Genomic DNA, 230,686 nt, shown 5'->3' with positions numbered 1-230,686 from the left:
CAAGCGTGTGGATATCACCACCTTCCTGCCGATCGAAATGGTTGTAGATGGTACCTTCGCTGGTGGCTTCATGGAACTTGGTATGGCTGATGGCGCTGCCGGCCTCTCATGGGATGAGGGTTCAACAACCTTCGCCGAAGAAGGCCCAGCTGATATGGTTGCCATGTTGGACGATGTCCAGACTTTAGTTGCGGATTATCGTGATCAGATCCTCGCTGGCGATTATGTTGTCTGCAACGCTTTGATTGATGCTGAAATGACCTCGGATGCTTGTGCACCCCTGAAATAAGTATTTACTAGTTGTTTAGGTAGAGTACAGCCCTGGAGGCAACTTCAGGGCTGTTATAAGGATGGAATATGGCTAACGCAGTAGAGTTAATCGGTATTTCCAAATATTTTCCCTCAACTGAAGTCCAGGCAAATAATGATGTTCATTTTTCTGTGAAAGAAGGCGAAATTCACGCGCTGGTGGGAGAGAATGGCGCCGGAAAAACCACATTGATGAACATCCTCTATGGTTTGATCAAGCCTGATGCCGGAGAAATTTTCATTCAAGAGGAACTGGCCCATATCAATCATCCGGATGATGCCATCCGGCTGGGCATTGGTATGGTTCACCAACACTTTAAGCTGGTGCCATCTTTTACAGTTGCTCAGAATATTATGCTGGGTATGGAACCGAACAAGTTTGGTTGGCTCAAACAGCGTGATGAGATTGAGCAGGTGGAAGCATTATCAAAGAAATTTGGATTGCCAGTTGATCCGCGAGCAAAAGTAGCGGAATTGCCTGTCGGTATGCAACAAAGGGTGGAAATTCTCAAAACACTGCAACGTGATACAAAGATCCTGGTTCTGGATGAACCCACTGCTGTCCTGACTCCTCAGGAAGTTCGTGACCTGATGGTTGTGGTTAAAAGGCTATCGGAAGACCAGGGGCACACCATTATCTTCATCACTCATAAACTGATTGAGGTGGTTGAAGTTGCTGACCGGGTGACAGTGATGCGGGATGGTAAGAACGTTGGGACTAAAAATGTCGCCGACACTGACATCCCCGAGATGGCTCGGATGATGGTTGGGCGGGAAGTTCTGTTCAGAGTGAAGAAAGAGCCCGCAAAACCCGGAGGCCTTGTTTTGGAAGCGGATGGAATCACCGTCGCTTCTGATAACGGTTATCCTGTTGTGACTGATCTGTCTCTAAATGTTCGCTCTGGTGAAATCCTCGGCGTCGCCGGGGTTAGTGGGAACGGTCAGACGGAATTGGTTGAGGCGATCTCAGGTATACGACCGGTTGAGCTTGGGTCGATTAAGCTGGATGGTGAGGATGTAACCAATGCCTCGGTAAACGTTCGGAGGCATCATGGTATGGGGCATATTCCGGAAGATCGGATCCATATGGGGTTGAATCTGAACACAGATATGGATGAAAATGTCCTCTTAAGCCGCCAGCGTGATAAGGTTTATAACAAATTTGGTTTTATTCGCCGCAAAAAAGTAGCGGATCTGGCTGGACAGATCATCAATGATTTTGATGTGCATGGTGCAAAACCAGGTGGTAGTGTGGACACACTATCTGGTGGCAATATGCAAAAGATTGTTGTTGGGCGTGAACTATCTAATAAGCCTGAGTTCATTATTGCCAATCAGCCCACTCGTGGGCTGGATGTCGGCAGCATTGAGTTCGTCCATAAGACTTTGATTGAGGCGAGGGACAGAGGGGCGGCTATTCTGCTTGTCTCTGTTGAGCTGGATGAGATTATGTCCCTGAGCGATCGCGTTGACGTGATTTACCGTGGCAAGATTAACGGTGAATTCGATATCAAGGATGTTACTGAAGAGAAACTGGGGGTGCTAATGGCTGGCGGGTCTTTGGAAGATATTGAGAACGCCAAGAATAATCATGTTTCTGCTTCAGATGCATCATAGAGGTGAGGGACAATATGGATATAGAAAAAAAGAAGAAATTTACAAATGCACTGCTAGTCCCTGTGCTGGCTATTGTCTCCGGTTTGATCGTGGCTGCATTGTTAGTCTTGACGACTGGAAAATCACCATTGGATGCATACAAAGTCCTTTTTAATTCCGGCTTTAACTGTGAAAGCTTGCAACGCTGTACCTTCGTGACCACCCTAGAACGGTCTACACCGCTGATTTTGACGGGGCTTTCTGCCCTGGTAGCATTCAGAACGGGTGTGTTCAGTCTCGGTCAGGAAGGCCAAATGATGCTAGGTGCGGTCACAGCAGCCTGGCTGGGCCATGCCCTGGACCTCCCTTATGTCATTCATCCCATTGTCATTATTTTGGCAGCGGTGGTGATCGGTGGCCTATATGGATACATCCCCGGTGTTTTAAAGGTGAAACTTGGGGTTAATGAGCTGATTTCGACGATCATGCTGAATGAGGTCGCGATTCTATTTCTGGAGTGGGTGGTGAACTTCCCTCTGCGTGCGGATGCGGGTTCAGCTGCTCACTCATTTATCATCAAAGAAACCGCATGGTTGCCTTCGTTCCTGCCTAGCTCACGTTGGGGAGTGGGTTTTGTGATCGCCATAATCATGGCGGCGGTCATTTACTTCCTCTTGTGGCGTACTTCCACCGGATACGAACAGCGGATGTCAGGTAACGCACCTCGATTTGCCAAATATGGCGGCATAAAGAATGAAAAAGCAGCCTTACGCGGCATGATTATCAGCGGTGCCTTGGCCGGGTTGGCTGGTGCGATTGAGGTAATGGGCGTGAATCACCGGATCATGACCGGTTATTCCACTGGCCTTGGTTTTGATGGCGTTAGTGTGGCCATTTTGGGCCAGACCCATCCAATCGGCGTGGTGATTGTTGCCATCCTGTTTGCTGGTGTCCGTTTAGGCGCTCAACTGGGACTGCAAATTCAGCTCAAAGTGCCAAGAGAATTAGGCGGTGTGATCATCGCATTCATCATCCTCTTTGTTGCTTCGGATAATTTCTTCCTCGGCGGCATCAATTGGGTCCGTAACAAAGTTGCTAAATTCAAAGAGAGAAAAGCCATCAAGGAAGGAGGTGAATGATGCAGGATTTCCTTAACTTCTTCACCATACCGTTATTTTCTAGTGCCATTCGCCTGGGAACACCAATCATCCTGGCAGCTTTAGGTGGCGCAATTTGTAACCGGGCAGGTGTGTTGAACCTTGCACTGGAAGGGAAAATGCTTCTGGGCGCGTTCCTGGGAATCATCAGCGCCTATTACATTCAGCATAACCCGTTCCTGCCAATGCCACCGGTTGCGAGTACCTATCTGGCACTGGTTGTAGCCATGCTCTCGGGCGGTCTGTTGGGCGCTTTCTTTGCCTTCCTTTACATCAAATATAAGGTGAACCTGGTGATCCTGGCAATTGCCATCAACCTGATGTTGCTGGAACTGACCGTCTTTATGATGCGTGTGATGTTCGGCCAGGTGGGTACCTGGTCCGATCCCAGCATTGTTCAGCTACCGGATATTGAGTTGCCAGTTATCAAGAATATCCCAGTCCTTGGTGAACTGCTGAGTGGTTATAACATCATCGTATACGCAGCGGTCGTCCTCAGCATCGTAGGATATTTTGTCCTGTTCCACACGAAGTTTGGCCGCCATATCCGCGCCGTTGGTGAGAATATCGAAGCGGCTCGCACGGTTGGCATCAACGTGAACCGGGTGCAGATCTTTGCCCTGGTGATCAGTGGCGCACTGGCAGCCCTTGGTGGTGCTTTCCTTTCGGTTGGGCATTTGACCCTCTTCACCCGTAATATGAGTAATGGCCGAGGCTGGTTGGGCATTTCAGCAGCCCTCTTTGGCTTCAACCATCCGATTGGTGTTTATTTCTCGGGGCTGTTCTTTGGCTTTGCAGATGCAGCAGCTATCCGGCTTCAGAACGTGACTGAACTTCCGCCAAGCCTGGTGCAGGTGCTGCCTTTCATCGCGACGATTGTCGCCTTGGTGTTGGTTGCCCTGCGGGCCAAACTTGCTACATTGATCAATAAACGGAAATATTTCAGCTCACGAGAGATGCAAACTCACAAGGAAGCTGAACCCGTTGATGCTGAATAGTCTGTAAGTTATTGTTTGAACATGGCGAGCCTCGGTGAGAACCGGGGCTTGCTTTAATACTTCAAAAGGAGAGATTGATGGAATTCCATATTAAAGCACAACCTGAACAGGTATCCCGCTATGTCCTTTGTCCAGGCTCCCAACGCCGGGCGGCACGGATTGCGGAACGATTTGATGACATGGAGAAGGTTGCTGATGATCGTGGGATCGTGGTTTACACGGGCTATTACAAGGGTGTGAAACTGACCTCCTGTGGCACCGGCATGGGCGGCCCAGCCGTTGCGATTTGCATGGAAGAACTGGCGAATTTGGGTACTGACACCTTTGTACGGGTGGGGTCCTGCGGCGTTTTCCAGGAGGACCAGGGACCTGGCGATATTATCATCGCCAGCGGCACTGTGCGGGAAGGGGGCACTGCCAATGCCTATCTACCCATAGAATTCCCTGCTGTGCCCACCTACGAGGTCCTGGAGACCCTGGTGAAAACAGCAGTTGCCCTTGAGATCCCATATACCGTTGGTGTGGGCATCGCTGGGGATGCCTTTTACAGCCCACGAGAGCTCTATGAACCGGGCTTGTTAAAAAAGGCAGGCTTGGTTTCCGTGGAAATGGAAAGCGATACCCTTTTCATCGTTGGTCAATTCCGCGGCCTGCGGACTGGCGCTCTATATGCCTCTGATGGGACGAATAATGAAATTAAACCGGTCTGGGGTGAGGAAAAGTACCTGCAAGGTGAGTTGGATATGATCACCATTGCCCTGGAGAGTATGCTGGCGATCGCCAAGAATGACAATGCAGGCTAAATGATCTTCCGATAGATAAAATAAAACCGAGTTGAATTTCTCAACTCGGTTTTTTATTTGTTAGAAGTTTCTGGGATTTAGCGAGTATTTTCGTGAAGATTTCTTTTATCTTCGTATAGACACCCTCTGCACCCATCACAATGACCATTGTTGAGACAATCATTCCACCGATGGAACGGGGAATACCCAATTGAATGGAGAGCCCAGTCATGGCTGCCAGCCGGACACCACCGAGGACAAAGGATGAGAACAATATCCCAATGGGGTGGGCTGACCCCAGCAGGGCAACCATCACGCCATCAAAGACATCAGAACTGGTGAAATTATCCACGAAACGATAATGAACACCCAGGATTTCGATCCCGCCTGCCAGACCGGCCAGCGCACCTGAAATCATCATACCCACATAGATGGCTCGAATGGAGTTGACACCGCCATACTTCGCAAAAGTCTTATTGTCACCGGACATACGGGTCTCATACCCGGAGGCGGTTCGGTAGAACCAAATGAGCGATAAGGCGACGATGGCGAGCGCGATAAAGAATCCAAGGTTTAACTTGGTTGTTGGTGTCAATGAAGGTATCCGGGCGCTTTCGGGTATCCACTGTCCAAAACCCGAAGGGATGAAACCGACCAGATAGAGAGCGATGTAATTCAACAGGATGGTCGAGAGGATCTCGTTGATATTGAAATGGAGCTTTAGGAGTGCGGGGAGGATGGCATAGGTCATGCCGAATAGAATAGCTGCAATGAGGGCTGTCAAAGGATGGATGACGAATGGCAAGGTAAATCGACTGGCAATCCAATTAGCGGCTGCAGCGCCTAATAACATTTGTCCCATCTGACCAATGCTAAAGAGACCGACCCGAAAGGCGACCGCTGCAGACAGGCCCATAAAGATCAGCGGGGTTGCGAATTGAAGCGTTGTAAGGATGGCGCAATTATTGCCGCTGCTACAACCAAAGCCTGCTTTTAGGAGGACCTGAAATGCCTTCAAAGGGGAATTGCCCGTCAATAGGACAAATAAACCGCCTGCAAATAATCCAATTACTGCAGCGATCAAAGGTCGTAGTATGGTGTCTTTGATGTTCTTTTGATGAGTGTACAAGTAAAGGCCTGACAGGAAATATGAAACCTAACCAACAAAGTATAGCTTAAATTCGGGGATGCGGGATTTCAGCTTGGATAAGAAGGCCGCCATCCGGTTAATTTTGGATTTGCAGGCGCTCTCTAAGCAGGGACTCCCTCTTATCAATTCCGACCAGACCAAAATGGCCTTCCTTGGGAATAATTGGAGAAGATCAGATTTTTATAAATGCCTTTGCCGTTGTCTTTAATTTACCATCGTCATGATGTCATTGACTGAGGGCATGAACCTGAGGGGGATGATATTTCCATGCAATACATGGTCAAAAGCGCAGTGCTTGTGGATGCAGTTGATTTTGATGTGGCAACCCGTAAACAGCGGAAATAGGCGTTTCTACTCAATAATAAAACACTGCTTGTTTGATAACGAGCAGTGTTTTTAGTTAATCTTCAATAGTTGCAACTATGAAACTTTTATTCTGCGATCAGATTTTCTTTAGGACAGGCAGACCAGAATCTAATTCAACAACTTTTTTACCTGCGGGGACTTCGTTTACTGCGAAATCAGGCCGAAGATCGCCAGCGAAGAAAAACAATTCCCTGTCTTTACCAGTTTTTGATGTTACAACTTTGCGGTGCAAGAAATATTTCTTGCCTTTAGAGTTAGTGAATGAAAAAGCCATTTAAAACTCCCTTCTAAGTAGGAATATCTTACTTTTTCAGTGTAACAACTTATTCTATTTTGGTCAAGACGGCGGAAATGCGAGAAATAAATCTAAGTAAAATTAATTATTGAGGGAATTATTCAAGAAATATCATCAAATGAATTAAAGCAGTGAAACCAATTTCGCAAAGTCTGCTGCTAATTCAGGCTCCAATTTGCGATTATAGAAAATGGCTGCAGGGTGATAAAGAGGAAAGAGAATCACATTCCCATAAAATGACAAAGCGCTCAGGGGCTGCCCATGCAGTGCACCTATCTTTTCGTGCTTTTCGGGTAGGTCAAAATGGGTCAGCATGAACTCCATAGAGTAACGTCCCAGGGTGGCGATAACCTTTGGTTGGATGATCTCAATCTGGCGGATGAGAAAAACAGCATAGAGCTTGATTTCAGCTTTGGTGGGCGCTCGATTACCTGGTGGCCGGTCCTTTACGATGTTTGTGATGAATACTTCTTTACGCTCAAGCCCATTGGCTTCCAGAAGCCCATCGAGATCTTTCCCTGCCCGGCCGACGAAAGGCCTGCCGGTCTCGGCTTCGAGTTTTCCCGGCGCTTCACCGATAAAGAGCAGCCTAGCCTCTGGATCGCCCTCACCGGGGACTGGGTAATAACCATTCTCTTTCCGATAGGAATAGAGAGGTGAATCAGTCAGATCATTAACCTCGGTTACGATTTGGGACAGGGCTTGAATTTTATTCACGGCGGTATTATGTCTTTCGGTAGATTACCACAATTAGTAAAAAGGCTTGTTACCCGTGGGGAGTAACAAGCCCTATTATAGTCAATCGTGCGATTGTGGTCTATTCGATACTCACCAAAATTGCCCGGACAACTCTGCGGTAGGCGTAGGTGCCGGTTTCGGGATCGTAGCCGTCACAGGTCAGCAGTGTCAGCCAATCCGCAATTTCGCTTTGCATGACATTCGAGACGTTGGTATCACTGACCAGGTAATTGCTTAACACCTTGTAGGTATGCACTCTGCCCCAGGCGTAGATGCGAACTTCGTCACCAAACCTCAACGTATTCAGGTCGAGGAAGATCCCTGGCTTGTTCGTCGAAGTCCAGATATGGCCGGTGATGACGGTGTTGCCTACCGTGGTTGGGAAAGCGCTGCCTTCAAGGAAACCTGCATCATTGCCCAGCCAGGAAGTGTTCCAGCCATCACTTTCCAGCGGAACGCCCACAATTTGAGCGCTGACACCTAACCCCGGCAAAGAGAGTACCATGCCGGAGCTATTGTAAGCAGACGATAGTGTTTGTTCGGGAAGGGTCGTGACACCACTCTGGTTGAAGCCCGTAAGAGGCAGTTCATCCGGCAGTTTGATGAGGGTGAAGTCCAAAATGGCATCTTCACCGTCGTTCAGAGGATTCTCGGCCAGATCCATGATGGTGGTTGAGCCGCAAATCATCAACCGATATTTCCCAAGTGGCAGGTTGGTGCCATTATTAACTGTGAGTGTGGCAATGAATGGTCCAGCACCTGCGTTGTTTTCATAAGTGACGGGACCAACGGTAATAGCAATGTCATCCAAGCCGCTTAACTCAAGATTGTGGGCAACATCACAGGTAGCTACATCGAATTCTCCGTTATCTCCGGGTTGGAGCAGGTAATAATTTTCCGGATTGGTCACATCATCTGGATCATCGTTTTCAGGAGGATCATAGGCATCAGAGTCGAAATTGATCTCAATTTCGGTAAACCTGCGGGTATATTTCTTGTCGTTTTGAATGACCAGATTGCCCGGCCAGCCAATGACGCCTGCTTCCATGATTTGAATTGAGGTGATGTCGTAGGATACACTGTTATCGGTGCTTGACGAAGCGCTGTTTTCATTACCGGAGTTATCCACGACCGAGTTCTCGCTGATATCAACGGTAACCGTTTCGCCATCCGTTAGGCCGGTGATTTCAACCGTATAGGTGTCACCGGAGCCATTAATGACGATGACTGGTGGGTTGACCATGCCGGCAACGACCAAATCAGTATCCTCAAAACCAATGACTTCTTCACTGAATATGACATCGAATACGATGGGTTCTGTGTTGGTTGGGTCTGGTTGTGTTGAGCCTTGATTGATTGTGACGGTTGGCGGCGTGACATCATAGGTAACGCTGTTATCCGTACTGGTTGAAGCCTCGTTATTGTTGCCAGAGGCATCCACAGCGGCATTGGCGGGAATTGAAACAACGATCAAGCCACTGTCGGTCATCCCGCTCACCAGGACATTGTAGATCGGCCCTGTCCCGCCAATTGCAGCGGAGAGAGTGCCGGGCGCCGTGCTGCCGGTAAAGTCAATATCACTGGGGTCGAAGCCCGTGACAGGTTCATCAAAAGTGACTTCAAAGTTGATGGGCGTAAAGCGAGTGGGGTCGATTTGGGTTGGAGCTTGTTCAACGGTAACGGTTGGATCCGTCACATCATAGATCACGCTATTATCCGTACTGGTGGAATCTTCGTTGGCATTGTTGGCTGCGTCCACAGCGCTGTCAGACGGTATTGAGGCGATCACTAAGCCGCTATCCGTCATACCTGATACTGAGACCTGATATGTCGCTCCGGAGCCGCTGACAGCCGCTGAGAGCGTTCCAGGGGCTGTGCTGCTGGTCAGGTCAACATCGGTGCCAGTGAAACCTGTGACCGATTCGCTAAATACCACATCAAAGACGATTGGTGATGCATTGGTCGGGTCTGATTGGGTTGAGGCCTGATTGATGGTGACCGTAGGTGGGGTCACATCATATTCTACTGAATTATCAGTGCTGGTTGAGGCCTCGTTGTTATTTCCAACCTGGTCAATTGCTGAATTAGCTGGGATTGATACGACGACAGTACCAGATCCGGTCATGCCGCTGACTGAGACCTGATAAGTTGTGCCAGAACCAGTGATGGCTCCGGAGAGAGTGCCGGGAGTAGTGCTGCCAGCAAAACTGACATCGCTGGCTGTGAAGCCTGTCACAGCCTCGCTGAACTCGACATCGAATAAAATTGGGCTCAATGCGGTTGGATCAGCCTGACCAGAAGATTGGTCGATGGTGACTGTGGGGTTGGTGATATCAAAGGTAACAGAATTATCAATGTTGTTGGAGGCTGTGTTGCCGTTATTGGATGGGTCAAAAGCACTATCGGCGGGGATGGAAATGACGACCAAACCACTGCCGGTCATGCCGCTGACCGAAACAGAATAGGAGGCGCCTGATCCTAAAACTGAGGCTGCCAGGGTGCCGGGTGCAGTGCTGCCAGTGAAACTGATATCATCGCCAGTGAGTCCAGTCACGGACTCAGAGAAATCTACATTGAATAGAATTGGACTGGAATTTGTTGGGTCATTCTGTCCCGTCTCCTGATCAATTTCAACGTCTGGAGGGGTTGTATCTTCGACCTCATGGTTTTCCGTATCTGAGGATGTGTTGAAGTGACTGGCATCACCTAAATAGGTCGCGATAATGGTGACAGTTCCAGTGGAATTTCCTGTCACAAGCAGTGAGGCTTGGCCATTAGTAATTGGGACCCCAGTCGTGGTTGTACCAACGGTCACATTAATCGTGCCGCTGGAGATGAGACTAGTACTCGGTGCATTTGTAGTCACCGTCATGTAAATAGTATAGTCACCACCCAATTCGGATGGCTCTGGGGTGATGGAAGTGATAGTTGTTGTCGTATCAGCTTTGGCCACGCTATGTGATTCGGTATCGGAAGATATAAGCCATCCTGTAACTCCTGAATAGTTGGCTGTTATCGTCTTAGTGCCTGCCGATGTCGAAGGTAATGAACAGCTCCCTGTTCCTGCGGATAGAGATGCGGTGCAGAAATTGACACCATCGCCGATTTGAACACTCCCGGAGGGCATACCGGCACCTGAAGATGGTGCAACGGATACTGAGACTGTGTAATTCTGTCCAACAACAGATGGATCTGGTGTGTCAGATGTGATAGTTGTTGTCGTGTTTTCGGATAGATCATTGACCTGAATCGTGAATTGCTTGTCAGTAGAAAGGCCACCAAGATCGGTAGAACGGATTCGGATGGAATAACTGCTTTTTGTTTCGTAATCCGGGCTGCTGTTAATTGTGAGCGACGATCCAGAAATGCCGAAAGCATTATTGTCAGTATCCCCAGTGCCAGCGACTAAAGTGTAGGTAAAACTGTCGCTGCTATTCGCGTCCGTGGTTGACAATGTACCAACCGTTGCGTTTGCGGGGACGTTTTCGTTGATTGTTGTAGATGATAAACTGATATCCGTGGGGGCAACATTAGCTTCCGTTACGGTGATGGTGAAAGATTCTTCAACGTATAGCGCAGGGGAACCGCTATCTGTGGAGCGGATACGGATTGTGTAATCACCGGCGGAGAGGCTGACGGCTGTTAGCAATGTACTGCTAGAGATGGAGAAACTGGCGTTATCCGAACTGCCAGCGCCTGCTACCAGTGCGTAAGTATGTGTATCGCCAGCGTCCGGATCAGTGGTGGATAGGCCTCCAACCGTGGTTCCAGAGGGGAGGCCCTGACTGATGGAATTGTTACTGAGGATGATATCATTCGGCGCTGAGTTGCCTGCGGCTGTTGTGAAATTCCAAATGCTTGACCAGGTGCTGCCATAAGCGTTGACCGCCTCAACACCCCAATAATAGGTTGGACCAACAGATAAGCCGCTGGCAGAATAGGAAGTTCCGTTCAGATTGGTTTGATTGATGATGGGGGAGGAGAGATTGGAATTGGTTGAGACAACCAAATTATAAGCATCTGCACCGATAGTGTCATCCCAATCAAAAGTCGGCGAGGTGGTAACGCCAGCAGAACCATTAGCGGGAGAAATCAGAGCGGGAACGTTTGGTGGGGGATAGTCTGCATAAAGGTATACGCCTTCATAGGCAGCGCCGCTGTTATAGACGTATGTCGAACCGCTGGGTGTGAAAAGGATGGATTGCTCAGGGTCCAAGCTTTCAGTGTCGTAGGAATATTGAACGGCGGCAGTACCGGCAGCATTTTCCAGGCCAATGGTTGCAGACTGGCCATATGAGCGGGAGGCTGTTAATAACTGTCGGTACTGGATGCGGATGTTGTTTGTGCCTTCATATAAAATGACCTGAAATGTTCCCATGGGCAGATCGGAAGCAAAGTAACCATAGTTCGTCCATTGGACTATCAATTCGCGGCTTCCTACCTCGCCGATGGTTCGGTAAAGTACCAGTTGCGTATCGTCATAGGAATACAGATCATCCCAAAAAGCGTATATGGCGTTGTTTGGGGTGCCTGTGCTGGGAATCGGACTATTTGCATAATGGTAATAGTCACCACCCCCGAAATAGATCAGGCCATTGGTTGTGGCCTGGAATGTAGAATAGGTGTTTCCGAAATAAGTAAAATCGAACCCGATATTAAATGCAGAAGAATATCTGTCGTCGCCTCGAAGATCGGTATCTGTGCCAGCGTAGTAAGTCTCAGGTGGTAGGTTTAAGTCTTCTGCATTGACTTCTGATAAATTAAAACCGGAAATGGGAATAAATGCAGTTACTAAGATTATTATAATGATGAAAAAGGGCTTGGTGCTACGAGGGTGCGCGTGGTGAAAGATCTCTTCTTTGCGGGTCATTTGGCCTCCAAAATTAAATCTCAACACAATAAACCGGCGTCAACAAGAAACTATTATACACGATATCTCTTATTAATTATTCAAAAATTCATGTGAAATTAATGAATTTCGAATAAAGTGTAACCGATTCAATTCGGAGAAATTTAATATTCGTCAGATAATTCTAGTTTTATAGATTTATCGAAATAGATATAAATATGATGTTTAATCTGAAAGGAGATCGCCCCTCAGCTAATTAATGTCTATCTCATTGAGTACAGACCCGCTCCGCCAGGCGACAGAGGCGTTAATGGTGATGGGTGAGAAATCGCCTTCACCGTCAATGCAATTTATTAGGTGCTGGGTTGCGAGGTATCCCCGCTCAAAATTAGGCACGGAAATGGTGGTTAACCCCAGCGCTTCTGCGGGTTTTTCATCATCAAAACCTGTGACAGCTATATCCTCCGGTACTTGGAGGCCATTTTCCTTGAATGCATCAATCATCCCGAAGGCCATGTCGTCATTGGCGGAAATGACAATTTCAGGCAGCTTCTTGGAGAGCAGTAGTATTTTTGCTGCCTGATAGCCGCTTTGTTCCGTGTAGTCGCCGTGGAGATGGTACTCTGGGGGAATCTTGATGTCATGTGAACTCAGGATATCCATCATAGCGCTGTATCTTTCCTTGTTATCCAGCGTTCCCTCAACGCCGGCCAGATAGGCGAACTTGCGATAACCACGCTTGTATAGACCCTCGATAAGCTCGCTCATGACGGAATAGTTATCCAATAGGATGCTTTTTGCGCCTTCTTGGTTGAGAGGGCGGTCCAGAGAGATGATTGGGTAGTCAACGGAGGCTTTTTGGAGGATTAATTGGTCATGAACCCGGCGATCAAGGATGATGGAGCCGCAGGTGATGCTGGGGTGCATAAATTTGGCGCAGGATTTCGCAGAACAGACCAATAAGTCGTATCCCCTAAGATTTGTATATTGGTTTATTCCCTTGATGATCTGAAGATAAAATTGGCGGTCAAAATCACTGAAAACGAACAGGAGGGTCTTGCTTTTGCCTGACTTGAGACCTTTGCTGGCTGGGTTGGGCTGGTAATTCAGCTCCTTGCACAAAGCAAAGATCCGTTCCCGGACTTTTTCGCTGACATTAGGTTTCCCGTTGAGGGCGTTTGAGACCGTTGATGGGGAAACCCCGGCAGCTTTGGCAATTTCTTTGATTGTGATCATAATAACTTTCTTAATGAAAACGAGACAATAGGATGAGGTGACGATTTACGTAAATTATTACATAAAAGAGAAGTCTTCGTCAAGGCTATTTACACCTGAAATTGATAATTTGTTGGAAAATAGAGATAATGGATTTAAATATTTTTAATATAACTGAAAAGCGGTACTGATTTTGAATGGAACGGGGTAAAACGTTGTACTACTTGTGGTGAGTGATTTGAAGGGATTTCGGAGTATTTTTCCAGGTTGACGGCGATTAATCGAGTCGTTATACTGTCTTTGATAACTCTTTGTGCCTTGAAAATAATAATTTCACTGATAAAAGTAAGGAAGAAACCAATGGACCCAATATCAAAATTGATCAATCGCTATCCGGATCTTGAAAAAGTTCAGGATGAAATAACCCGAGCTGCTGACGTATTAGTCCAGGTCTATTCGGATAAAGGGAAAGTGTTGGTGTGCGGTAATGGGGGGAGTGCTTCTGATAGTGAGCATATTGTTGGTGAGTTGATGAAGGCTTTTTCGTTGGATAGACCGGTTCCTGAAACTTTTACGCAGGCTCTTGAGGAAAAACATCCTGAAGATGCAGATTATTTGGCGGACCATCTTCAGGGTGCCTTGCCTGCCATTTCATTGGTCAGCCAGAGCGCATTGATTTCGGCCTATGCCAACGATGTCGCTCCTGATATGGTTTATGCGCAACAGGTTTATGGATATGGACAAGCGGGAGATGCTTTGATTGCCTTGAGCACTTCTGGCAACTCAATGAACGTGATTAATGCTGTAAAGGTAGCCTCCGTGATGGGAGTGCATACCATTGGAATGACAAATTCATCTGGCGGAAAATTGGCCTTGCTTTGCGATGTTTGCATAAAGGTGCCCAGAAAAGATACCCCTGAGGTTCAGGAACTCCATCTGCCGATCTATCATGCCTTATGTGAGTTGCTGGAAGAGAAATTTTTTGGTTAATAGGTCAAGCTTTTGATATTGATATTACAGAGTAATATCAATTGAATTGATCAAAACTGGTATGCTCCGAATCTTCAATTAACAAAAAACCATCGTCAAAAGACGATGGTTTTTCTTAGTAGCGGGGCTTGGATTCGAACCAAGGACCTCCGGGTTATGAGCCCGACGAGCTACCACTGCTCTACCCCGCATCAGGATAAGGATTGTAAGACATAAGAAATGGTTTGTCAAGCAAAAACACTTTTTCTCTTCGGGATGATATTTGAGAATAAAAAGTCGAGGATAGCGACAACTTTCAGCCATCCTCATTTTCCTTAAATGTTAAATCTGTGGATGGATTAGGGGTATAGGGGTATCCACTACGGCGACATCGGGTGGTACAGAGTACAGCAGTTTCGCCCTGTCCTATTTGATTTCGCAGCTAGGGACAGGCGGCGGAATGGGCGGTGGCGGAGGCTACCGAAAAAAGAAAGAATTGACAGAGAGAAACATAATAAGAAGTCTGGTGGGCCTCCGCCGGATTTCTTCGCGTTTAGGGGCTGGGTGTAGCGGTTTTGGCTGGATAACCCATATCGATCATCCAATTACAAAGGACAGGGCCCTCGTGGGAATCTCGCTGAGGAATGCCGTCCTCGCGTGGGAGGCCGTCATAGCCCCAGAAGTAGCCAAATGGCCCAGCAAGCTGTTCACGGGCTGCCATAGATAACTCCCGATCTCCTATGGCAACGGCATGGATATGGGCGGGGGAACCTTCATAAAGGTCATTAACGTCACGATACCAGGCTGCAAAGCCCGCTAAACGCAATGCCTTGATCAGGGGCTCAATTTCATCTTCAAGGATGCTGTAAGTGCCAGGGGCCATAACGGAGATATCTACTGCACCACCGCCAGCATGCGTCCCGAAACTTGCCTCCACAGCATTGGTGTAGGAGCCCTGAGTGATTGCACTGCCAGTGAGGTCTATAGGCCCGCCGTAGAGCGATTGGGCGTAGACAATCATCTCATAGGTGCGCTGGTTGAGCTGGTAGCCATTGATAGTGAGCAGAGTGTAATCATCAGAAGGTAACAAGCAGCCTAGCCGCTCTGTAGGGAGCTGGCTGGTGCCAGTTGGGGAAGTCGTCAAAGTCGCTGTTGCAGCCATCGGAGATATTATCGCAGTCTCTGTGACACTATAAGGCGTAGGCGATAGGCTTAGCGTTTGACCAGGGGCACAGGACGCCAGCACCAATCCCATGAAAAGTAAGCCTGTGAATATTATGTATTTGACCCTCAAAAACGATTGATCTTTCATCAATTAATATAACTTCGTATAGTCATTATATATTTATATATTTTTATTTATCCTAACCACAAAACTAAACACCATCTCGTCAGGATTAAATTGGTATTTACTTAATGTGTCCGGCCCACAAGAATTGCTGCCAAGGCCGGTCTGGGCAGCATCAATATAAATATGCGGCGCTTCTTCCCAGTGAAGCTCTGACGGGTGGTTGGCACGGGGCAGGCTTTCAAGCGAGACATACTGAGCGTTGAAATTCAATGTTGGCTTTCCGATAAAGAGGATATCTTCCACACTCTTGCCGCCGAAACGAACCCATCTAACCTCAGACCGGTTACCATTTTCCTGTGGGCGGACATAGGAATGGAAAAGGTCCTTGGTTTTCACTGAATAATGGCCAATGAGGGCTGAATCTTTCATGTCCGGGTAAGATTCGTGTGGACCGCGCCCAAACCAGGTCACGTCTTCATAAGAGTGTGCAAGTTGAGCTGTAAATCCCAGCCGGGGCAGGCGGGTTTGCAGCCTGAGGGACGTGAAATGAAGGTCGATTTGAAGGGCTTCGTCGGCTTTGAAGTGATAGGTAACCTCGTATGCACTGTGAGGCTTGAAACCATCTGCAGCTAGTGTGCCTTTGGTGATTATTCGGATTTCCTCGGGCATTTCTTCAACCGAAAGTGAGTCCAGGCGCGAATGGGTGCGATCCAGCCCATCCAGAATCCATTCTTTGGCGACCTGCACGTCATTATCCGTTGGTGCCCGCCAAATATTCAGTTGAAGAGGTGAAAGCAGGATTTCACTCCCGTTAATCACCCAGGAACCGATCCAACCGGTTGCCTTATCCACTGTGAAGGCCTGCAATGGCGAGCTCAATTGGATGGATTCAAGGGTAGATGAGACAGCGAAAGAAGTGGCTTCTGAATTGGTTTCAGCTGGCTGAGGTGAATTTTCATTGAGAAAATGCTGGGTTCGAGCAATAATATGGCCTTTTGGCGCCCAGGAGCAAGCTTCTGCGAGAGAAAACGACAAGTTTAGGATACCAGGATTCCCATCCGCTGCCAGGGCCTTTAGCGCAGGCAGAGAGATAAGCTGAGAGTCGCCTGCTGCAATTTTCGGCAACGGTAACTCACCTTCTAAAAGGATTTCGTCCTGGGTTTCAAGGGAGTAAGTCACGCGCAGGTGCTCCAGTGACAGGAAAGCATAGTGGTTTTCAATGGTAAATGTCCCATCATCAGGGTTCACATTACCTAAGCTAACTGGTTGGAGCCAATATTTTAATTCTGCCAGTCCGGGATGGGGGTTACGGTCAGAATCAACCAGCCCGTTGATGCAGAAATTGCCATCATTGGGAACATCGCCAAAATCGCCCCCATAGAGAAAGTCAGCCTCAGCGGGGGCCTGGTCAGGGTTACGTAGCCCCTGATCCACCCAGTCCCAGACGCAGCCGCCAATCAACCTGGGATAAGCATGGATGGTTTCCCAGTATTCACGCAGGCTGCCAGGGCCGTTTCCCATAGCATGAGCATATTCGCAGATGAAATAGGGCCGAGGATCATCTCCTTTGTTTTCTCCAGCTTTTCTGATGGACTTGACGGTGGGATACATGGTGCTGACCATATCCACAAAGTCAGCATCGCCCGCGCCTTCGTAGTGGATAGGACGGGTGGGGTCGTTCTCCCGGATCCAAGCAGCCATGCGTTCATGGTTGGTACCGCAGCCGGATTCATTACCGAGAGACCAAATGATGACAGAGGGATGATTGCGATTTTGAGAAACCATGCGCTCAGCCCGATCAAGGTAAGCGGGGAGCCAGTCCTCGTTATTGGATAATTCCTCCCAATTTCCGGTGATCTGGAAGCCATGCGTCTCAAGATCTGCTTCATCCACCAGGTAAAGGCCGTATTTGTCACAAAGGGTGTACCAATAGGGATGGTTGGGGTAGTGCGAATTGCGGACTGTGTTGATGTTGGCCTGCTTCATCAATCGCACGTCCTTCTCCATCGATTTAACTGAGACGGTCCAGCCGGTATCGGGGTCAAATTCATGGCGGTTAACGCCTTTGAGGAGGATTGGCCTGCCGTTGAGCCATAATTGTTGATCGTGAATTTCTATGGTGCGGAAACCGATTTGATAGCCAATAACTTCAAGCACATTGTCATCCGAATCCAACGTTTCGAGGATGACCTTATAGAGGTTGGGTTCTTCTGCAGACCAAGGCAAGACGTTTTCAACAATTTTTGAATATGGCTGGTTTGATTTAGCCTGATCCTCAATAAGGCATTCACGAATTGGGGAGAGAACCCTGATATTAATCGGCAAGCTTTGACCGTCTTTTGCCAGCATGTCGATATTCAGGCTACCAGACCCTGAGAGGTAGTCGTAATCCGCTGTGATTTGGACATCTTCAAGGTGCTGTTTGGGGCGGGCGGTCAGATAGACATCCCGAAAGATGCCATGCAGCCGCCATTGATCCTGGTCTTCCAGATAGGCACCTGCAGACCATTTGTAGACAATGACGGTGAGAAGGTGTTCGGAATGATCCTTGAGATGAGGACTGAGGTCGAATTCTGAGGTTAATCGACTGCCCTGGCTTGCACCGATGAATTGACCGTCCAGATAGACCTCAAAGGCAGAACTTACGCCAAGGAAGGTGAGATGAATGGCATAGGAAGCCCAATCAGCAGGCAGGGTGAACGTCCGCTGGTATACACCAGTTGGATTTTCATTCGGCACATGCGGTGGATCCACCGGGAAAGGATAAAGGACATTGACATATTGCGGCCGGTCATAACCAGAAAGCTCCCAGCAGCCCGGTACGGTTATCTCGTCGGCTTTCTCAATACCTGAGGCGATATCTTCCGGGACCTGGGTTGGACTGGTGAAAAAGCGAAAATTCCAGTCGCCATTGAGACTGAGGGCCCGGTCGGTATCTTCTGGTGTATAAGGTATTGGGGAATCGGGTGACGAGAAAGGGAGAAACCAGGTGGGAGGTTTATGCGCGTTGATTTGAATCAGGTGAGGGTCCTCAAGATTGAACATCGTTTATCCTTTATTGGATGATGTAAAAGTGGTATATTGCATCGACAAATGTTAAAATAGTCTGGTTAGGATTCTAACCTGAATAGTGATTTTATGACAAACGATCAGCAAGAAATGTCCTTCTGGCAGCACCTGACTGAACTGCGCAAGCGGTTGCTGTTCGCCGTCATCGGTATCGTGATCGGCGTCATCATCACGTTGATATTTGCAAACAGCATTTTGGAACTATTGGCACAACCAATCGGTGGATTTGAATCACTTTTATCCATTGAAGTCACTGAAAATATCGGTGTGTTCATGCGGGTGACTTTGTTGGGTGGCTTCATTCTCTCCCTACCATTCACCTTTTTACAGATTTACCTTTTTGTTCAGCCCGCCTTGAAACCCGCTGAACGACGCTGGGTTTTACTGGCAGTTCCTCTGGCAGTGGTGCTATTCCTGATCGGGGCGGGATTTTCCTACTTTGTGATGCTGCCGAACGCCATCCCCGTATTGGTTCAGTTTTATGGACCGGAAGTATTGCCAAAGTGGAAAGATTATGTTGATTTCGTCACCAGCCTGATCTTTTGGTCGGGGATCAGCTTTGAAATGCCCTTGGCTGCGTTTGTTTTAGCTCGAATTGGGGTGGTATCAGCAACTCAGCTACTGAAAAGCTGGCGAATTGCGTTGATCGTGATCGCATTTGCGGCGGCAGTCATCACCCCCACCGGTGATCCGATTAACATGATCATATTGATGGTGCCATTGATACTCTTATTTGCTTTGAGTATACTATTAGCAGCTTTAGCGAAGAAAGATAAGCAAGGAGAATAATTATGCTTGGAAATATTAGATGGCCTGAACTGTTATTGTTTCTGGTGATCATTCTGTTAGTCTTTGGCGTTGGTCGGATCAGCAAGGTCGCAGGCGAACTGGGCAGCGGTATCCGTGCTTTCAAGAAGGGTATTTCGGGGGAAGAACAGGATAAAAAAGAGAACGAAACCGATTCATCCAAAGACTCAGACGACTAATTCATTGCGTTTGACGGATGGAAATCTTCAATATCGGTATTCTTGAGTTTCTATTCATCCTCCTGCTGGCATTCATCATCCTTGGCCCCAAAAAGGCTGTTGAGCTTGCTGGAGAGGTGGGGCGCTGGGTGAAAGACTTCGTCAAATCACCATTTTGGCGGGAAATTGTCAATACCTCAAGAGATATCAAAGATATACCTCGGAAATTGATGGACGATGCTGAAGTACAGCAGACGATCAACGAGATCAACCGAACGACCACCGAAGTCAATCAGCAGTTCCAACAGGATACGGTAGGCACCATTCTACCGCCACCAATTTCTACCCATCCTGACACCCCTGACGACGATATAACGGATAAACCATAAGCGGCCTGGAAAACCAGACCGCTTTTTCATTTCGTTACAACGGGTTTAATCCCTATTCGGCAGTAAATACCCCTTTTATTGTTTCCTTCGTGTAGGTTTTTCCTTCTGAAATAATTTCCCGACCCAGATCCACTTTGCCCCAGAGGTTCCAGAAGATAGCGCCTCTGACTTTATGGTCCTCAAGATAGACAATAGCGCCTTTCTGATGGGGTTCAATCCAATCCTCAACGATTTCAGCTTCTTTATGCAGTTCACCCAAGGCTTCATAACCCATATCGAAAAGGTCAGAATAGAAGAAGGGGAAGTGGTCATACCTAAGGTGTTCACCTGCCATATTCTTCCCGGCCAGCATGCCCATGGTGTTGGCGCTATCCTCATGCTCTACCCGGGTTCGCTTACCGAGATCCACATTGAAGAAATTGGCAACATCCCCGGCGGCATAGATGTCCGGGTTGTCCGTTTGGAGGAATTCGTTGACAACGATGCCATTATCCACTGCAAGCCCGGCCTCTTCCGCAAGGTAGATATTGGGCTTGATCCCAACACCAATCACAACACCGTCAAAAGCGGTGGAAAATTCAACGTTGGTTTCCGTATTGACATAAGTCACAAGGAACTTGTCCCCTTGTTTTTCGACAGCTTTCACAAGATGCCCAGCCAGGACTTTCACACCCTTTTGATGATAATACTTATTCATGAATTTAGAAAGGCCATCCGGGAAGATCCGTCCTGCTATCCCGACCTCAGGGAAGATCATCGTGACCGATTTGCCTTGCTGATTGATCGCAGCAGAAATCTCAGACCCAATGAACCCTGCACCGATCACACAGAAATTCTGTTTGGTCTCCACAAGCTGGCTCAGTTTCTCAAAATCAGAGAGTGTTCGGTAATAGATGACGCCTTCTGGCATATCACGGAGATGGTTAGGGTGACCACCCGTGGCCAGGAGCAGCTTGTCATAGGTAAACTTTTCACCGTTTTGGCTTTCAACCCATTTTTCATTGGGGTGGATAGCCGTGATTTTGTCCTCCAGGAACAACGCCACATTGTATTTCTCTATTGGGCGCATGATGTCGTCCACTTTGCCTTTTTTCCAAAGACCTTTGGTAAGTGGAGGGCGGTTATAGGGTCCGAACTTATCTCTGGAAAACATGGCGATTGTGCCTTCCGGGTCAATTTCCCGGATACCCATCACGGCTGAGGAGCCTGTCATCCCACCGCCGATAATTATATAGTCATATTTTTTCATCTTTCACCTTTCAAAAGTCGACTATTCGTCAAATAATACCAAATTTATCTAATTTTACCGACTTCATTGGAAGGAATAAAGACCCTGAGTGATTTTGGGTGAACGATGACTTCAACCGGCGTTTTGCCCACTAAATCGCCATCAGCCTGAACTGGAAATGGGTGGGCTGTCTCGATGGTGCACCTATCCTGGATTTTGAAATGGTGAACAATCGGATTCTGCCAGATGCGTTTCGTGAAGATGGAATGTACAAAACCGATGATATCCGTCAGGTTGGCCGCCCGGACGATAAAAAGATCAAGTACCCCATCATCAATAAAGACATCTTCGGCCCATTCCAATGGATTGATCGCGATCAGGCGGCTATTGGTGACCATCACTTCCGACGCCATGAAAGTCTCTTTGACCCCATCATGGTTGATAACCACTCGTTTAAGCTCCAGCCCAAGGACTTGCTCAATAAAATGTTTGAAATAGGCAAAGAAGCCAAAGCGCTTCTTCTCCTCGGTGGGGGTCACTTCCATAACTTGGGACGACACGCCTACGCTGAGGTTCATAATGTAAAACTGATTATCACAGGAAAAAGTATCCAGGGTGAAGCTGCGGTTGTCGGTGGACGTAATGAGATTTAAAGCGTTTTCCAGCCGAAGAGGAATCTTTAATTCTTTCGCCAGCAGGTTGCCGGTGCCCAGTGGCAGAATAAACAGCGGAAGGCTGTAAGGCATCAGCAGATCAGTGGCAATTGAGACTGTACCGTCGCCGCCCGCCGCTATAGCGAGGTCAACACCGTGTTGGATTAATAAAGCCACTTCTTCGCGTAGTTTAGCTTTGTTTTGAGGCACGAGAAGTATATGGTATTGAATTTGATGGTCTATTAAGAATCGTTCAATCTCTGCGCGTGGATGGGTGCTCGTACATTGACCCGATTTTTCATTATAAAAAACGATCGCGTGACGATATGCACCCATATTCTTCCTGCCCTTTATTGTGTTTAATTAATGATACTTCCAAATTATCCGAAAGTCACCAGATCAGTTATTCCTAATGGCCGTAAAGTTGGTTGATGATCCTATTAAAGGCCTCATTAGGGTCTGATGAAATGAGCTCGGATTGCGTACCCAACCAGGTTTCAATAAATGCCAGCAGTTGGGGTTGGGTCATGTAGTCGGCATAGGCCATGAGCAGGGTGGGATTCAAAAGGAATTCATCCAATTGATGATGCAGCCGATCTTTAGCATTCGTATTGAGCCTGAACCTTTGGATCAGCTTATCCAGTCTGGCCTTACGCCGATCGGATTGATCCATCAAATCTTCTACTGCAGAGAGCTCTATGGAGAATGTTGACCCTGGGGGGATTTCAAACCCGGGTAGAGTCAGCGTCCGCTTGCTGGCATCAAATTGAGTCTCAACCTCATTCACTTTTCCATCCAGACGGGCGATGATTTCATCTGGTTTCTGGAGGCTATGGAAGATCACCTGATAGTTCCGTTTTTCAGGACAATATGTCGCGAGATTAGCCGGAGATTTAATAAATAGTTTTAGTTTTGACCCCAACCACTTCTGCTCAATGCGTGAGAGGGCGTACTTTCCCTGTTGATAGGCGGTAGAGACGCCATCATCCTCGTAAAGTTCAAAGATGTTATCTGCACCTGGATAAATATGGAGGGTTAAATCTTTCGGTGGGCCGACGTTGTCCCAGCCCTTGAAAGGCCCCATTGGGAGGATAGCGCCGGCTTTGGCAAAGACCGGGATATCTGCCAAGGCGCCGTAATAGCTAATCCAGCCATTGCCCGGAAAATGTTCTCCGTAGGCAAGATCAAACCAATCACCCTCGGGCAGCCAGATGACCTGGCGGCTGGATTGGGTGGACACATCCTGAGGTGTAGTGAAAGGTGCGGCAATCAGTTCACTCCCAAAGGCATATTCGTTCGGGCAGAGATAGGCATTGTTCTCTTCCGGATAGAGATGATACATGGGACGGATTGGCAATATTCCATCCGAATAGTTCTTCCAGGCTGTTGTGTAGAGATAAGGGATCAGCGCATGGCGCAGCTGCATGGTGTGAGTGGTATGGATGGTTGTTTCGGCATCAAATGCCCAGGGACGCCGTTCCTGGTAGGGATTGTTGGTTGAGTGCAGGCGCATGATCGGGCTGAAAACGCCATATTGCAGCCAGCGCAGGTAGAGTTCGGGCTCTACGACGCCGCCCATATGCCCGCCAATATCATGCGACCACCAGCCATAGGACACATTAGCAGCCGTTGCGGTGAAGTAGGGTTGAAATTGCAGGGATTTCCAGCTGACGATGGTGTCTCCGGAAAAGCCAATGGGGTAACGCTGGCTTCCCAGGCCACCCCAGCGAGAGAAGATGAAAGGACGCCGAACACCATCGCGGTTGCGGTCATAGAAATGCAGGTGATTGAGCCAGAATAGCGGGTCCAACCCGGCCAAGGAGGAGTTGGTGCCCTGCTGCCAATCCATCCACCAGAAATCAACACCGATTTCCTCAAGAGGATGATGCAGGAGGTCAAAATAGGCTTCTGTGAAATCCGGATTGGCGATGTCAAAGGGGATAGGTTCTTTTGTTTTTGGATCGCCCCCCATCCGTTCCGCCATGTCCGGATAAGCCTGCTCATGAGGATGGATGCCCAAGGCAGGATGCAGATTTAGCGCTGATTCAAGTCCCAGATTGTGAAGTCCATCCAGGAAACCTTCGGGATCTGGGAAAAGGGCCGGGTTCCAGGTATAGCCCGTCCAGCCTGAGGATTCATTACCGGTATCCACAATATGCCAGTCCATGTCAATAATACAGACAGAGAGAGGCACATCGTGTGCTTTGAAATCTCCCATCAGGTCAGTCAGTTCATCCTGACTATAGGCCCAGTAACGGCTCCACCAATTTCCCAAAGCAAAACGGGGGATGACGGGCGTTTTCCCTGAGAGCTCCTGAAAATCAACAATGCAGTCGGTATATTGATGGCCATAGCCAAAGAAATATAGGTCTTTGATGATAGCACCGGTCTCCCTGGGAGCCAGCCAGCCTTCATCTGTAAAGACCAGAGAGTCGCTATCATCCACAACAGACCAGCCGTTCCGGGAGATCAGTCCTGGCTCCAACACCGTTGCGCCATTCACCTCATCCAGTGTGCGAACCGTACCTAACAAATTGCTCTTGTTCTCCATGCCATAATGCCAGGTGAAACCGGTCTCTTTCAGCGTAATTGAAAGGTTATATGGATTGAATCCAATGTCTGAAGGGTGATAGTCAAGGAGCAGATGTTCAGTTTCAAGAATAAGATGATCGGTGGCTTGATCAACTGTAAAGTCAGGCGTAGGGAGGTTCCGATGCCAGAACACTTGGGTGGGGCGATCCTCAAACCGTTGTTCGGGATCATATTCCATCCTGATGAGCTTTGATGTGAGAACAGAAAAGCGAGCCGCACCAATCCGAACGATTGATTCTGGCGGGGTGAATGGATGAAAATCGCGTTTAAGGTAATTGAGCGTCATGGGACCAAATCTCCCTGATGATGAGGATTTTTCTATTTATTTTCATTTTATCAAATATGAAACTTAGCTGCGTAATAACTGGAGCCTGACATCTTCTTTCAGGTTATAATTTTGCAATATTGGATCACAGACCGGATCAAGGAGAGATCATGGAAACTAATGCAGAAACAATTGCAGTCAGCCCGGAAAAGAAGAAAGAACGCGCTCGAACACTGCTAGCGCTATCCTTCGGCTATTTCATCGATCAGGGAGAAGGACAAGCCATGTCCGTTCTCTTCCCGACCTTACAGAAGCTCTGGGGCCTTTCATACGGCAACCTGGGGTTGATCAGCACCATCCGTAACTTGCTTCAGGCCCTCTCAGCACCATTTTGGGGCTTTATCTCAGATAAGATGTCCCGTAAGATGGTCATCCTCTTTGGAACCGGCATTTGGGGCCTGTGGACGGCTGCTGTGGGGCTCACCAATAACTTTGGGCAATTACTAGTCATTCGTGCTATCTCCGGAATTGGGTTGGGATGTCTAATGCCGGCCACGTTCTCGATCATGTCCGACACTTTCCCGCCGAAGGATCGGGGGAAGGCTTTAGGCATGTTGGAAGCTACCGGCATTTTTGGCATTATTGTAGCAACCATTGGCCTGGGGTTCCTGGCCTCACCCGAGCTTTGGCGATACGGCTACTTCCTGTTGGGTGGATTTAGTGTCATCTCTGGCATTGTGGTGTGGTTCTTCGTGAAGGAACCTATCCGTGGCGAGGCTGAACCTGAGCTCACAGGAAAGATCACCGAGAAAGATGCTGCAAAATTTGGGATCAAATTTTCAGATCTCGGAAAAGTACTGAAAATCCCGACCATTTGGGTTGCGATTGCTCAAGGTCTGGCTGGTTCGATGCCTTGGGTGGTAATGGCTTCCTTTTTCATCACCTGGCTGGTCAATGAACGAGGTATTCCAGAGAGTCAGGCTACGATTGTCTTTGCCGGGATCGTCTTTGGCACTGTTTTCTCAAATATCATCGGCGGCTTTCTGGGAGACTGGGCGGATCGGCTCAGCCCGAAATACGGCCGTACGGTCGTCGGTCAGATATCGATTGTTTCAGGTATTCCGCTGACCTATATCCTCTTCACACGGACCGCTGACTGGCCGCTTTGGGCCATTATTGCCCTCAGTTTCTTCACCGCCCTGATGATCAGCTGGCCTGGCAAGGGCGCCAAGGAACCCATGATGCAAGGCGTCACTCCGCCAGAATTACGGGCCACAGCCTTCTCAATGACAACCTTCATCGAAAGTGGCTTTGCTGCTTTGGTGGGTGTGGTTGCTGGTAATTTGGGAGATAAGATCGGCCTGACAAAGGCGATGATCTGGACTATCCCTTTCCCCTGGATCATTTGCGCCATTGTTTTCAGCCTGTTCTATATCACATATCCAAAAGATTCAGCCAAACTTCGCCAATTGATGGCGGATAGGGCTGAGATGATCTCAAGTCAGAAGCTCTCTGAATAGAAATTTCAATTCAAGGCGACAATTGAGAGTTAAAAGCAAAAAGTGCGAGGGTTACCTCGCACTTTTTAGCGGGAGCGACGGGATTTGAACCCGCGGTCTCGGCCTTGACAGGGCCGCATGTTAAACCACTACACCACGCCCCCGAGCGACAGTTATATTATCACATCGAAACCTAAAAGTCAAGCAAAAAGCATGTTCCTTGTATAATTACTTTAGACATTTTAAGTAAAGGAATAAAGAAATGAAAATTGTCTCAATAGGTCAAATGAAGGCAATTGAAAAATCGGCAAACAAAACAGGAATAACTTACGAAACCATGATGGCGCACGCCGGCAACGGAGTCGCTGAATGGGTACTTGCGCATTTAGAACCCAAAATGGGTGTGATAGGTCTAGTCGGCTCGGGTAATAATGGCGGGGATACGCTGATTGCATTGACAAGGATTGCTGTAAAAGGATACCGGACCCAGGCTTTTCTGGTTCGGGCGCGTGATGAAGACCCATTGGTGACGGAATATATAAATGCGGGTGGGGTGGTAATTGACCTGACCATAGAATGCACCCTACAATACCTGGAAGCGGCAATTGGACCCGGCTCTATCCTGCTGGATGGCATGTTGGGGACAGGTTTTCATCTACCCATGAAGGGGTCTTTGCTGAGCCTGATGACACAAATTCACGACGCTATACAGCAACAGCCGGAAATAATGGTAATTGCTGTGGACTGCCCCTCAGGTGTTGATTGTGACAGTGGAGAGGCGACCGAACAGTGCCTAAAAGCGGATTACACCCTCACAATGGCAGCGGCAAAGCAGGGATTGTTGATTGAGCCTGCTAGCAGCCTTACCGGAGAGATCACCTTGGTGGATATCGGGATTGGTGATATCAGCCAATATATCGCTGATGACTGTCCCATACTGATGGATGAGGCGTTGGCTTTCAATCTGCTACCCAAGCGACCTGATACCGGTCATAAAGGGACCTTTGGCACCTGTTTGGTCGTGGCTGGCACACGTCAATACACCGGTGCAGCTTATCTTGCAGGAAAAGCAGCATATCTAGCTGGCTGCGGTCTGGTGAATGTTGCGACTGTGCCGGCGGTTCGGGAGAGCCTTGCAGGAAGGCTGATAGAGGCTGTCTGGACGATAATATTGGAGAATGAGGGCGGGTATGCGCCATCGGGCGTAAAAGGCCTTAGAAAGGCACTGGAGAGCTCAGATGCCTTAGCTCTGGGCCCGGGATGGGGATTGAAAGAAACTAATTTGGCCTTTTTGGAAGCGCTCCTGCCCATGATACCAACAGATCTGCCAGTTGTATTTGATGCGGATGGTCTGAAGCTGTTGGGCAGAATTGAAAAATGGTGGGAAAAAGTGCCGGCGCAAACAATCCTGACCCCACACCCTGGTGAGATGTCCGAAATCACAGGAAGGCCCATTGCAGAGATCCAGGCGAACCGTTGGAATAATGCTAAAAAATATGCGCAGGATTGGGGCGTGACACTTGTTCTGAAAGGCGCTCATACAGTGATTGCGCTGCCTGATGGTCAAATCTTCATTAGCCCGGTTAGCGATTCCGCCCTTGGAACGGCAGGGTCGGGTGATGTTCTGACGGGTATCCTTGGTGGCCTCTTAGCGCAGGGGGCGCAACCTAAAGAAGCTGCGCTTCTCGGCGTCTGGCTGCACGCCTTTGCTGGAATCCAGGCGCATCAACAATTAGGAGGAGCTGAGAGTGTGACGGCCTTGGATATTTTGGAAGCCATTCCATCAGCTTTTCTTAAAATAAAAAGGCCGGTCTGATAGCGACCAGCCCTTAGATTCATAGACTAGAAAGTGCTACTCAGCAGCTTTCTCTTTGGGTTTGATGGTTTCAGCAACCTTGGCCCGTCCTTCTTCAAGTGCCTTGCCGCCTTTGTCCTTCAATTCCGCAGCTTTTTCCTTGGCAAGTTCGGACCATTCTTCAGTTTTGTGCTTGGCTTCTTCCCAGGCCTTTTCTGCCTGAACACGAGCCTCTTCCACAGTTTCTGAAGCCTGATCACGTATTTCAATCGCTTTATCGCGGATTAATGCGCGGGTTTCCTCGCCGGATTGTGGGGCAAAGAGGAGAGAAACTGCAGCACCAGTCAGGCCGCCAACCACAAAACCAATTAAGAATGCACCAAAATCATTTTTTTCTGACATTTTATGCTCCTTTATGAACTTGTTGATCTCAATATTATTATGAACCAAAAAAATTATGTTTGATTAACGTTTGCGTAAACTAAATAGTTGCTTGATCATCGCCATCAACTGATTCATCTTGATCACCGGTTCGGTCAGATTATTTGACACAAACTGCGCCGTTCCTTTGAGGGTGTTCACCGTCTCGTTGGTTGAATCAATGATCGGTCGAATCTCGTTTTGAAGCAGGTTGATCAGTGTGGAGAGCTGAATGATGAGGATCACCAAAGCCACCCCGATGACCAGACCGACCAGTGCTGTGAAGATGATGACGATATCCCGGATACGCTCTGTCATGTCAGCATTATCAGGCTTAGCGAGAAAAATGGTGGCCAGAACAACCAACGCAACGATAATCACAAGCGCAATGATGCCGATAATCGTATTTTTTTTGCTTTCATCAGTTGTTGCTTCAGGTGAAACTGAACTCTCAGCAGGGAGGGATGGAATTTCTTCAATTACTACTTTTGATTCGTCTTCCATAGTTTTATTGGCTCAATCTTACTTGTGGATAAATTTTTAAACATCATTCCAATTAATTATAACGGTTTACTCATCCAATGCCAAGACGATCTCATTATCCTCAAAAGTTTTGTCTGTGGGGGAGATAGCGATATCCGCAAAAAGGTCTGATTGTTCAGCCACGGCATAACGTTGCTTCACCATTTCAAGGATAGCCAGGAAGAGTACGATGGCCTCAATTCTGTCGTAATGCTCTGGCAGCAAATTGCGATAGGAGAGAGAGGTTTGTTGTTGCAATTTCCCTAACAATTCCCGGATTTTATTCTTGATGGTCACCTTTGGGATGGCAACAACTGAGGTAATCGGTGCTGCTTCCTCTTGGAACTGGTAGAGCGCCTCCAGCATAGCGACCAAATTATCAACAGTGACACCATTTAGGTCCAGTTCTTCATCAATGATGGGAGGGGGTGCTAAGCGGATATAGGATTGTAATCCTTCTTCTTCTCGGTTGTGCAGCCATTTAGAGGTCGCTTTGACCGCACGGTAGATCTTGAGCTGACGAGCGAGACTTTCCGCTGGGTCTTCTTCGCCCTCCTCACGCTCAGGCGGCCGCGGCAACAAGGCCTCGGACTTGATCTGGACTAGTTTCGCTGCAATAACCAGGAAACCCGAGACTTCCACCGCAGAATTCTGTTGTAGATCCGAAAGGTGAGCCAAGAACTGATCGGTCACGGCAGCCAGGGCCAGGCGGGTGATATCCAGTTCGGATTTGACGATTAAATCTAAAAGGAGGTCTAATGGACCTTCATAGACCTCAGTACTGACTTTGTAATCTGATCCTGCAGTATGGATAATGGACATAAATATTTACCTGGTTCCCATTATACCCTGAGAGCGGAGAATATCCCTCAAGATATGAAAATGATTTTACGATTTTAATGTTTTAGGTTACAATCTTAAACAAAACACAAGTTCAATAGTCGAACTGTTGATGCGCAAGCCATTTCATGAGATGGCTGGCGCATCGGTGGTTCTGGATAAGGATTATAGATATATGACTGATGTCTTTACGTCCGAAGCGCCGGAACATTTATCGAAACGCCTCAACCTTCCCTTCAAAGACTATTTCCTTTTATCCAGAGCACTCACCCATCGTTCTTACCTCAATGAAAATAAAGACGCCATTGAGGATAATGAACGGTTAGAGTTTCTGGGTGATGCTGTACTGGATTTCATAGTGGCAGATTGGCTCTATAACCATTTCCCTGAAAAGCCCGAAGGCGACCTGACTCGCTTGCGGGCCGCCCTGGTATATACCGATCAATTGGCTGAATTCGCCAAGATGATCGATTTAGGTTCAGCTCTAAAATTGGGGCATGGTGAGATTCAGGCAGGGGGTCGAGAGCGCAACACTTTGCTTTGTGATGCATTTGAGGCTCTGGTTGGAGCCCTTTATTTGCAGGGTGGGATCAAATCTGTGAATGGATTTATGTTCCCTTTATTAGAAGATGTGGTTGACGATATCTTCCAAAACCACATGGATGATGATACGAAAAGCCGCTTCCAGGAATGGGCGCAAGGCAATGGTCATTCCTCGCCGCGTTATGTCCTGTTGGATGAAAAGGGTCCTGACCACGCCAAACTCTTCGAAATGGAAGTTCGAATAGGCAAGAAACCTTATGGCCGGGGAACCGGAACCAGCAAACAATCCGCAGAAAAAGCCGCCGCCAAAGAAGCTCTAATCAAGCTGGGGATGTTGGAGCGACGATAAATTTATGATCAGAAGGCTCAATTCCCTGGAATTACAGGGTTTCAAGACATTTGCAACGAGTACCCGTTTAGCGTTCCCGGGGCAGATTACGGCTATTGTCGGCCCGAACGGCTCCGGAAAGTCGAATATCGCCGATTCTATCCGCTGGGCATTGGGCGAACAATCCTATTCCCTCCTGCGAGCCAAGAAAACAGAAGATATGATCTTCTCTGGTTCACAACATAAGCCGAGGGCTGGGATGGCGGCTGTCACCATCAATTTCAATAACGAAGATGGCTGGCTGCCCATTGATTACGCTGAAGTTTCGCTTTCACGGCGAGCCTATCGAGATGGGCAGAATGAATACTTGCTGAATGGACAAAAAGTCCGGCTAAAGGATATCAGCGAGCTACTGGCCCAGACCGGCCTGGCGGAGATGTCCTATACGATCATCGGGCAGGGCCTGGTTGATGTGGCTCTGGCATTGAAGCCTGATGAACGCCGGAAGCTCTTTGAAGAAGCGGCCGGGATTGGCCTCTATCAATCCAGAAAAGCTGAAGCCCTGAAAAGGCTTGAGAACACCCGCAAGAACCTGGATCGGGTGCTGGATATTATGACGGAAATTAAACCCCGTCTGCGCAGCCTGGAACGCCAATCGGCGAGGTTCGCAGAGTATCAAAGTCTGCGAGCTGATCTGCAGTTGCTGCTGCGAGAATGGTATGGCTTCCACTGGCACCAGAAGCAGGATGACTTGCGAAACGCCCGCACGGCATATAAGAACCATGAACAACAGCTCAGCGCCATGCGGCGGCAACATGCCGAACTCAGCCATCAGGTTGAGGAGTCCCGCAACACACTGCAGGAAAAGCGGCACGCCCTGGAACTGGCGCATAAAACGCTGTCTGAATTACATCGCGATTTTGAAAAATCCTCCCGAGAACTAGCTATCTTGGAAGAACGGCGCCGATCCTATAAACAGCAGCAGCAGGATATCGAGATCGATCTGGCGAACGTTGAAGAAGCACTGACCGGCCTGGAAACCCAGGAACTTGGTTTCTCGGAAGAGATTGAACAACGGACCGCTGAATATAACGCCGCCCTGGATGAAGTTAACCAGGTCGAAACGAAACTGGCAGAAGTCAAACGCCAGAAGGAAAACGAAGAAGCGCTGCTTTCCGAAACCCGTAAGAAACGAATCAGACTCGAAACTGAAAATCTGCAGTTGAAAGCCCGGCTGGAAGAGCTGAATAACCGCCTTCAGTCTCAGGCGCTTGAACGGGATAAGGCTGAGGCGTCTTTAGCTGCGCTCAAAGAAGAAAGCGTGGCTTTGAAGGGCAAGACGGAAGAAGCTGATAAAGCCTATCAAGCCGCTGAGAAGAACCTTGAAAAACAAAATGAAAGCCTGAAAGCGAAACGGGCTTTATTAGACCAACTGGAAGTCCAACGCCAATCTGAGACGGATAAACAGGCTTCGCTAAATGCCACCAAGGCAAAGTTGAAGGCTCAATTTGATGTCCTCCAACAGGCTGAAGCTGCATTGAGTGGCTATTCCGAAGGTTCTAAGGCCCTTTTGGAGGATTCCCGCAAGGGCCATTTACCCAAAGGAATTGAGCCTCTCTCACAGCATTTGGTTGTGGATGAGAAATACGAAAAAGCGCTCAGCGCAGCCTTGGGTGAGCTGGCCGACCTGTTGGTGGTTCCATCCGAAGCCAGGGATATGGTCATTGCCTATCTGGAATCCAAAGAACAAGATCGGGTAGCTCTGGTCGCTGAATCCACTTCGGACAAGTCCTCCGTTTCAAAATCCATCCTTTCATCCAAGGGTGTGATTGGCCTGGCTAGTGATCTTGTACAGGTGGATGAACGGTTTGCATCAATTTCAAAGGCCATTCTCTCGCAGGTGGTCATTGTGGAAGATCAAAAAACAGCCCAGGCGCTGTTACCGGAGCTTAAGAACGGCCAAAAGGTCGTGACATTGAATGGATTAGTTTTCCACACCAATGGAATTATCACCTCTGGCCAGGGGGCTTCCGCCAAGCGGATTGGACGAACCCGGCAAAAGGGTGAACTTGAAGCGGAAATCCACTCCATTGAAAACAAAATCCAGCAGCAGGATAGTGGCCTGACGAAACTGAACGCTGAGTTGGAGAAAAACCGTCAGCAATACCAGGCCTTTACGCAATCCGTTGAACAAGCTGATCGTGAACAAAAAGAGGCATATCGGGCCAGACAGAAACTCCTGGACGAATACTCGCGTTTTGAAGAGCAGATCAACTGGCACACAGATCGTTTGGAAGCATTGGATGGCAGTGAAACCAATATCCGAGCCCAGATTGAACAGCATCAGCAAAAATGCGAAGATCTGGAGATTCAGGCCGCAGAATTGATGGCCACGGAAGAGATCTATCAGGAAAATGTCAACGCCGTGCCGGTTTTTGACGTTCAACAGGAACTCAACCAGTGGCAAACGCACCAAATCGTGGCTAAAAACGCCCTGGGTGCGGCCCGTCAACGAGCACAGGACCATAAAGGACGCCTGGACGATGCCAAAGAGCGCTTATCGCTTTATCGTGAACGGATTGGGATGATCCAATCCGGGTTGAAAGATATCCAGGATCAGGAAGTCCTACTCAAAGCGGATATTGATCAGGTTTCCACGAACATCGCTGAGATCGAAAAGACTCAAATTGATCCGCTGACCCAGTCACAAAATGAGGTTGAGAAATCCGTTCTCGACCTTCAGCGGTTGGAAGATCAATCTCACAAAAAGGTGATCATAGCCGAACGACAATACACCCAGTTACAGCTTGAACTCGATCGGCGCAATGACCAGCTTGAAAACCTGGTCCAGAAAATTGAAGACGATTTCGGTCTGGTTGCCTATGACTATGAAAAACGGATGGATGGGCCCAATCCCTTACCATTCGATGACGGTACGATTGAAAACCTGCCCGTTGTCAAAGAAATTCCACCGAATTTGGAAAATGACATCAAACAGCTCAAAGCACAGATTCGTAGGATAGGCGCGATCAATCCGGAAGCTCAGCAGGAATATCTGGAAGTCAAAGAACGCCATGAGTTCATGACGCAGCAGATTTCTGATCTTGAAGCTGCCAGTGAAGATCTGCGCCAGGTAATTGAAGAGCTGGACACATTGATGGAGCGTGATTTCATCAGCACATTCAAGGCTGTCAATGTGGAATTTTCGGATTATTTCACCCGTCTGTTCAACGGCGGTGAAGCAAAGCTGGTTTTTTCTGATGAAGAAAACCCAGTCGAGGGTGGTGTGGATATTGAGGCCCGGCTTCCTGGCAGGCGTCAGCAGGTGTTAGCGCTTCTCTCTGGTGGTGAACGTAGTCTGACAGCTGTAGCGCTGATCTTCGCACTGCTGAAGGTCTCACCAACGCCGTTCTGCATCCTCGATGAGGTTGATGCCATGTTGGACGAATCCAATGTTGGGCGCTTCATTGACCTGCTGAGAGACCTCTCGCAGAAAACCCAGTTTGTGATCATCACCCATAACCGTAACACGGTGCAGGCAGCGGATGTGATCTATGGCGTAACCATGGGCCGCGAATCCACCAGCCAGATGATCAGCCTCAAGCTGGAAGAGGTGGATGAAGCTTACTTAAAGTAAACCAATCAAATTAATTAAAAAAAAGAAGCGCTTATTAGCGCTTCTTTTTTAGTTCTTGTTTATTGTCTACTCTAGTAGTTGCCCAACATAATGGCGCTCATCAAAGAAGTGGACATCGCAGGTGTCGTGGGGACATATTCAGTCCAGTCATCGAAAATCTCGATGTCATCGCGGCCATCACGCACTTCAGCCAACCACTCATTATAGACTTTGTCTTTTTTATTCTGGAAGTCGGCGGTGGACATTTGAGCTTCACGTCGTCCAACGAATTGAATGATGTGCCAGCCGAAATCAGTCTGAACAGGTTCGCTGATCTGGCCGGGGGTGTCCAGCGCAAAAGCTGCATCGGAGAAGGCTTGAACCATATCTGTGGTATTGAACCAACCCAAGTCGCCGCCGTTATCCTTATTGGATGTATCCGTAGAATATTCAGCAGCCAATTCTGTCCAATCACCACCTTCATTCAGAAGGTTGATGATGTTCTGAGCTTCTTCTTCAGTGGCAACCAAAATGTGACGAGCCCAAACTTGTTCTTCAACTGGAACGACATCAGCAGTGATTTCTTCTTCCAGTTTATCACTCAACAAGCTGACCTCGAACATGGATCGCAACTGTTCAAGTGTAAAGTCATAATCCTTAAATTGATCGGAGAAATCCTTGACATTTTGAGCATAGATCTCAGTTGAGTAGGTCGTGGGCGTGGGGGTGATGGACGGGACCAATGTGGCTGTAGCTTCCGCCTCAGTTGCTTCGCCCGTCGTCTCATCAGAAACAGCCGTTTCTTCGGTTGCGATCACTTCTTCGGTGGCAGCTTCAGTCTCCTCAGGGGCGTCTGTTGGCTCCTGAGTTTCCGTTGGCGTACTTGTGGGAGGAACCAAAGCCACCTCCGTCTTGGAGTAGGTGGGGGTAGGTTGAACCGTAGCGGTCATCGCAGGTGTTGGCGTGCCGTCGGGATAGTAACCAAATGAGCTCTGCAATGCTGCATCGATCTCTTCATCAGTCACTGTGATACCACGGGCAGCCGCTTCCTCACGAATAATGACTTCATAGATCAAGTCGTCCAAGACCTGACTGCCAACCGTTTCGCTGTCTTGCAGTTGATAGGCGTAGCTCTGGGCGTAATTCAGGAATGATTTGCCCAGTTCAGCACCATAAATTTGGTAATACTGATAATAAGTGTATGCCTGATCAATCAACTGAACCCTCGTATACTTCACACGAGATTCAAATTCACCAGCATTAATGACCTGGTCACCAACCTTGGCAACAGGATGATTTGGTCGGATGATTTTGCTTTGGATCAGACCATATGCGATCAGACCAACCACAGCTACTGCGATAACGATCGTGATGATGATGATAGTCTTGGTCTGCCGTTCTTCCCGCTGTTTCCGTGCCAGGTGTTTCTTCGTAAGTGTTTTATTGCTCTGTTTTTCATTTGCCATTGGTTTCGACCTATCTACTTAATGGGCTGGGACAAACAGTCTAGTTGCTTGAGAAGGGCAATAAGGCAATGTGGCGAGCGTTCTTGATGGCCTTGGCAACAGCACGTTGATGTTTGGCACAGGCGCCAGTCTGGCGTCGGGGGCGAATTTTGCCAGTGTCGTCAATATAGCGACGAAGAAGATCTGTATTCTTATAGTTGATCACAAGATCTTTGTCGTTGCAAAATTGGCAAACTTTAGAACGCGAGAAGTACCGATTTCCTCGACCTCTATAATTACTCATTTTGAACTCCTGTTTCTTTCAGAAGGTTAGAAGGGAAAATCCTCGAACTCTTCTGTTTCATTTTGATTGTTTCTATCCTTGCTATCCATCATCAAAATATCACGGGCAATGATTTCTACCGATTTTTGTTGGTTTCCATTGCTGTCAACCCACTCACGGATCTGTAATCGACCCTCGATATAAACCATACTGCCTTTGGATAGAAATTGCTTGGATATCTCTGCTAAATCTCCCCAAGCGACTACGTTGAACCAATCGGTCTCTGTATGCCGCTCTCCGTCTTTCGATTTCCAGGACCGGTTGCAGGCAACTGAGAAACTGGAAACCGACTTGCCGGAGGGAGTGAACCGCATCTCGGGATCTCTCCCAAGATAACCAATGATCATGACCTTATTTAAACAACGGGCCATGAAGGCCTCACTTTCTTATCCCAAGAACGATTACTCGTCCTTTTTGACAATAATGTGCCGGATGATCGGTTCAATATATTTCAATGTCTGGGTAAGTTGAGCGCCGTAATCGGGTTCCATCTCAACTTCCATGTATACATAGTATCCATCCCGGAAGTTCTGGATTTCATAAGCAAGGGACTTGGTACCCCAAATATCAGTCTTGAGGACCTTGCCGCCATTGTCTGTGATGAGGCCATTCACGCGTTCAACAATACCTTGCGTGGTTTCCTCGTCCAGATCAGGTTGGACGATGTAAATTAATTCATACTGTCGCATTTGGATTCTCCTTTCCTCGGGTTTGCTGCTCTTGGCTATCGTGGATAGTTGGGCAGTGGAAAGAAACCTATTAAATTTTTGGCTTCTTTGCTGTATTGCTCAAATCTCGAACAACACAGCAAAGAAGTATACCTGAAAGGCTACGCCTTGGCAAGCATTATTTCATTGATGGAGATGAGAATTAATCGTCCTTATCATCAATCAGAATAGCAGACAGGACAACGGAGACGACACTGACAACGATGGAGCCAAGCAGGGCGGCCGGGAAGCCTGAGACGTAAAATCCTACATTGAGCCAATTCTGAGCGATCCAGGAGGCCAACATGAAGGTGGCAGCGTTGATCACAAAGACAAAGAGACCAAGGGTGAGGATGATGACGCCACAGGACAACATCTTCAGAATTGGCCGGACGAGTGCATTGACCAGGCCCAGGATCAGTGCCATGATAGTGAAGGCAACCCAGGCAGTGCCATCTACCGAGATGCCTGGCACGATCAACACGGCGACATACAGTGAAACTGCAGTTATTAACCAGCGCATTATGAGTTTCATAATTTAATTCCTTTCATTATTTTTATTTTTCTACTTGTATTATACCGAAAAAGCCCAAAGTCAAAGAATTGAGGGCAGCGCGATCACTTAAATTATAATTCTTCTCCCCAGCGAAATTGTTTTTTGTGAATAAGAACCTCAAGATCACAGGTCAAACAGAGCCCATTATGACAACATATCAGACTGGCGTTGCATTTTTCACAAGTCCATTTCATGGCCTCATTCATCAAAAAGGCTGACAGGCCATTTTCCCGGATATGTGTCAGGTTTTCAATCATGCTGAGGTGATATTTGGTTCGATAGCGTTTATCCAGAGTTTTTAGTCGTTTGCAGGGAAAATCAGGGCATTCGAAACAAAAGCGAACCCTGCCATCTCGAAGTAATTCACAATTATCACCCATATGCAGGCAGTTCTTTCCGCGCGGCAGGCACCCCGGGCAGTACTTCCTGTGGAAACCAAATTGATTAATGTCATGCTGCTGGAATTGATAGGCAACACATAAAGCGCAATTCATCCCACAAGGCGCAATTAGGTCTCCTCGTAAATTTTCTTCGTTTGACGAAAGAGTCGTCTGCATCAAATCACCTCCAATCCCATTGGAACACAATATTATGACAAACCGCGTCATGTTTTTGGTGTCACTTTAATTCTAATTGGAAATAAAAAAACCACCGGGTCATAAACTCGATGGTTTTTCTTGGTTTTTTTTACTAACCCAATTTTTCTAACTCTTTGACCGGCAAACCTTCGATATATCCTCTTTCACCGATGGGTGAAAGCTGGAATCGAGGGCCATCCTCAGGCGCCCATTCCCAGCCGAAATGCTTCGGATTGTAACGCTTGATCGCGTCCCAGGTGGCACCGATGGCATCTTCGAATTTTTCATCTTCAAAAGGTTCGCTTTGAAAGACCATGTACTTGCACGCCGGCAAGTCAATGATCTCGAAGCCTTCAGGAATTACGCCGGTGAAATCGACCGGTACTTCAACGCCCTGGCAATACTCCGAAGTGCCTGGCTTGCGGAACTTCTCTGGCAGCCAAACACCGATCGATTCGTTCATTGCCCCCTGGATGCTTTCCAGAATGCCCCAGATATCGCAGCCGACCTCCTCACAATAGGCAAAGTAGTCTTTTGCCTTAAAACCCCTTTTCAAAATGAGTTTGCGCTTTGGCCGCTCGATCACCTGGGTAAAAATTACTAAGTTTTCCATTTTTTCACTGCTCCTCTCAAGAAACTGATAGTAGTGGCGGATGGGATAATAGGTGAACTGGTTTATGGGCGGCGTCTGCTGGCGATATTTCTGGGGTGAGATCGCGAAGGTGCGTGAGAAAGCTTTAGTAAAGCCTTCGTGGGAACCAAACGCAGATTCCAAAGCGATGTCAAGCACGCTTTTGTTAGTCTCCCGCAGTTTACGGGCGGCTTCCGTCAGCCGGACCCAGCGCAGGTACTCAAAAGGTGTCTTTCCGATCAACTCGGAGAAAGCTCGCAGCGCGTGCCAGGGGGAATATAGGGCAGCTTTTGCCAAATCCTGCAGAGTAATTTCCTCCTGGTAATGCGCCAGGATATACTCTTGCATTCTTTGAACTGCTTCAATTTTCTCCCAATTGTTTTCCATAACGTTCACCTTGAAAGATAGTACAACATCCGCATACTCCAGTTCTTGACCGGGATTGCGCAAATCCACCCTGGAGTGATTTGACCGGTTAAACGAAAACGAACCCTTCATGAACAGTGTACATCTGCTTTGAATGGTTCGATTTAGACTTCTCAGCGCCCCTGACAGGACTCGAACCTGCAACCATTGGATTAGAAGTCCAGTGCTCTGTCCAATTGAGCTACAGGGGCAAAATCTGAATGGGAATTATATCACGGCATCAATTGCTTACAGGTCTAATACCCTTGTATACTCTTATGCCGGAAAAGGTCTTGAGGATGGTTTCAGGTGGGCGATCCAATATCTCACCCAGCTGTTTGATCGTGAGAGGTTTGTTGCCTTTTGAAAGGAATACACGGAACACTGAATCAACCAAAGCCATTTTCTCCGTCAGGAAACTCTCCTGCTGGGCGCAGTGGGAAATCAGGACATGCTGTAGGCCATCAACCTGGGTAACTTCTGCGGTTTCGGGGTCCACCCAATCAATCAATTCATCATTGTTAAGGTTTTCAAAAACCTTCTGGTGTTCTTCGCAGAGAAAACTACGGAGATACACGCGCCAATCACGATCATGATTCATCCACCAATCAAAATCAATTTTAAAAGGGGTTTCTATAGTGGGCTTTACGAGGCTGCTTCGGTTTGAACCCATGCTTTCCTTTCCTTATGATCCGTCACTAAGCCGGTAATAGAGATCACCAACAGGGGCGAATTCGGGCGATGAGGCCAGGAGGCTGAAAACCGCTCCCGGTGGACATCGATAAATACAATTCATAGCGGCATACAGTTCCACAGCGTGCACCTGACCCTGAGGATTGAGCTTTGCCAATTCCTGCATCGTTTCGAGCATGACCTTCTTCATCGGTTTTTGATTGGTTGACCGCTTCTTCCAAAGTTCATCCAAGACTTCAGTTGAGGGAATGGCAATAGCCATGCGTTCATTGAAATTGGCTGTGATGGTTTGTTTGAGCATCGCAAAGACGATCCCACCATCGGTACCAATCAACAACGTGCGCATCCATTCCCGATTCGAGCGTTTCTTCTCAGGTTTAATCAGAACTTCGCCGGGTTGTTTGCCGGGTTTGATATGAATAATGCTGCCAGGGATGAGTTCTTTGGAGTCATACCATTCTTGCAGCCCGTAGATGTAATTATTAGGGCGGACGACCCAGGCGGATATCTCTTCGTTTTCTTCATCAATCAAAGTGAATTTGACTCGAGGGGTATCAATGGCCGTGGGGAAGAAAGGCCGGGTGTAAGCCGTCAGGGGCAGGGTGCCCATCCGCCAGTGGGGAAAGTTTAATGTCACTGTGACTTCATTACCCTTATCCCGGCGCATATAATCCGGATCCGGCGTTGTCAATTCATCATCCAGCCGTTGTTCTGCGACCAGCATATCTTCAGTCAGGATCGACCGATCATAGTCAACAGGTGCATAGCTGAGCTGAACGGGCTTTTCACGGACAAAATCCGGCTCCAGCCGGTTCAGGAACCACTTGACGATGCCCCGAGGACCGACTTCATCAAAGCGAGGGTCTTCCTGCAAGGCATAGTTCATTGAAAACTGGACCAGCTCAGGTGGGTCATCTGTTTCGATGTCAATCTGTTTGAGCAGATCTTCAACGGGTAGGGGTCCGCCGCCATACATGTCTAAAACGGCCTCAGCGAGGTTGAGATGGCCGACATTAAATTCGATCAGCAGAGATCTGGGGAACCAATTACCACCAATACGGACCAAGTCCTTGTTTTCATCCAGCATCACATCGAGTTTTGCAGTGATTTCTTCACCAAAGGACTTGACAACAGCTTCGAGGTTTGTACCACTGGATTCCTCATCGGTATTCACAGGTTTATTGAGCTTGTGTTCAGCCAAATTGGATGCAAACTGCTTACTCCCGCCATCCTCCAGGGCCACAGTCAGGACGGCTAAGCCTTCCAATTCGGGATTATTACCCTCACGAACTGCAGTAACTTCTCCGCTGATCCATTCCATTGCAGGGAATTGGATTTTGTCTCCAACAGCATAGGTTTTCTCTGGCAAATAAATATCGCCACTTTTTTGCTGTTTTTCTTTCAGATGTTTCTTTTCAATGCGGATACGTTCTGCAATCAATGCCGATGCCAAATCGGATGATGGCAAAGGGGTTTCTTTTTCAAGAAGGAAGCTATATAGATATTCAATATCTTGTTGCTTGATTTCTAAAGTTTGCCAATAGGAATCACTCAACCCAATGTCAACAAATGCCATAAACCAGCCTCAAATTAGTCGATTGTACTAAATTATAACTTATCTGCGAATAAGGATTATACCTTAATGTGGATGATATAAGGAATGAGACAATATGAAAAATGTTAGGGGCTTGTTGGTATAATCAATCCTAATTCAGGTATACTATCGCATTTGACGTTATTGGAGGGTATACGTTTGAAATTTAAATTTACCCGTTCTCGTTTAAAAAGTATTAGCCATGCACTGGGCGGGTGGTGGTATGTGATTCGCACCCAACAAAACGCTTGGATTCATGCTTTGGCAACAGTCATGGTGGTCATCACCGGGATATGGCTGAAGGTGGAGACCCGCGATTGGGCCTTACTGGTCCTGGCAGTTGCAATGGTCTGGACGGCGGAATTCCTGAACACGGCCTTAGAGGTTGTCGTGGATCTGGCCAGCCCTGAACTTCACCCGTTGGCAAAAGTGGGGAAGGATGTCGGCGCGGCCAGTGTCTTGATTGCAGCATTGAGTTCTATCATCATCGGTATTCTTGTCATGGGACCAGCATTTTTCGAGAAGCTGAGGGGGTTATTCCCCTTGTTTGGCAAGTAATTTCCTTGACACAAGAAATATAATAAAAAAGGTCTAATAAATATATAAAACTCTTATAATTGCTAGGGATAATTATGTTATACTGCAATCATAAAGTTACTAAGGAGATATCGTATGATTAATGAACCAATCCATGTTACCGATGCTGCGTTTGAAAAGACCGTGTTGGAATCATCTTTACCCGTTATTGTTGATTTTTGGGCACCCTGGTGTGGCCCCTGCAAGATGGTTGCTCCCATCCTGGACAAAATCGCAACTGAATATGCCGGCAAGATCGTAGTTGCCAAAGTCAATACAGACGAAAATGCTGAATGGGCGATGAAATATGGCGTCCAGGGCATTCCAACCATGCTTATGGTCTACGAAGGCAAGATTGTCAATCGTCAGGTTGGCGCACTGCCAGAGCCCATGCTCCGTGAAATTGTCAATCAATTCATGGAAGTGGTCAAAGACCACCAGAGCGAGAATTAAGCAACATCATTTGATATTAAAAAAGCACTCTTTTCAGAGTGCTTTTTTGGTTAAAGAGTTTTTGGCCTAATCATCAATTCGGATGATGTCGGCCCCAAGTTTGGCCAGCTTCTGGTCCACTTCCTGATAGCCGCGATCGATCTGGCCGACATTGCGTAAAACGCTCTGACCATTTGCCGAAAGGGCTGCCAGCACTAATGACATGCCGGCTCGAATATCCGGGCTTTCAAGGTTTTCACCATTCAGTGGGGTGGGGCCTTGTACAATGCAACGGTGGGGGTCACAAAGGACAATCTGTGCACCCATGCTGACCAATTTATCGGTGAAATACATTCGGGAAGGATACATCCAGTCATGGAAAAGGATGCTGCCTTTGGATTGAGTCGCGATCACGATTGCGATGCTCATCAAATCGGTGGGGAAGGCAGGCCAGGGCATCACAGAGATTTCCGGAATGGCATTCCCCAAGTCAGGTTCAATCGTCAGCGCTTGATTGGCAGGAACGATGATATCATCCCCAACACATTCCCATTTGACACCGAGACGGTTCATCACAAGATGGATCATATCCAGGTGTTCAATGCCTGCATTCTTCACCCGGATGGTGCCGCCTGTGACAACCGCCGCGCCGATATAGCTGACCACTTCCAAATAATCCGGGCCAATGGTGAATTCTGCGCTATGTAAGCGGTCCACACCGGTGATATGCAGGGTGTTTGAGCCAATATTTTCAATATTAGCGCCCATTGCGTTCAGCAACTGGCAGAGCTCCTGAACATGAGGTTCGCTTGCCGCGTTACGCAAGACGCTTTCCCCTTTAGCCAGAACGCAGCCCATGATAGCGTTTTCGGTGCCAGTCACAGAGGCTTCATCCATCAGGATATCTGCCCCAATCAATTGTTTGGCTTTGAATTCGAAGTGATTGTTGGTATATTCCGTTTCAACGCCTAAGCCGGAGAATGCGAGCATGTGGGTATCTACCCGGCGGCGCCCAATCACATCACCACCCGGCGGAGGTAATAAAAATTCACCCACGCGGCTGATTAACGGACCGGCCAGAAGAATGGAGGCCCGAATCCGGCGGCAGATCATTGGATCCAGGTTCGCAGGTTTGATATCGCTGGCATCAAAGCGCAGTGTGGTCTTATCTAAGTAGTCAATTTTGACGTTGAGGCTTTCCAACAGCTTAACCATCGCCCTGACATCCAAAATATCAGGGACATTATGGAGAATAACTGGCTCATCCGTCAAAAGACAGGCCGCCATCAAGGGCAGCGCAGCATTCTTATTACCAGATGGCGTGATTTCTCCACTGAGGGGGATGCCCCCATTGATGATAAATTTTTCCATGCTTACTCCCTGCAAAGGATTGGTGATAATCGTGCGTAGAGGAAAGAAAAATTCTGCTTGAATTTCAAGAAGAAGTGTATCATACCCGCAGGATTAAATCAGCAGAAATCGTTAATAAGCCGTTACTCCTGCTTCCATTACCAGGCTCTCTCCATCAAACCTTTTGAAATTCTCTTCGAATTTTCGTTTGAGCTGATGGGAAACTTCGCTGAACTTCTCCTTATCTGCCCAGGTGCGTTCGGGATAGAGCAGTTCACTTGGCACGCCTGGGATTTCATCCGGCACCGATAAACCAAAGACAGAATCTTGATGGAAGCTGACTTCTGGATTAGACAGTGCCCAAGAGACCATCGAGCGGGTGTGGGGTAAGGGCATGCGGTAACCGCTGTGGAAGTCGCCCCCAGTCCAACCGGTATTGATCAGCCACACGCGACAGGCATGCTGGCGGACCTTCTCCTGCAGCATTTGGGCATAGAGGCTGGGTTTGAGAGGCAGGAAAGGTTCAGCGAAACAGGTTGAAAAGGTCGCTTTGGGCTGCTTACCCAAGCCGCGCTCGGTACCGGCGAGCTTGGAAGTGTATCCGGAGAGGAAATAGTAGGCAATTTCTTCCTCGTTCAGCAAGGCAATGGGTGGCAACACGCCAAAAGCATCGGCTGTCAGGAAGAAGATGTTGGAAGGATGACCGGAAATTCCTGTAAGAAGACTATTCTCAATTTTGGTCAGCGGATAGGCTGAACGAGTGTTTTCAGTGATCGTGCCATCATCGAAATCAGGTTGATGGGTTTTAGGATCAAGAACCACATTCTCAAGCACCGTTGCTGTGTCGTTAGTGGCCTTCCATATCATCGGCTCCAGCTCAGGGTTCAACCGTATCGTCTTAGCATAACAGCCACCTTCAAAATTAAATATGCCATTCTTGCCCCAGCCGTGCTCATCGTCGCCAATCAGCATCCGGTCCGGCGTGGCGGAGAGGGTGGTCTTACCGGTCCCGGAGAGACCAAAATAGAGGGCCACGTCGCCCTCTGGCCCAACATTAGCTGAACAGTGCATCGGCAGGACGTCTGCCTTGGGCAAAATGCCGTTCATCACAGTAAAAGCTGATTTCTTGATTTCACCGCCATACTTCGTTCCGGCAATCAGAATCACTTCTTTGTTCAGGTCAAGATAGACTGCTGCAGGAGATTGGGAATCCTGAAACTCCGGCGGAAGCTGGAAGCTGGAAGCTGCCAGGATGGTGATTTCCGGTGTTGTTTGGTGAGGAAGGCCAGCATTGATGAAAAGGTTTTCTGCGAGTAGGGCCTGCCAGGCATATTCTGTGACCAGACGGATTTTTTTCTGAAATTGGGGGTCAGCACCGATCCGACAATCAACTACATAGAGCTTTCGTCTGGAAAGATACTCCGTAATGGTCTGCTGAAGCTCTTCAAATTGGCTGGCATCAACGGGTTGATTGATGGGCCCCCACCAAATATCTCCCTGTTTGCCATCATTTAGCAGATATTTATCTTTGGGTGAACGTCCAGTATAGGGCGCAGTAATTACATTGAGCGCGCCTTCGGGGGTAAGTTCACCTTCGTGGTTTAGTAGAGCCTCCCTGACCAGAGTTTCCCGGTCGGGATTATATAAAACGGTCTCGTTGGGGTGAATAGATTTTGCATCAAGCCAATGGGTGAGTGCTTGATCCATGAAAAGGTTCCTCCTGAATACAGTGATGAGTAAGCAATAACTTTCGTATAGTTAATCTTACTCGGTTGAATGGAAGCCAGCAAACCAGTACCAGATCACGTCTCTGGCAGGTTTACCGGCGATGGATGAAGAGCCATCCATCATGGAAACAACTGGATTATAACCCCTGATAGAAACGCCGGAAACCCAATCCAGGTCGGCAACAATGGGGAGGATATTGTTATAGATTTGGACCTGTAAATCCAGGTCAACCGTTGACTGAGCAACTTCAATGGGCAGGAAAAGACCGTCATTTGAACAAGCGTCATCTACTACCAAACAGCCTAATAGGGTGTCAGCCGTTGAGGGATAACCCAAAGCCAGGATGATGGGGAGGCCTGTTTGGTCATAAATGGGATAGACTTGCTGGTCCATAACATTCCAAAAATCATAAGCTATGGCTTCGGAGTTGACTTGCCCATCCAATGAGAGGGGGGCATCAACAGTCACATAAATAGAATCGAAAAAATTGATAAATGATGGCAGTGGATCAGCAGAAACCTGAGCATTAGTAGCCCAGATCAAACGCCCTGGATATATTGTCCGAATCTGTTGGATTAGCGCTTCCCATTGAGTATCAATCGAATCAGGGGCATTCGTTGGCGTACCATCCAGGAAAGTTGCGCCAGAAAACGCCGGCAAAACAGCCTTGCCGCCCAATACAAGCTGTGCCACGCCATCATCGGCAGCGACCCTGGCATAATTTAGAATAAACGTACTGTAAGAATTGAACCAGTTCTGCCACCATTCCGCATCGTGATCCAGCGGGGACCAATAAGTCGCGAGTGACTCCGTGGGGCCCAACTGGGGAAACAGACTGACGGATAATCCGAAGGACTTCGCTGAGGATATCAAATCTTTGAGTTCGTAGTTGAAGGGCGTGTGACCTAGCTGAGGTTGTAAGGCTATATGGCCATCGGTGAGGAACCACTGGGGGGTGAATTGGACCGAGTTTGCGCCAATTTCCGCCAGCGTGCTGATGCCAATGGGGGCATAAGTCCGCCAGGAGGGGGCCATTTCAGGCGACAGTTCAATCTGAGTAAGATAATCAGGCGCTTTAACCGGTATGCGGGCCGCGATCACTTCGGTTGGCTCAGCGAAAGTCTGCCAATTTGCCCAATTTGTGATGGTGATTTCCGCTGTCTGGGCAGTTTCCGCAGGTTGAACGGTTGGAATAGAATCCAGATCTTCTGCATTAATCGTTTGGTCACAGCCTTCATTCCTGCAGAAACGGTATCCAATCGGAACAGATTGATCCAAAGGAGAAAATAAAATATAGAGATAATTGCCATTGCCCAAAGGCCAGAGCGGTATCGGGTTGGTCCAGACACCATTATTGAACTGGATGAAATTTTCATCACCAGTACTCGATTCGGCCGGGATGGAAACTTCAAATGTGATCGGTCCTGCTTCGGAGGAGCGCCACGAGTCGATGGTCAAATCAATAGTAACGTTCCGATCCGGGATGATAAGTTGATGTACAAGCCAGCTGCCACTGATCGAAGAGCGTTCCGCGTTCCAATAGCCATCACCGAGGGTGAACTTATAGCGCAAGTCCATGCCGGCATAGAGAGAAAGCGTGAGAACATAAGCGCCATTCTCCTGCTGAACCAACATTGGCAAGCGTTTGGGATCAATGCTCATTCCACCGGCCAGATTGGCGAAGGTGTTGCCTAATTGAACGCTGTTTCCCGCTATATAGATCGGGATACCCAGAGCATCATTGGGAGGGGTGACATGGAAAGTGATCTCCACGGGCTGCCGCTTAATCAAACTGATATTGATCGGTGTCACCTGGTCTGCAGCAATAACTGCGCCTTGCTGGAACGTCTGATACGCGCCGTCAATGGCATAAAAGACTATATTTTGAGTCCCCGTTGATAGGCCTTCTAAAGAAAAATGACCGTTGGCATCCGTAAAAGTCAATAAGCCAGCCGCACTGACAAGAATATCTGACAGGGGAGACCCGCTTTCAGCGGAAACGATCTGACCGGACAGTTGACCAGTGTTCAGTTCACCTGAAAGAGGCGTATCCAGCCACATTTGGACACTATCTGCTACTGAGGATTCTAATGCGACGTGAAATAGCCGGTAACGGACTTCGCCGCCGATCATGGTCGCTTCGGGTATTTCACTGGCACTGCCAATCCTGACATAGCGGTATTTCAAAACGGAGCCAGCAGGAAATGGCAGAGTGATGGAGTATTGCGTTTCAGATTTTGGGGAAAGGATATATTGTTGTAGGTTGTAGGGCAGTCCGGTCACTTCATCAAGGATCTGCAAAATAATGCCCTGACCTTCTGAGAGGGGGGTAGGAACGGTGACGTTGAATTGAATATTAACAGAGGGGGTTTGTAAGTCCTCTTCGCTAAGGCCATTTGAGGTGCTATTGTTAGTAGACGGGAGATTAATACCACAACTGCTCAGAACCAGCATCAGAACCGCAAGGCCTGATGCGATCCCCATCCATCGTTTTGTGGGTTGCGAAGTGTTACTCTTCTTCCTGATCACGAAGAATATCCAGGCTGATTTTTATTTCATCCAGGTTATCAATAAATCCACCCAAAACGCCATTAATGAAACGAGCTGTGCCATCGGAACCGTAAATCTTGGCTAATTCCACCGCTTCGTTGATGGCAACTTTGACCGGAGTCTTGCCATACACCGCGATTTCCCACAAAGCGATCCGCAGAAGGTTGCGGTCAATGACTGCGACCTGATCCAAGGGCCATTCAGGAGCAAAATCGCCAATGAATTCATCCAGTGTCTGCTGGTACTCGACAACACCTGAAACAATCTGGCTGATGAAGTTGGTCAAAGCATCATCCATTTTCAGGTTTTCAAAGTGCTCAGCAAGTACCAAGCCAGGTTGGTGCCCGCAAAGATCGACTTCATAAAGTACCTGTAAGGCTATGCTGCGGGCTTTAGTGCGAGATTTCATTGTTAAAGTTTTTCTATAAGGTAAGTGGGCTATGCATTAAAATCAATATCCATGATATGGACGGTGACACCGCCAACTTCCATACCAACCATCTCGGTGATGGCCCGTGAAACCCTAGATTGGATTTCACGGCTCACATCCCGGACATTGAAATGACTCATAAGGACAACAAAGATATCCAGATGAACTTTATCATCTTTGATCTGAACTTTTACGCCTTTTAATTCATCTTTTCCAAGACGCTGCTCCAGACTGCCGCGAAAACAAGCCATGCGACTGACGCCCTGCACGCTGAGAGTCGTGAGGCGTGCTATCTTATGCAATACTTCAGGCGATACAGTGGTCTTGCCGACTTCTTTTTCCATCGCTAGAGGTTCCATAATTACATTCTCCGGGCAAATTGCATCTTTTGAATTTGACTGCTCAATTATATTACAGTTTAATCTTTAGGTAACTGACCTGATATCCACAACACCATCAGGATAAGGTCGTCGCGCTCAAATGTTGAATCTGGATTGGCCTTGGCGAAATCCTTCTCGACCTTGTCGAAGGTCCACTTTTTGGGGAAGTCCTTAGTAAAGCCGCTATCTTCAGCATATTCTCGCTCTGTTTCCAGATCTTTGAATTTCTGTTCGGTCAACCAGGCTTTTACCTCGCCGGCGAGTTTCTTGTTGACCTTTGCCCAAAGGCTGAGAACATAAGGAACAACCTCATCCTTATTCTCAAAGGCCTTCGCCAGAGCATTAACCTGCAAAGTGAGGGGGGCGCGGGAAGGATCACGGAAACCAAGCACAGTGGCGTATTTCCTCAGAAAGGCCACAAATTCGATCTGTGCTTGTTTAGGTAGCTTTTTGTAACCTGTCAATACGGATTTCAGGACCGTTTCGAGATAATCCTCGTTGATATATACATTAATCGCTTTGAATGGAATAGTCTCAATTTCGGACATTAGTAACCTCCAATGGTGTATTGTTTCATTCTTTCAAATTTCATTTATTAATTGATTATACTCAATCCCCGGATAGGCGGGGAAAAAAGAATAGAGGCTTTGGGTCAGCCTCTATCAAAAATACATTAACTGATTTAATTTCTTGCTCAGAGTATTAAATGCCGGCAGAAATTCCTCCTGCCAGAAATAAACCTCAGCTAGAAGTCGTCTTCGTCTTCTTCCAGCTCCAGGCCGAGAAGATCATCATCCTCATCATCAACCCAGAGTTCTTCGTCTTCTTCCCCTTCCATTTCATCCCATTCGTCCATTTCGTCCTGGTCGTCCCAATCTTCCAGGTTGACATCATCGTTGGGCTTATAGGTCTTGCAGCCGGTATCCGGATCGATTTCAATTGCGGCAGCGCTGCAATACTTTCCATCGAGGAACAGACAATCTAAATAATGGCAATGAATTCGAGGCATTCTCTCCTCCTAGAAACAGAATCGGCGAGTTCTTCGGTGCGATTTTACACTATGTATTTTATTTCGTAAAGACTTAATGGGTACGAATTGCAGCCAGATTATAACAGAAAATGGATTACCCTGGTCGCTGACGTTTGGCCTCGAAGATATTGGGCAGACTTTCCAACCGTGTGAGAATGCGGCTAAGCTGGGGAATGCCTTTCACACCCAGCACCAGCTTGATCACAGCCAGATGCTGGTTCATCTTCATGGACATGTCAATAACATTGACATTCTCATCTGTGAGCACGTTGGAGATATCAGACATCAAGCCTTGGCGGTCATAGGCTTTGAGCTGAACCGGCACCGTGAAGGTTTTACCGAGCTGTCCCCAGGTGACCTTGACCAAACGTTCCTTTTCGATCACTCGCAGGATATTCGGGCAGTCTTGGCGGTGAATGGTCGCACCGCGACCGCGGGTGATGTAGCCAATGATCTCATCGCCAGGCATAGGGTTACAGCATTTTGCCATTTGGGTTGCGATCCCCTTAAGGCCCATGACAACAACAGTGTCGGAAGGCACAACCTGTTCCGGCGCTTCCATAAGCGCAAGTTCAAATTCTTCGTCAAGCTCTCCTTCTTCCACCTCGGCGATCTTGTTGACCACTCGGCCAACTCCGATATCGCCGCAGCCAATGGCGACATAGAGGTCTTCTATGGACTTAACGTTTAAGTCCTCCAGGTAATTCGCCAATTCGATATTCTTCAGTCCCAGACGCTTGAATTCTTTTTCAAGGACAGCCCGACCCTGGGCCAGATTGGATTCCCGGTCCTGACGCTTGAACCATTGCTTGATCTTGGCACGAGCCCTGCTGGTGCGCACCAAGCCGAGGTTGGGGTTGAGCCAGTCCCGTGAGGGGCCGCCGCGCTTGGCTGTCAGCACTTCTACCTGGTTGCCGGTTTCAAGCATGTAATCCAATGAGACCAGCTTGCCATTGATCTTGGCGCCGCGGCAGCGGTTGCCAATTTCTGTGTGGACATGGTAGGCAAAGTCAATGGGAGTGGAGCCGGCAGGGAGGTCAATGATATCGCCCTGCGGGGTGAGGACATAGACGCGATCTTTAAAAACATCGGATTTCCAGCTCTCAACCAGATCGTCAGCGTCTTCGCCTTCCTGCTGCAAATTTAGCAAACTGCGCAACCAACTGATCTTCTGTTCGTAAGATTGGTTGATATGAGCCTGGTCTTCCTTATAGCGCCAGTGAGCCGCAATACCGTATTCTGCCCGGTCATGCATATCTTCCGTTCGGATTTGAACTTCCAGCGGCTTGAAATCATCAAAGATCACTGCGGTATGCAGGGACTGATAGTTATTATCTTTACGGGCTGCGATATAGTCGTCAAATTCACCGGGTATTGGCCGCCATTTCATATGGACTACACCCAAAGCCCGGTAACAGGTGGCAATATCCGTGACGATCAACCGGACCCCACGCAGGTCCATCAGCATCTCGAAGGGTTTTTCCTTGCGCATCATTTTGTTGTAGATGGAATAGATGTGTTTGGGCCGGCCTGAAATCCTGGCAGTAATTCCTTCAGCTTCAAGTTCTTCCCGCAGGCGTTTGACAATACCCTGGATCTGGCTTTCTCGATCTGCCCGCCGGTTTGCCAACTTTTCCGCGATTTCCTTATATTCCTTGGGGGCAACGTAGCGAAAGGCCAAATCTTCCAACTCCCATTTAACCTGCCAGATACCGAGGCGATTGGCCAGCGGCGCAAAGACATCGAGGGTTTCCTGAGCGATGCGCTTTTGGCTTTCTTCGCTGGAATAGGACAGGGTCCGCATATTGTGAAGCCTGTCAGCCAATTTGATCAATACGACACGAATGTCATCACTCATCGCCAGGAAGGTCTTGCGCAGAACTTCAGCCAAATCATCATCGCGGTTTTTCTTGTGCGGGGAAGCTTCGGGTAAGAGGGCTTCCGCTTCCGAGTGATGATCTCCTCGCAGCAGATTGGGCAGCTTGGTCAGTTTTGTTGCACCATCCACAAGGTTGGCGATTTCAGGGTTGAATTCTTTGCGGACATCATCTAAAGTAACGGGGGTGTCTTCAATGACATCATGAAGTAAACCAGCCACCACCAATTCAGGCGGGACGGTTAGTTCGGCTAAAATGGCTGCCACGGAGGCACAATGGGTGATATAGGGCAGCCCTGAGGCTAAGGTCTGCCCCTTGTGAGCTTTTTCTGCAAAGTGATAGGCTTTTTCGATGTGTTCAATATCAATTGCGGAGTAATTTTTAGGAAGTTTTGTTAAAAGTTGTTCCAACTGCATCGCGTTTCTTCTTTCATCGCGTATTTTGATTCAGCTTACCAATCTAGATTTTATCTGATTAATCAAGTCCATTCCAGGTCGATAATGAATCGCTTGAATACCCATTGCCTGAGCGCTCTCAACGTTCTGAATAAAATCATCAATAAAGAGGATCTCATCATACTCAACACCGAGTGTCTTCTTCAAGCGTCGATAGATTTCCGGGTCAGGTTTTCGAACGCCTTCCTCACAGGAGATCATGATGTGATCCACCGTCTGTCCTTCGACCATGCCATATCGCTGGACGAAGCCCTCTCGGGCGCCTTCCCAGGCATTTGAGAGGATTCCAGTGATATATTCAGGGCTTAGTGAGCTGAGGTAATCAAAAGCGGCCTGGTCAAAGACATCACCGTCCCAAAAGAACTCAATGAATTCTGCCATCTGCACATCGGATAAATCCAGTTTCTCTTGAACAGACTGCCAGGCTACTTTTGCCGTAACCTTTCCTACGGTGGAAGCAGCTGCCTCTTCGGAATCAAAGACCAGCCAATCCACCGATTTTTCGGGTAGGTTATAACGTTTTTCAAGCAAACGGCGTCCGGTAGGATCTTCAGTTCGCATCAGGACGCCGCCGATATCCAGAACCACTGCCTTGATCATTACTTCAGGACCTCTACAGAATCAAACGACCTCGAATAGGACAAACTTTCCAAAATGATTTTATCCTGATTGTCTAGATGATTCAATATCAGGTCTCGCATCAATAGTCCGACCCCGGGCCCAAGCATGAAACCCTGACCACACATACCGGTTGCCAATAGATAGCCATCCAGGCCAGGCACCTCACCAAGAATGGGGGACCCATCAGGGGTATTGGGATAGGTGCCGCGCCAGACACGCCTGACACGGATATGCTGCAATACCGGCATCAATTCCAAAAGGCGACGGGTTGCGCGTGGCAGAAAGCCACTTGAAGCCAGGGTATGGGATCCTAAGATAGCCGGCTCAGGTGTCATGCAGAAGATGATCTTTCCGGTCGGATGCTGATAGAAGTAGAAATTAGCTGATCCCGGACGGGCGCGCATATCCACGATCATGGGATAGAAAAGGCGCTGGATAGGCTCTGTGATCGCTGCTTCATGGGAATCAGGCTCAATCGGGATATCCACGCCAGCCATCTGTGATATGACTTTGGCCCATCCACCAGCGGCATTGATAATCCATTTTCCGTAATATGACCCTCGATCAGTTTTCACGCCATTGACGCGATTACCTTCGTGGATGAAGCCTATAACCTGTTCATTGAAATGAAAATCTGCGCCTTTCTCTACAGCTCGTTTATGAAAAGCAAAAGCTGATTTCAAGGGAGAAGCACTGCCATCCTCAGGTGAATATGTACCGCCCAGCAGACCTTCCGCGTTCAGGTGGGGGATGACTGATAACAGATCGTCCTTCCCAAGCCAGGAGATATTCAAACCATTCTGAATCTGCCAACCGCAGAGGTCTTGCAAGGATTTTACGTGCTCTTCGGTATAAGCGACGAAAGAATAGCCGCCCTGACGCCATTCAATATCATCCCCTTGCTGTTCCTGCCAGGATTTGAATACATCCAGGCTGCGGTTGCCGAGGGTGATCTTGGCGGGGTCCGAATGGGTGGCGCGGATTCCACCAATGGCGTGTTTGTTAGAAGCCTGGCCGACACTTGCCAGCTGCTCAAGTACTAAAACGCTCAGCCCGGCCTCCGCCAGAAAATATGCTGTGGGCACGCCAACAGAGCCAGCGCCAATGATAATGACATCAAAAGTGTTGTTCTGGGTCATGGCTTAGTTCCCCGCCTGGTTTTCACTGGCAAGCGTAGCAAGGGGCGTTTCAACGAAAACGGGACGGACCGGTGGATCGGTCACATCCCCCAGGGGAACACCTTCCTCTCGAAATATCTTCTTAATCAGAGATAGACAGGTCTTTCCACCACAAGAGCCCATGGTGGCTTTTGTTTCAGCTTTGATTTGATTAATGTCTCGGACACCGGAGCGGATCAGTGCCCGAATTTCATCGGCGGTCACATGCTCGCAGCGACAAACGATGTTTTCCTGCGGGGTTTCTTCAATATAATGGTCTGTGCCCCGTTCCGAGGTATTCCAACCGGCAGTGATTTGAATGCCGGCGGCGTGGGTAGCGATTTCAGCCGGCACCTTTACCCGCACGATCAGTGTGCTGGAGAATTCCCATAAAGTTCTGACACGATCCACCGGGAATTCGCCCAGGAGTTGTCCATCCACATCCGTCACAGGGACGACATCGCCAACTTGGATGAGATCCGATGAGAATTCCAATGGAATTGAGACAAAGGGACTTTCCTGATCACGTCGGAAATCCACCAGGGTGATTGCCAGGCCGGGACAAACCGCAACACAGCGCTCACAGGCAATACAGTTTTTATCATCCAATTCGCAAAATTCCGGTAAATGGCGGATATCCATGGGATCAATCTTGATCAGGCCTTTGGGACAGACCGATGAACACGGATCACAGGGGATTTCTTGCCGGCAGTGCATGATGGGGAAGGCCTTGCCGTCACGAATTTCTTCATGCAAGTCAAGCACGTCACCCGGTTTAGATTTAAGAACCTCTTCGAACGCCAACCAGTCCTGCGGAACACCGGGGACTTCCAGGCCCAGATAGTGGGCAATTTCACGTCCTTTGATCTTGCCGGAGAAGATGGCGGCTGAAGCCTCAGCAATTTCAGCAGCGTCACCTGCAGCGAAAACCGGCAGGCCGACCTCTTGAGCCTTGAAAAGAAATTCATCAACAGGATTCAGGCCCACGGCAATCAAAACACAGTCACAGACCATTTCCTGCTCGCTGCCTTCTATCGGTTTGAAATATTCATCCACCTCAGCAATGATCACACTTTCAACGTGTTCTTTGCCTTTTGCTTCCAAAATCGTGTGGGAGGTCATAATGGGAACCCCAAAACGGGCCAATTTATCCTCATGGACCTTATAACCGCCGCATTTCGGCATGGCTTCCACCAGGCCAACAACGTTAATTCCAGCCTGCAAAGCATGGTAACCGGCGATCAGGCCCACATTTCCACCACCGACGACGAAAAGATTCTGAGCAGGGCGGACCAGATCTCGATTGACGAGTGTCTGGAAGGCCCCAGCGCCATATATACCGGGCAGTGTATTGCCTTTGAAAGGTAAACTCCGTTCACGGGCACCCGTGGCGACCAATAAAACCTGAGGTTTCACAGTCAGATAGCGATTTTCCTGCGTGTTCCACAGACCAACGACCTGATCTTCATAAATAGCGATGGCTGTTGTATCCAGCCAAACCTGAACGGAGGGCTGCTCTTCGAGCTCACCAGCCAATTTCCTGGCGATATCAATGCCGCGGGTGCCGGCATGGACAGCGGTTGTGGAACCAAAGAAACGGTGTGTCTGCAGCACTAATTTACCGCCCAGGCTGGATTTATCATCCACCAGGATTGTTTTGACACCCAACTGTCCCAGTTCCAAAGCTGCTGAAAGCCCAGCCGGGCCGCCGCCGATGATCAGAACGGGGATATCAATGATTTTCTGTGGTGGATCAAGCGGGGCTGAAAGAGGTGTGTCTGAAAGGGCGCTGATATCCGGTAAGCCATCGGCTGGTCGGATTGATGCACCAGCACTGACCTTGGTCATACAGGCTTTTACAGGGCGTCCCTCAAGGAGCACCAAGCATTGGGAACACTGTCCGTTGGCGCAAAAAAGCCCCAAAGGAGAGCCGTCTTTGGGGTGGTGACCGAATACATCAATGCCATTGGCAATCAATGCTGAAGCGATCGTTTCATCTTGTTTTGCGGTCAGTTTCTGGCCTTGCCAGGTAAATTCGATGGTTTCTTTCTCTGGAATTGGTAAGATCGGATGAGAATCAATACGATTGAGTGGCATAAGAGCGAAAATTTCCTTTGCTGAGTTTGGTGAGTCAGGCTTTCCGAAATCTGCCAACACTGTGGATTTTTATGTTTTAGGACATGACTTTTGGTGAGTTGTCCCACCCAATAGTACCACTAAAACAGCCCCTCAATTGCCCTTTTTTTGGCGTTCCAGACATCAACCGAAGATATCCAGATATTCCTTATCCAGCTCATCATCGCTCAGGTGTGAATAGCGCTGGGTCACAGCAATGTTCTTATGCCGGGCCAGTTCCTGGGCTAATTTGAGATTACCGGAAGCCTGCAAGACGGTTGTGACGAAGTAGTGGCGAAAGGAGTGGGGTGTGATCGTACCCACAGCTTCTTCACCAAGTGCTTGGGCAACTCGCTCAGCGACGATCTTACGGCCGGTAGTGGTGGAAATGGCCTTTATTGCATCGCCAACGGCCTTATCATGCCTGGCGAAGATCGCCATCGATCCCAACGATCTTCCTGAGGCGCCATCCAGTTTTGCTCGCAGCCCAAGATAATCCTTGAGCGCCTGTAGGGAGCGTTTTGAGAAGCGCACTACAGCTTCTTTGTTGCCTTTACCGATTACAATTGCCCGACTTTCATTCCAGTCAATATCACCACGGCGGAGTCCGCAGGCTTCATGGACCCGTAAACCGGTATCCGCCAGGGTGATCAAAAAAGCCCGGTCACGATAATTGATCAACCGCTGTCGTTCATCTTCCACGGGTTGCTGGTTGAGCGCCAGGGCAAAATCAATCATATCTTCGATCTGATGGCGGGGAAACTGGGGCAGGCGGATGCCTGGGCGGCGGGCACGCTGTTTGATCAGCAGCCGCACTCTGGGCAGATTGATGTCTTTGATCTCTTCGCCGGCGATATATTCATATAATCCAGTTGCTGCTGTGAGATAGCATTGTTCAGTAGCAGGGGAGTAGGATTTCAATTCAGAGGCTAACCAGGCTATAGCATCTTCGGTTAACTCAGAGATATCCGTTTCATCGGGGTTTAGTTTGCTTACCGTTAGGACCTCACCGAATTTCTTCATCGCGTTCTTATAGGTTCGGTAGGTAGCCTCACTCCGAGCCAGGTAAACGGTATCCAAATACATGGAGATGACACGTGAAATGGTGGCCTTAGTGGTTAAATTCGCCATAATTATCGCTACTTTCGTGTAGTATTACGCTTATCCGTTATTTTCTGAACGAATACATATATTTTGTTTTGAAAGATTTTTATATACAATAAATATATTACGTGTCATAAAATAGATGTTTCAATACACAGTGCTAGGCCAAGGGTTCGATGCTTCAACCAATTGTATCAATCACTCATGGATCTCTGGTAGGTAATAGGTTGATGTGTTTGTTAAAATAAAAGGTCGAGGTTCATCTTAGATGCGATCCAGTAGAATTTTGTTGACCTCAGATTGCTAATTACACTTGGTCTTGTATTGTGGCCTTCTATGGTTTGACTGAATAGCTTCCAGTGGATTATTTCATCCAGATTAGGATAAAGTAGAGGATGGTAATGCTACAGGAGCCTTTCTAAGCGAAATTTGCTATGCTTTCGACCTTGGGTATGGACTATATTCTTGTAAAGGGGCTGTCTCATTCAGTCTACTATCGGTTTTGATAATGATACTTATCATAACCGTAACGCTAAATATTATTATATAGGCTCCCCTACTTGCTGTCAAGAATATGTACATTAAGAATATTGCTTGATCAGCATAGCGTGCAAAATCGCAACAAATCGAAAATCAAATGGAGTTACTGGCATCCTATCCTGACACCTCCCACCCCCTGCCCCAAAATTGTCAGTGTTGGATCAACTCTAGCGCTTTATCAAATGCCTCTGCTGATGGCACCACATAATCCGGCATGACTGGCTCCCCAGCATGTGAGCTATCAATCCGATGCCAACTTTTATACGAAATACTGATCATTAGGCCAGAGTTAGGCATTTGGAAGAAAAGACAATCCCCATAACTGTCGGGAAGGTTACCTGACGGCATTCCAACTAATACACCCAGATCGTTATCACTAATTAGCATAGCAAAATCCATTGCAGCGCTGTATGTGAAAGTGTCAGTAAGAACGTAGATGTCTCCGCTGAAGGTCACAGGCTGTTTATGGTTGTTAACGACAACATCTTTGTTTTGTTTAAGGAGCCAACCATAACGAATTGCACTATCCCAGGAGCGATAAGTCTCTACATCTAAATACTGCAAGAATTTATTTGCTACTCTGGAGTTCCCTCCCCCATTGCCTCGCAGATCTACAACCACGTTATCCAGATCATTCTCAAATACTTCTGAGAAGAAAGAATCCAACACAGACCGGTATTCTTCATTATCAACACAGCTTCTCAGAGTGAAGATCCCTAAATCATTTTCCAGGTCAATGATATACTCTACCCAGTTTTCATCATTCACGTCGCCTGCATATCGAACAACCCGCTCCAGCGGTACAAACTCGTAATGAAAGGTCTGCTCGCCATCTTCGGTCTCAAAAGTCATTTCGACACCATCTGATGTATCTACGCCACAAAAAACCAATAATGGCTCAGCAACAATGACAGTCTTATAAAAAACTGCCTCAGCATAGAACTGCAATTCAAAAGAGGTCATCGAAAGATAATGATCCAATATTTCGCCGATTGGCACACCATTGATGTCCAGAGGGCTGCCATAATCGCTGAGCTGCATAAAATTGTCAATGTAAAGCGATGTATTGGGATTCTTCCATTTCACCCATGTGTGGCCATCGTTAAGTTGGGCTGCGATCCTTCCAGCGGATTGCCATAGCTCAAGAACCGTCACAGAGTCCTTGAGATTTACAAGCTCATTGTTGTATTGATCTTCGACAGCCTGTATCAGAGCCTGAGAGCCGTCCAGCCAGCCTGGATGGCGAGATCTGAGGTGGCTATAGAAATATGTGAGGTCCTGCTCAGCTTCCTTCTTGGTCAGGACAGCATCCAATGGCATAGAAGAATAAAATTCACGTACGGTTCCCCGCCGCGGATTCATCGTTAAAAAGTATATGGAGCTGACCAAAATAATAACAATTATGACAATAGCAAATATTCTAACCGGCTTTTTATTCAACAGTTTCATAATAAACTCGATTTTTGATTAATTGGTTAACTTAAAAATTATTTGACAGATAGATATTCTTTATAAGCCCCCACCCAGGGTTTGCCCATCCGATGCTTATCCGAGACCTTAATACTGCTAAAACGCCCCATAAGGTCCACTAATTTGCCGGCGATTTGCCCCCAGTCATCGGATTTGAAGTATCTTATTAAATCCTGCTCGAATGGCATGACCCAGGCCCACTCCATGCGGTATTTATCCGCTTTGACCCAATAACCCCGTTTCTCCCAGGCTATGACGGACTTATCGATACCATCGCCGATCTCTCGCAAAGCCAAAATGATGAATGCGATCATGTCCCTGGTATTGTTATCCGGTTCGGTCTGACGCATAAATTCCCGGATGGTCACGACAATGGCTTTGCTCAGGTGATTTCTTTCCTTACCGGGCGTTGAGTTCTTGATGATTCTGGTCAATGGAGCTCCTTGTTGTGGTATCTTCTATGTTAATTGCTCGGGGGTAATTATACTCGCCCAAAATCACAGAATCCAATCTATTCATTGACGCTCCTACCCCTCTCACGTATAATTGCAATGCAATTTCAGGGGAAGTGCTGGAATTGGCAGACAGGCGTGACTTAGGATCACGTGCAGCAATGCGTGAGGGTTCGACCCCCTCCTTCCCCACCAGGACTCTGCGAACTCCGCTTTATGTTGTTAGAAGACGACATAAAGTGGAGTTTTTGATTTCCCATACAAACTTGCACATATGTACGCCCAGAATCAATTGCTATGTCCTGGATTATGCTTATACTATAAGCAGTACATTCGTGCAGCACAATTGTGTATTGGAGAATGGTTATGGCAGAACGTGATGATTTCCCTATGCTCTACCGCATTGCAAAAAGCTACTATATTGACAATCTTTCTCAGGAGCAGATCGCAAAATGCGAGTCGATTTCCAGACCGCATGTATCGAGGATTCTTGCCAAAGCTCGGGCAAGCGGTGTGGTGAAATTTCAGGTCGAGATGCCCAAACTGGATGACACAGAAAAATTAGCTGAGGCCTTGCGTGAACGGCTCAACTTGATGGATGTTCGTCTGGCTTGCGTCCCCTCACAATCCAGCACCCAACAACGCAATCTGTCCCGGGGCATAGCCACGGTTGCTGCTGCCAGCCTGCCTGATTTATTAAGGAATTCGACCAATGTGGGAGTCGGTTGGGGGTACACCATCTACGAAACCTCTGCTCTGCTTGATAACTGTACGACCAATCAACCTCTGAATTTCTTCCCGTTGGTTGGTTCCTTTGGTGAAAACAACCCCTACCTGCAAATCAATGTCATCGCAAATCGTTTTGCCGAGAAGTTTGACGCAAAAAGTTATTACACCATCATGACGGCGATCCGTGACAACGAGAAACTGGCTCTCATTGAAGAGAAGAGCTATTTACGACTAAAACAGCAATGGGAAAGCTTAGACACAGCCATCATCGGTTTGGGCCCATCCCCCAATAACGGTACCCCCCTCCTGGCGGAAGCTTCTGAAGAATATCACAAATTACTACAGGAAAGCGGTACGGTCGGTGATATTCTGGCCAGTTTCTTTTACAAGGACGGCCATGTGCTCGACACTTCAAAATATTATTTCCAAATCTCACTAAACCTGGATCACCTAAAAAAGATTGACAAGGTGATTTGCCTTGCAGGAGGAACAACCAAGGTTAAGGGGATCATAACCGCTGCACGTAACCAATATTTCAATACACTTGTTACGGACACGAACACTGCCCAGGAGATTTTGGACCAATTAGACGCCTTGGAGGAGAAATAATGTTTCAACTTTTATTGGTTTCACATGGCAATCTTGCGAAAGCAATGCTTGAAAGCGCAGAGATGATCGTTGGGCCTCAACCAGATATCAGGGCATTAGGTTTGAAAGCTGAAGATAGTCCGGAGGCCTTTGGGGAGAAAATCTACGAGATTCTCGAAGCCTGGAAAAATGAAGATGTGATGGTGTTGAGTGACATCCGTTCAGGGACACCCTTTAATGCCACTTCTAAACTGATGCAACGATTTAAATTTCGCCATATCAGTGGCATTAACCTGGGCATGCTGATTGAAGCCCTGATCGATCGTGATTTCATGAGCGCAGAAGAAGCCGGAAACACATTGATTGAACTTGCAGGCCAGTCCATTTTAGATGTAAACGCACTACTTGAGGATTGAGAAAAGAGAAATTATATGAGAAATATTGTATTAGCTCGGATTGATGATCGTTTGATCCATGGTCAGATCGTTACCGCCTGGTGCCGAACAACCAGTGTCACAACAATTCTGATCGCAGATAACGCACTAGTAAATGACAGCTTTACTCAGCGATTACTTAAAGCGGCTGCCCCACCGGATATCACGGTAACCATCCTTTCTGTTGAAGAAGCTGGGGATTTTCTAAAAGAAGAAGGTGAACCTAATGAACGGATCATGCTTCTCACCAAAACACCGGATGCCATGGAGAAATTGGCCAATGATGGTGTTCATTTTCAAAAGATTGTGCTTGGGGGTATGGGGCTGAAACCCGGGCGCAATCGCTTTAACAAGAACGTTTCCGCCAGCCCTGATGAAGTGGCTTGCATGAAGCGGATTGTCGATAGGGGTATCGACATGCAGTATCAGTTGGTCCCACGCGAAATTCCAATCAATATTAGAAATTTATTCAAGGAGAGTTAGTCATGACTGTATCTCAAGCATTACTTATTGCGATCTTGTACTACCTAGCCAACAGTCCTTGGCCGGCTGGAGGACTGGGTAACTATGCGACGTTGTACCGCCCGATGGTCTCCGGTCTTGTCGTCGGCATAATTTTGGGTGATCCTGTGACCGGCACCATCATCGGCGCAACGATTAACCTGATGTACATTGGTTTCATCAGCGCTGGCGGTTCAATGCCAGCCGATATGTCCTTAGCGGGCATCCTTGGCACAGCATTAGCAATCACCAGCGGCATTGACGCCAATGCGGCGCTGGCTATTGCAGTTCCTCTCGGTCTGTTGGGCTCCCTGGTTTGGGTTGGCCGCCTGACCCTGGATTCCGTTTTCGTTCGTGTTGCGGAAAAATATGTCAGCCAAGGTAAACCAGAAAAAGTCTGGATTGCCAATATCTTATTACCCCAATTATTACTCTTTGTAATTACTGCTATCCCCTGTTTCTTCGCCGCCTACTATGGCGCGAATTATGTCAGCGGTTTAATCGCAAGCCTGAGCGGCAAATTCCTGGGTGTGCTGAGCGTCATTGGTGGTATGCTCCCGGCCGTCGGCATCGGCATGATGCTGCTGGCAATTTTCAAGGGACCGGCACGTATATTTTTCTTCCTTGGCTTCCTGGTTTCAGCCTTCCTTGGCCTGGACACGCTCCCGCTCGCTTTGATCTTCCTCTGCATTTCAATTCTTTACGTTGCCGGTAAAGATGGCTTCCAGCTTGGGAGTAAGAAATCTGCCGATGTGAGTGAAGACAAACCAGAAAAATTGCTTTCCAAAAAGGACCTGCGTAAATCGTGGTGGAACTGGATGTATTATTTCCAATCCTGCTACAACTACGAACGTATGCAAGGCGTTGGCTTCCTGCACTCTATGGCCAATGTGATCAAAAAACTTTATAAGGATGATCCCGCGGAGACAAAAGCGGCGATGCAACGTCACATTCAATTCTACAACACAGAAAATGCAACCGGTTCAGCAGTCCTTGGCCTGGTTGTCGCTATGGAAGAACAGAAAAAACAAGGTGTTGAGCTGGATGACGAGGCCTTTACCTCGATCAAAACCGGTTTGATGGGCCCCATTGCTGGTATCGGTGACACCCTTTGGCAGGCTGTTGTCATTCCTTTGATGTTAATCATGTTTGTTGGCTTAGCAAAAGAAGGAAACGTTGCTGCGCCCATCATCTACTCAGGGCTCTTCTATGTGCTGTATTATGCATTCGGTTATTGGTTGCTCACGCTTGGCTATAACAAAGGCAGTGAAGCCATTCTTGAACTAATGGAAAGCGGCGTGATGAAGAAAGTCATCCTTGCTGCTGGCATTCTTGGCTGTGCAGTACTTGGCGGCCTGGTTTCCAAATATGTCTCGTTGAGCCTGGCCATCCAAATCCCACAGGCTTCAGGAGAAGCATTCTCGTTACAAAAGAACCTGTTTGACGCAATTCTGCCCGGATTGCTGCCATTGCTGCTGACACTTGGTTGCTACAAGCTGCAAAAGAAGGGCATGGCAACTTATTGGGTACTACTGATTGTTGTTGCCCTTGGTGCCGTTGGCGGGATTATTGGGATTTTCTAAAACCTAAGAGAGAAATCGGATTGGATTGGAGCGTGGCTTGGGGAGACGCCACTTTGTGACGTCTCCCCGGGGTTGATATGATGCTAACCCCAGCATCATATAGATGAATTATAGAATGAAAAATAACCTCAGACAAACAATTAATACGGTTGGATATCAATCGATCGTATAGATGATATTTTTCCTTATATTTGTGTTGTTGAAATGTTAAGGAGATTGTAAATATGGTTGAATCGATGAAGGCTGTGGCGGTTACTGGTGAACAAGAAATTAGCATTATCAGCATGGAACGTCCAGAGCCAAAAGAAAATCAGATCCAAATTCGGATTCGGAATTGCGCCCTCTGTACGTGGGAACAACGAGTGTTTACTGGTGAAAAACAAGTACCACTGCCATTAGTAGGTGGTCATGAAATTTCGGGAGAAATCAGCGCGATTGGGGAGGGTGTTGATCCAGAGAAATATCCTGTCGGATCACACGTTGCTGCAAGGGTTATCAAGGCATGCAACAGCTGCTATTATTGCCGGCGTGGTGAGCCAACCCAATGTGATGAATTGAAAACATTTTGGCTGAATGGACCGGATGTCTATGGTATGGGCGGGCTGGCAGAATATATTTGTCTCGATCGTTCCGCAGTCTGGTGTTTTGATGTTGAAATGTCCCTCGATCAAATTGCATTAACTGAACCTTTAGCTTGCGTATTGCATAGTATTCACCGAGCTGCTCCCAAGATGGGAGACGATGCTGTGGTGATTGGCGGTGGTGTGATGGGTCAATTGCATGTCCTTTGTCTACAGAAAATGGGCGTGCGCACAATTTTAAGCGAACCAATTGCAGCCAGGCGTGAATTTGCCCTTGCCCATGGCTGTGATATTGTTATTGACCCATCCAAAGAAGATGCTGTGGCACGAGTCAAAGCTCTGACAAGTGGTCGCGGAGCTGAATCGGTGTTTAACACCACTGCCATATCTAGTGTGGCGGAGGATGCCATCAAAATGACCGGCAACCTGGGATGTTGCGTGACGTATAGTTCGCAGCACCCTGACCGCCCAATAACCATTAGCCCTAACTGGATGCACAATTCCGAGGCTTTCTTGACAGGGGCTGTGAACCCAAGTGTGGTTTCTTTTGACCAGGCTGTGAACGTGCTTTCAAAAGGTCTGGTGGATATTCAAGATCTAATCACAGCTATATATCCGATTGAAGAATCCGAGAATGCATTTTTGGAAGCCATCAAACCTGAAACTTACCGCGTTTTGATTCGTTTATAGGACCGAAACGCTTAGAAAGAGGACAACACTATGCCAATGGTCAGTCTTAGCGAAGTACTTCGCAATACAAGAGAGCAACAATTCGCCGTTGGGGCATTTGACACCATGGATCATGCCTTTACAGAAGGTATTTTACAAGCTGCAGAAGAAAGCCGAACGCCTATCATTGTTGCCGCCGGTGACTTCCCGGGACCGGATTATTCAAACTTCCTTCCCTACCTGGTGGACCGAATAGCACGCACAACTGTACCGGTATGCCTGCATTTTGATCATGGTGCAAGTTATGAGGCCTGTGCAAGGGCCATTCGGGCGGGTTTCTCATCAGTTATGATTGATGGATCAAATTTACCTTTTGAAACCAATATTGCTGAAACAAGACGCGTCGTAGAAATGGCCCATGCCTGCGGGGTTACCGTTGAAGGAGAAATCGGCCATGTTGGTGCCTCCGATAGTTCCATTGAATCAGCCAAAGATGATAGCCGCTACACCGAACCGGAAGCGGCTTCTGAATTTGTTGAGAAAACCGGTGTGGATGCCTTAGCTGTAGCCATTGGTACCGCTCACGGAGTATATAAATCTGCACCAAAGATGGATTTCAACCGACTCTCAGAAATTAGATCTCAGGTTTCAGTGCCTTTGGTCATGCACGGCGCTTCTGGTTTGTCTGAGGAAAATTTCAAGCAAGCCATTCAAAACGGTATGAGCAAGATAAATGCATTTACAAACCTGACCTTGAAAGTCTCCGAACAAATTGACGCAGAGATGAGTGAGCTTTCAAAGGGGATGAGTCATGAAATTTCACTTCATATGACGAAATATGCCAAAGAGGAAGTCCTCCGGCATATTCGACTATTTGGAACAAAGGCTGTGGAATAGGAAAATCTAAGCAATTTTAAAAAACAACGCCTGATGTGTTCATCATATCAGGCGTTGTTTACAATCAAATCCAGCTTATTTTCGCTGCAATGAAATGTGGCACACTAGATGTCGAAACCCATATCCTTAAGATAATTACCAATATATTATAATAACATTAGAATCAAAATAACGACGGGAGAACTGATTCTAATAAAAATGATGCTTGCTTTTGACCAGATTAGATGTGAGGTGTCATGTCCATTGATGTTGATCGGGTAATGAGGCATTTTCGGGCCGGCCACAAACTGGTTTTTTCCAACCATCCAATCGCTGAAATCATCTCTGTTAAAGACCCACTCATCGAGATTAAAGATATCCACGGGAAAAAGTGGTCCGTCAATCAGGACCATTTAGCTGACCTTTCCTATCCGGAATTTCTCAGTAATCTGGCCTCCGTGATTGCCCAGCATTGTCCTGAAAACGCTTTTGAGGGCAGCGCCAGAAAAGCCCTGATGACAATGAAATTAGGTGATACCCTTGAAAACACCGAGGGGTACATTGCATCTTTGGTTGAGGTCAAACCTAACAGTGGTAAGGGGCCCATACTGACTTTTCGAGACGTCAACGAGATGCGCCGTCAGGTCTATCCCCTTTTATTACCGGATGACCTCACATTTAACAAATTTGTTTCTCAATTTCAAAGGAAGATCAGGGCTTCCCTAGCCACATCTGAAGAGCCGTTGTTATCGCGTTACTTCAAGAACGAATTCATTCCAAAAATGCTCTCCCAGATGGACTATGACAATTTGCGTTGGGGGGATACCTGGCTGATGCAATCCGTAGAATCACAGGAAAAGGACATTCAGGAGCATTTTAATCACTACTTTGAATATTTCCGTTTGTTTGGCAAGAAGGTCCCCTGGCTCAAAATTGCCGGTTATGCCATAATTGCCCAGGCCCGGGAAGACCATCCCGAATGGCTGCTTTAGGCCTCTGATTTCAACAAATCAGATCAAATAATTATTCACACCGTCATATCCATATTTTAAATTTTAGAGTATAGTGGTCTTTGGGGCTGGAACAAACCCTAAGGAATTTCCGTCCGTAATCATTCAGATGACATAATAAATGGCAAAGAAAATCAACTAAGGACCATTATGACTTCAGGAAATTCAGATAAACCAGATATATCAAAACAATCAAAAGGCAAAAAACCAAACTCAGTTTTATTAGGCCTTTCCATTGGCCTCCTTGCTGTTGCGCTCATTGGTGGTGGCATTCTGCTCACCTCCCTATTCTCCACGCTAATGAATCAACCGCTGGGCGATCCGCTTGATCTGCCAACAGACCAAACCTCCGAAGCGCAAGATAATCATCCCCCCCAGAGCACGGAGAAACCTGTTGACGAAGGTCCCCCACCCGTCTGCGGTGACGTGGACGAAATGACGATTCTAGTCGTTGGGACGGACTTCCGCGGCAGCAATTACCTCTATGGCCTGGCGGATGTGATCCGGATCGTGCATATTGATTTCACCATTCCGCAGGTGAATATTGTCGCCCTGCCCCGCGCAATTCTGATTAAAGATCCAGGTCCAAATCTTGAAGTTGACGCCCCGGTGCTGCTCAACCAGACCTACCTCTTCGGTACACAGGGAATGGGCCATTTCTCAGGGACCGGCTACGGCGCTGGAGCCCTGGCAGAAGCCCTTCAAACCAATTTCGGTGTCAGCGTGGACAACTACCTGGTGATAAATTTCTCAGCCTTCCAGAACTTTATTGACAGCATCGGCGGGATCACTGTGACCCTGCCTCAATCGGTTGATGCGGAACCTGCAGCCACCTTCCCGGCCGGCACTCAATGGCTTACCGGTGAGAAGGCTCTGATCCTGGCTCGTAACCGCAAGAATTCTTCCGATAACATCAGGATCGACTACCAATCACTCATCATACAGGGCATTCTGGAGCGTCTGAGTGATCCAACCGTGTACGCCAACTTACCAGATGTGATTGACGCTTTCTCCAATGTCGTCCTGACAGACGTCACACCCGCGCAAATCCAGTCGGGTTTGTGCATGATCAGCGAGGTGGACCCGGCGACCTTTCAGTATTTCAACCCGGGCGATGACTTGATCACCTACGGTCGAAACTACATTCCCACAGTCAGCAAAGAAATGGATGTCTTCTTCTGGAATCAGGACCTGGTGGAGTGGATCCAGGAATCGTTGATTTCCATTCCCCAAGAACAATAATCGTTAGACCATAATTATCAAAAGAGACCCGAGAAATAACCTGGGTCTCTTAATTATTTAATCCAGTATTTTGAACTCAATCACCCAGACAAGTGCCCACAGCACGGGCGCTATCCAGCCAGGGATGATCTACAGGAATCACCTTGCGTTTTCCGGCCACTTCCTCCAACGGAACGGGTTTCACCCCGGCTCCCCGGGCAGCAACCATCACGCCATATTTTTCCTCATTCAGCATCTGGGCGCAGGCAGTTCCCAATCGGGTCGCAAGTAGTCTATCCGCAGCCGATGGCGCCCCACCCCGCTGCAGGTAGCCTAGGATGGTCACCCTGGATTCCAGACCGGTCAGTTGCTCCAGCCGTTGGGTCAGCTTTACCGTGCTGTCAGCCCTTTCGGCTTCGATTTCACTTAGTTTTTCCTTTTCTGCTTCCTTGTCTTCATTGTTTTCAGCTTTATCCAGCTTTTCCTGGACCTTTTTCAAACGGGCCGCGGTTTCCACGGACATAGCCCCTTCAGATACGGCAACAATGCTGAACCGTTTGCCGCCGCGGCTTCGCTGCAGGATGGCTTCAGCGATCTTCTCATCGCTGTAGGGTATTTCAGGGATCAAGATCACGTCTGCCCCACCTGCCACCCCAGCCCCCAGTGCCAGCCAGCCGGTGTTATGCCCCATAATTTCAACCAGAATAATCCGGTGATGGCTGTGGGCTGTGCTGTGAAGCCGGTCAATTGCCTCCGTGGCGATGCCCAACGCGGTATCGAAGCCAAAGGTCACATCCGTCATAGCCACGTCATTATCAATCGTCTTGGGCAGCGTGATAACGTTCATGCCCTTCTTTTTTAGTCGCAGGGCACTTTTCTGCGTGCCGCCGCCACCCAAACAGACCAATGCGTCCAGGTGATGGCGTTCATAAGTATCCATCATAGCGTCCGTCATATCCAGGAACTCCCCACCGACCGGCATCTTATGTGGCTTATCACGGCTCGTTCCAAGGATCGTGCCGCCCTGCGTGAGAATGCCGGAAAGCTGCTTTTCATCCAGGCGAATGGTGCGGTTTTGCATCAGCCCCCTGAACCCATCCAGGAAGCCAATCAATTTCATGTCGTACTGACCCAATCCGGCCTTTCCAATGCCGCGCAATGCAGCATTTAGTCCTGGACTGTCACCACCAGCAGTTAAGACACCTATATATTTTCCAGTTTTCATCACCATCTCCTTATGCCTTATGGATGGACCAGCTTGTTTCCTCCATTATATAATTAATAATGTTCAATTATTTCCAATGAAAAAGGGATAATTTCATCTCAGCATTGTTATTATCCTCATTTAGCGCCTGGACGAAGAACATAATATGGGTTAATAGGTGTATTTTGAAAACCTTTGTGGTAAAATCCGCAAGTTGTCAATTTATTTATCAAGTTATAATGAAGCTAAGTCATTATCCCTCCTGATAGCAGGAGAAAATAGAAAAACAGAGCATAAAAGGACTTTACTTTGAAAATCGAAAAGAAAATTTTAGACGATCGACAGGCCGAACTCACCGTTGAATACACCGAAAAAGAATTCGAGGGCTTCAAGCGCCGGGCAGCACGGAAAATCTCTAAGGACACCAAAATTCCAGGTTTCCGCCCCGGGAAAGCCCCTTATGAAGTAATCGTGAACCGTTACGGCGAAGCTGCCATCCTGCAGGAAGCCATTGACATCCTTTTGGATGATGATTATGGCAAATTCCTGGAAGAAGCCGATATTGAACCCTCCGCTCCAGGCAGCTTGGATAAGGTTGAAAGCTACGACCCGCCCAAAATGGTCTTCACAGTTCCCCTGGAACCTGATATTGACCTCGGTGAATACCGCGAGGTTCGCAAACCCTATGAATTAGAAGAATTTGACCTCAGCAAGGTGGATGATTTCATCACTAATTTACGCCGCAATGCTGCGACCATCATTCCTGCTGAACATCCCGCCGAAGAAGGCAACCTGGTCTATTTCAATCTGAGCGGTCGTTTTGAAGATGTTCCCGAAGATGAAGATGCCACCATCACCGACAAGACTCCCCAGCAGGTCGTTATCCCTGCCAAGGGCGAAAAATCGGATAGCGAGTGGCCTTTCCCCGGTTTTGCTGCCAAACTGGTAGGTGTTAGCGCCGGTGAGACCAAAACCATTCAGAAGACTTATCCTAAGAACTTCAAAAACAAGGATTACAGCGGCAAGAAGGCCGTTTTCACAGTTGACATTCAATCAGTGAAAGAACTTGAACTGCCTGAATTTGATGAAGAATTCGTTCAAACCCTGGGTAACTATGACAGCACAGATGCATTCCGCGCTTCCGTTGAAGAGCAGCTGCGGCAGGATCATCAGGAAAAATATGACGATGAATATTTCAACGGCTTGTTAGATGATATCGCCAAACAGACCAAAATGATCTACCCGCCCCAGATGCTGGAGCACGAGCAGGAACATGTCCTCGAGGACATCAAATCCCGTCTGGCTAAGCAGAACCTTGAATTCGAGACTTATCTCAAGCTTCGTGAGATGGATGAAGAAAAATTCATGGAAGAAGAGGTCCTGCCTGTTGCAAAGGAACGGCTGGAGCGCTCCTTGCTGGTGGATGCCCTGATTGCCGCTGAGGAACTGAAACTTGATGAGAAAAAGTTCAAGGACCAGCTCAATCAGGTCATGACAGAGATCTTCTATTCAGGTAATGCCGAAGAAATGCAAAAAGAAATGGGCAAGGAAGAATTCTCCCGTGCAATCAGTATGGAAGGCATGCAGCGAACCATTAATGCCCAGCTGCAGGAACGCCTGAAACTGCTTGCCACCGGCCAGCCTATCCCCGAAGAGACAGAAGTTGAAGCCGAAGCTGAGGAAACTGAAGAGGCCGCAGTTGAAGAAGAAGCGGCAGAAGAAGCTGTCGCCGAAACTGCTGACGAGGCTGAAGAAGTGGTTGAAGCCGAAGAAACTGAAGAATCTGAAGCGTAAAATTCTTATACTATTCAGATAAAGGCAAGCCAAAATAAAAGGAAAACTAAGGAAGGAATGAAAATGTTCAACAACGATTTATCCTCAGTTGTCCCGATGGTTGTAGAAAATTCCGGTCGGGGAGAACGCGCTTATGATATTTACTCCCTGCTGCTCAAGAACCGGATTGTGTTTTTAGGCTCCCCCATTGATGACCAGGTTGCGAACTTGGTCGTTGCACAGCTGCTTTACCTGAGCCGGGAAGACCCCGAGAGCGGTATTCAGATGTACATCAACTCCCCCGGTGGACAGGTTTATGCCGGCATGGCGATCTATGACACGATGCGCATGATCCCCAACAAGATCAGTACCGTCGCTGTTGGTGTGGCCGCCAGCTTTGGCACCGTCCTATTGGCTGCGGGTGAAAAGGGTCAGCGCTATGCCCTGCCTCACGCAACCATCCATATGCATCAGCCGTTGGGTGGTGCTCAGGGTCAGGCTTCGGATATTGAAATCCAGGCCAAAGAGATCCTGCGGATCAAAGAACGCCTCAACGAGATCCTTTCCGATGCAACCGGTCAGGAAATTGAGACCATCATCCGAGACACCGAACGCGACTTTTATATGAGCGCTCAACAGGCGGTTGAATATGGTCTGGTAGATAAGGTGCTTGAAGCGCCGGTAAAATAATCCCAAACAAAGTTAATTAAATGCCGGATTGCCATTTTTGACATCCGGCATTTTTTACAAGGAGTATGCATGATTTCAGATCACCTGCCAAATATCAAAGGTCTGATCCTCGATATGGACGGCGTCCTCTGGAAGGACACAGAACCAATCGGTGACCTTCCGGCGATTTTCCAGGCATTCAACGATCAGGGCCTCAAAGTTATTCTGGCCACCAACAATGGCACCAAAACCGTGGATGAATTCTTCTCTAAGATTCGCCGCTTTGGGGTCGAACTCGAAGATTGGCAAGTGATCTCAGCAGCTCAGGCAACGGCGATCCATCTGGCGGAAAAATATCCCGAAGGCTGCAACGTTTATGCGGTGGGCACGCCCAGCCTGGTCAAAATTCTGGAAGATGCCGGACTGACGGTTTTCACAGAGCGCAGCGATGAGATTCAGGTAGTTGTTGCTGCTATGGACACCAGCTTGACCTATGAAAAGATCAAGAATGCCGAATTACTTGTCAGAGGCGGTTGTGAGTTCATCGGCACAAATCCGGACGTGACCTATCCCTCGGCTGAAGGATTGATCCCTGGTGCCGGCACTGTGATTGCCGCAATTGAAGTCGCCTCAGGCCACAAAGCCAAAATCATCGGCAAGCCGGAACCTCTGCTCTACCAAATGGCCCTGCGTAGATTAGGTCTCCAACCTGAGGAAACTCTTGGTGTCGGTGACCGTCTGGAGACTGATATCCTCGGTGCCCAGGCCGCGGGTATCCGCTCAGCGTTTGTCCTTTCCGGGGCCTCCACGCTGGAACAGACCCAACAAATGACCACCCCGCCCGACATTATTTTAAATGACCTATCAGAATTGGTTTTCTAATGACAGAACAAAAACAACTGATCTATGACCTCAGCGAGGAAGCTTTAACAGGCTGGTTCGCCCAACAAAAACAGCCTACCTACCGCGCAAAACAGGTCTGGACAGCGATCTACAAGAAATTCATCAATCATCCCGATGAGATCAGCACCTTATCCAAAGGCTTACGCGAAGAGATTTCCGAGGCCTTTGACTTCATTGCGCTGGACCCTATCCAGACGATTGAGTCCGCGGATAAGCAGACCGTTAAAACACTCTTCAAGCTGCGGGATGGGCAGTACATTGAAGCCGTGCTGATGTATTATGACGAACGCCGCACGCTTTGCATCAGCTCACAATCCGGCTGCGGTATGGGCTGTACCTTCTGTGCCACCGGTCAAATGGGCTTCCGGCGCAACCTTTCCAGCGGTGAGATCATCGCTCAGGTGCTCTACTACGCCCGCCTCCTGGCCCAAACCGGTGACCTGGTCACCAATATCGTGATGATGGGAATGGGTGAACCTTTCCATAACTTTGACAATGTCATGGAAGCGCTCAACCGGCTGAACGACCCGGGGGCATTTGGCCTCGGTGCGCGACGGATCACCCTCAGCACGGTAGGCTTGATCCCCAAGATCATAGCCTTTGCGGATTTGAATACGCAATACAATCTGGCAATCAGCCTGCACAGTGTTAATAATGACCTGCGGGCATCCATGATACCGGTCAGCAAGAAATTTACTGTCTCAGACCTATTAAAAGCCTGCCGGTATTATGTCAACAAGACCAGTCGGAGGATCACCTTTGAATATGCGTTGATTGATGGCGTTAATGACTCCACCGAAGATGCGGAAGCGCTGGCGCAAGCCATCCGGGGGATGATCTGTCATGTCAACCTGATCCCACTGAATCCAACCCGTGGTTTCCAGAAGGAAGGCACCCGGTCAAACCAGGTCAGCACCTTTGCCCATGTACTCGAAAACCATAGCATCCCCGTCACAGTCAGAATGAGGCGTGGGATCGAAATCTCTGCCGGCTGCGGCCAACTGGCCTCGGAAGTAGAGAATGGTTCTTGAATCTCTGCATGTTATAATCAAGCCGTTATGACAGAAAACATCTTCAACAAATGGAAAAAGGGCCTCGAAAAGACCCGCAAAGTCACCTTTGGACGGATCGCTAATTTCCTGGGCACCTCAGAGCTGAACGACGACACCTGGGATGAACTGGAAGCCTTGCTGCTTCAGGCCGACATGGGCTTTGAGACAACAGATTCCGTGATCCAGGCGGTCAGATTAGCCGTTAAGGAACAGGGCTTAACCCGGAACGATGAAGTCCTGCAGGCTCTGAAGGATGAATTGCTTGAGCGTTTGGCAGAGCCCGTTTTTCCCGATTTCTCCAAGCACCCCACAGTCATCATTCTAGTGGGTGTGAATGGCTCAGGCAAAACGACCTCAGCGGCCAAACTTGCGCATCTCTACCAGGAGGAGGGCAAATCCTTGCTTCTGGTGGCAGCAGATACCTACCGTGCAGCAGCCATTGACCAACTGAAGGTCTGGGCCGAACGCGTCGATGTGCCCATGGTGGCCGGTCAGCCGGGTGGAGATCCTGGCGCCGCGGCATTTGATGGCATCACCTCGGCGATATCTCGCAAGAAGGATGTGGTGATTATTGACACAGCAGGCCGCCTGCATACGAAATACAATTTGATGGAAGAGATCAAGAAGGTCTATCGGGTCAGCGGGAAAGCCCTTGAGGGCGCTCCACACGCCACCTGGCTGGTTTTAGATGCTACTACGGGTCAAAACGCCCTGCAGCAGGCAAAAGCCTTCCAGGAGGCTGTCACACTTGATGGCGTCATCCTGGCTAAATTGGATTCATCCGCCAAAGGTGGTATGGCCTTTGCGATCAAAGCCCAATTAGGGCTACCGATCCTCTATGCCGGCCTGGGTGAAGGTATTGACGACTTACGACGTTTCGATCCCGAAGCGTTTGTCGATGGTATTATCGCGAATTAATTATTTGGAGGACATTATGGCTACTGAATTGGATACCCGTCTCAATGAGGCATATCAAAAACTGCTGAACCTTCAGGAGCATCTTTGACCTCGCGAATAAAAAAGATGAGCTGATCCGACTGGAAAAAGAAGCCCAGAACCCTAACCTGTGGGATAACCGGGAGCACGCTCAAAAGATCATGATCCGCCAATCGGATCTGCGTAACGAAATCACCGCTTACGAAGCCTTAAAAAAACGAACCGAAGATACACTCGAACTGCTGGAAATCGCAGAGGAGTCCATGCTGGAAGAGCTAGCCGAAGAAGTCACCAGCATCGAGGGTGAAATTGACCACCTCGAATTGAACACCCTGCTCTCCGGCAAGTATGACCGCGGTAACGCCCTGCTGGCTATCCACGCCGGCGCGGGTGGGACTGATTCCCAGGATTGGGCGGCCATGCTGGAACGGATGTACCTCCGCTGGACGGAGCGGCGCGGCTACAAGGCTGAAATACTTGACCGGACCGATGGTGAAGAAGCTGGCATCAAGAGCGTCACAATTGCCGTTACCGGGCCGCTGGCCTATGGCTATTTGCGCCCTGAAAAAGGCGTTCATCGGTTAGTACGGCTCTCCCCCTTTGACGCAGCCCACCGCCGGCACACCTCCTTTGCCCTGGTTGAGGTGCTGCCTGAAATGGCGGACACCAACGAAATCAATGTTCCTGCCGAGGACATCAAGATTGATGTATACAAATCTTCCGGCGCGGGCGGTCAGAACGTGCAGAAGAACGCTACAGCGGTTCGACTGACCCATATCCCCACCGGCTTGGTCGTCACCTGCCAGAATGAGCGCTCACAGGTCCAAAATAGAGAAAACGCGCTTCGTGTTTTGAAAGCGCGTTTACTTGAGATCAAACAGGAAGCCCAGGAAGAGAAACTCTCCGAGCTAAGAGGTGAATACACCAAGGCGGAATGGGGTTCCCAAATCCGGTCCTATGTCCTCCACCCCTATCAATTGGTAAAAGATCATCGGACGGACTTTGAAATGGGTGACACTTCAGCCGTCTTGGATGGTGATCTCGACTCCTTTATCGAGGCTTTTCTCCGTAAAGTGGACTAGGAACTAATCCAGGATCCTCGACAGACGGACCAAATCCATCGAAATTTCTTTCTTATGAGAAACCACCTCTTCCAATGAAACGGTGGTTATTTCATTTTTGTTCTGCCCAACCAGAACACCAAATTCACCCCGGTCAATGGCTTCAATGGCACCATCACCGAACTTGCTGGCCAGGATACGATCATACGCACTGGGTTCACCGCCGCGTTGGACATGTCCCAAGATGGTCTCACGGATTTTGAAACCCAATCGATCCTGATGCTGGTCAAAGTAATCGATCAATGCTGTTGCATTATATTTGGCTCCTTCAGCAACCACAATGATCGCATGTTCTTTACCATGCTCATAAGCCAGTCGTAATGTCTCCGCAACTTCCTCGGGGTCTGTTTCGACCTCAGGCAGCAGGATATATTCAGCACCACCCGCAATGCCTGCCATCAACGCAAGATAGCCACAGTCTCGGCCCATCACCTCAACCAAAAACGCACGTTGGTGAGAAGTAGCAGTTGTTTTCAGTCTGTCAATCGCTTCGAGAGCAATATTCAATGCCGTATCCACGCCAATGGTGATTTCAGTCCCATAAAGGTCATTATCAATCGTGGATGCAATACCAACCGTTGGGAATCCTAATTTATGAATATGATAATTACCGGTTTGGGAACCATTCCCACCAATTACAACCAGGGCGTCAATGCCCATTTGCCGCAGGGCACGAATCCCTTTGAGACGACCTTCCTCAGTTTTGAATTCAAGACAGCGGGCTGAACCTAGGATAGTACCACCCTTTTGGAGGATGCCGCCAACATCACGGGTGCCCATTTCTCGGATATTCCCTGAGATCAGTCCCGAATATCCATTTTTAACACCATACATCATCCAACCTTTAGCCACACCGCAACGGATAACTGAACGGATAGCGGCGTTCATTCCTGGCGCATCGCCTCCACTGGTTAGTACAGCAACTCTCTTCATTTTTGCCTCATGCTTTCATCTTTGTGCCAATAAATCGACGAATAATACTATGGATTAATTCATATTATAATCAGAAAATCAAACAGTCAATATTATGCTCGATGAGGACGTTAAATACAATGAAGAAATTATTAACAGATTTTCGCGATTTTGTTGCCCGAGGCGATGTCATGGACCTCGCCATTGGGATCATCATTGGCTCCGCATTCAGCGCCATCGTCAATTCAGTGGTAAACAACCTGCTTATGCCGCCCTTAGGCTTACTGATTGGCAATGTTGATTTTCAGGACCTTTTTGTTGTACTCAAACAGGGCCAAACCGCCCTCCCCGCTGATGCGACCTTGCAGATGGCAAAAGATGCCGGCGCTGTAACCTTCAATTATGGTCAGTTTGTGACCGATGTGATCAGCTTCCTGATCCTGGCCTTTGTCATTTTCCTGATGGTCAAGGGACTTCAAACCGTAAAAGCCAAAGTTGCTAAGGCTGAAGCCGAAGCCAAGGCAGAACCCACTGAGAAGGAATGCCCCTTCTGCATGAAATCCATTGATATCAAGGCCTCCCGCTGCCCCTATTGCACTTCCGAATTAGAGAAATAAATAAAATCCGATGAATAAAGATATTCTTGTAACAATATTGGAAGACGACGTTTTTTCACGAAACTGGATGGCACTTTTAATGGTTCGGGACTGGCGCACTCGTTTAGTTTCTGAATTCACTACCAGAATCGAACTATGTGAATATTTGGGCAAAGCCTACCAACCCTTTGACCTGCTAATTATTGATGTTGATCTCTTTGGTCAGGAATTTACTATCGATGAAATATGCGAATCACTGAATGAAGCCAAATCCAATGCAAAAATCCTACTCACAGGTATCCAACCTGAATCGCGGATCATCCGTCAGATCAGTGATCCACGGGTGTGTGGTTATGTTCTCAAGCATGAAGTAGGTTACTCTCTGAGCTGGGTGATCACCTTTGCCTACGATGGTTCGATCGTGTTTACCCCCTCTACTTACCGGCTAGCCACTCAAATGAACATTCCCCTATCTGATAACAAGCTGGTGTTGGATGGACGCAAACATCTGCCCGGCTTCACCGAACATGAGGCTGAAGTAGCCCGTTTCGCCTTCATTTTCAGCCTTGGCCGGCGGGACCTGGCGGATGAGTTGAAGATTTCCGAGCAATGGAGTTATGGCCTAGTCAGTGAACTATACGAAAAGATGGGATTAAGTGATATTCTTTCCGGTGAAGTGGACCTATTCTCCTACATCGGTGAGAGCGAGATCATCCGCAGCCACTTCCAGGAGATCGTTGAACAATTGGGCAGCTCAAAGAAAGCCCGAGACCTGGAGACCCTTGCTTACCACTTGATCACGATGCCGGAAATAGTAAATTAATCTGCTTCTGGTGACAAATAATTAGATTTTGTAGATAAACAAGAAAATCCACGACAGGGTATACAAGACAGGCAGGATGAAATCAAGCTTCCTGCGGGTCTTGCGCCAATTAGCGCTGATTCCCAATTCCTCATTGACCTGACGGCGTACATCTTTGTCATGGACATAGGATTCGAGATCGGGCAGATCTTCCGAGACGTGTTTGGCAAGGGATTGAAATTTGAAATAGTCCACCACTCGCTGGCGGGAACGGACGATCGGAAACCACAGTCCCCAGATGGAATATAAGCCGAAGGTCATAAAAAAGATGAATAAGAAACGCGGCTGGTCCTGAATGAGAATCCCAATAACCAACAAAATGGCTTCCAGCGGGATGAACATCAGGCGGTAGGCCTGCAGGTTCATTTCGTTCAGTCGATATTTCTCATTGTTATCCATAGAGCACCTGATAGCTATTCCATCCTAGGGTGGTTTAGAATAATTATACAGCTTTAGCAGCCGAATCTTTCCCTTAAATCAAAAGAGTTCCTTCATCAGGAACTCTTTTATGGTTATTATTCGATTTTATTTGGGTTCTACGACCCGTCCCATAAAGAGGATCGATCCTGTAGGCTGATGTTCAATAAAGAACAGGAAAGGATGATCCAGCACCAGTGAGAGGGCATCCTCAGGCATAGCAGCTGTTAGTTTCATGATCACCGCTGTCGCAGCGGCGGCTTCAGTCCCATTTTCATCTACGGTAATGGTCGCTTTGTGCAATACATCGGAGATGAAAAGGCGGTCCTCATCCGTCATTCCAGAGAAATCAGCCAATCCCGGGTCAAATGCCTCACCCATCCCTAAGGCAATCAGGACATCGTTCACATTGAGACTTGTTTCAAAATCATACTTGGGCATCTGCAGATCAACCAGCTTATATTCCAGCCCCCGGGTCAGTTCGGCATAGGAATCTGCCGTCAAACCGGCTTCAAAGGCTTCGAAATTACCTTGATCCGGAACAATGATCGTCATCACGAAATCCGAACTCATATACGGCAGTTGAACCACCTGGTACCCATTCCCTCTGGCATACATCAGATGCTCCCCTGTGAGGGACATCATATCAACTTCCGTTTGAGAGCCATCCAGCAGATTGAACTCTGCAGGGGCGGTCGCTCCCTCAATAAAGGGATAGTACCAGGAACCTTTGAAATAAATGGCGTTTGCCAACACAAGCCGTGTCATCTGATCAATCGCGCCTTCAGGAATGAGGTCCTTGATCTTATCCATGGTCTCATCCTCCACCCAGCCGTTGATGGCCTGTCGGGCGGCTTCGGGGGCTTGCACGTAGTCCACGGTGTAGACCCCAGCGCCGAAATATTGTCCCAGGGTGTTTAGGAATGGCTCTTTGAAGGCATAACCTGATTGTCCCCAAATGGAATTGGCAATATTCAAGGTGAAGGGGCTCCCTGCCATATCTTCGCTAGCGCTTTCTTCTGAACTTTCAATAGCAAGCAAGAGTGCATCATAGGCTGGAAAAACCATATCGGCTGGGAGGCTCGTCCTGAGCGCATCCATCATTGCTGTTTCGGTGTCACCTTCTGCCCCGGCCATCGTCATTGCCAAGGCCACAGAAATGCTGAATGGCGAATAGATGATATTCCCATCTCCGCTGCGGATCTGATTATAGAAATCCAGGGCAAAAGCCGTATTATCACCGGCCAGAGCCTGCATCTGGGCGTCGGTGACTTCCGGCGCAATAACCCGTCCAATACTGCTCATTTGCATGCCGGGCTCTGAGGGCACAACGCTCTCCGTTTCATCAGTGGGTTTTTCGGTGGGTGAAATGGCGGTACATCCTGCAGAAAAGAGCAGCGTCATCAGGACCGCACCAACAAGTAGTTTCTTCATATTTTCCTCCATAAATTCATTCCGTTCATAACCATATGACGGTGGAATGGATTTAATTGTTCCAAACTTAATTATTCCGAGATCAAAATTGCCCGCGCTGGTGCACCTTCGCATTCCTCTAAATTCATAGGCAGGCAGTAAAGATCATAAATGCCGGCTGTAACCTGAGCGAGGGTGATCCCCTCCAGAAGGACAATTTCTCTTTCCAACAGGAGTTTATGCGGAATGTGAGTATCGTGATAGGCCGCCACGGAGAGGTAATCCACGCCGATGAGGTTCAAATCGAACTGGGCTAGATACCCCGCACCCGACGAATCCAGGGCAACATAATCCTCATGAAATGCTCTCCCCCAGGAATCCAGGTGGGCCGAGTTGCGTGTTTTGAGTAATACCTTTGAGATTGTCTTCAACAGTTCAATTTGGGGATGCTGCTCAAGCACGGATTGGGTGATGACGTCCACCAACTCCCCCATTTCCATGACAAGGGCTTTACCGATTAGCTTTTGTAAGGATATTTCCCCAATGCTCTTGCCATCCTTTAAAAAGTGCAGCGGGGCGTCAATGTGCGTTCCGGTGTGCACGCTCATGCGAAGTTGGGTCACATTCGATGAATCACCCTTATCGAGAGAATTTACCCGCCGGAGGGTTACCTCTGGATCACCCGGCCAGACAGCCATTTCCGGGGTGATGGGCAGCGAAATGTCATATATCCTTTGCATATTTACTCCAAATAACCCTGTGCGGCATTGAAAATACGATCCAGGAATGCTTGCCGTTCAGCCGTGGTCATTGGCCGAGGACGGGCATAATCTTCCAGCTCAGCAGTCAGCAGTTCCACACTGATAAGTTCATTATCATAAAACACCAGCCTGTCAATGAACTCATCCCGGGTGTTTGGCATATAAGTTTCGCCGTAATAGACATTCATTTGGTCGAAGAAGAGATTTCCTAAACCATAATGCAGGAAGGCATCGTTATAAAAGGTCATCACCTTGGGTGTGTGGGCCTGGCTCCCGTTGACAACCACCGCCCCCGCATCAGCCAGGGCTTTGAAATCAGCAATCATCTTCGCACTCGGTACAGCGGTGTAATCCTCGGCATATTGGAGGGTGACGATCGGTAAATACCCCTCAGCCCGCACCTCTGCGATAGCTTCCAATATCCAGCCATAATCCCCACAAGGTGCAGAACCCGGCTGGGAGGCGGTGGCAAAGTCGCTGGTCGGTCCAACCGGATTACAGCCGATGAAAGCCAGGTTATTGCCATTATGGGTGATCTTTCGGGCCGTTTGAGCGTCCGTCAGGTCCCAGCCGCCGGCGTAATAAGTCCACCCCCGTTCCTCATACATCTCGATGGTCAGGTTCATTGCCGCAACCCCATAATCCAGCATATGGTTGCCGGTCAGCTCGATAATGTCCGTACCCACATATTCCAGCAGATCAATTCGATCCGTCGAGGAACAAAAGATCAGATTCTCCTGATTGGGATTCGGTGAGGGGCAATTGGCGGCAAAAGGCACCTCGTTGCTGATGTGAGTCAGGTCTGCCGAGGTCATCCATTGCTGAATGTCCGTGCCGGGGAAGGTGTTGCCATTGATTTCCATCATATAAGCCGTAGCCCGGGTCAGCGCCGTCACGCCGGTCATCACCAGCACTGTACGCTTGTCTGGGTGATAGTTGCCCGGTGGCAAGGCCATACTATGTTCAATTGAGCTTTCAAGTGCAAAAATGAGCGAAAGGGCATAAGTTTCAGGCGAATAATCCGAATCAATGGGCGAAATTCCATCCACCCGCAAGACCTTCCAGATAGGACTCAGATCTTCAAAGGGCAGAATCGTGAGTAATGGGTCATCGCTGATTGCGAGCGATTGAAGAGTTTCCGAATCCACAATCTCAACCGTCGTTGTACTGGGCTCACCCAACAGCAATGCCATCGCTTGAGAAGTTCTTTCAGTTACAACGACTTTTTCAAATCCGGCCAACGCCTGACCCTGCCAGATTGATCTCAGGCTTGCCAGACTGAGGCCATCAGTGATCGTGTAGAAAGGTGCTGCCAAGACATAAGTCCAAATCGTGCCTGAAGGGACTCCTTCGGCTATCTGCAGTGTATTGATCCGTAAATCCGCCTCATCTGCCGTTTCCATCAGAGTCAGACCGGCCAAGTCCAGCCCGGCCAGACAAGATTCTGGTATGCCTGGATGGATCCAGAGGGTTTCAACCTGAGGTTCAGGTTCCGGTGTGGTATTGGTGATTTGGTCATCTGTTCCAGGGGTCAATGTCTGGAGAATTTGGGCATACGTTGTCGGTAATAAAGGCGCAGGGGTCAGGTTCGCGGTCCGATAACAACCGCTCAATAAGACGACAATGCCAATTAATCCCAAATAGACGCTGCGCCGTTTCACAAATAATCTCCCATTCTCATTAACGTTGAAAAGCACCCAATAATTATACTTTACGCCGATTCCGGGTGAATTGATAGGTCTTGATAGCGTTGTCCGATATAATCAGAATGAATTGAAATGAAAGGACACTCATCCATGCGAGATGTTGCGGTAATTGGCATCGGCCAAACCAGGGTCGATGAACATTGGGATAAATCATTACGCGAACTGGCCGGCGAAGCTGCCCTGGAAGCCAAGGCGGAAGCTCAAGTCGCTCAGATCGAAAGCATCTATGTCGGCAACATGATGTCTGGGGTTGCCAACCAACAAGGTCAGCTGGGGTCAATGGTCGCGGATTGGATCGGTCAGCGATTTACAGATGCGGTCAAGATCGAATCAGCCTGTAGCTCCGGCAGCGCCGCTTTCCGAATGGCCTACCTGGCCGTTGCCTCAGGACAATCGGATATTACGCTGGCCGTCGGCGTGGAAAAAATGACGGATTCACCCAGCAATGAGATAACCGGTGCACTGGCAACCGCGGCCGATGCGGATTGGGAAGTGGACCACGGGCTCTCGTTTGTAGCCCTCAACGCGCTGATTATGAAGCGTTACATGCATGAATATGGCTGGCAGGGAATTGATTTTGCGGAATTCGCGATCAACGCACATGCCAACGCTGCTCATAACCCATATGCCCGATTCCAAAAGCCGATCACCGAAGAACAATTCATCAAGTCAACCATGATCTGCGATCCCATTAACCTGATGGACGCCTCCCCCATTGGGGATGGCGCGGCAGCCGCCATCCTGGTGCCAGTCGAAATGCTGGCGCCCAACATGCCTCGAATCGTGATTGCAGGTTCCTCAGCAGCCACGGACAGCATTTCAGTCCATGACCGTGCCCAACCCCTCTGGCTTTCCGCAGCAGAGAGATCCTCCAAAGCGGCCTATGCCCAGGCTGGGATCAAACCTGAGGATATTGATGTCTTTGAATATCACGACGCTTTCACCATCATGGCCGCCCTCTCACTGGAGGCCAATGGCTTTGCTGAATCCGGCAAGGGGCCAGTCTTGGCAAAGGAAGGCGAAATAAAAGTGAACGGCAAAATCCCCGTTGCCACCCGCGGTGGTCTCAAGGCCCGAGGGCATCCGGTGGGCGCGACCGGGATGTATCAGATCGTCGAAGTGGTCCAACAGCTGCGCGGTCAGGCCATCAGCACGCAGGTGCCCGATCCTGAATTCGGCATGGCCCAGAATATCGGCGGCAGCGGTTCCAATATTGTGACCCATATCCTGAAAAGGGAGAATTAGACCACAAAAACCACCTCAGCAGAGGTGGTCTTTTTTTTAGGGTACTTCCAAGTGTATAATTCACGGTATCCATATTCTTCAAGGAGGAACAACTTATGTATGAATTCCATGTTTCCAGACTGGCACGTGAAAAATTTGGTTTTGATCAGACCTTGTTTGCCACGGATGGAAATGTGGTTTTTGCAGATTTTCTGGCTGCGCGCACTTTTACGCAAAAGATCAATCAGAAACGTGACCTCGCAAATTACCCTGAACGCGCTGTTCGCGCAGGTGAGATCAATGCCATTGGTCTGGTTGACGAAATCCTCCATATGGTCTTTGCCCTCTACCGGAAACAGATTGATTCAAAGGTTCTGACGAATGCACTGGATGATCTGACGGATACATTGGGAGAAAAACAGGTCAACCTGATGCTGACCCGTTTCACGGAAGAATTCCCACCCAGCGCTGTCTACAAAAAGGATCAACCCGTCGAAGAATATCTCGCCGGTACGACCGAAGGTGTCTCACATAAGCTCATCACCCTTGAAGAGATCATCATGTTATGGGTCACCAACCAGAATCCGGCGGTCTCCTCCTTCTCAGAATTATTTGATGATACCCAACTCTCTCAGGCCACCATCTACCGGCAGGTGATGGAAAGCCTGCAGTTATTCTTCAAAGACCAGCCCGATTTCGGACCGGATCAGCAGGACCTGCTCGCCATGCTGCGTGCCCCTGCGGTTGCCGTGCCGAATTCACTCTCTGGTCAGTTGGAATATATCCGCAAGCATTGGGGCTCCCTACTGGGAGATTACCTATATCGCCTGCTCAATTCGCTGGACCTGATCCATGAAGAGGAAAAGGCCATTTTCAGCGGTCCCGGTCCCACCCTGGTGCCCAGCTATGACCAGTCAGCCATGATCGATGAAGAGAATTTCTCTCCCGATAGCGACTGGATGCCACGGACGGTGATGATCGCCAAGAATACCTATGTCTGGCTTTACCAGCTCTCAGAAGAATATCATAGGGAAATCACCCGGCTTGACCAGATTCCCGACGATGAACTGGATAAGCTGGCCAGTTGGGGGTTCAATGGGCTCTGGCTGATCGGCCTGTGGGAGCGCAGTGAAGCCTCCCGTGAGATCAAGCAGCTTTGCGGTAATCCGGAAGCAGTCGCCTCAGCCTACTCCCTCCGTAACTACGCCATTGCCGACGCTCTGGGTGGTGATGAAGCCTATCAGCGCCTGCGGGAACGCGCCTGGCAGCGAGGCATTCGGCTGGCGAGTGATATGGTGCCCAACCATATGGGCATCGATTCAGACTGGGTGCTCCAGCACCCGGATTGGTTCCTGTCCTTACCCTACAGCCCCTTCCCATCCTACAGCTTCAACGGCCAAGACCTCAGCCCGGATGACCATGTTGGCATTTATATTGAAGACCATTATTATGACCGCACCGACGCTGCCGTCGTCTTCAAGCGTGTGGACCGTTGGAGCGGGGATACCCGTTACATCTTCCACGGTAACGATGGCACCAGCATGCCCTGGAATGACACTGCCCAATTGAACTACCTACGGGAGGATGTCCGGGAAGCCGTTATCCAAACCATTCTGCATGTGGCCCGTAAGTTCCCCATCATCCGTTTTGATGCCGCCATGACCCTGGCCAAGAAGCATTACCAGCGCCTCTGGTTCCCCTCCCCGGGAACGGGCGGCGCCATTCCCAGCCGGTCAGACCACAGCATGACCAAAGCGCAATTTGACGAAGTGTTCCCAGTGGAATTCTGGCGGGAAGTCGTTGAACGGGTGGCAAGCGAAGTCCCTGATACCTTGCTGTTGGCTGAGGCGTTCTGGTTAATGGAAGGCTACTTTGTCCGGACTCTGGGGATGCATCGGGTCTATAACAGCGCTTTTATGAACATGCTGCGAAACGAGGAAAATGCTAAATATCGTCAGCTGATCAAAAATACACTTGAGTTTGACCCCCAAATCCTCAAGCGCTATGTCAATTTCATGAATAATCCCGATGAAAAGACCGCGGTTGAGCAGTTTGGTAAAGGTGACAAGTATTTTGGCATCTGCACCTTAATGGCAACGATGCCCGGCCTCCCTATGTTTGGGCATGGGCAGATTGAAGGTTATTCGGAAAAATATGGCATGGAATATTACCGGCCCTATTGGGAAGAAGATCCGGATAATTACCTGATCCAACGCCATGAACACGACATCTTCCCAATCCTCCGACATCGGATGATTTTTGCTGGGGTGGAAAACTTCCTGCTCTATGACTTCTATTCCGGTGAAGGCCGTGTAGACGAGAATGTCTTTGCCTATTCCAACGGCACAGGCGGACAGAGAGGGCTGGTCGTTTACCATAACCACTTTGGCAGCACTCGGGGATGGGTCAAATGGTCCGCGGGTTACCTGAACAAGGGAAACGATCAGATCGAATCCAAACCGCTGGCTGAGGGCTTGAGAATCAACGCGGCGCCTAACCGGTTTGTGATCTTCAGGGATATCCATTCCGGACTGGAATACATCCGCTCCACAGAAGAAATTCGTGATAAAGGCCTCTATTTTGAGCTCGATGCCTATGCTTATCAGGTGCTGATTGATTTCCATGAGGTTGAGGACAATGGTGAAGGGCAATATCGCCAGCTTACCAATTACCTCAATGGCCGGGGTGTACCCAGTATCAATGAAGCCATCCGGGAATTAATGCTCGCTCCGGTGCTCAATCCCATCCGGGAGCTGATCAACGCTCAAAACCTGCATGATATCTTCACTGCCAGGGTGACCGATCCCACAATCAAACTCAACCCCGAAGTCCTGCACGTGCAGTCTGAGAAATTCCGTTACCTCATTCAGTCGGTCAACGGCTTTGTCAACGGACAACAAAACACCGAAGCCATCATTCAGGAAATGCAGGCCGGACTGGAAAGCATCCTCAAATTACGCATTTTCGAGACCCGCTATCCCTTCCCGGGGTCAAAACAATATTCCGAAATTGTTGAATATGTGCAAAATAACCTCGTGGATTATTCATTCATCTGGACTGTTTTAGTGGTGTGGAATGATTTGAGGCTGTTAGGTCGGATCATCACCCCCGAAGGCTCATACACTGAGATCAGCCGCAGCTGGCTGGACGAATGGGGGCTCGCTCGCCATGTCGATCAGACCCTGCAGGAGATGGGCTTCGATGCCGGTCAGGCGCACAGTGCCGTCTCCATTCTCAAATTACTGGTCAGTCAGCAGGAATGGACAACGCATCTCGAAGGTGAAACAGCCGCCGGTTTGATGGAAAAATGGCTGGGCAGCCAGGAGGTCCGTTCCTTCCTGGGTGTCAATCGGCATCGGGACGTCCTGTGGTTTAACAAGGAAGCTTTTGAATCGATGATGTGGTGGATGATGACCATCGGATTGATCGATCAGGTCTCAAAACCTGATCTGAGCCTAACGGAAGCCGTTGAGAATCTCTTTACCGCCTACACCTTAGTGCAGACGATCCTGGAAGCCGAAAAAGACTCCGATTATCAGGTGGAAAAGCTGCTGGAAGGGTTGAAATAGGAGACAGCGCTCTCTGAAAAATCCTTGGATCGGTTATAGCGTTCCGCGAAGACGGTATCTCCGCGCAATCCGGTCCGCACATCTTTTACTTGCTTGAAGGCATCCATCGCAGTAGTCTTCAGATTGATACCGGTGGCTTTTTTAGTCAACCAAACTGCCTGGGCCGCATAGGCGATGTTGTTCTGCGGTTCAATGCGGTGGAAATGCTCAAAGAACCAGCCGCAGGAGGTGAACATCCTTTGGCGTTCATATTGGGCAGCCAGGAGCATCCCAACTTTCGCTGCGGTTTCAGGTGCCAGCGTTTCCGGTATATATTTAAGGAACAATTCGCTCAGACTGATCTCCCCTAAAAGCACCTTGATGTATTCATCACGCAAATCCCAGACATGTTTTGTCAAAGGAGTCAGAAAATCCGCATAGGCCTGGTCGATCTCATCCGCCAGCTTTTCCATACCGAGGCGCAGCGGGGCTTTCCAGGTTGCACCAGGGGTGCAGCCACACTCGGTGCGCCAGCGTTCCACCCCATGATGGCAGCTCCAGGATGTATTCTCAATCAACTCAACTGTCTGTGTTGGTTTATGCGTCTGCAGCCATAATCCGGGATAAGTGATCTCATATTCACGGCTGTGTAGGGCACCGTTGAGCATATGCGCCAGGAATTTCTCGCGGAAGGTCTTATGATGGCCATAGAGCTCCCCATCTGAAGCGATCAGGAGCATGCGATCGCCATCCAGATTGACATTTGAAAATGTGGGATTGATCCAGTGGTCAACGAAGTAATCAGCGTTGCGAGTGGCTTCATTCATAAAACTGACCGAGGTACTAAGACCTTGGTCATATAAAAAGACAATCATTGGTTCAAGATTTCCCGGCAATTGCACATAATAACAATCATTCGTGAATGGGTTGCTCAAACCTTTGACCTGCCAGGGGGCTAAAATGGTGTATTGGATGCCATTGTCGGCCAAAATGGTCAAAGTTTCCATATCCACAGCCGTCTCAGGCAGCCACATGCCCATCGGCTGATGACCAAAACGGTGGGTAAAATCAGCTATGCCCCATTTGATTTGGGTCGTTTTATCCCTTGTTTTAGCCAGCGGCAAAATCGTATGATTATAGGCCTGGGCCATGCCATTGCCGACACCATATTTCAGGAAGTTATCCCGTTCCTGCTCAATAATCGCAAAATAAGTCCCTGGATCATAACCTTCCATCCAGTTAAGAATGGTCGGGCCAAAATTGAAACTTAACTTTGCATAATTCCCCAGTTCCGCATTGGGTTTATAGCATTCAGAGAGGATCCGCTCATTCCAATTTCGAAAGGGTTCGGCGCCGGTCTCATCGGGAATCAATCCGGATAAGGGGTCTTCTCTTGGGGGTTGGTAAAAATGAGCGTGGACAGTAACAGCTTTTAATCCCATTAATTTGATGTCTTCTTTCGTTGAGAAATTTTTGGGTAAGGATGCCACTTTTTGAATGCTCTCGGACGGAAATCCTTCCCTTTCAGGTATCCTAACCGCTGGCTCATCTTTGCAGGTAATAAGTCAAAACGGGTTGGTAAAGTGTCAAGACTGCTTGTTCGGTTTGCTGCCAGATAATCCAACCAAAATACTGAGGTTGGAAAAGCAGGCGCTAAAATCTCCAGTGATTCAGTAACAATATTTAGGACAACCTGCGATGTTGATAAATAATAACGTTTAATGCCAATTGCCGCAGAGACCAATTTACAGATTTCAAGAAAAGTCAGATACTCCGGGCCGCCAATCTCAATGGTCTCATCAATCGTACCCTCCATGTCAAGCGTCCATGAGAGCACAGTTGCCAGATCTTCCACCCAGATTGGCTGAAGTTGTGTTAGCCCACCGCCCGGCAAAAGGGCAACGCCTGGCGAACGTTTCAGTAACGCCGCCAGGTTATTGGTGAAATGATCGCCTTCACCGTATGCAACAGCAGAACGGAAAATGGTATAGGGTGTGCCGGATTGACGGATAAAATGTTCCGCAATCCCTTTTGCTTTTAATAAGGGAAATGCTGACGCCCGATCAGCGCCGAGGTGACTGAGATAAATGAGACGGTCCACCTTTGCCTGTTTGGCAGCCCGGGTAATCGCCAGGGTGCCTTTGATATCAACATCATCCAGCCGGGCCAGACGACCATGCGATTCAGCGCTGGCGAGGTGGTAGACAATATCAACGCCTTTCATAGCTGCTCGAAGCCCCCTCTCATCCTGCAGACTCGCCACCGTCACCTCCACGGGCAAGCCCTTGGGTAGGTTTGGTGAGTGATCTGAAGGACGAATCAGGAGTTTAATTGGATAGCCGTTATCTGAAAGGTGCCTGATCAGAATATTACCGATAAACCCGGTTCCACCGGAGATGAGTATCATAACAGCAAAATTATAGCAGGATTTGGATATTAAGTTGGCACGACCCTTGCAATATGATCTGCAAGTATATCTGATTTGATTTAAGGAAAAATTATGGCCAACCATCAGCAAATCCTGGGCTTCTCCTATTTTTCGGCCCCTGAATTCCTCATCAAGAACCGTATTGATACCTGGTTCCCCATTCTAAAGGAACTCGGTGGCAAACAATTGATCATTGAAGCAAGTTTCGACAGAGCCATTCCGGAAGATGTTTTTCAAACGGCCTATATCAACGACCAGGAAATCATTATTCATTTCACCGAAGAGCTTCCCCTTGCCAGGAAGTTCAATGATGTCGCCATCCTTCTGGATACTTATGCCAAATGGGGCGTGAAGTATGTCATTTTGGGCTCCCAGCCCAATTGCAAGTCCGGCTGGACCAATTCCGGTTGGCGGAATGACAACCTGGTGGATCACTTCCTCGATCGCTTTATCCCCCTGGCTGATTACATTGAAAAACTAGGACTCATCCCCGTCTTCCCACCTCTCCAACCCGGCGGCGACTACTGGGATACTGCCTTTCTTGAAATGGCTATTCGTGGCCTAAAACGTCGCCAAATGGATGCCCTTTTGGAGAAATTATGCCTGGCAAGCTTTGGCTATACCTTCAACCGATCACTGACCTGGGGCGAAGGTGGACCTGAAAATTGGCCCTCAACGCAACCTTATGCAACCCCTGAGGGCCAGGAAGACCAGTTAGGTTTCAATAATTATGAATGGCTGCAAGCCATTGTTGAGCGCACGACCGGAAAACGTCCCACCGTCCTGATTATGGACGCTGGCAATCCTGCTGTGGAGCTGAGCCTGGCAGGCGCAGACACCTCTCTTGAGAGGCTCCAATTAATCGTGGAAGCCTGTCATGGTGCGGAATCAGAGGCAGATTACAGTCTCCCCACTCTAAATGGCTCCATCCTAGCTTGCACCTTTGATTTGGACACACTCTCGATGCTCCTCGGTGGAAACCTGTCTGTAGCCTCGCTAAAAAGCATTTTTGGTATCAATGATTGGAATGCCTCAGTGGCTGAAGGTAAATCCACGTTCAAAGGTAAACCTATCACTCATTATCTCCTGCTCCCCACTCATGAGACCGGTGTGTCGGATGTGGTCCTGAAAAAGGTCCGCCCCATTATCAAACAGTGCAATCCCACAATCGGTTTCTCACTTGAAGAAGCCAAATTAGCCAAAAAGGTCTCGGTATTCCCTGATCCCGTGATCTTCCCTGATGCTAAGATCGCCGCCCTCAGGGCTGCTGGTTGCACAGTGGAGATCCTCCCGCAATCCGGAATAGAAATTGCAACATTATTACATGGTATGTCATCTAGAAATTGAGGTCAACATGATGAATTCTCAATCCACTGAAAAAGTCAATAGAACACCCATCGAAGCCAAGCCACCGGTTATCAAAGTGGTTGGCCTGGGCGGTGGTGGCTGCAACGCTGTTAACCGGATGATCGAACATGGGATGTCCGGCGTTGAATTCATTGCCTGTAATACGGATGTTCAAGCGCTGGAAAGCTCCCTGGCGGATGTCAAGGTTCAGTTAGGCCCTAAATGCACCCGAGGCCTCGGTGCTGGCAGCCTGCCTTCAGTCGGTGAAAAGGCCGCTGAGGAAAGCTTCCAGGCTTTGGCAGATGCCCTCGATGGTGCAGATATGGTCTTCCTGACCGCAGGGATGGGCGGCGGGACCGGGACTGGCTCCATTCCAGTTGCAGCCCGTGTTTCCAAGCACCTTGGTGCTGTGACCATCGCTGTTGTGACGACCCCCTTCTCGTTTGAGATGACTAAACGCCAGAAAAATGCGGTGATTGGCCTGCAAAAGCTCCGCCAATACACCCATACCCTAATAACCGTGCCTAATGACCGCCTACTGGAGGTTGCGCCTGAGGACCTGACCCTAGAAATGGCCTTCAAAATGGCGGATGATGTCCTGCGCCAGGGCGTGCAGGGTATTTCCGAGTTATTGACGGAAACCGGCCTGATCAACGTCGATTTCGCCCACATTCGGCATGTGATGGAATTGGGCGGCGGCGCATTGATGTCCATTGGGACAGGCGAAGGCGAAGGTAAGGCACTGAAAGCCCTCGACCAGGCTCTGAACCACCCCCTGTTAGAAAAAGTGGATCTCAGCACAGCAACCGGTGTGATCGCCAATTTCACCGGTGGTCCGGACCTAACTTTTGCAGAAGTGGCCGAGACTTTGAACCACCTGCATGAAGAAGCAGGTAACGCCGCAGAGATCATCCCTGGCGTGATTAATGACCCCAACCTGACTGATCGTACCCAGGTGATCCTGATCGTCACTGGACTTGGCGGACTGCCATTGGAAAAAGCCATTCCCGGAGCTGAGAAATACCTCGCTGACCTTCCGGTTAATGACAGCATTCCGCAGTCAGAACCGGCTTCCTCATATTTTGAGATGCCAAATAAACAGCACCGGGAACCTGCTTTTGCCTATACACCCGGGCAAGCACACATCAACGCCAATGATCTTGATGTCCCGGCCTTCCTCAGAAAACGGATGCGAGGCTGATATGGAACGCAAAGTTCTCGAAAAAGTCTGTCAGCAGGTTTATCGCCGTTATCCAAACCTAAAAGGTAAGAGCCCGAAGGTCACCTCGCAGGGCAATGAACGCTATCTATTGCTCTTCACCGGATCAGGAGAGACGCCGGACGGAATGACCATCAAACAAACCGTCCGAGTGGTCACCGATGACACTGGCCGCATCCTAAAAACATCCACCAGCCGCTAACAGGAATGCACCATGAATAGAAAACGATTAGTTAGGAAAATGGAAGTCAAGTTTTGGGACACCGTCACCCCACTAATGGATGAAAACGGCCCAATTCTGAAAACCAAGAAGGTACTCAATAAGACTCTCCATTCCAAAGCTGGATTTCTGGGTTTGCTCATTCTGGTCTGGAGCGCTGTAGGCTTTACAGCCGGCATGGTTATCGGAAAAGTGATCAGTTTATTCCCTGGATAAACAAAAGGATATGATTAATGTAATAAGGGCTGATTTTCTCAGCCCTTTTATTGATTTTCGGATTATTGAAGCAGTGGAATGATGTTCTTGATAACATCTTCCTCCGTCTCCGGCTTGGGGACATTGTCATATAGTGTCCAGGTCTCCAGGTGAGAGATTTGCCCCTTAGGTGGAATGGATTCAATTGGGCCAAGGCTTTCAACCTCCAAGATGTCCTCATTGGTGAACATCTCAAAATTCGCCCCCAGATCAGGATAAACCTCGCCAAATTGTAGCGGTGCTTGTTTGACAAATAAGGCATTATGGTTGGCATAACCCGCCCAGCCATCTGTGGAATAAATCCCAATTTTTTCGGGTGTATGGTTTGTTGGATCTTGCTTAAGTAACAAATAACGCTTACCAAACACCCAACGGGAATCGCTAAGGTCGGTATATGGCCAGATTGAGAGCGTGCTGGTCGGCAGGAGGAATTCCGGATGCGGTCCCCGGGGAGGGAGCGTGAGAATACCCACCCCACCAGGTGCCATAACGGAAAGTGCCCAGGGTGCCGTTTCTACCGTCCAGAGGTTGTGATTAATCAGCGTATGTTTGACTTGCACCACCGGTTTATCCGGTGACAAGGTGATCTCAAGTTGTTTTTGTAAGCCAGTGGTGGGTTCAGGTTTTTGGGTAGCGATCAAACCATTTTTAATTTCCTGGATCAGAACCGGTTCAACATCAATGTAATAGGATCTTGGGATGCCTTCCGGTGCATGCCAGAGGCGATGGCCCCCAAAATTCATCCATTCTTTGCCTTCGGTTTTTCCCATCTGATCAGCGAACTCTTTGAACATATTTTCTTTGCCGATAAAACCAAATCGGATGATCCTAGGTCCAACATCGCTGGTGACGATCAATTCAACGAGGTCATTGCACAGCCGGTAACAATTGTCCCAGCCGCCATAGCTAACCTTTTTCATATCAGATCCTTTCCACAATCACTTCAGAAACGCTTCTTCTATTATAAATCAGACTTAAACTAGTCTTCCGATAATTAATAGGTATCGCTGTTCATCAACGTTACGATTCATTTATCTAACTGTAATAATAACGATCCAGTCTAGACATTTTCGCAATTTTGAGAAAAAAAAAAGATAAAAGTCTTCGATTATCAATAGTTGACTACGCGAATTCAATGGTTTTCGTTGTTATTTAAAGCCTCAAATCAGGCCATTGAAGCCTGTTTTGTGACCAGGCAAACCTATAATCTAGACACCTTAGAAATATGCAGGAAAAGTACAAATACTTGGTGCCGCAATAGTACAAAGGTTTATTGAGATATGAGACGACAATTATTTTTTGAAAAAACATCCTATAACCAGCTCACACCCCGTGAGATTTCGGTTCTCTCTGCCGCTAAGAATAATGAGGCGGTAAGCGCTATTGCAGACAACCTGCATGTGCCTCAATCCATCGTCTTCCGACATCTGACCAACATTATCAACAAACTTGATAGCTCAGATGCGAAATTAGCCCACCAATTGACCTTTGCCTATCATATTTCGTCTGCTGCATAAACCCAATCACCTTTATCAATAAAGATAAAAATTAAATCATTGACATTTGTCCCGGTTGCCCCAGTCATTAGCAGGCAGCCGGTTTGTTTTAAGTACTCATAGGCGTCATTATTGGCAATATATTCCTCAATATTCAACCCGAGTTTTTCAGCCCCTTCTTGATAGACCTGGCCATCCGCCACTGCCCCTGCCGCATCCGTTGGGCCATCATCGCCATCTGTCGCCAATGAGATGAAGAGCATGCCCTCCTTTTCTGCCAGGAACTTCACCATCCTCACCACCAGATCCTGATTGCGCCCCCCCTTTCCCGTTCCCGTCACATTGACAGTTGTTTCACCGCCCAGGATAAGACACTTGGGCCATGCTTCATCCTTTCTTATCACTGTTTCTACCAGAATAAGTTCCCCCAAACCAATGGCAACCTCGCCCGTTAATCCGGTCAAGATCGTGGTCAACACTTTTGCATTGAAACCGAGTTTCTCAGCTTGTTTTTTGGCCGCCAGCGCAGCCAAAGTGTTTGTCCCAACCAAATGATTGCTAACAGGCATACTGTCGAAATCACTGGGTTTCACCGTCTCAGGTAGTTTCCCTACCAAACCGCTCTTCAGAACATCTCTCACTGGTTTTGGCATGAGCTGTTGCAGGTGATATTTCTCAACAATGGCCCAAGCATCTTCAAATGTAGTCGGATCGGCCACTGTTGGACCAGATGCGATCATATCCAAATCATCACCAATAACATCTGAAAGGATAAGCGTTTGAATCCGAGCTGGTGCCCATCGAGCTGCCAGTCGTCCGCCTTTAACCATATCCAAATGTTTGCGGATGGTATTGATCTCCTGAATATCCGCGCCGCTCTTCAACAGCAAGGTCGTCATCGCCTGTAAATCTGCAAGGGTGATCCCCTCGACTGGATCGGTGAACAGGGCCGACCCACCACCCGAGATGGCTGCAATCACCAAATCTCTTTCAGTAAGTGAGGGAATCCTGTTGAGGACTTCTCGGGTTGCCTGGACAGATGCCTCTGAGGGTACAGGGTGACCACCTTGAAAGACCTCCAGTTTGTCTAAAAAACCATTCATCTCCAGAAATTTCGCATCCTTCGTTACCGCGAATGCTTTCGCAATCAAATCATCCAGGCCATCCAAAACCGCCATCGTCATTGGGACCGAGGCTTTACCAACTCCCACGAGAAAGATCCGATCAATTTCTGCTAATTCGACTCGCTCTCCATTGAATTCAATGGCATTTTCATCCCTCTTAATATGGTCTTGAACACAGGAGTAAGGATCCACAGCATTGAGCGCCGCAGCCATAACCACCTTAGCAGCTTCACCCATTTGTCCATTTCTGTGTAGCACTCGATTTTCAAACGATTCTGTGGTTATCAATGCCATCCATACCTCCTACGATAATCCTCATTAATAACTGAGATAATTGTCATAAACGAATAACTCAATGAAATTATACGGTACAATAGCGGATGTTGAATTTGTCAATTGAGCAATTAATGTTCAAAGCTTATAAATTAATCTTTTTAGGAGGATCTCGTGGATGATGCAATTACCGGTCTTCTCAGACCAAAAGGTATAGCAATTGTTGGTGCTTCAGACACACCAGGAAAAATTGGGCATACAGTAGTCAAGAATCTCATCGAAGGTGGTTATGAGGACGGGATTTACCCGGTCAACCCCAAAGCCGATGAAATTCTTGGTTTAAAGGTCTATAAATCTGTACTGGATATCCCCGGTCGTGTTGATGCCGCTGCTATCACTGTCCCAGCCAAATTTGTCTACAACGTCGTTAAAGAATGCGGCGAAAAAGGCGTCAAGGGTTTGATCATCATCACCTCTGGCTTCGGCGAGGTTGGTGAAACCAAACTTGAGCAAGACATCGTGGATTTAGCCCATGAGTATGGTATGCGGATCCTCGGCCCGAACGTCGTGGGTACCCTTTCCAACTCAGATAAATTGAATGCATCATTTGCACCCTTCCTTCCTCTTAAAGGTTCAGCTTCATTGGTTTCCCAGTCCGGCGCTCTGCTGATCGCCATGGATGCCATTACCTACACCCGCAGGATCGGCTTCGACAAATTGATCTCCATCGGCAACATGTCCGATCTCAACTTTGCCGACATGATCAACTACCTTGACGAAGATGACAACACCAAATGCATCACCTTCTACATCGAAGGTCTCAAGGACGGTCATCGGTTCATCGAGGAAAGTCGAAAAGCTACCAAACCGATCGTCGTACTCAAATCTGGTGTTTCCGAACATGGCGCGGCTGCTGCCGCTTCCCACACCGGCTCATTGGCTGGTGCCAGCAAGGTTTATACCGCCGCTTTCCAGCAGGCCGGTGTGATCCAGTCAACCGATCTCAACGATCTCTTTGACTGCACCCTTTCCTTATCCCTGCAGCCCCCAATGAAGGGCGACAATCTCCTGATCATCACCAATGGTGGTGGTGTTGGCGTGCTCGCAACCGACTCAGCCGAAACCGCTGGTGTCCCTTTGAAATTCGCTCCCAAGGATGTGCAGGAAGAGCTCAAGCTCCACATGCCCGCTTTTGGATCCGCCAAGAACCCTGTTGACCTGACCGGTATGGCTGGCAACGATTGGTACCATGACACTGTCAATTTCGCTTTCGGTCACAAATGGGTTGATGCCCTGGTTGTCCTCTACTGTGAAACAGCCATGACCAACCCGATGGAAATCGCCAAGAGCATTCATAAAGCAATCTCAGAGACCGGCATCAAAGATAAACCTGTCACGGTTTCCTTCGTCGGTGGTGAACGCTGTGAAGAAGCTATGCAATGGCTGGTTGAGAACAATATCCCCGCCTATGATGCCCCCGATCTCGCTGTCAAGGCGATGGGCACCCTGCGTGACTACGCTCGCTTGCAGGAAGTCAAGAGCGTGAAACCCTACGAAAACAAGAAAGCGGACACCAAAACTGCCCGTGAGATTATCGCAGCCGTTCGTGCAGATGGTCGTACAGCCCTCACTGAGATTGAATCAAAACGCATCTTCTCATCCTACGGTCTGCCGGTCGTTTCAACCGAACTGGCCACAACCGAAGATGAAGCTGTGAAACTCGCAGAATCCAATGGTTATCCCGTTGTTCTAAAGATAGTCTCCCCTGACATCCTCCACAAATCGGATGCCGGTGGCGTGAAAGTGAACATCAAAGACGAAGCTGGCGCTCGTGCAGCCTATCAGGAAATCCTGAAGAACGCCAAAGCCTACAAAGCTGACGCTAACGTTCACGGTATTGCTGTTCAGCACATGGCTCCCTGGGCAACCGAGATCATCATCGGCTCAATCAATGACGCCACCTTTGGCCCCACCGTCATGTTCGGCTTGGGTGGTATCTTTGTGGAAGTTCTCAAAGATGTGACCTTCCGGGTTGCTCCCATTTCGGAATCCGAAGCAGAAACCATGCTCAACGAAATTCGCAGCGCTCCCATTCTGGATGGTGTGCGCGGTGAATCAGCCCGTGACAAAGCCGCTTTGGCCGATGTCCTGGCTAAATACGCTTTCATGGTTTCCGACCTGGCCGACGAGGTCAAGGAATCGGACGCCAACCCTGTTCTGGTCTACGAAAAGGGCGATGGCGTGAAAGTTGTTGATGCTCGCATCATCTTAAAAGACAAATAAGTCTAACTAGCCTAACAATAAAGCCACTGTGTGAGTAATATTATCCACAGTGGCTTTTATATTGGTTAAAATAAAGAGCATGCGAAAGAATAAGGTAAAGACCCTCAAAATCCAGCCCAAAGATTTTTCCGGCAGAGCTTATTTCCCTGGCACGGAAGACCATCCCTTCCACACCATCAATTCCCTTGATAAATACACTTCAGTCCTCCCAGCCTTCCTGTATCCCCTGATATTTGCAGGGTTACTTTATTTATTTACCGGCGACTGGGTTCGCTCGCTAATTTATTTTGGTTTTATTCTCACAGATTTACTCATTCTCACCCTGCTCCCCAGGTTGAGGGTTTCATTTGGGCCGCCCACCCTGCCAATGATCTTTTTAGCCATCTTCAGGTTCCCCTTTATGCTTCTGGGATTGCCCCATGCCATTGTTTTTCAAGCCTTAGGCGCCCTGATGGTCATCTATGGATTCATTATCGAGCCACAAAGGCCAAAAGTTGAGCGATATAGTATCACCAAGTGTCAAAATGGTAAACCTGGGGTGATCAAGATCGTACATATCAGTGACCTACATATGGAATATCTCACGCGAAATGATGAACGAGTGATTAGGACGATCAACAATCTTGGACCGGACCTGATTCTCTTCACGGGCGACTTTTTTAACCTTTCCAACCAACACGACGAACAAACCAATCGCGATATTGTCCATTTCTTCAACCATCTCCCGCCATCCAGTAAGATTTTTGCCGTAACAGGCAGTCCGGCTGTGGACACCGGTGAGAGTCTCGATTGGATCCTGCCCCAAATGAACATTCACCTGCTGAAGAACGAATTGAATACTCTGGATTTCCAAGGCAACAGCATCAATATTTACGGCCTGACTTGCAGTCACCGGCCTGGTGAGGACAGTCTGAGGCTCCAAACCCTACTGCAAGATTCACCCCCAGGTGGCGATGTCAATATTCTGCTCTACCATTCTCCTGATCTGGCGCCGGAAATCTCTGGCTTTAACCTGGATCTCCAACTCTCGGGGCATACCCACGGCGGTCAAATCCAATTCCCATTCATCGGGCCTATTTTTGCCGCCTCCCTCTATGGGCTGGCATTCACAAATGGTCATTACCTGGTGAACGATAAACTGAACCTGATCGTTTCCCGCGGACTGGGATTGGAAGGCTCAGCTGCCCCGAGGGTCAGATTTTTTAGCCCACCTGAAATTGGCCTCATTACTTTGGAATTTCTTCCAGATAATGTACAATAAATAGCGATAATTGTTGATAATAATAAGAGAAAGATATTAAGTCTAATGAAGAATTTTATAATTGATATGGACGGAGTCCTCGTTCAGGGCAAGCAGATTATCCCTGGTGCGGATGAATTTATTACGCGGCTGCGGAAACAGAAACGAAAATTCCTTTTGCTGACCAATAACCCGATGTATACACCTCGGGACCTTGCTCACCGCCTTCAGGCGATTGACATTCAAATCGAAGAGAACCAAATCTTCTCCTCAGCCCTTGCTACGGCGGCATTCCTGCACCAGCAGCGCCCCGATGGCAAAGCCTTTGTCCTCGGAGAAAGCGGCCTGACCGAAGCGATCCATGATATTGGCTACATCATCACCGATGTGGAACCCGATTATGTCGTCTTAGGTGAAACTCTGGCCTATGACTTCCAGATGATCAAGAAAGCCATCCGGTTAATCCACGATTCCGGCGCCCGGTTCATTGCCACAAATCCTGATGCTTCCGGACCCAGCGAGGGCGGTTTAGTGCCCGCCTGCGGTGCGATGGCTGCCTTGATTGAAAAAGCCAGCGGTGTTTCTCCCTTCTTCGTCGGCAAACCCAATGCCCTGATGATGCGCACTGCTCTAAATTACCTGAACGTCCATTCAGAAAATACAATCATGATTGGCGACCGGATGGATACGGATGTTGTGGCTGGTGTCACCAGCGGTATGGAGACAATCCTCGTACTCAGCGGCTCCACCAAGGAAGAAGATATTGATAAATATCCCTACCTTCCGACTTTCATCCGAAAATCCGTTGCGGAGATCATGCCCGAAGAATTTGACGATTGACAGTACCCATCCACTGGGTATAATCCTGAGCTATGACCAACAAGACCTATTCGCGCAGGGATTTTCTCAAATTAGGCGCGCTTAGCCTGTCCTCCCTGGCATTTTCCCCACTAACAAAAACCGATGAACCCACCCAGCGTCGTTTGATGCGGGTGGGCTCTGAAAACGTGGCTATTCGTTATCTGCCATCCGATGACAGCGCAATTTTCTATCAACGCTATCTCGATGACCTGATCAATGTCTATAGCACAGTCGAGTCACCGGACGGCCCTGAATGGAACCCCATCTGGTACAAAGTCTGGGGAGGATATGTTCACAGCGGTCACCTGGTCGAGGTTGAAAATATTCTTAACAATGTTGTAACCAGCATCCATGCAGATGGTCAGCTTGGTGAAGTCACGGTTCCGTACACCCGGGCCTATCGGTATACCTCCTATGGCTGGACGGAACTCTCCCGGCTCTATTACCAATCCGTCCACTGGATCATGGACATCATCACCGGGCCGGATGGCATGCCCTGGTATGAGCTCGAAGATGAGCTAACCCGGCTGCGTTTCGCTATACCTGCTGAACACATGCGCATCATCCCGGATTATGAGCTGGACCCCATTCATCCTGAAATTCCCGCCGGTCAAAAACGAATTGAAGTGTCTCTCTCTCGTCAGGAACTGACCGCTTTTGAGGGCAGCAGTATCGTTCTTCAGACCAAGATTTCCAGCGGCCTGCTCACGCCTGAAATGGCGACCCCGGCTGGTGATTTCCACATCCAATCCAAATATGCCTCCAAACACATGGGAGACGGGCATATCACATCCAACATCCATGCCTATGAATTGATGGGCGTGCCCTGGTGCTGTTTCTTTGTCCTGGAATCCGGTGTCGCCACCCACGGCACCTACTGGCATGACAATTTTGGCATCCAAATGAGCCACGGCTGTGTCAATATGCGTAATTCTGATGCAAAATGGCTTTTCCGCTGGGCGGAACCCGCCTTTGACCCCCATCTCTTCACCCGCACGATGGGGTATGGCACCCCAATTTCTGTTGTCTAGTCTCAGACAAATGCCATAAAGACCTGATTGGCGACCATGATTCCATGGTGCGTCAACCGGATCCGTTTATCATCCCCATCACCTGCCCATTCCAATAAACCCAGGTCCAGAAATCGTTCGATTTCTGTGCTGAATTTATCTTCCAGCGGCACCTGATAACGCTTATAGAATTCGCTGGAATTAACACCTTGTTCTATCAAACGCAATCCCAACATCAACTCATCATTCATCCGAGTTTCAAGATCAACAAATTCACTGGAAATGATTGCTGGTGTGTCAGGGAAAGTGAAATCATTAAATTCATTTGAATTCATTCTTAACAGATAATCCGCCAGTCTGGGTGTATTGACCAGGCGCTGATGTTCAAAATACCCCTGCGCCCCTGCTCCAGCGCCAATATAGGGATCGTTCAACCAATACTGCAAATTGTGCCGGCAGCGATAATCTCTGTTGGCATCCACCTTTGCCCAGTTTGAGATTTCATAATGTTCATATCCGGCGGCGGACAGCATATCCATCGCCAGTTCATACATATCTGCCTGAAGGTCCTGATCCTGGGGTTCAATCAGGCCTTTTTGATGCCAACGATAGAGAGCAGTCCCCTCTTCTATGATGAGAGAATAGAGCGAGAAATGCTCCGGTGAGAGGTAAATCGCCCTTTGTAAGGAATTTCGCCAGCTCTCCAGGTCCTGCCAGGGTAATCCAAAGATCAGGTCCAAGTTGATGTTATCAAACCCCGCCCTTCTCGCATCTGTTACTGAGTTGATCACATCCTGAATATTGTGAATGCGGTCCAGCCTCTTTAGGTCAAATGAATCCGTGGATTGCACCCCCAAACTAAGCCGATTGAACCCAAGTGAGCGAAGGCCATGCAAGTAAGCTGGGTTAATCGTCCCTGGGTTCGCCTCCAGGCTAATCTCGCAATCCTCCGTTAGCTCATAGCTTGCCCTTATTGCTCTAAGGATATTTTCAAAATTCTTAAGCGATACCAGAGAAGGTGTCCCTCCACCAAAGTAAATGGAATGAAGTTTGATTTTTGAAGAGCAATTAGTGGCTATACGAAGTTCTTTGTCTAGCGCATCCGCATAACCCGGCAGATCACGCTCGCGCCCGGCAGTTGTGATAAAATCACAATAATGACAGCGATGTTTGCAGAATGGAATATGAATATATAGGCTGGTATTCATAATCCCAGTTATACCACTACCCCTAAAGTAATCCCTAAATTTTTTTCATGGTCAAGTTCTTTGCCTTGGGGTATACTAGTCCAGAATTATTATGAGCCAAGAAACGAATAACACCAAAACGAAACTATGTCCCGTTTGTGGAACGCGCTTGAATGAGTCCGCAACCAGGTGCCTTGTCTGTGGTACAGAATTGGATGCCAAAGCAGATCTCAAGAAAAGCAGCGGCGTCAAGGCCAAAAGGCTACCTGAAATCACACTCAGCCTGCCTGCAGCGCTGGGACTTCTGGCACTATTCATTACCCTTGGTGCCGTCGTTGTCTTCCTGATCCTCAGTGGGTCAGCTCAAGATGGCAATCCGGAAACAGTTGAAGCAATGGGCACGGCAACAGTCAGCCCCACGGTCTCACTTACCCCAACAGTTACCCAAACGGCAACCATGGAACCGACCTGGACGCCTTTACCCACCCTAAGCTATGTCGTTAAAGCGAACGAAACCTGTTCTGATATTGCTTTCGCCTTCGGTATCTCAGTCCAGAGCATCATCCTTGAAAACAACCTAACTTCTGACTGTATCCTCTATGAGAATCAGCAGCTAAACATCCCTCAGCCTACCCCTACTGCTTCACCGCAGCCCACAGCAACCCTGAGCGATGTTGAAAAGACCGAATCAGCGTGTGGCACCGTGGAATATACTGTACAAGCGAACGACACACTTAGCACGATCGCTGATTACTATGATGTGAGCATGACCTCCATTAAGGAATACAATGGCATGACGAGTGACACGGTCTTTGAAGGTATGCCACTGACCATTCCGCTTTGTGAGCGAGTACCCACTCAGGGCCCCACCCCGACCCCAACGACTCCCCCGCCTTATCCCGGCCCCAATTTGTTGCTCCCTGCGGATGGCGCTTCGTTTGTTGGATCAACGTCTATCACCCTCCAGTGGGCAGCGGTCGGCGAATTATTAGGTGATGAAGCTTATGCAATCACCATCGTTGATCTGACCAGTGACAACCGCGAGACCATCACAGATTTCGTCACGGATACTTCCTACATCCTCCCGCAATCCATGATGCCGACGGATGGCATCCCCCATATCTACCGCTGGTCCGTTTACATCGCAAGACAGGTTGGTGGTGGTGCAACAGAAGCTGACAACTGGGTCTCTGCAGGTAATCTAAGTGACCAACGGGTATTTGGCTGGTTCAGTACAAGCAGTTCCGTTCCCGCAACCGTCACACCAACACCCTAAGCTGGATCTATACGTAACTAAAAAACCGGAGGTAGTAACCTCCGGTTTTTCTTTTTATGAATATAAGCACTTATCCAGCTTCCAGGTTTTCCAGGAAATGTGTGGCCTGAATGGCTGCCGCAGCGCCCATACCTGCAGAGGTGATTACCTGGCGGAAATGAGAATCAGTGATCTCGCCGGCAGCATAAACACCTGGCACCGACGTTTCCATCACACCATTAGTGATGATATAACCGGCCTTATCCATATCAATTTGCCCTTTAAATAGCATTGAATTGGGGATATGACCAATGAATATGAAGATACCGTCCGTATTATGGATCGTTTCTTCCTCAGTCTTGACGTTTTTCAGCTTGACGGCATTCACAGCGTCGACACCCATGATTTCCGTCACAACGCTATCCCAAACGAATTTGATCTTGGGATGTTCCATTGCCCGTTTGCGCAGGATGGCTCCAGCGCGGAGTTCATCTCGCCGGTGAATGATCGTGACGCTGTTGGCAAAGCGTGTCAGGAACAGACCTTCTTCCAAAGCGCTGTCGCCGCCGCCAACCACAACAATATCCTTATCCTTAAAGAACCATCCATCGCAAGTCCCGCAGTAGGAGACGCCCTTACCGGTGAATTCCTTTTCCCCAGGGATTCCAAGTTTCCTTGGGTCTGCACCGGTGGTGATGATCAAACTCTCGCACTGATATTCTTTCCCATAGGATTCAATTTTGATGGGTCGTTGTTTCAAGTCAACGGATGTCGCATGATCCATAATGATCTCGGCGCCAAACCGCTCAGCCTGAGTCTGGAAAAGCATACCTAACTCAGAGCCACCCACACCTTCAGGAAAACCAGGATAGTTTTCAATCGTATCCGTGGTTGCCGCCTGACCATGCAGGGACATTCCAGTGAGAACCAGTGGGTGCAGATGCGCCCTGGCAGCATAAATTGCCGCAGAAAGACCGGCCGGTCCCGATCCTAAGATGATCAGATCTCGTTGCACAATCTCTTTTTCATTTGCCATATTGTCTCGGCCTCCTTAGTTAATTATCAAAATTATGATGCGATTATGCCGGAAACGGTTACAAAATACCTTATCCATTATGCCTAACTGGAAATCCTCCGTCAAGTAAAATACCAAAATATTAATCAAAATCAGACTAAAATTACCAATTTTTACTAAGATGACATATAATTCAGGAGGTCAATTTCAACTGGAAGGAATAAAATGACATCAAACAATATCTCTGAGGCAATCGCCTACTATCAATCCCATTATGACGATCTGTTCAGCCAGTTTAAAACGCTCCTGAGTATCCCATCCATTTCAGCTTCCGAAGAAGCCAAGGGTGATATTCTAAAGGCTGCGAATTTCATCGTTGATAAACTCAAATCCATTGGCTTGAATAACGTCAAAGCTTATGAAACCCCTCGCCATCCCCTGATTTATGCGGATTATCTGGTAGATCCGGAAAAGCCCACCGTTTTGATCTATGGGCATTATGACGTCCAGCCACCTGACCCCTTGGATGAATGGAAAACGCCTCCCTTTGAGCCTACCATCCGAGACGATTACCTCTTTGCCCGCGGCGCCTCTGATATGAAAGGGCAAATTTGGGCCAATATTTCAGCCCTCGAATCCATCCTCAAGACCAGCGATCTTGCCGTCAATATCAAGATCTTGTTTGAGGGTGAAGAAGAGATTGGTTCCCCCAGCCTCGATCCATTCCTTGAAGAATATAAAGACATGCTCAAATGTGATCTTGTCTTGAATACGGATGCCGACATGCTGGCGCCCGATCAACCGACAATCATTTACGCCCTGCGCGGCCTGGCCTATTTTGAATTACGGATTTACGGTCCCAATGCAGACCTTCACTCCGGCATTTTCGGCGGAGTCGTTGATAACCCCGCCAATGTTCTGGCAAAACTTATTGCAGGCATGCACGATGAAAACGGAACCGTTACCCTGCCCGGTTTCTATGATAAGGTCCGCAAGATCAGCCCCCAAGAAAGCGATGAGCTCTCCCGCATCGGCATGGACGATGAATTCTTCAAAAAGATCACCGGCGTCCCTGCTCTGGGTGGCGAGCAAGCCTTCCCACCAGTTGAGCGGATCGGTGCCAGGCCGACTCTGGATGTGAACGGTCTCTATGCCGGCTATATTGAGCCCGGTGCCAAGACCATCATTCCCGCCTACGCAATGGCCAAAATCTCTACCCGACTCGTACCGGATCAGGACCCGAAGGACGTTGAAAAAGGCCTGACAGCGTACCTCGAAGCCCATGTGCCGAATACCGTGAAATGGGAATTGATTTCAATGTCCGGTGCGCCCGCCTATATTACAGATGAGGCCCCCGGGGTTGATCTCTTCATGCAAGCCTTGGAAGAGACCTGGCATGTCAAGCCGATTAAGAAACGTGAGGGTGGCTCCATTCCCGTAGCGACCTCTATGAAGAATATCCTCGGCGTCGACTCCATCCTGACCGGCTTCGGCTTGCCCGACGATCAAATCCATTCGCCGAATGAGCGACTCCACCTGCCAACCCACAAAAAAGGCGTGCAGGCTCTGATCCGTTTCTATTTGAGCTTCTAAAGAGTTAAGGACAAAATGTGAAAGAAAGAATGCCCTCTTATGGCGGCCAGGCAGTGATTGAAGGCGTGTTAATGCGCGGTCAATCCTCCATTGCAATGGCGAACCGCAACCCTGAAGGCGAAATCGTCGTCAGTCAGGAACCCCTGACCGGTATCTATATGACCAATATCCGAAAAATCCCTTTCCTCAGAGGCCTCATCATTTTATGGGATGCCTTGGGTTTGGGGATGCGGTATCTAACTGATTCAGCAAATATCCAAACCGGCGAGGATGAGAAACTGGAAGGCCCTGCGCTTTACCTGACTCTCGCTTTCTCTCTGTTAATGGGGATTGGTTTGTTCTTTCTCCTTCCAGCCCTAATATCGGGGCTATTAGAAAAGGTCATTACAACCAGCCACTGGATAATCAACCTGATGGAAGGCCTCCTGCGTTTGATCATCCTGATAGTCTATTTATGGGCTATCGGAAAGATGCCCGATATTGAGCGGGTTTTCATGTATCACGGTGCTGAGCACAAAACCATCAATGCGTTTGAGGATAACGCTAATTTAACCCCCGAGGTTGTCAAAACTTACTCTCTCGAGCATCCTCGGTGCGGTACTTCCTTTATCCTAACCCTGGTGCTGCTCTCGATCATTGTTTTCTCTCTCTTCGGGCCGCTTCCTTTACATTGGCGGTTGCTCACCCGCGTCCTGATGATCCCTGTGCTGGCGGGTATTGCCTATGAATACATTCGCTGGATGGCAAATCACCTGGAATCGCCCTTCGTGAAAGTGCTCATCAAGCCCAACCTGGCGCTGCAGCAATTGACCACCCGCGAGCCCACCGAAGAAATGCTGGAAGTCTCAATCACCGCTTTTGAAACCATGTATGCTATGGAACAGGCAGAGAAAGAAGATTTTCCGGTCGTTTAATTACCAATTTTGGAGGGGAAAATGAATAAACCTTGGCTATTACTCCTGTCCGGATTACTCATCGGGCTGTTGGCTGCGGGTCTGATCCTATTGATCGCTCAGCCCAGGCAGGGTGTCCCAATTACTTTGTTACCGGCACCCACCGCCACAACCACCGGCTTGCCCCTGCCCACTCGAACTCCAGAGCCCATCCTGGTCCAAATTGGCGGTGCTGTCCATTCACCCGGCGTCTATTCCCTCAATGCCGACGCGAGATTGGAAGATCTGATCGTTGCAGCAGGTAATCTGACCTCGGATGCGGATCTCGATCGAATCAACGTCACTATGAAGTTGCAGGATGGTGAATATTACTACCTTCCTGCCGTGAACGAAGATATCCCGGAAACCGCCGCTAATGCACCGGGTTATATCGCCAGTGATAACGGGTTCAGCTATCCACTAAACCTCAATACGGCAACCCAGGAAGAGTTGGAATCTCTACCTGGGATCGGCCCCTCCAAAGCCGAGGACATTCTGATCTATCGAGAACAACATGGTCCCTTTGCCACCCTCGACGATCTGGTAAATGTCAGCGGAATTGGTGATGCAACTGTCGAAAGCCTGCGAGATTATTTAGTTGTGGAACAACCATGAAAAGCAAATATCATATTGAAATGACCCGCGATGCGCTCGAAGGTATTTTTTCAGACAAAGCGCTTCAAACCATCATCCGGGCCAATATCTGGCAAGATCGACCCCAAAACCAGTTCAGTCGGGACTATATCCATTTTGATGGGAGCGCTTTTGAGGCAGGATATGCCTATATTGCCCATCAAAAACAAGCCATCCTATCCTTTCTCAACTCAGGCAAAATTAAACCTGCCCAAAAGGCTTTTGGACAGATCATCCACACCTGGCAGGACTTTTACAGTCACAGTAATTACGTCCAGCTTTGGCTCAAGCAACATCCAGAAACCATCCCGGATGAAATTGAGCCGGCTGACCCATCCAGTCTCAACAGCCCGGAACTCTTTTCCGGTGTCAATTATGGTCTGATCGAGTTCATCGCCATGCTTCCCCTCCTATCCAAGTGGGTATATGAGCGTATGCCGGATGATTCGCACGCCAAGAACAACATGGACGACCCGCTAGCCAATCCTCTCTTCCCCTATGCCATAGCTGCCGCCACGAAACGTACCCGTCTCGTTTGGCGAGAACTACAGGTAAAATTCAAAGAATACCATCTCCCTCAGCCGTTGATTGACCAATTCCTTGGCAGGGAAAACAATAACTAAAGGTATAATAAATCTCATGAACATGAAACAGGAAATTCAACAGGCGTTAACCGCGGCCATGAAAGCCCGAGATGAAGACACCAAACGCACTTTGCGTCTAGTCATGTCTGCCATCAAAATGGCCGAAGTGGAAGCGAAGGGTGACCTGGACGATAACCGCATCCTCGGTATCCTCCAGAAGGAAGTCAAAACCCGGGAAGATATCATCACCGAATCCAAGCAGGCTGATCGAGCTGACCTGGTAGAGGCTGCCGAGAAAGAAATGGCGATCCTTAACCAATTCCTTCCCCAACAGATGAACCCGGCAGAACTCAAAGCACTGGCACAGGGTGTCATCACCGAGTTAGGCGCATCCAGCGTGCGCGATATGGGCGAAGTGATGAAACAACTGATGCCTAAGCTGGAAGGCCGCGCCTCCGGCTCCGATGCCAGCAAAGCCGTACGGGAAATCCTCCAGACCCAATAAACTTCCCATGTCCATTCAAGCTGAAGTAAAACAAAGACCGAACAAGTCGGTAATCATCAAGACTGCCCTCCTGATACTCACTGGTATCCTGGCATTCTTTGCTTTAATTCTGCCTGAAACTTTCAGCGAAGCAGCCTATCCCATGTCTGTTGGTGAGGCTTCACCGCAGGACATCCTAGCGCCCTATTCTCTGACTTTTGAAAGCGAAGTCCTGACAGAAAACGCTCGTCAGGCCGCTGCTGACGCCATTTCTCCCATTTACTTGCCAACCGATCCAAGTATCGGCCGTCATCAGGCGGAATCCCTGCAAACCGTGCTTTATTACATCACAACCGTGCGGCAAGATGAATATGCCACCCTGGAACAGAAAATCTCTGATATTCAGGCCATTGAAAATCAGAACCTCTCCGATGAGACTATTACGCGCATCCTTCAATTAAGTGATGTTCGCTGGGAAGCTGTCGAATCTGAAACTTCCATAGTACTTGAAGAAGTCATGCGGAACACCATCCGTGACACGGATCTCTATTCCGCCAAACGCAACATCCCCTCATTGATAGATTTTGCCTTCCCCCAGAACCAGGCGGATATCGTCGCCGATCTGGTGGAGCCCTTTGTCGTCCCCAACAGCCTCTACAGCGTTGAAGAGACGAACGCTGCCGTTGAAGAAGCCCGTCAGTCCATTCAACCGGTAATTCGCTCCTTTATTTCCGGCGAGACACTGGTGAACAGAGGGCAAATCATTCAAAATGTGGATTGGGAAGGGCTCGAACATTACGGCCTGATTCAAACCAGTGACCGGGCCGAAGAAGTTATCAGTGCCGGCATCCTTACGCTATTAGTGACGGCAGTTGTGGGATTATATTTCCACTGGCGTCGCAATAATTTAAATTACTCTTTTAAAGCTGTTTTCCTAATCGCAATCACCTTCCTCGTTTTCCTGACTCTTGGTCGATCTGTGATCATTGATCGAACAATCATGCCCTATATTTTTCCCGTGGCAGCCTTCGCTCTAACTCTCTCTACCATATTTGGATTTGAGCTGGCAGCATTGCTCTCCACGATTCTAGGGATCATGACGGCCTATGGCATGGCGCAAGGCTATGATCTGACCATCTTCTATGTGGTCCCGACAATTATTGGAATCCTTGTGCTGGGTAATGCGCATCGGATTGCGTCTTTCTTCATTGCAGGTATCACAATAGGCCTATCTGGCATTGCTATCATTTTTGCCTATCGCCTGCCCGACACTGTAACGGACTGGGTTGGCATCGCTACACTTTCCGCTGCCGCACTCGTCAATGGCATCGCTGCTTCAGGGATCACCTTACTCCTACAATATCTCTTCTCGAACATTTTGGGGACAACTACGGCCCTTCAGCTATTGGATACATCCAGGCCGGATCACCCCCTGTTGCAACATCTCCTGCGGAATGCGCCCGGCACCTATCAGCACTCCCTGCAGGTTTCCAATCTGGCAGAACAGGCTGCTGAGTCAATAGGAGCAAATAGCTTACTCGTTCGTGTTGGGGCGATATTCCATGACTGCGGTAAATCTCAAAACCCGCAATTCTTCATTGAAAACCAAATCCAGGAAAAGCTCAACCCGCACGATGACCTAGATCCTTTAACAAGTGCTCAGACCATCATCAGCCATGTCACCGATGGCGTTGATCTGGCAAAGAAATATCGTCTGCCGAACCGGATAATTGACTTCATTCGGGAACACCATGGCACAATGTATACCCATTACCAATACACGCAAGCGGTCAAGGAAGCTGGCGGTGATCTTTCGAAGGTCGACAAATCGCTCTTCACCTATCCCGGCCCTCGCCCACAATCTCGGGAAACCGCTCTGCTGATGCTTGCGGATGGCACTGAAGCCAGGGCTAGGGCTGAAATGCCTAAGAATGAAGAGGAACTGCGTGACCTGATCGATACAGTTTTCCTTTTCTACGCCCAAAATCACCAGTTGGATGACACCAACCTGACCCTCAAGGATTTACAGAACGCCCAACAATCCTTCTATCGCACGCTCAAGGGTTCTTACCATCCCAGGGTGAAATATCCAGCTTTGGAAACTAAAATCAAACCAGTCTCCTTACCCGAGCCAGAACAGAAAGCGCTGCCGGAATGATTGATTTTCAATTTGATTCATCATTCATAGCCGACATCGACGGCAATCGACTCAGCCAGGCGATTATTAGAACATTGGATATTCTCAAGAAGCCAGATATGGATATCACCCTGCGCTTGATTGATGATGATGAAATGCAGCATCTAAACCAGACCTTCCGTGGCGAAGACAAGACCACGGATGTTTTGTCATTTAATCAGGATATCCGTGACCCTGAGACAGGCCAGTATTATCTCGGTGACATTCTGATCTCAGTTCCTAAGGCAGCCCTCCAAGCTATGGAGCATGCGCACTCCTTGGAAAACGAAATCACCTTCCTCAGCATCCATGGCACCTTGCATCTTTTAGGTTATGATCACTACACTGAAGAAGAGAAAGCCATCATGTGGCCGCTTCAGGAGAAAATATTCTCAGAAATTAAAGGTTTGGAAAGTTAAACGGTTGTGGACATGTTTCGAAATCCATTAAAATTACGTAGAATTGGACGCTTACTTTCAGTTTTCGCAATCTTTGGAATGCTATTTTCTCTTCTGGGGATCGGTGGCATCTGGGTGATGCGGCCTGGGATCACCAAGAGTTTGTCCAATCTGGTTGGGCTCACACACGAAGCCCTGAACACAACCCAATCGGCGATTGGCTTTCTCTCAGGCTCCGTCAGCCAGGTGGATGAAGACCTGATTTTGATCCAATCATCATTGGCTAATCTTGAATCCTCCCTGAACAGCATCGCTGATTCACTGGTGATCTCCAGCAGCCTCGTCGGGGATGACCTTAACCTGACCCTGACCGAAGTCCAAACAGCCGTCACCTCCGCTGCGTTAAGCGCTGAATTCATCGACGACACCCTGGCCTTTATCGCGGCCATTCCCCTTCTGGGAGCGGATTACCAACCTGAAACTCCCCTACACATCAGCCTGGGAAAAGTCGCGGAGGACATGAATGACATCCCCGCCTCACTCACTTCTCTGGAGACTAGCCTTGATTCAGCCTCCACAGACATTCAAAGTTTCTCGGCTGACCTTTCAGCCCTTTCTGATGACCTGACCATCATTATGGAAGATCTTGACGGAGCTCAGGATATCCTGGTTGATTATGAAATCATCATTTCAAATGGGCTTCAGAAGGTCGAACGCTTCGAATCACAACTGAAACTATCCTCCATAATCACTTCATTGTTGCTGTCAGGCGTGTTATTATGGTTGGGTATCGCCCAATTCGGCGTCTATTTACAGGCGCAGGATTATATTCATTTTGAACAGAAAATTATCTCGCTTTCCGATCTTGATCGGGAGTAACAACCTCACCATTACCACATATTACCTTTAGGAGAAGTACTATATGAAACACTTTCTTGATATCGCGGATTTCACCAGTGAAGAAATCCAAGGGCTGCTGACCCTGGCAACCAACCTGAAAGCTGAACAGAAGAAGGGCGAATCCCGGCCGCTGTTCAAGGGTAAAGTCCTGGCGATGGTCTTCCAGAAGCCCAGTCTGCGCACTCGAGTCAGTTTTGACATGGCTATGCGGGACCTGAACGGCGATGCGCTTTACCTTTCCCCCAGCGAAATTGGTTTGGGAAAGCGCGAATCGATCGCAGATATTTCCCGGGTATTGTCAGGTTACGTCCATGTTGTGATGGCTCGTGTCTTTTCCCATCAGCACATCCTGGAACTGGCGAAATGGTCATCCGTCCCAGTGATCAACGGCCTCAGTGATTACAATCACCCCTGCCAGGCTATGGCTGACGCCCTCACCATTTATGAAGAGTTCGGCTCCCTCAAGGACGTGAACGTCTCCTATATTGGCGATGGCAACAATGTGGCCGTTTCGCTGATGAAAGTCGTCACCAAACTGGGCGCGAACTTCCGCATCGCTAACCCTGAAGACTACGATATGCCCGAAGGTGATATTGAACTGGGCAAAGACATTGCCCGTCAAAATGGCGGCACAGTGACCCTGCTGCGCGAACCGCAGGCAGCTGCTGAAGGTGCCGATGTGATCTATACCGACACCTGGACCAGCATGGGCCAGGAAGAAGAAGCCAAGAAGCGCGAACTGGTCTTCCCACCCTATCAGGTCAATCAGGATCTGCTCAAGCTGGCCAAACCGGAGGCGATTGTGATGCACTGCCTCCCCGCCCACCGCGGCCAGGAGATCACGGACGAGGTAGCGGACGGTCCGCAATCCCGTCTCTTCCCGCAGGCGGAAAACCGTATGCACGCACAAAAAGCCGTCCTCGTAGACTTGTTGCTTGGAGGCGATCCCGATGCTAAATAGCGAATATTTCATTCAGCTCGAAGATCAATACGGCGCGCATAATTATCACCCCCTGGATGTCGTTCTCACCAAAGGTGAAGGCGTCTGGGTCTACGATGTGGATGGCAACAAGTATCTTGATTGCCTAAGTGCCTATTCCGCCCTCAACCAGGGCCACAACCACCCCAAAATCCGTCAGGCTATGATCGACCAGCTTGACAAAATCACGCTCACCTCTAGGGCATTCCGCAACGACCAACTGGGGCTCTTCTACAAGAAGCTTTCCGACATGACCGGCTATGAAATGTCGCTGCCTATGAACAGCGGCGCAGAAGCCGTGGAAACGGCTATCAAGGTCGCTCGCAAATGGGCTTACCAGGTTAAGGGCGTTCCGAGATACAAAGCTGAAATCATCGTTGCCGAGGGTAATTTCCACGGGCGCACAACGACCATTATTTCATTTACAACCACCGAATTCTACAAACACGATTTCGGTCCCTTTACCCCCGGCTTCCCGATGTTGCCTTATGGTGATTTGGAGGCCATCAAGGCTGCCATTACCCCCAACACATGCGCTATCATGCTGGAACCGCTGCAGGGCGAAAATGGGATCATCGTGCCGCCGGAAGGCTATCTCAAAGCAGTTAAAGACCTATGCGAAAAGAATAACATTCTCTTCATCGCCGATGAAATTCAGACCGGCCTCGGGCGCACAGGTGCACTCTTCGCCTCGCAACATGAAGGCGTTCACCCGGATATCACCATCATCGGAAAAGCGCTTTCAGGCGGCTTCTATCCCGTCTCGGCCGTACTGGCAGATAAGGCCATCCTGGGACTGATCGAACCCGGTGAGCACGGATCAACCTTCGGCGGAAATCCTCTGGGCGCAGCTGTTGGTATTGCAGCCTTAGAAGTGATTGAAGACGAAAACCTGGTGGAGAACGCTCAAAAGATGGGCCAATACATCATGGAATATCTTGAGGAGATTCCCAAGAAGAACATCAAGGATATTCGCGGCAAAGGCCTCCTGATCGGCGTTGAACTGAAGCACGAATTGGGCGGCGCTCGACGCTTTGCGGAAACCCTGCAGAAAAAGGGCATTCTGGTGAAAGAAACTCACGAACATATCCTGAGGCTTGCGCCACCATTGGTCATAGATAAAGAAACTGTTGATTGGATGCTGCCCATCTTACGGGATGTGCTGCTTATGGATTAACACACGTCTGGGAGGATGTGATGGAACGTTTTGCGAAAATCGTCTGCACCCTGGGGCCAAGCAGTGAATCCAAAAAACAGATCATGGCTTTGGTCAAAGCTGGGATGAATGTTGCCCGTTTAAATTTTTCCCACGGGACGCATGAAGAACATCTAAAAAAACTTAATATCGTTCGCGAAGTTTCAAACGAGCTTAACATACCCATCACCATCCTCCAGGATTTACAAGGTCCAAAATTGCGGATTGGCGTTATCCCACAAGGCACCATGGATCTGAAAGTCGGGGATGAAGTCACTCTCAGCTCTTCTGAAGATTTTGTCAGCGGATCGGATGATATTTTCATCCCCTTTGAAGTCCCTGATCTCCATAAAGCCGTCCATCCCGGAAATCACATCCTGCTGGATGACGGTCAACTAGAAATGGAAGTCACAAAGATCACTGGCGACCGGATTGATGCCGTAGTGACCCTGGGTGGCACGCTAAAATCCAATAAGGGTGTAAACCTGCCTGGTGCCAACCTGACCTTCCCCTCCTTTACGGATAAAGATCGGATCAATCTGAAATTCGGCCTCGAACAAGGCGTGGATATGGTTGCCATTTCCTTCGTCAAGACCGCAGAAGACGTTCAAACCGTTCGTACTGCCATTGAGGAAATGGCCATCCTCCCCGCTCAAAAGAAAACCCCGATCATCGCCAAATTGGAACGTCCTGAAGCCTTAGAAAATCTTGAAGCCATCATGCAGGTCACGGATGGCGTAATGGTGGCTCGCGGTGATCTCGGGGTGGAAATGTCGCCGGCTGGCGTGCCGATCGCCCAGAAGGAAATCATCGCCAGTGCAAATCGTCACGGTCGTTTGGTGATCACAGCAACACAGATGCTGGACTCGATGATTAACAATCCCCGCCCCACCCGGGCAGAAGCCACAGATGTGGCTAATGCGGTTTTTGACGGCACAGATGCCGTGATGCTCTCCGGTGAGACCGCCGCTGGCAAATACCCTGTCGAGAGCGTCCAAATGATGGATGCCATCGTCCGCGAGGCAGAAGCCAACCGGAAACAATGGGGCAAAGTTATCACCGATTGGGCGGATGATTCTCGGAGTGACGCCATCTCGATCACCCGAGCAGCCAAATCCTTGGCTACTGACCGGAATGTGATTGCCATCGTGGTCTTCACCCAATCCGGTCGGACAGCACGCCTGATGTCAAAAGCTCGCCCGGATGTCCCGATTCTGGCTTTCACACCCGAAATGCGGACCTATGAACAGATGGGCCTCTACTGGGGCGTCAGCCCCATGTTGGTGCCTTTTGCCGACACACTCGAGACTATGGTCAAACATGTCGAGACGGCGATCTCAGCCACAACGGATCTGCAACCCGGTCAACAAGTGATCGTCATCACAGGTTTCCCGGTTGGCGCTCACAGACAGCCCAACCTGGCACTCCTGCACACACTGGGTGAAGTCTAAATCTGGCCCATAAATAATCAATTGAGCCGCTCTATATAGAGCGGCTCTTTATTAACTTGACTCATCAACTAATACTAAAGTAGTTAGTTACTTTTTCCGTGTCGGCATGAATTCACCTCTTCAACAAAGGCTTTCGCGATCTCGGTGATTTTTGAAAACTCTTCATTCAATACCATCTCTTTTGGACACAGACTACTACCTGCACCAACAGCCACAACACCAACTTTGAACCATTCAGCCACGTTATCCTTATCCACACCGCCTGTAGGCATCACAGGGATATGCGGCAAGGGTCCTTTGAGATCCTTAATATACTTCGGGCCAGCCAATCGTCCGGGAAAAATTTTAATTACATCCGCGCCCATTTTATAGGCTTGAAAAATTTCCGAGGGAGTAAAACACCCAACCATTGAAAACAAACCGCTGCTCACAAATTTCTTTGTAAGAGCAGGATCGAACATTGGTGAAACAATGAATTTTGCACCATTTTCCACCGCCATCTGGATATGTTCCGGCTCAGTCAATGTACCCATACCAACTAAAATGTCATCCCCATATTTTTTAACAAGCGTATTGACTACGGCTGGTGCATTCGGTGTTGAATAAGTAATCTCAATCCCTTTCACACCTCCAGCCACCAACGCATCCACCGCTTTGACAGTCTTTTCCTCAGATGGGCCTCGCAGTACAGCCAGTAAGCCCAATTCTTTTACCTTTTCAAACACCAATTTCTTATCCATAGTCACCTCAATTATCCATGAATACAATTCTCATGGAACATCATTTGCAGTCTGACAATTCTTTTCGGAATAATGCCAACCTGTCATCTCGGTCAGCGACGAAACGTTCAATACCTTTCAAAATCCATTCAGGCGAAAGGTGCGCCTCGTCTAATACTTCATCGAGGGTTCCCCCGGTGCGCCATTGATCATCCCAGTCAGATGAAATTGCATACGCCAGGTTATTGTCGTTGAAGATCCAATCCTTCATCAAACTTCGGGATTGGGTTGTGATAACCGTTGAATCAATCCGGTCTGCGGCAGTAATAATCTTCTTTTGGTAACTCTCCGGTTGTTGTTCAAACAATTGCGTGCTGGATACATAGACTATCTTTATATTCAGATCCTTTTCATCCAGTGTAGTTAACATTTTAACCACATTCGCCATTGCACTGGTACCTTGCACATAGAAAGTACCGCCCCTGGGCTTTTCAGGTTCATAATCACGAACGATGTACGCACCCTTAGCAGCCTCAAAATGTGAAACCATCTTCAGAGTTGATCGATCAGGGATTTCAATACTTGGGCGTGTTAAGTGCAGTGCAATGATCGGCACGTCAAGCTTCAATGCAGCACCTAAAACTACGGGTACTTCGTTATATTCCCAGGGATGAAGGTTAATCACACTACCCTTTGGAAATAGCTGGGTCACACCAGGTGCAAAAATTCCGAAGTGGGTTCGGCTGTCATCGGCTGTCTCTGGGCCGGAATGCCCTGCCACCCACAACACCTTACCCAACTTCCACGGACAATCCTGCGCCATCTGGCTCAGTAATCGAGCCATCCCATACTTTAAATAAGAGAAGGAGCCATAGGTTGAACTGGCTGCCCAAAACCCCTCAAAGCTTTTTTCTGGGTCAGCTGAAAGGTTGGTCACAGCTAACCCGGCCATTATGCCTGCATTAGCAAATTCTGTGATCTCCTGCGGGAGAAGAACCCCTTCATCATTCCCATTCAAACCATACCAACCATATCCCGGGAAACCATTGTAACTTTTGGCAAAACCGGCGATATTAGTCGAACCTGCCAGATCGGCAGAGGAGACAATAAAAAGAGGCCTTCCATAATTCTCAGCACCAAAAGCATTTACCCACGCGCCCCAATCTGCAAGAGCCGCCCTGTTCGGAGCCTTTTCACCCGGTTTTTTATATAGTGCGCTGGGATAATTCTCAAAATCATATACCCGCTCATCCATGAAGGGGGTTTTCTGCCCATCACCCAGACAAAACGATTCGACTGATTTTGGGACTCGGTCACCGATCTCAACAAGCCGATTCGCCAGGAAATCAACCAGGTCTTGATCCGCTTTTAATACATCCATCACAGCACTTAGATTAGCCCGGAATTCCTCAACTACACCAGCTTCATCGGCAGGTGCGCTTCCCAGATAGTTCTTGAATTCAGCGCCATATTTGTCCACAAAAGGCTTCTTGGTCTCCCAAAAAGTCTCACTATCCATCTTATGTGGTGAACCATGAGAAGCATTGTCATATTTCAAGTAACCACGGCCTTTTCTTGTCTTGAACCAGGCAGCCTTAGGTTTATGATCAGCCGGTTGAAGAGCTGAAATATCCAGTAAGGCCTTTGTGACACTAGCCCATTCACTGCCTTCATCAGCACCGATGACATGCCAACCATGAGAGCCAATCCAATCCTCAGGTGTGCCATAAACCACATCACTTACCTTATGGTTATCAATGCCAAAATCATTCCAATCGACCAACAAGACCAGGTTATCAAGGTTCAAACCCCAAGCTGAATTCATTGTTTCATGAACTGCGCCCGGTGTCAGGCCTGCCTCGCCTTCTATCATGAAAACCTTTACTTCACCTGCTCCTGCTCGTTTCAGAGCTAAAGCCTCACCGGCAGCCGCTGGACTGCCGTGGCCAGATGGACCGGTATTAAATTTGATGAACAAAGTTTTATCAGTTATCTCAGCATGGCCCGAAAGGCCGCCACGCCGGCGAAAACTCAGCAGATCTTCCCAAACCAACATATTCATGTCGGCTTCATCCATTAGGTAGCGTGGATCGCCGGTTTGAGCATATTTAATCCGCAGTGTCTCATCCAGAAGTGCAAGCGTGCAATAGACCAGAGGAATTGTATGCCCCGCAGAGAGAATAAACCGATCAGCAAAGGGTTTCTTTGGGTGCCGGATATCCCAACGCATTGCACCACTCAACATCAAAGACAATAGCATGTGCACTTTTGAACGTGAACCGCCAGGATGACCACTTTGACGGTAATTTAAAATTAGATCTATAAGCTGATCAACAATATCTTTAGCCTTTTCCATTTGGTGGAAATGGTCCTGTAAATAATGGAAGTCTTTTTCAGCTTGATTGAAACTATCTGTCATTCTTATCCTCCTCTTTCGTTTATGCCCTACCGTTGGACACGTCCGGATTGATTGCCGCTCATTAGTTTTTCGACCTCAGAAACACTTACCCGATTGAAATCTCCATAGATACTATGTTTCAGGCAGCTCGCAGCCACAGCGAATTCTAAAGCACTCTGCGGACTTCCCATTTTGAGCAAACCGTAGATCAAGCCAGCAGAAAAGCTATCACCGCCACCCACTCGGTCCACAATATCGGTTATGGCATATTTTTGTGAGGTGTAGAAAGCCTCTCCATCATATAAGCAGGCTGACCAATTATTCTGGCTGGCGCTAAGGCTCTCACGCAGAGTAATCGCTACCTTGCTGACGTTCGGATAGCGTTCCATCACCTTCTGCGTAAGCCGTTCATAATCCTTTGCGTCCAGCTTGCCCGTAGAGACATCCACATCAAGTTGAATCCCCAGGGACTTCTGGACATCTTCCTCATTGGCGATGCAGATATCCACGGATTTGACAAGCTCGCCCATGATTTCGGGGGCATTCATGCCATACTTCCACAGCTTTGAGCGGAAGTTAAGATCGCAAGACACAGTCAAGCCGTGTTCCTTGGCCTTTTTTACAGCTTCCAGAGCCAATTCAGCCGCTGATGCACTTAAAGCAGGCGTGATCCCACTGATGTGAAACCAATCTCCGCCTGAAAAAACCTCATCCCAATCCAGGCTGCCCCGTTTGGCAAGGGCGATAGCGCTGTTTGCCCGATCATAAATGACTTTTGATGGTCGCTGGTTGGCACCTGCTTCCAGGAAATAGATGCCCATCCTGCCTGAGCCCATCTTGATATTTGAAACATCAACACCATACTTGCGAACTTCCCTTAGGCAGGCTTCTCCAAGATCGTTATCCGGCAGCACAGTGACATAAGCCGCATCCAGCCCAAAATTCGCCAAAGAAACGGCGACATTTGCTTCACCCCCGCCAAAAGTCGCTTCCAGAAGAGATGTCTGCATTAATCGCTCAAAATTAGGAGATTTCAGCCGAAGCATGATTTCACCAAATGTGATTATCCTAGCCATCAAAAACACCTTTCATGTTGTGAATTTACAAGAAGATCACAATCCCTTGAGTTCTCGCTTTATTGCTTTCAAAGCCTCGGCATCAGGACCTTTTTTATAAAAATCATCCAGCGGGTAACAGCCAGAGACCAATCCTTTACGTGGTGCTGTTGTACAGTCACTGAAAGTTCGACATATCTTCCGGCGCTTTAATGGCCGCATATTCAAAATATCATCCGGCAATTCCGGATAAGACAGGGACGAACGACCAAGGCCAACAAAGTCAACTAAGCCTTCTCGAACCGCAGCCTGAGCCACATTCGGAATGAATTCCTGCAAATAGCTGTACCCGGATCCAACAGTTATCATCTCTGGCACTGCATGCTTGACCTCAGCAGCCGCATTGACCAATCTGGCAACGCTGTATAACGGATCTTCCGGCGGCTCGTAACCGTCACTTGGAGGATAGAAATGCGGCCGGATCAGATGCGGGCTGTAATAGGGGCTCGACGCAGAGAAATTGACCATTTCCACGCCGAGATCCTTCAACATCCGAACTAAAGCGATCGGTTCATCGAGTTTAATTTCACCGGGTTGATCGGGATCACCACCGAAGGCAAAGGGGTATTGTCCGTTCTCATCCAGATATTCCAGCATTTTGCCAACCTTATCCTCGCCTGGACGGAAAGGCGGCATATCATACACACTAAAGCGCACACCAATCACAAGATCGGGGCATTCACTTTGGATCGCTTTGACGATCTCTCGGACAAACCGGGTTCTGTTCTCAAAACTGCCGCCATACTTACCTGGTCTTTTCACCGCACTGAGAAGTTCGTGGCCCAGATAACCGTGGCAATGCTTGATATCGACAAAATTAAATCCAATGGATTGAGCCAGTTTGGCGGCGGTCACATAATCACCGATCAGATCATCAAGTTCCATATCTGAGATCGGTTCCAAATCGGCTGGGATATTGAAAATCTTATCCAGTAATGGATGATGATAAACAATCTTCGATTCGAGTTTTGTCTTGATGTTTGGCCGGCAGAAGCGACCGGAATGGGTCAACTGCATGCCAATAAAAAGATCATCACTTGTGTCAAAAGCCTTCTCATGCTCTTCCACAAGGGCCTTGCGGAGAAGGTCGATTTGCTTTACTGTGTTCTCCCGGATCACCAATTGGTTTGGATTCGCTCGCCCTTCTGGACGGACTGCAAAAGCCTCACCTCCCCAAATAAGCTTAGCCCCACTCTGACCAAAATGCCGCCAACGCCGGAAAACCAACTCACTGGGATTGCCATCAGTCTCAGCATCCCAACCTTCCATCGGATGCACACAAAACCGATTGCCAATGGTAAAGCCGTTACTCAAAGTAAGTGGCTGAGACAGAGGATTGGACTCCCCAGCGATAATCTCTTCATCAAAAGGAAGATTTATATCCAGTTCTTCCAAAACTGCCAGAAACTCCTCATTGCTTTTCAATAGATTGAGTCGTTTATATTTTTTACTCACCGTTCCTCCAATATTATTATTCAAGTATCTATAATTATTGATGTATTTAGTGCGTGCCTAAAGGCGCTGAATATGGAAACCGCCATCAATATTAAATACCTGCCCGGTAGAGAAAGGAAAATAACCTGAGGCAATGGCAGCAATAGCCAGCCCAATATCTTCCGGATAGCCCCAGCGTTTGATCGGGGTCACACCTTCTGCAATTAACTTATCGTATTTATCACTGACGATCTCCGTCAGTGGGGTTTTGATGATCCCGGGGCGAATTTCGTAAACGTTGATCCCTTCTTCAGCCAGCCTGTCAGCATACAGTTTAGTCATCATTGATACTGCAGCTTTTGAAATACAATATTCCGCTCGAGAAGTGCTGGAGGTATAAGCACTGATGGAACTAATATTCACGATCTTTCCGCTTTGCATCGTTCCAGCTTCAATTAATTTCATCATGTTCTTTGCCGTAAGCTGACTCAGGAAGAACGTCCCATAAATGTTGACTTCGAGGACCTCCCTCATTGATTCTTCCGACATTTCCATCATATCCATCCGCACCCGAGGTCCGATACCGGCGTTATTGACCAGCATATCAATCCGACCATAGGTGTCCAACACAGTCTGGTTCAAAAATTCCCGGTCAGCAGCCTTTGTGATATCTCCTTGAATGGTAATTCCGTCAGATCCCGCATCACGCACCATTTCCAGAGTGCCTGCTTGTTTTTCGACTGAACTGATGTCATTGATAGCGACCTGCCAGCCCACTTTTGCCAGTTGATAAGCAATACCCTGACCAATTCCACGACTTGCACCAGTTACAATTGCAACTTTCTTATCCATTTCAACCTTCTTTTCTAATTATTCCTGATCATAAATGGCCCCATCACGATAACGGGCCCAACTGGTTTCAAACCAGGCATCTGTTGAGGGGATTGGGCGACAGTCTTCCCATTTATGGTGATTCTCACCATGAAGGTCAGCCCAGGTCTGCAAAACCTTTCCCCTAAAAGTGGCATCTTCAGCTGCAATGCTCCATTTATCTGACAATTTAGGATGCACCTGTTTTCCCCCGGACTCCATCACGATAGAAGAGCCACGGCTGCCCACACCTGCTTTGATTTGATGTTGTATCGCATCCAGATAGACCAGGTGGGCAAAACTAAGTTGCCTGACCTGGAACGCGTGTTTAATATCCTGACGTCGTTCAAAATGACAGCCCCGTTCCATGATGGATTGGACGTGTTGGCGGGCTTCTGCCACAGCTTTTTCAATCCCATCCTTATCACGGATAATCGCGCCGTATTTTGTCATCCGATTACGGAACTCATTAAGATCGATTTTCCAATCGATTGATGATTCTTCACTGATTGAAAGCCAAGCGGCTGCTACATTCAAAGCCTGCTCTATAGCAGCTTCACCTTGCGCTTCCGCCAGGCTCCAACCCTGGTATCGGTTTGCAATAAATTCGGACACCCTGAAACCGGCTACCTGGCCAGCATTCAGTGCTGAACCTCCAGGACGAGCCACCCCATGGGATCCATTCACCTCTCCAACCGGGAACAAGTGATGGATATTGGTCGATTCGTACCAGATATTCCCCGCAAGTCCGCCGTTATTGTGCTGGGCACAAACGCCGATCTCGAGAGCTTCAGTCCAAAGGTCAATATTATGATCCTTGTATAATTCAATAGCGGCCGGATTCATCTTTGCCAATCGATCAATTGGCGTATCCTGATCTGCGCCTGATTTTTCAAGATAGACCCGCGCTTCCTCAGGCAAGGTATCAAATGAAAAATCTTTCGGATTCGAACGGAAATCGAGATAGACCCTACGCTGGTTAATGACCGTTTCAATGTATATCAGGATATCCACAATTGAAGAACCACCCATCACCTTGCGGGCATCAAACGGCCACTGATAACCCTTCAGGAAGACCATCCCGTTCATCTCACCAACTGAATCGAAATACGATCTTAAGAATTCCTGTTCATCAGAAATCCCATCCGCGGCACGGCTTATCACCCGGGGGATAACCTGCATATAAGTCCCTGAGACATTCCAGCGGAATGCTGTGGAAGCCATTCCATACTGAGACTCCGGCAGATTAACAGCCTCTGCACCAGCCATCAAGGCCAGACCTATTGCGCCATTGTGCACCTTGGGATACACGCTGGATTGATACAACCCACCAGGTCCACCAACAGCAAAAACAAGATTTTCAAACAAATAGGCTTCAAACTCACCCTGTTGGTTAACAGCCAACAAGCCGCAGACTCGCTTACTCTCATCACCGAGGGTGACCAGCTGGATTGCCGTTCGCTTCTCACGGATTGGGATTCCCAGAGATTGAACCTGTGAGATCAATACCCTGCACATCTCTCGAGAGGTATAGGGACCAATTGAGGTTGCCCGTTGTCTGGGGTCATGGTCTGTCTTATAACCTATAAACTGACCATATTCATCCCTTGGAAAGGGCATGCCAAGGTTAACCAGGTTCAAGAAACCACGGGGAGAAAGGCTGGATTCTACCAACGCTAAATCACCATGCATAGCGCCATTGGCAAAGTATGTTTTTGCCATATCTGCCGGCGAATCCGCTTCATCACCAGACATGGACAACTTGTAATAAGTCTGCTTATCGCTGCCGGTATTGATTGAGGTCCCCATCTGCAAGCCTTCAGATAGAATCAAAACATCCTCTAAACCATTGATTTTCAGCTGAGCGGCAGAATTCAAGCCGGCTGCGCCGCTGCCCAACACCAGAGTATGCACCTTGGTGAGAGGTATTTGCTTGCTTCCACCACCCACTATGATGGAAATTGGCTTCATCTCATTCATGGCAGTCTCCCAATAATTTTCCCATTTTGATTAACAAATACCTTCAAAAGAATCCTCAATTGAAGGTATTTTCATTCGAAAAGTTCATCTTTCCTGATCGGATCAGTTCTTACCCATTCACCGATGCGCCAAGATAGGCTGACTGGACTCGTTCATCATTGAGGAGTTCCTCACCCGTTCCCTGGATAACAATTTCGCCATCTTCTAAAACATATGCATAATGGGACATCTTCAGTGCCATACGGGCATTTTGTTCCACGAGGATGATCGTCATGCCTTGTTCCTGGTTACAGCGCACAATCATTTCAAATACCTGTCGGAAGAGTATTGGAGCAAGACCGAGTGATGGTTCATCTAATAATAAAACCTTAGGATTGCCCATCAAACCACGCCCCATTGCCAACATTTGCTGCTCACCACCGGAAAGAGTACCACTTTGCTGATTAATGCGCTCTTTGAGGACCGGGAAGAGATTAAAAACCTCCTCCACTCGCTCATCGAAACTATTATTCGGCGCTAGATATGAACCCATTATGAGGTTTTCTTTAACTGTCAACGAGGGGAAAATCCGACGACCCTCAGGGACCTGGATGATCCCGGACCGAACAACCTTATGAGAGGTGGATGGGATATGTTCATTATCTAATAGAATTTCGCCTGAGCGGATTTTCACAATACCAGAGATGGTATTCAACAAAGTCGATTTTCCAGCACCATTTCTACCAATCACACCAATAATCTGACAATCGGGCACCAGGATATTGATGTTGTGCAGTACTTCGATTTTGCCATACCCTGAGTGAAGGTTTTTAATTTCAAGCATCAATATCCTCCTCACCGAGGTAAGCTTTGATCACGATCGGATCATTTTGGATTTGTTCCGGCGTCCCCTGCGCAATGCTTTTACCGAAGTCCTGAACATAGATCCAATTGCATAGTTTCATAATGACATCCATCCGGTGGTCAATCAGAATAATTGAAAGGTCCAATTCTTCATGCAACCCTTTGATCAAATCAACCAAATCCTGAATTTCTGAGTGGTTAATTCCTGCACCGGGTTCATCCAGCAGCAAGACGTCAGGTTCAGTTGCTAAGGCCCGGGCAATTTCCACCCGGCGTTGCATGCCGTACGGCAACGATTGAGCAATCTGATTAGCCTGATCCTCCAAACCTACTCGAGCCAGCCAGCGCATACTTCTCTCTTGGATATCCTTCTCAAATTTATGCACACCAGGCAGTGAGAACATAGCCCCAAATACATTATAGGTAGCTCGCCAGGAATAAGCCGTTTTGATAGTTTCAATAACAGTCATTTCCTTGAACAAGTTGATATTTTGATAGGTTCTGGCAATTCCCAATCGGTTAATCTCGCAGGGTTTCATTCCTGCAATATCTCGATCCTTGTACATAATCGTCCCGGTTGTTGGTTTATAAATTCCTGAGATGGTGTTTAGGATCGTCGTCTTACCGGCGCCGTTGGGACCAATGATGCCAATAATTTGATTTTTCTCAAGTTCCCCATTGAAATCCTGGACTGCGCACAGACCACCAAAAGTCTTGGAAAGATTTGTTATCTTGATCATCGTGTTGTTTTCCATCTACTCCACCTCCTGCCGCTTCTTTGTGAAAAGTTGCTTCACAAATTTAGGGAGCTTGATACTGCCAAACAACCCTTTTGGCATCACATTTATGATGAACAAAATTGTGAGACAGTATAACGTGATGCGCCATTCTGCTGCAAACCGCAAGACTTCAGGCAGAGCCAATAAAATGATCCCACCCATCAAGGTACCAATGAGACTGTCCCGCCCCCCAAAGAAAACTATGATGATCCAGGTAACAGAAATCATCCAACCAAAAGAGTTAGAGTCGATATAACGGTTATAGAATGCAAGCAGTACGCCAGCATAAGCTGCAAAAGCGGAGGCAATCAGGAAGATCACCATCCGATGTTTAAAAATATCAATTCCGGATGATTTTGCTGCCATATCGTTTCCACGAATTGCGAGGCTGTCACGGCCAAAGTGGGAGCGCCTTATGCTCCAAACAATGAAAATAACCACGCCTAAGGAAACGAACGCCAATGTCGGAGTTGTGATCCGGGGAATATTTGTAAAACCCAGAGATCCGCCAGTCAACTGGACTGACTCAGTGAACAGACCAATCATCGCCTGGCCAAAACCAAAAGTCGCCAACGCAAAGAAGTCCTGTCGGATCCTAAGTGTTGCAAAGCCGACCAAATAGGCAACAACCAGGGTCAACAATATGCTAATGATTACTGCAACCGGGAAGGGCACACCAAAAGTTACAACCAGGATAGAAGCGGTATACGCGCCCAACCCCATGAAAGCGGCCTGCCCCAACGAGAACATACCATTCATCCCCGTCAATAGATGGGTTCCCATTACACTAATCAGCACAATTGCAATAGACGTGCTTACTGTGAGGTAATATGCCATTTTATTCTCCTGTTCCTAGGCTTTATCCACGAAGCTTTGGCCAGCAACACCTTGCGGCCGAACCAACAGGAAAACAACCATAATGAAAAATATGACAACAGGGGACAATCCGGACCCAATCGTTGCGATAAGGAATACTTCAATTAGTCCAAGTGCGAAAGCAGCAATAGCAACGCCTGTCAAACTGCCCAGGCCTCCCAAAACTGAGGCAATAAATCCCTTCACAACAACTTGACCAATCTGGGGAGTTAAGGAGGCCGAAAGACCATACAGAACTCCCGATAAGCCCCCTAGCATCCCGGAAACCGCGAAGGTTGCTAACACAATAAAATCTGCGTTAATTCCCATTAAACCAGTAGCGACCAGGTCATTGGATGCAGCTCGGATTGCAATCCCCACCTTCGTCTTCTTCAACACCCAGGTAAGGAGGCTGAATGCTAAAATGGTGGCAATCAGAGTTAAGAGATAAGTCGTTGAGATTGTCACCTCACCTACACGGACCACCTTGGGTGTGATCAATGAGATTGGATAATAATCAAATGCTTTGCCAAAATAGATGATAAGGATCTGTTGCAGGAGCATCAACATTGTGATAGATGTGACAAAAAAATAAACTAATTGTCCATTTCTCTTCCGGATCCATCGAAAAGCAATGAATTCAATAATTACTGCAGTGACGGCACCAGTAAGCATCCCTACCAGGATAACGGGGAACAGGGGCAGTCCCAACTTGGTGGCTGCCAAAAATCCTGCATAAGCGCTGAACCCCAAAACACCGCCATGTGCAAAATTCGAGAACTTCAAGATGTTGAAAATCATCGCAAAACCCACAGCAATCAATGAATAGATCGCTCCCAAAGAGAGGCCATTGATGATTTGTTGAAGAACAAGTCTGAATTCCATATGAACTCCTTAGACAAAAGGTCGGGGCAATACATCACCCCGACCTTTTATTGGATTAATTTTTTACTCAACAGCGCCAGTGGCTAAATACCACATATCAAAAACCTGTGCGCCATCGACTACTTTCATCATAGCCATAGGAAGTGAAGATGGTTGGTGATCCCAAGCCATATCAAACGTACCCTGGAAACCTTCATAACCCTGAATGTTATTCAGTTCTGCAGTAAGGCATTCGGCTGTAATATCATCACCGCATGCTTCGAGAGCGGTAACAATCAAACCAAAGGCATCTGCACCGGAGAAGGATTGGGCCAAAGGAGCAATACCAAATTTCTCTTCGTACTCTGCAGCCCAAGCCTGCAACTCGGGATCCTCAGGATTAATACCGTAAGGATAGTAGCAGTTCTTGTTGGCTTCAGGATCGGTGTTTGGAGAAAGACCTGTTGGTGGAACAGAGTTGTCGCTCAACATCAGACCTTCATAACCAAGTTCGTAAGCCTGCGCCAGGATCAACGGAATCTCGGCGGGATAGCCGGGGAAGAAAATTGAATCCGGATCTTCAGCAATGATCTTGGTCAATTGTGCACGGAAGTCCTGGTCACCCCAAGCATAGGTTTCCTCAATAACTACTTCAGCGCCATTAGCTTCGAGCTGTGCTTTATAGGCCAGACCAATACCAGCTGAGTACGAGTTCTGGTTGTTATAAAGCAACGCAGAGCGGCGGACGCCCAATTGATCAAAGGAATATTGGCCCATGATGGAGCCCTGAGTCACATCAGAGTTCTGTCCAAGGAACATATAGGTCCATGGGTCGCCACTTTCTTGTTTGAAAGCAGATTCGACCATGAAAAGGCCAACAATCGGAACTTGCAATTCTTCAGCGACGGGGGCAACAGCGATACCAATATTGGAAATCGGTGGGCCAAGAACGATCTGAACGCCATCTTGTTCAACCATACGAGTGTAAGCGTTGATGGCTTCGGTGACGTCACTGCGGGTGTCATAGGTGACGAGTTTCAGCAACCGACCATTGATACCACCAGCAGCATTGATCTCTTCGATTTTCATCGTGGCTGCATAGGTCAGAGGGGTGCTGAGGACAGCCATACCACCGGTCTCATCCTGAAGGTTACCAATCAGGATATACTCCGGCTCTGCGACGACCTCTTCTTCTGTTGTTTCTTCACCGGTATCTGCTGCAACGACCTCGGTCTCCTCAACAACAGGTTCATCAGCAGTGGTGGGCGCGCATGCTGCAATCAAGAACATCAATATGAAAGCAGCAACCATAACTTTGTGAAACTTTTTCATGTAAATTCTCCTAATAGTAGACGGCTCAGCTCTTCTAATCGAAATTTGGGACTTGTTTTGCCTGTGTTTTCTCCTTTCTGAAACGCTAATGCGAGTCCTTCGTAGAATACCTAGATTGGGCCCCCTAGGAGTTCAAAGCCTGCCAAACCCTCTCAGGAGTAAGAGGCAGGTCATGAAAAACTAAACCCGTTGCTTCAGCTACAGCCAGTCCAATGGCAGAACCGATCGGAATTATGCCGCTCTCACCGGTCCCCTTTGAACCTTCAGGGCCGGAACCATCCTGATTTTCCACCAGGATAGTGAACATCTCATCAGGGATATCCATAATGGTCGGAATTCGGTAATCAAGCGCACTGGCATTCCTGGGCATCCCGTGATCATCTATCATCAGGTGTTCCATCAGCGAATGACCAAGGCCCATAATTGCACCACCCTCATCCTGTCCTTTCACTTGCAATGGGTTAATCGCCTTACCGACATCACCCACCGTTGCAAGCTTTCGAACATAGACCATGCCTGTATCCTTGTCAATTTCCACTTCCACCGCACACATGATCACTTCCCAAAATGAAGCGTTTCCCATTAGGGGGTGCTTGGGTAAAATCGGCTCTTTATAGGTGCCAAAGCCGATCAATTCCCCAGCAGAGGGACCAAAATAGCGCATCATCAACTCGGAATATGAATAGGAGTCGTTGCCAATTTTCACTGCACTGTTCTCAACGACGATCTCATCTGTGTCATTTTTACGAATCTCTTTGGCAACACCAGCCAGCCGTTCTTTCAAGTCCTTACAGGCATTGACAAGCGCGTTACCCATGAAGACAGTTGATCGGGATGAAGCAGTTATCGCATCATACGGTACACGACTAGTATCAGCACTGACCACAGAAACATTTTCAAGCGGTACGCCTGCATTATCAGCAGCGATCTGTGCCATCACGGTTCTCGATCCCTGGCCCATCTCGGAAGTTCCCACAAGGACACGCAGGCTGCCATCGTAGTGCAACCGAACCATTGCTTGAGATACAGTTGCGGGAGCGGGTGTCTTGATGCCGATGCCCAGACCACGACCATGATTTGGTTTGAGAGGCGTACCCCAGTCAATCGCTTCAGCTGCCTTTTTCAAATCATCAGCCCATTCACCGTCAACCGGGTTATCGCCAGGAACTAGTTCTTCGCCTTTGGGAACGACATTCTTCACCCGAATATCCAAACGATCTAAACCAAGTTTCTTTGCGGCTATATCCATGATTGAATCGACAGCCCACATATACTGCGGAGCGCCAAACCCTCTAAACGCTGTCCCAGGCAATGTATTGGATAGGATCGCCCGCCCCACAATTTTGACATTATCGGGCTTGAAGACACCACATCCAGCATAGGAAGCCTTGCTGACAATCCTCGGAGTTGCGTCCGCATATGCCCCAATTAAGAAATCACCATCGACTATCATTGACACCAGCTTGCCGTCGTTCCTAAAGCCAGCTTTGACATGAACCGATGCAGACGTCCTTCGGCCAAGCATAAAGACCTCATCCAAAGACAGCAGAAGTCGGGCAGGCCGATTATTTCTAAGGGCAATGAAGGCCATCAAGGCTTCAAATTTCGGGTAACCTTTACCACCAAATGCACCACCCAAAGGAGGCGATACGATCCGCACTTTGGATATTGGCAGTTCGAGAACACGGGCAAGCTCACGTTGAACCAGGAAGGGATGTTGGACTGTGCTATAAACCACTACCCCATCATCTTCGGGTGCTCCAATAAACACATGTGGTTCAATGGCAAAATGCACTGTCATTGGGAAATTAAAGGAATCCTCAATGATTAGGTCCGCATCAGTTTTTTCAGGCTCACCCCATCCATATTTCCATTCATAATAGATGTTCGAATTTTTATATTCATTTTCCTGGCGAATGGAAGGGTCCTGCACCAATGGAGCCCCAGGTGCAAGGGCCTGCTCCACTGTAAATACACCAGGGAGTTCTTTATAATTTACTTTGACGAGGGAAGCTGCATATGCAGCGATATCTTCCGTCTCAGCCACAACGGCTGCGACCGGCTCACCGTAAAAATTTACGGTCTTTGCTGCGATCACAGGCTGATCGGGCACAAAGGGTCCAAAACGAGGCATCGGATCGGGCAGGTCAGCAGCCGATACAATATCAACCACACCGTCAACCTGGAAAGCAGCTTCGGTATCAATGGACAAGATTTTTGCTTTGGGAACATCAATGCGCACCAGTTTGACATGCAGCATATCTTCCATCCGCATATCACCAGTGAATTTCAATTCACCTGTGACGCGTTCATAAACGCCTTCTCGTTCAACTGATTCGCCGATGTACTTCTTTGTATTATCCATACTGTTCTCGTGACGGTTGTCGGTCATTATTTTCCAGTAACTTTATTTACAATCTCAACAAATTCTTCATCAGAAACAAGACCTTGTTTCTCAAGCGAAAGGGTCTTGATTTCGGTCAGTACAGCCATTTGATCATCATGTGAAAGGGGTTCTAATCCGAGATCGCCAAGTTTCATTTCCACTGACATCAAACCGGACTTCTTACCCAAAACATATTCTGCTTCCCGGCCAACCCAGGCAGGATGAATCCCAAACATAGCCAGAGGTTGCTTCCGTACCAAATCAACGCCCATCCCGGATTCACGGGTAAATGTACGACGGCCGATAATAGGTTTCGATTGAGCAATCTTGAATTTACTGCGGCGGATCACTTCCATCGACACGTCATAGAGCTTGTCATATTTAATATTTGTATCAACGCCATAAAGGGTCTTGGCAGAGACTGCGGTTTCATCCAGAGGAGTATTCCCAGTCCGCTCGCCTAAGCCTGCGACGGAGACATGAGCTACTTCTGCACCAGCGGTCATACAAGCCAGGGAGGTTGCCACGCCCATTCCAAAGTCAGCATGGGTATGAATCTCAATTCGTTTGCCGGTCATGCCTTTGATGTGTTTTGTCAGCCAAACAGCCGCCTGAGGGGTGAGCGAACCAGACGTATCCACAATGCCAATACCATCCACAGCTTCGAGGGTACCCACTTCATTCATTACCCGGTCAAAAAAGGCTGGCTCCGCTCGGGTGCAATCCATCGGGAAGAGCACTACTTCCAGCCCCTTATTCTTGGCATATTTCGCCCAGTGGGAAGCCTTATTAACAACATCATCCTCAGTCCAGTCCTTAAACTGATTTTTCAAACGAGGGGTGCCAACAGGGAGTTCCAAAATTATGCCATCAACGCCGCATTCAAGAGCTAATTCAACATCGCTTTCCATACCGCGGGAGAGGACGAAAACCTGAGCATTCGGCTTGAGTGCCACAACACCTTTTGTTGCTTTGATATCTTCTTCGGAAACAGCGGGAAGCGCCACTTCAATCCGATCCACACCAAGATCATCCAACAACGCCGCAATGGCGATCTTGTCTTCAGCACGGAAGGCCACACCGGGGCTCTGTTCGCCATCTCGAAGAGTCACATCGTGGAATTTCAATCGTTCTGGCAGGTCAAAATCCTTGCGGACCTCTTCCAGATAATTGAAACTGCTAACCCAATAATTTTCATTATGAAATAAAGATTCGTTCATGATTACTCCTATTTAGTCAATAATTAATCTTCAACAATTGCAACGGCACGGGTCCAACCAGCGGAACCGCGTTCAATCTTCACAGGGAAGCAAGCGACTTTGAAGCCGGTCGCTCCGGGGAGTTGGTCCAGATTTGCCATTTTTTCAATTTGTAAATATTCACGCCGGCGGCCATAGAAATGCGAAGGCCAGAGTTCTTTTTGATCACCGGTCTTATGATAGGCTTCCACCATTTTCGCAACAGGCCGATCAAGGCCCCAGCCATCAATCCCGATGGTACGGACACCCTGATTCAGAATGTACTCGGTGGCTTCCATAGTCAAGCCGGATTGTGCAGGCAAGTATTTGGTGGTACCCCAGAATTTATCGGCACCGGTTTGGATCAGAACAATGTCACCTTCCTGAAGTGTGTGACCGATTTTGTCCAATGCTTCAACCACATCGGCTTCCGTAATACCGGAACCCTGCTCGAGGTGACGCATGTCAAGGACAACGCCCTCGCCAAAGCACCATTCCAGAGGAACCTGGTCAATGGTCTTAGCAGGTTTCCCGTCAACTTCCGGACCGTAATGCCAGGGGGCATCCACATGGGTTCCGGAGTGCGTGCTGGAATTCACCTGATCGGACGCTAACGCCATGCCATTTTCGAAATCAGTTGGATCGATTTTTGCCAGAGCGGCCAACCGACGCGCACCTTCGGCGTGGGTTGAGTGAGAAATCGAGGGTGGAAAAGGTTCGCTAGCATAATTCTGATGCGGCAAGCTAAGATCAATAATCTTTGTCATACGAAGTAAACTCCTATTCTTGGTATTTCAATGCAGCTGCTTTGACAGCGTCGATAATATTTTTATATCCCGTGCAGCGGCAGTAATTGCCCGATAATGCTACGGCAATCTCTTCCTCTGACGGGTTTTTGTTGTTATCCAATAAATACTTTGCAGACATAATCATGCCTGGGGTGCAAAATCCACACTGGACGGCTCCCTGGTCAATAAAAGCTTGTTGAATAGGATCCAACTTCTCCTGACCGCCTAAGCCTTCAATGGTCACGATCTCATGACCATCGGCTTCAACAGCAAGAACCAAACATGAATTTACGCTCTTGCCATCCATTAGCACAGTGCAAGCGCCACATTCGCCAATCCCGCAACATTCCTTCGGGCCAGTGATATTTAGTTGTTCTCGTAGGACCCAAAGCAGGGTTTTATGTGATTCAACTTCAATGTTATAAATTTCACCATTGATGGTGCAGGAAATCGGATAAGTCCGGGTTTCAGCTTTTTGCGTCATGATGCCTGACCTTCTAAAGAGTTAATTGATTGTTTTAGTGCGCGCAGCGCCAAAGTCACAACCATCGCCCGCCGATATTCCTTCGACGCACGAACGTCTGTAATCGGTGATGCTGCTTGCATTAATTCTTCAACCAATGCTTTCTTCTGTGCCGGATCCCCCGCTGGATCACTGAGCAAACCTGAAGGATCTTCAACAATAAAGGGCACCGGTGCTGCTGCACCCACAGCAAACCGGGTTGGCCCATTACGAAAAACCTGGCAACATAGGTTAATGGTGGCCAAGTCAGCACCTCGGCGCCGAGTAAGCCGGGTGAAGCTAGCAGCTTGGTTAGTTGCAGGGAGAGGAAGAACAAGGCCGACTAAGAGCTCGCCTTTTTCAAGAACGGTCTTGCCGGGGCCTTGGAGGAAGGACTCAACCGGAATCAATCGACTTGAATCCATTTTTAAACATTTTATTTTGGCACCATAGATGAATAATGGCGGGAGCGAGTCACCTGCGGGAGAAGCATTACAAATATTCCCGCCGATTGTTGCCCGATTTCGGATTTGGACTGACCCCACTTCGCTGGCTGCATCAGCCAAGGCAGGGAAATGTTCAAGGATTACAGGATCAGTGCTGATCTTTGCAAATGTTGTCAGAGCGCCAATGTGAACGTTCTGCCCAACAATCCGAATACCACCATTCAATTCATCAAGTGATTTCAGATCAACGACAATATCAGGAGCGAAGTGGCCGCTTTTTAGCCTGGCTAACAGGTCTGTACCACCCGCGAGGAATCTGATACTCCCTCCCTCTTGCTGAATGATATTGAATGCGTCTTGAATGCTACGAGGTTTATAGTATTTAAAGGTTTCCATAAAGAGGAGGTCTGTGTTTTGTTTGGTTAAGTGATTTTTTCTAATAATCTGTCTCGGGAATATATCCGATGGAAATGCAGCGCCTCAATGGCTTCATCAATTTTCTTGGCCTCGATCAACTCCAATAATTTTTCATGATCAAATTGAGAGTGCTGAGCCATGTCCTGAACCAGAGAGAATACTGAACGGCTGCGATTTAACTCGGCTTTATTCCAAAGGTCATCGATTAATTCATAAAGCAAGGGGTAAGGACAGTAAGAATAGATCTTCATGTGAAAGGCACGGTTTTCGATACCGTACGCATGCATATCGCTTGATTCCACATTTTCGTCCATTTCTTCTTTTAATTTTCGGAGTTCCGCCATCTCCTCTTCCCCAATATTGGGAATTGCCTCACGCATCGCCAATTCTTCAAGATGATAACGAATGGTCAAAATTTCTTGCAGAGCATCGGATGAAAACTCAGCAACACAAGGCGAATGATGCGGATCCTGTTTAACCAACCCTTCAGAGATTAGTCTCCGTATGGCTTGGTTGACCGGGATAATACTAACCCCTAGTTGCTTGGATAAAGTACTCAGACTGATTTGCTGGTTCGGACGCAGGTCACCCCCGAGGATTGCTTCCTTGATCATATCGTAAGCAAAGTCCTCTTTCAGTTGAGGCGGTCGATTATTTGATGTTCCAAATGGGTTATCCATACTTTATATTTTATAAAACATAAAGTATATTGTCAAGGCATTAACCCAGATTAACAACCAATTAACTGCCACTTGACATAAAAAAAGAGGCTTGGGATGAAAAACTGGCCCAAACCTCTTACTTTTTTCTATAAAATTGCGTTCAAGCGCTAATATAACCCCTTAATTGTTCCATTCGTTCTTCCAGACCCGGTTCACCAGTCATGAGCCGGCGAACAGCAAAGATGCGAATATCAGAAAGCCCATTCTCAGCCAACAATTTTTTCAACTCATCCATGAAAATTCCGGAATCATTTTCTTCTGAGGTATCTCTGTTGGTTCCCAACATGGTTCCCTTTCCCTTGGTTGAATCGACACCGCAGGACGGGCTGGGGTTCATCCCCAGAACGCCGACCACATCAAAACCGAGTGCAAGGTAATCCTTAATTTGCTTCACAACAATCTTGGCAACCTCACGGAATTTCGCCCGCAGTGGCTCCAGGATGATATCGCCATAAGCGTATTTTTCCAAACCCAGAACCTCATACTCTGGGCAGGGCATTTGAATGATCCCCAATCCACTGTCCAACAGAGTCTTGATTAAGGGGACATTTGCGCCTTTGAATGCAGCACCTTGTGGGAAGCGAGTGTTGATGTTCAACCAGCAATGGCTGATGAAAATAACCCGTCGCTCCCGTTCGTCATCAAGAAAAACATATCCCAACCGGTAAGCATCACCAAAACCTCCCTCAAATTGAATATCACCGGTGCCCCAAAGCGCCATAAAGAATGGCATCTTTTTATCGACAATTTTCTGCAAAGTATCAGCGGAGCATTTTAGCGTAAACCCAGCTTCTCCCCTCTCAACCGGGACGAACTGGCCATCTTTACTTTGCCAGTAATGATCCTCCCCGTCCACTTCCCATTTAACCAGTTGATCCCAATCCTTCAGCCGAAACGGGGTCAACGAATTTTCGTTTGCTCGTGTAAGCATCGTATCAACCAATTGTTTAATCACCATAATTTCTCCTTTGATGGTTAGTTGTAGCCCCTTAATCCAAAAAGATTATACAGAAAACTAAAAATATTTCCTAATAAATCATCAAAAAATGGATAAAAGTCATATATTAAACGATGAAAACGATTGAATCAGGTTGTTTTAATTATCTTTGTAATGGTAAGATAGAAAATCTCATGCGATTATCTACGCCAAGGTGTAAAGGTCGGAGGCAAAAATTGAAGATTGTATCCCTGCAAAAAGCTGTGAAATATATCAAAGATTCCGATTTGCTGCTAATTGGGGGATCAGGTGGAGGGCATGCCGTACCGGAAGCCCTGATTGTCGCACTTGAAGAAAGATATCTGGCAGAAAACCAACCGCATAATCTGACGCTGCTACACCCTGTGGGCATAGGCGACAATATCAGCCAGGGGGTTGGCCATCTGGCCCATCCCGGCTTGGTAAAAAGAATTGTGACAGGCGCGCTGGTCAACAGTCCAGCTTTCCAAAAGCGTGCTGCTGAAAACACCGTTGAAGCTTATACCCTGCCACAGGGTGCCCTCTCTCAATTGATGCGCGAAATGGCAGCTGGCAGACCTGGCTTACTTTCTCATGTCGGGCTCCACACCTATATTGATCCCCGCCAGGACGGTGGACGTCAGAGTAAATGTGCCAAGGAAGACCTGGTGGAACTGGTCAAACTGGACGGAAAAGAATGGATCTTTTATAAGCCCTATTGTGTAGATGTGGCATTTCTTCGAGGTACTACTGCTGATGAAGACGGCAATGTCTCGATGGAAAAAGAAGCCGTTTTTGGAGAAATGCTGCCTATGGCCCAAGCCACGCACCGAAATGGGGGCTTGGTAATCGTCCAAGTTGAACGAATCACCCAGCGTGGCACCATCCCTGCCAAAAACATCAAGATACCCGGTATGCTGGTGGACTTAATCGTAATAGACCCGCATCAACGCCAAACCTATCTTACAGATTACAGCGCAGCCTACGCCGGTGAGATCCGATTACCTGAAGACTCAATCACACCACTCCCCTTCAATGCCCGTAAGATCATCGCGAGACGAGCGGCAATGGAACTTCGCCCTAACGCCATCTGCAACCTGGGCGCCGGTGTTTCCACTGGCATTGGCACCATTGCAGCAGAGGAAGGGATTGCGGGAGAGATAACTTTGACCAATGAACAGGGGCTGAACGGTGGTTCGCCCTCCTCTGATGCTGGTGCGGCCATTAATTACACCTCCATAGTGGACCAGCCCTATCAATTTGATTTCTATGACGGGGGTGGGTTGGATCTGGCTTTTCTTTCTTTTGCTGAAGTTGATGCCAACGGGAGTGTGAACGTCAGCCGTTTCGGTGATCGGATCATTGGTGTGGGTGGTTTTGTCAATATCAGCCAAAATGCCAAGAAGGTGATGTTCAGCGGCACTCTCACCGCAGGCGGATTGGATATTGCTATTGAAGATGGAAAATTAAATATCCGAAAAGAAGGACGCAGCAAGAAGTTTGTCTCAAAGCTGCAGCAGGTAAGTTACAATGGCAACTTCGCTGACCAACGCGGACAGGAAGCCCTTTATATCACTGAAAGGGCAGTCTTCCGCAAGAAAGATGGTCAGCTTGAACTGATTGAGATCGCTCCGGGCATCGACCTTGATCAGGATGTACTAAATCAGATGGAGATCAACCCCCTGATCTCACCTGATCTAAAATTAATGGATGAACGTCTCTTCAGGCCTGAACCAATAGGTCTTAATGCAGACTTGCTGTCCAAATCCCCTCTAAATATTCCCGAGCGGTTGCGCAAGGAGGAGTGAATGACCAACCAAAAACGAAATGGCTTTTCTGAGGAAACCTCCGCCTTTCAGGTGACCAGCCCAGTAGATAACGTCGCCTTAATCACCATCCAGTCTGAGCCCCTCGGGGTGCTGCGCCATGCGGTCAAAAGGGCATTGATGTCGGCTATACGAAAACTAGAAGATGATCCCAAAATTCGCTGCTTGTTGTTGACCGGGGTCGGAAAAGCCTTTTCGGTCGGCTCAGATATTCACGACTTCAGCCCCGAACCCGGCTGGCTGTTGGAAAATGACTACTGGGAATCCTCCCTCAACCAGATGATTGAGGATGCCCGGTTCCCCGTGATCGCCGTATGCAACGGCTTCACTTTTGGTGGCGGCGCAGTCCTATCACTGGCTTGCGATTTCCGAATTGCAGCTGACACCGCCAAATTCGGTTTCCCTGAGGTCAAAGTTGGCGCTTTCGCCTCCGGCAGTGGTACCCAACGCCTGCCGCGGCTTGTTGGTCGCGGAAGAGCGCTGGATCTCCTTCTAACCGGCCGCACTGTTGATGCTGAGGAAGCCCTACGGATCGGTTTGGTGGAATATGTTTTTCCTTCTGCAACCCTCATGGAGGAGGCTTTAGGCATTGCACAGACAATCGCCTCCTACGCCAGCTCATCCATTGAATCCACAAAAATATGTGTCAACGCAGGCCTCCGAGAAGGAATGGAAAAAGGATTGGTTTTGGAAAGTGACCTGCGGGTAAAAACTGGTGGAAACGCAGATTCGCTGGAAGGCCGCAATGCCTTTCTAGATAAAAGACCTCCAAAATTCAATCAGGATTAGAACCGTAACAATCATGCGATACCTGACCTATCTGGACGAGAATGGGAAACACCAGCCAGCCTGTCTGATGGATGGCCGGGCGGTTGAATTTCCACCGCTCTTGCAGGCCATTGGTGAAATAACAACTTTTCAAGCACATTCAGTAAAAGGCCTCCTCTCACTAACCCCAGCGCAAAAGGCACTCCTGAACCAAACCTGTTTAAATCACTTAAACATGGGAGAGGGCCTTGACCTGGATAAACTCACCCTTGCCCCTCCTATCCCCAATCCCGGCAAGATAATTTGCATTGGGATGAACTATCCATCCAGGGCAGACACTCCTAGGCCTGAATATCCGGTCGTGTTCCTGAAGCCGACCAGCGGTCTCTCATCTCATCGTGCACCGATACGCCTTGCCAGAGCCTGTGAAAATGTCCATTTCGAAGCAGAATTAGCCTTTTATATCGCTGATACCTGCCACAACGTTCCCCTTTCGGAAGCCCGGAGTCACATTGCTGGATATACCATCGCGAATGATGTTGGCGATCAAACGATTGAAAAACGCACATCTCAATGGACCAGTGGGAAAATGTTCGATACTTTCACACCTACAGGCCCAGTCTTCGTGCCCGCCGATGAAATAACAGACCCACAGGACTTGATGATCCGAACCTGGCGCAACGGCGACCTGGTGCAGGAATCCTCAACCGTCAGGATGCTATTTACCGTGGACGAAATCTTAGCCTATCTATCCACCCTTACTACGCTCCAACCTGGTGACCTTGTCCTGACAGGAAGCCCAAAATTATTTCATGGCGAATTGGTTTTCCATCCACCCCTGGAACCCGGTGAAGAGATCAAAATCACAATCTCGTCGTTAGGCACCCTTATTAATCATATTGAACAAGGAGCATAAACCGATGCAAACCTATCCGATGGCCATTATCACTGAACCAGGAAAGGTCGCTTTTGAAGATCATCCCATGAACAACCTACTGCCTGATGAGGTGCGGATTAAGGTCAAATACGCGGCAATCTGCGGCAGCGATCTGCACTTATACAAAGGTCTGCATCCTTCTGTCTCCTTGCCCAGCGCCGTGGGGCACGAACTCTCCGGCGTAGTCATCGAAAAGGGCTCGGAAGTGACAAACCTTCAGGTTGGTGATCGAGTAACGGTGGAGCCAGTCATCGCCTGCGGGAAATGCCATTTTTGTCTGCGAGGTCAATACCACCTTTGCCAAGATGTCAGTTTCCACTACCGGCGTGGGCAAGGTGCTTTTGGCGAATATTTCATAGCCCCCGCCCGGTATGTTTTCCGCCTTCCCGATTCGGTATCGCTGGAAACGGGGGCATTGGTTGAACCCCTTTCGGTAGCTCTGCACGCTGTTAATAAATGCGAAATGCACCTTGGTCAATCTACTGCAGTGTTCGGTGCAGGTGCGATCGGCCTACTGGTCGTTATGCTAGCTAGCCGTCGGACCCAAGGACAAACATTCTCTATTGATATCAATCAATTCCGACTGGATAAAGCCCTCGAAATTGGTGCCACCATGGCGATCAATAACCTTGAAGAAAACTCTGTCGAAACCATCCTCAACCAGACTGAAAGGTTGGGCGTGGACTTTTCTTTTGAAGCTGCTGGCTTTGCCCAAACATTGGAACAAACACTCCAGTCAGTACGAAAAGGCGGCTTGTCCACTTTAATTGGTATTTTTGAAGATCCCTTCCCCAAAGTGCCAATCAACCTCTTCATCCAAAAAGAGATCACTCTCTCCGGTTCGCAGGGCTATAACTGGGATTTTCAGGATGCCCTCACAATCCTGGATCAAAACAAGCTCTCATTGGAAACATTGGTAACACATCGGTTTCCATTGGAAAAAGTACAGGATGCTTTCAGCCTGCTGACACAGCGAGGTAATCAGGCCATTAAAGTGCTGATTGAGATGTAAAATCAGCTGGTCAATATCCTTATAAATTACTCTGTAAAACAAAAAGCCTCCCGATTAAGGGAGGCATATTTATTATCGATAAACATGATCAAAGAGACGCATTTTGACTCATAGTATTCGATGCAACCAATAGCTGCAAAAGAAATCTACAACATACTCTGGTTGATCTTATCCAGACTTTCCTTGGAAGGTCGCATCTTACTGTTGGGAACTCTATTCAGCGGTTCTTCCGTCAGGTTCATGAAATCATAGAGTGATGGCTGGTCAGGATCGACATAGATCAATCCGGTCACGAGGTAATGATCTCGCTCACCTTTTTCAAGGATTTTCAAAGCCTGCCACTTATCCGTCGGATCATAATCCGTTTCCAGTTTTTTCAAGACAACCACTGAGCCATCGTGCAAGGTCACTTCCTTGAAGGAACCTTCTTCGAATTCATCCAAAATAATCGCTCTCTTTGTCGGCACGAATGAAATATCATGCAGCGGCGCTTCATGTTGACGGCCCCATTGATACGAGTGAAGTGTATCCTCGCGGTTATTAAAGCTTACACAAGGACTGATAATATCGATCACTGAAGTGCCATTGTGACTAAGCGCTGCTTTCAACAGCTCACGAACTTGCTTAGGGTCGCCGGCAAATGATCGAGCCACAAAGCTAGCATTCCCCACCAGAGCTTCTTTGACAATATCAATCGGCATGAAGGGGTTCATTCCTTGGTGCTTAAGCTCCAGACCTTTCTCCGCCGTCGCAGAGAATTGCCCCTTGGTCAGGCCATAAACACCGTTATTCTCAATGATATAAACCATTGGAAGGTTGCGGCGGATGAGATGCTTGAACTGACCAATACCAATGCTGGCCGTGTCACCATCGCCGGAGACGCCTATCACTTTCATGCTGCGATCCGCAAAGGCTGCTCCCAATGCCAATGAAGGCATCCGGCCGTGCAAACCGTTGAACCCAAAGGATTTCTTCAGGAAATAGGTCGGGCTCTTGCTTGAACAGCCGATCCCGCTGAATTTGACGATCCGTTCGGGGGGAATGTTCATCTCATAGCAGGCCATGATGATCTGGGCTGATATAGTATTGTGCCCACAACCCGGGCAAAGAGTGGATTTCTCACCACGATAATCTGTACGTGTTAGACCAATTTGATTGGTTGATGCTTCTTTTTCAGCCATGTCTCTAGCCCTCCCTATCCATCAATGCATTCACAATCAGATCTGCCGTCATTGGCAGCCCGTCCATAAATGCAATGGAGACCATTTTCTCAGTCATGTGACAGTAATCCAGCGACAGGATCTGATGCAGATGTCCATCCCGGTTCAATTCCGCCACGTAATTGACATCATGTTCTTCAATAAACTTTCTCACTTCTTTGGAGAAAGGCAGTGCCCTGATCCGCATGAAATCACATTTGACTCCAAGGGCTTCCAGTTTATCCTGAGCTTCCAACATGGCCGGCTCTGTAGAACCCATAGCGATCAGCCCGATCCTGGCCCCTTCCAAACGGCGGAATTCCGGTTTAGGAAGGTCTTCGCGGGCATTTTCAAGCTTCGCCTTGATTCTATCCATCACCCTAACCCAAACTTCAGGTGCCTCACTGTAATTGCCATATTCATCATGCCCGGTACCCCGGGTGAAATATGGGGCTTGGGGGTTTTCATTTCCCATCACCGTCCGATAGGGAATGCCGTCGCCATCCACATCCAGGTAGCGTCCCCAATCTCGCCCGAAGTTCTTCAAGTCCTCTTCCCAGAGGATCTTGCCGCGATTTATCGGCTGGTCCGGATAATCAAATTTTTTGGTCATCCAGAGATTCATCCCCAAATCCAAATCACTCAGGATGATAACCGGGGTCTGGTATTTTTCAGCAATATCAAACGCTTGCCAGCCAAATTTAAAACATTCATTGACGGACGAAGGGATCAGGATGATCTGATTGGTATCGCCATGTCCCAGGAAATAGGTCAGATTGAGATCGCCTTGCCCGGTACGGGTCGGCAGCCCTGTACTGGGGCCAACGCGTTGCACATCCCACAGCACCAGCGGAACTTCAGCATAATACGCCAGGCTCATATATTCCGTCATCAGGCTGACGCCTGGGCCGGAGGTGGAGGTCATTGAGCGAATTCCAGCCCAACCTGCACCAATCGCCATACCGATTGAGGCCAGTTCATCCTCGGCCTGAACAACGGCAAAGGTGTTCTTCCCGGTTTCGGGGTCCTTACGCAATTCCGGTGCAAATATGTTGAGCGATTCGGCCAGGCTGGTTGCCGGTGTAATCGGATACCATCCGCAGAATTCAAACCCACCATAAATCGCGCCCAACGCGCCAGCGGTGTTGCCATCTGTCATGATGTAATCATCTAATGGCGGCATGGCTTCCACAGAATAACGGTCTTTCTTCTCCAGGTTATCCCTTGCCCAATCTGCCGCCATCTTCACCATTGCGAAGTTACTCTCGGCCACAGAAGATTTATTTTTGAATTGGCTAAGTAAGACCTCATGAACCACATCTAGTTCGATCCCCAACATCTGGGAGACCACCCCGACATAGACCATGTTTTCCATATAGTCCCGCAGGTTACGCGGAACCTCAGCTTCACTGATCAACTGCTTGACAGGCATGGGATAAGCAATCACATCGTTGCGATGGATAGGTACTGCAATATGATCCGCATAGAACACCACCCCGCCGGGCACATTGTAATCAACGTCCGCCGAAAAAGTGGTGGAGTTCATCTGAACGATGATGTCGTCATGGGCCACCCGGGCCAGATATCCATCCTTGGAAACTCGGATGGAAAACCAGGTGGGCAGACCTTTGATGTTGGAGGGAAATATATTCTTCCCGGATACTGGGATCCCCATATGGAACATGGCTCGTAAGAGGGTTGTGTTGGCTGTGGCGCTGCCAGAGCCATTGACCGTGCAAACTGTCATGCAAAAGTCATTTATGGCCTTCGACATATTCTGCCCGGTTTCCGATTCCTTTTTCATCTAGGCTCCTTCCTAAAGACTATTCAAAAGGCAGGTAAGTATGTTGCGTTTCACGCTGGAAAAGCAGGTCCATATGGGCAATCAGGGCCTGATAGCCAGCCAAATGGTCGTGGCGTGCGATGGCATCTACCATCTGCTGATGGTAACGCCATACACGTTCGAGGTATTTCCGGTCTTCATAGATGCTCAATCCAACAGCATCATAGATATCCCAATAACTCTCCAGGATACCTTGCACAAATTCGTTATCAAGCCGGCGATAAATGATCATATGCAGTCGGCGATGTTCTGTTTGGGGGATTTGGATGGGATCCGATTGCAGCTTCTGATTAGCAATTCGGATAATATCCTGCAACTCTTCAATATCACTAGGTGTCAGGCAGTTGACCGCCTGGTACCAGTACGACGCTTCGACATGATTACGAAGATCGGAATAATGTCGGAACGAATCCGGTTCCACGCTCACCGCAAAAGCCAGGCTCCTGGTCACAGCAGGGGCAAACCGATACGGCAAACATTTGATCCCTGTACGGGGTTTGACTTCCACCAGCCCCATCGCCCGCGCAACTTGCAGGGCCTCACGCAAGGATGCGATACTCACTCCAAGCTCATCACTTAAATCATTTAGACTTGGCAGAGTCTCGGCACCGCCAGCCATCTGGCGCGCGAGATACGTCATAAAACTGGAGAGTTGGTGGGAAAGAGGTGGACGTTTCATATTGGCGATTTCTAATTAATCAGATTAATCAGATGATTATAAAACCGAGTATATCACCAAGTGCGTTTGGTGTCAACGATTCGAAGAGTGTTACAATTCTTCCTAACAAAAATGGCAGTCAAATCAATTTAATTAGAAAGCCAATCCAATGAACTTGATCAAAACCATTGCAGCACAACTAAACCTCCCCGTTGGCAAAGTCCAAAACACTATTGATCTACTCGATCAGGGCAACACCATCCCCTTTATCGCCCGTTACCGCAAAGAAGTGACCGGAACGCTTGACGAAGAACAGATCCGTAATATCAATGAGACCTGGGAACGGCTGAAGAGCCTTGAGGAACGTCGGGAAATCATCCTTCAAACCATTTCTGAACAAGGCAAACTCACCGACGAACTGAAACAATCCATTCTCGAAGCCTCAACCATGACCGCCCTGGAGGACCTCTACCAACCCTACCGGCCCAAACGACGCACGCGTGCGATGATTGCCCGCGAAAAAGGCCTAGAACCCCTTGCGACGTTGATTATCGAGCAACAGAAAAAGAATCAAAGTTTATCCGCTTTAGTCAAGCCCTTCCTGACCGATCAGGTGACCTCAATGGAAGATGCTCTGGCCGGAGCGAAAGACATCGTGGCGGAAGAAATCAGTGAAAATGCCCTGGTCCGACAACTTACTCGAGAAAAGGGACTAAAATTCGGGAAGATTTCTTCCGAAAAGGTGCCGGACGTCAAAGATGAACGGGAAGTCTTCCAAATTTACTACCAATTCGAATGCGCTCTGAAATACCTCCGTCCCCATCAGGTCCTGGCCCTCAATCGAGGTGAGCGCGAGAAAATCCTGCGGGTGAAGATCACCATAGATGAACGCGATTGGCGTACGGCCATTCGCTCCCAATTTTCACCCAATCGCCGTTCCCTCTTCTTTGACGCGCTCAACGAAGCCTCGGATGATTGCGCCAACCGCCTGCTCCTGCCATCCATTGAACGTGATATTCGCAACTCACTGACGGAGGACGCAGACACCCACGCCATTGACCTCTTCGCCAAGAATCTCAAAGCCTTGCTGACCCAGCCGCCCTTGGCGGATCAGGTGATCTTGGCCATTGACCCGGGCTTTCGTACCGGCAGCAAGATTGCTGTGATTGATGAGACCGGAAAATTACTGGAAACCGGAACCATCTACCCCCATCCACCTCAAAATCAACGCGACAAGGCCAAACAGATCATCAATGCTCTGGTTGCAAAATACCATATTACGCTGATTGTGATCGGCAATGGCACCGCTTCACGCGAGACGGAGATGCTGGCTGCTGAAATCACCCAGGAGAATGCCAATCTACACTACCTGATCACCAGTGAAGCCGGCGCTAGTGTCTATAGCGCCAGCAAACTGGCCCGCAAGGAATTCCCAGATCTGGATGTCTCGATTCGCGGCGCTGTCTCCATTGGCCGCCGTGTGCAGGACCCACTGGCGGAGTTGGTCAAGATCGACCCGAAATCCATCGGCGTCGGCTTATATCAACATGATGTCAACCAGGCAAACCTCAATAACGCTCTGAATCAAGTGGTCGAGTCGGTTGTGAACTCGGTTGGCGTGGAGCTAAATACAGCTTCCAGTGCCCTGCTCACGCACATCGTGGGGATTGGCCCCAGTCTGGCGGAAAAGGTTGTTCAATACCGCGAAGAAAACGGCCCATTCCAAACCCGGGAAGCCGTCAAGAATGTCCCAGGTATGGGACCAAAGTCCTTTGAGCAAGCTGCCGGCTTCCTCCGCATCCGTGAAGGGGCCAACCCACTGGATGCCACAGCCATCCATCCTGAAAGCTATGACGTCGCTACCAAAGTTTTAGATAGACTCCAGTTACCTGAAATCACATCCACTTCTGACCGGATCAAACGTGTCCAAAAATTTACGGAATACACCGACCTCAACGCCCTGGCGAAATCCGTGAACACTGGCGTCCCAACCCTGACGGACATCCTGGATGAGATCGCTCGCCCTGGCCGTGACCCCCGGGAAGACCTCCCCAAACCTATTTTACGCGTGGATGTATTGAAAATGGATGACCTGACACCAGGGATGCAATTAAAGGGTACAATTCGGAATGTCGTTGATTTTGGCGCCTTCGTTGATATTGGCGTCAAAACCGATGGTCTCCTCCATCGTTCAAGAATTCCGCGTCAAATCCAATTACAGGTCGGGGACATCATAGATGTCATCATTCAATCCATCGACAAGGATCGGAATCGGATTGCCCTGGAAATGAAAGATAGCAACCCTTCATGACAGTACAAGCCGCAGATAATATCTCTGAATTCAGTTTCAAGACAAAATACAAGACCAATCGAAACTCAGCAGGTCTTTGGATCTCCTCTCATGCCATTCACCAATGGCCCTGGATCATCATGGCCCTGATCGGTGCGATCAGCAATGCCGCCCTGGCCGGCGTTGTGCCGATCTATATCGGCAAGGCCTTCAATGAGGTGATTAAAGGCTCCCCCTCGCTCGCCATTATCGGACGCTATGCCCTGATCATTGGGCTTTCGCAAGTCCTTCGAGGTTTCCTGCAATTCACCCGTAATTTTGGCTTCGAGATCATCGCACAGAAAATTGAACGCGTAGTTCGCCAGGAACTCTATGTGAACCTTCTGGGTAAGAGTATGACCTTCCACAACCTCCAATCCGTTGGCGATTTGATGGCAAGGGCAACCAATGATGTTCGCGAAGTAAATTACATGTTCAGCCCTGGGTTCAATCTGGTGATCGGCTCATTGAATTTCCTCTTTATCCCGCTCTTCGTCGGGCCAAGTTACAATCCCGCGTTAATCGTTGCGCCAACATTTTTTATCGTTCTTTACGTTCTCGCACTCTGGCATTACCTGAGAATCCTCAATCCTGTAACCAACACCGTTCGTCAGAATTTTGGTCAACTTAACAGCCGTTTGGCGGAAGCCATCGACGGTGTTGAAATTGTCAAAGGTTCCGCCCAGGAAGATGCTGAAATCAATCGGTTCCGTGATAACGCCATCGCCTACCGAGACGCATCCGTCTTTCAGGGTGATATCGAAAGTCGCTTCTTGCCGATGCTCCTATTGGGCATCACCATGGCGCTTGGTCTGGGTCATGCGTTGTACCTCCTGCAGCAAGGGGCGATCAATATCGGGGATGTTATCTCCTATTTTGGCACCCTCTCTCTTCTCGGCTTCCCCACCTTCACCTCCCTGTTCGCTTACTCCCAAATCTCCCTGGGATTTGCCGGTGCTCGCCGGATCCTGCAATTGATGAATACAGAAAACAAACTGGATCAGAACGTTACAGGCTATGATAAGCCAATTACAGGTGAGATCACCTTCGATCACGTGTCCTTCGGCTACAACGACGAAGAAACCTGCCTGGAGAAAATAAACATCAAGATCACGCCAGGCCAGACAGTTGCCATCGTGGGTCAAACCGGCTCCGGCAAGACCTCCCTGGTCAAGTTGATCAACCGAACATTTGATGTGCGTTCAGGCTCAGTCAAAGTGGATGGTGTAGATGTTAGGGATTGGTATTTGGAAGCCTTACGTAACCAAATCTCCATCATTGAACAGGACATCTTCCTCTTCTCCCGCTCCATTGCGGATAATATCGCCTTTGGTAAACCGGACGCCACCCGGGATGAAATCATTCAGGCAGCTAAAGAGGCTCAGGCGCATGAATTTATCCTCTCGTTTGAGAACGGCTACGACACCATCATCGGTGAACGCGGCACGACCCTTTCCGGTGGTCAGCGCCAGCGTCTGGCCCTGGCCCGTGCCTTCCTGACCTCGCCTCGTATCCTGATCCTGGACGATTCGACAAGTGCGATTGACAGCGAGACCGAGGACAAGATCCAGCAAGCCATCTTCCGGGCTGCAGAGGGTCGCACCACGCTGATCATCACCCACCGCCTATCCCAGATCCGGTGGGCCAATCAAATCGTCGTCATGCGCAAAGGCAAGATCTCAGCAATCGGAACGCATGAAGAGTTAATGCAAACATCACCTTCTTACCAGAAGATATTTAGCGAGTAATTATGGGTTTCTTTTCAGGCTTAGGCGCAGAACAATACGACCGTCAATATACCGACAAAAAACTCTTGAAGAGAATTGTTGATTACTTCAAGGTACAATCTCAGCGCTTGATTGTCATTGTTATCACAATCATCTTTCGAGCCTCCATTGAAGCCGCGACTCCGGTCATTGTAGCAAAAGGATTGGACCAGGTGACCGCCGAGACTGTTTCCACCCAGTTCATCCTAACCCTCTCCTGCATCGTGTTGGCGCTTGGACTCGTCAGCTGGGTGTGCAACCTGTTGCTGCGCCGTAATTCAGCACGGACCATTGCAGAGCTCTCCCGACAACTTTCCACCGATGCCTTCAAAGCCTCGGTGCGCCAGGACTTATCTTTTCACGATAATTTCTCCTCCGGCAAGATCGTCTCTCGGATCACATCCGACACACGTGAATTTGGTCAACTGGTCACCATCACGACCGACGTGCTCATGCACCTCTTCACGTCCATTATCCTGGGTGTCATCCTATTGCAAACAGAATGGCGATTGGCATTGGCGATTTTCATCCTCGTGCCGCTGCTCTTTGTCCTGGTGCTCCAATATCGCCATGCCGCCCGTAAGGTGACCCGCGAGGGTATGCGGGCAATGGCCAACGTCAATTCCACCATCAAGGAAACGGTCAGCGGGATCGCCATTGCCAAAAACTTCCGCCAGGAAGAAGCAATTTACAAAGAATTTGACGAAGCCAACCAGACCTCATACAAGGTCAATATTCGGCGTGGTTTCATCCTCTCCATAGTCTTCCCGATCCTCCGCACGGTCGGTGGGATCGCCACGGCCTTGCTGGTATATTATGGGGCAATGACCGTCCTGCAAGGGCTCGTGACAGCTGGCGCATGGTACCTTTTTCTCTCAACTCTGGACAGGTTCCTCTTCCCCGTAATGAGCATTTCCTCTTTCTGGACTCAGGTGCAGACTGGCCTTTCAGCGGCAGAACGCATCTTCGCCCTGATTGACGCAAAACATTCCGTCAAACAGGTGGAAGATATCAAACCAGATCGCTTGCTTGGCCGGATTGATATGAACCATGTGGATTTCAGCTATACACCGGACGAACCCATCCTGCAAGACTTCTCTCTGCATATCAAACCGGGGGAAACATTAGCCCTCGTAGGGCATACTGGTGCCGGGAAAACCTCCATCGGCCGCCTGATCACCCGTTTTTACGAATTCCAGGGTGGCGAAATCCTGATCGATGGGATTGATATCCGCCGCTTCAATCTGATTGCCCTCCGCCGCCAAATGGGGATCGTCTCCCAGGTGCCTTTCCTGTTTTCAGGTACCGTTGAGGATAATATCAATTATGGCTGCCCCGGCTGCGCCAAACATGACATCCTGCGGATTGCACGGCAAATAGGGGACGGGGAATGGCTGGAAACGCTGCCAAACGGTTTAGATACCGAGGTGGGAGAGCGCGGTTCACAGCTCTCGATGGGCCAGCGGCAACTCGTTGCCCTGATGCGGGTTCTGATGCAGAAACCCTCCATCTTCATCCTAGACGAGGCCACTGCCAGCATTGATCCCTTCACCGAAACCCAGATCCAAACCGCCTTGGATTTGATCCTTGCGGAGACCACCAGCATCCTGATCGCCCACCGCCTTTCCACCGTGAAATCTGCAGACCGGATCCTGGTCATGCGCCAAGGCGAGATCATTGAAGCGGGTAACCACCAGGACCTTCTGTCGCAAGGCAAGCATTACGCTGAACTCTATAACACCTACTTCCGCCACCAGTCCCTGGCTTATGTGGAAGAGTCGAAAAAATACGTCAGAAAATAGCCCCATTATATTGACATCAAAAAGCGCCCTCTTGGGCGCTTTTCTATTTCAAAACAACTTATTTTTCAGGGGGCATTGTATTGAACACATAATCCCATAAGGGATTGGAGACACCAAAGCGTTTATCCGGGGTCTGGAAGTGATGATGCATATGGTTGTGCCGAACCATACGAAAATAACCCTTTTTGATTGGAAAATGATGCGTGCCATAGTGGATCATGTCATAAGCTATATATCCCGTTATAAATCCCGAAAACACCGGCGACACCCAATTCGGGGCCATCAGAACATAAGTGAAGAGGAGATAATAGAGGCCGAAAAACACCAAAGCCAGGGGTATACTCACTGCCGGCGGCATCACCAGGCGGGTCTTATCCCGTGGCTGCGCATGGTGAACGCCGTGCATCAGGAATGAGAGCCGCTTCTGCCATTCATTCTTCGGCGGGAAATGGAACAGGAAACGGTGCAAGGTGTATTCTGCGAAAGTCCACAGGAACAAACCCAAAAGAAAGCCCAGCACGATGGTTAATGCTCCGCTGCCATCCAAAGCGATGCTGCGATAAAGGAAATATCCGACAACTGGTACCCAAATCACCAACACCGCGATTGGGCTGATGTGCGTAAAGAATTCCAGGAAATCAGCTTTGAATAAGCGGATCGGTTCTTCGTTATGAGCAACTTTTGATTCAGCCATTTGTACCCTCCAATAAATAACACTAAACCATAGTTTTAATATACATCATTTCTCGCTTGCAATATCAAACCCAAATCACACCTATACCAACCATTCAGAATGACTATCCGCTTACAAAACGAATATCAAATAGACCGATGCATGCTTGACATTTACTTAAGCAGCTTTTAAAATTCATTTGGCAACTGTTGGAAGTTAATGGGAAGAGTCCGCCGATTTTGGACGGCACCGAAGGGGCAAGGCCACAAGCTGAAACTCTCAGGTAAATGGACCCATTAAATAGACACCTCTGAAATACCGGCAACCGCTTCGGATGACGAATGGATCCCAAAGGCAGATTGACAGAGGACACGCTGAATTCTTTGTCCATAATTTAATTTTAGGAGTAATTACATGAGCACACCAATGGGATTAAAATACGCAAAAACAGACGAATGGGTCAAACTTGAGGGTGATGTCGCCACAATTGGTATCTCCGACTACGCTCAGGAACAGCTTTCCGATGTCGTCTATGTCGAACTCGCTGTTGAACCCGGTGACACCGTCAGCAAGGGCGACGCTATTGCCACTGTTGAGTCAGTGAAAGCTGCCGCCGATGTGAACTTCCCCGCCGATGGCGAAATTATTGAGATCAATGAAGCCGTTACTGAAAATCCGGAAACCTTGAACTCAGATCCCTATGACAAGGGCTGGCTGCTCAAAATGAAACTGTCCGATCCTGCCCAGTTGGATGATCTGATGGATGCAGACGCCTACGACGCCTACAATGAAAGCCGTGAGGGATAATGTTCACCCCTCACACTCCCCAAGAAATTGAGGAGATGCTGAAGGTTATTGGGGCTGAGACAATCGAAGAGCTTTTCGACAAGGTTCCGGAAAATTTCCGTTATCCGGAACTAAACATACCTGAGGGTCTTTCCGAAATGGAAATTGCCTCAGAACTTAAGGAAATCGCTTCGGCTAACGCCACAACGGATGAGTTCGTCTCATTCCTCGGGGCCGGCGCATATAATCATTACATCCCGGCCGCAGTGGATATGATCCTGCGCCGCGGTGAGTTTTATACCGCCTACACCCCCTATCAACCTGAAGTATCTCAAGGAACCCTCCAGGCCATTTTCGAATTCCAATCCCTGATGACGGAATTGACAGGCATGGATGTGAGCAACGCCTCACATTACGATGGCGCCACCGCAACCGCTGAGGCTGCCAATCTGGCCTATCATTTCTTCCGCGGGAAACGAAAGAAAATCTTGGTCTCGCGATCCGTAAATCCCCAATACCGCGAAACACTCCGCACCTATATGTCCGGCCTGGAAAATGTCCAGGTGATTGGTGACGAACCGGCGGCGGGAACATCCAGCGATCTCAACAAAATGCTGGCTCTGATTGACAAAGATACCGCCCTCGTCATTGTCCAATACCCCGATTTCTTCGGCCGCATTATTGACTATACGAAGTTAGTTGAAGCAGCCCATAGCCAAGGCGCACTGGTGGCTTTTGTGTTCAACCCCACCGCACTGGGTCTTCTCAAACCGCCCGGAGACTTTGATGTCGATATCGCAGTTGGCGAAGGCCAACCCCTTGGCATCCCCCTCTCCTATGGTGGCCCCTATCTCGGTATTTTCACCGTCAAAGATAAATATGTCCGCAAGCTGGCCGGCCGCCTAGTCGGTGAGACGGTTGACGAAGCAGGTGAACGCGCCTTCGTCCTCACGCTCACAGCGCGCGAACAACATATCCGCCGCGAGAAATCCACATCCAATATCTGCACCAATCAGGGTTTGATGGTCCTCGCCGCGACGGTTTACCTCAGTTTGCTGGGCAAGGCAGGGTTCAAACAAGTTGCCGATCTCTGCTATCAAAAGGCCCATTACGCTGCGGAACAGATCAGTAAAATTGACGGCTATGAACTGGCTTTCCCGGATACCCCCTTCTTCCACGAATTCGTGTTAACCACGCCGAAACCCGTCAGCATGATCAACGACCATCTACAGGAACACTGGATCCTGGGCGGGTATGACCTCAGCCAGGATTACCCGGACATGAAGAACAAGATGCTCATCGCTGTCACGGAAAAGATCTCCAAAGACGATATAGACGACCTTGTCGCCGTATTGCAGGAGGCCGATCATGATTGAACCTACCATCTACGAACTCTCCCAATCCGGTCGAAAAGGCGTCACTTTTGCCAAGTCCGATGTTCCGCATTACGATCTGCCAACGGAACTCCAGCGGGATTCACTCCATCTACCGCAACTTTCTGAGTTGGATGTCACCCGGCATTTCACCCACCTCTCCCAATTGAACTACTCAATTGATGGTGGCTACTATCCACTTGGGTCCTGCACGATGAAATACAACCCCAAGATCAACGAGGAAATGGCCCGTTTGCCAGGTTTGGCCAACGCACATCCCCTCCAACCGCTAGTTACCGTGCAAGGCGAGCTCTACCTGATGTACCAACTTCAGGAATGGCTGCAGGAACTCAGCGGCTTCCACAGCGTCACCATCCAACCCTCCGCTGGCGCGCAGGGCGAGTTGGTCGGCGCGATGATCATCAAGAAATACCACCAGGTAAACAATTCACCGCTGCGGACCAAAATCCTGATCCCCGATTCCGCCCACGGCACCAATCCTGCGACCTCCTCCATGAGTGGGTTCAAGGTGGTTGCCTTGCCCTCGGATGAACGCGGCAATGTGGATCTGGAAGCGCTCAAAGCCGAATGTGATGAAACCCTGGCTGGCCTGATGCTGACCAACCCCAACACACTGGGCCTCTTTGATGAGAACGTCCTCGAAGTGATCCGCCTGGTACACGAAGCCGGCGGCCTGGTTTATGGCGATGGCGCTAACCTGAACGCCTTGCTTGGGATCGTTCGCCCCGGCGACCTCGGCTTTGACATCATCCACTTCAACCTACACAAGACCTTCTCCACCCCGCACGGTGGTGGTGGCCCTGGGTCCGGCCCCGTGGGCGTCTCAGAAGCCCTGGCGGAATACCTCCCCAGTCCGATTGTCACAATCCTTGAGGAAGGTGACGACGAAACGCCACCCTTCTTTGGGTTCTACACCCCCAAGTTATCCATCGGCCGCATGAAAGCCTTCTACGGGCAATTTGGGGTGCATATCCGTGCCTTTACCTATATTGCTATGTTAGGCGCTTCTGGGCTGCGAGATGTGGCTGAGAAGGCCGTTCTGAACGCCAATTACCTGATGGCCAAGGTCAAAGAAGACTATCCGCTCCCCTATGACCGGACCTGCATGCATGAATTTGTTGTGGAAGGTACCTGGAAGGATCTGCCCGATATTCACGCGCTGGATGTCGCCAAACGCCTGATGGATTACGGCTTCCATCCGCCAACAAACTACTTCCCTCTGATCGTCCATGAAGCATTGATGATCGAGCCGACTGAAACGGAAAGCATGCAGACGCTGGACGCCTTCGCTGCGGCCATGAAAGCCATTGCCAAAGAAGCTCGCGAAGATCCTGAACTCCTGCATACGGCACCGCATAACACGCCCATCCGCCGCTGCGACGAAGTCAAAGCCGCCCGAGATTTGGTGCTCTGCTGCTGGATGCCGAAATAACAATTTCATTCCACTAAAATTAAAAATAGAGGCGCATTTAGCGCCTCTATTTCTTTTACTTCTCTCCCTTCCACATCTTATTACTAGCTGAGATCGCAAAGATATTCTTCAGGGAAAGAAATTAGCTCAACTTAAGACCCTTAATTATTAAATATACTTCTTTCTATCATTGATATTATTGAATTTATAATTATAATTATAAAAGATTAGGTCCTTGCATTTAAATAATATAGAGATGGGAATTAACAAAATGATAGACCAAACTCGGATTGAAGAAATCAAGGCTGAACTGATTCAAAAAGAACGAGACGAATTGCGAGCGTACAAATTCACCAATACAGAAGTTCCCGATGAATGTTTCACCTCAGATCAGATGTCGGATGTCCCCGCCCCACCCCTTGAAAAAGCCATACCAGCAGACGCAATCCTTATTGATCTGCCCTCAATTGATGAGATTTCTCTTGGTACGATGCCATTGATCCAGGTATTTAAAAAGCGGCGCAGTCACCGGGTGTTCACCGATGAACATCTCTCAATTGAAGAGTTGGCCTTCCTTTGCTGGTCCGTTGCCGGCGTACACGAAATCGGACCGAAAAACATCTGGACCAAACGAACCTCTCCTTCAGGTGGCGCCCGTCACCCCTTTGAAACCTACCTGGTCGTCCAACGGGTTGAAGGTCTTGAACCTGGGATTTATCGGTATTCAGGCCTCCAAAACAAATTAGTCCTGGTGAAAACCGGCAGTGATTTTTGTCAATATTTGGCGGACAACGCCATGCAAAATTTTGTGAAAGACAGCGCAGTGGTCTTCATCTGGACGGTCGTCCCCTACCGCAACGAGTGGCGTTATCTCTTTACTTCCGCAAGGGAAATGGCTATGGATATTGGCCATTATTGTGAGAATTTATATCTCGCCGCCGAGTCGATTGGCACAGGGACCTGTGGTGTGGCCAGCTACGAACAGGACCTTCTGGACGAAATGCTGGAAGTGGATGGCAAAGATGAATTCACGATCTACATTGCCCCAGTCGGAAGAATAACTGAATAAAACTTCCACCAGCATTCAGTGAACCAGATTCTGCTTAGGAGATTGTCATGCCAGTAACAGAGATCGACAAAACCACAGGCAGCCTAAATCCACCAATTACAGTTGCTCTCCGTTCGGAAATATTGGGAGAAGCTCGAAAAATCTATATCCAGTTACCCGAAGGCTATGGTCAATGCCAAAGAAACTATCCGGTCTTTATTGTCCTGGATGGCGAGTGGTTGTTTGATATTGTTAGAGCGAATCTTCTCTTTTATTCCGATGTCGAGGTCATGGGTAATATCCTGCCCAAAATGATCCTTGTGGGAATTGAAAATACTGACCGTGACCGCGATTTTGTCCCGACGCCTGATCCTCAGGATCCACCTATGTTCAAAACCGCGGGCAAGGCAGACATTTTCGCTAAATTCCTTTCTCAGGAGCTATTTCCATACCTCGAACACGAATACCAAGTATTACCGGATCGCACAGTTCTCGGCTGGTCATTCAGCGGCTTGTTTGCACTATATGCTGTCGTTCAGCTTCAGGACTTATTTGATAACTACCTTTGCCTTGGCCCAGCCATCTGGTGGGATAATGAACTTGTCATTCGGCTCTTTAAAGAAACCCCACTCAGAAACAAGAAACGAGCTGTCATCACCTGTGGGACGGATGAAAGAGGCGGTGAGGTCTACGAATCCGTTCAAAACCTGCTAAAGTTTCTCGAAGATGAAAAACCAGCCAACTTTGATTTTGAATATCTCGAGTTTGATGATGTTGGACACAGCTGGAGTGTCCCGCAAGCCATCGCTCAGGGATTACTCCACCTTTTCAAAGGTTATGTCCCCAAAGACGAGATCAAAACCACCGCAGCACTGAAAGAGTATTATAAAAATCTATCTGATCTTTGGGGCTATGATGTCATTGCCCCCGACTGGTTCTTACTGGATTTGATGAACAGACTTTGGGAGGCTGATGACAGAGATTCGGCATTTGAAGTGTTAGAGATCCTCCTCGTTCATCACCCCAATTCCTCCCTGGCACATTTCTACCGTGGGAAATACCTGGCTCTGCTTAACCAAATGCCCGAAGCACTCGAATCCTACTGGGAAGCACTTAAGGTGGAATTATCCCATCCGGTGCCAAATAACATTTACCTGCGAAGTTACCGAAAGAAATTTGAAGAATTCTCTAAAACATCAAATTAAAAAATAGACCCGCTTGTTGTTGCAAGCGGGTAATGAATCTTGGTTGTTTTATTCTTATTCATCCTTCAAAGTCAGACTCACTGGGCAATGATCAGATCCCATAATGTCATCGTGGATCACAACATCCTCCACCTGATCCATCAGGCTTTCCGACACCAAATAATAGTCCAACCGCCAGCCAACATTTCTGGCCCGGGCATTCATCCGATAAGTCCACCAGGTATATCCAACTTGCTCAGGATAAAGCTGCCGGTACGCATCCACAAAGCCATGTTCGAGATACTTATCAATCCAAACCCGTTCCTCGGGTAAAAAACCTGTGTTCTTTGAATTGGATTTCGGATTCGCCAGGTCAATTTCATTATGAGCGGTATTGAAATCGCCGGTGATGATGACCTTCTTACCTTCCTGATGTAGCCCATCACATATTTTCAGCAGTTCATCGTAGAATTCCAACTTATAGGGCACTCGGGCATTTTCCTGGCCGCCATTTGGGAAATAAATATTATAGAGGTAAATATCGCCGAATTGTGAGCGGATCACCCGACCTTCAATGTCAAATTTCTCCAGGCCAAAGCCCTTTTCAACACCATCCGGGAATTGCTTATAGAATGTTGCCGTACCGCTGTAGCCTTTACGTTCTGCGGGATTCCAAACCACCTCATAGCCGGCTAAAGTCGCTTCTTCGTCGGTAAGTTGGTCCCTTTGGACCTTAATTTCCTGTAAACAAAGCACATCCGGATCCACCTCGGGCACCCAATCCAGCGCTTTCTTCTTCAAAACGGCTCGATACCCATTGACATTCCACGTCGTTATCTTCACGTCGGCACCTTTCACTTCCCATAGAGCCTATGGTAAACTTGGTAGTTGAATTTATATCAGATCCATGTAAATATCCTACTGATTTTACTCAGCCCTATCCAAATTATAAAGGCTGATTCAAAATAATGAAGACTCTTGTCATGAAAAATCCCACTCGACGTACCTTAGCCCTTCTGGCTGTCCTTCTGTTCCTCATCATCTCACCAGTATATGCCGTGAATGCGCTTCCGAATTCGCAGGAAGGGAACCCCATCTATATCGTCCAAGCTGGTGACACACTCAGTTCCATTGCCGTCCGTTTCGGCGTGGATGCAGATGCCATTCAGGCTGCCAACGGCATCACCGACGCGAACACCCTTGCCATCGGTCAGCAATTGATCATTCCAGGGCTGGAAGGGGTTTCTGGCCTGTTGACCACAGAGGTCGTACCCTTTGGAGCGACATTCGACTCCCTCTTGCGTAAATACCAGCTTGATGCAGCGGCTTTGATTAAGGTCAACCGTCTCACAAGTCGTTCAGAGGCCATCGCTGGTGTAGATCTTATCATTGCGCTCAATGAAGAGGGCACCTTAACCCCACTCTCCACTGTAAACGATGGCGAAACCCTTCTGGAGGCGGCCATCCAAACCGGGAATTCTCCCTGGCTTCTGTCAGAACAAAACCAACTGGAGGGTTCTTGGGACCTGATGGCTGGAGATGTCATCTATGGTCTGTTGGAAGAAACACCGGTGAACGATGGCACCCTTTCGATGACCACCATCACCATCAACCCGCTGCCTATCCTCCAGGGCGAAACCCTAGAAATCGGCGTAATTGGAGTCCAGGGCACGACATACACCGGGTCATTCAATGGTGAAGCGCTGCCATTCTACTCAGACGATGGCGCTCAATTCTACAGCTTCCACGGCATCCAAGCCCAGGCCGAAACCGGGATCTATCCCCTATCCATCACAGCCACTCATGCGGATGGCACAACTCAAACCTTTGAACAATTAGTGCTCCTGCAGGATGTCAATTACGGTTTCCAAAATGTTTATGTGGATACCGGTCTGGATCCTGATGAGATTGCTGATGAAGAGAGTTTCCTGGCAGAAGCGCTCAGCAGCCCATCTGCCGAACGTTATTGGGATGGCATCTTTTATTACCCCGTGGATGAACCCTGCCTAAGCAGTTATTACGGTGCAGACCGGGATTACAATGACGGCAAACTATACTATTACCATACCGGTCAGGACTTTACGGTGTGCGCTACAAATTTGAATATTTATGCCCCTGCTTCTGGCGTTGTCATTGTCGCCCAGGAACTGCCTGTGAAAGGCAATGCGATTTTTATTGATCACGGATGGGGCGTTTATTCCGGCTTTGCTCACCTCTCGTCTTTCAATGTTCAGGTAGGCGATTATGTCGAAGCCGGCGATATCATCGGTCAAATCGGTGATACCGGCCGTTCCGCAGGCCCCCACCTGCATTTTGAAATAAACATCGGCGATACCCCGGTCAATCCCCTGACCTGGCTGGATGAGCTGTTCCCTTAAACAAAACAAGCACAATCAATGTGCTTGTATCGTTCAATGCGCTGGGAGGGAGTCGAACCCTCACGCCTCAGCGGCACGTGGCCCTCAACCACGCCTGTCTGCCAGTTCCAGCACCAGCGCATGAGCCTAGTAATTATATCTAACTTGATTTGGTTGTCAAGCAATTATCAATATTTCTAAAGGAGCATGAAATGACCATTGTTTTAGATGCTATGGGAAGCGATGATCGGCCCGATCCAGAGGTACAGGCTGCCGTTACAGCCTCAAACGAACTGAACGAAAAAGTGATCCTGGTGGGTCCCGAAGAGGTACTCACCCAGAAATTATCTGCCTTGCCTGGTGATCATTCCAAGGTTGAAATTGTCCATGCTCCTGAAGCGCTGGACATGAGCGATCATATAGTTGAGGCCCGCGCCAAGAAACAAAATTCGATGCGGGTTGGGATGGAACTGGTCAAAGCCGGTAAAGCAGATGCCTTTGTCACCGCCGGTAACACCGGTATGGCCATGTATTATGCCAAGAAGGTCTTTGGAGACATCAAAGGCGTCATCCGCCCTTGTCTCTGCGCCGTGTTCCCCGTCAAAGATGGCAAAGCCGTGGTACTCGATATCGGTGCCAATGCGGAATGCCGCCCGGATTTCCTGGTGCAGTTTGCGACCATGGGTAACATCTACGCTAAAACCATGCTGGAAAAGGCTAACCCAAGAATTGGCCTGATCTCCAACGGTGAAGAAGAAGGCAAAGGCAATAACCTCGTTCGGGAGACCTATCCCATGCTAGAGGCCAGCCCCCTGAATTTCATCGGTAACATCGAGGGCAAAGAACTCTTTGGTGGCAAAGCCGATGTTGCTGTAACGGATGGCTTCACGGGCAATGTGATGCTCAAATCCACCGAAGCCGTTGCCAAATTAATTATTGACGTACTCAAAGAAGAATTAATGGGTTCCTTCCGCACAAAAATCGGTGCGGCGTTGGCGAAACCCGCCTTTGGCGCTATCAAGAAGATGCTCGACCCAGCCGAAACGGGTGCAGCCCCCTTGCTGGGGATTGATGCCCTGGTCTTTGTCGGTCACGGCCGGTCCGATGCCCGTGCTATGGTCAGTGCCGTACGCGCTGCCAAGCAAGCAATGGACAATAATCTGCTGGGCGAACTTCGCCAGGCAATTTCAGAAAGCATTATAGAAGAATAAGAGGAAAATGGTATGAAGATTGTTCGAAATGATAAATTGATAAAACGGAATAAAATCATTGGCAATGTTGCATCAATTGCTGGCATCGCCATTTTGATCTTTGGCTTAATTATGAGCTTCGATCAAAACCCCACGAAGACCCTGATTTCCTTCATTGCATTGATCGTTGGTTTTATTATCGCTCAGCTCAGCACCTATTTCGTCACCCGCTTTGGCCGCGAACCACGTTTTGACCAGGTTATTGCTAATAATCTCTCCAAATTAAGCGATGATTACACCTTCTATGTCTACAGTACACCCGTCCCAATGGTGCTTGTAGGTCCTGCCGCCATTTGGATTCCAGTAACCACCATGGCCGGCGGAGAGATTTACTATGACAAGAAATGGAAACAACGCGGCGGCAGGTTGATGCTCAAAATTTTCGGTCAGGAAAATATTGGTAAACCGGCAATGGATATCGATTCGAACATTGAAGTTCTGTCTAAAACCCTCGGTAAAAGTCTGCCTGAAAATAAAGTTCTTCCCATCAAGGGAATTCTGGTCTCCATGCACCCTGATACAATAATTGGAAACGTTGATGAGGCTCCCAATCTTATTGTGACCCCCGACGCGTTACGCCGCACAATCCGTAAATACGATCGTAAAGAAGAAGACGGCATCCAACCCGCCGTATTGATTAATATCAATCGTGCATTAAGTAAGGAAGAAGAATAAACTAGGCCTAGTCCAGATCGGCGTAATCCCTAAGAGCTTTGATCTCATCAGGCTTCAGATAACGGAAATTACCGGGCTGTAACTTACCTAGATCAATAGGCCCGATCCTCACTCGACGGATCTGGCGAACGGGCAAACCAATGCGTGAGCCCATTCGCCGGATCTGTCTGTTTTTACCCTCTCGCAGAACCATTTTGAGCCAGGCCCCATTCTTGGTCATTTTGATCACTTCGATGTCCGAAGGTAAGGTTCGGTAACCATCTTCCAGGACAACCCCGCGCCGCAAGATAGCCAGTTGTTCATCATCCGGCCGGCGTGTGACCCGGACCTCATATTCCTTATCATGTTCATAGCGGGGGTGAGTGAGATGGTTGGCCAGTTCACCATCATTGGTCAACAGCACCAAGCCCTCACTATCAAAATCAAGCCGTCCAACCGGGTAGAGATGCCGCTCATCCTTAACAATGTCAAAGATCGTTGGGCGGGGATCATCCCCCGCGTCCAGCGACAGCATATTCTTCGGTTTATGCAGGGCAATATAAACCTTCTTTTCAGGTTTACCTACAGGTACCCCATCAAGCTTGATCTCATCTGTCGATGGATCCGCTTTGGCGCCTAATTTTATCTTCTTGCCATTGACGGTGACGCGGCCTTCTTCAATCAAGGCTTCACAGCCTCGTCTTGAGCCGTAGCCAGCCCTGGATAATATTTTCTGTACACGTTCTTCCATAATTTTTCTCCGGAGCAGAATTATAACCTGTAAAGCTGATGAAAGGAACAGTTAGAACCTTTTTCCTATTCATCAATTGAGGAGAACGTGGGTATCAAGCCCATTGAACAACGTAAAGAAATTCAGACCTTCTGTTAGCTCGTAAATTTCCCACTAAACGATCAGAAGGTCTGCTTTGGTTAATTTCCGCTAATCCAAACGGTTAGCGAGATGGAATTATCTTAGGCTTGTTTACGACGGCGCCCCTCAACATCAGCTGCCTTGAGGGCAAGGAAGACAGCCTGCGGAGTTACTGGCACAAGTTCGTTATAAATCGTTTCACCTTCTGCACAAGCTTTTTCAGCCGCCAGCATCAAATCAGCATCACTCACATCACCCAGATCAATATCAGCCAAAGTTGTCGGCAGACCAATCGCCTCACAAAAGTCATAGACTTCATCGATGATCGCGGGCTCTTTCTCAGTGAGGAATAAGGATGCCAATGTACCAATGGCAACCTTTTCACCATGGAAAAAGTGATGGGTCGGCGCTAATGCCGTCAGCCCGTTGTGAATGGCGTGCGCTGCAGCTAACCCACCAGATTCAAAACCGAGACCACTGAGTAAGGTGTTGGCTTCGATGATCTTCTCAAGGGCTGAATTGACCACATGATCCTTACAAGCTGCCAGGGCTTCAACGCCATAGGTTTTAAGGGCTTCATAGCATAATTCAGCCAGGGCATAAGCAGTCATGGAGCCGATCCTGCCGGTCATATTCCCGGCATGCTTGATTTGGCATGAACGAGCTTCGAAATAAGTCGCCAGGGCATCGCCCATCCCGCTGACCAGGAAGCGCGCAGGCGCTTGTGCAACAACATGCGAATCCACCAAAACAACGGTCGGATTGCTCGGGAGAACCAGGTAGCGTTTGAATTCACCATCCTGGGTATAGATCACAGCCAGAGCGCTGCAGGGTGCATCTGTAGAGGCAATGGTTGGGACAACAATAACAGGCACTTTCAGCTCATAGGCCGTCGCCTTTGCGGTGTCAAGCGTTTTTCCACCCCCAACACCTACAATCACTTCAAGGTTTGCTGATTTGGCTAGCTCAACCAGGCGGCCAATTTCTTCATCGGAACATTCACCCCCAAAGGTTTCGACTTGTGCTTCTACCTTTTCCTCAACGGCAGGTAGGAACGAACCTAATAGGTTCTCCTTCACATATGGGTCTACTAGTAACATCGTACGTTGACCCAATCGCAGCACCTCATCCCCTAAAAATTGTAGGGCATCATAACCTTGAACATAACGGCCCGGGAAAATTGTTGTGGTAATCATATCTATCTCCGTTCACTAAAACCTTTATTTGTGAAATATTTCACTATCTAACTATATTACTTAATCTCCACAAAAATTCAAGGGCGATTAGGATGTGATTTGTTACATCGCGAATAGGACAAACCTCCCATAGAGGGCATATTATGGTAGCCGTTAAATTGGAGTTAATCTTGGTTTTAACCTGATAGTAAATTTAATAAAAAAAGAAATCCGCCTGATTTTGGTAGATTTCTTTTAATTTCAGTTGTAAGGGGCCTCTATTTATTCGTGATCGTCTTATGTCTTGAGCAGTTCCTGCGGACCGTTTCCCATCTGGTTCTCTTCCAAAGCCTCGAAATCGATGAACGGTAAGGTGTCCAGACTTTCCAGGCCAAAATGCTGGAGGAATTCTGCCGAAGTGCCATAGTAGATGGGCCGTCCAGGAGTTTCAGCCCTGCCCAATTCTTCAATCAGGCCTTTAGCCAGTAAAGTTCGCATCACGCCATCACTGTTCACCCCACGGATGACATCCACTTCCGGCCTTGTGATCGGCTGTTTATAAGCGATGATCGCCAGAGCCTCTAATGCGGCCTGTGAAAGGGTGCTGGTGGCTTCCAGGCCGAGAAAGGCTTCAATGGTCTGGCTCAACTCCGGTGCAGTCATCAACTGCACACGGCTCTTCACCCACATCAAACGAAGGCCATGACCGTGCTCTTTATAATGCGCATCAAGCGCTTTTAGCGTTCTCTCAACCTCAGAGTCGCTCAATTCAAGAGCCTTAGCAATTTGACCAATGCTGATTAACCCGGATGAGACAAATAACAACGCCTCAACTTTTCCGAATGCAGCATTCATTGGTTCCAATTGTTCCGTCATATCCGTTCTATCCTTCAAATGATAAGGTAAGTGATTATACACTATTATAATCGCACCATATTGTCAGGCTGTCTGGTAAAATTGGCAGGTAACATAAATTAGTCAATTCTTTCTTAATTTAGGAGTAAACAAATGCGCATTCTGGTAACAGGCGCAGCTGGGTTCCTTGGTTCCCATCTGACAGACCGTCTCATTGCTGAAGGTCATGATGTCATTGGGATGGATAACCTCATCACAGGCAACGAGGAAAACCTGGCCCACCTCGCGGGAAACCCCCACTTCAGCTTCATCCTCCATGATGTTTCCAATTTCATCTTCGCCCCAGGCAAGATTGACTATGTGCTGCACTTCGCCTCCCCTGCCAGCCCAAACCCCACATCACCCCTGGGCTATCCTAACCTGCCTATCCAAACCATGAAGGCTGGCGCATTGGGAACCCACAACTCCCTGGGTGTGGCTCGCAAGCATGGCGCGAAATTCCTGCTGGCTTCCACCAGTGAAATCTACGGTGACCCCCTTGAGCATCCTCAGAAGGAAACCTATTGGGGCAATGTGGACCCCATCGGCACCCGTTCTGTCTATGACGAAGCCAAACGCTTCGCTGAAGCCCTGACAATGGCTTACCACCGCTTCCACAATATTGACACCCACATCGTCCGCATCTTCAATACCTACGGTCCTCGGATGCGTCTGGATGATGGCCGCGCCATCCCCAATTTCATCCAGCAGGCTCTGCGCAGTGAACCCCTCACGATTTATGGCGACGGCTTGCAGACTCGCAGCTTTTGTTTTGTTGAAGACCTGATCGAAGGCATTTATCGCCTAATGCAATCCGACTTCCATGAGCCGGTCAACATCGGCAATCCAGTGGAAAACTCGATCAAGGAATCCGCTGAACTGGTGAATGAGATCATAGCCAATCCCGCAGGTACCGTTGTGAAAATGGCCGAAAGGCTGGGAAATGATCCTCAACGCCGCCAGCCCGATATCACACGGGCTCGTGAAATCCTGGGATGGGAACCAAAGGTCAGCTTCCGTGAAGGCCTGAACAAGACCATCCCCTATTTCAAGAGAAAAATGGGGCTATGAGTCTATTCACCGATAAACAGGAGCGAATTCGCTTTCTAAAATTCGCTTTTGTAGGGGTCACGGGGACTGTCGTTGATTTTGGCCTGATGAACCTCCTGAGGCTTGTTTTTGATATGCCTCTGATCTGGGCCCAGGCGATCTCCTTTACCGTGGCTGTATTCAACAACTTTCTCTGGAATAGGTTCTGGACCTATCCAGATTCTCGCTCAAAGGCAGCTCATCGCCAGTTGATCCAATTTTTCCTAATCAACGTCGTGGGCATTGCAGTCCGCACACCATTGATCACATGGCTGGATAAGGTCATTCTGGGCATGCTGGATCGCAGCGCGGTCTCTCTGCCCCTTGAGAATTTTGTGATCAGCCAAAACCTGGCCCTGGCCCTTTCCGTGGGTGTCATTATGCTCTGGAATTTCTTCGCCAACCGGTACTGGACCTATTCCGACGTACCCGTCGGAGCAGAGGTGACGAAGACAACTGAAGACCCCACCCAAGCCGCAGGCGAAGGGAAGTAGACTATGCGTGTAATTTCCGGCTATGCCAAAGGTATCACGCTTGCCAGCGTTCCTGGCAAATCCACCCGGCCTATCACGGATCGGGTGAAGGAAGCCCTGTTCAATATCTTGAGTGACAAAGTCCTTGACACCACCTGGCTGGATCTCTTTGGCGGTACCGGTGCGGTGGGCATTGAAGCGCTATCCCGTGATGCTGAATCCGTGGTGTTCATTGAGATCAATTACCAGGCCTATAAAACCATCCTGCAAAATCTAAAAGCGACAGATATGGCGGATTATGCCACGGTCCGCAAAATGGATGCGTTCACGTATCTCAATGGAACACCCGATCAGGCTTTTGACGTGATCTACAATGCCCCACCTCAATATCAGGGAATTTGGCTTAAGACGATGGAAGCTCTGGATGAAAACCCGGGCTGGTTGGCTCAATCAGGCATCATCATTGCCCAAATTCATCCCAAAGAATATCAGGACGACCTAGACTATACGAATTTCGAGGAATTTGACCAGCGGAATTACGGGGATACCCGCCTGGTTTTTTACCGGCGACGATCAATGGAATGACATCACCAATTTGCCGTCATCATAATGATAGTGCCCAATAAACATCGGATCACCGCTGATATGCCTGCTGACCCGCGGCAGCAAGACGGGTAAATCCTCCACCAAGGGCAGCTTATCAATATCTGCCAGGTCAACCCATTCCAATTCGCCTTCATCCGAATGCTTTATCTCACCCCCCAAAAATAGTCCTTTGAAGATAAACAACGCTATGCCATGATGTTGATCCACTTCAACCATCACCTGGCCGCAGAGCCGCAAATCCACCGAATCCAGGCCAGTTTCTTCAAACAACTCTCGCCTGGCTGAAGAAAGGATATCCTCACCCACCTCAACATGCCCCCCAATGCCATTGTAACTGCCTGCCCAGATCTTCTTGTCTTTTGCACCTTGTAATAGCAGCACTTGATTTTCGCTGTTAAACACAAAGATCAGAGAACGCGGGATAACTTGAAATCGATCTTCACGATAACCTTGGTCACTCACAGGCATGTCCAGCTCCTTATGAAAGAAAAAGCCCGTGGAGAAAACTCCACGGGCTGATTGTATCGCATTTTAGGTCAGGAACATGGGCACGCCCAGGAAATCCTTGACTTTCGGTTTGTAATTCTCTTTGTCGTAGTAGGCTTCAACATCAACGATCTTCTTGCCTGCCAGGACCGTTTCAACGGGCACACAGGTGTATTTACCGCCCTGGAGAGCAACCAATTTTCCATATTCACCCTTCTCGAGCAGCTGCATAGCCAGGTTACCATAAGCCATGGCAACCATGCGGTCGAGGGAATCGGGAGCACCAGAGCGCATAATATAGCCGAATTTCTGATACATGATGTGCTGGCCGGTGATTCGTTTAATTTCTTCTGATACCATTTCACCGATACCGCCAAGTTTGCGGTGACCATAGGCATCCATCGGGCCAGTTTCAACAATTTCGCCGCCTTCAATAGTTGCGCCTTCGGAAATGGTCAAAATGGCGTAATTGGAAGGATTGTTGCGCTTATCCTCAAGCAGGAAGTTCGCAAGCTTTTCCATGTTGAAGGGCACTTCAGAGATCACAGCACGATCCACATAGGCCAGGAATGCGCTGATCAAGCTGGTTTCACCCGAGTTGCGGCCGAAAAGCTCAAAAACGCCGATCCGCTCATGAGAGCCAATCGAAGTCCGAAGATTTGTGATGCCTTCAACCGAACGAGTCACAGCAGTGGAAAAACCAATGCAGTAGTCGGTACCGTTCACGTCATTATCCATCGTCTTGGGGATAGCAACGATCGGGAAGCCTTCTTTATTCAAGCGTACACTGTAGCTCAGGGTGTCATCGCCACCAATTGAGACGAGAGCTTCAATCCCGAGATGATCCAGAACCCGCATTACATGGTCGGTATAGTCCATAGTACCGTTTTCATCAACAGGCTTACCCAGATCGGATTCCTTCAGGAAACCAGGGATATCATCAGAACGCACCTTTTGGGGGTTTGTCCGGGAAGTATGCAGGAAAGTTCCGCCAAACCGGTCAATCCGGCGCACATCATTCCGCTGCAGATGGCGAATGTAATAATCATGGGTGGAAGGCTCATCCAGATCATAATTCAACAAGCCGCCCCATCCTCGCCGAATCCCGAAAACTTCGTAATCGGCATCGAGTGCATTCAGGACAACTTCTTTCATTGCCGGGTTCAAACCGGGGACATCACCGCCGCCGGTCAAAACGCCAATTCGTTTTTTCATCGACTCTTCTCCTTCAAATGAATCAAAATAATGGATTCTTTATCACAATGGATTAGTGTAATTATCCGGGCACAAATCCATCAAAGTATAGCATAATTTTTTAACGGTTTCTTTGTAATTAATACCTATTTAAGCTGCTGGAAGGCATAATTGGCGTCTTTACGGCCCACCTGTGCACGGAGGACATGCCAAGTAATACAAAGAGGGGCAGCCCAATAATCAATCCTGTAAAAGGCACTCCACCGGTGAACACACTCGGAACCTCAACTGTAAACCATGGCAGCCCAAAAATCACAAGCAGACTCAGCCAGGAAACAATCCTGCCTAATAAGCGCCAGCGCTCGGACCAATAGCGGAAAACGAGGAACAGCGCTGGGAAGACCAAGATTAATACGTCGGAAGTATTTTCGATCTGGAAAAAGAATACCAGGTTCAATAGCATCAGAAAATGCCAGGTGTAATCTTTCCTTTTTGATCCAAAGGTAGAAAACCATATAGTCAGCAGATAAATGACAAATCCACCATGCAGAATCATGGACAAGTATTTCGAGATACCAGGCAAAATATTGGACAGGGCCATCAGCGGGGTGCGAATCCAGCTAAAGTCCGTGTAGGTCTGTAACATAACTGCCATCCAACTGACGGGCCAGGAGCGCAACACGATCAACGAGACAACCCATAAGAATGCCAACCCCGAAAAGTATGCAATCAGGACGGACCAGCGTTTGTGGAAAAGACTCCAAACTACGAAGATCAGCAAAATAAGAAAAGAAATTTGGATTGACCCAAATGCCAGAGCAAGCAGGAAACCAGCCAAAGTGTCTTTCTCATTGATAATGGCATAAACTGCCGCCAGGATCAACAAAACAATTATGGGCGTCAGGCTTCCCATCAAAACCAACTTTAAAACGGGCAGCCAGGCCGCAACCAGTAAAATGGCCACTATCTTTTCAACCAAATTGGTTTTCCATTGTGACAATTTAAGCATCAGGAAACCGCTGCCCGCCAGGCTGACAGCTAATATCACCACCCAGACCGTCCGAGCAATTTCATACGGCAGCAAGCTCAACGGCAAACTGAAAACGAGGTTGAGGAATGGTGATGTCAGCTCCGCAGACACAGGGAGTTGCCCCATAAAATCCGAGCTATAGAGTGTTGACCTGGCCAATTGAATGACCTGATCGCCATATGGGTTGGTGCCTTCCAAAAGCCAGGCTCGCCCTGCAGCCCAGGGAATCACAAATTGATCCTCATAAGCAAACTGTTTCATCGCCCATAGGCCTAAGAATGCCAGCCCCGTCAGAACCACCAGGATCAGCACTATGACCAGATATTGTGAATAATAAATCTTGCGGTAACGTGTTTTTTCCATAATCTATCCGTGGAGATTCTACCAGTACGGATGAAACTGGTCAATTTACTAGAATACAATCATTTTCAGCTCATTTGTTAATCAATTTTAAATAAGTTTCACTTAAAATTTCAACATTGACCCCCATCCAATCAAGGATCAACGTTTGTGGCTTGACAATGCATGAAAGTCTGTCGTATACATAATGGATGCGGGTATTTTATTTCCTTAATAACTCTATTCATTAGGGAGAATTTATGATTTCAGTTGAAAATTTGACAAAAGATTATGGGTTGCATCGCGCCATAGATCATCTGAACTTCACCGCAGAAAAAGGTGAAGTTCTAGGCTTTCTTGGGCCAAATGGCGCTGGCAAGACAACCACCATGCGGATCCTGACGGGTTACATGCCCCCCACCTCCGGGACAGCAACCATTGACGGATTGGACGTCATAGAGGATTCCCTCAAAGTCCGCCAAAAAGTCGGCTACCTCCCTGAAACTGTCCCATTATATGAAGACATGCGTGTAATGGACTATCTAAAATTCATGGGGCAACTGCACCAGGTGCCGGATATAGATGACCGGGTTGATGAGATTCTGATCCAAGTGGGTATGGAAGAACGGGCTAGCAGTCTGATCAAAAACCTATCCAAAGGGATGCGCCAGCGGATTGGTTTAGGCCAGGCGCTCCTCCACCACCCCGATGTCCTCATCCTCGATGAGCCAACCATTGGCCTGGACCCCAAACAAATCAAAGAGGTGAGGACGGTCATTAAGAATATTGGAAAAGAGCGAACGGTTATGCTTTCTACCCATATCCTTTCTGAAGCGCAGCAGATTTGTGACCGGGTCATCATCATCAACAAAGGTCGAATCGTAGCTGAAGATGCACCGGAGAACCTGCAGGACCGGATATCCTCCCTGCGTTCTGTTTATGTCCGCGTAAAGGAGAATACAGATAAAGCTGCTTCACTGATCCGTGACTTCCCCGGTATTTTGAGTGTTAAAGTCTCCGATGAGGGCCGAATTCAATTTGAAAACGCCAGGGACCTGGATCCTCGGGCGCAGGTTGCCAAATTGTTGGTTGATGGCGGCTTTGATCTGCTGGAACTCACACCTGAGAAAGTCAATCTTGAAGATATATTCCTGAAATTGACCCGGGATGGGTTCGGCGAAGGGCAATCCCCTGTCTCACAAGACACAGCCGTAAATGAAAGTGAGGCGTAATCATGCGCAACATTTGGACCATTGCTAAAAAAGAATACGCCAGTTTCTTCCACAGCCCGATCGCCTATGTCGTTGGCTTTGTAGTTTTCCTGGTGATGGGCATCTACTTCACCTATAGCATTAACTATGGCATTACGAACAACTATGTCCCTGAATACACCTATATTCTGGATATCCTGATCTTCCCCCTTATCTTCCTGGCTATCCCGGTTTTGACCATGAAGACCCTTTCAGAAGAGAATAAATCCGGCACCCTTGAATTACTATTGACGGCACCTGTCCGGGACTACGAACTGGTGGTTGGCAAATGGCTGGGAACCTTTTTGTTCTTCCTGTCCCTTATCTTGCTCACCTGGTTCTTCCCTCTGGTGCTCAACTTCATGGTAGATCCAGGCATTGACCAATCGCGGATTCTTGCAAACTACATCGGCATCACATTGATGGCTTCTGCGATGACCGCTATCGGCGTCTATATCTCTTCCTTGTTCAAGAACACCATCGCAGCCCTGGTGGCCTCACTGGGTGCACTGCTGCTCCTATGGCTGATTGCCGCGCCTTCTCAATTCATGACCGGAGCAGCTGCTGAAATTTTCACCAATCTCAGTATCACCCAGCATTATTACAACAGCTTCAGATCGGGCATGATTGACCTGCTGGATATCTCCTATTTTGTCAGCCTGACTGTTCTAGGATTATTCCTTGGCACCCGTTCCATCGAATCAAAAAGGTGGCGCTAAATGTTCAACAATATCAAAAAATACGCTCCTATTGGTCTTGTCATAGGATTAATCGCGGCAGCGGCTGCCCTCATCATGCGGATTTCCGCAGGGCAATTTACCCTGACAATCAAGATCCTGATCGGAGTTGCCGTTTTGGGCATGGTACTTTTCGTAGCACTTGACCCACAATCGATCCTGGTTTCTTTCAAGACCCGCCAGGCAAAATATGGCGGCAATGCGGCCATTATGACCCTGGCCGTTATCGGGATTCTCATCGTTGTTAACCTGTTCATCTATAACAACAATGTATCCTGGGACCTCACAGAGGACAAAGAAAACACCCTCACTGAAGAAACCTTGGATATCCTAAGCAATCTTGAGACCCCAGTATATGCCCAGGCTTTCTATAGCTCCGAATTGGATACAACCTCAGTGGACTCCGTATTAAATAATTTTAAACGCAATTCAAACAGCATGTTTGATTACGTATTCATTGACCCCTATCAGGACCCGGTCCTGGCTAATCAGGCAGGGATCACCAAAGACGGCACAACGGTCCTGACTGCAAATGAGACGACCGAACAACTAACCTATCTCTCCGAAGAGAACCTGCTGAACAACATTATCAAGCTGCAAAACCCCGAAACAACCATTATCTATGTTCTGACCGGCCACGGCGAGGATGATTTCTTCACTGCCGGTGATTTCTCAATGACCTATCTGGCAAAGGCGCTCAACGCCAAGAACTATGTGATCGAACCTCTAAACCTGGTCAGCACGCAGCAAGTACCTGATGACGCTCAGGCTCTCATCATTGCCGCCCCTCAAATTATGCTTGAGGATTCCGAAGTTGAGATGATTGCTGATTACGTTGACAATGGTGGTTCCCTTATCCTCTTCTCAGAGCCGCCTTTCCTGACCCAGGTCGATCTCACCCAGGAAGATCCTCTTTGGACTTACCTCCGGGATTCTTGGGGGGTTGTCATGTCAGATAATCTGGTAATTGATCTCTCTGTCGAAACAGTTGAATACGCCATCGCCGACCAGGAAAATTTTTCCGATCATCCCATTACGCAAAGCAGTGCAGGTTATATCACCTTCTTCCCCACATCTCACTCAGTGGACGCGGAAGCTGTGACCGGTGTCACCGCAACCGAACTGTTCCAAACCTACAGCCAATCTTGGGCTGAAACGGACATTGAAGGCATCCTGAATGGTGAAGTGGCCTTTGATGAGGGATCAGATACACTTGGGCCAATCAACCTGGCGGTTGCACTGGAGAACACCTCCACCGGCGCTCGGGTCGTCGTCGTTGGTGATTCGGATTTTGCCTCGGATGCCTATATTTACTCCTACGGCAACCTTGATTTGACAGTCAGCATTGTGGATTGGGCCGCAGCTAACGAAAACCTGATCAACCTGACCACACCCGAAACAACTACCCGTATCCTGGTTCCCCCCACTAAAGCAGTTCAAATTGTGATCGTTCTGGTTGGCCTGGTAGGCTTACCCCTGCTCATCGCAGTCACCGGGATCGTCATAGGTATCAGAAGAAAGCGCAACGGATGAAACTATGAAGAAATCTACCTGGCTTGCCTTAGGGGTTTTCGCCCTTGTTCTGATCGCATTCTTCGCTGTCCAAAATATCGAGTCGGCACCGGTTGAGCCAACGGTGCCGACCGACACACCAGCACTTCAGGTGTTGGATGACCAGGATATCACTGAAATTGACTACGAAGATATGCAGGATGTCACAATTGTCTTTAAGCAGGTTGAACCCCTGACTTGGACATCTCCCACCGACCCGGAAGCGCAAATTACGGCCGGCTATATCGAGCAGTTGCTATCGTATTTCTCAGGTTTGAATATCATCAGCACGCTTCCTGCTGATACACCCCTGGAAGATGTCGGTCTGGACGCTCCACTGTATACGATTACCTTCGTGATGGAAGACGGCTCCACCTATAAACTTGATGTCGGCGGCCCAACCCCAATGAGAGATGGATATTACACCTGGATTGATGAAAGCGAGATCGTTGTGCTGCCTGTTTCCAACATAGAATACATCCCGACAATCATGTACATCATCATGACTCCACCCAAGGCAACCCCTGATCCGGATGCCTCAACCACCGTCACGCCAACCCCCTGAAAATTATGACTAATATCCTGATTAATTAGGAGAATTCCTCGCAGGTTGTTGATTTTTTCTATAAAAAAGAGTATTCTCAAATCTACGGTGACAACAAACCCCTTGTAATAGCAAGCATATGCCTATTGCATCCATTTAGGGCCTGTTCAATGTTGCTGGTCCTTAAATCTAGAAGGATCCTATGGGTACAAAGACTAAGAATAACTCTAAATCCACCGGCGGTCGGAAATATTCTCCCATCGCCCGTCTCATTCAACTTGGACGTAAAAAATCATTTGTAACAATCAACGATATTCTTGAGTTCTTTCCAGATGCCGAACAGGACGTGGAACAACTCGAAGAGGCTTTTTCCGCTTTAATTAGTGCTGGTATCCCCTATATTGAGGATGCAGACCTTCTTGTCGATCCTTCAGATGAAGAATTGAAGCAAGAAGAGCAGGAAGGTGAAGAAGAAGAGGAACAAGAGGAAAAACCGGCCGATGATCTGGCGAATATCGATACAGATGATACGATTGGCCTTTACCTAAAAGAGGTCAGCCGAGTCCCCCTCCTGACAGCTACCGAGGAAGTTGAGCTTGCTCAGCGGATCGAAAGCGGTCGGATGGCTCGGGAAGAATTGGCCCGCGGCAACGTCTCCAATCGGCGCCGGATCGAATTACGCCGTCTGATCGAAGATGGCTGGTCCGCCAGGGAACATCTGATCACAGCTAACTCACGGCTGGTGATCTCCGTTGCCAAGAAATACATGGGACGCGGCGTTCCTTTCCTCGATCTGATCCAGGAAGGTAATATCGGCCTTATCCGGGCGACCAAGAAGTTCGAATATCGCCGGGGCCATAAATTCAGCACTTATGCCACCTGGTGGATTCGCCAGGCTGTCACCCGCGCCATCGCTGACCAGGGCCGCACTATTCGCGTCCCCGTCCATATGGGTGACCAAATTAATAAACTACTCCGCATTCAACATCAGTTGACCCAGCGCTTAGGCCGGGAACCTACTGTTGAAGAGCTGGCCGAGACCCTCGAAGTGCCGCCCAAAAAGGTTGAGAACATGATCCAGGTTGCCCGACGGCCACTCTCCCTCGAAACGCCAACGGATGACGAGGAAGATTCAATGTTGGGAGATTTCATCGAAGACGACGAAGCTCCACCACCAGATGACATGGCCACCTACAACCTGCTCAAAGAGCATCTCGGCACTGTCCTGGATTCACTGCCACCCCGGGAAGTCCGCATCCTCCAGCTGCGTTATGGTCTCCTTGATGGCCAGGCCTACACCTTGGAGGAAGTTGGGCGAAAAATGGGCGTAACACGGGAACGTGTTCGCCAAATTGAAGCTCAGGCCCTCAGTCGATTGCGCCATCCATCCATTAAACGGCGCTTGAGGGACTATCTGGGAGAGTAATTCACATCAAAATAACGTCAAATCAGCCGTCTTAGGTGCTCTAAGGCGGCTTTTTATTCGCTATCTTGACCCAAACCTCAAACCAGCGTATTATTGGTTTTAGTGGTATGGGGCTGGATGTCAATATTTTAAGGTGTATGGACCAAAATGGATCAAAATTTAAATTCACAATCCATGGAACAACAATCGGATAATCACGGCAACGCTGACAAGAAGCGAATTGACAGCATTCCGCTTTGGCTTCAAGGCATCTCTGAGAATGCCGCCGCTTCACAGGAACCTGATGAAGGGGAATGGCAAAAAGAGCAGGCTTTTGTCGCCAACCAGGAGACAGGCCCAACACCAATTGATATTTCCGATATTGATTTAACTGAAGAGATCTATGCTGAAGCTGAGATTTTTAGCTCCGAAGCTTTGGAAGAAAAGGAAATCCCTTTACCTAACTGGATCGAAGAATCAGAAGAGATCGCCGATGAGGAACAGACGGTCAATATCACCCTGAAGCAACAAGAAGAACCCCTTGAAAAGTTTGAAGAGATAACCGAAGAAGTTACTGTAGAACAAACCCCTGAACCAGAAATGGTTGAACCGGTTGAGATGGAAATTTCCGAACCGGTCTCTCAGGACAGCGGGAGCAACTCCGAGCCGGCCCCCTGGGAAGGCTTTGAAACCATTCAGATGGATGAAGTTGCTGTCATCGAAGAAAGTGACCCGGAAGAGATCATAGAGGATTCGGAGGAGATCCCCGATTGGCTTCGTGACATGATCGCAGCGGATGAGAAACACCAAGAGGAAGCAGAAACGCCGCAACCCTCATGGGAATCCGATGAGCCCACTCAGCCAGTTGTTGTCTCCTCACAAGAACCTGCAATAGTCGAAGAGACTACCTCTCTCCCAGAAGTAGAACCGATAATCGAGGCTTCCGCGGTCGAAGAAGAGGTTGAAGAAAAGGAAGAACCAAGACCAGCGTTTTTCAACCGCCCAGCCGTTATGCCAACGGCAAGGCTAGGCCGATTGACAGGAGAAATGCCCCAAGAGGAATCTGCCCCAGAACCGACTGAAGAACCGGAAGAAGTTGTGGAGACTGAAACACTCAACCTAGATGAAATCGATATTGATCTTATCCGAGATTCTGATGGTGATTTCGAAGGCTCCGGGTTCCAACCCATCCAATTTGACCCGCCGGTGATAGACGATCAGCCAAGCAAAGAACCATCTATTGAAGATGCAGCGGTTGAAATTGAGCCTGATATATCTGAGGAAATCGCACCAGAGGTCATTGAGACTGAAGTAAATCAACCAGATCAAGAAGTACCTGGAGATCAACCTGAGTACGTCCTCGAAGATTGGGGCACCCCCAGCGAGCCTGAGATGATGGAACCTAAATCATTTGAAGGATTTGAGCCTGTCGCCCAGGAGCCTGAGCTTGAACAACACGCTGAGATCAATGAAAATATTCCCTCTTCCCTAATCCAGGCTAAACAAATCCTTGAACAAGGTGAAGTTAACGAAGCCCTGGATATTATCAAATCTTATATCAGCCATTCTCAGTATCTCAACGAGATCAAGGATTGGCTGCTAAAGGCAAACAATAGATTTGAGAAGAACAAATCCGGATTATGGGAAGCGTTAGGAGATATCTCATCCCACCAGGGTGACTATTCCAACGCGCTAATTGCCTATGCGAAAGCGATTGATTATTTAGAGTTATCGAGGAAAAGTCACAATGAACTTGGTTAAAGTTTATACAACTGCCGGAGATCTGGAAGCGGAATTTATTAAAGGTTTTCTCCATGGGCAGGGCATTGAAGCCGTCATCTCCCAGGAAAGCGTCGCCAAAACACTTGGCCTGACTGTTGGGCGATTGGGAGAAGTGAAAGTCCTAGTTCCGGAAGAACAAGCGGAAGAAGCCCTCACCTTGCTAAAAGCCATGGACGCGGGTGAATTTGAAGATTCGGAATATCCGGAAGAACCCAACGATGAATAATTAAGGTATGGGGAATCGTTCAATTACATCGAAGTCTATCAGGTGAAGCCCGGTGAAATTGTTGATTTAATTATCAATTTTCTGGAAGCACGCGGCATTGATTGCGAAGTTGTGAGGGACCGTGAGGTGCCAAAGCTCAGTGCGACTCAGATCATGGTGCCGAAAGCCCATAATGAAGAAGCCAAAGAATTGATGCATCAATAGGAAATTGGTGGTTTTGAGAATACCGAACACCCGGAAAGCAGCCTGTATCCGGATAAAAATGAACTGGGTGAGACCGGCGATCTGGATGGTTATTTCACTTGACGTGAATATGCGATAACGGTATAATCTTCTGGCTCAAAATGGCATAATCGAGAAATTTTTAAGGAGTGTAAGATGACACCTCTTCCAAAACGTAAAGTCTCACCAGGTCGCCGAGATCGCCGTCGGGCCCACGATGCCCTCAAGGCGCGCAATGTTGTGGTTTGCCCCAACTGCGGTGAACCCCGTCTGCCCCATCGTGTCTGCCCCAATTGCGGACACTATCAGGGTCGTGAAGTCGTCGAAGTAGAATCAAACGACTAAGAGAATTAACCCTATCTTTGGAATAAAAATCGGGAACCGATCAGGTTCCCGTTTTTTATTGTCCAATTTTTCAATTCAGAGGCTTTAGCGGTTACTCCCCAATTTCATCCTCAAATAAACCATCTTCCTCATCTTCAATCAACGCAAGAGGTGTCAGGGAATAATTCGCATAAAGATGGATTAATCGCCTGGGAAGCGATCCGGACATCTTCGCGCCTTTTTCTTCATGCTCTACTGACCGCACCTGCCCCTTTTCATGGAAAAGGGAGATCAATTTCCCTTCGCTATACGGAATCAGGACTTCCAGCTCAATATAGGTCTCATAAAGAGCATCTTCAATCGCAACCAGCAGCTCATCCAGGCCAACCCCAGAAATAGCGGAAATGGGATAAGTATGCGGGAAGGAATCCAGGGTCTCAATTGCGGTGTCAGGATCTTTCAGGAGGTCCACCTTATTAAAGGCAGTGATCACAGGGATATCCCCAGCGCCAATATCTACCAGGGTCTCCTGCACGGATTTTGCCTGGGCACTCGCATTGGGATGAGTAATATCCACCACATGCAGCAGGACATCCGCTTCGGTGATCTCCTCCAGAGTGGCTCTAAATGCAGCGACCAATTCGGTCGGCAGCTTTTGGATAAAGCCAACTGTATCCGTAAAGAGCAATCCCTGACCACCGGCGAGTTCCACCCGCCGTGTGGTTGGGTCCAGGGTAGCAAACAATTGATCGGCAACATAAACATCCGATTTGGATAACTTGTTGAGCAAGGTAGACTTACCAGCGTTGGTATACCCTACCAGCGCTACAACCGGGATCCTGGTCTTCTTCCGGCGTTCACGATGCCGCATACGATGTTCCCGAACCTTTTCCAACTCATTTTTCAGGTATTCAATTCGGTTAGTGATCAAACGGCGGTCCACCTCCAACTGGGTTTCACCAGGGCCGCGCAAACCCACACCACCAACACCCCCTGCTCTCCCACCGCCACCACCTGCCTGCCGCGCCAGGTGGGTCCAGGCTCGGGTCAACCGTGGCAGCCGATATTCATACTGCGCCAGCTCAACCTGTAACCGGCCTTCGCTGGTTTCAGCGTGCTGGGCGAAGATATCCAGGATCAGTGCCGTTCGGTCAATCACCCGCACTGATTCTCCAAATGCAATCTCCAGCTCACGCTGGTGACGGGGAGAAAGTTCATTATCAAAAATGACCATATCCGCGTCAAGCTCACCGGCCAGGATTTTGACTTCTTCCACCTTGCCCTTGCCGATGAAGGTCTTGGAATTGGGGGTATCAAGGTTCTGGGTTTCAACCCCCACAACCTCCACACCTGCAGTATCAGCGAGCAATTCCAATTCTTGCAACGAGTCCTCAAGTGATAACAAATCATCACTGCGGCGTAAGTTCACGCCAACCAGTAAAGCCTTTTCCTTGGGGTTTTCCGTATCCAGCATAGTTAGCTTGGACATATAAGACTTATTTTTCCTTTTCCATCCAGATCCGCATCCGGGTCATCGCTTCAGTAAGTTTTTCAATCGCCGTGACCAATGAGATCCGAATATAACCTGCTCCTGATGGGCCATAAACCTCACCAGGCGTGACGCTCACACCTGATTCACGCAGGAGCTTGTCACAAAATACAACACTGTCTTCCCAGACTTCTGGTAATTTCGCCCAAACATATATTGAAGCTTTGGGAACCTCTAGTGTAAAACCGAGGTCCAGCAGCGTTGAGACAACCACATCCCGCCGGTCCTGATAAACCTTGTTCCGGGTTTCAAGCCAGGACTTGTCGCCCAATAATGCTGCTTCCGCCGCCATCATCACGGGGAGAAATAGTGACGAATCTTGTTGGCTCTTATAAACCCGTAGCAAACGGATAATCTCCGGGTTTCCCATGGCCATTCCCACCCGCCAACCGGCCATGTTATAGGTCTTGGAGAGTGAGTTAAATTCCACAGCCACTTCCTTAGCGCCGGGCACCTGAAGGATACTGGGGGCCTTATAGTTATCAAAACAAATATCCACATAAGGTGCATCGTGCGCAATAACGATTTGATGCTTCCTGGCGAATGCCACAACTTTTTCGAAGAAGGCATAAGGCGCTACCGCCCCAGTGGGGTTGTTCGGGTAATTCAGCCACATCAATTTCGCCCGGTCTGCCACCTCATCCGGAATGGCATCCAGATCCGGGAGGAAATCATTTTCCGCCAGCAGAGGCATATCGTAGGTGTCGGCTTGGGCAATGGTCGCGCCCACAGCATAAACCGGGTAACAGGGATCGGGCAGCAAGACCAAATCGCCTGGGTTGATCAGGACCTGGCTAAGGTTGAAAATACCTTCTTTTGATCCAATCAGGCCGAGAACTTCCTTATCCACGTCCAATTCAAGATCAAAGCGATCTAGGTAGTAGGAAGCGAACGCCGCCCTAAGCGCAGGTGAACCGCCTGAAGGGCCGTAACCGTGCACATCCGAGCGACGAACAGCCTCTACCAGGGAATCGATGATGAATTCCTGAGGGGGCATGTCCGGTGAGCCAATATCCAGGCGGATGATCTGCATACCGCTCTGGCGCAGCTCAGCAAAGGTTTTTTCCAGTCCAGCGAAAAAGTAAGGTTTGATTTGTGAGATTCTGTTTGCAGGTGAGATTTTCATTTAAAAGAATATCCTCATTAAAATTGTGTAGTGAAGGATATTATAAGCCATCCCCCATTTTCTGCCCTCTATCTGGCAAGATTGATTGATCTCAACCTGATTGCAAAAACGCCTCGAGATCTTCTAAGGCCCTTTCACTGTAATAGGCATACCGATCCCGCTTGGAGCGGAGGACGCCATCAGTGGGTTTGGGTAATAAACCAAACATCGCCTTGGTGGGTTGGTAGTCCTTCAGGTCGGCATGAACTACATAGTGGAGCAACGCGCCAGTCATTGTTGTCAGCGGCAGTTCCAATGGCGCTTCACCCTTGATCCATCTCGCCGCATTGATGCCGGTGACCAGACCGGAGGCGACATTTCCAGCGTAACCTTCCACTCCGGCCAATTGACCGGCAGCGAACAGCCCCGGACGGCTCTTAAATTCATATTGATCGTTCAACAGCAAGGGTGCCGCGATGAACGTATTACGATGCATTTGACCATAGCGCTCAAAGGTAGCATTTTCCAGCCCGGGAATCATCCGAAAGACCCGCTGCTGTTCCGGGAAGGTCAAATTGGTTTGAAATCCCACCAGGTTATAAAGGTCCCCGGCCAGGTTGTCTTGCCGGAGCTGCACCACTGCAAAAGGTCGTTGGTGAGTGCGCGGGTCGAATAATCCCACCGGACGCATTGGGCCAAAAGCCAAGGAGCGTTCCCCCTGGCCACTGATCACCTCCACCGGTTGGCATCCCTGGAAGTAATTTTCCTTTCCGGCGTCCACCCCACCTTCAATAGCCGATTCAAATCCCCGCAATTCAATCCGCTCTGCGGTTAGCAGTGCCTCTCGAAACCGAAGGTATTCTTCTTTGGTAAATGGGCAATTTAGATAATCGCCGATATCCTCATCGCGGTCATATCTATTCGCCCGAAAGGCGATCGACATGTCAATGGATTCACGGTGCACGATTGGGGCAATGGCGTCATAGAAATAAAGCTGATCCTCGCCAGTGAGGGCCTTCAAGGATTCCGACATCTTGGGCGAGGTCAGCGGTCCGGTGGCCAGCATCGCTGGGCTCTCAGGTATCTCTGTAAGTTCCTGCCGGATCAAGCGGATTCGGGGATGGTTTTCGATCTTGTTTTGAATGAAATCTGAAAAACGCTGCCGGTCTACGGCCAAAGCGCCTCCCGCTGGTACTGAACTTGCATCAGCACAGGAAATCAACATGGACCCAAGCAAACGTAGTTCCGCCTTCAACAAGCCGGCAGCCCGACCCAGGAGATTTGAGCCCAGGGAATTGGAACACACCAATTCACCCAGGTCCCCAGTCCGATGAGCGCCCGTTGATTTTTCGGGTCGCATTTCATAGAGCTCTACGTCAATGTCGCGCTCTGCCGCCTGCCAGGCAGCCTCACATCCGGCTAACCCACCGCCGATTACCTTTAATGTCATTCTGTTGACCTCGTGTTTTAGGATAGCCGGATTTTACCACTTTCACCTGCCTTTCAACCAACCAAATTTTCCTGGCATAGTTCTTGCAACTTATAGCCTGTCCGTATATAATACATTCAGGAGACAGGAAAATGAAACTCAGTCATTCGCAAGGCCAACTGCAAACGCAAAGCCCACTCACGTCTGCTCACATTGCCCAAACAATGACTCTTCTTTATATGACATCAGCGGAGTTACTCCAGACCATTGATGTCGAACTCTCCAAGAATCCTGCCCTGGAAGCCATTCCCGAACGGCGCTGTCCGATGTGCAACAGGAAATTACCCGCCACCGGACCCTGCCCTGTCTGCAGTCAGCCCAAAACAATGGACCCCGATGAGACGATCATCTTCGTCTCTCCCCGTGATGACTTTTATTCCTATAACGGAACCTCCAGCACTTCATTTGACACCGACCGCCCAGAAGAGCCATTTTCCTCGGAAAACCTTGACCTGCCAACCTATGTCCTGACTCAGGTGGCGCCGGAACTGGAAAAAGATGAACGTGCATTAGCAGCCATGATCCTCACAAATCTGAATGAGGACGGCTTCCTTGCCATTGATATTCGAGAAATCTGCCGCTTCCACCATGTCACCCCCGAAAAGGTTGAAGTGGTCCTCAAGAAGATCATGCGCTGTGACCCACTGGGCGTTGGCGCTCGGAACGTCCAGGAGGCCCTCCTGGCACAGGTGGAATTCCTCTCTGAGAGCACCCAGGTGCCGGAATTCGTCCGCCGGGCTATTGTCGATGAATTTGACCTGCTCTCCAAGCATCAATACGGCGATCTGGCGAAGAAACTGGGGACAACCACCCAAAAGATCAAATTAGTGTCGCATTATATCAGCGACAACCTGAACCCCTTCCCCGCCCGGGCGAACTGGGGCACTTTCCGCCAGCCGAATGACAACACACCCGAAGTTTTCCATCAACCGGATGTGATGATCTATTACCTCAATAATAAGCCGGGCAACCCCCTGGTCATTGAAATCATCACGCCCTCCCGCGGCACACTGCGCCTCAGCCCGCTCTTCAAGAAAGCACTCAAGGAGCAGGACGGCGAGCAGGCGGAAGAATGGAAGAAAGACCTCGACAAAGCCACTTTGCTGATCAAATGCATCCAGCAGCGAAACAACACCATGCGCCAATTGATGGAACAATTGGCAGCGATTCAGAAATCATATATAATCCATGGAGATGTCCACCTCCAATCCCTGACTCGGGCAGAAATTGCCGACACACTTAGCGTCCATGAATCGACCATCTCTCGGGCTGTTGCCAATAAAACTGTGCAGCTCCCCAATAAGAAGATCATCCCCATGGCCACCTTCTTTGACCGCAGTCTGGCTGTCAGGGCGATCTTACGCAGTATCGTTGAAAATGAAAACCATGCCATGAACGACACCGAACTTTGCGCCTCGCTGGAAGAACGCGGGATCAACGTTGCCCGCCGCACAGTCGCAAAATATCGGTCGATGGAAGGCATTTTGCCCGCCCATCTACGTAAACTGGAGAAATTCGCAACCGCCTGAGTATGATGTGAGCCAAAATCTATCCGATTTTTTGACTGATTTCCCATTTTCTCGATCCGAGGGGATCGAAAGTATCCTCACCTTATTAAATTTAATTTCAGACCCTGCCGTGATCTATGACCGCGGCCAGAAGCACATTCTGGCGGCCAATAATGCTTTCTACCTGCTCACAAATCTGGAAGAAAGCGAATTCATCGGCAGGGATATCCATGCCATCCTGCCCAACATCACCGACACGCACCCCACCACCGGTCACGGACAGGTTTCCCGGCTGCGACACAAACGCCAGCCATCAATCCCGGTTGAGATCCGGCTCTTTTCACTCTCGAAATCGACAGAAGCCGTGTTGATGCTCTTTCATCCTGAAGGCCTAACCTTCGAATCGCCCCTAAAGAGTGCCGATCAACGGGACCTGGTTCAGAAATTCCACACCTTGATCCAATCCAGACTGCAGGAGAATATCAAATCCGCTCTGGCACAGGTCTTGGAGACCTCCAATGACCTGCTAAGCGCGGATCTGGTCTGCATTTATAAAGCCAGCAGTTCCGCCCCTCAACTGGTGCAATACGTCGCCAGCGATGACGTCCTGGCCGCCACTCTGCCTAATGTCCTGACCAGTGAAGACTTGGCAATTGGACAGGAGCCCACGCTCTGGACGGAAAATGACCTGGCGGTCAGTCAGCTGCAAAAGACTGCCGCCAGCGCAGGGTATCAATTCTTGGTTGTTGTGCCCCTCGGTCAACAAAGCGCCAAATTCGGCTTGTTTGTCGCCGCTGGTAAGAACAACCAGCAAAATGAGAACCTGCGGTCTATGGCCGCCCTGATCGCAGATTTCACTGCAGGCTTGATGGAAGATCAGATCGCCCTGCTGAATACCCGGGCGCTGACCAATAAGATCAAACAGGTGGTCAAAATCCAGAACGAAATCATCTCCAACCTTGAAGAAGGCATCTTGATCCTCACACCGGACCTGACTGTGGCGGAGATCAATCGGGCCGCTGAGGAGATGCTTGGCTACGCGAACGTAGAAGCCTTGCGCCAGCCAGTGGATAATATCCTGATCGGTTCAGAATCCTTCCGAGCCGCCTTCAACTCCGCCAAGGAAGGCTATCCAACCCTGCTGGCCGCGAACCTGACCCTGAACCACCGTCATGGCCGCGCCTTCCCCGCCCAGGTGATGACCACACCGGTGATCACTAATGGCAAACTGGTCTCAATCATCGTTCTAATCCGGGACGTCAGCCAGGCGGAAGCCAACCAGGCAGAAAAACGCCAACTGGAACAACGCGCCATCCTGGGAGAGGTCACTGCGATCTTCGCCCATGAGGTCCGCAACCCCCTCAACGCCATAACGCTTGCCCTGCAGGTCATCGAGGACAACCTCGAAGAAGGTGACGAGAACATCGAATGGGTTCATAAAATCCAGGAAGAAGTCGATAACCTGATTCAATTGATGGAAAGTGTGTTGGCTTTCTCCAAACCGCTGGAATACCGCATGTCCGGGGTTGACCTGACAAAAATGATCAGCCAGCTTCTAGATCGCTGGCGGACCCGTTTCATACGGGTAAACATCGCCTCCTATCTCGAATCCGAGATCGACCGCCCCATCATCGAGGGTGACCAGCGTGCGCTTGAACAGGTTTTCACCAACCTGATCAGCAACGCCGTGAACGCGATGGCGGATGACGGCGGTTACCTGAGCGTCAAGATCACTGAGCCGGATGGTGAAGCGGATCAATCGTTTTACCAGATCAACGTCGCCGATTCCGGCCCCGGCATCCCTGAGGATATCCGTGAGCATATGTTCAAGCCCTTTGTCACCGGTTCCAAGCACGGCACAGGTCTGGGCCTGGCCATCACCCAGCGCATTATCAATGCTCACAAAGGCAAGATTGAAGTTGAGAGCTTCCCGGGTGGTACAATTTTCAAAGTCTTCTTAGCTAAAAAGAAGGGTTAATACAAAATATGAGTGCAACCATTTTGGTCGTTGATGATGTCGATACCGCCCGTGAAGCGATGGCCAAGAGCCTTCGCAAAGATGGATATGAAGTTTTGGAAGCCAGCACTCTCAGTGAAGCGAGAGCCGCCCTTGAACAAAACCAGGCAGATATTTGCGTATTAGACATCAAACTTCCGGATGGTAACGGTTTGCAACTCATGGACGATCTGGCCCACGAAGCCTGGCAACCCAAGTTCATTGTCATCACAGCCTATGGCGAAATTGACATCGCCGTGGATGCCATGAAAAAAGGCGCGGTAGATTTCCTAACCAAGCCGCTCAACATGAAAACTCTCAAGCAATCCATAAAACGGGCGGAAGAAATCGTCTCCATGCGGCGTGAATTGAATCACCTGCGCAGCGCTCAGACTTCCTCCTTCGTGATGGGCAAGTCCCAACGGATGAAAGCGCTCTATAACCTGGCCCAACGGGCAGCCGACACTTCCGTCTCGATCCTGATCACCGGCGAATCCGGTACAGGCAAGGAAGTGATGGCGAATTTCGTCCACCAGGCAGGCCCGCGCCAACAGAAACCCTTCATTGCGGTAAATAGTGCAGCCATTGCCAACACCATGATGGAATCCGAGCTCTTCGGCCATGAAGCCAACGCCTTTACCGGCGCTGCCAACAAGCGAAAACTCGGTCTGATGGAAGTCGCTGACACAGGCATACTCTTCCTGGATGAAATCTCAACCATGCCGATTGATATGCAGGCCAAACTACTCCGGGCCATTGAAGAACGTGCCTTCCGCCGGGTCGGCGGCACCACCCTGATCAGGGTGGACGTGCAGATCATCGCCGCTTCTAACCGCAACCTCAAAGAAGCCATCAAAGCCGGCGAATTCCGGGAGGACCTGTATTATCGCCTGAAGGTTGTAGATCTGGATATTCCCCCCTTGCGCAAACGCCCGGAAGACATTCCTGAATTGGTCGGCTTGCTGATGCGCCAGACCAATATGTCTATGGGAACCAACGTGCAGGAAGTCACCCCCCGCGCCATGGAAGCCATCAAAGCCTACGATTGGCCTGGCAATATCCGTGAGCTCCGCCACCTACTCGAACGCGCCATCGTCTTCTGTGACGAACCAGCAATTGATCTCAAGCATCTCCCTCCCGAGATCGCAGGAGAAAATTCCTAAGAAAAACAACCTGGCACAGATCTTGCTACTACACCTCCAGAGACTACATTTCAGGAGGTGTTTTGATGTTTACATCAGCATTCGATTTCCAAATCACTATGGCGACAGTCCTTTTCCTTATTGGGCTGATCTGCATAGCGCTTAGTATTTTTATCCTGACCCGTCAGGCTGTTGGCCGGGATATCCAAACCATTGCTACCCAGACGACTAAGTTGGCCGAAAAAGGTATTACGGACAACATCGCCGGTCTGGTTGGCAATGCATCTTCATTGATTAATGCCCTCCATGACCTATCCAAATCCAATACTGGGATTGGGATTTTCCTGGTCTTCCTTGGAATCGCTCTTCTCACCACAGCTTATTTCATTTCAAGGAACCTCGGAATCACAATCTAATTTGTTCCACCCTGACCTGAGAATTGGATTTAATCATGGCTATAGAGGTATTGCTCGATTTAATTAGAAAGCGTTTTGCTCCCGCTGACCGTAAGATCGTTGCGGAGAGCCTCCAGCAGGATCCCCTAATCTGGGAATTGGCTCAGGATACCGGCACCAGCCTGCCGATCTTTGAATCCACTGATGGCACCCGGGACGGTTTCGCCCCTGCTGCGGTGATCAATGCGTTGATCAAAGAGAAATTCGGTTTGGCTCTCACTGCTCTTTCGGACCCGGAAACGGTCATCCCCAACGAATTGACAGCTGAGGCTACCAAGGTGTTCGAATCAACTCTGAATACCGGACTAGCCCCCACTGATGCTCTCTCCGCAGGCATGCTGACCTTCGCCCTGCTCAAGGAATACAGTGCGAATGACAGCTGGCAGGGAATCGCCAATAAAATCCTGGTCAAGCAAGGCACCCGTGGTATTGAGAAGAATATCCAAATCTGGCAAACCCCTGCGACTTGCCTTTATGCGCTTAATCCCGATTTCGATGGCTTTATCACCGAATTTATGCAGGAAAACAACCTGGCAGCCGCAAAGACCGGTCTGGGCTTGTTCATCCATGCTCTCCTGAGCAATCCAATCCCTCATACGGAAAAACTCGACCACCTATATGTCCATGTTTCCAGTGCTGGGATTGATCTCCAATTGGAAGCGCTCAAAGACCTGCAAAAAGCTGAGAAAAGTCAAATGGCGCAATTACTCGCCTCCAGCCTGTTGCAGACCCGCTCCACAGCGGACTTCATGGCCCGCACTTATTCCGAACTGGAAGCTTTCCAGACACCATCGGATCGGATTGATCCCCTGGAAAAATCCGTTCGGATGGATCTGGCAGAAGATTTGAGCAAGGTTGCCGCCCTGCTACACTACGCCGGCAACGAGATCAAATCTTCTGAGGCTTATGCCAGCGCCAGCGGCATCCTCTCCTTCATCCAAACCCAGGCGCAATATCAGGCCATCGCCGGAAAATCCGGCCCAGAAGCCAAAGCTGCCTGGCAGAAAATTATTGAGGCCGAACCCAAATCACAACTCGCCCGACTGCAATACAGTCATTTCCTGGTCGAGCAATGTGATTTTGAAGAAGCCAAACAGCAATTATCTCAAATTTCCGATAGCCCCCAAAAGAGCTATCTCACCGCTCAAATCAACCAGACCCATGCCAAGGGAATGGATCAGCAGGTCATGCTAAACCTGTCTGCCCCTGCTCGCAAATCGCCTAGCCCGAACTTCTTTGTTCACGATCTTGCTCTGGACTGTGATGACGAAATCCTGCGCTCCGCATTAGCCAACGAAGATATCAAAATCGCCAATGCCAAATGGCCTTTCCATTTCTCCAATCTGAAACAGATCAAGCTTATGCGGGATTGGTTCAGTAAATCGCAGCAATACGAGAAAGCCATCGAACTGACCTCTTATCTGGAGTTGGTGGAGCCTGAAGCGCAAGAGCACCGCAAGGTGTTAGCTCGCCTCTATGGTAAAGCCCAGCAATGGCACAAGGCTTTTACTGCTATTCAGGATATTGTCAAATCCGAGGTCAATCCTGTAACGAGTGATTTGCTGCTGTTCGCCGAATCAGCCCTGCATACCAAGCAGACTGATCTGGCTATATCCATCTGCCAGAATGTACTCAAAGACCACCCTACTCAACCCAATGCGCTGATCCTGTTAGGTGAAGGCTTCTGGCAAAAAGGTGACACCGTCAAAGCCATTCAGCACATGGAAGAAGTGGTCGAAACCATCCCCGAAGAGGCCGCCACCTGGCTGGCCCTGGCGCAGATCTGGCAGGAGAATGACCAAACGGATAAGACGATGGAAGTCCTGCAAAAAGGCGTCGTCGCCATTCCGGATAGCCCCGAACTGCTCCGTGAACTCGGTAAGCTGATGCTTGAAAAACAAAGCCCCGCCGATGCCATCTCTTATCTCAAAAAAGCCCATGATCTCGACGGCCACAATCCCGAAGGCCAGTTCTACTTGGCACGGGCCAGCTACAAGCTGGGGCGTTACGATGAGGCCTGGGCACTGCTTGAACCCCATATCGCTGATTATGAGCATAAACCTGCTGTGGCAAAGCTTCTGGGTCATGTCCTTTTGGCCATGAAACAAGCACCGGCAGCCAAGCCAATTCTGCTCTTTGCCTCCGAAAATTATCCCAATGATCGGGACACGGTGCTCTCTGCTGCAAAAGTTGTAATTGCGGAAGCTGAGACCGCCTCACCTGAAATCAATCAAGTCGAACTCTCCCAACTGCGGGGCATTCTTTCCACCTACCTGGCCGCCAATGGACCCGATACGCAGGTCAAACTGAACCTGGCGGACGTTGAACGTCTGCTGGGTGAAAGCCAACTCGCTTTTGATACTTATCTGGATGTTTCCAAACAGATCCATCCTGCAAAATCACGGGCCACCTGGCAGCTCCAATATGGCCTGGGTAAAACCGCCCTGGCTATGGGCAAAGTTGAAATGGCCGTCGCCACATTGCAGGAAGCTGCCGGTCAGCAGCCCGAAAACACCACCATCCTTCACGCCCTGGCCAAGGCCTATCAGGTTTCCGAATTGGACGGCAAAGCCAGCGACACGGCCATCCTGGCCCTCAAACTGGCCCCTCAGGACCTCGACAACATTCTCTGGTATGCCAAGTTCCGGTTGGATGCTGGCAAGCCTGAGGAGGCCGTCAAAACCCTCAAAGAAGCCCTGATCCTCCAGCCCAATCTACCGGCATTGAAGCTCTGGCTCTCCCGTGCTCATCTGGCACTGGGTGAAATGGACGCCGCCGAAAACAAACTGATGAGTGTCATCAACAGTGCGGATGTTAGCCCTGAGGAACTCCAGGATGCTGCTTATCAGAGCATCCGGTTGAACAATTTCGATCTGGCAATCAAAGCCTTAGAAAAGGCCATCCAAAATGCCAGCAACTTCTCCCCCCTGATGGTCATGGACCTGGCCGCTGCCTACACATCCCAGAACCAACGCCGGGAAGCACTGGCAACTCTGGACCTGGATGTCGAAACAATCCTCCAGTATCCCGAACTGGCGCTGCTCAAAGCGGACATTCTGGATTATCTCGGCCAGTATCAGCCAGCCCTGACCAGCCTCCAGCTTATCGAATCGATTGCTGAAACCAAATTGGACAGTAATGTTGACCGGCTGAAAGCCTATTCGAAATCCCCCCTCCTCTACCCGGTGGATTTCTCGATGGCTGGTTACGATTATCGCCTCGGGCAGCTCTACCGTGCATTGGGAAACAACGAGAAAGCCCTCGCTCATTTGGACGCGGCTCTGGAGCGTAATCCTAAGAATTTGAAGATCCGTTTAGCTTGCGCTGAAACACGGTCGCTAAATATGGCCTTCCATTCAGCGCTGGACCTCCTGAGTGAGCTGAATGTCGAACAAAAAGACCAGGACAGCATTGACATCGCTTGTTTGAAATCCGAGTTGATGGCTTTCCTGACATCTCCCAATCCCTCATTCGATCAGGCCCAGCAATTCACGACCGGACTGGTCACCTACCCCCGGTTGCTGGCCCTGCAAAGCCGGATTGCCGCCTCGATGGGTGAGTTGGAAGTAGCTCGCACCTATCTGGATGAAGCTTATAAAGCCTTCTTCCAGAACACCAATGCTACCCCATCGGTGAACGTGGCAAATATCAGCCGCCGTCAGATGACCTTGATTGGGATGGCTGAAGCCGCTCTGGATCTCAAGGATATGGCCCTCGCCGTGAAACTCTATCAGCAAGCCGCTGCCATCCTGCCCGACCAGCCCCTGGCTAATTGGCGTTATGCCAACAGCCTGGCACTCGCTGCTGAAGAACAACGCAAAGTCGAAATCCTCTCCATCACAGCCCATGCCCCTGGCAGTGAATTCGTGAGCGGCGCAAATCAGGCTCAGTTCAACATATTGATTGAGAAAGTGAAAAATACGCTCGATCAAAATGACTGGGTATGCCTGAAAGCCCGCGGCGCTTCCGCCTTTGAAGGCGAATGGCAGTTAATGTTGAATTATGAAACCTGTCTGGTGAGCCCGAATGCAGCAGCCGCAATGGTGATGTCCTGCGATGATGATGAAATCGTCCGCCAGGCACTAGAGACCTATCCCAATGATCCTCAGGTTCTGCAGGCTTATGGTCTCAACGCCCTGAAATATCACAAAGTGGATGCCATCCCAATGGTCGAGAAAGCCCTCGAATTTGACACCCTGAACGCCAGCAACCATGCGCTGTTAGCTTACCTCAATCAGGACAATCCTGAGATGGCGCTCAAGTCAATTGACACCGCCCTCCAGATCTGGCCCACCGAATCAGCCTGGTATGCTTACGCCGCTGAACTTGAGATGCAGACCGGCAACACCAACAACGCCTCTGCCCACATCTCGCAGGCTCTGGATGCTGACCCCAATAACGCTGATTTCTGGCTCCAATCCGCTGAAATTCGTCTGGTCTCCAATGACCTGGTGGACGCCAAAGCCGACCTTGAAAAGAGCGTTTCCTTCAAAACGCAGAACGCCGATACCTGGCTGAAACTGGCTGAGGTCAACCGCCGGATGGGTGATTTTACCGCTGCTATCCGCAACGTTCAGAACGCACAACAGCTGGACCCCGCCAATAAATCCCTGGCGATCAAAGAGGCTCAGTTGATGTTCACCAAGAAGGATTACGACAGCGCCGTGGAAAAAACCAGCCATATTCTGGAAGAAAACCCACTGGATGAAGACGCCAATGTGATCCAGGCTCAGTCCCTTGCCAAACAAGGGAAATTCGGTCAGGCCCTCCTGGTCCTCAACCAATACCTTGATAAGAACCCCGAGAACACCCGGATGCAGCTAGAAGCCCTGAAGGTCAAAAAAGCCTATGAAGGCACCGAAGCGATCCTGCCGGAACTCGTCAAACTCGCTGAGGTTCATTCGGAAGATCCCGAAGTCCTGACAGAACTGACCGACTGGCTGATCCAAACCAACCGGCTTGAAAAAGCGGAAAAGACCGCCAAGACCATCCTGCGGATCATCCCTGAACAGGCCAGTGTGCACTTGATGCTGGGCCGGCTGCAGCGCAAGACCGGTCAACTGGACCAGGCTATCGCCCATCTTTCAGATGCTATCGTTCACGATCCCGCTCTGGTCGAAGCATATATTGAACTGGGCAAGACCTATCAGGATCGCCGTAATCTGGAAGAAGCCATCAAGATCTTCCACCAGGCGACGGAAATTGACCCCAATGATCCCAAGCCCTTCTATCACTCCGCAATGGCGCTCAAGGAATGCAAAGACTACTCCGGTGCCGAAGCCATGCTGAAACAAGCCAAATCCCTGGCCCCCGATGATTCCGAGATCATCCGTCAGTTAGGTGTCATCACCGCCATGAACTTAATTAATAATCTTAGAGAGACGAGATAACCATGCAAAAATCCACATCACCCCTGGATTATTTGAATGCCCTGGATCGCTATAAATTCCTGACGATCCTGAACGCCGCCAAAGAAGCCGAGGAACACCAATTCATCAAACAGGCTTGTTTGCTCTGGCTGGTCAATTACCCCGGAGACCTCTACGTTCAATTCCAACAGGCCCTGAACTATGCCAACCTGGGCATGATCGATCAGGCCGTTTCGATCCTCAACTCATTAGTCGAATTGGACCCTCAGTTCATCGAAGCTTATCAGGCATTGAACCAGATTTCCTCAAATACAGACGCGAAGGCGGAATGGGCGGCCATTCTCAGCTACCTCACCGTAGAAAACCAGCCCGAGGGTGCATTCCTTGAGTGGTTGATCCCCCTATGGGAAGCCCGCAAGGCTTATTCTTCCGGTGACTTTGATACGACCAATCAAATGGTGCATCAGTCTCTCCTGAAATCACCCGATTCCCCACTGCCATCCATTTTGCACCTCAAAGCAGCTTATAAATCACAAAACGCTGAGCTGCTCATTAATCTCTCTGAGATTTATTACCAGCAATGGCCGAACTGCCTCCAGGTGAGCATTATCAAGTCCCTGGCAGATATGAACCAGGACAAAGAATCAGAAGGCGTCGAACGTTTGCACTGGGTGGCAGCGCATGACAGCACCGGTCAGGTGATTCAGCGCTTGCTGGGTCAAAACCACCGCTTCGCGGACCTCTGGCCGGATGAGATGGAAATCTACTTTGATCTGGCTGTCCCTGCAACGGTCGCCAATGCCTTAGGCTGGAATCAGCTGGCTTCGGGCGGTGAAATCGAACCTGAACTGGAAGAGATCCCGGTTGAAGCCAAACAGGTTGCAGTAGAGAGCATTGAAGAACAGGACAAGACCAAACCAGTGATCACCGAAGTAGATGAGGCTGAGGAAGATATCGCTAAAAAGACTTTGGAAGAGATCAACCCAATGTTCGCGAAGACCCCCACCGCCGCCGATGAAGATTTTGAGGACGTGCAAAAGGTCTTCAATCGTCTGGCAAAACGGCTGAAGAACAAGGAACTGGAACGGGCGGATAATCGCTTCCCAATCTATGTCATCATGAGTTCCAAAACCCAATTGGAAAGCCAATATGGTCCCAACACCGCTGAGGTCATTGATGGCCTCCTGCAGGAACTGGCCGGCCTGATCGGCAACATGCCTGATTGGAACGCCCGGGTCTTCTATCCGGATGATCCTGCGAGCCTGTCTCAACTGGGCATCAAACCTACCGTTGCTACGGATGCCTGGAAGGTAAAGCTGAGCCTGGCTGACCTTGATCAAGCCCTGGCAATCCAGGGTGAAATGATCGGCTCCCTGCTAATCGTCGGCGGACCTGAGATCATCCCCTTCCACCAACTGCCTAATCCAACCCTGGATGATGACCTGGAAGTTGCCTCAGATAATCCTTATGGCACCATCGATGATAACTACTTCATCCCGCAGTGGCCAGTTGGCCGCCTGCCCGGTGAGGCTGGAAATGATGCCGGCCTGTTGCTTTATCAAATCCGCCAATTGATCTATCGCTACGAAAAAGGCAGCAAAAAGGGTCTGAACATTGACCTGTCCTTCAGCGCTCTGTTCGGTTGGCTCCAAAATCTGCTCGCACTCTTTGGACTCGCCAACAGCACCGATTCCACACTAGGGCTCTCAGCAGAGGTCTGGCAGGAAGCATCCGCTGGTGTCTACAACACCATCGGTAAAGCCAGAAACCTGCTGCTTTCACCGCCCACCAACACCGCGAACATTCAATTAGCCAAGAAAACCGGTCCCGATCTGGGTTACTTCAACCTCCACGGCACTCAGGATGGCCCCAATTGGTACGGACAGAAGGATTTCTCCAACGACTCCTCTGGGCCGGATTATCCCATCGCCCTCAGCCCGGAACTTTTCAGTGAGAATGTACCTTCACCGAAATACGTGTTCTCCGAAGCCTGCTACGGGGCGAACATCGCTGAAAAAGCGCACGATGAGGCCATGTCATTGAAATTCCTCGATATGGGCACCAAGGCATTCATTGGCTCCACCTGCATCGCCTATGGCTCCGTCACCATGCCGCTGATCGCCGCAGATTACCTGGCACAACTTTATTGGAAACAGGTGTTGGAAGGTGATGCAGTCGGTTACGCCCTTATGCGGGCCAAACTGACCTTTGCCCAGGAAATGACCAAGAAACAAGGCTTTCTGGATGGTGAAGATCAGAAGACCCTGCTCTCCTTCGTCCTCTATGGTGATCCACTGGCAGCTTATGAAGGTGACAGCAAGTCCACCAAACTGGTCAGGGTGAAATCGCAGCCAGCCGTCAAAGCCATCAGCGACTCCGACCTCGTTCCGACATCCGCCAATGGTGAGATGCCCAAGAAAGTCTCAGCCGGCGTCAAGGAAGTGATCGAGAAATACCTGCCTGGCCTGCAAAATGCCCAGATGAAGGTTGTCACCTCCAAGGCGGGCCAATTTGAGGGAAAGAGCAAGTCCACCAAAGATGATCGCTACTTCGTCACCCTCCAGAAGTCCATCCAGGAAAACCAGGACACAACCCATCATCATTTCGCCCGGATGACCTTTGATAAACGTGGAAAGTTGGTGAAATTCTCAACATCAAGATAACTCCTATTGTGGCTTTTTGCCTATCCTCCTGAGTAGTCCTCTCTCTAAGCCACTAGTCTCCTCAAATGCCCTCAAATCTCCTTTTGAGGGCATTCAGTTTAATCCAGCCCTTGCTCTACATCCATTTTCAACCTTATGTTAGAATAAGCCCGAGAGAAAAATATCACATCTTCGAGCCACGCTACCTAAAGCCATGCTATGGTATCCCGGCCGTTAGGGTAAGGATGGAAACGTCCTTGCCTCCCGTGTTTGGAAAGAAGATGGTCAACATCTCGCGCCATCCCATTTTGCGCGTCATGTAAAGCCGCTCCTTTCCAGAAATGCGAAGGAGCGTTTGAGTTGGAATCCCAAAGTCCCAATAAGAATAAATTCTATTTCTCCACCCGAGACCTGCTCATCATGGCTGTTCTGGCTGCCTTGGGCGGCGTGGCCAGCACCTATATCAATGCCCTCAGTGATACCGTTCAGGCTATCCTGGGCTTTGCTGGTGCCTCTCAATGGGCTGCAGGCTTACATGTGATCTGGATCGTGCTTGCTTTTGCCATCACCGGCAAACCGGGAACCGGCACCCTGACCGGCATCCTCAAAGGTGCGGTTGAGCTGATGAGCGGTAACAGCCACGGGATCATCATCCTTTTGATTGATCTGGTCGCAGGCTTGCTGGTGGATTTCGGCTTCCTGATCTTCCGCAACAAACGCAATCTCCTACCCTATCTGGTTGCAGGCGGACTGGCCTCAGGCTCCAACATTCTGGTATTCCAGATCTTCGCAACCCTGCCTTCCAATATACTCGCTGCCTCTGCCATTGGGCTGCTCTTCGTGGTCGCCTTTGCCTCCGGTTGTGTTTTTGCCGGTGTAATCCCCTCACTTCTGATCAAATCCCTAACAAAGGCCGGTGTGGTTCGGGCAGAACAGCCCACCCAGAAGAATCGCAGGATTGGCTGGTCTGTCCTGTCTGGCGTTTTTGTTATTGCCATCCTGATGACTGTCTTCCTGAAAATTCAGCTTCAGGGGCCGGAACAGATCTCCGTCAATGGGACGGTGACCGCAGCCTATGGGTTCCCAGATAGGGACGTAACAATTGAGAAAGCCACCCTCCAGATGGAATATAAGGGCGTCCTCTCCGAATACACCGGTTATCCCCTCAAAGCCATCATTGCCGCAGCTGACCCGGATCCGGACGCGGACACTTTATTGATCGAAGCAACCGATGGTTATGCTTTCCTGCTCAGTTTTGATGAACTTAACACCAACGACAACATCTTGATCGTCCAAAGCGGTTCCGGCAAGAACTCGACCTTTGATGTGGTTGGCCCGGAAAGCAGCAAAGCCTGGATTCGCGGTGTGGCCCGGCTGACGGTGATTACCTCCGATCAATTAGTTTTCCATTGTATTGATGGCAGCGAATATATCTTTGTCTCAGATGATTGGTTGTTCGAAATGGACAGCACCCAGATCGCACTCCCTGACGGTTCTGAGAAGCTCCAGGGCGTTGCTGTCTGGAAGATCGTCACTGCAGCCTTCCCCGGGCAAACCCCCATTGAGCTCCAATTCAACAACAGCGATGAAGAGATCACTTTCAGTTGGGATGAACTGGACCAAAACGATGACTTCCGCCTCTTCACTGTTATCGGTGAAGACAGCATTTCTTATGCGCTGGCGAAGATGTCCGGTGATGTCGTCTTATTCCCTGTCACTCAAATCGACATTCAATAAGCTATGGCTTTTATCGAAATCCGCGATTTTTCCTACACCTATCCGGGCAGGCAACAACCTGCCCTGGAAGGTGTTAACCTGCAAGTTGACCGGGGTCAGTTTCTGGTCATCACGGGAAAATCCGGATGCGGCAAGTCCACCCTGGCGAAAGCTCTTGCGGGCTTTCTCTTCCAGGATGACTTAGTCAACTTCTCTGGCGAAATCTGGGTCAATAAGACCGATATGACCCAGGTGCCGCTATATGCCGCCAGTGAACGGGTCGCATATGTGCAACAAAATCCCGAGGATCAGTTCTGCACTCTGACGGTCAAGGATGAAATCGCCTTTGGCCTGGAAAACCGCCAGGTAACCCCAGCGGATATCGAAACAGCGATCCAATCGGCTCTAACCGTTGTCCACGGAATAGACCTTTTGGAGCGTGATCTGGCAACACTTTCCGGTGGCGAAAAACAAAAAGTGGCGATTGCCTCCATGCTGGCCCTCTCTCCGGATGTGCTCATTCTGGATGAACCGACTTCAAACCTGGATCCGGATGCCACCCGACAGATATTTGAGACTTTGCATCTGCTGGCCGAACAACACGGTCTCACCATCATCATCATTGAACACAAACTCCTGCAGATCGTTGATCTGGATCCCCAGGTGATTGTCATGGAACAGGGCAAAATTGAGGAAGAAGAATCCATTCTCGCCTTCATGAAAAGGATGACCACTGAGTTGGAACCCCAACAACAGGAAAGCTTATCACCCAAATCAGGGGCTACTCAAGAGCCACTGCTTTCACTTTCAGATATCACTCTGTCCATTCACGACAAGACTATTCTCAACGTCATCAATCTTGACCTATATCCCGGTGAGTTCATCGGCCTGATGGGGCCGAACGGCAGTGGCAAAACCAGCCTGCTCCTGACGATCATGGGACTCATCCAGCCAACGGGAGGATCAAAATTCGGCTTCGGACAGGACCTTTCCAAACTTAAAACATCCGACCTGGTGCGCAAGATAGGTTTTATCTTCCAAAATCCCGACCACCAGCTTTTTACTGCTTCCATCTGGGAAGAAGCCCTTTTCACATTGGAAAACCTCAGGTTCTCAACGCCGAAAAAAGAGGCCGAGGCAATGTCATGGCTGGTAAAAATGGGATTGGCAGGCGAGTTGGACCGTCACCCCCAAAGCCTGAGCTACGGTGAAAAACGGCGTCTGAATTTGGTCAGCCTCATCCTGCATGACCCAAAAATCCTGCTTATTGATGAAATGTTGATTGGGCAGGACCTGGAGAACGCCAGGTTATGGATGCAGCGCCTGAAAGCCTATTGTGAACAGGGCAACACCGTCCTGCTGGTCAATCACCACCCCGGACTGACCAACCGTTATTGTGACCGGGTGATTTTCATGAATCAGGGCGAGATTCAAGTCAATGCACCTACCGCAAAAGCTTTCGAAGTAATTGCCACCCAGGGATACGGTGCCTTTATTCCCAACACCATTGCAGGAGGTCAAATTGCGTAAACTGACCTTCCAACCCGGCAACAGCTTCTTCCACCAGCTCTATCCTCTGGATAAACTTATCTGGCTCTTATTACTCTCCGCCTTGGTGCTAATCGTCACCAAAGGCTTGCTGACTTTTCTCCTAGCACTTCTTGCCTTGATATCACTGATCTGGCTCTGTCCTCAAATTTGGAAAGTGCGCGGTTTCAGGCTGGTCTTTTTCACTGGGATATTCCTCTTCGTCGTCTACCTCTTATTTGAAAAGACCGGAGTTGTGCTGTGGGATCCTGGGATCAAACACTTCAAAATCACACAAAGTGGCATCGATTCCGGCCTTCTTTTCAGCAGCCGCTTCCTCGCCATTGTGCTAATGAGTTATTTATTCATCATCACCACCAACCCTTCGGACCTGGCTTACGCCCTGATGAAAGCCGGTCTCCCCTATCGCTTCGGTTTTATGCTGATCACAGCCTTACGCCTGGCACCCATCCTCGAAGATGAAGGCCAGACGATCTATCAGGCCCAATTGGTCCGAGGTGTACGTTATGACCAGGGCAGCCTGAAACGCATCCCCTTGCTTGTGCGACAATTCATGACACCATTGCTGATCAGCGCTCTTCGGAGGGCGGATAAGCTGGTTTTCAGTATGGAAGGCCGTGGGTTCGGTCAATATCGTACCCGCACATTTCGCAATCGAGTCATCCCGAGTTATCGGGACTTGATTTTCAATCTTTTATTGGTAGCCCTTTCCACATTCATTCTCGTTGTCAACTATGGAGGAAGGCTATAAACCCTATGGAGACGAAACCCAAACCCTGGATACTCTTTCTTGCCATCGGCCTTGTATTGGCCCTGGCAGTGATCGTCCTGATCCTGATCACAACCAAACCGATGCCAGTGGCTCTGATTAAGGAATTTTCCTTTGGCGCCCTCTGGGAAGAAGGCGTCAAAATGAACGAGTGCGCAGAATGCCATGATGGCGCTGAATTCCACGACTGCACGACATGCCACGATGATCACGGCGCTGTTGAAATGGCAGGTATCCAGTTCTATGCAGTGATTGATCTGACCGGCGATGTCCCCGATCCTTCCTTCATCCGGATTAATGAGGTCCTGCCCAATCAGGAAAATGCCGGCACCCATATTACAGTGCAGGATTTACTCGCCCAGAACGGCGTTGAAGAATATGAATCCGTCACCTTCATCACCAATGACGGCGGCGAAACCACAATCGAATCCGAATATATCGATGAAACCGCCATGTTGGTGCCCTATGTGGACGGTGTTCGGTTTGCCTCTGAAACCCTTCACGCTTCAAGCTGGCTGAAAGGCATCACCCGGATTGTTGTCGTGGGTGTCGATACACCACTCACCATTGACAGCAACAAAACCTCTATTGGCCGCCTTTTGATCGGTGCAACCGTCCGGCTGCCCGTGGAAAGCACCGATGTGATGCTTGCGGATGATGAAGGCAACCTGAGCCATGCCACCACCGCCAATTGGATCGAAGGTGCGCTGCTGGCTCCCCTGCTGGTTAACGCCAACCCTGAGTCCATCACGGTCACCGATAGCCACGGTGAGACCATTGAACTTTCGGGTGATGAAATTGAAGGCGCTGTCCTCGCCATGGATCACGACTCCATCACCCTCGTCCTGCCAGCCCGCGGCAGAAGTGCCTGGCTGGTGGATATCACCTCAATAGAATCGAATTAATTTATGCCTACACGAAAGAAATTACTCCTCCCCATACTGATCCTGCTCCTTTTCATTGGCACAGCATGCCAAGCGACGTGGGCGATTACCATCAATGAAAACTCGGACGCAGTTAGCTCAATTACGGCCGATAATGTAGCCTTCTACATCGACACCTCCGACGAAGAGATCCAAACCGTCCCCCTCGGTCAGTTCTTCTTTGATAATGGCTTTACCCTGATTGACCAGATCACTTTGACCATGGAAAATACCGAGTCCCTGACCTTCATCTGGGATGAGATTGCAGAAGAAACCACTCTCTCCCCCAACGGCACGTTGACCATCGGTGAGGTCGCCTATCAGCCCACCTCGATTGAGGTGACTCCGTCAAAGAGACTGTCGGGGGTTGATCTCTCGATTCTCGACATCAGCCCAACCGTTTTGTCAGCCCTGGGTCTCCCCAGCTTGCCAGAAGCGCATGGCCAACCCCAGCTCACTACTTCTGCCCAACAGGTGGTCATCATCCTCACGGATGGCACTCAATACGACAAACTCCAATCCATGGTCGCTGCCGGAGAGCAGCCCTTCTTCGCCAGCCAGGACAAGATCAATTGTGGCATAAGCATCTACCCCCCAATTACCACATCCGCTTCGGCTGCTTTATTCACCAGCACCATTGCGGCCAATAACGGTGTTTATGGCTACGGCTACCGCTCAACAGAATTGACCACCCTATTTGATATCGTCACGGATAACGGAAAAATGGCAATAGCGGTTGAAGGTGCCAGCCTGCCTTTCAACCTTCGCAATGCTGAAGTGATCCTAAGCGGAGACCGGGATAATAACGGCTGGTCCGATGACAACGTTTATCTGAACGCAATGGAAGTGATCCAGAATAACCTGCCGCACCTGCTGTATATCCATTTCCATGAAATTGATGACATGGGTCATGAATATGGCGATAATTCACCCGAATACGAGACTGCCCTGATCCGGGTCGATGGATACATCGCCGATATTGTTGATATGTTACCAAGTGACACCCTCATCATCATTCTGGCCGATCACGGCATGCACACAACCGCAGATGGCGGTAACCACGGTACGCTTACAGCCGCTGATATGCTCATACCTGTTACATTCATCCAAAAATAAGGAGGAAGAATAATGTTAAAAAGTACCAAGAAATTTACCTGGATCCTGCTCTTCGTCATTCCATTGCTGCTCTCCGCGTGCAACAGTGTGCCTAATGTCGATTGGACCCTGAAAATTAGTGGAGAGGTCACCAATCCCCTGACCCTCTCCTATGCAGACCTGGCGGCTATGGATTTTGTGAGTCTGGACGACGTCCTGATGGAAAAATCACGTGGCGAAGATGAAGTCCGCTCATTCAGCGGCGTTGATCTGGCAACCTTACTCGAAGAAGCCGGTGCACCTGCAGATTACAGCACCCTCACAGCCATTGCTGCTGATGGTTATGCCATCGAAATCTCCAAAGACGAAGCGGTTAATGGCATTGTTGCCATAAAGCAGGGCGGCGCATGGATCACCGAAGCTGATCCGGATGCCGGCCCAATCCGCCTGGTCTTCCCGACCACCCCCGCCAATCGCTGGGTGTTCCAGATCACGGAAATTATCGTCAATCCGTAATAAAAAAAACAAAGTATTTTTAAAGGAATAACCATGAAGAAGACAACCTTAATTACAACCCTGCTCGTTTTGATCGCCCTGATCACCGCCTGCACCCCTCAAGCCCAGGCCACCGAAGAAGCCGCCATCCTGACCGTAAACGAAGCTTCCTACACCCAGAGCGGCCTCGAAGCCCTCGGCACCACTTCTGTGGACTACACCGGCAAAGACGGCGTTGTCACCACCTATGAAGGTGTGCTGCTTTCCGCCCTTCTCTCAGACGCTGGCGCTGCTTCCGGCACAGAGGTCACCTTCACCGCTGCTGATGGTTACGAAGCCAGCATCACCGTCGAAGAACTGATGGCCTGCGCCAATTGTATTGTTGGTTTTGATGAAGGCAGCCTGCGCACCGTGATGCCCGACATGTCCGGCAAACTGAACGTCAAGGACCTGGTTTCAATCACGGTTCAGTAAAACAACACTTAAAAAGCACTTCAAAAGGCAGCCTGATCGATCAGGCTGCCTTTCTTATTGACAAAATACTCTGCGCCATTTAGAATGAATTTTACAAATGAAAAAGCCATAAAGGGTGCACCTATGCCCGGATGCAAGGTGCGTAAGGGGGGAAGCTGGTGCAAGTCCAGCACTGTCCCGCAACGGTAACGCCAATTTGGCGAAGTCCGATAACCCGCCCTTTATGACCCAAAAACTTCGTGGAAAGGAAAGTTGGGTATCGGCTATCGCAACACCAGCCGACTTCCCTTTCCGCCCATCTGGGCGGAACTGGTTTAATGACCTTTTCCCGTAAGGTCATTTTTATTAAATAAGGAGTTGGTTAATGAAATCCCGGATTACGTCTTTTGTTTTCACCCTCGCTGTGATTCTTGGCTTGTTAGCCAGGCCGATCTCTTCGGTTATGGCAGCGCCTGTTCCATCCGCTGCCGCCCAGAGTTCGATGGAGAAAGTCATTGAATCAGCATTCGACTATTTATCCACTCAGATCAATCCGGATGGCGGCATCCAGTGGTTTGATGAATCCTCCAGCGCTGCTGCAACCTTGCGAGCTGTTTTGGCAATGGCTGCCAACAATACAACCCAGGACCGGCTGGTCAGCTCTGAGGGCCTGAGCCCCATTGATTATCTCGCATCTGAGGGTATCCAATGGGTGAACCAGGAAGCAACCGAAACCCCTGGCTTCAATGTCGCCCGTGCGGGTCAGTTGCTCACAGCCATTGCCGCAGCTAACGCTGATCCCCACAATTTTGGTGACCAGGGAACGGATCTGCTCTATCTGGTCAATGAACAATACGATCTCAACACCGGTATTTATGGCACTGCAACGGTTGACAATGTCACCGATCAGCTCTGGGCCATTTTGGGCCTGGTCGCCAATAATTTCTCCATCCCTTCGGAGGCCGCAGTCTGGTTAGCCGAAGCCCAGGATGACGAAGGCCGCTGGAATGATGGCTACGGCAGCTATCTTGACACAACGCCGGTTGCCATCTTAGCTCTGGCAGCGACCGGTTTTTATGACAACACCTCAGAGCCCATCACAGCTGCCATCACCTACATGCAGGACCAACAGAACGATGTTGGTGGCTGGCAGACTGAATGGGATTCCACAACCAACGCCAGCACCACCAGTGCGATGCTCCAGGCGATTGCCGCAGTTGGCGACCTTCCCATGACTAATAACTGGCAGCTGGAAGGCGGCAATCCCATTTCAGCCCTGCAAGCTCTTCAACAGGAAAGTGGATTGATCGGCGGCGATTACGGCAATGCCTATTCAACAGCCGATGCCCTTCTGGGCCTTTCCGGTCAGCCCCTCTATGGACTTGGCGACCTCGTCCAGGCCAGTGAGGCCTTTGATTTCCTTGTGGCCGCACAGGATTCCGCTGGCGGATGGGAATCGGCTCGCACAACTATTGATGTCATTATGGCGCTTGATGCTGCGGGCTGGCAGCCTGCCACCCTCCAAAGAGAAGGCACCTCCACCCAAAATTATCTTATAGCCAACCTGGAAACCTATCTTGAGACTGGACCTGGTTCCATTGGCGTAGCAATTCTCGGCATTAATGCCCTGGGCGAGGACCCAGAAGATTTCGCTGGCGTGAACCTCCCCGAACGACTGCTGGAAAATTATAATGAAACCACAAAGTCGTTTGGCGAGCCACACGATACTTTGCAACAAGCAATGAGCATCCTTGGGCTGGCAGCAGCAGGAAGTTCAATTCCAAGCGGTGCAATCTCAACCCTGGCAAGTTTACAACGTGAAGACGGAGGGTGGAGATACCGTGCAGGCTTTGTCTCATCCTCTCCAGTGGATACTTCTCTTGCAATTCAGGCCTTGTTAGCCGCAGGCTATCTAACATCAGATCCGATTATCCAGGCTGCTGTCGCCTACCTCCATAACACCCAGGAAGACGATGGCGGCTGGGGTGATTCAAGCACGACTGCCTATGTCGTCATGGCGCTCAATGCTCTGGGTGAATCCATTGAAGATTGGCAGACAGCCAGTGCCAGAGGCCCACTCACCAGCCTGATGTCCTACCAAAAAGCCAATGGGTCCTTCGTCTATTCCTGGGAATATTCCGATGACAGCGTGATGTCAACAGCATCCGCCCTTTTGGCCCTCTTTGGCGGTGACCTCATCATGCAACCTGAGGATACCACCTCTACAAACACCGCTGCGATCATCGTTGATCCCGGCGATGGCGAGGCCCAATCCGCCTGTGTTCAGTTGAGCGAGGAGTCAATGGATGGCCTGACCCTGCTGGATTCTTCCGGTTTTGAATATGACAATGCCGAAGGATTTATCAATAGCATCCTGGGGATTACCAATGCCGATGGTGAGACCAATTACTGGTCTTATTGGTACTGGGATGGTCAACAATGGGCATTCGAGAGCACCGGCGCAGGAGATTCAGTCGTTCTGCCAGGTTCCGTTGTGGCCTGGCACTTCACCAGTTGGGAGATCTTCCCCTCCCTGCCGCCTGACACCCTGCCGGTGTTGAGCACCATTTGTGAGAGCGGCGAGCTCCTCAAAAACTACAGCATCGAGCCCAACCTCGCCTACAGCGACCTCTACAACGACAGCACCGACAGCTTTGTGCCGGCCGAACCATTCGATGCCACCGATGAACCCGCCATCGAAGCTACTGATGAGCCGACTACTGAGACCGAAACTGTAGAGATTGCACCAACTGAAGCAGCACCTGACGAAATTGATAACGAATCTCCCTCCATTCTGCCCATCATCATCTTAGGCATTCTGGCGGTGATCATTGTTATCGTCGTTTTGGGCTTCTCGAAGAAGAATAAATAATGAAATTCAGGATACAAAGCCTGCTCGTAAATAGCTTTGTCTTCCTTCTGGGATTCCTGAGCTTGCTGGCGCCCTTTGTGGTGCCGCAAGCCAGGGATGCCAGCTTCTCAAGCTCGTCTTTTCCCGTGATGGTCAGTCTGATTATCGTTCTCTGTGTCCTGATCATCCTCTTCGAAGCACAATCTACCATCCTGAACACAAAGCTCATCGCATTCCTGGGCGTTCTGATTGCCCTCAATGCCGGGCTTCGATTCCTTGAGACGGCTATCCCAGGGCCTGCCGGATTCAGCCCGATCTTCTTTTTGATCATTCTGACCGGTTACTTCTTTGGCGGTCGAGTGGGATTCCTGATGGGCGCGATGACCATGCTCATTTCAGGGCTGATCACCGGCGGTGTTGGCCCCTGGCTTCCCGGGCAGATGATCACCGCAGGCTGGGTCGGTCAAAGCGCCGGCATACTGAAGCCCTTGTTCAGACGCCTGCATGTCACAGGGAAACCTAGTGAGATTATTCTTCTGGCCTTCTTCAGCGCTATTTGGGGAATGCTCTACGGCGCGATCATGAACCTCTGGTTCTGGCCCTTCCTCGGCGGTGCACCTGGTCAGACCTGGTTCCAGGGCGCAACTTTGGCCGAGAACATCGGCCGCTACGGCACCTACTACCTGGCGACCTCAGTGGTCTGGGATGTCACCCGTTCAATCGGCAATATCCTGATCGTCACCTTCCTTGCCCGCCCCGTCCTGAATATCTTTACTCGTTTCAACCAACGCTTCTCATTTGAAATCCTGCCGGAAGGAAAGCAGCCATGACCACTGCCTTTTCCTGGCTTGCGTGGTTGTTGGCGGGCATCATCATTCTGCTCACCACCCGAAATCCGCTCCTGCTTCTCCTCATCCTGATACTGCTCTTGGCACTTGGCGTTCGAATGACTGAGCCTGGCAACCGTAAACGCTGGCTGAGGCAAAACCTGAGTTTCATTGGCACCATGCTGTTTCTCTCTTCACTCATCAACTTCATCTTCACCCATTCCGGCAACACGGCATTATTCTCACTTCCTGATAATTGGTTCCTGATCGGCGGGAAATTCACCCTCGAGAGCCTGCTCCATGGCACCATCAACGGCCTGGTGATCAGCTCTCTCTATCTCACTTTCACCCTCTTCAACAAGGCCCTCTCGGTTGAGCAGCTGACCCATTTGATCCCCACTGCTTTCTATCCGCTAACGTTGATCACAACGATTTCATTGACTTTTTTCCCCTCTATTCAGGAACGCACGGCCCAGATTAAAGAGGCTCAGATGATCCGCGGGAATCCGATGAAGAAACTCTCGGATTGGCTCCCTATTCTGATCCCACTGATGGTCACCAGCCTCGAAAATGCCGTCCAGCTTGCCGAATCAATGACAGCCCGGGGATTTCAGGTCCAAGATGAAGGTCAAAACTCCCCTAAAGCACTCATTTTGCTAATCCTGTCCACTTTCCTGGTCTTTTCGGGCTGGCTGCTCTCCCTTTTCAGCTACCCAACCTGGGTCAGCTGGGCTTTATATCTGATCGCCTTTTTAATCATCGCCCTCATATTTCTCACCCTTTCAAAAAAGGTCCATATCGTCCATCTTCACAAAGACCAGTGGCAAAAGAGCGATATTTTCGCTATCATCCTTTTTGGTTTGGTCTTCATCTTCATGGCAGCCCTCATCGTCAGTCAAAATAGGGACTTCTTATCTTTCACACCCTATCCGACATTAAGCTTCCCCACCCTGCCCCTCGCAGCATGGCTGCTTGGCCTGGTTCCTGCGATTCCATTACTTCTGATACCCAACCATGATCACCATTAGCCACCTCTCTTTCAAATATCCTCAGTCCGAGGCAGCCATCCTCAAGGATATCTCCTTTCAGATCCCCACGGGAAGCATGACCCTCGTGGCGGGCTCATCCGGCAGTGGAAAGTCAACCCTCCTGCGCAGCCTGAACGGGTTGGTACCGCACTTCACCGGTGGCGTGATCAGCGGGACAATGGAAGTCTTTAGCCAGAACCCCACTCAATTAGGGCCGGAAAATATGGCCCAATGGGTCAGTTTTGTCTTTCAGGAGCCAGAATCGCAGTTCATCTATGACCGGGTGGAAGATGAGATCGCCTTTTCATTGGAACGCTCTGGCCTCGACCGAGCAGAGATGCAATCAAGGGTGGATACGGTCTGTGACATTCTTGGTATTGGTGAGCTGCAAAAAAGAAAAATCGCAACGCTCTCTGGCGGCGAAAAACAGCGTGTTGCAATTGCCAGTGCTTTGGTGACCGAACCCCGCCTACTTATCCTGGACGAACCGACATCTCAGCTTGATCCGCAGGGAGCTGATGACATCCTACATTACATTCTCGATCTCCAAACCCGTCTGGATCTGACCATTCTCCTTTCCGAACATCGGCTGGAGAGAGTCTTGCCTTATGTCAATCACATGATTTACCTGCCAGGCGATGGCACAGCCCATGAAGGTAAACCTCAGGATATCCTCCCGCTGATGGACCTGGTTCCGCCACTCATCCAAATCGGGAAAGCGTTGAACCTCTCCCCCCTGCCCGTACGACCGGAGGATTTCCCAACTGTTCTGGTTGACGAAACCGTGAAGCGGCCCAAATTAGCAAAACCAACTGGATCACAACCGGCCTTACAGGTCATTGATCTCTCAGTCAGCATCAACAACCGGCAAATTCTGGATCAAGTCTCTCTCACCATCAACCAGGGTGAAATCTTGGCCATGATGGGACCCAACGGCGCCGGCAAAACCACCCTGCTCAGGTCAGTGTTAGGCTTGGTGCCATCACAGGGCAATCGAGAGGTGATGGGACAAGACATTGAAAGTCTATCCCTCAATAGGATCATCCGCCAGGTCGCCTATCTCCCCCAAAACCCCAACGACCTGCTATTCTCCGAATCCGTTCTGGATGAGCTCAATGTCACTCTCGCAAATCACGGCCTGGAGATGCCCCAGGAGGAAATGCTCCATCATCTCCATGATTTAGGCCTGGACGACCTGGCAAACGCCTATCCCCGTGACCTCTCGGTTGGTGAAAGGCAGCGGGTCGCCCTGGCCGCCATCACAATCTACAATCCGCCCGTCATCCTGCTGGATGAACCGACCCGCGGCCTGGACTATGGCAATAAACAAAGGCTTGTCCAGTTGCTCCAATCCTGGAAACGCCAGAAAAAAGCTATACTGGTCGTGACCCACGACGTGGAATTCGCCGCCCTCTTGGCAGACACAGTGATCGTCCTAAATAATGGACAAACCACCTATTTCGGCCAGCCGCAACCCCTTTTCACCCAACACGCTCACTACCGCGCGCAAACCTCGCAGCTCTTTCCTGAGATTGGATGGTATCGTGTCAGCGATATACCCTTTGACCACATCTCCATCCCTTAGATTCAAATGCCTGTGGTAAAATTGTTCCGGCTCAATAAATCAAAAATAAAAAAATTAAAAGTTGATATTGTACAGAGAGGATAATTACATCCCTCACTATTTTGGTTATTTAGCCGTATGTATAAATATAGTATGGTCAAATTTTATTGGTTAAGAGACTAAGTGAAGATATCAACCATTTTCGTAAATCAACTGGGCAATTGACACTTGCTACCACATTTCAGTTATACGATTCGTCACTAGGAGAGAACTCGAATGTACGGTTACAGCGGTAAAATTCTGCACATCGACCTAAAAGAACGAACACATTGGGCCGAAGACAAGCCAGAAGATTGGTACAAGCTTTATATTGGCGGCGTCGCAATGGCTACACGACTTTGTTGGGAGAACATCGAAGTCGGCTGCGATGCCTATGATCCGGGAAATCCGGTTTGCTTCGCGAATGGCATATTCGCAGGCACCCCGGTTCCGGTCGGTGGGAAATATGGCTTGGCTTCCAAATCCCCCCTGACAGGTTTCATCGGCGACAGTCTATCCGGTTCCTGGCTGTGCATCGCCATGAAACGTGCTCAATGGGATGGTGTGGTCATCCATAACACCAGCGATAAATGGGTCCACGTCTTCATTGATGATGATCGCGTGGAATTCCTGCCCGCGGACAACCTCCTCGGTCTGGGTACTTATGAAACCGAAGAAGCCATCCGTGAAGAATTCGGCGATGATCAGATCCGTTCTGCGACCATCGGCCCAGCCGGCGAGAATATGGTTCGCTTCGGCAATGTCACCAACGACGGACGCCAGGCAGGCCGCACAGGCCATGGCGCTGTCTGGGGCAGCAAGAAACTCAAGGCTGTCTCCTTCCGCGGCACTCATGGGGTTACCGTTGCAGATCCCGATACGCTGCTCAAATTGTCCTTTGATATTACTGAAGCAGCTCAGGGTAAGAACACCGAGAAATATCGAATTTATGGAACCTCAACGAATGTACTCAATGCTAATAAGGAAGGATTCCTTCCAACTCGAAATTATCAGGAAGGAACATTTGAGTTTGCAGAGTTGGTCAGCGGAGAATACCTGGATGAGCATCATAAAGTTAAAGTCATCGCTTGTGCGCAATGTCCGATCGCTTGTGAGCAAATGTCGATGGTTAAGAAAGGGCCATTTGCAGGTTCAATGACAGGCATTGAATATGAATGCTTGCAAGCAGTAAGTTCAAACTGTGGTATTGGAGATATGACCGCAGCCATTAGAATGGTAGATATTTCTGATAGAAGTGGTATGGATACCATGAGCATGGGAGTCACCATATCATATACAATGGAATGTTTTGAACGCGGTGTATTGAAAAAAGATGATTTCCGATGCAAAAAATATCCGGATGGTTTTGAGCCATGTTTTGGTAATGGAGAAGCCGGGGTCACATTAGCTGAACTGATTCGTGACAAGGAAGGAATTGGCGAACTTTTAGCAGAGGGTACCAGGATAGCGTCGAAGAAAATCGACAATGAACGAAATTCCGAATCCTGGAAATGGGCAATGAATATTAAGGGACTGGAATGCCCAGGTTATGATGCAAGATCATTAAAAACGTTTGCGATGGGTCTTGCCGTTGGCACACGAGGGGGTTGCCATAATCGATCTGCTGCATATGATCCAGATATCAAAGGAGAAACAAATCGTTATACCGTTGATGAAACCAGAGGTGTTGTTGCGTCTCGTTCAGAAGAATATGCCGCTGTTTATGACTCGCTGCCGATGTGCAAATTCATTCGACGCTGCTTCACAGGAAAAGCTGATCGTGCAGGCGCCTGGCCGGCAATCGCTAAACTAATCAATGCCACAACAGGTTGGAATTTTGATTATGATGATGTTGACTTAATTGGAATTAGGGCTCACACAATCAAAAAAGCTTTTAACATTCGAGAGGGGTGGACAGAAAAAGATGACGACATCCCCTACCGGTGGAAGCACGACCCAATGACTAAGGGTCCTGGAGCTGGTCATGTTGTCACAGATGAAGAATTAGATTATATGAAACAGCTATATTTCAAAGCCAAAGGCTGGACTGAAGAAGGCCTGATTCCCAAACAACTCCTCGTTGATTTGGGAATGGCAGATGTCGCTGAAGAGATCGGCGTTTAAGGAGAAGAATAATGGTTGCTTCTACATCCAAATATAAATACATCGTTTGTGATCCAGAATTATGCATTGGCTGTCAACTTTGTGAGTACATTTGCTCCTATACAAAGACTGGTGAGTTCAACTCCTATCGCAGCCGCATCCGGACTGTCCGTGTGGATGAAGTCCTGATCACGGCTGTGGCCTGCCGCACCTGTGAAAATGCACCCTGCGTGAGCGCCTGCACCCGTGACGCCCTGACTCAGGATACCGAATCTGGTATCATCCGGATTGACCCGCAGAAATGTGACGGTTGTGCCTGGTGCATTGAAGCCTGCGATTTCGGTGCGATCTCGATCAACCACGCTACGAAACTGGCGGAATTTTGCAATCAGTGCGAGGACATCGAAGACGGCCCGCAATGTGTCAAGATCTGTCCGAAGGACGCTCTGGAATACACCACTCCCGATCAGAGGTCACAACGCACCCGGCATAAACTGGTTAAAGAATCTTTGAACTTCCCATCCAAAGCCAAGGATCCTCGATGAGCGAAAAACCCAACGAAGTGCCTGAAGAAGAACTCCGAATTGGGGTTTATGTCTGCCACTGCGGCAGTAATATCGCCGGTGTCATCCCGCCCAAAGAAGTGGTCGAATTCGCTGAAGGTCTGCCGGATGTCGTCCGGGCGACCGACACATTGTATGCCTGTGCTGATTCAGGCCAGCGGCTGATCAAAGAAGACATCAAGAAATACAATCTCAACCGGGTTGTGGTCTCAGCCTGCTCTGTCAGGATGCACGAACCCACCTTCAGGGCTGCGGTTGCCGAAGCGGGATTGAACCCCTTCCTGATGGAAATGGCCAACATCCGGGAGCAATGCACCTGGGCCCATGGTCATGACCGAGAAGGCGCACTGGCCAAAGCTAAAGACCTGACAGCCTCAGCAGTTGCCAAGGTCCGCTTCCTGACTGAACTCGACATGATCAACGTCCCTGTGACCCAAAAAGCAATGGTCATTGGCGGCGGCGTGGCTGGCATCAGCGCTTCCCTGGACCTGGCTGAACAGGGCATTCATACCATTCTCGTAGAAAAGGAACCGACAATCGGTGGGGTCATGGCTCAGCTCAACAAGACCTTCCCCACCATGGACTGTAGTATATGAATACTCGCACCTAAAATGGTTGACGCGGCGCGTCAGCCCCTAGTTGATGTGAGAGCCTTCACCGAAGTTGAAAAGGTTGAAGGATTTGTCGGAAATTTCAAAGTAACCCTTCGGGAAAAAGCCAAGTATGTCCGTGCGGACCGCTGTAACGGTTGCGGTGCCTGCACGCTAGCTTGCCCTGTAGAAGTTCCCAACTATTTTGATATGAACCTGGCTCCCCGTAAGGCGGCCTATGTGCCGATGAGCCAGTCTGTCCCGTTAATCTACTCCATTGATATGGAGAACTGCATTCACTGCTATAAATGCGTGGATGCCTGCGGCGCATTGGAAGCGATTGACTTCAGCCAGGAAGACAAACTGGTGGAAGAAGATATCGGCGCCATCATCGTGGCCACGGGCTTCGGTCATTTCGATCCGAGTGTGATGGACGAATATGGCTATTCCCGCTATCCCAACGTGATCACCGCCATGGAGATGGAGCGGCTCAACAACTCTGCCGGCCCAACGGCCGGTGACCTTATCCGCCCCAGTGACCATAAGTCCCCCAAGACATTGGCCTTCATCAACTGTGTCGGCTCACGGGATAAACGCTACAATTCCTCCTGCTCCAACTTCTGCTGTATGTATTCCATCAAGAATGCCGTACTGCTCAAGCAGATGCACCCTGAAGTGGATATCACCATCTACTACATCGATATCCGCACACCTTCCAAAGGTTATGAGGAATTCTATGACCGTGCCCGCGAAATGGGGATCCATTTCAGTCAAGGCCGCCCAAGCCTGATCACCGAAGATCCCGAAACCCATAACCTCATCGTCCATGCAGAAGACATGGGTTTAGGTTTGGTGACCGAAAAAGAATATGACATGGTCATGTTGAACCAGGCTGCCATTCCCCAACCGGATCAGAACCATATGAGCTCCGTGTTGAATGTGGCCCAGAGCCCCGGCGGCTGGTTCATGGAATACCATCCCAAGCTGCGCCCAATGGACAGCCCCACCGACGGTATCTTCTTTGCCGGTGCCTGCCAGGGTCCGAAAGACATCCCCAACAGCGTTGCCCAGGGTTCTGCGGCAGCAGCCCGTGCCAGCCGTATTCTCCATTCGGAAGAATGGGAGATCGAACCGACCGTTGCGGTTGTCTGGCCGGATCGCTGTTCAGCGGAAACCAAAGGCCGGGCTTGCGGCTTATGCGTCAAAGCCTGCCCCTATGGTGCTGTGAAGATTGAAGGCGATAAAGCCGCTGAGATCATCACCGCCAAATGCCACGGTTGCGGTGGTTGTGTGGCCGAATGCCCCGAGGACGCCATCACCCAATTGCACTACACGGATGCCCAAATCCTGGCGCAGATGCGAGCCCTTCTGGCCGACAAGCCGGAAGAGAAAATCCTCGCTTTCCGCTGCCATTGGTGCTCCTATGGTGGCGCGGACCTCGCCGGAACCAGTCACTTTGACTATACGGCGAATGAACGCGGTATGAAGGTCATGTGCTCCGCCCGGATGGATAGCGACTTCATCTATGAAGCATTCCGGCTGGGTGCCGGCGGCGTGCTTTATTCCGGCTGCCATCCTCAGGACTGCCACTACATCACCGGTCAGATCGTCGGTGCTAAGCGTGCCTCCCGGCTCAAGAAGATGTTCGAGAGAATGGATATGACTGAAGGCCGCTTCCGCATCGAGTGGATCAGTGCTGCCGAAGGTGACAAATACGCCCGGGTGCTGAATGAAATGCAGGATGTTCTCGATAATATCGCACCTGAAGAACTTCACGAAGAGATCGAACGGCTCAAACCTGAAATGTCCAAACGCCTTAAGAAATTCCCCGGCGTTCCGGGCGTTGAGGAAGCCATGGTCTATTCCGACACACTCGTCAAAGCCATCACCAGCCAATTGGAGGCCAAATGAACCATGACACCGGTGTCCAAACATTTGCCGAACAGGTGAAGGCCTTGCCGGGTGGAGAGTTCTTGGAACTCTGCTATTCCTGCGGCACCTGCGTGAGCAAATGTATGGTTCAGCAAAAAGGCGAACCGAAATACAATCCCCGCCGTTTGCTGCGTCTGGCCATGATGGAAATGAAGCAGGAAGCCTTTGATAATCCAACAACCTGGCTCTGTTCGGCATGCGACCTCTGTTATGCCGCCTGCCCCCAGGAGATCCACATTTCCGGTGTCATCACAGCGGTCAAGAAGATTGCTGTTGAAGAGGGCCGAGTCACGCCCATCAAGACTGCAAGGGTTGACCAACAGACCTGCGTTGGTTGCGGACTTTGCACCGAAGGCTGTCCCTACCACGCCATTTCACTGGTCGAAAAGAAAGTTCCCTTCCGAGGGGTGATCCAGGTCGCCGAAGTGGACCCAGGCCTTTGCATGGGCTGCGGCCTATGTTCTGCCATCTGCCGCTCCACCTCCATCGGTGTGCCTCAAGAGAACACGGACAAGGAAATCCTTGATGATCTGTGGAGCTGGGTGCAGCGCCAGGAGGCGAGGAACTGATGGAAACCAAACCCAAAATTGTATTGTTCCAATGCCAATGGTGCCTCTATTCCGAACCGGACCAACAGTGGGTAGAAAATAACCTCCCCAGTTCAATGCACCTGGTCAAAGTGCCCTGCACCGGAAGGATCAACACCCTTCACGTTCTGAATGCCATTCAGGGCGGCGCCGATGGTGTGATGATCAGCGGCTGTCTGCCGGAGAAATGCCATTTCAAAGAAGGTAATCTGAGCGCTATGCGCCAGCAGGATGAATTCGCTAATCTGCTGGATTACATCGGCTATGAGAAAGAACGGATTCGTTTCGTTTGGCTCGATCTGCAGGACTTAGGCCGCATCCAAAAAGAACTGGCTGCATTTGAGACGGATATTGCCGAACTGGGCCCCACCCAGAATCTTGCCACCCGTTCAACAGAAGCTCTCCGAGGTGATCATGCCTGAGATCAAAGATAAACTCACTTCAGAAATCAAGAGGCTGCTGGACGAGAACGTCGTTGATGTGGTGATCGGTTTCAAACAAGAAGAATCCCCCTTGCGACCTCAGCCGGCGTTCTTCCGAAACACGGATGAACTGGCAAACCTAGAATATAACAGCCTTTGCCAAAACAACCTCGCTAATTATCTGACCCGCTATCCTCATGACACCCGGATCGGGATTGTAGTCCGGGGCTGTGAGAACCGCTCTGTGAACGCCCTTGTGGTCGAACATCAACACCCCAGAGAAAACCTATTCCTGATCGGCGTGCCCTGCCAGGGAATCATTGACATCAAGAAGATCATCGCGGAAGTCGGCGAAGAAATCTCTGATTTCAACGAAGGTGGCGATAAGGTCACAGTGGTGGCCAAGGGCAAAACCCACACATTCAAGCGCCAGGACTTGCTGCACGACTCCTGCCTGCGCTGCGTTCATCCCAACCCTGTCAGCGCTGATGTACTGGTTGGTGAGCCCCTCCCCGAAGGCGATCCGGCACTCGTCCGGAAGCCCATCGAGGAGTTTGAAGGGCTGAGCAAGGAAGAACGTTACGCCTGGTTCAAGGAAGAATCAGAACGCTGTATTCGCTGCTATGCCTGCCGGGAAGCCTGCCCGATGTGTTACTGCACGGAATGTTTCGTGGATCATGCCACACCGCGCTGGACCGAGAGTGACATCTCCCCTGCCGGCACGCAGGCCTGGCATATCATCCGAGCTTTCCACCAGACCGGCCGCTGCACGAGCTGCGGCGCCTGTGAACGGGCCTGCCCGATGGATATCAAGATGACCTATCTGACGGACAAATTGAACAAGGATGTCTATGACAACTACGAATTTGTCCCCGGTATGGACAGTGAAACCCAACCGCCTTTTGCTTCGTTCAACCTGGACGACAAGAAACGCTTTGTAGTTTGAGGGATGAACAAATGACATATATTCTGGATAATAAGCAACTTGAAAAAGTCCTGGAGCAGTGGTCTGCGGATTATGAAGTCTATGCCCCTCAGAAAGCAAAGCAATTTTCAGCTTTTCTGCCCCTGGGTTCAAGCGAACTCGTATTGGATGAGCCGCACAACACCCGCTACCCACCCAAGTCCCTCTTCCTTCCTCAAACTGAAGTCATGCTCCGGTACAATGGACGGCTGAACCGGTTGGAAGATGTCGAACTTGAGATCAAACCTCGGATCCTCTTTGGTATTCACCCCTGTGATGCCTCAGCGGCAACTCTCTTGGATACCGTTTTCTCAACTGAAGAAAATAGCGATCCCTATTGGAGCAATCGCCGTAAGGAAACCTTGCTGATCGGTTTGGGCTGTGACGAACCGCCTCAAACCTGCTTCTGCACAACAGTAGGCGGCGGCCCCTTCAACACCAAAGGCCTGGATGCCTTGATGACGAAGATGGATGACGCCTATTTCGTGGAAGTTTTCTCCGATGAAGCTGTAAAGCTCTTCGCTGACCTGCCAAAAGCTTCGAAAGAGCAGCAAAAACAGATCAAGGACCTACAGAAAGACGCAGTGGCAAAGATGGCACCAGCCTTTGAGACAGATGGGCTCAAAGAGAAGCTGGATGCGAATTTCGACAGCGACTTCTGGGCTGAGATCTCCGAATCCTGCCTGGGCTGTGGTGTTTGCACCTTCCTCTGCCCCACCTGCTTCTGTTTTGACATCGTTGACGAGGTTCAGCGCAGTGAACGGGTTCGTAACTGGGATACCTGCATGTTCAGGATCTATTCGCTGGAAGCTTCGGGGCATAACCCCCGTCCTTCACGCAAGGAACGCACCCGCCAACGCCTGAGCCACAAATACAGCTACTGGCTGGATCATGTCGGAGAAATCGGTTGTACGGGTTGTGGGCGCTGTGTACGTTACTGCCCCGTTGGCCTGGATATCCGCGCAATGCTGCGGGCTGCAAATGCCCTGGAAATGGAGCCGGCAAATGCCTGAACACCACCATCATCACGATAATCCCTATGATCCGATCCCGATGCATATTCTGCGGGCCTATTACGAATCCACAGACCGCTCACTTAAGACCTTTGAACTGAGTTTCGATAAGCAAGAGGACTGCGAAGCCTTCTTCAAGGCCTACAACCCCGGTCAATTCTGCCAACTTTCCATCTTCGGTAAAGGTGAAGCCCCCTTTGGGATCGCCTCTGCTGCCTGGGAAGGTGAATTTGTACGCTTCACCGTTCAAAAGGTCGGCTCATTTACCGAATACATCCACACCCTCAAAGCCGGTGACGCGATTGGGATGCGTGGGCCGCTCGGGAATGGCTTCCCTTTGGAGGACTGGAAGGGCAAGAAACTGGTCATCATCGGCGGTGGCTGTGCTTTTTCCACCCTCTATGCCCTGACTAAACACGTCCAGCACCCCAAAAACCGGCCAGATTACGATCAACTGGTTGTGATCTACGGCGCCCGATCCTCCGGCCTCTGCATGTATAAACACGACATCCAAAGCTGGTATCAGAATGAGGATTTCGAGATCCACCAGGCCATTGACGTCCCCGAAGAGGGCTGGCTGCACCATGTCGGCTACGTCCCAGATGTGGTCAAAGAGGTTGCCCCCTCACCGGATAACGCTGTGGCGATTGTCTGCGGGCCGCCCATTATGACCAAGTACACCCTGCCTGTCCTCGTGGAGCTGGGTTTCGCCCCCGAAACGATCTTCACCTCGCTGGAAAAGCGGATGAAATGTGGGATCGGTAAATGTGGACGCTGCAATATCGGCTCAAAATATATCTGCAAGGATGGCCCTGTATTCAGCCTGGCTGAACTGCATGAGCTTCCTGACGATATCTAATTGGAGAGATTATGAGTCATCGCGGAAAAACGATTAAAACTCGAACAGAAAACCAAATGACGCTGGAACGCCCCATGATCACCAGACACTATCTGATGACCTGGGATCTGGACCGCTGCGTTGGATGCCAAATGGGGCCAACAGTCTGCCCCAAAGATGCCCTTACCCACCTGGATGGCGAGATAATCGACGGCCGGATGGTGGCCAGGCCCTCGGTGGAAGTGGATCCTGAAGCCTGCGTGATGTGTGGGATGTGTGTAGAAATTTGTCCCGTGCATGCCATCACCATGACCATCAACGGCGAACCGGAAAACCCCGTGTTGGAATATGGCGCTTTTCCTGAAGTTCGCGGCCACACCTCATTCAATAAAGACGCCTTTGATTTTAAACTTAAAGATTTTGTCATTGATAACTGTCCCACCAACATCATCAGCTATGACGCCGAGAACGACACCATGGCAATCCAATATGAGGATTGCATCCGCTGCCGCCAATGCGAAGTTGCCAGCGACGGCGCGTTCCATGTACAACAAGCCTGGCAAGGCAAGGTGGAGCTCCATCGGGATCGCTGCGTGGAAGGCTGCGTGGCCTGCGCCGATGTCTGCCCCACCCGGGCTTTACACCTCAATGATGAGGGCGAGCTGGTCCTGGCCGATTACTACTGCATTAAATGCGGTTCCTGTATGCATGCCTGCCCCATCCAACCCGAATTCGAGGAAGAAGAATTCACCTTTGAATCTCAGGGGCTCACGCTGACCCGCTCCCACAAGAAGCTGATCAACGAAGATCAGCTGGCAATCAAAGTGGAACGCTGGCGGGTCAATCACACGCCGGTTCAGAGCGCTGCCTGGATCGAAGCCCTGCGTAAACTGGCGGATGATAAAGCCAGTGCCGTCGAAATTGACCGCAAACGGGCTCTTAAGCGCCGTGACCTGATTGTGGCCTTACGCGGACATATCCTGCCTGAACACACCAGGGACATGGATTAACATTCCCAAATAAAATGACCGGTCGTTTTCAACACGAAGCGACCGGTTTTTGATTTAAAAGAGTAAAATCTATGTGGAGGTGCAGCCGATGATCCAATTGAATAACCCCCTCGCAGAATGCTATTATCCCTCAGGGAATAAAAATGATAGCCGTTTACACCAAACAACCCACCTAGGGATTGGAGCGCATCAGGATGACCTAGAGATGCTTGCTATCCCCGGTATTCTGGCGGGCTACGAGCATTCGGATCAGGCCTTCACCGGGGTCACAGTGACGGATGGCCGCGGGGCACCCCGCTCCGGCGATTATGCCGATCTCTCCGATGAGGAAATGTGGCATGTGCGGCTGGAAGAACAGCGTCATGCAGCGAATATCGGTCATTACCATGCTCAGTTCCAGTTGAATTACAGCAGCGCGCAAGTTAAATCACCCCAGCGGGAAGCAGTCATCACAGACCTGATGACCATCATTCAGGCCTGTCAGCCTCAGATCATCTACACCCACAACCTGGCAGACAAACATGACACTCACGTTGCAGTGGGTCTCAGCGTGATTGAAGCCTTGCGCCGGATGGGAGAAGGCTCCCAGGGGATCACTGTTTATGGTAGTGAACTCTGGCGCGGGCTGGACTGGTTGCTGGATGATCAGAAAGTTGGTCTGGATGTCTCCAGCCATCCCGAGTGGCAGGCTGCCTTGCTCCAAGCTTTTACTTCACAAATTGCCGGCGGCAAGCGTTATGACCTGGCCGCGATGGGGCGTAAACGCGCCAATGCAACTTATTATCAATCCCATCACACCGACCAGGCGGAATTAATGGTCTACGCAATGGACCTGACGCCCCTGATTACGGATCCCAAACTCTCCATTGAAGGTTTTGTGGATACGGCCATCCAAAACCTGGCAAAAGACGTACGCGATCGTCTGCAGCGCCTTGGCGGTTAGCTCCCCCATCAATTTTTCTTCAGTCTTAATGAATTCCCCACAAACACCCTACTGATGTTGGCTGTCATAATTGACCCAATCATGTAAGATATCAATCCATTTTCATCAAATCAGCCAGTTCGTTCCTCAGCGTCTCAGCATCCACCGCGCCGATATGGATATAAGCCACATACCCATCAGGATCAATGACAAAAGTCTCCGGCACACCTGTAATCCCAAAGGCAGAAGAAATCCTGCTCTCATCTTCGACAATCAACGGGAAGGTCACGTCCTGAGTTTCTGCCACAGCAGAAACAGCAGCAAGGGTGTCATCCATCGCCACCCCAACAAACTGAACGCCCTCGCCTCCCAACTCCCGCCAGATCGCTTCAAATTCAGGAATCTCATCTTCACATTGTTCACACCAGGTCGCCCAGAAATTGATCACCACAATCTCGCCGCGATAATCCCCCAAACGGAATTCGTTTCCATCAATATCCTTGGCTGCAAAAGCGGGAGCTTGTTCACCAGGCAGCGGGCGGCCCGTACTCTTTGTGCGATTGATCGAGTTGCCCCACAAGGCAACCACTACCGCCCCAACGACGATCAATCCCAGGATCACCCCAATTTGAACGCCAAAACCATGCCGTTTTCCTGCTTGCCGGTCGCTCTCACTCAGCCGTGGCCACCAGGCCATCACCCCGCCCAACAAAACCACCATGCCGCCAATCCATAGGAAAGCGCTAAGGGGATTAATCATAACACTCAGGCTGACCTGTCCAGCCCCACCCACACTAAACATAACCAAATAAAGGTCCTCTCGCCAGGAAGAATGTATCGCGGGTGCGGTCATGGTCTGGTTATAAAAGGGGTAATAATTAATCTGGGGCTTTAAGGTTGTTAAATACTCCGAGCCTTCATATGTTGAAATAACAGCCCAGATATCCAGGTGATCATCGGCTATTTCTTCAGCCAGGTTTTCATAAAGCAGGGTATAGCCGCCGACATTAACCGACTCACCAGGGATCATCGTTACTTGATGTTCAGTTTCATACAGCTGTGTCCCAATAACACCCACCGCCATCAAAACCACGCCCAGGTGGATTAAGTGTGCCCCATAACCATGTCTGCCCAGGAATGGCAGATGCTGCAGTCCAGCTTTCCAACCGGATTGCTTGATGCGTCCGCCAATATTGAAGCCAATTTCACCTAAGGCTGCGCCGCCAGAGAAACCGGCAATCGTAAGACCAATCAATGAGCCGGTAAGCCTAAAGCCGCCCCACCAGGCTATCGCAAAACCAGCCAGAGCGCTTATGGCAGGCGGCAGTAACCGCCAGAGCGTGTCTTTGGTCCCTCGTACCAATTTCCCAATCAGCGGGCCAACCCCCATTAAAAATACCAAGACACCCATTTGAGGTCCCACCACCCGATTGAACCAGGCCGCCGGTGCCGTAAAAGTGCCGCCAGTAAGGGTTGGCAGCAGCGTCCCAACCATGATGGACATTGTAATGAGCATCAGGGAGAGTAAGGCGAAGAAATATGCACCTTCCGTGGAGAAGATCTTCTCAGGGTAAATCAACTGGCCAAAGGCTTTGTGCTTCACAACCATCAGAACAATTGATCCCAACAGCACGATCAACAAAGCTGCCAGGAAATAGGGCCCAACCACGGACTCACTGAAAGCATGCACCGATTGGATCAAACCGCTGCGGGTCGTAAAGGTCCCGAAAACGACTAACGTAAAAGAGAGCACCGCTGAAACGACGTTCCAAACCTTGAAACCCTTGCGCCGAGATTGCATATCCAGCCCATGCAGCAAGGCCGTTGCGGTTAACCAGGGCATCAAACCGGCGTTTTCAACCGGGTCCCAGCCCCAATAACCGCCCCATCCCAGGACATCATAGGCCCAGCGCATTCCCAATAAAAGACCAACGCCGAGGAATAACCAGGCCATCAATGACCAATTACGGGCTTTTTGAGGCCAGAGCCCCACATCACCAACGATCAGCGAGGCCAGAGCGTATGCAAAGGGAATAGCCAGGGCGACGTAGCCCAGGTAAAGGAATGGCGGATGGAAAATCATCCCCGGATGACGTAGCAAAGGATTCATTCCCAGGCCATCCTGGGGGATTGTTGTTGATGCAATGAAAGGGTTGGAAAAGACGAGGGTCATCCCAATAAAAAAGATAGCAATGAGGCTCATGATAAAGCTGGCCCAGGTCTCAAGCGCGCTCTCTTTGGTCAGCTTTCTGGCAACCATTGCAGAGAACAAGACCTGCAGAAAAGCCCACAACAACAAAGACCCTTCCTGCCCCGCCCAGACGGCTGACAACTTCAAGCTCATTGGCAGCGCTATGCTTGAATGTGTGAAAACATAAGTTAATTGGAATTGATCTGTGATAAAGGCAATCAACAGAAGGACCAGGGCAACCAGTAACAGTCCCGTACTGCCATAAAGTGCATTCCGCGCACCTTTCTGCCACCGGAAATCTTTCTTCCTAAGCCCAATAATAAAAGCAACAGCTGCAATCAATGATGCAAAGAGCGATAAACCGATAAGGATTGAGCCAACTTCATCGAGCATTCTTTTCTCCTGGATGTTCGTTGGTTTCTGCTAATCAAATAATATCAGATTTCACAAAATAAGCCCCCACTGAGGATTATTTTCCCATCTTTTTGGGTCAGGATTAGCTTGCGAGTAACCAATATTCTCCTGATTTCAACCTCAATATAAGCTGTAGCCTAAATAATACCCCAGATTTCCAGCTCCACTACGGATAAAAAAACCGCCTTATCACAGGCGGTTTCTTATTCATCATAGATTACTTATCCGGATCAGGCGGGGTATCTACCTCAGCCTCTTCTTCATACCCTTCCTCAGCAGATTTCTTCGCTGCTTTTCGGGATTCCATGACCTCTTCCAGAGGCGGAGCGATCATATATTCGCTCTCACCAGCGGAGATGAATTTGACCTTCCAGATTTCCATCTTGATCAGCACCAGGATCACACCAGCCAATGCCATCAGAATGGCGAAGAAGCGGGAATAGCTGAAGGCTGTCCCAGGGAAAGTGGGCTGATCAGGTCGGAAGAACTCGATTACATTTCGGCCAACGCCAGCCAGGATCAGCCAAATCCCAAAGGCCACACCTGGTTTGATTTTGTCTTTATATTTTCGCACCAGCCAAAGCAGTAAGCCGGTGGCAAGGATATTCCAAACCATTTCATAGGCAAAGGTTGGATGGAAACGGGTTGTACCCTCTGGGAACATTGTTAGGTTGTTATAGGGATAAATCCGGTTTTGCGCTGCAATCTTGATCCCCCAGGGAAGCGTGGTCGGCTGACCATAGAGTTCCTGGTTGATAAAGTTAGCCGGTCGAGCAATCGCCTGTCCAAGTAAGAGCCCCGGTGCAACGGAATCCAGCATCAACCAGACATCCACCTTGTTTTTCCGGGCATAGAGGAGGAAAGCGATCACACCAAACAACAGCGCTCCAAAGAAATGCAGACCGCCTTCTTTGATATTCAAAATCTCAATTGGGTTATTGATATAGCGCATGTCACCGCCCAAGGTGGTATTGAAGACATACCACAACCGTGAGCCAATCACCCCAGCCGGAATCATCCACAGCAGGCTGTCCCAGACATATTCAGGATCACCGCCGCGGCGTTTAAATTCCTTCGCGGTCAGCCAGGTGGCAACCGCCACACCCAGCATCACCAAAACGCCGTACCAATACAGCGAAAATGAGTAATTACCTAATTCGATGGTAAAAATGATAGGATCGATCATTCCGATCTCCTTCTGCTTTTATTCCAAATAACCTAAATCACGTAAACGCTGTTGGACCAATTCATCTTTCAATGAAATCTTGCGATGAGATGATCCCTCGCTGCGGGTCATTGCCAAATCCAGATAGCTTTCCAAAACCTTTGACAAATCCTCAATCCGAGCAGGATCGCGATAGGGTTCCTGCTCTGTTGGGTCACCGGCCAGGTTATAGAAGACCTTTGAAATCTCTTCTACCGCGATCATCTTTTCATCGCCCTGATAGACTGCCCGCTGATCCACACCAGGGTGGAATTGTTCGGTCAGCTCAGGATGGTGCTTCTTGACGATCTGAACAGCATTTTCAGGAGCATAGGCTTCTGCAATCGCACAAGCCTGATCCATATCCTTCTTATCCACCATCCCTAAAAGGCTTTGGCTGGCCACATCCACCTCTTCCGCATAGGGCATTGCCAGGGTCTCAAAACCGAAGTAGTCCAAAACGGAATAAAAAACCCGTGTGGTGGAAATCCGTGTTTCTATCTGGCGGGCATCATCCATACCAGGCACCCGCATGAATAACGGCACATGGACCAATTCTTCATGGACACCAAAACCATGACCCATATAGCCATGTTCACCCAGCATTTCGCCGTGATCCGCCATGAAGACCACCATGGTATTCTCGCGATGATAATCGGTGTTCAGTGTCTCCATTAACTGACCTAACAGATGGTCCTGATAAGCCACTTCGGCGTCATACATATCCGATAAAGTCTGCGATTCGAGGTCAGAGAAGGGCTCAACCAACGGGATCAGCCATTGCCAGGCCTTCCGGTTGAAATTACCCATAAACTGTTGCGCTTCGGGGGTTTCATGGAAATAGGGGACAAATTTCCGCACATACTCATCCGGCGGCGCATATGGTAAGTGCGTTTCCATCAGGTTTAGGAAGACAAAATTACCGCCCTTGCGCTCCTCACCAATTTCTTTCACAAAAGATGTGCTCTCCCGAATGGAGCGAGCCGTCATCCCCTTGAAATTGCCTGCCCTAGTCCAAAGGGGCACAAAAAGCGGTCGTAACGCTGCGAGGAAGAACTCATTGGGTTGAGCAAAGGCATTCTGAATGGGATAGGAGAGTTTGCGTAGTAACTGTGTATATGTGCTCCAAAGATTGCGGAAAGGCTTCCACAAGTCGTCAATTTCTCTCTGAGGTGTGGAAGGCACCATGCCGCAGTAGTTATAAAATTTATCAAAACCACGGGTGAAGCCATTTTGCAAAACGCCTACTAAAGGATTATTGCAGAAGCCGGTGGTTTGGACGCCCTGATCCGCTAACCGGCTGGCAAGGGTCTGAAATTCCTTCGGCAGGGCATCATCCGCCTGCACTGTGCCGTGAACGGCGGGTGCTTCACCGCTGAAAAGTGATGCATGCGAGGGTATCGTCCACTGTCCGGGGGCAACGGCCCGTTTGAAGAACAGGCTTTCCCCAGCCAGCGCATCCAGATTGGGTGTCGTAGGACGTCCATACCCATAAACCCCAATCCGGTCAAACCGGTGGGTGTCCAATACCACTAAAACGACATTCTTTTTGATTTGTTGTGACATATAACCTTTCAAGCCAAAGCGCTAGTTGGATTTCTCGCGATAAAGCGTTGGGTCCACGACTTTGGCCATAGCGGCTGAATTCACTTTGCCTTCCAGAAATTCTGCAACCTTTTGAAATTGGGTCATCGGATCCGATAAAATATCATTATAACTGACATAGAGCGTTTGGACACCTTTTATACCCGCCAACCATTGGTTAACAGTGGAAAGGTGGTCAACAAAGGATTGATAGAGCTGGTTTTCCTCGTCGGTATATCCAAGTTCTTTCCCATTGCGAATCATCATCCGCTGTTGAGAAGCCAGGATTTCCCCCAGGTCTCGCTCCATGAATACAACACGGTAAGAATAATCTTGTGGCAGGTATTCCAACAGGGCTGAAATGATCTTAACCGCCTTACCCGGAGCCTTTGCCAGCCAGGCTGTATCACCCCTGGGCAATTTCTTGACCCTTTCAAATTCATAATACCCTTTGGGATTATTCGCGTCCGCCTGCCGGATTTCATCCACCACCAAAGGCATCCCCCCTGCCCTTAGAGCGGACATCATCATGGATGTCCCTGAACGGGGCAAGCCGGACACGATTGTGATAAATTCGTTTTTCGAAAACAGTTTCTTCAGTTGAGATCGGAGTGATGTCATTGAGCCTGAATTCTATAGATGTCGATGATTGCTTAATCCAAAACCACTGAGATATTGGAAAGACCAGGGAGAAGATCCCTCTTCTGCCGGGATCTCATTGGGATGAAACACCATAACCTTGGTCGTTGCGTTCAGTTTCCCAAACGCTTTGAAATCCTTGGTGGCAGGGACTACATTCCGCCAGGTGCCGGTGTTGATGTAGTACTGTTCATCACCCTGCCTGGCAGATAACAATGATACTTCAGGGATATGCGTATGTCCACCAATGACGCATTGGCAGCCGGTTTCGGGGTCCTGGATCAAAGCCTCCCGTTTGGCCCACCTGGCCTGCGAGTTCAGCTTGATCTTCTTGGAAACCTGCTTCATCAATTGCTTGACCGTCCAATACGGCAAACCATTTTTCAGTAAATCCGAATTTAATACACCTTCCAACAAAAGACGTTGGCTCTTGTTAATCGAAGTGTTCTCTTCAATTTCCTTGAAGACCAGATCTATCTCTGATAGGGCATTGATCGTCCGCGTGAAACAAGGAAGCATGAATTCCCACGTCTGTTTCTTGGGAACTCCGGGTGTTGCGAAAAGATACGAGAGCAAAGCGGAGGTTGGCCGAACGTCGTCAAAGTCCATCAAGCGTTGATAAAGCGCCATCAGAATGGGATTACTGATGATTCGTTCCTCTCCATAATGCTCAACAAAATAATTTGGCAAGGCCGCACCAAACTCAATCGTGATGATATCCCCCAAGGGGGCATTGCCATATATATCCTCGGAAAACTCTGTCGGAATCACTTCCAGGGCATGCGTATCGACCGAAAAATTCATCGGGTCATATTCATGGCCGTGGCGCACCAGGCAGAAGGATTTTTCCTCCTCATCCTGATAGATGAATTGATGAATCAATGGCAGATCACCACCGCCCACGCCTAAAAGCGCTCTGGCCTTCCGCCGCAGCTCGGGGGTGGCGTTTAACAGGCGGTCATGATTCCCCACGACATAATGCAACCTGACATCCACATCGAAGCGTTCTTCAAGGGTTCGGAAGAGAAGCAAGGTCTCTTTTACCTTATCCTCAACGGCAATGGCATCCAGAATTTGAAGGATTTTCGCCTCTAGTGGAGAACCGGGTTCCACATCGCGGTTATCCACATAGGGCCGGTATGGCCCATCAAACCAAATTGCGGACCGGGTGATCTCAAAAATATCGCCAGCCAACACCAGATCCACCTGGCGGATTTGGTTAGAAAGGGCAATCTGGTTGATTTCGCGCAGATAGGCACGATAGATTTCGGGGTCCAGGTTCTTATTAAACGTTAAATTGCCAATCCGAGTGGATTGAGCTTCTGAAAAGTGTAGATCGGATAAAACAACTAACATTTTTTCTCCTGTAAATTGGGTTACCACTCCAATTATCCCATGCGCGCAATAACATGCAGGTTAAGATCACCGGAAAATCAGGTAAAAGCCTGACCATACCATGCTCTTCAAGTAATTCTCAGTCTGAATTCATTACCTTTTCAAAACCTTTGACTATCTCAGGGATATCTTCATCTTTGATCCAGTAATGGCACACCAGGCGGAAATGCCTCGGCCCGGTGACGCCCACCAAAATACCCAATTCCTTCAAGGCCTGGGCGCAGTCCACTGCTGAGATCCCCTTCTCAGGAGCCAATTCGATATAAACCATATTGGTGTTCGGCGAACCTTTATCCAATCGGACGCCTTCAATTTGGGCCAGCCTCTCCGCCAGTTCTTTGGCATGAGCATGATCCTCTGCCAGCCGGTCTACCATTTCTTCCAGTGCAACGATCCCAGCCGCAGCCAAGATGCCAGCCTGGCGCATCCCGCCGCCCAACTGCTTGCGGATTCTGGTCGCTTCGGCTACGAAATCCTTCGAGCCGCAGAGCACCGATCCCACCGGAGCACAAAGTCCTTTACTCAGGCAGAAAGTGACCGTATCAAACATATCGACCAGATCCACAGCCGGGACGCCCTGGTCAACAGCGGCATTGAAAATCCGAGCGCCATCCAAATGGACGGCCAGGTTATTCTCACGGGCGACGGCAGCCGCTTCGAGCATATAGTCCCGAGAAATGGACAAACCGCCGCACTTGTTCTGGGTATTTTCAAGGATCAACAGCCTTGAGCGCGGGAAATGCGGGTCATCTCCGCGGATTGCATGTTGAATATCTTCTATTAATAGTGTTCCATCAGGTTGATTGGGAATCGTATGGGGATGCACCCCACCGAGAGCTGCCGTACCACCACCTTCATAAACGAAGGTGTGAGCACAGTCACCCATAATCGCTTCATCGCCCCGGCCGCAGTGAGTCAGCACTGCAATCAGGTTACCCATCGTGCCGGAGGCAACAAATAATCCGGCTTCCTTGCCCAATCGTTCTGCGGCCATAGCCTGCAAACGATTGACGGTTGGGTCCTCGCCATATACATCATCTCCCACTTCAGCGTTGGCCATCGCCTGTCGCATTTTTTCAGTGGGCTGCGTCACCGTATCCGAACGGAGGTCAATCCATTTCATAACGGCTTCCTCTCATCACTAAGTAAGGAATCCAGAACCACCTGCAACTCCGACGGGAGCGGCGCTTCAAAGGTTTGCGGGCTCCGATTTCCCGGCAGCCGAATGGAGAGCATTCGGGCATGCAGGAAAAACCTGTCCAGTTCTACACTGGGTTTACGGTGCCCATAGAGGGAATCGCCCACAACAGGTGTCCCTAAATAACTGAGATGAACTCTGATTTGATGTGTGCGTCCGGTGATCGGGTGCGCTTCCAGATAAGTATGCTTTTCAAAGTTTTCAATGGTGAAGTATTCCGTTATAGCGGCTTTTCCAGCCCCCCGCAGGCCGACTGCCATCCGGGTGCGAATATTCGGATCACGGATGATCGGTGCTTCAATCCGGCCGGTTGGTGTGGGCGGTTTCCCATCCACCAGGGCTAGATAGGCTTTTTCCATATCGCGGGTTTTAAATTCTTTCACCAGCCATTTATAAGCCTTTTGGGTCTTGGCAAAGATCAGCACACCGGAGGTTTCCTTATCCAAACGGTGCACCACACCCGGCCGGTCGGTCTCCCCCACCGAACGGATCGGCGGATAATATGCCAGGAGGGCGTTCACCGCCGTGCCGGATTGGTTCCCGGCCCCAGGATGAACCACCATTCCCGAAGGTTTGTTGATGACAATCACCTGATCGTCTTCATAGAGAATATCTAAGGGGATGTTTTCAGGCACCAGGCCATCCGAATCATCCACAGGAACATCGATACGAACAATGCTGCCAGGTCTTGCCTTGGCGCCGGCTTTGTCCACAACAATTTCATCCAGGGTCACATTGCCCAATTCGATCAGGTTCTTGATCTGGGAACGCGAAACGTCTGGCAGCTGTTCTGCCAGGAATTTATCCACACGGAGGTCTTCCCCATCGGGAATGGTAAATTCGTACTCTTGGACTTTCATGCCGGCTTGTCTTGTGACTCGGGTTCCTGGATGGTTTCCGAACCCGCTTCTATCTTCGCCTTGCGTTCTTCAAGCCACATGGAAAGGATCAGCAAGGCCGTCCCAACCGTGATGCTCGAATCGGCGATATTGAAAACCGCAAAGGTGCCAACAGAGATGAAATCGGTCACTGGGCCAAATGCGATCCGGTCAATCAGATTACCCAAAGCGCCGGCCATTTGCATGGACAAGGCCACCCGGGTCAGCGTTTCGTGCTGAGGCACATGCTTGTAATAGATGACAATGAAAATTGAAACCGCCACCGCCATGATCGCAAAAATAGTACCGCCATCCTGGAACAAGCCAAAAGCCGCACCGGTGTTGTGCCAATAGACAAATTTCAAAACGGGCTTCAGCCATTCCCAGGGCATCCAGACGGACCCAAAAGGAATGTTCGCCCGCACGATAGCTTTGGTCACCTGATCCAGAATCAAAATAGCTGGAACAGTGACCAATAAAATCCAATATTGTTTTAACGTTTTCTTCAAACGGAACTCCCTTACGACTTCTTTGCCAGGCTGATGCGGACCGTCTCACCATCGAATTCATCCTGGGTAAATGGCAATCCTTCCGGGTTAACACCTACGGCCAGGTCTGCTGCCAGGGTTTCTTCTTTGATATAGTCCTCAAAGGCCTGGATAGCCTTTGCCAAACGTTCGGATGCCGTATAGTATAAATGAATCCGGTCAGCAATATCAAGGTCGGCATCCTTCCGCAAGGATTGTACCCGACGGACGAACTCACGTACCAGACCCTCATTCACCAATTCCGGCGTCATTTCCGTCACCAATGCGGCCAGGTATGCGCCCTCAGAAGCCACGGCGAAACCGGCTTTGGATTCAGCGCGAACTTCAACCTCATCCGATGAGATCTTATAGCTCTCGCCATCCACCTCAACGGTCAGGTTCTCACCTTCCAGCAACTGCCGGGCGGACTGATCCGCAGGCAGACCCATCAGGGCTTTGCGCACCTTGGGGAAATCCGCCTTGAAACGCTGACCCAACTGTTTGGGCAGCGGGTTCAGGCTGAAGCTCACCGCCTCACTGGCAGAACCCAACAGGCTGACGCCTTTGACGTTCAATTCGTCTTCCAAAAGGTCAGCATAATCCTTGACGACGCTTTGTTCATCCAGGTTCCCGACCACGAATTCCGCCAAAGCCAACGGCTGGCGAACCTTAAGGTTCTGTGAATTGCGAGCGGCATGTCCAAGGGAAGCCAGCTTCATCACAGTGGTCATATCCCGGTTCAGCTTCTCATCAATCATTTCCGGATCATAGGTAGGCCACTCTGCCAAATGCACGGAAATCGGCGCATCTGGATCCATCTTGCGGACCAGGTTCTGATACATATGATCAGCGATAAAGGGCATGGTCGGGGCCAGCAGGAAGGAAAGGGTCCGCAGCGCTTCATAAAGTGTGGCGTATGCCGCAGCTTTGTCCGAATCGGACTCTGTCTTCCAATAGCGCCGGCGAGATCGCCGCAAATACCAGTTGGAAAGCTGATCGACGAACTTTTCAATCGGCCGGGTCGCACCCAGCACGTCATAATCCTCGAATGCCACAGTCACATCCCGGACGAGGGTGTTCAACGACGACAACAACCACTTATCCAGATCACTGTAGACCGGTTTGACCTCGCTGTCAGGCGTCCATTTATCCAGATTGGCATAGGTCGCAAAGAAGGAATAGGTGTTCCAGAGTGTCAACGTGAAATTGCGGACAACCTCACCGACCAGGTCCTCAGAGAAGCGGCGTTCCTGCCCCGGAGGGCTGGCGGTGTAAAGGTACCAGCGCAGCGCATCAGCGCCATGGGCCTTAAGCACATCCCAGGGCTCCACCACGTTACCCTTCGACTTGGACATCTTCTGACCGTCCTTATCAAGGATCAACCCGAGGCAGATCACGTTCTTGAAAGCATTGCTGTCGAACACCAGCGTGCTGATCGCATGCAGGGTATAGAACCAGCCGCGGGTTTGGTCCACAGCTTCACAAATGAAGTCGCCAGGGAACTGTTCCTTGAAGGTTTCCTGATTCTCAAAGGGATAATGCCACTGTGCCACGGGCATCGAGCCGGAGTCGAACCAGACATCAATCAGTTCCGCCACGCGGTTCATCTTGCCGTGGCATTCAGGACATTCAAAATGGACGTTATCCACATAGGGCCGGTGCAAATCCAGCTCGCTCAGGTCACGGCCGGCATGCTCACTCAGTTCCTGCACCGAACCGATGCATTCCTGGTGGTGGCAGCTCTCGCACTCCCAAACGGGCAGCGGCGTGCCCCAATAGCGTTCACGCCCCAAAGCCCAGTCAATGTTGTTCTCCAGCCAGTTGCCAAAGCGGCCGTTCTTGATGTAGTCCGGGTACCAGTTGATATTCTCATTCAACGACACCAGGCGGTCTTTCTTCTCGCTGGTGCGGATATACCAGGTGGGC

General features: G+C 49.2%; 196 protein-coding genes, 5 tRNA genes, 2 pseudogenes and 3 riboswitches (2 of these 206 cut by a window edge). Of the genes and pseudogenes, 110 read left to right on the top strand and 93 right to left on the bottom strand.

The window, feature by feature from the left end:
• The 5 genes from JR338_03720 to JR338_03700 all read left to right on the top strand — a co-directional run.
• A protein-coding gene (locus JR338_03720; protein ID QRN83867.1) for a BMP family ABC transporter substrate-binding protein crosses the window boundary here: on the top strand, window positions 1–289 show its end. It extends 788 nt beyond the left edge of the window; only the last 289 of its 1,077 coding nucleotides appear in the window; its start codon lies off the left edge, out of view; it ends in the stop codon at window positions 287–289.
• 68 nt (window positions 290–357) lie between these two features.
• The gene (locus tag JR338_03715; GenBank protein ID QRN83866.1) at window positions 358–1,926 is read left to right on the top strand and encodes an ABC transporter ATP-binding protein; all 1,569 of its coding nucleotides are present in this window, start codon (window positions 358–360) and stop codon (window positions 1,924–1,926) included.
• Between the two features lie 14 nt (window positions 1,927–1,940).
• A complete protein-coding gene (locus JR338_03710; GenBank protein QRN83865.1) occupies window positions 1,941–3,044 on the top strand; it encodes an ABC transporter permease in 1,104 nt (367 codons plus the stop codon).
• The gene (locus JR338_03705; GenBank protein QRN84348.1) at window positions 3,044–4,060 is read left to right on the top strand and encodes an ABC transporter permease; all 1,017 of its coding nucleotides are present in this window, start codon (window positions 3,044–3,046) and stop codon (window positions 4,058–4,060) included. Before JR338_03710 ends, JR338_03705 begins: the two co-directional genes overlap by 1 nt.
• A gap of 77 nt (window positions 4,061–4,137) precedes the next feature.
• Window positions 4,138–4,863, top strand: a complete 726-nt coding sequence (locus tag JR338_03700) for a nucleoside phosphorylase (protein ID QRN83864.1) — start codon at window positions 4,138–4,140, stop codon at window positions 4,861–4,863.
• 40 nt (window positions 4,864–4,903) lie between these two features.
• Here JR338_03700 and JR338_03695 read toward each other — a convergent pair whose 3' ends face one another.
• The 5 genes from JR338_03695 to JR338_03675 all read right to left on the bottom strand — a co-directional run bounded on the left by JR338_03695 (window position 4,904) and on the right by JR338_03675 (window position 13,479).
• On the bottom strand, window positions 4,904–5,860 hold the full coding sequence (locus JR338_03695; GenBank protein ID QRN83863.1) for an ABC transporter permease: 957 nt from the start codon (window positions 5,858–5,860) through the stop codon (window positions 4,904–4,906).
• A 574-nt stretch (window positions 5,861–6,434) separates the two neighbouring features.
• Window positions 6,435–6,632, bottom strand: a complete 198-nt coding sequence (locus JR338_03690) for a hypothetical protein (GenBank protein ID QRN83862.1) — start codon at window positions 6,630–6,632, stop codon at window positions 6,435–6,437.
• Window positions 6,633–6,776: 144 nt separating this feature from the next.
• The gene (locus JR338_03685) at window positions 6,777–7,370 is read right to left on the bottom strand and encodes a uracil-DNA glycosylase (GenBank protein ID QRN83861.1); all 594 of its coding nucleotides are present in this window, start codon (window positions 7,368–7,370) and stop codon (window positions 6,777–6,779) included.
• A 100-nt stretch (window positions 7,371–7,470) separates the two neighbouring features.
• A complete protein-coding gene (locus tag JR338_03680) occupies window positions 7,471–12,261 on the bottom strand; it encodes a sortase (GenBank protein ID QRN83860.1) in 4,791 nt (1,596 codons plus the stop codon).
• 231 nt (window positions 12,262–12,492) lie between these two features.
• Complete coding sequence (locus JR338_03675) at window positions 12,493–13,479, bottom strand: LacI family DNA-binding transcriptional regulator (protein ID QRN84347.1); 987 nt, start codon at window positions 13,477–13,479, stop codon at window positions 12,493–12,495.
• A gap of 336 nt (window positions 13,480–13,815) precedes the next feature.
• Between JR338_03675 and JR338_03670 the strand changes: the two genes are divergently transcribed.
• Window positions 13,816–14,445, top strand: coding sequence for an SIS domain-containing protein (locus tag JR338_03670; GenBank protein QRN83859.1), 630 nt, complete (start codon window positions 13,816–13,818; stop codon window positions 14,443–14,445).
• 119 nt (window positions 14,446–14,564) lie between these two features.
• Here the strand turns inward: JR338_03670 and JR338_03665 are convergent.
• The 3 genes from JR338_03665 to JR338_03655 all read right to left on the bottom strand — a co-directional run bounded on the left by JR338_03665 (window position 14,565) and on the right by JR338_03655 (window position 18,760).
• Window positions 14,565–14,636: transfer RNA gene (locus tag JR338_03665), tRNA-Met, on the bottom strand.
• A gap of 341 nt (window positions 14,637–14,977) precedes the next feature.
• The gene (locus tag JR338_03660) at window positions 14,978–15,586 is read right to left on the bottom strand and encodes a hypothetical protein (GenBank protein ID QRN83858.1); all 609 of its coding nucleotides are present in this window, start codon (window positions 15,584–15,586) and stop codon (window positions 14,978–14,980) included.
• A 183-nt stretch (window positions 15,587–15,769) separates the two neighbouring features.
• A complete protein-coding gene (locus JR338_03655; protein QRN83857.1) occupies window positions 15,770–18,760 on the bottom strand; it encodes a DUF4981 domain-containing protein in 2,991 nt (996 codons plus the stop codon).
• Between the two features lie 93 nt (window positions 18,761–18,853).
• Here JR338_03655 and tatC point away from each other — a divergent pair, with 93 nt between their 5' ends.
• Genes tatC through JR338_03640 form a run of 3 tightly spaced genes read left to right on the top strand, consistent with a single transcriptional unit; the run spans window position 18,854 to window position 20,138 of the window.
• Window positions 18,854–19,573 carry a twin-arginine translocase subunit TatC gene (gene tatC / locus JR338_03650; protein ID QRN83856.1) on the top strand — a complete coding sequence of 240 codons (720 nt, stop codon included), beginning with the start codon at window positions 18,854–18,856 and terminating at the stop codon, window positions 19,571–19,573.
• A gap of 2 nt (window positions 19,574–19,575) precedes the next feature.
• Window positions 19,576–19,770, top strand: a complete 195-nt coding sequence (locus JR338_03645; GenBank protein ID QRN83855.1) for a twin-arginine translocase TatA/TatE family subunit — start codon at window positions 19,576–19,578, stop codon at window positions 19,768–19,770.
• Between the two features lie 17 nt (window positions 19,771–19,787).
• Window positions 19,788–20,138, top strand: coding sequence for a twin-arginine translocase TatA/TatE family subunit (locus JR338_03640; GenBank protein ID QRN83854.1), 351 nt, complete (start codon window positions 19,788–19,790; stop codon window positions 20,136–20,138).
• Between the two features lie 52 nt (window positions 20,139–20,190).
• On the opposite strand, the gene JR338_03635 is transcribed toward JR338_03640, so the two are convergent.
• The 3 genes from JR338_03635 to JR338_03625 form a co-directional block, all read right to left on the bottom strand.
• Complete coding sequence (locus JR338_03635; GenBank protein ID QRN83853.1) at window positions 20,191–21,387, bottom strand: NAD(P)/FAD-dependent oxidoreductase; 1,197 nt, start codon at window positions 21,385–21,387, stop codon at window positions 20,191–20,193.
• A gap of 44 nt (window positions 21,388–21,431) precedes the next feature.
• Window positions 21,432–22,355, bottom strand: a complete 924-nt coding sequence (locus JR338_03630) for an NAD(+)/NADH kinase (GenBank protein ID QRN83852.1) — start codon at window positions 22,353–22,355, stop codon at window positions 21,432–21,434.
• A gap of 73 nt (window positions 22,356–22,428) precedes the next feature.
• Window positions 22,429–24,897 (bottom strand): DUF5110 domain-containing protein, encoded by a 2,469-nt coding sequence (locus tag JR338_03625; protein ID QRN83851.1) that lies wholly within the window; start codon window positions 24,895–24,897, stop codon window positions 22,429–22,431.
• Window positions 24,898–25,046: 149 nt separating this feature from the next.
• On the opposite strand from JR338_03625, the gene JR338_03620 reads away from it, so the two are divergent.
• Window positions 25,047–26,396, top strand: coding sequence for an MFS transporter (locus JR338_03620; protein QRN83850.1), 1,350 nt, complete (start codon window positions 25,047–25,049; stop codon window positions 26,394–26,396).
• A 69-nt stretch (window positions 26,397–26,465) separates the two neighbouring features.
• Here the strand turns inward: JR338_03620 and JR338_03615 are convergent.
• A tRNA-Asp gene (locus JR338_03615) sits at window positions 26,466–26,539 on the bottom strand.
• Between the two features lie 98 nt (window positions 26,540–26,637).
• On the opposite strand from JR338_03615, the gene JR338_03610 reads away from it, so the two are divergent.
• Window positions 26,638–28,191, top strand: coding sequence for an NAD(P)H-hydrate dehydratase (locus JR338_03610; protein ID QRN83849.1), 1,554 nt, complete (start codon window positions 26,638–26,640; stop codon window positions 28,189–28,191).
• A 36-nt stretch (window positions 28,192–28,227) separates the two neighbouring features.
• Here the strand turns inward: JR338_03610 and JR338_03605 are convergent, their stop codons facing one another.
• The 3 genes from JR338_03605 to JR338_03595 all read right to left on the bottom strand — a co-directional run bounded on the left by JR338_03605 (window position 28,228) and on the right by JR338_03595 (window position 29,934).
• Entirely contained in the window at window positions 28,228–28,572 is a 345-nt protein-coding gene (locus JR338_03605; protein ID QRN83848.1) for a YtxH domain-containing protein, read from the bottom strand.
• Window positions 28,573–28,635: 63 nt separating this feature from the next.
• On the bottom strand, window positions 28,636–29,094 hold the full coding sequence (locus JR338_03600) for a hypothetical protein (GenBank protein QRN83847.1): 459 nt from the start codon (window positions 29,092–29,094) through the stop codon (window positions 28,636–28,638).
• 66 nt (window positions 29,095–29,160) lie between these two features.
• A complete protein-coding gene (locus JR338_03595; GenBank protein ID QRN83846.1) occupies window positions 29,161–29,934 on the bottom strand; it encodes a segregation/condensation protein A in 774 nt (257 codons plus the stop codon).
• 193 nt (window positions 29,935–30,127) lie between these two features.
• On the opposite strand from JR338_03595, the gene rnc reads away from it, so the two are divergent.
• Both rnc and smc read left to right on the top strand, forming a co-directional pair.
• Complete coding sequence (gene rnc, locus JR338_03590) at window positions 30,128–30,844, top strand: ribonuclease III (GenBank protein ID QRN84346.1); 717 nt, start codon at window positions 30,128–30,130, stop codon at window positions 30,842–30,844.
• A 4-nt stretch (window positions 30,845–30,848) separates the two neighbouring features.
• Window positions 30,849–34,460, top strand: a complete 3,612-nt coding sequence (gene smc, locus JR338_03585; GenBank protein ID QRN83845.1) for a chromosome segregation protein SMC — start codon at window positions 30,849–30,851, stop codon at window positions 34,458–34,460.
• 71 nt (window positions 34,461–34,531) lie between these two features.
• Here smc and JR338_03580 read toward each other — a convergent pair whose 3' ends face one another.
• The 10 genes from JR338_03580 to JR338_03535 all read right to left on the bottom strand — a co-directional run bounded on the left by JR338_03580 (window position 34,532) and on the right by JR338_03535 (window position 41,373).
• Window positions 34,532–35,905, bottom strand: coding sequence for a peptidylprolyl isomerase (locus JR338_03580; GenBank protein ID QRN83844.1), 1,374 nt, complete (start codon window positions 35,903–35,905; stop codon window positions 34,532–34,534).
• Between the two features lie 40 nt (window positions 35,906–35,945).
• Window positions 35,946–36,188 (bottom strand): 30S ribosomal protein S18, encoded by a 243-nt coding sequence (locus tag JR338_03575; GenBank protein QRN83843.1) that lies wholly within the window; start codon window positions 36,186–36,188, stop codon window positions 35,946–35,948.
• A 26-nt stretch (window positions 36,189–36,214) separates the two neighbouring features.
• Window positions 36,215–36,598 carry a single-stranded DNA-binding protein gene (gene ssb, locus JR338_03570; GenBank protein ID QRN83842.1) on the bottom strand — a complete coding sequence of 128 codons (384 nt, stop codon included), beginning with the start codon at window positions 36,596–36,598 and terminating at the stop codon, window positions 36,215–36,217.
• A 30-nt stretch (window positions 36,599–36,628) separates the two neighbouring features.
• Window positions 36,629–36,916 carry a 30S ribosomal protein S6 gene (gene rpsF, locus JR338_03565; protein QRN83841.1) on the bottom strand — a complete coding sequence of 96 codons (288 nt, stop codon included), beginning with the start codon at window positions 36,914–36,916 and terminating at the stop codon, window positions 36,629–36,631.
• A gap of 181 nt (window positions 36,917–37,097) precedes the next feature.
• Entirely contained in the window at window positions 37,098–37,469 is a 372-nt protein-coding gene (locus JR338_03560; GenBank protein QRN83840.1) for a phage holin family protein, read from the bottom strand.
• A 92-nt stretch (window positions 37,470–37,561) separates the two neighbouring features.
• On the bottom strand, window positions 37,562–38,047 hold the full coding sequence (locus JR338_03555; protein ID QRN83839.1) for a DUF3795 domain-containing protein: 486 nt from the start codon (window positions 38,045–38,047) through the stop codon (window positions 37,562–37,564).
• A gap of 133 nt (window positions 38,048–38,180) precedes the next feature.
• Entirely contained in the window at window positions 38,181–39,086 is a 906-nt protein-coding gene (locus JR338_03550; GenBank protein ID QRN83838.1) for an AraC family transcriptional regulator, read from the bottom strand.
• Between the two features lie 156 nt (window positions 39,087–39,242).
• A tRNA-Arg gene (locus JR338_03545) sits at window positions 39,243–39,316 on the bottom strand.
• Between the two features lie 29 nt (window positions 39,317–39,345).
• Window positions 39,346–39,705, bottom strand: coding sequence for a hypothetical protein (locus JR338_03540; GenBank protein QRN83837.1), 360 nt, complete (start codon window positions 39,703–39,705; stop codon window positions 39,346–39,348).
• Window positions 39,706–39,789: 84 nt separating this feature from the next.
• Complete coding sequence (locus JR338_03535; GenBank protein ID QRN83836.1) at window positions 39,790–41,373, bottom strand: hypothetical protein; 1,584 nt, start codon at window positions 41,371–41,373, stop codon at window positions 39,790–39,792.
• 213 nt (window positions 41,374–41,586) lie between these two features.
• Here JR338_03535 and JR338_03530 point away from each other — a divergent pair, with 213 nt between their 5' ends.
• The gene (locus JR338_03530; protein QRN84345.1) at window positions 41,587–41,949 is read left to right on the top strand and encodes a diacylglycerol kinase family protein; all 363 of its coding nucleotides are present in this window, start codon (window positions 41,587–41,589) and stop codon (window positions 41,947–41,949) included.
• 117 nt (window positions 41,950–42,066) lie between these two features.
• A complete protein-coding gene (gene trxA / locus JR338_03525; GenBank protein QRN84344.1) occupies window positions 42,067–42,420 on the top strand; it encodes a thioredoxin in 354 nt (117 codons plus the stop codon).
• A gap of 66 nt (window positions 42,421–42,486) precedes the next feature.
• On the opposite strand, the gene murA is transcribed toward trxA, so the two are convergent.
• From murA to JR338_03455, 14 genes are all read right to left on the bottom strand, one after another.
• On the bottom strand, window positions 42,487–43,770 hold the full coding sequence (gene murA / locus JR338_03520) for a UDP-N-acetylglucosamine 1-carboxyvinyltransferase (protein QRN83835.1): 1,284 nt from the start codon (window positions 43,768–43,770) through the stop codon (window positions 42,487–42,489).
• 111 nt (window positions 43,771–43,881) lie between these two features.
• Window positions 43,882–45,456 (bottom strand): phosphoenolpyruvate carboxykinase (ATP), encoded by a 1,575-nt coding sequence (gene pckA, locus JR338_03515; protein ID QRN83834.1) that lies wholly within the window; start codon window positions 45,454–45,456, stop codon window positions 43,882–43,884.
• 57 nt (window positions 45,457–45,513) lie between these two features.
• A complete protein-coding gene (locus JR338_03510; protein ID QRN83833.1) occupies window positions 45,514–47,961 on the bottom strand; it encodes a hypothetical protein in 2,448 nt (815 codons plus the stop codon).
• A 25-nt stretch (window positions 47,962–47,986) separates the two neighbouring features.
• Window positions 47,987–48,436 carry a transcription antitermination factor NusB gene (gene nusB / locus JR338_03505; GenBank protein QRN83832.1) on the bottom strand — a complete coding sequence of 150 codons (450 nt, stop codon included), beginning with the start codon at window positions 48,434–48,436 and terminating at the stop codon, window positions 47,987–47,989.
• Window positions 48,437–48,465: 29 nt separating this feature from the next.
• Window positions 48,466–48,801, bottom strand: a complete 336-nt coding sequence (locus JR338_03500; GenBank protein QRN83831.1) for an Asp23/Gls24 family envelope stress response protein — start codon at window positions 48,799–48,801, stop codon at window positions 48,466–48,468.
• A 74-nt stretch (window positions 48,802–48,875) separates the two neighbouring features.
• Window positions 48,876–49,385, bottom strand: a complete 510-nt coding sequence (locus JR338_03495; GenBank protein ID QRN83830.1) for a hypothetical protein — start codon at window positions 49,383–49,385, stop codon at window positions 48,876–48,878.
• Window positions 49,386–49,582: 197 nt separating this feature from the next.
• Window positions 49,583–49,846 (bottom strand): hypothetical protein, encoded by a 264-nt coding sequence (locus JR338_03490; GenBank protein QRN83829.1) that lies wholly within the window; start codon window positions 49,844–49,846, stop codon window positions 49,583–49,585.
• A gap of 115 nt (window positions 49,847–49,961) precedes the next feature.
• Window positions 49,962–52,160, bottom strand: a complete 2,199-nt coding sequence (locus tag JR338_03485) for a bifunctional (p)ppGpp synthetase/guanosine-3',5'-bis(diphosphate) 3'-pyrophosphohydrolase (protein QRN83828.1) — start codon at window positions 52,158–52,160, stop codon at window positions 49,962–49,964.
• A 30-nt stretch (window positions 52,161–52,190) separates the two neighbouring features.
• Window positions 52,191–52,799, bottom strand: coding sequence for an HAD family phosphatase (locus JR338_03480; protein QRN83827.1), 609 nt, complete (start codon window positions 52,797–52,799; stop codon window positions 52,191–52,193).
• On the bottom strand, window positions 52,799–53,959 hold the full coding sequence (locus tag JR338_03475) for an FAD-binding oxidoreductase (GenBank protein ID QRN83826.1): 1,161 nt from the start codon (window positions 53,957–53,959) through the stop codon (window positions 52,799–52,801). Before JR338_03475 ends, JR338_03480 begins: the two co-directional genes overlap by 1 nt.
• A gap of 3 nt (window positions 53,960–53,962) precedes the next feature.
• Window positions 53,963–56,074, bottom strand: coding sequence for an FAD-dependent oxidoreductase (locus tag JR338_03470; GenBank protein ID QRN83825.1), 2,112 nt, complete (start codon window positions 56,072–56,074; stop codon window positions 53,963–53,965).
• 162 nt (window positions 56,075–56,236) lie between these two features.
• Window positions 56,237–57,223 (bottom strand): tyrosine-type recombinase/integrase, encoded by a 987-nt coding sequence (locus tag JR338_03465; GenBank protein QRN83824.1) that lies wholly within the window; start codon window positions 57,221–57,223, stop codon window positions 56,237–56,239.
• A gap of 663 nt (window positions 57,224–57,886) precedes the next feature.
• Entirely contained in the window at window positions 57,887–59,185 is a 1,299-nt protein-coding gene (locus tag JR338_03460; protein ID QRN83823.1) for a hypothetical protein, read from the bottom strand.
• Window positions 59,186–59,223: 38 nt separating this feature from the next.
• Entirely contained in the window at window positions 59,224–59,640 is a 417-nt protein-coding gene (locus tag JR338_03455) for a hypothetical protein (GenBank protein ID QRN83822.1), read from the bottom strand.
• Window positions 59,641–59,768: 128 nt separating this feature from the next.
• Between JR338_03455 and JR338_03450 the strand changes: the two genes are divergently transcribed.
• The 10 genes and pseudogenes from JR338_03450 to JR338_03405 all read left to right on the top strand — a co-directional run bounded on the left by JR338_03450 (window position 59,769) and on the right by JR338_03405 (window position 67,871).
• Window positions 59,769–59,853: transfer RNA gene (locus JR338_03450), tRNA-Leu, on the top strand.
• A 171-nt stretch (window positions 59,854–60,024) separates the two neighbouring features.
• Window positions 60,025–60,996 carry a DNA-binding transcriptional regulator gene (locus JR338_03445; protein QRN83821.1) on the top strand — a complete coding sequence of 324 codons (972 nt, stop codon included), beginning with the start codon at window positions 60,025–60,027 and terminating at the stop codon, window positions 60,994–60,996.
• Window positions 60,996–61,391: a PTS sugar transporter subunit IIA gene (locus tag JR338_03440; protein ID QRN83820.1), complete on the top strand. Its 396-nt coding sequence runs from the start codon at window positions 60,996–60,998 to the stop codon at window positions 61,389–61,391. The genes JR338_03445 and JR338_03440 overlap by 1 nt, the downstream gene beginning before the upstream one ends.
• Before the next feature lie 15 nt (window positions 61,392–61,406).
• The gene (locus JR338_03435; protein QRN83819.1) at window positions 61,407–61,892 is read left to right on the top strand and encodes a PTS sugar transporter subunit IIB; all 486 of its coding nucleotides are present in this window, start codon (window positions 61,407–61,409) and stop codon (window positions 61,890–61,892) included.
• Between the two features lie 2 nt (window positions 61,893–61,894).
• A pseudogene (locus JR338_03430) lies at window positions 61,895–62,629 on the top strand (PTS sugar transporter subunit IIC).
• Between the two features lie 99 nt (window positions 62,630–62,728).
• Window positions 62,729–63,493: a PTS system mannose/fructose/sorbose family transporter subunit IID gene (locus tag JR338_03425; protein QRN84343.1), complete on the top strand. Its 765-nt coding sequence runs from the start codon at window positions 62,729–62,731 to the stop codon at window positions 63,491–63,493.
• 224 nt (window positions 63,494–63,717) lie between these two features.
• A complete protein-coding gene (locus JR338_03420; GenBank protein ID QRN83818.1) occupies window positions 63,718–64,764 on the top strand; it encodes an alcohol dehydrogenase catalytic domain-containing protein in 1,047 nt (348 codons plus the stop codon).
• 30 nt (window positions 64,765–64,794) lie between these two features.
• Window positions 64,795–65,640, top strand: a complete 846-nt coding sequence (locus tag JR338_03415; GenBank protein ID QRN83817.1) for a class II fructose-bisphosphate aldolase — start codon at window positions 64,795–64,797, stop codon at window positions 65,638–65,640.
• Between the two features lie 236 nt (window positions 65,641–65,876).
• On the top strand, window positions 65,877–66,611 hold the full coding sequence (locus JR338_03410; protein ID QRN83816.1) for a hypothetical protein: 735 nt from the start codon (window positions 65,877–65,879) through the stop codon (window positions 66,609–66,611).
• A 318-nt stretch (window positions 66,612–66,929) separates the two neighbouring features.
• Entirely contained in the window at window positions 66,930–67,871 is a 942-nt protein-coding gene (locus JR338_03405; protein ID QRN83815.1) for an LCP family protein, read from the top strand.
• A 76-nt stretch (window positions 67,872–67,947) separates the two neighbouring features.
• Here JR338_03405 and JR338_03400 read toward each other — a convergent pair whose 3' ends face one another.
• Window positions 67,948–69,075: an ATP-dependent 6-phosphofructokinase gene (locus JR338_03400; GenBank protein ID QRN83814.1), complete on the bottom strand. Its 1,128-nt coding sequence runs from the start codon at window positions 69,073–69,075 to the stop codon at window positions 67,948–67,950.
• Window positions 69,076–69,363: 288 nt separating this feature from the next.
• Here JR338_03400 and tig point away from each other — a divergent pair, with 288 nt between their 5' ends.
• The 6 genes from tig to prfB all read left to right on the top strand — a co-directional run bounded on the left by tig (window position 69,364) and on the right by prfB (window position 75,469).
• Window positions 69,364–70,848, top strand: a complete 1,485-nt coding sequence (tig, locus tag JR338_03395) for a trigger factor (GenBank protein ID QRN83813.1) — start codon at window positions 69,364–69,366, stop codon at window positions 70,846–70,848.
• A gap of 63 nt (window positions 70,849–70,911) precedes the next feature.
• Window positions 70,912–71,517 carry an ATP-dependent Clp protease proteolytic subunit gene (locus JR338_03390; GenBank protein ID QRN83812.1) on the top strand — a complete coding sequence of 202 codons (606 nt, stop codon included), beginning with the start codon at window positions 70,912–70,914 and terminating at the stop codon, window positions 71,515–71,517.
• A gap of 69 nt (window positions 71,518–71,586) precedes the next feature.
• A complete protein-coding gene (locus JR338_03385; GenBank protein QRN83811.1) occupies window positions 71,587–72,378 on the top strand; it encodes an HAD-IIA family hydrolase in 792 nt (263 codons plus the stop codon).
• Complete coding sequence (gene rlmN, locus JR338_03380; GenBank protein QRN83810.1) at window positions 72,378–73,430, top strand: 23S rRNA (adenine(2503)-C(2))-methyltransferase RlmN; 1,053 nt, start codon at window positions 72,378–72,380, stop codon at window positions 73,428–73,430. The genes JR338_03385 and rlmN overlap by 1 nt, the downstream gene beginning before the upstream one ends.
• A 27-nt stretch (window positions 73,431–73,457) precedes the next feature.
• Window positions 73,458–74,369, top strand: a complete 912-nt coding sequence (gene ftsY / locus JR338_03375) for a signal recognition particle-docking protein FtsY (GenBank protein QRN83809.1) — start codon at window positions 73,458–73,460, stop codon at window positions 74,367–74,369.
• 80 nt (window positions 74,370–74,449) lie between these two features.
• Window positions 74,450–75,469, top strand: coding sequence for a peptide chain release factor 2 (prfB, locus tag JR338_03370; GenBank protein ID QRN84342.1), 1,020 nt, complete (start codon window positions 74,450–74,452; stop codon window positions 75,467–75,469).
• Between the two features lie 3 nt (window positions 75,470–75,472).
• Here prfB and pfkA read toward each other — a convergent pair whose 3' ends face one another.
• Entirely contained in the window at window positions 75,473–76,441 is a 969-nt protein-coding gene (pfkA, locus tag JR338_03365) for a 6-phosphofructokinase (protein QRN83808.1), read from the bottom strand.
• Between the two features lie 119 nt (window positions 76,442–76,560).
• On the opposite strand from pfkA, the gene mscL reads away from it, so the two are divergent.
• Both mscL and JR338_03355 read left to right on the top strand, forming a co-directional pair.
• Window positions 76,561–77,037: a large conductance mechanosensitive channel protein MscL gene (mscL, locus tag JR338_03360; GenBank protein ID QRN83807.1), complete on the top strand. Its 477-nt coding sequence runs from the start codon at window positions 76,561–76,563 to the stop codon at window positions 77,035–77,037.
• A 10-nt stretch (window positions 77,038–77,047) separates the two neighbouring features.
• Entirely contained in the window at window positions 77,048–77,839 is a 792-nt protein-coding gene (locus JR338_03355; GenBank protein ID QRN83806.1) for a response regulator transcription factor, read from the top strand.
• A 21-nt stretch (window positions 77,840–77,860) separates the two neighbouring features.
• Here JR338_03355 and JR338_03350 read toward each other — a convergent pair whose 3' ends face one another.
• From JR338_03350 to JR338_03335, 4 genes are all read right to left on the bottom strand, one after another.
• Window positions 77,861–78,277: a hypothetical protein gene (locus tag JR338_03350; GenBank protein ID QRN83805.1), complete on the bottom strand. Its 417-nt coding sequence runs from the start codon at window positions 78,275–78,277 to the stop codon at window positions 77,861–77,863.
• A 126-nt stretch (window positions 78,278–78,403) separates the two neighbouring features.
• On the bottom strand, window positions 78,404–79,729 hold the full coding sequence (locus JR338_03345) for a serpin family protein (GenBank protein ID QRN83804.1): 1,326 nt from the start codon (window positions 79,727–79,729) through the stop codon (window positions 78,404–78,406).
• A 71-nt stretch (window positions 79,730–79,800) separates the two neighbouring features.
• On the bottom strand, window positions 79,801–80,448 hold the full coding sequence (locus JR338_03340) for a cyclase family protein (GenBank protein QRN83803.1): 648 nt from the start codon (window positions 80,446–80,448) through the stop codon (window positions 79,801–79,803).
• 2 nt (window positions 80,449–80,450) lie between these two features.
• Window positions 80,451–82,130 carry a CapA family protein gene (locus JR338_03335; GenBank protein ID QRN83802.1) on the bottom strand — a complete coding sequence of 560 codons (1,680 nt, stop codon included), beginning with the start codon at window positions 82,128–82,130 and terminating at the stop codon, window positions 80,451–80,453.
• A 135-nt stretch (window positions 82,131–82,265) separates the two neighbouring features.
• On the opposite strand from JR338_03335, the gene JR338_03330 reads away from it, so the two are divergent.
• Together JR338_03330 and JR338_03325 are read left to right on the top strand one after the other, a co-directional pair.
• Window positions 82,266–83,420: a thiolase domain-containing protein gene (locus JR338_03330; GenBank protein QRN84341.1), complete on the top strand. Its 1,155-nt coding sequence runs from the start codon at window positions 82,266–82,268 to the stop codon at window positions 83,418–83,420.
• 95 nt (window positions 83,421–83,515) lie between these two features.
• Window positions 83,516–86,968, top strand: a complete 3,453-nt coding sequence (locus tag JR338_03325; GenBank protein ID QRN83801.1) for an alpha-amylase — start codon at window positions 83,516–83,518, stop codon at window positions 86,966–86,968.
• Here JR338_03325 and JR338_03320 read toward each other — a convergent pair.
• Window positions 86,935–88,389, bottom strand: a complete 1,455-nt coding sequence (locus tag JR338_03320; GenBank protein QRN83800.1) for a DUF3536 domain-containing protein — start codon at window positions 88,387–88,389, stop codon at window positions 86,935–86,937. The genes JR338_03325 and JR338_03320 overlap by 34 nt on opposite strands.
• Entirely contained in the window at window positions 88,389–89,354 is a 966-nt protein-coding gene (locus JR338_03315; protein ID QRN83799.1) for an NAD(P)H-binding protein, read from the bottom strand. Before JR338_03315 ends, JR338_03320 begins: the two co-directional genes overlap by 1 nt.
• Before the next feature lie 93 nt (window positions 89,355–89,447).
• Here JR338_03315 and JR338_03310 point away from each other — a divergent pair, with 93 nt between their 5' ends.
• Genes JR338_03310 through JR338_03295 form a run of 4 tightly spaced genes read left to right on the top strand, consistent with a single transcriptional unit; the run spans window position 89,448 to window position 92,377 of the window.
• Window positions 89,448–90,722, top strand: coding sequence for a hypothetical protein (locus tag JR338_03310; GenBank protein ID QRN83798.1), 1,275 nt, complete (start codon window positions 89,448–89,450; stop codon window positions 90,720–90,722).
• Between the two features lie 7 nt (window positions 90,723–90,729).
• Entirely contained in the window at window positions 90,730–91,923 is a 1,194-nt protein-coding gene (ftsZ, locus tag JR338_03305; protein ID QRN83797.1) for a cell division protein FtsZ, read from the top strand.
• A 1-nt stretch (window position 91,924) separates the two neighbouring features.
• Complete coding sequence (locus JR338_03300) at window positions 91,925–92,143, top strand: hypothetical protein (GenBank protein ID QRN83796.1); 219 nt, start codon at window positions 91,925–91,927, stop codon at window positions 92,141–92,143.
• Between the two features lie 12 nt (window positions 92,144–92,155).
• The gene (locus tag JR338_03295) at window positions 92,156–92,377 is read left to right on the top strand and encodes a hypothetical protein (GenBank protein ID QRN83795.1); all 222 of its coding nucleotides are present in this window, start codon (window positions 92,156–92,158) and stop codon (window positions 92,375–92,377) included.
• Window positions 92,378–92,439: 62 nt separating this feature from the next.
• Here JR338_03295 and JR338_03290 read toward each other — a convergent pair whose 3' ends face one another.
• On the bottom strand, window positions 92,440–93,336 hold the full coding sequence (locus JR338_03290; protein QRN83794.1) for a hypothetical protein: 897 nt from the start codon (window positions 93,334–93,336) through the stop codon (window positions 92,440–92,442).
• 360 nt (window positions 93,337–93,696) lie between these two features.
• On the opposite strand from JR338_03290, the gene JR338_03285 reads away from it, so the two are divergent.
• Entirely contained in the window at window positions 93,697–93,933 is a 237-nt protein-coding gene (locus JR338_03285; protein ID QRN83793.1) for a hypothetical protein, read from the top strand.
• Here JR338_03285 and JR338_03280 read toward each other — a convergent pair.
• Window positions 93,912–95,330 carry a glycerate kinase gene (locus tag JR338_03280; GenBank protein ID QRN83792.1) on the bottom strand — a complete coding sequence of 473 codons (1,419 nt, stop codon included), beginning with the start codon at window positions 95,328–95,330 and terminating at the stop codon, window positions 93,912–93,914. The two genes, JR338_03285 and JR338_03280, sit on opposite strands and share 22 nt — an antisense overlap.
• Before the next feature lie 165 nt (window positions 95,331–95,495).
• On the opposite strand from JR338_03280, the gene JR338_03275 reads away from it, so the two are divergent.
• From JR338_03275 to JR338_03260, 4 genes are all read left to right on the top strand, one after another.
• A complete protein-coding gene (locus tag JR338_03275; protein QRN84340.1) occupies window positions 95,496–97,592 on the top strand; it encodes an acetate--CoA ligase family protein in 2,097 nt (698 codons plus the stop codon).
• Window positions 97,593–97,671: 79 nt separating this feature from the next.
• The gene (locus tag JR338_03270) at window positions 97,672–98,853 is read left to right on the top strand and encodes a metallophosphoesterase (GenBank protein ID QRN83791.1); all 1,182 of its coding nucleotides are present in this window, start codon (window positions 97,672–97,674) and stop codon (window positions 98,851–98,853) included.
• Window positions 98,854–98,898: 45 nt separating this feature from the next.
• On the top strand, window positions 98,899–99,672 hold the full coding sequence (locus JR338_03265) for an HAD family hydrolase (protein QRN83790.1): 774 nt from the start codon (window positions 98,899–98,901) through the stop codon (window positions 99,670–99,672).
• A gap of 32 nt (window positions 99,673–99,704) precedes the next feature.
• Window positions 99,705–100,724, top strand: a complete 1,020-nt coding sequence (locus tag JR338_03260) for a L,D-transpeptidase (GenBank protein QRN83789.1) — start codon at window positions 99,705–99,707, stop codon at window positions 100,722–100,724.
• A gap of 2 nt (window positions 100,725–100,726) precedes the next feature.
• Here JR338_03260 and hemW read toward each other — a convergent pair whose 3' ends face one another.
• Window positions 100,727–101,911 carry a radical SAM family heme chaperone HemW gene (hemW, locus tag JR338_03255; protein QRN83788.1) on the bottom strand — a complete coding sequence of 395 codons (1,185 nt, stop codon included), beginning with the start codon at window positions 101,909–101,911 and terminating at the stop codon, window positions 100,727–100,729.
• A gap of 91 nt (window positions 101,912–102,002) precedes the next feature.
• Between hemW and JR338_03250 the strand changes: the two genes are divergently transcribed.
• Entirely contained in the window at window positions 102,003–103,166 is a 1,164-nt protein-coding gene (locus tag JR338_03250; protein QRN83787.1) for a LysM peptidoglycan-binding domain-containing protein, read from the top strand.
• A gap of 70 nt (window positions 103,167–103,236) precedes the next feature.
• On the opposite strand, the gene trxB is transcribed toward JR338_03250, so the two are convergent.
• Window positions 103,237–104,181 (bottom strand): thioredoxin-disulfide reductase, encoded by a 945-nt coding sequence (gene trxB, locus JR338_03245; protein QRN83786.1) that lies wholly within the window; start codon window positions 104,179–104,181, stop codon window positions 103,237–103,239.
• A 204-nt stretch (window positions 104,182–104,385) separates the two neighbouring features.
• On the opposite strand from trxB, the gene JR338_03240 reads away from it, so the two are divergent.
• The 11 genes from JR338_03240 (at window position 104,386) to pyk (ending at window position 115,485) form a co-directional block, all read left to right on the top strand.
• Entirely contained in the window at window positions 104,386–105,753 is a 1,368-nt protein-coding gene (locus JR338_03240) for a dipeptidase (GenBank protein QRN83785.1), read from the top strand.
• A 17-nt stretch (window positions 105,754–105,770) separates the two neighbouring features.
• A complete protein-coding gene (locus tag JR338_03235; GenBank protein QRN83784.1) occupies window positions 105,771–106,667 on the top strand; it encodes a DUF1385 domain-containing protein in 897 nt (298 codons plus the stop codon).
• A gap of 21 nt (window positions 106,668–106,688) precedes the next feature.
• The gene (locus tag JR338_03230; protein QRN83783.1) at window positions 106,689–107,300 is read left to right on the top strand and encodes a helix-hairpin-helix domain-containing protein; all 612 of its coding nucleotides are present in this window, start codon (window positions 106,689–106,691) and stop codon (window positions 107,298–107,300) included.
• Window positions 107,297–107,941, top strand: coding sequence for a hypothetical protein (locus tag JR338_03225; GenBank protein QRN83782.1), 645 nt, complete (start codon window positions 107,297–107,299; stop codon window positions 107,939–107,941). Before JR338_03230 ends, JR338_03225 begins: the two co-directional genes overlap by 4 nt.
• A gap of 16 nt (window positions 107,942–107,957) precedes the next feature.
• A complete protein-coding gene (locus tag JR338_03220) occupies window positions 107,958–108,407 on the top strand; it encodes a GatB/YqeY domain-containing protein (protein QRN83781.1) in 450 nt (149 codons plus the stop codon).
• 7 nt (window positions 108,408–108,414) lie between these two features.
• Window positions 108,415–110,544 carry an HDIG domain-containing protein gene (locus JR338_03215; protein ID QRN83780.1) on the top strand — a complete coding sequence of 710 codons (2,130 nt, stop codon included), beginning with the start codon at window positions 108,415–108,417 and terminating at the stop codon, window positions 110,542–110,544.
• Window positions 110,541–110,981 carry an rRNA maturation RNase YbeY gene (gene ybeY / locus JR338_03210; protein ID QRN83779.1) on the top strand — a complete coding sequence of 147 codons (441 nt, stop codon included), beginning with the start codon at window positions 110,541–110,543 and terminating at the stop codon, window positions 110,979–110,981. The genes JR338_03215 and ybeY overlap by 4 nt, the downstream gene beginning before the upstream one ends.
• Window positions 110,982–111,059: 78 nt before the next feature.
• Window positions 111,060–111,839 (top strand): hypothetical protein, encoded by a 780-nt coding sequence (locus JR338_03205; protein QRN83778.1) that lies wholly within the window; start codon window positions 111,060–111,062, stop codon window positions 111,837–111,839.
• A gap of 43 nt (window positions 111,840–111,882) precedes the next feature.
• The gene (gene argF, locus JR338_03200; GenBank protein QRN83777.1) at window positions 111,883–112,821 is read left to right on the top strand and encodes an ornithine carbamoyltransferase; all 939 of its coding nucleotides are present in this window, start codon (window positions 111,883–111,885) and stop codon (window positions 112,819–112,821) included.
• On the top strand, window positions 112,811–114,016 hold the full coding sequence (rocD, locus tag JR338_03195) for an ornithine--oxo-acid transaminase (protein ID QRN83776.1): 1,206 nt from the start codon (window positions 112,811–112,813) through the stop codon (window positions 114,014–114,016). Before argF ends, rocD begins: the two co-directional genes overlap by 11 nt.
• Before the next feature lie 20 nt (window positions 114,017–114,036).
• Complete coding sequence (pyk, locus tag JR338_03190) at window positions 114,037–115,485, top strand: pyruvate kinase (protein QRN83775.1); 1,449 nt, start codon at window positions 114,037–114,039, stop codon at window positions 115,483–115,485.
• An 83-nt stretch (window positions 115,486–115,568) separates the two neighbouring features.
• On the opposite strand, the gene JR338_03185 is transcribed toward pyk, so the two are convergent.
• From JR338_03185 to JR338_03100, 18 genes are all read right to left on the bottom strand, one after another.
• On the bottom strand, window positions 115,569–116,225 hold the full coding sequence (locus tag JR338_03185; protein QRN83774.1) for a bifunctional 4-hydroxy-2-oxoglutarate aldolase/2-dehydro-3-deoxy-phosphogluconate aldolase: 657 nt from the start codon (window positions 116,223–116,225) through the stop codon (window positions 115,569–115,571).
• Window positions 116,226–116,265: 40 nt separating this feature from the next.
• Window positions 116,266–118,560, bottom strand: coding sequence for a transketolase (locus JR338_03180; GenBank protein ID QRN84339.1), 2,295 nt, complete (start codon window positions 118,558–118,560; stop codon window positions 116,266–116,268).
• Window positions 118,561–118,649: 89 nt separating this feature from the next.
• Window positions 118,650–119,678 carry a sugar kinase gene (locus tag JR338_03175; protein QRN83773.1) on the bottom strand — a complete coding sequence of 343 codons (1,029 nt, stop codon included), beginning with the start codon at window positions 119,676–119,678 and terminating at the stop codon, window positions 118,650–118,652.
• 36 nt (window positions 119,679–119,714) lie between these two features.
• A complete protein-coding gene (locus tag JR338_03170) occupies window positions 119,715–121,172 on the bottom strand; it encodes an NADH:flavin oxidoreductase (protein QRN83772.1) in 1,458 nt (485 codons plus the stop codon).
• 57 nt (window positions 121,173–121,229) lie between these two features.
• Entirely contained in the window at window positions 121,230–122,003 is a 774-nt protein-coding gene (locus JR338_03165) for a 3-ketoacyl-ACP reductase (GenBank protein QRN83771.1), read from the bottom strand.
• An 18-nt stretch (window positions 122,004–122,021) separates the two neighbouring features.
• Window positions 122,022–124,001, bottom strand: coding sequence for an FAD-binding protein (locus JR338_03160; protein QRN83770.1), 1,980 nt, complete (start codon window positions 123,999–124,001; stop codon window positions 122,022–122,024).
• A 109-nt stretch (window positions 124,002–124,110) separates the two neighbouring features.
• On the bottom strand, window positions 124,111–124,824 hold the full coding sequence (locus JR338_03155) for an ABC transporter ATP-binding protein (GenBank protein ID QRN83769.1): 714 nt from the start codon (window positions 124,822–124,824) through the stop codon (window positions 124,111–124,113).
• On the bottom strand, window positions 124,817–125,584 hold the full coding sequence (locus JR338_03150; protein ID QRN84338.1) for an ABC transporter ATP-binding protein: 768 nt from the start codon (window positions 125,582–125,584) through the stop codon (window positions 124,817–124,819). The genes JR338_03155 and JR338_03150 overlap by 8 nt, the downstream gene beginning before the upstream one ends.
• 15 nt (window positions 125,585–125,599) lie before the next feature.
• The gene (locus JR338_03145; protein QRN83768.1) at window positions 125,600–126,460 is read right to left on the bottom strand and encodes a branched-chain amino acid ABC transporter permease; all 861 of its coding nucleotides are present in this window, start codon (window positions 126,458–126,460) and stop codon (window positions 125,600–125,602) included.
• 15 nt (window positions 126,461–126,475) lie between these two features.
• Window positions 126,476–127,363 (bottom strand): branched-chain amino acid ABC transporter permease, encoded by an 888-nt coding sequence (locus tag JR338_03140; GenBank protein ID QRN83767.1) that lies wholly within the window; start codon window positions 127,361–127,363, stop codon window positions 126,476–126,478.
• 63 nt (window positions 127,364–127,426) lie between these two features.
• Window positions 127,427–128,674, bottom strand: a complete 1,248-nt coding sequence (locus JR338_03135) for an ABC transporter substrate-binding protein (protein ID QRN83766.1) — start codon at window positions 128,672–128,674, stop codon at window positions 127,427–127,429.
• A gap of 124 nt (window positions 128,675–128,798) precedes the next feature.
• Entirely contained in the window at window positions 128,799–131,066 is a 2,268-nt protein-coding gene (locus tag JR338_03130; GenBank protein QRN83765.1) for a xanthine dehydrogenase family protein molybdopterin-binding subunit, read from the bottom strand.
• Window positions 131,066–132,280, bottom strand: coding sequence for a 2-isopropylmalate synthase (locus JR338_03125; protein QRN83764.1), 1,215 nt, complete (start codon window positions 132,278–132,280; stop codon window positions 131,066–131,068). The genes JR338_03130 and JR338_03125 overlap by 1 nt, the downstream gene beginning before the upstream one ends.
• A 23-nt stretch (window positions 132,281–132,303) precedes the next feature.
• Window positions 132,304–133,065: a cyclase family protein gene (locus JR338_03120; protein QRN83763.1), complete on the bottom strand. Its 762-nt coding sequence runs from the start codon at window positions 133,063–133,065 to the stop codon at window positions 132,304–132,306.
• Window positions 133,066–133,078: 13 nt separating this feature from the next.
• Complete coding sequence (locus JR338_03115; protein ID QRN83762.1) at window positions 133,079–133,570, bottom strand: (2Fe-2S)-binding protein; 492 nt, start codon at window positions 133,568–133,570, stop codon at window positions 133,079–133,081.
• The gene (locus JR338_03110; protein ID QRN83761.1) at window positions 133,567–134,430 is read right to left on the bottom strand and encodes a xanthine dehydrogenase family protein subunit M; all 864 of its coding nucleotides are present in this window, start codon (window positions 134,428–134,430) and stop codon (window positions 133,567–133,569) included. Before JR338_03110 ends, JR338_03115 begins: the two co-directional genes overlap by 4 nt.
• A gap of 26 nt (window positions 134,431–134,456) precedes the next feature.
• Window positions 134,457–135,131, bottom strand: a complete 675-nt coding sequence (locus JR338_03105) for a GntR family transcriptional regulator (GenBank protein QRN83760.1) — start codon at window positions 135,129–135,131, stop codon at window positions 134,457–134,459.
• 142 nt (window positions 135,132–135,273) lie between these two features.
• Window positions 135,274–136,131, bottom strand: coding sequence for a hypothetical protein (locus JR338_03100; GenBank protein QRN83759.1), 858 nt, complete (start codon window positions 136,129–136,131; stop codon window positions 135,274–135,276).
• Between the two features lie 215 nt (window positions 136,132–136,346).
• Here JR338_03100 and JR338_03095 point away from each other — a divergent pair, with 215 nt between their 5' ends.
• Genes JR338_03095 through JR338_03080 form a run of 4 tightly spaced genes read left to right on the top strand, consistent with a single transcriptional unit; the run spans window position 136,347 to window position 140,671 of the window.
• On the top strand, window positions 136,347–137,936 hold the full coding sequence (locus JR338_03095; protein ID QRN83758.1) for a 3-oxoacid CoA-transferase: 1,590 nt from the start codon (window positions 136,347–136,349) through the stop codon (window positions 137,934–137,936).
• Window positions 137,937–138,743, top strand: a complete 807-nt coding sequence (locus JR338_03090; protein ID QRN83757.1) for an enoyl-CoA hydratase/isomerase family protein — start codon at window positions 137,937–137,939, stop codon at window positions 138,741–138,743.
• A gap of 13 nt (window positions 138,744–138,756) precedes the next feature.
• The gene (locus JR338_03085) at window positions 138,757–139,638 is read left to right on the top strand and encodes a fumarylacetoacetate hydrolase family protein (protein QRN83756.1); all 882 of its coding nucleotides are present in this window, start codon (window positions 138,757–138,759) and stop codon (window positions 139,636–139,638) included.
• Window positions 139,639–139,642: 4 nt separating this feature from the next.
• Window positions 139,643–140,671 carry an alcohol dehydrogenase catalytic domain-containing protein gene (locus tag JR338_03080; GenBank protein QRN83755.1) on the top strand — a complete coding sequence of 343 codons (1,029 nt, stop codon included), beginning with the start codon at window positions 139,643–139,645 and terminating at the stop codon, window positions 140,669–140,671.
• A gap of 146 nt (window positions 140,672–140,817) precedes the next feature.
• Here the strand turns inward: JR338_03080 and JR338_03075 are convergent, their stop codons facing one another.
• The 3 genes from JR338_03075 to JR338_03065 are packed head-to-tail and all read right to left on the bottom strand — an operon-like array spanning window position 140,818 to window position 144,392.
• On the bottom strand, window positions 140,818–141,852 hold the full coding sequence (locus tag JR338_03075) for a 2-oxoacid:ferredoxin oxidoreductase subunit beta (protein QRN83754.1): 1,035 nt from the start codon (window positions 141,850–141,852) through the stop codon (window positions 140,818–140,820).
• 4 nt (window positions 141,853–141,856) lie between these two features.
• Entirely contained in the window at window positions 141,857–143,674 is a 1,818-nt protein-coding gene (locus tag JR338_03070) for a 2-oxoacid:acceptor oxidoreductase subunit alpha (GenBank protein QRN83753.1), read from the bottom strand.
• Window positions 143,675–143,693: 19 nt separating this feature from the next.
• Window positions 143,694–144,392 (bottom strand): FadR family transcriptional regulator, encoded by a 699-nt coding sequence (locus JR338_03065; GenBank protein QRN83752.1) that lies wholly within the window; start codon window positions 144,390–144,392, stop codon window positions 143,694–143,696.
• Window positions 144,393–144,540: 148 nt separating this feature from the next.
• Between JR338_03065 and JR338_03060 the strand changes: the two genes are divergently transcribed.
• Genes JR338_03060 through JR338_03050 form a run of 3 tightly spaced genes read left to right on the top strand, consistent with a single transcriptional unit; the run spans window position 144,541 to window position 150,268 of the window.
• Window positions 144,541–146,682 (top strand): RNA-binding transcriptional accessory protein, encoded by a 2,142-nt coding sequence (locus JR338_03060; GenBank protein QRN83751.1) that lies wholly within the window; start codon window positions 144,541–144,543, stop codon window positions 146,680–146,682.
• Window positions 146,679–148,448 (top strand): ABC transporter ATP-binding protein, encoded by a 1,770-nt coding sequence (locus JR338_03055; GenBank protein ID QRN83750.1) that lies wholly within the window; start codon window positions 146,679–146,681, stop codon window positions 148,446–148,448. Before JR338_03060 ends, JR338_03055 begins: the two co-directional genes overlap by 4 nt.
• A 2-nt stretch (window positions 148,449–148,450) precedes the next feature.
• Window positions 148,451–150,268 carry an ABC transporter ATP-binding protein gene (locus tag JR338_03050; protein ID QRN83749.1) on the top strand — a complete coding sequence of 606 codons (1,818 nt, stop codon included), beginning with the start codon at window positions 148,451–148,453 and terminating at the stop codon, window positions 150,266–150,268.
• Window positions 150,269–150,326: 58 nt separating this feature from the next.
• Here JR338_03050 and JR338_03045 read toward each other — a convergent pair whose 3' ends face one another.
• Window positions 150,327–150,962 (bottom strand): sterol desaturase family protein, encoded by a 636-nt coding sequence (locus JR338_03045; GenBank protein ID QRN83748.1) that lies wholly within the window; start codon window positions 150,960–150,962, stop codon window positions 150,327–150,329.
• A 190-nt stretch (window positions 150,963–151,152) separates the two neighbouring features.
• A riboswitch (glycine riboswitch) is annotated at window positions 151,153–151,246 on the top strand.
• Between the two features lie 109 nt (window positions 151,247–151,355).
• Here JR338_03045 and gcvH point away from each other — a divergent pair.
• The 5 genes from gcvH to JR338_03020 all read left to right on the top strand — a co-directional run bounded on the left by gcvH (window position 151,356) and on the right by JR338_03020 (window position 156,785).
• On the top strand, window positions 151,356–151,748 hold the full coding sequence (gcvH, locus tag JR338_03040; GenBank protein ID QRN83747.1) for a glycine cleavage system protein GcvH: 393 nt from the start codon (window positions 151,356–151,358) through the stop codon (window positions 151,746–151,748).
• Window positions 151,748–153,103 carry an aminomethyl-transferring glycine dehydrogenase subunit GcvPA gene (gene gcvPA, locus JR338_03035; protein ID QRN83746.1) on the top strand — a complete coding sequence of 452 codons (1,356 nt, stop codon included), beginning with the start codon at window positions 151,748–151,750 and terminating at the stop codon, window positions 153,101–153,103. The genes gcvH and gcvPA overlap by 1 nt, the downstream gene beginning before the upstream one ends.
• Complete coding sequence (gene gcvPB / locus JR338_03030; protein ID QRN83745.1) at window positions 153,096–154,553, top strand: aminomethyl-transferring glycine dehydrogenase subunit GcvPB; 1,458 nt, start codon at window positions 153,096–153,098, stop codon at window positions 154,551–154,553. The genes gcvPA and gcvPB overlap by 8 nt, the downstream gene beginning before the upstream one ends.
• A 250-nt stretch (window positions 154,554–154,803) precedes the next feature.
• Window positions 154,804–155,601, top strand: a complete 798-nt coding sequence (locus JR338_03025; GenBank protein ID QRN83744.1) for a SagB/ThcOx family dehydrogenase — start codon at window positions 154,804–154,806, stop codon at window positions 155,599–155,601.
• A 47-nt stretch (window positions 155,602–155,648) separates the two neighbouring features.
• Window positions 155,649–156,785 carry an alpha/beta hydrolase gene (locus tag JR338_03020; GenBank protein ID QRN83743.1) on the top strand — a complete coding sequence of 379 codons (1,137 nt, stop codon included), beginning with the start codon at window positions 155,649–155,651 and terminating at the stop codon, window positions 156,783–156,785.
• A gap of 54 nt (window positions 156,786–156,839) precedes the next feature.
• Here JR338_03020 and xth read toward each other — a convergent pair whose 3' ends face one another.
• Window positions 156,840–157,607 carry an exodeoxyribonuclease III gene (gene xth / locus JR338_03015; GenBank protein QRN83742.1) on the bottom strand — a complete coding sequence of 256 codons (768 nt, stop codon included), beginning with the start codon at window positions 157,605–157,607 and terminating at the stop codon, window positions 156,840–156,842.
• A 140-nt stretch (window positions 157,608–157,747) separates the two neighbouring features.
• On the opposite strand from xth, the gene JR338_03010 reads away from it, so the two are divergent.
• Window positions 157,748–159,142: a peptidoglycan DD-metalloendopeptidase family protein gene (locus JR338_03010; protein ID QRN83741.1), complete on the top strand. Its 1,395-nt coding sequence runs from the start codon at window positions 157,748–157,750 to the stop codon at window positions 159,140–159,142.
• 37 nt (window positions 159,143–159,179) lie between these two features.
• Here the strand turns inward: JR338_03010 and JR338_03005 are convergent.
• Window positions 159,180–159,262, bottom strand: a tRNA-Leu gene (locus JR338_03005).
• Between the two features lie 71 nt (window positions 159,263–159,333).
• Here JR338_03005 and plsX point away from each other — a divergent pair.
• On the top strand, window positions 159,334–160,332 hold the full coding sequence (gene plsX / locus JR338_03000; GenBank protein QRN83740.1) for a phosphate acyltransferase PlsX: 999 nt from the start codon (window positions 159,334–159,336) through the stop codon (window positions 160,330–160,332).
• A 12-nt stretch (window positions 160,333–160,344) separates the two neighbouring features.
• On the top strand, window positions 160,345–161,046 hold the full coding sequence (locus tag JR338_02995; protein ID QRN83739.1) for a hypothetical protein: 702 nt from the start codon (window positions 160,345–160,347) through the stop codon (window positions 161,044–161,046).
• A 7-nt stretch (window positions 161,047–161,053) separates the two neighbouring features.
• Here the strand turns inward: JR338_02995 and JR338_02990 are convergent, their stop codons facing one another.
• The 3 genes from JR338_02990 to scpB form a co-directional block, all read right to left on the bottom strand.
• Entirely contained in the window at window positions 161,054–161,776 is a 723-nt protein-coding gene (locus JR338_02990; protein ID QRN83738.1) for an rRNA pseudouridine synthase, read from the bottom strand.
• 221 nt (window positions 161,777–161,997) lie between these two features.
• Window positions 161,998–163,092, bottom strand: a complete 1,095-nt coding sequence (locus tag JR338_02985; protein QRN83737.1) for a glycerol dehydrogenase — start codon at window positions 163,090–163,092, stop codon at window positions 161,998–162,000.
• Between the two features lie 276 nt (window positions 163,093–163,368).
• Window positions 163,369–163,947: an SMC-Scp complex subunit ScpB gene (gene scpB / locus JR338_02980; protein QRN83736.1), complete on the bottom strand. Its 579-nt coding sequence runs from the start codon at window positions 163,945–163,947 to the stop codon at window positions 163,369–163,371.
• Between the two features lie 132 nt (window positions 163,948–164,079).
• On the opposite strand from scpB, the gene JR338_02975 reads away from it, so the two are divergent.
• Genes JR338_02975 through rsmD form a run of 3 tightly spaced genes read left to right on the top strand, consistent with a single transcriptional unit; the run spans window position 164,080 to window position 166,112 of the window.
• On the top strand, window positions 164,080–165,036 hold the full coding sequence (locus JR338_02975) for an SDR family oxidoreductase (protein QRN83735.1): 957 nt from the start codon (window positions 164,080–164,082) through the stop codon (window positions 165,034–165,036).
• Window positions 165,033–165,548, top strand: a complete 516-nt coding sequence (locus JR338_02970; protein QRN83734.1) for a GtrA family protein — start codon at window positions 165,033–165,035, stop codon at window positions 165,546–165,548. The genes JR338_02975 and JR338_02970 overlap by 4 nt, the downstream gene beginning before the upstream one ends.
• A 3-nt stretch (window positions 165,549–165,551) precedes the next feature.
• The gene (rsmD, locus tag JR338_02965) at window positions 165,552–166,112 is read left to right on the top strand and encodes a 16S rRNA (guanine(966)-N(2))-methyltransferase RsmD (protein QRN83733.1); all 561 of its coding nucleotides are present in this window, start codon (window positions 165,552–165,554) and stop codon (window positions 166,110–166,112) included.
• Here rsmD and JR338_02960 read toward each other — a convergent pair.
• The 3 genes from JR338_02960 to JR338_02950 all read right to left on the bottom strand — a co-directional run bounded on the left by JR338_02960 (window position 166,101) and on the right by JR338_02950 (window position 169,206).
• Window positions 166,101–166,601, bottom strand: a complete 501-nt coding sequence (locus tag JR338_02960; protein QRN83732.1) for an NUDIX domain-containing protein — start codon at window positions 166,599–166,601, stop codon at window positions 166,101–166,103. The two genes, rsmD and JR338_02960, sit on opposite strands and share 12 nt — an antisense overlap.
• A 63-nt stretch (window positions 166,602–166,664) precedes the next feature.
• Complete coding sequence (locus tag JR338_02955; protein ID QRN83731.1) at window positions 166,665–167,834, bottom strand: 6-phosphofructokinase; 1,170 nt, start codon at window positions 167,832–167,834, stop codon at window positions 166,665–166,667.
• A 118-nt stretch (window positions 167,835–167,952) separates the two neighbouring features.
• Entirely contained in the window at window positions 167,953–169,206 is a 1,254-nt protein-coding gene (locus JR338_02950) for a DUF2029 domain-containing protein (GenBank protein QRN83730.1), read from the bottom strand.
• Between the two features lie 236 nt (window positions 169,207–169,442).
• Here JR338_02950 and JR338_02945 point away from each other — a divergent pair, with 236 nt between their 5' ends.
• The 9 genes from JR338_02945 (at window position 169,443) to rpmF (ending at window position 177,244) form a co-directional block, all read left to right on the top strand.
• Window positions 169,443–170,414 carry an ATP-binding cassette domain-containing protein gene (locus JR338_02945; GenBank protein ID QRN83729.1) on the top strand — a complete coding sequence of 324 codons (972 nt, stop codon included), beginning with the start codon at window positions 169,443–169,445 and terminating at the stop codon, window positions 170,412–170,414.
• A gap of 2 nt (window positions 170,415–170,416) precedes the next feature.
• Window positions 170,417–171,151, top strand: a complete 735-nt coding sequence (locus JR338_02940) for an ABC transporter permease subunit (protein QRN83728.1) — start codon at window positions 170,417–170,419, stop codon at window positions 171,149–171,151.
• On the top strand, window positions 171,152–172,702 hold the full coding sequence (locus tag JR338_02935) for a GldG family protein (protein QRN83727.1): 1,551 nt from the start codon (window positions 171,152–171,154) through the stop codon (window positions 172,700–172,702).
• Between the two features lie 4 nt (window positions 172,703–172,706).
• A complete protein-coding gene (locus tag JR338_02930; GenBank protein QRN83726.1) occupies window positions 172,707–173,285 on the top strand; it encodes a DUF4340 domain-containing protein in 579 nt (192 codons plus the stop codon).
• 181 nt (window positions 173,286–173,466) lie between these two features.
• The gene (locus tag JR338_02925) at window positions 173,467–174,690 is read left to right on the top strand and encodes a sigma-70 family RNA polymerase sigma factor (GenBank protein QRN83725.1); all 1,224 of its coding nucleotides are present in this window, start codon (window positions 173,467–173,469) and stop codon (window positions 174,688–174,690) included.
• A gap of 147 nt (window positions 174,691–174,837) precedes the next feature.
• Window positions 174,838–176,430 carry a hypothetical protein gene (locus tag JR338_02920; GenBank protein ID QRN83724.1) on the top strand — a complete coding sequence of 531 codons (1,593 nt, stop codon included), beginning with the start codon at window positions 174,838–174,840 and terminating at the stop codon, window positions 176,428–176,430.
• Window positions 176,417–176,677 carry a DUF2007 domain-containing protein gene (locus JR338_02915; protein QRN83723.1) on the top strand — a complete coding sequence of 87 codons (261 nt, stop codon included), beginning with the start codon at window positions 176,417–176,419 and terminating at the stop codon, window positions 176,675–176,677. Before JR338_02920 ends, JR338_02915 begins: the two co-directional genes overlap by 14 nt.
• Window positions 176,678–176,719: 42 nt before the next feature.
• Window positions 176,720–176,881 carry a hypothetical protein gene (locus JR338_02910; GenBank protein ID QRN83722.1) on the top strand — a complete coding sequence of 54 codons (162 nt, stop codon included), beginning with the start codon at window positions 176,720–176,722 and terminating at the stop codon, window positions 176,879–176,881.
• A 174-nt stretch (window positions 176,882–177,055) separates the two neighbouring features.
• Window positions 177,056–177,244, top strand: coding sequence for a 50S ribosomal protein L32 (gene rpmF / locus JR338_02905; protein ID QRN83721.1), 189 nt, complete (start codon window positions 177,056–177,058; stop codon window positions 177,242–177,244).
• A 91-nt stretch (window positions 177,245–177,335) separates the two neighbouring features.
• On the opposite strand, the gene hflX is transcribed toward rpmF, so the two are convergent.
• The 3 genes from hflX to trmFO all read right to left on the bottom strand — a co-directional run bounded on the left by hflX (window position 177,336) and on the right by trmFO (window position 181,327).
• The gene (gene hflX / locus JR338_02900) at window positions 177,336–178,712 is read right to left on the bottom strand and encodes a GTPase HflX (GenBank protein QRN83720.1); all 1,377 of its coding nucleotides are present in this window, start codon (window positions 178,710–178,712) and stop codon (window positions 177,336–177,338) included.
• A 7-nt stretch (window positions 178,713–178,719) separates the two neighbouring features.
• Window positions 178,720–179,898: an aminotransferase class I/II-fold pyridoxal phosphate-dependent enzyme gene (locus JR338_02895; GenBank protein QRN83719.1), complete on the bottom strand. Its 1,179-nt coding sequence runs from the start codon at window positions 179,896–179,898 to the stop codon at window positions 178,720–178,722.
• Between the two features lie 91 nt (window positions 179,899–179,989).
• The gene (trmFO, locus tag JR338_02890) at window positions 179,990–181,327 is read right to left on the bottom strand and encodes a methylenetetrahydrofolate--tRNA-(uracil(54)-C(5))-methyltransferase (FADH(2)-oxidizing) TrmFO (protein ID QRN83718.1); all 1,338 of its coding nucleotides are present in this window, start codon (window positions 181,325–181,327) and stop codon (window positions 179,990–179,992) included.
• 131 nt (window positions 181,328–181,458) lie between these two features.
• Between trmFO and JR338_02885 the strand changes: the two genes are divergently transcribed.
• From JR338_02885 to JR338_02755, 27 genes and pseudogenes are all read left to right on the top strand, one after another.
• Window positions 181,459–182,895, top strand: a complete 1,437-nt coding sequence (locus JR338_02885; protein ID QRN83717.1) for a hypothetical protein — start codon at window positions 181,459–181,461, stop codon at window positions 182,893–182,895.
• Window positions 182,896–182,926: 31 nt separating this feature from the next.
• A complete protein-coding gene (locus JR338_02880) occupies window positions 182,927–184,852 on the top strand; it encodes a PAS domain-containing protein (protein QRN83716.1) in 1,926 nt (641 codons plus the stop codon).
• An 8-nt stretch (window positions 184,853–184,860) separates the two neighbouring features.
• Entirely contained in the window at window positions 184,861–186,033 is a 1,173-nt protein-coding gene (locus JR338_02875; protein ID QRN83715.1) for a sigma-54-dependent Fis family transcriptional regulator, read from the top strand.
• A 65-nt stretch (window positions 186,034–186,098) separates the two neighbouring features.
• Window positions 186,099–186,428, top strand: a complete 330-nt coding sequence (locus JR338_02870; GenBank protein QRN83714.1) for a hypothetical protein — start codon at window positions 186,099–186,101, stop codon at window positions 186,426–186,428.
• 35 nt (window positions 186,429–186,463) lie between these two features.
• The gene (locus JR338_02865) at window positions 186,464–191,857 is read left to right on the top strand and encodes a tetratricopeptide repeat protein (GenBank protein ID QRN83713.1); all 5,394 of its coding nucleotides are present in this window, start codon (window positions 186,464–186,466) and stop codon (window positions 191,855–191,857) included.
• 2 nt (window positions 191,858–191,859) lie between these two features.
• Window positions 191,860–194,499, top strand: coding sequence for a hypothetical protein (locus JR338_02860; protein QRN83712.1), 2,640 nt, complete (start codon window positions 191,860–191,862; stop codon window positions 194,497–194,499).
• A 157-nt stretch (window positions 194,500–194,656) separates the two neighbouring features.
• A riboswitch (molybdenum cofactor riboswitch) is annotated at window positions 194,657–194,775 on the top strand.
• 63 nt (window positions 194,776–194,838) lie between these two features.
• Entirely contained in the window at window positions 194,839–196,215 is a 1,377-nt protein-coding gene (locus tag JR338_02855; protein ID QRN83711.1) for an ECF transporter S component, read from the top strand.
• Between the two features lie 3 nt (window positions 196,216–196,218).
• Entirely contained in the window at window positions 196,219–197,724 is a 1,506-nt protein-coding gene (locus JR338_02850) for an ATP-binding cassette domain-containing protein (protein ID QRN83710.1), read from the top strand.
• Window positions 197,717–198,493: an energy-coupling factor transporter transmembrane protein EcfT gene (locus JR338_02845; protein ID QRN83709.1), complete on the top strand. Its 777-nt coding sequence runs from the start codon at window positions 197,717–197,719 to the stop codon at window positions 198,491–198,493. The genes JR338_02850 and JR338_02845 overlap by 8 nt, the downstream gene beginning before the upstream one ends.
• Before the next feature lie 5 nt (window positions 198,494–198,498).
• Complete coding sequence (locus JR338_02840) at window positions 198,499–199,416, top strand: hypothetical protein (GenBank protein QRN83708.1); 918 nt, start codon at window positions 198,499–198,501, stop codon at window positions 199,414–199,416.
• Between the two features lie 3 nt (window positions 199,417–199,419).
• Window positions 199,420–200,550, top strand: a complete 1,131-nt coding sequence (locus JR338_02835; GenBank protein ID QRN83707.1) for an alkaline phosphatase family protein — start codon at window positions 199,420–199,422, stop codon at window positions 200,548–200,550.
• A 12-nt stretch (window positions 200,551–200,562) separates the two neighbouring features.
• Window positions 200,563–201,045, top strand: a complete 483-nt coding sequence (locus JR338_02830; protein QRN83706.1) for a molybdopterin-dependent oxidoreductase — start codon at window positions 200,563–200,565, stop codon at window positions 201,043–201,045.
• A 33-nt stretch (window positions 201,046–201,078) separates the two neighbouring features.
• Window positions 201,079–201,498: a hypothetical protein gene (locus JR338_02825; GenBank protein QRN83705.1), complete on the top strand. Its 420-nt coding sequence runs from the start codon at window positions 201,079–201,081 to the stop codon at window positions 201,496–201,498.
• Window positions 201,499–201,594: 96 nt separating this feature from the next.
• A riboswitch (cobalamin riboswitch) is annotated at window positions 201,595–201,735 on the top strand.
• Window positions 201,736–201,862: 127 nt separating this feature from the next.
• Window positions 201,863–204,349, top strand: a complete 2,487-nt coding sequence (locus tag JR338_02820) for a hypothetical protein (protein QRN83704.1) — start codon at window positions 201,863–201,865, stop codon at window positions 204,347–204,349.
• Window positions 204,349–205,158, top strand: a complete 810-nt coding sequence (locus JR338_02815) for an ECF transporter S component (GenBank protein QRN83703.1) — start codon at window positions 204,349–204,351, stop codon at window positions 205,156–205,158. The genes JR338_02820 and JR338_02815 overlap by 1 nt, the downstream gene beginning before the upstream one ends.
• The gene (locus JR338_02810) at window positions 205,155–206,183 is read left to right on the top strand and encodes an energy-coupling factor transporter transmembrane protein EcfT (protein QRN83702.1); all 1,029 of its coding nucleotides are present in this window, start codon (window positions 205,155–205,157) and stop codon (window positions 206,181–206,183) included. The genes JR338_02815 and JR338_02810 overlap by 4 nt, the downstream gene beginning before the upstream one ends.
• A complete protein-coding gene (locus JR338_02805) occupies window positions 206,170–207,768 on the top strand; it encodes an ATP-binding cassette domain-containing protein (GenBank protein ID QRN83701.1) in 1,599 nt (532 codons plus the stop codon). The genes JR338_02810 and JR338_02805 overlap by 14 nt, the downstream gene beginning before the upstream one ends.
• Before the next feature lie 255 nt (window positions 207,769–208,023).
• Window positions 208,024–209,910 (top strand): aldehyde ferredoxin oxidoreductase family protein, encoded by a 1,887-nt coding sequence (locus JR338_02800; GenBank protein QRN83700.1) that lies wholly within the window; start codon window positions 208,024–208,026, stop codon window positions 209,908–209,910.
• A gap of 11 nt (window positions 209,911–209,921) precedes the next feature.
• Complete coding sequence (locus tag JR338_02795) at window positions 209,922–210,434, top strand: 4Fe-4S dicluster domain-containing protein (GenBank protein ID QRN83699.1); 513 nt, start codon at window positions 209,922–209,924, stop codon at window positions 210,432–210,434.
• Window positions 210,431–212,428, top strand: a pseudogene (locus JR338_02790) (CoB--CoM heterodisulfide reductase iron-sulfur subunit A family protein). The gene JR338_02795 and the pseudogene JR338_02790 overlap by 4 nt, the downstream one beginning before the upstream one ends.
• A 521-nt stretch (window positions 212,429–212,949) precedes the next feature.
• Window positions 212,950–213,543, top strand: a complete 594-nt coding sequence (locus JR338_02785) for a 4Fe-4S binding protein (GenBank protein ID QRN83698.1) — start codon at window positions 212,950–212,952, stop codon at window positions 213,541–213,543.
• Window positions 213,543–213,983 carry a hydrogenase iron-sulfur subunit gene (locus tag JR338_02780; protein ID QRN83697.1) on the top strand — a complete coding sequence of 147 codons (441 nt, stop codon included), beginning with the start codon at window positions 213,543–213,545 and terminating at the stop codon, window positions 213,981–213,983. The genes JR338_02785 and JR338_02780 overlap by 1 nt, the downstream gene beginning before the upstream one ends.
• Complete coding sequence (locus JR338_02775; GenBank protein QRN83696.1) at window positions 213,976–214,929, top strand: 4Fe-4S binding protein; 954 nt, start codon at window positions 213,976–213,978, stop codon at window positions 214,927–214,929. Before JR338_02780 ends, JR338_02775 begins: the two co-directional genes overlap by 8 nt.
• Before the next feature lie 11 nt (window positions 214,930–214,940).
• Window positions 214,941–215,960 (top strand): 4Fe-4S dicluster domain-containing protein, encoded by a 1,020-nt coding sequence (locus JR338_02770; GenBank protein ID QRN83695.1) that lies wholly within the window; start codon window positions 214,941–214,943, stop codon window positions 215,958–215,960.
• The gene (locus tag JR338_02765) at window positions 215,953–216,819 is read left to right on the top strand and encodes an FAD/NAD(P)-binding protein (protein ID QRN83694.1); all 867 of its coding nucleotides are present in this window, start codon (window positions 215,953–215,955) and stop codon (window positions 216,817–216,819) included. The genes JR338_02770 and JR338_02765 overlap by 8 nt, the downstream gene beginning before the upstream one ends.
• Window positions 216,820–216,875: 56 nt before the next feature.
• Entirely contained in the window at window positions 216,876–217,808 is a 933-nt protein-coding gene (locus JR338_02760) for a 4Fe-4S binding protein (GenBank protein QRN83693.1), read from the top strand.
• Window positions 217,809–217,899: 91 nt separating this feature from the next.
• Window positions 217,900–218,751: a PIG-L family deacetylase gene (locus JR338_02755; protein ID QRN84337.1), complete on the top strand. Its 852-nt coding sequence runs from the start codon at window positions 217,900–217,902 to the stop codon at window positions 218,749–218,751.
• Window positions 218,752–218,842: 91 nt separating this feature from the next.
• On the opposite strand, the gene ccsA is transcribed toward JR338_02755, so the two are convergent.
• From ccsA to JR338_02710, 9 genes are all read right to left on the bottom strand, one after another.
• Window positions 218,843–221,314, bottom strand: a complete 2,472-nt coding sequence (gene ccsA, locus JR338_02750) for a cytochrome c biogenesis protein CcsA (GenBank protein QRN83692.1) — start codon at window positions 221,312–221,314, stop codon at window positions 218,843–218,845.
• Between the two features lie 238 nt (window positions 221,315–221,552).
• On the bottom strand, window positions 221,553–222,521 hold the full coding sequence (gene lgt, locus JR338_02745) for a prolipoprotein diacylglyceryl transferase (GenBank protein QRN83691.1): 969 nt from the start codon (window positions 222,519–222,521) through the stop codon (window positions 221,553–221,555).
• A gap of 18 nt (window positions 222,522–222,539) precedes the next feature.
• On the bottom strand, window positions 222,540–224,105 hold the full coding sequence (locus JR338_02740) for a sulfatase-like hydrolase/transferase (GenBank protein QRN83690.1): 1,566 nt from the start codon (window positions 224,103–224,105) through the stop codon (window positions 222,540–222,542).
• Between the two features lie 21 nt (window positions 224,106–224,126).
• Window positions 224,127–224,744: a sulfotransferase gene (locus JR338_02735; GenBank protein QRN83689.1), complete on the bottom strand. Its 618-nt coding sequence runs from the start codon at window positions 224,742–224,744 to the stop codon at window positions 224,127–224,129.
• Between the two features lie 12 nt (window positions 224,745–224,756).
• The gene (locus JR338_02730; protein ID QRN83688.1) at window positions 224,757–226,118 is read right to left on the bottom strand and encodes a metallophosphoesterase; all 1,362 of its coding nucleotides are present in this window, start codon (window positions 226,116–226,118) and stop codon (window positions 224,757–224,759) included.
• Window positions 226,119–226,236: 118 nt separating this feature from the next.
• Window positions 226,237–227,280: a low-specificity L-threonine aldolase gene (ltaE, locus tag JR338_02725; GenBank protein ID QRN83687.1), complete on the bottom strand. Its 1,044-nt coding sequence runs from the start codon at window positions 227,278–227,280 to the stop codon at window positions 226,237–226,239.
• Window positions 227,277–228,215 (bottom strand): RluA family pseudouridine synthase, encoded by a 939-nt coding sequence (locus JR338_02720; protein QRN83686.1) that lies wholly within the window; start codon window positions 228,213–228,215, stop codon window positions 227,277–227,279. The genes ltaE and JR338_02720 overlap by 4 nt, the downstream gene beginning before the upstream one ends.
• Complete coding sequence (lspA, locus tag JR338_02715; GenBank protein ID QRN83685.1) at window positions 228,212–228,742, bottom strand: signal peptidase II; 531 nt, start codon at window positions 228,740–228,742, stop codon at window positions 228,212–228,214. The genes JR338_02720 and lspA overlap by 4 nt, the downstream gene beginning before the upstream one ends.
• Before the next feature lie 11 nt (window positions 228,743–228,753).
• On the bottom strand, window positions 228,754–230,686 hold the 3' portion of the coding sequence (locus JR338_02710) for an isoleucine--tRNA ligase (GenBank protein QRN83684.1). The gene runs 1,217 nt beyond the window's last position; the window shows 1,933 of its 3,150 coding nt (coding positions 1,218–3,150); its start codon lies off the right edge, out of view — the gene reads right to left on this strand; its stop codon occupies window positions 228,754–228,756.

This window comes from Chloroflexota bacterium (assembly GCA_016887485.1).
GTDB lineage: Bacteria > Chloroflexota > Anaerolineae > Anaerolineales > Anaerolineaceae > Brevifilum.
Note: the sequence above shows the minus strand (reverse complement) of the source record. Positions and strands in the feature narration are given on the sequence as shown.

Excerpts from the sequence above, each read along its gene's own strand:
- JR338_03475 (QRN83826.1), bottom strand. The coding sequence starts at position 53,959 with ATGACCCAGAACAACACTTTTGATGTCATTATCATTGGCGCTGGCTCT.
- JR338_03175 (QRN83773.1), bottom strand. The coding sequence starts at position 119,678 with ATGGCTAGGATAATCACATTTGGTGAAATCATGCTTCGGCTGAAATCT.
- pyk (QRN83775.1), top strand. The coding sequence starts at position 114,037 with ATGGAACGTTTTGCGAAAATCGTCTGCACCCTGGGGCCAAGCAGTGAA.
- JR338_03125 (QRN83764.1), bottom strand. The coding sequence starts at position 132,280 with ATGAACGAATCTTTATTTCATAATGAAAATTATTGGGTTAGCAGTTTC.
- trxB (QRN83786.1), bottom strand. The coding sequence starts at position 104,181 with ATGGCAAATGAAAAAGAGATTGTGCAACGAGATCTGATCATCTTAGGA.
- JR338_03265 (QRN83790.1), top strand. The coding sequence starts at position 98,899 with ATGAAGAATTTTATAATTGATATGGACGGAGTCCTCGTTCAGGGCAAG.
- ccsA (QRN83692.1), bottom strand. The coding sequence starts at position 221,314 with ATGCTCGATGAAGTTGGCTCAATCCTTATCGGTTTATCGCTCTTTGCA.
- ftsY (QRN83809.1), top strand. The coding sequence starts at position 73,458 with ATGACAGAAAACATCTTCAACAAATGGAAAAAGGGCCTCGAAAAGACC.
- JR338_03215 (QRN83780.1), top strand. The coding sequence starts at position 108,415 with ATGTCCATTCAAGCTGAAGTAAAACAAAGACCGAACAAGTCGGTAATC.
- JR338_02805 (QRN83701.1), top strand. The coding sequence starts at position 206,170 with ATGATCACCATTAGCCACCTCTCTTTCAAATATCCTCAGTCCGAGGCA.
- gcvPB (QRN83745.1), top strand. The coding sequence starts at position 153,096 with ATGATTGAACCTACCATCTACGAACTCTCCCAATCCGGTCGAAAAGGC.
- JR338_03145 (QRN83768.1), bottom strand. The coding sequence starts at position 126,460 with ATGGCATATTACCTCACAGTAAGCACGTCTATTGCAATTGTGCTGATT.
- JR338_03620 (QRN83850.1), top strand. The coding sequence starts at position 25,047 with ATGGAAACTAATGCAGAAACAATTGCAGTCAGCCCGGAAAAGAAGAAA.
- pfkA (QRN83808.1), bottom strand. The coding sequence starts at position 76,441 with ATGAAGAGAGTTGCTGTACTAACCAGTGGAGGCGATGCGCCAGGAATG.
- rocD (QRN83776.1), top strand. The coding sequence starts at position 112,811 with ATGCTAAATAGCGAATATTTCATTCAGCTCGAAGATCAATACGGCGCG.
- JR338_03670 (QRN83859.1), top strand. The coding sequence starts at position 13,816 with ATGGACCCAATATCAAAATTGATCAATCGCTATCCGGATCTTGAAAAA.
- JR338_03415 (QRN83817.1), top strand. The coding sequence starts at position 64,795 with ATGCCAATGGTCAGTCTTAGCGAAGTACTTCGCAATACAAGAGAGCAA.
- rsmD (QRN83733.1), top strand. The coding sequence starts at position 165,552 with ATGCGTGTAATTTCCGGCTATGCCAAAGGTATCACGCTTGCCAGCGTT.
- JR338_03490 (QRN83829.1), bottom strand. The coding sequence starts at position 49,846 with ATGCCTCGAATTCATTGCCATTATTTAGATTGTCTGTTCCTCGATGGA.
- JR338_03090 (QRN83757.1), top strand. The coding sequence starts at position 137,937 with ATGACCAACCAAAAACGAAATGGCTTTTCTGAGGAAACCTCCGCCTTT.
- JR338_03635 (QRN83853.1), bottom strand. The coding sequence starts at position 21,387 with ATGAAAAAATATGACTATATAATTATCGGCGGTGGGATGACAGGCTCC.
- JR338_02850 (QRN83710.1), top strand. The coding sequence starts at position 196,219 with ATGGCTTTTATCGAAATCCGCGATTTTTCCTACACCTATCCGGGCAGG.
- rnc (QRN84346.1), top strand. The coding sequence starts at position 30,128 with ATGACTGATGTCTTTACGTCCGAAGCGCCGGAACATTTATCGAAACGC.
- JR338_02830 (QRN83706.1), top strand. The coding sequence starts at position 200,563 with ATGTTAAAAAGTACCAAGAAATTTACCTGGATCCTGCTCTTCGTCATT.
- JR338_03560 (QRN83840.1), bottom strand. The coding sequence starts at position 37,469 with ATGAAACTCATAATGCGCTGGTTAATAACTGCAGTTTCACTGTATGTC.
- JR338_03300 (QRN83796.1), top strand. The coding sequence starts at position 91,925 with ATGGAACGCAAAGTTCTCGAAAAAGTCTGTCAGCAGGTTTATCGCCGT.
- JR338_03345 (QRN83804.1), bottom strand. The coding sequence starts at position 79,729 with ATGAAGAAACTACTTGTTGGTGCGGTCCTGATGACGCTGCTCTTTTCT.
- JR338_03220 (QRN83781.1), top strand. The coding sequence starts at position 107,958 with ATGAACATGAAACAGGAAATTCAACAGGCGTTAACCGCGGCCATGAAA.
- JR338_03605 (QRN83848.1), bottom strand. The coding sequence starts at position 28,572 with ATGTCAGAAAAAAATGATTTTGGTGCATTCTTAATTGGTTTTGTGGTT.
- JR338_03445 (QRN83821.1), top strand. The coding sequence starts at position 60,025 with ATGGCAGAACGTGATGATTTCCCTATGCTCTACCGCATTGCAAAAAGC.
- JR338_02820 (QRN83704.1), top strand. The coding sequence starts at position 201,863 with ATGAAATCCCGGATTACGTCTTTTGTTTTCACCCTCGCTGTGATTCTT.
- JR338_02840 (QRN83708.1), top strand. The coding sequence starts at position 198,499 with ATGGAGACGAAACCCAAACCCTGGATACTCTTTCTTGCCATCGGCCTT.
- JR338_02760 (QRN83693.1), top strand. The coding sequence starts at position 216,876 with ATGACGCTGGAACGCCCCATGATCACCAGACACTATCTGATGACCTGG.
- JR338_03555 (QRN83839.1), bottom strand. The coding sequence starts at position 38,047 with ATGCAGACGACTCTTTCGTCAAACGAAGAAAATTTACGAGGAGACCTA.
- JR338_03625 (QRN83851.1), bottom strand. The coding sequence starts at position 24,897 with ATGACGCTCAATTACCTTAAACGCGATTTTCATCCATTCACCCCGCCA.
- JR338_03280 (QRN83792.1), bottom strand. The coding sequence starts at position 95,330 with ATGGCATTGATAACCACAGAATCGTTTGAAAATCGAGTGCTACACAGA.
- JR338_03045 (QRN83748.1), bottom strand. The coding sequence starts at position 150,962 with ATGGCTGAATCAAAAGTTGCTCATAACGAAGAACCGATCCGCTTATTC.
- JR338_03680 (QRN83860.1), bottom strand. The coding sequence starts at position 12,261 with ATGACCCGCAAAGAAGAGATCTTTCACCACGCGCACCCTCGTAGCACC.
- JR338_03645 (QRN83855.1), top strand. The coding sequence starts at position 19,576 with ATGCTTGGAAATATTAGATGGCCTGAACTGTTATTGTTTCTGGTGATC.
- JR338_03435 (QRN83819.1), top strand. The coding sequence starts at position 61,407 with ATGAGAAATATTGTATTAGCTCGGATTGATGATCGTTTGATCCATGGT.
- argF (QRN83777.1), top strand. The coding sequence starts at position 111,883 with ATGAAACACTTTCTTGATATCGCGGATTTCACCAGTGAAGAAATCCAA.
- JR338_02735 (QRN83689.1), bottom strand. The coding sequence starts at position 224,744 with ATGACATCACTCCGATCTCAACTGAAGAAACTGTTTTCGAAAAACGAA.
- JR338_03575 (QRN83843.1), bottom strand. The coding sequence starts at position 36,188 with ATGAGTAATTATAGAGGTCGAGGAAATCGGTACTTCTCGCGTTCTAAA.
- JR338_02810 (QRN83702.1), top strand. The coding sequence starts at position 205,155 with ATGACCACTGCCTTTTCCTGGCTTGCGTGGTTGTTGGCGGGCATCATC.
- JR338_03135 (QRN83766.1), bottom strand. The coding sequence starts at position 128,674 with ATGAAAAAGTTTCACAAAGTTATGGTTGCTGCTTTCATATTGATGTTC.
- hemW (QRN83788.1), bottom strand. The coding sequence starts at position 101,911 with ATGAATACCAGCCTATATATTCATATTCCATTCTGCAAACATCGCTGT.
- JR338_03610 (QRN83849.1), top strand. The coding sequence starts at position 26,638 with ATGAAAATTGTCTCAATAGGTCAAATGAAGGCAATTGAAAAATCGGCA.
- ssb (QRN83842.1), bottom strand. The coding sequence starts at position 36,598 with ATGGCCCGTTGTTTAAATAAGGTCATGATCATTGGTTATCTTGGGAGA.
- JR338_03140 (QRN83767.1), bottom strand. The coding sequence starts at position 127,363 with ATGGAATTCAGACTTGTTCTTCAACAAATCATCAATGGCCTCTCTTTG.
- ybeY (QRN83779.1), top strand. The coding sequence starts at position 110,541 with ATGATTGATTTTCAATTTGATTCATCATTCATAGCCGACATCGACGGC.
- JR338_03205 (QRN83778.1), top strand. The coding sequence starts at position 111,060 with ATGCTATTTTCTCTTCTGGGGATCGGTGGCATCTGGGTGATGCGGCCT.
- JR338_03410 (QRN83816.1), top strand. The coding sequence starts at position 65,877 with ATGTCCATTGATGTTGATCGGGTAATGAGGCATTTTCGGGCCGGCCAC.
- JR338_03155 (QRN83769.1), bottom strand. The coding sequence starts at position 124,824 with ATGCTTGAAATTAAAAACCTTCACTCAGGGTATGGCAAAATCGAAGTA.
- JR338_03385 (QRN83811.1), top strand. The coding sequence starts at position 71,587 with ATGATTTCAGATCACCTGCCAAATATCAAAGGTCTGATCCTCGATATG.
- JR338_03150 (QRN84338.1), bottom strand. The coding sequence starts at position 125,584 with ATGATCAAGATAACAAATCTTTCCAAGACTTTTGGTGGTCTGTGCGCA.
- JR338_03295 (QRN83795.1), top strand. The coding sequence starts at position 92,156 with ATGAATAGAAAACGATTAGTTAGGAAAATGGAAGTCAAGTTTTGGGAC.
- JR338_03050 (QRN83749.1), top strand. The coding sequence starts at position 148,451 with ATGGGTTTCTTTTCAGGCTTAGGCGCAGAACAATACGACCGTCAATAT.
- JR338_03085 (QRN83756.1), top strand. The coding sequence starts at position 138,757 with ATGCGATACCTGACCTATCTGGACGAGAATGGGAAACACCAGCCAGCC.
- JR338_02765 (QRN83694.1), top strand. The coding sequence starts at position 215,953 with ATGCCTGAACACCACCATCATCACGATAATCCCTATGATCCGATCCCG.
- JR338_03250 (QRN83787.1), top strand. The coding sequence starts at position 102,003 with ATGAGCCAAGAAACGAATAACACCAAAACGAAACTATGTCCCGTTTGT.
- JR338_02785 (QRN83698.1), top strand. The coding sequence starts at position 212,950 with ATGAACCATGACACCGGTGTCCAAACATTTGCCGAACAGGTGAAGGCC.
- JR338_02800 (QRN83700.1), top strand. The coding sequence starts at position 208,024 with ATGTACGGTTACAGCGGTAAAATTCTGCACATCGACCTAAAAGAACGA.
- murA (QRN83835.1), bottom strand. The coding sequence starts at position 43,770 with ATGGAAAAATTTATCATCAATGGGGGCATCCCCCTCAGTGGAGAAATC.
- plsX (QRN83740.1), top strand. The coding sequence starts at position 159,334 with ATGACCATTGTTTTAGATGCTATGGGAAGCGATGATCGGCCCGATCCA.
- JR338_02925 (QRN83725.1), top strand. The coding sequence starts at position 173,467 with ATGGGTACAAAGACTAAGAATAACTCTAAATCCACCGGCGGTCGGAAA.
- JR338_02865 (QRN83713.1), top strand. The coding sequence starts at position 186,464 with ATGGCTATAGAGGTATTGCTCGATTTAATTAGAAAGCGTTTTGCTCCC.
- JR338_03340 (QRN83803.1), bottom strand. The coding sequence starts at position 80,448 with ATGCAAAGGATATATGACATTTCGCTGCCCATCACCCCGGAAATGGCT.
- JR338_03080 (QRN83755.1), top strand. The coding sequence starts at position 139,643 with ATGCAAACCTATCCGATGGCCATTATCACTGAACCAGGAAAGGTCGCT.
- JR338_02940 (QRN83728.1), top strand. The coding sequence starts at position 170,417 with ATGCGCAACATTTGGACCATTGCTAAAAAAGAATACGCCAGTTTCTTC.
- smc (QRN83845.1), top strand. The coding sequence starts at position 30,849 with ATGATCAGAAGGCTCAATTCCCTGGAATTACAGGGTTTCAAGACATTT.
- JR338_03020 (QRN83743.1), top strand. The coding sequence starts at position 155,649 with ATGCCAGTAACAGAGATCGACAAAACCACAGGCAGCCTAAATCCACCA.
- JR338_03270 (QRN83791.1), top strand. The coding sequence starts at position 97,672 with ATGCGAAAGAATAAGGTAAAGACCCTCAAAATCCAGCCCAAAGATTTT.
- JR338_03715 (QRN83866.1), top strand. The coding sequence starts at position 358 with ATGGCTAACGCAGTAGAGTTAATCGGTATTTCCAAATATTTTCCCTCA.
- JR338_03535 (QRN83836.1), bottom strand. The coding sequence starts at position 41,373 with ATGGCATTTGTTGACATTGGGTTGAGTGATTCCTATTGGCAAACTTTA.
- JR338_03630 (QRN83852.1), bottom strand. The coding sequence starts at position 22,355 with ATGGGTGCATATCGTCACGCGATCGTTTTTTATAATGAAAAATCGGGT.
- JR338_02975 (QRN83735.1), top strand. The coding sequence starts at position 164,080 with ATGCGCATTCTGGTAACAGGCGCAGCTGGGTTCCTTGGTTCCCATCTG.
- JR338_03115 (QRN83762.1), bottom strand. The coding sequence starts at position 133,570 with ATGACGCAAAAAGCTGAAACCCGGACTTATCCGATTTCCTGCACCATC.
- JR338_03110 (QRN83761.1), bottom strand. The coding sequence starts at position 134,430 with ATGGAAACCTTTAAATACTATAAACCTCGTAGCATTCAAGACGCATTC.
- JR338_03310 (QRN83798.1), top strand. The coding sequence starts at position 89,448 with ATGGCCAACCATCAGCAAATCCTGGGCTTCTCCTATTTTTCGGCCCCT.
- JR338_03130 (QRN83765.1), bottom strand. The coding sequence starts at position 131,066 with ATGACCGACAACCGTCACGAGAACAGTATGGATAATACAAAGAAGTAC.
- JR338_03600 (QRN83847.1), bottom strand. The coding sequence starts at position 29,094 with ATGGAAGACGAATCAAAAGTAGTAATTGAAGAAATTCCATCCCTCCCT.
- JR338_03660 (QRN83858.1), bottom strand. The coding sequence starts at position 15,586 with ATGGCTGCAACAGCGACTTTGACGACTTCCCCAACTGGCACCAGCCAG.
- JR338_02895 (QRN83719.1), bottom strand. The coding sequence starts at position 179,898 with ATGAAAATCTCACCTGCAAACAGAATCTCACAAATCAAACCTTACTTT.
- JR338_02770 (QRN83695.1), top strand. The coding sequence starts at position 214,941 with ATGACATATATTCTGGATAATAAGCAACTTGAAAAAGTCCTGGAGCAG.
- JR338_02950 (QRN83730.1), bottom strand. The coding sequence starts at position 169,206 with ATGGAAAAAACACGTTACCGCAAGATTTATTATTCACAATATCTGGTC.
- JR338_03325 (QRN83801.1), top strand. The coding sequence starts at position 83,516 with ATGTATGAATTCCATGTTTCCAGACTGGCACGTGAAAAATTTGGTTTT.
- JR338_03330 (QRN84341.1), top strand. The coding sequence starts at position 82,266 with ATGCGAGATGTTGCGGTAATTGGCATCGGCCAAACCAGGGTCGATGAA.
- JR338_02985 (QRN83737.1), bottom strand. The coding sequence starts at position 163,092 with ATGATTACCACAACAATTTTCCCGGGCCGTTATGTTCAAGGTTATGAT.
- JR338_03485 (QRN83828.1), bottom strand. The coding sequence starts at position 52,160 with ATGCAGTTGGAACAACTTTTAACAAAACTTCCTAAAAATTACTCCGCA.
- JR338_03105 (QRN83760.1), bottom strand. The coding sequence starts at position 135,131 with ATGGATAACCCATTTGGAACATCAAATAATCGACCGCCTCAACTGAAA.
- JR338_03165 (QRN83771.1), bottom strand. The coding sequence starts at position 122,003 with ATGGATAAGAAAGTTGCAATTGTAACTGGTGCAAGTCGTGGAATTGGT.
- JR338_03315 (QRN83799.1), bottom strand. The coding sequence starts at position 89,354 with ATGATACTCATCTCCGGTGGAACCGGGTTTATCGGTAATATTCTGATC.
- JR338_02720 (QRN83686.1), bottom strand. The coding sequence starts at position 228,215 with ATGAAAGTCCAAGAGTACGAATTTACCATTCCCGATGGGGAAGACCTC.
- JR338_03240 (QRN83785.1), top strand. The coding sequence starts at position 104,386 with ATGACATCAAACAATATCTCTGAGGCAATCGCCTACTATCAATCCCAT.
- rpmF (QRN83721.1), top strand. The coding sequence starts at position 177,056 with ATGACACCTCTTCCAAAACGTAAAGTCTCACCAGGTCGCCGAGATCGC.
- JR338_03320 (QRN83800.1), bottom strand. The coding sequence starts at position 88,389 with ATGGGATTAAAAGCTGTTACTGTCCACGCTCATTTTTACCAACCCCCA.
- JR338_03510 (QRN83833.1), bottom strand. The coding sequence starts at position 47,961 with ATGGGGATCGCATCAGGCCTTGCGGTTCTGATGCTGGTTCTGAGCAGT.
- JR338_03225 (QRN83782.1), top strand. The coding sequence starts at position 107,297 with ATGAAAAGCAAATATCATATTGAAATGACCCGCGATGCGCTCGAAGGT.
- JR338_02970 (QRN83734.1), top strand. The coding sequence starts at position 165,033 with ATGAGTCTATTCACCGATAAACAGGAGCGAATTCGCTTTCTAAAATTC.
- JR338_02885 (QRN83717.1), top strand. The coding sequence starts at position 181,459 with ATGAAACTCAGTCATTCGCAAGGCCAACTGCAAACGCAAAGCCCACTC.
- JR338_03230 (QRN83783.1), top strand. The coding sequence starts at position 106,689 with ATGAATAAACCTTGGCTATTACTCCTGTCCGGATTACTCATCGGGCTG.
- JR338_03540 (QRN83837.1), bottom strand. The coding sequence starts at position 39,705 with ATGAATCATGATCGTGATTGGCGCGTGTATCTCCGTAGTTTTCTCTGC.
- JR338_02875 (QRN83715.1), top strand. The coding sequence starts at position 184,861 with ATGAGTGCAACCATTTTGGTCGTTGATGATGTCGATACCGCCCGTGAA.
- JR338_02835 (QRN83707.1), top strand. The coding sequence starts at position 199,420 with ATGCCTACACGAAAGAAATTACTCCTCCCCATACTGATCCTGCTCCTT.
- JR338_03580 (QRN83844.1), bottom strand. The coding sequence starts at position 35,905 with ATGGCAAATGAAAAACAGAGCAATAAAACACTTACGAAGAAACACCTG.
- JR338_02920 (QRN83724.1), top strand. The coding sequence starts at position 174,838 with ATGGATCAAAATTTAAATTCACAATCCATGGAACAACAATCGGATAAT.
- JR338_02955 (QRN83731.1), bottom strand. The coding sequence starts at position 167,834 with ATGAAAAAACGAATTGGCGTTTTGACCGGCGGCGGTGATGTCCCCGGT.
- JR338_03500 (QRN83831.1), bottom strand. The coding sequence starts at position 48,801 with ATGGAAAAAGAAGTCGGCAAGACCACTGTATCGCCTGAAGTATTGCAT.
- JR338_02815 (QRN83703.1), top strand. The coding sequence starts at position 204,349 with ATGAAATTCAGGATACAAAGCCTGCTCGTAAATAGCTTTGTCTTCCTT.
- scpB (QRN83736.1), bottom strand. The coding sequence starts at position 163,947 with ATGACGGAACAATTGGAACCAATGAATGCTGCATTCGGAAAAGTTGAG.
- JR338_02860 (QRN83712.1), top strand. The coding sequence starts at position 191,860 with ATGCAAAAATCCACATCACCCCTGGATTATTTGAATGCCCTGGATCGC.
- JR338_03655 (QRN83857.1), bottom strand. The coding sequence starts at position 18,760 with ATGTTCAATCTTGAGGACCCTCACCTGATTCAAATCAACGCGCATAAA.
- JR338_03260 (QRN83789.1), top strand. The coding sequence starts at position 99,705 with ATGACCAACAAGACCTATTCGCGCAGGGATTTTCTCAAATTAGGCGCG.
- JR338_03180 (QRN84339.1), bottom strand. The coding sequence starts at position 118,560 with ATGGAAAAGGCTAAAGATATTGTTGATCAGCTTATAGATCTAATTTTA.
- JR338_03470 (QRN83825.1), bottom strand. The coding sequence starts at position 56,074 with ATGCCACTCAATCGTATTGATTCTCATCCGATCTTACCAATTCCAGAG.
- pckA (QRN83834.1), bottom strand. The coding sequence starts at position 45,456 with ATGGATCAAGCACTCACCCATTGGCTTGATGCAAAATCTATTCACCCC.
- JR338_03480 (QRN83827.1), bottom strand. The coding sequence starts at position 52,799 with ATGATCAAGGCAGTGGTTCTGGATATCGGCGGCGTCCTGATGCGAACT.
- trmFO (QRN83718.1), bottom strand. The coding sequence starts at position 181,327 with ATGACATTAAAGGTAATCGGCGGTGGGTTAGCCGGATGTGAGGCTGCC.
- JR338_03425 (QRN84343.1), top strand. The coding sequence starts at position 62,729 with ATGTATTATTTCCAATCCTGCTACAACTACGAACGTATGCAAGGCGTT.
- JR338_02775 (QRN83696.1), top strand. The coding sequence starts at position 213,976 with ATGCCTGAGATCAAAGATAAACTCACTTCAGAAATCAAGAGGCTGCTG.
- JR338_03690 (QRN83862.1), bottom strand. The coding sequence starts at position 6,632 with ATGGCTTTTTCATTCACTAACTCTAAAGGCAAGAAATATTTCTTGCAC.
- JR338_02945 (QRN83729.1), top strand. The coding sequence starts at position 169,443 with ATGATTTCAGTTGAAAATTTGACAAAAGATTATGGGTTGCATCGCGCC.
- JR338_03025 (QRN83744.1), top strand. The coding sequence starts at position 154,804 with ATGATAGACCAAACTCGGATTGAAGAAATCAAGGCTGAACTGATTCAA.
- JR338_03010 (QRN83741.1), top strand. The coding sequence starts at position 157,748 with ATGAAAAATCCCACTCGACGTACCTTAGCCCTTCTGGCTGTCCTTCTG.
- tatC (QRN83856.1), top strand. The coding sequence starts at position 18,854 with ATGACAAACGATCAGCAAGAAATGTCCTTCTGGCAGCACCTGACTGAA.
- lgt (QRN83691.1), bottom strand. The coding sequence starts at position 222,521 with ATGATCGATCCTATCATTTTTACCATCGAATTAGGTAATTACTCATTT.
- JR338_02780 (QRN83697.1), top strand. The coding sequence starts at position 213,543 with ATGGAAACCAAACCCAAAATTGTATTGTTCCAATGCCAATGGTGCCTC.
- JR338_03350 (QRN83805.1), bottom strand. The coding sequence starts at position 78,277 with ATGGATAACAATGAGAAATATCGACTGAACGAAATGAACCTGCAGGCC.
- JR338_02990 (QRN83738.1), bottom strand. The coding sequence starts at position 161,776 with ATGGAAGAACGTGTACAGAAAATATTATCCAGGGCTGGCTACGGCTCA.
- JR338_03120 (QRN83763.1), bottom strand. The coding sequence starts at position 133,065 with ATGACAAAGATTATTGATCTTAGCTTGCCGCATCAGAATTATGCTAGC.
- JR338_03060 (QRN83751.1), top strand. The coding sequence starts at position 144,541 with ATGAACTTGATCAAAACCATTGCAGCACAACTAAACCTCCCCGTTGGC.
- JR338_03100 (QRN83759.1), bottom strand. The coding sequence starts at position 136,131 with ATGGTGATTAAACAATTGGTTGATACGATGCTTACACGAGCAAACGAA.
- JR338_03405 (QRN83815.1), top strand. The coding sequence starts at position 66,930 with ATGAATCAACCGCTGGGCGATCCGCTTGATCTGCCAACAGACCAAACC.
- JR338_03075 (QRN83754.1), bottom strand. The coding sequence starts at position 141,852 with ATGGCTGAAAAAGAAGCATCAACCAATCAAATTGGTCTAACACGTACA.
- hflX (QRN83720.1), bottom strand. The coding sequence starts at position 178,712 with ATGTCCAAGCTAACTATGCTGGATACGGAAAACCCCAAGGAAAAGGCT.
- JR338_03465 (QRN83824.1), bottom strand. The coding sequence starts at position 57,223 with ATGGCGAATTTAACCACTAAGGCCACCATTTCACGTGTCATCTCCATG.
- JR338_03460 (QRN83823.1), bottom strand. The coding sequence starts at position 59,185 with ATGAAACTGTTGAATAAAAAGCCGGTTAGAATATTTGCTATTGTCATA.
- JR338_02915 (QRN83723.1), top strand. The coding sequence starts at position 176,417 with ATGAACTTGGTTAAAGTTTATACAACTGCCGGAGATCTGGAAGCGGAA.
- JR338_02730 (QRN83688.1), bottom strand. The coding sequence starts at position 226,118 with ATGTTAGTTGTTTTATCCGATCTACACTTTTCAGAAGCTCAATCCACT.
- JR338_03640 (QRN83854.1), top strand. The coding sequence starts at position 19,788 with ATGGAAATCTTCAATATCGGTATTCTTGAGTTTCTATTCATCCTCCTG.
- ltaE (QRN83687.1), bottom strand. The coding sequence starts at position 227,280 with ATGAAATGGATTGACCTCCGTTCGGATACGGTGACGCAGCCCACTGAA.
- JR338_03550 (QRN83838.1), bottom strand. The coding sequence starts at position 39,086 with ATGGAAAACAATTGGGAGAAAATTGAAGCAGTTCAAAGAATGCAAGAG.
- nusB (QRN83832.1), bottom strand. The coding sequence starts at position 48,436 with ATGAAATCTCGCACTAAAGCCCGCAGCATAGCCTTACAGGTACTTTAT.
- JR338_02825 (QRN83705.1), top strand. The coding sequence starts at position 201,079 with ATGAAGAAGACAACCTTAATTACAACCCTGCTCGTTTTGATCGCCCTG.
- JR338_03065 (QRN83752.1), bottom strand. The coding sequence starts at position 144,392 with ATGAAACGTCCACCTCTTTCCCACCAACTCTCCAGTTTTATGACGTAT.
- JR338_03290 (QRN83794.1), bottom strand. The coding sequence starts at position 93,336 with ATGAAAAAGGTTAGCTATGGCGGCTGGGACAATTGTTACCGGCTGTGC.
- rlmN (QRN83810.1), top strand. The coding sequence starts at position 72,378 with ATGACAGAACAAAAACAACTGATCTATGACCTCAGCGAGGAAGCTTTA.
- JR338_03710 (QRN83865.1), top strand. The coding sequence starts at position 1,941 with ATGGATATAGAAAAAAAGAAGAAATTTACAAATGCACTGCTAGTCCCT.
- JR338_03055 (QRN83750.1), top strand. The coding sequence starts at position 146,679 with ATGACAGTACAAGCCGCAGATAATATCTCTGAATTCAGTTTCAAGACA.
- JR338_02960 (QRN83732.1), bottom strand. The coding sequence starts at position 166,601 with ATGCCTGTGAGTGACCAAGGTTATCGTGAAGATCGATTTCAAGTTATC.
- JR338_03185 (QRN83774.1), bottom strand. The coding sequence starts at position 116,225 with ATGGATAAGAAATTGGTGTTTGAAAAGGTAAAAGAATTGGGCTTACTG.
- mscL (QRN83807.1), top strand. The coding sequence starts at position 76,561 with ATGAAGAAATTATTAACAGATTTTCGCGATTTTGTTGCCCGAGGCGAT.
- JR338_03700 (QRN83864.1), top strand. The coding sequence starts at position 4,138 with ATGGAATTCCATATTAAAGCACAACCTGAACAGGTATCCCGCTATGTC.
- JR338_02930 (QRN83726.1), top strand. The coding sequence starts at position 172,707 with ATGAAGAAATCTACCTGGCTTGCCTTAGGGGTTTTCGCCCTTGTTCTG.
- JR338_03160 (QRN83770.1), bottom strand. The coding sequence starts at position 124,001 with ATGAATGAGATGAAGCCAATTTCCATCATAGTGGGTGGTGGAAGCAAG.
- JR338_02795 (QRN83699.1), top strand. The coding sequence starts at position 209,922 with ATGGTTGCTTCTACATCCAAATATAAATACATCGTTTGTGATCCAGAA.
- JR338_02935 (QRN83727.1), top strand. The coding sequence starts at position 171,152 with ATGTTCAACAATATCAAAAAATACGCTCCTATTGGTCTTGTCATAGGA.
- gcvPA (QRN83746.1), top strand. The coding sequence starts at position 151,748 with ATGTTCACCCCTCACACTCCCCAAGAAATTGAGGAGATGCTGAAGGTT.
- JR338_03705 (QRN84348.1), top strand. The coding sequence starts at position 3,044 with ATGCAGGATTTCCTTAACTTCTTCACCATACCGTTATTTTCTAGTGCC.
- JR338_03285 (QRN83793.1), top strand. The coding sequence starts at position 93,697 with ATGAGACGACAATTATTTTTTGAAAAAACATCCTATAACCAGCTCACA.
- JR338_03390 (QRN83812.1), top strand. The coding sequence starts at position 70,912 with ATGTTCAACAACGATTTATCCTCAGTTGTCCCGATGGTTGTAGAAAAT.
- JR338_03440 (QRN83820.1), top strand. The coding sequence starts at position 60,996 with ATGTTTCAACTTTTATTGGTTTCACATGGCAATCTTGCGAAAGCAATG.
- JR338_03070 (QRN83753.1), bottom strand. The coding sequence starts at position 143,674 with ATGAAAAAGGAATCGGAAACCGGGCAGAATATGTCGAAGGCCATAAAT.
- JR338_02995 (QRN83739.1), top strand. The coding sequence starts at position 160,345 with ATGAAGATTGTTCGAAATGATAAATTGATAAAACGGAATAAAATCATT.
- ftsZ (QRN83797.1), top strand. The coding sequence starts at position 90,730 with ATGATGAATTCTCAATCCACTGAAAAAGTCAATAGAACACCCATCGAA.
- JR338_02870 (QRN83714.1), top strand. The coding sequence starts at position 186,099 with ATGTTTACATCAGCATTCGATTTCCAAATCACTATGGCGACAGTCCTT.
- rpsF (QRN83841.1), bottom strand. The coding sequence starts at position 36,916 with ATGCGACAGTATGAATTAATTTACATCGTCCAACCTGATCTGGACGAG.
- JR338_03420 (QRN83818.1), top strand. The coding sequence starts at position 63,718 with ATGGTTGAATCGATGAAGGCTGTGGCGGTTACTGGTGAACAAGAAATT.
- JR338_03400 (QRN83814.1), bottom strand. The coding sequence starts at position 69,075 with ATGAAAACTGGAAAATATATAGGTGTCTTAACTGCTGGTGGTGACAGT.
- JR338_03595 (QRN83846.1), bottom strand. The coding sequence starts at position 29,934 with ATGTCCATTATCCATACTGCAGGATCAGATTACAAAGTCAGTACTGAG.
- JR338_03355 (QRN83806.1), top strand. The coding sequence starts at position 77,048 with ATGAATAAAGATATTCTTGTAACAATATTGGAAGACGACGTTTTTTCA.
- JR338_03495 (QRN83830.1), bottom strand. The coding sequence starts at position 49,385 with ATGTCCGAAATTGAGACTATTCCATTCAAAGCGATTAATGTATATATC.
- gcvH (QRN83747.1), top strand. The coding sequence starts at position 151,356 with ATGAGCACACCAATGGGATTAAAATACGCAAAAACAGACGAATGGGTC.
- JR338_02740 (QRN83690.1), bottom strand. The coding sequence starts at position 224,105 with ATGTCACAACAAATCAAAAAGAATGTCGTTTTAGTGGTATTGGACACC.